Annotated in this window: 167 protein-coding genes, 1 tRNA gene, 1 rRNA gene and 1 pseudogene; 56 read left to right on the top strand and 114 right to left on the bottom strand. The window is 45.0% G+C overall.

What is annotated here, in order from left to right; all coding sequences use genetic code 11:
* Positions 1-46 precede the first annotated feature (46 nt).
* Positions 47-1,589: ribosomal RNA gene (locus Q4592_RS10165) — 16S ribosomal RNA — on the bottom strand.
* Between the two features lie 453 nt (positions 1,590-2,042).
* On the bottom strand, positions 2,043-2,891 hold the full coding sequence (pssA, locus tag Q4592_RS10160; RefSeq protein WP_303512480.1) for a CDP-diacylglycerol--serine O-phosphatidyltransferase: 849 nt from the start codon (positions 2,889-2,891) through the stop codon (positions 2,043-2,045).
* A gap of 180 nt (positions 2,892-3,071) precedes the next feature.
* Here pssA and Q4592_RS10155 point away from each other — a divergent pair, with 180 nt between their 5' ends.
* Positions 3,072-3,329, top strand: a complete 258-nt coding sequence (locus Q4592_RS10155) for a hypothetical protein (RefSeq protein WP_137674925.1) — start codon at positions 3,072-3,074, stop codon at positions 3,327-3,329.
* Between the two features lie 38 nt (positions 3,330-3,367).
* Here the strand turns inward: Q4592_RS10155 and clpB are convergent, their stop codons facing one another.
* From clpB to rluD, 3 genes are all read right to left on the bottom strand, one after another.
* Positions 3,368-5,938, bottom strand: a complete 2,571-nt coding sequence (clpB, locus tag Q4592_RS10150; protein WP_303512479.1) for an ATP-dependent chaperone ClpB — start codon at positions 5,936-5,938, stop codon at positions 3,368-3,370.
* 115 nt (positions 5,939-6,053) lie between these two features.
* The gene (pgeF, locus tag Q4592_RS10145; protein ID WP_303512478.1) at positions 6,054-6,785 is read right to left on the bottom strand and encodes a peptidoglycan editing factor PgeF; all 732 of its coding nucleotides are present in this window, start codon (positions 6,783-6,785) and stop codon (positions 6,054-6,056) included.
* A gap of 3 nt (positions 6,786-6,788) precedes the next feature.
* Entirely contained in the window at positions 6,789-7,757 is a 969-nt protein-coding gene (gene rluD / locus Q4592_RS10140; protein WP_303512477.1) for a 23S rRNA pseudouridine(1911/1915/1917) synthase RluD, read from the bottom strand.
* A 244-nt stretch (positions 7,758-8,001) separates the two neighbouring features.
* On the opposite strand from rluD, the gene Q4592_RS10135 reads away from it, so the two are divergent.
* Complete coding sequence (locus tag Q4592_RS10135; protein WP_137674921.1) at positions 8,002-8,736, top strand: outer membrane protein assembly factor BamD; 735 nt, start codon at positions 8,002-8,004, stop codon at positions 8,734-8,736.
* A 56-nt stretch (positions 8,737-8,792) separates the two neighbouring features.
* Here the strand turns inward: Q4592_RS10135 and Q4592_RS10130 are convergent, their stop codons facing one another.
* Positions 8,793-9,131: a P-II family nitrogen regulator gene (locus Q4592_RS10130; RefSeq protein ID WP_137674920.1), complete on the bottom strand. Its 339-nt coding sequence runs from the start codon at positions 9,129-9,131 to the stop codon at positions 8,793-8,795.
* A gap of 291 nt (positions 9,132-9,422) precedes the next feature.
* Positions 9,423-11,447 carry a methyl-accepting chemotaxis protein gene (locus Q4592_RS10125; RefSeq protein ID WP_303512474.1) on the bottom strand — a complete coding sequence of 675 codons (2,025 nt, stop codon included), beginning with the start codon at positions 11,445-11,447 and terminating at the stop codon, positions 9,423-9,425.
* Between the two features lie 243 nt (positions 11,448-11,690).
* Here Q4592_RS10125 and Q4592_RS21810 point away from each other — a divergent pair.
* Both Q4592_RS21810 and Q4592_RS10120 read left to right on the top strand, forming a co-directional pair.
* A pseudogene (locus Q4592_RS21810) lies at positions 11,691-11,759 on the top strand (prepilin-type N-terminal cleavage/methylation domain-containing protein); the annotation flags it as partial.
* 15 nt (positions 11,760-11,774) lie between these two features.
* On the top strand, positions 11,775-12,209 hold the full coding sequence (locus Q4592_RS10120; protein WP_303512472.1) for a GspH/FimT family protein: 435 nt from the start codon (positions 11,775-11,777) through the stop codon (positions 12,207-12,209).
* A gap of 13 nt (positions 12,210-12,222) precedes the next feature.
* On the opposite strand, the gene Q4592_RS10115 is transcribed toward Q4592_RS10120, so the two are convergent.
* The 12 genes from Q4592_RS10115 to murJ form a co-directional block, all read right to left on the bottom strand.
* The gene (locus Q4592_RS10115; RefSeq protein WP_303512470.1) at positions 12,223-12,534 is read right to left on the bottom strand and encodes a hypothetical protein; all 312 of its coding nucleotides are present in this window, start codon (positions 12,532-12,534) and stop codon (positions 12,223-12,225) included.
* Entirely contained in the window at positions 12,518-12,949 is a 432-nt protein-coding gene (locus Q4592_RS10110; protein WP_303512469.1) for a type IV pilin protein, read from the bottom strand. Before Q4592_RS10110 ends, Q4592_RS10115 begins: the two co-directional genes overlap by 17 nt.
* Positions 12,950-16,693, bottom strand: a complete 3,744-nt coding sequence (locus Q4592_RS10105) for a pilus assembly protein (protein ID WP_303512467.1) — start codon at positions 16,691-16,693, stop codon at positions 12,950-12,952. It lies immediately after the preceding gene.
* A gap of 51 nt (positions 16,694-16,744) precedes the next feature.
* Entirely contained in the window at positions 16,745-17,191 is a 447-nt protein-coding gene (locus tag Q4592_RS10100) for a hypothetical protein (protein WP_303512465.1), read from the bottom strand.
* Positions 17,191-18,201: a PilW family protein gene (locus Q4592_RS10095; protein ID WP_303512463.1), complete on the bottom strand. Its 1,011-nt coding sequence runs from the start codon at positions 18,199-18,201 to the stop codon at positions 17,191-17,193. The genes Q4592_RS10100 and Q4592_RS10095 overlap by 1 nt, the downstream gene beginning before the upstream one ends.
* Positions 18,198-18,761, bottom strand: coding sequence for a type IV pilus modification protein PilV (gene pilV, locus Q4592_RS10090; RefSeq protein WP_303512462.1), 564 nt, complete (start codon positions 18,759-18,761; stop codon positions 18,198-18,200). The genes Q4592_RS10095 and pilV overlap by 4 nt, the downstream gene beginning before the upstream one ends.
* A 132-nt stretch (positions 18,762-18,893) precedes the next feature.
* Positions 18,894-19,838, bottom strand: a complete 945-nt coding sequence (gene ispH, locus Q4592_RS10085; RefSeq protein WP_303512460.1) for a 4-hydroxy-3-methylbut-2-enyl diphosphate reductase — start codon at positions 19,836-19,838, stop codon at positions 18,894-18,896.
* Between the two features lie 9 nt (positions 19,839-19,847).
* Positions 19,848-20,273, bottom strand: coding sequence for an FKBP-type peptidyl-prolyl cis-trans isomerase (gene fkpB, locus Q4592_RS10080; protein WP_137674912.1), 426 nt, complete (start codon positions 20,271-20,273; stop codon positions 19,848-19,850).
* On the bottom strand, positions 20,270-20,782 hold the full coding sequence (gene lspA, locus Q4592_RS10075; RefSeq protein ID WP_137674911.1) for a signal peptidase II: 513 nt from the start codon (positions 20,780-20,782) through the stop codon (positions 20,270-20,272). The genes fkpB and lspA overlap by 4 nt, the downstream gene beginning before the upstream one ends.
* Positions 20,775-23,606, bottom strand: coding sequence for an isoleucine--tRNA ligase (gene ileS / locus Q4592_RS10070; protein ID WP_303512457.1), 2,832 nt, complete (start codon positions 23,604-23,606; stop codon positions 20,775-20,777). The genes lspA and ileS overlap by 8 nt, the downstream gene beginning before the upstream one ends.
* Positions 23,607-23,626: 20 nt before the next feature.
* Positions 23,627-24,565: a bifunctional riboflavin kinase/FAD synthetase gene (gene ribF / locus Q4592_RS10065; RefSeq protein WP_137674909.1), complete on the bottom strand. Its 939-nt coding sequence runs from the start codon at positions 24,563-24,565 to the stop codon at positions 23,627-23,629.
* A 42-nt stretch (positions 24,566-24,607) separates the two neighbouring features.
* Positions 24,608-26,185: a murein biosynthesis integral membrane protein MurJ gene (murJ, locus tag Q4592_RS10060; protein ID WP_303512454.1), complete on the bottom strand. Its 1,578-nt coding sequence runs from the start codon at positions 26,183-26,185 to the stop codon at positions 24,608-24,610.
* 238 nt (positions 26,186-26,423) lie between these two features.
* Here murJ and rpsT point away from each other — a divergent pair, with 238 nt between their 5' ends.
* Positions 26,424-26,684: a 30S ribosomal protein S20 gene (gene rpsT, locus Q4592_RS10055; protein WP_137674907.1), complete on the top strand. Its 261-nt coding sequence runs from the start codon at positions 26,424-26,426 to the stop codon at positions 26,682-26,684.
* Between the two features lie 59 nt (positions 26,685-26,743).
* On the opposite strand, the gene Q4592_RS10050 is transcribed toward rpsT, so the two are convergent.
* From Q4592_RS10050 to rppH, 8 genes are all read right to left on the bottom strand, one after another.
* Positions 26,744-27,040 (bottom strand): metalloregulator ArsR/SmtB family transcription factor, encoded by a 297-nt coding sequence (locus Q4592_RS10050; protein ID WP_137674906.1) that lies wholly within the window; start codon positions 27,038-27,040, stop codon positions 26,744-26,746.
* A gap of 134 nt (positions 27,041-27,174) precedes the next feature.
* Positions 27,175-31,431 (bottom strand): PKD domain-containing protein, encoded by a 4,257-nt coding sequence (locus Q4592_RS10045; protein ID WP_303512450.1) that lies wholly within the window; start codon positions 31,429-31,431, stop codon positions 27,175-27,177.
* Positions 31,432-31,984: 553 nt separating this feature from the next.
* Entirely contained in the window at positions 31,985-32,923 is a 939-nt protein-coding gene (gene nhaR, locus Q4592_RS10040; protein ID WP_137674904.1) for a transcriptional activator NhaR, read from the bottom strand.
* A 67-nt stretch (positions 32,924-32,990) separates the two neighbouring features.
* Entirely contained in the window at positions 32,991-34,217 is a 1,227-nt protein-coding gene (gene nhaA, locus Q4592_RS10035) for a Na+/H+ antiporter NhaA (protein ID WP_303512448.1), read from the bottom strand.
* A gap of 191 nt (positions 34,218-34,408) precedes the next feature.
* The gene (locus Q4592_RS10030; RefSeq protein ID WP_303512445.1) at positions 34,409-35,260 is read right to left on the bottom strand and encodes a thymidylate synthase; all 852 of its coding nucleotides are present in this window, start codon (positions 35,258-35,260) and stop codon (positions 34,409-34,411) included.
* Positions 35,257-36,063 carry a prolipoprotein diacylglyceryl transferase gene (gene lgt, locus Q4592_RS10025; protein ID WP_303512493.1) on the bottom strand — a complete coding sequence of 269 codons (807 nt, stop codon included), beginning with the start codon at positions 36,061-36,063 and terminating at the stop codon, positions 35,257-35,259. The genes Q4592_RS10030 and lgt overlap by 4 nt, the downstream gene beginning before the upstream one ends.
* Positions 36,064-36,148: 85 nt before the next feature.
* Positions 36,149-38,416, bottom strand: a complete 2,268-nt coding sequence (ptsP, locus tag Q4592_RS10020) for a phosphoenolpyruvate--protein phosphotransferase (RefSeq protein WP_303512441.1) — start codon at positions 38,414-38,416, stop codon at positions 36,149-36,151.
* Between the two features lie 3 nt (positions 38,417-38,419).
* A complete protein-coding gene (rppH, locus tag Q4592_RS10015) occupies positions 38,420-38,959 on the bottom strand; it encodes an RNA pyrophosphohydrolase (RefSeq protein WP_303512439.1) in 540 nt (179 codons plus the stop codon).
* Between the two features lie 641 nt (positions 38,960-39,600).
* Between rppH and mutH the strand changes: the two genes are divergently transcribed.
* Together mutH and Q4592_RS10005 are read left to right on the top strand one after the other, a co-directional pair.
* On the top strand, positions 39,601-40,269 hold the full coding sequence (gene mutH / locus Q4592_RS10010) for a DNA mismatch repair endonuclease MutH (RefSeq protein ID WP_303512491.1): 669 nt from the start codon (positions 39,601-39,603) through the stop codon (positions 40,267-40,269).
* A gap of 99 nt (positions 40,270-40,368) precedes the next feature.
* Positions 40,369-40,692, top strand: a complete 324-nt coding sequence (locus tag Q4592_RS10005) for an isoamylase early set domain-containing protein (protein ID WP_137674897.1) — start codon at positions 40,369-40,371, stop codon at positions 40,690-40,692.
* Positions 40,693-40,753: 61 nt separating this feature from the next.
* Here the strand turns inward: Q4592_RS10005 and rplS are convergent, their stop codons facing one another.
* The 4 genes from rplS to rpsP are packed head-to-tail and all read right to left on the bottom strand — an operon-like array spanning position 40,754 to position 42,718.
* A complete protein-coding gene (rplS, locus tag Q4592_RS10000) occupies positions 40,754-41,107 on the bottom strand; it encodes a 50S ribosomal protein L19 (RefSeq protein WP_137674896.1) in 354 nt (117 codons plus the stop codon).
* Between the two features lie 28 nt (positions 41,108-41,135).
* Positions 41,136-41,888: a tRNA (guanosine(37)-N1)-methyltransferase TrmD gene (gene trmD, locus Q4592_RS09995; protein ID WP_137674928.1), complete on the bottom strand. Its 753-nt coding sequence runs from the start codon at positions 41,886-41,888 to the stop codon at positions 41,136-41,138.
* 29 nt (positions 41,889-41,917) lie between these two features.
* Complete coding sequence (rimM, locus tag Q4592_RS09990) at positions 41,918-42,448, bottom strand: ribosome maturation factor RimM (protein ID WP_303512433.1); 531 nt, start codon at positions 42,446-42,448, stop codon at positions 41,918-41,920.
* A 24-nt stretch (positions 42,449-42,472) separates the two neighbouring features.
* Entirely contained in the window at positions 42,473-42,718 is a 246-nt protein-coding gene (gene rpsP / locus Q4592_RS09985; protein ID WP_016401327.1) for a 30S ribosomal protein S16, read from the bottom strand.
* 301 nt (positions 42,719-43,019) lie between these two features.
* On the opposite strand from rpsP, the gene yjjG reads away from it, so the two are divergent.
* Positions 43,020-43,697 (top strand): pyrimidine 5'-nucleotidase, encoded by a 678-nt coding sequence (gene yjjG / locus Q4592_RS09980; RefSeq protein ID WP_303512424.1) that lies wholly within the window; start codon positions 43,020-43,022, stop codon positions 43,695-43,697.
* Here yjjG and Q4592_RS09975 read toward each other — a convergent pair.
* The 8 genes from Q4592_RS09975 to urtA form a co-directional block, all read right to left on the bottom strand.
* Positions 43,663-43,902: a ribosome alternative rescue factor ArfA gene (locus Q4592_RS09975; protein WP_303512420.1), complete on the bottom strand. Its 240-nt coding sequence runs from the start codon at positions 43,900-43,902 to the stop codon at positions 43,663-43,665. The genes yjjG and Q4592_RS09975 overlap by 35 nt on opposite strands.
* Positions 43,903-44,092: 190 nt before the next feature.
* Positions 44,093-44,449: a zinc ribbon domain-containing protein gene (locus Q4592_RS09970; protein WP_303512418.1), complete on the bottom strand. Its 357-nt coding sequence runs from the start codon at positions 44,447-44,449 to the stop codon at positions 44,093-44,095.
* A gap of 12 nt (positions 44,450-44,461) precedes the next feature.
* On the bottom strand, positions 44,462-45,697 hold the full coding sequence (gene fmdA / locus Q4592_RS09965; protein WP_137674891.1) for a formamidase: 1,236 nt from the start codon (positions 45,695-45,697) through the stop codon (positions 44,462-44,464).
* 39 nt (positions 45,698-45,736) lie between these two features.
* Entirely contained in the window at positions 45,737-46,426 is a 690-nt protein-coding gene (gene urtE / locus Q4592_RS09960; RefSeq protein WP_137674890.1) for an urea ABC transporter ATP-binding subunit UrtE, read from the bottom strand.
* Positions 46,427-46,436: 10 nt separating this feature from the next.
* The gene (gene urtD / locus Q4592_RS09955; protein WP_303512414.1) at positions 46,437-47,201 is read right to left on the bottom strand and encodes an urea ABC transporter ATP-binding protein UrtD; all 765 of its coding nucleotides are present in this window, start codon (positions 47,199-47,201) and stop codon (positions 46,437-46,439) included.
* Positions 47,188-48,405: an urea ABC transporter permease subunit UrtC gene (gene urtC, locus Q4592_RS09950; RefSeq protein WP_303512412.1), complete on the bottom strand. Its 1,218-nt coding sequence runs from the start codon at positions 48,403-48,405 to the stop codon at positions 47,188-47,190. Before urtC ends, urtD begins: the two co-directional genes overlap by 14 nt.
* Before the next feature lie 11 nt (positions 48,406-48,416).
* A complete protein-coding gene (gene urtB / locus Q4592_RS09945; protein WP_303512410.1) occupies positions 48,417-49,343 on the bottom strand; it encodes an urea ABC transporter permease subunit UrtB in 927 nt (308 codons plus the stop codon).
* 65 nt (positions 49,344-49,408) lie between these two features.
* Positions 49,409-50,671 carry an urea ABC transporter substrate-binding protein gene (gene urtA, locus Q4592_RS09940; RefSeq protein ID WP_303512407.1) on the bottom strand — a complete coding sequence of 421 codons (1,263 nt, stop codon included), beginning with the start codon at positions 50,669-50,671 and terminating at the stop codon, positions 49,409-49,411.
* A gap of 308 nt (positions 50,672-50,979) precedes the next feature.
* On the opposite strand from urtA, the gene Q4592_RS09935 reads away from it, so the two are divergent.
* From Q4592_RS09935 to Q4592_RS09920, 4 genes are all read left to right on the top strand, one after another.
* Positions 50,980-54,381 (top strand): ATP-binding protein, encoded by a 3,402-nt coding sequence (locus Q4592_RS09935; RefSeq protein ID WP_303512404.1) that lies wholly within the window; start codon positions 50,980-50,982, stop codon positions 54,379-54,381.
* On the top strand, positions 54,378-55,286 hold the full coding sequence (locus tag Q4592_RS09930) for a response regulator (RefSeq protein WP_303512401.1): 909 nt from the start codon (positions 54,378-54,380) through the stop codon (positions 55,284-55,286). Before Q4592_RS09935 ends, Q4592_RS09930 begins: the two co-directional genes overlap by 4 nt.
* A gap of 183 nt (positions 55,287-55,469) precedes the next feature.
* Positions 55,470-56,609 (top strand): hypothetical protein, encoded by a 1,140-nt coding sequence (locus Q4592_RS09925; RefSeq protein ID WP_303512398.1) that lies wholly within the window; start codon positions 55,470-55,472, stop codon positions 56,607-56,609.
* A gap of 8 nt (positions 56,610-56,617) precedes the next feature.
* Positions 56,618-57,865, top strand: a complete 1,248-nt coding sequence (locus tag Q4592_RS09920; RefSeq protein ID WP_303512395.1) for a hypothetical protein — start codon at positions 56,618-56,620, stop codon at positions 57,863-57,865.
* Positions 57,866-57,954: 89 nt separating this feature from the next.
* Here the strand turns inward: Q4592_RS09920 and Q4592_RS09915 are convergent, their stop codons facing one another.
* From Q4592_RS09915 to Q4592_RS09880, 8 genes are all read right to left on the bottom strand, one after another.
* Positions 57,955-58,293 carry a hypothetical protein gene (locus tag Q4592_RS09915; RefSeq protein ID WP_303512394.1) on the bottom strand — a complete coding sequence of 113 codons (339 nt, stop codon included), beginning with the start codon at positions 58,291-58,293 and terminating at the stop codon, positions 57,955-57,957.
* A gap of 30 nt (positions 58,294-58,323) precedes the next feature.
* A complete protein-coding gene (locus tag Q4592_RS09910; RefSeq protein WP_303512391.1) occupies positions 58,324-62,577 on the bottom strand; it encodes a hypothetical protein in 4,254 nt (1,417 codons plus the stop codon).
* A gap of 515 nt (positions 62,578-63,092) precedes the next feature.
* Positions 63,093-64,817 (bottom strand): ABC transporter substrate-binding protein, encoded by a 1,725-nt coding sequence (locus Q4592_RS09905; RefSeq protein WP_303512389.1) that lies wholly within the window; start codon positions 64,815-64,817, stop codon positions 63,093-63,095.
* 97 nt (positions 64,818-64,914) lie between these two features.
* The gene (locus tag Q4592_RS09900; protein WP_137674880.1) at positions 64,915-65,187 is read right to left on the bottom strand and encodes a DUF2160 domain-containing protein; all 273 of its coding nucleotides are present in this window, start codon (positions 65,185-65,187) and stop codon (positions 64,915-64,917) included.
* A gap of 10 nt (positions 65,188-65,197) precedes the next feature.
* Positions 65,198-65,998, bottom strand: coding sequence for a carbohydrate ABC transporter permease (locus Q4592_RS09895; RefSeq protein WP_303512387.1), 801 nt, complete (start codon positions 65,996-65,998; stop codon positions 65,198-65,200).
* Between the two features lie 22 nt (positions 65,999-66,020).
* Positions 66,021-66,884 carry a carbohydrate ABC transporter permease gene (locus Q4592_RS09890; RefSeq protein WP_137674878.1) on the bottom strand — a complete coding sequence of 288 codons (864 nt, stop codon included), beginning with the start codon at positions 66,882-66,884 and terminating at the stop codon, positions 66,021-66,023.
* On the bottom strand, positions 66,877-67,980 hold the full coding sequence (locus tag Q4592_RS09885; RefSeq protein WP_303512384.1) for an ABC transporter ATP-binding protein: 1,104 nt from the start codon (positions 67,978-67,980) through the stop codon (positions 66,877-66,879). Before Q4592_RS09885 ends, Q4592_RS09890 begins: the two co-directional genes overlap by 8 nt.
* Positions 67,973-69,073 carry an ABC transporter ATP-binding protein gene (locus tag Q4592_RS09880; protein ID WP_137674876.1) on the bottom strand — a complete coding sequence of 367 codons (1,101 nt, stop codon included), beginning with the start codon at positions 69,071-69,073 and terminating at the stop codon, positions 67,973-67,975. The genes Q4592_RS09885 and Q4592_RS09880 overlap by 8 nt, the downstream gene beginning before the upstream one ends.
* A 290-nt stretch (positions 69,074-69,363) precedes the next feature.
* On the opposite strand from Q4592_RS09880, the gene Q4592_RS09875 reads away from it, so the two are divergent.
* Entirely contained in the window at positions 69,364-71,268 is a 1,905-nt protein-coding gene (locus tag Q4592_RS09875) for a sigma-54-dependent Fis family transcriptional regulator (RefSeq protein WP_303512382.1), read from the top strand.
* An 81-nt stretch (positions 71,269-71,349) separates the two neighbouring features.
* Here the strand turns inward: Q4592_RS09875 and Q4592_RS09870 are convergent, their stop codons facing one another.
* Together Q4592_RS09870 and Q4592_RS09865 are read right to left on the bottom strand one after the other, a co-directional pair.
* Positions 71,350-73,962, bottom strand: coding sequence for a hypothetical protein (locus Q4592_RS09870; protein WP_303512379.1), 2,613 nt, complete (start codon positions 73,960-73,962; stop codon positions 71,350-71,352).
* 328 nt (positions 73,963-74,290) lie between these two features.
* Positions 74,291-74,686, bottom strand: a complete 396-nt coding sequence (locus Q4592_RS09865) for a heme-binding protein (RefSeq protein ID WP_303512377.1) — start codon at positions 74,684-74,686, stop codon at positions 74,291-74,293.
* A 190-nt stretch (positions 74,687-74,876) separates the two neighbouring features.
* Between Q4592_RS09865 and Q4592_RS09860 the strand changes: the two genes are divergently transcribed.
* From Q4592_RS09860 to Q4592_RS09845, 4 genes are all read left to right on the top strand, one after another.
* Complete coding sequence (locus tag Q4592_RS09860) at positions 74,877-75,623, top strand: SDR family oxidoreductase (protein ID WP_303512375.1); 747 nt, start codon at positions 74,877-74,879, stop codon at positions 75,621-75,623.
* Between the two features lie 55 nt (positions 75,624-75,678).
* Positions 75,679-76,077, top strand: a complete 399-nt coding sequence (locus Q4592_RS09855) for a hypothetical protein (protein WP_303512373.1) — start codon at positions 75,679-75,681, stop codon at positions 76,075-76,077.
* A gap of 75 nt (positions 76,078-76,152) precedes the next feature.
* The gene (locus Q4592_RS09850; protein ID WP_137674870.1) at positions 76,153-76,374 is read left to right on the top strand and encodes a hypothetical protein; all 222 of its coding nucleotides are present in this window, start codon (positions 76,153-76,155) and stop codon (positions 76,372-76,374) included.
* A 189-nt stretch (positions 76,375-76,563) separates the two neighbouring features.
* Complete coding sequence (locus Q4592_RS09845; RefSeq protein ID WP_303512368.1) at positions 76,564-77,568, top strand: hypothetical protein; 1,005 nt, start codon at positions 76,564-76,566, stop codon at positions 77,566-77,568.
* Between the two features lie 55 nt (positions 77,569-77,623).
* Here Q4592_RS09845 and trxC read toward each other — a convergent pair whose 3' ends face one another.
* The 4 genes from trxC to xerD form a co-directional block, all read right to left on the bottom strand.
* Positions 77,624-78,055, bottom strand: coding sequence for a thioredoxin TrxC (trxC, locus tag Q4592_RS09840; protein ID WP_303512364.1), 432 nt, complete (start codon positions 78,053-78,055; stop codon positions 77,624-77,626).
* Between the two features lie 27 nt (positions 78,056-78,082).
* The gene (gene recJ / locus Q4592_RS09835; protein ID WP_303512361.1) at positions 78,083-79,804 is read right to left on the bottom strand and encodes a single-stranded-DNA-specific exonuclease RecJ; all 1,722 of its coding nucleotides are present in this window, start codon (positions 79,802-79,804) and stop codon (positions 78,083-78,085) included.
* A gap of 83 nt (positions 79,805-79,887) precedes the next feature.
* Complete coding sequence (locus tag Q4592_RS09830; protein WP_303512358.1) at positions 79,888-80,676, bottom strand: thioredoxin fold domain-containing protein; 789 nt, start codon at positions 80,674-80,676, stop codon at positions 79,888-79,890.
* 112 nt (positions 80,677-80,788) lie between these two features.
* Entirely contained in the window at positions 80,789-81,709 is a 921-nt protein-coding gene (gene xerD, locus Q4592_RS09825) for a site-specific tyrosine recombinase XerD (protein WP_303512355.1), read from the bottom strand.
* Positions 81,710-81,802: 93 nt separating this feature from the next.
* Between xerD and fldB the strand changes: the two genes are divergently transcribed.
* Positions 81,803-82,330, top strand: a complete 528-nt coding sequence (gene fldB, locus Q4592_RS09820) for a flavodoxin FldB (RefSeq protein WP_303512354.1) — start codon at positions 81,803-81,805, stop codon at positions 82,328-82,330.
* Positions 82,331-82,420: 90 nt separating this feature from the next.
* On the opposite strand, the gene Q4592_RS09815 is transcribed toward fldB, so the two are convergent.
* The 4 genes from Q4592_RS09815 to Q4592_RS09800 all read right to left on the bottom strand — a co-directional run bounded on the left by Q4592_RS09815 (position 82,421) and on the right by Q4592_RS09800 (position 86,983).
* Positions 82,421-83,014, bottom strand: a complete 594-nt coding sequence (locus Q4592_RS09815) for a PEP-CTERM sorting domain-containing protein (RefSeq protein ID WP_303512353.1) — start codon at positions 83,012-83,014, stop codon at positions 82,421-82,423.
* A gap of 243 nt (positions 83,015-83,257) precedes the next feature.
* Positions 83,258-84,625 carry a methyl-accepting chemotaxis protein gene (locus Q4592_RS09810; RefSeq protein ID WP_303512352.1) on the bottom strand — a complete coding sequence of 456 codons (1,368 nt, stop codon included), beginning with the start codon at positions 84,623-84,625 and terminating at the stop codon, positions 83,258-83,260.
* Between the two features lie 196 nt (positions 84,626-84,821).
* A complete protein-coding gene (gene brnQ / locus Q4592_RS09805; protein WP_303512350.1) occupies positions 84,822-86,129 on the bottom strand; it encodes a branched-chain amino acid transport system II carrier protein in 1,308 nt (435 codons plus the stop codon).
* 131 nt (positions 86,130-86,260) lie between these two features.
* Positions 86,261-86,983: a tRNA1(Val) (adenine(37)-N6)-methyltransferase gene (locus Q4592_RS09800; protein WP_303512347.1), complete on the bottom strand. Its 723-nt coding sequence runs from the start codon at positions 86,981-86,983 to the stop codon at positions 86,261-86,263.
* 97 nt (positions 86,984-87,080) lie between these two features.
* Here Q4592_RS09800 and srmB point away from each other — a divergent pair, with 97 nt between their 5' ends.
* Entirely contained in the window at positions 87,081-88,337 is a 1,257-nt protein-coding gene (gene srmB / locus Q4592_RS09795) for an ATP-dependent RNA helicase SrmB (protein ID WP_137674859.1), read from the top strand.
* 65 nt (positions 88,338-88,402) lie between these two features.
* Here srmB and Q4592_RS09790 read toward each other — a convergent pair whose 3' ends face one another.
* The 4 genes from Q4592_RS09790 to Q4592_RS09775 form a co-directional block, all read right to left on the bottom strand.
* A complete protein-coding gene (locus Q4592_RS09790) occupies positions 88,403-89,143 on the bottom strand; it encodes an OmpA family protein (protein WP_303512341.1) in 741 nt (246 codons plus the stop codon).
* A 669-nt stretch (positions 89,144-89,812) separates the two neighbouring features.
* Positions 89,813-90,592: a peroxide stress protein YaaA gene (gene yaaA / locus Q4592_RS09785; protein ID WP_303512339.1), complete on the bottom strand. Its 780-nt coding sequence runs from the start codon at positions 90,590-90,592 to the stop codon at positions 89,813-89,815.
* Between the two features lie 18 nt (positions 90,593-90,610).
* Positions 90,611-91,729, bottom strand: a complete 1,119-nt coding sequence (locus Q4592_RS09780; protein WP_303512337.1) for a PilT/PilU family type 4a pilus ATPase — start codon at positions 91,727-91,729, stop codon at positions 90,611-90,613.
* A gap of 8 nt (positions 91,730-91,737) precedes the next feature.
* Positions 91,738-92,772: a type IV pilus twitching motility protein PilT gene (locus tag Q4592_RS09775; RefSeq protein WP_137674185.1), complete on the bottom strand. Its 1,035-nt coding sequence runs from the start codon at positions 92,770-92,772 to the stop codon at positions 91,738-91,740.
* A 25-nt stretch (positions 92,773-92,797) separates the two neighbouring features.
* Here Q4592_RS09775 and Q4592_RS09770 point away from each other — a divergent pair, with 25 nt between their 5' ends.
* The 7 genes from Q4592_RS09770 to hemW all read left to right on the top strand — a co-directional run bounded on the left by Q4592_RS09770 (position 92,798) and on the right by hemW (position 97,532).
* Positions 92,798-93,496: a YggS family pyridoxal phosphate-dependent enzyme gene (locus Q4592_RS09770; protein ID WP_303512332.1), complete on the top strand. Its 699-nt coding sequence runs from the start codon at positions 92,798-92,800 to the stop codon at positions 93,494-93,496.
* 24 nt (positions 93,497-93,520) lie between these two features.
* Positions 93,521-94,342 (top strand): pyrroline-5-carboxylate reductase, encoded by an 822-nt coding sequence (gene proC, locus Q4592_RS09765; protein ID WP_303512329.1) that lies wholly within the window; start codon positions 93,521-93,523, stop codon positions 94,340-94,342.
* A 17-nt stretch (positions 94,343-94,359) separates the two neighbouring features.
* On the top strand, positions 94,360-94,905 hold the full coding sequence (locus Q4592_RS09760) for a YggT family protein (protein WP_303512327.1): 546 nt from the start codon (positions 94,360-94,362) through the stop codon (positions 94,903-94,905).
* Complete coding sequence (gene yggU / locus Q4592_RS09755; RefSeq protein WP_303512326.1) at positions 94,906-95,196, top strand: DUF167 family protein YggU; 291 nt, start codon at positions 94,906-94,908, stop codon at positions 95,194-95,196.
* A 58-nt stretch (positions 95,197-95,254) separates the two neighbouring features.
* Entirely contained in the window at positions 95,255-95,689 is a 435-nt protein-coding gene (locus Q4592_RS09750) for a DUF4426 domain-containing protein (protein WP_303512324.1), read from the top strand.
* 101 nt (positions 95,690-95,790) lie between these two features.
* Positions 95,791-96,390, top strand: a complete 600-nt coding sequence (gene rdgB / locus Q4592_RS09745) for an RdgB/HAM1 family non-canonical purine NTP pyrophosphatase (RefSeq protein WP_303512321.1) — start codon at positions 95,791-95,793, stop codon at positions 96,388-96,390.
* The gene (gene hemW, locus Q4592_RS09740; protein ID WP_303512319.1) at positions 96,384-97,532 is read left to right on the top strand and encodes a radical SAM family heme chaperone HemW; all 1,149 of its coding nucleotides are present in this window, start codon (positions 96,384-96,386) and stop codon (positions 97,530-97,532) included. Before rdgB ends, hemW begins: the two co-directional genes overlap by 7 nt.
* Before the next feature lie 8 nt (positions 97,533-97,540).
* Here hemW and trmB read toward each other — a convergent pair whose 3' ends face one another.
* Both trmB and Q4592_RS09730 read right to left on the bottom strand, forming a co-directional pair.
* The gene (trmB, locus tag Q4592_RS09735; protein ID WP_303512316.1) at positions 97,541-98,275 is read right to left on the bottom strand and encodes a tRNA (guanosine(46)-N7)-methyltransferase TrmB; all 735 of its coding nucleotides are present in this window, start codon (positions 98,273-98,275) and stop codon (positions 97,541-97,543) included.
* Positions 98,276-98,387: 112 nt separating this feature from the next.
* Positions 98,388-98,696, bottom strand: coding sequence for a DUF1272 domain-containing protein (locus Q4592_RS09730; RefSeq protein ID WP_303512314.1), 309 nt, complete (start codon positions 98,694-98,696; stop codon positions 98,388-98,390).
* A gap of 78 nt (positions 98,697-98,774) precedes the next feature.
* Between Q4592_RS09730 and Q4592_RS09725 the strand changes: the two genes are divergently transcribed.
* From Q4592_RS09725 to Q4592_RS09700, 6 genes are all read left to right on the top strand, one after another.
* On the top strand, positions 98,775-99,311 hold the full coding sequence (locus Q4592_RS09725; protein WP_303512312.1) for a type II secretion system protein: 537 nt from the start codon (positions 98,775-98,777) through the stop codon (positions 99,309-99,311).
* Positions 99,312-99,380: 69 nt separating this feature from the next.
* Positions 99,381-99,872 (top strand): cupin domain-containing protein, encoded by a 492-nt coding sequence (locus Q4592_RS09720; protein WP_303512310.1) that lies wholly within the window; start codon positions 99,381-99,383, stop codon positions 99,870-99,872.
* Between the two features lie 11 nt (positions 99,873-99,883).
* Positions 99,884-100,807, top strand: a complete 924-nt coding sequence (locus Q4592_RS09715; protein WP_303512308.1) for a Gfo/Idh/MocA family oxidoreductase — start codon at positions 99,884-99,886, stop codon at positions 100,805-100,807.
* 82 nt (positions 100,808-100,889) lie between these two features.
* Positions 100,890-101,357, top strand: coding sequence for an Lrp/AsnC family transcriptional regulator (locus Q4592_RS09710; RefSeq protein WP_137674198.1), 468 nt, complete (start codon positions 100,890-100,892; stop codon positions 101,355-101,357).
* Positions 101,358-101,366: 9 nt separating this feature from the next.
* The gene (mutY, locus tag Q4592_RS09705) at positions 101,367-102,425 is read left to right on the top strand and encodes an A/G-specific adenine glycosylase (protein WP_303512307.1); all 1,059 of its coding nucleotides are present in this window, start codon (positions 101,367-101,369) and stop codon (positions 102,423-102,425) included.
* Between the two features lie 48 nt (positions 102,426-102,473).
* On the top strand, positions 102,474-102,746 hold the full coding sequence (locus Q4592_RS09700; protein ID WP_137674200.1) for an oxidative damage protection protein: 273 nt from the start codon (positions 102,474-102,476) through the stop codon (positions 102,744-102,746).
* A 55-nt stretch (positions 102,747-102,801) separates the two neighbouring features.
* On the opposite strand, the gene Q4592_RS09695 is transcribed toward Q4592_RS09700, so the two are convergent.
* Positions 102,802-103,407, bottom strand: a complete 606-nt coding sequence (locus Q4592_RS09695) for a DUF4115 domain-containing protein (protein WP_303512302.1) — start codon at positions 103,405-103,407, stop codon at positions 102,802-102,804.
* 145 nt (positions 103,408-103,552) lie between these two features.
* Between Q4592_RS09695 and Q4592_RS09690 the strand changes: the two genes are divergently transcribed.
* On the top strand, positions 103,553-104,434 hold the full coding sequence (locus Q4592_RS09690; RefSeq protein ID WP_303512299.1) for an AEC family transporter: 882 nt from the start codon (positions 103,553-103,555) through the stop codon (positions 104,432-104,434).
* Positions 104,435-104,551: 117 nt separating this feature from the next.
* On the top strand, positions 104,552-106,501 hold the full coding sequence (locus tag Q4592_RS09685; protein WP_303512297.1) for a methyl-accepting chemotaxis protein: 1,950 nt from the start codon (positions 104,552-104,554) through the stop codon (positions 106,499-106,501).
* A gap of 69 nt (positions 106,502-106,570) precedes the next feature.
* On the opposite strand, the gene Q4592_RS09680 is transcribed toward Q4592_RS09685, so the two are convergent.
* Positions 106,571-108,940, bottom strand: coding sequence for a fatty acid cis/trans isomerase (locus tag Q4592_RS09680; protein ID WP_303512295.1), 2,370 nt, complete (start codon positions 108,938-108,940; stop codon positions 106,571-106,573).
* A 201-nt stretch (positions 108,941-109,141) separates the two neighbouring features.
* On the opposite strand from Q4592_RS09680, the gene Q4592_RS09675 reads away from it, so the two are divergent.
* Entirely contained in the window at positions 109,142-109,330 is a 189-nt protein-coding gene (locus Q4592_RS09675) for a DUF2061 domain-containing protein (RefSeq protein ID WP_303512294.1), read from the top strand.
* Positions 109,331-109,341: 11 nt separating this feature from the next.
* Positions 109,342-109,536 carry a DUF4250 domain-containing protein gene (locus Q4592_RS09670; RefSeq protein WP_137674205.1) on the top strand — a complete coding sequence of 65 codons (195 nt, stop codon included), beginning with the start codon at positions 109,342-109,344 and terminating at the stop codon, positions 109,534-109,536.
* Here Q4592_RS09670 and Q4592_RS21805 read toward each other — a convergent pair.
* From Q4592_RS21805 to Q4592_RS09655, 4 genes are all read right to left on the bottom strand, one after another.
* Positions 109,523-109,633: a hypothetical protein gene (locus Q4592_RS21805; protein WP_368509298.1), complete on the bottom strand. Its 111-nt coding sequence runs from the start codon at positions 109,631-109,633 to the stop codon at positions 109,523-109,525. The genes Q4592_RS09670 and Q4592_RS21805 overlap by 14 nt on opposite strands.
* 19 nt (positions 109,634-109,652) lie before the next feature.
* The gene (locus Q4592_RS09665) at positions 109,653-110,069 is read right to left on the bottom strand and encodes a peptide deformylase (RefSeq protein ID WP_303512292.1); all 417 of its coding nucleotides are present in this window, start codon (positions 110,067-110,069) and stop codon (positions 109,653-109,655) included.
* Complete coding sequence (locus Q4592_RS09660; RefSeq protein WP_303512290.1) at positions 110,056-110,736, bottom strand: hypothetical protein; 681 nt, start codon at positions 110,734-110,736, stop codon at positions 110,056-110,058. The genes Q4592_RS09665 and Q4592_RS09660 overlap by 14 nt, the downstream gene beginning before the upstream one ends.
* A 67-nt stretch (positions 110,737-110,803) precedes the next feature.
* On the bottom strand, positions 110,804-111,517 hold the full coding sequence (locus Q4592_RS09655) for an HAD family hydrolase (protein ID WP_303512289.1): 714 nt from the start codon (positions 111,515-111,517) through the stop codon (positions 110,804-110,806).
* Positions 111,518-111,669: 152 nt separating this feature from the next.
* Between Q4592_RS09655 and Q4592_RS09650 the strand changes: the two genes are divergently transcribed.
* A complete protein-coding gene (locus tag Q4592_RS09650; protein WP_161985179.1) occupies positions 111,670-111,906 on the top strand; it encodes a DUF2375 family protein in 237 nt (78 codons plus the stop codon).
* Here the strand turns inward: Q4592_RS09650 and Q4592_RS09645 are convergent.
* On the bottom strand, positions 111,903-113,375 hold the full coding sequence (locus tag Q4592_RS09645; protein ID WP_303512288.1) for an MATE family efflux transporter: 1,473 nt from the start codon (positions 113,373-113,375) through the stop codon (positions 111,903-111,905). The genes Q4592_RS09650 and Q4592_RS09645 overlap by 4 nt on opposite strands.
* 109 nt (positions 113,376-113,484) lie before the next feature.
* Entirely contained in the window at positions 113,485-115,752 is a 2,268-nt protein-coding gene (metE, locus tag Q4592_RS09640; protein ID WP_303512286.1) for a 5-methyltetrahydropteroyltriglutamate--homocysteine S-methyltransferase, read from the bottom strand.
* A 271-nt stretch (positions 115,753-116,023) separates the two neighbouring features.
* Here metE and Q4592_RS09635 point away from each other — a divergent pair, with 271 nt between their 5' ends.
* Together Q4592_RS09635 and Q4592_RS09630 are read left to right on the top strand one after the other, a co-directional pair.
* Positions 116,024-116,947, top strand: coding sequence for a LysR substrate-binding domain-containing protein (locus tag Q4592_RS09635; protein ID WP_303512285.1), 924 nt, complete (start codon positions 116,024-116,026; stop codon positions 116,945-116,947).
* Between the two features lie 148 nt (positions 116,948-117,095).
* Positions 117,096-118,067, top strand: coding sequence for a GGDEF domain-containing protein (locus tag Q4592_RS09630; protein ID WP_303512284.1), 972 nt, complete (start codon positions 117,096-117,098; stop codon positions 118,065-118,067).
* 39 nt (positions 118,068-118,106) lie between these two features.
* On the opposite strand, the gene Q4592_RS09625 is transcribed toward Q4592_RS09630, so the two are convergent.
* Positions 118,107-118,880, bottom strand: coding sequence for a glycine zipper domain-containing protein (locus Q4592_RS09625; RefSeq protein WP_303512283.1), 774 nt, complete (start codon positions 118,878-118,880; stop codon positions 118,107-118,109).
* 185 nt (positions 118,881-119,065) lie between these two features.
* On the opposite strand from Q4592_RS09625, the gene Q4592_RS09620 reads away from it, so the two are divergent.
* Positions 119,066-120,007, top strand: coding sequence for a helix-turn-helix domain-containing protein (locus Q4592_RS09620; RefSeq protein WP_303512280.1), 942 nt, complete (start codon positions 119,066-119,068; stop codon positions 120,005-120,007).
* A 45-nt stretch (positions 120,008-120,052) separates the two neighbouring features.
* On the opposite strand, the gene Q4592_RS09615 is transcribed toward Q4592_RS09620, so the two are convergent.
* On the bottom strand, positions 120,053-120,442 hold the full coding sequence (locus tag Q4592_RS09615) for a hypothetical protein (RefSeq protein ID WP_303512279.1): 390 nt from the start codon (positions 120,440-120,442) through the stop codon (positions 120,053-120,055).
* Between the two features lie 206 nt (positions 120,443-120,648).
* Between Q4592_RS09615 and Q4592_RS09610 the strand changes: the two genes are divergently transcribed.
* Positions 120,649-121,608, top strand: coding sequence for an endonuclease/exonuclease/phosphatase family protein (locus tag Q4592_RS09610; RefSeq protein ID WP_303512277.1), 960 nt, complete (start codon positions 120,649-120,651; stop codon positions 121,606-121,608).
* Here Q4592_RS09610 and rarD read toward each other — a convergent pair.
* From rarD to Q4592_RS09585, 5 genes are all read right to left on the bottom strand, one after another.
* Positions 121,589-122,533 carry an EamA family transporter RarD gene (gene rarD / locus Q4592_RS09605; protein WP_303512274.1) on the bottom strand — a complete coding sequence of 315 codons (945 nt, stop codon included), beginning with the start codon at positions 122,531-122,533 and terminating at the stop codon, positions 121,589-121,591. The two genes, Q4592_RS09610 and rarD, sit on opposite strands and share 20 nt — an antisense overlap.
* 68 nt (positions 122,534-122,601) lie before the next feature.
* Positions 122,602-123,180, bottom strand: a complete 579-nt coding sequence (locus Q4592_RS09600; RefSeq protein ID WP_303512272.1) for a hypothetical protein — start codon at positions 123,178-123,180, stop codon at positions 122,602-122,604.
* A gap of 75 nt (positions 123,181-123,255) precedes the next feature.
* The gene (locus Q4592_RS09595; RefSeq protein ID WP_303512270.1) at positions 123,256-123,903 is read right to left on the bottom strand and encodes an HAD family phosphatase; all 648 of its coding nucleotides are present in this window, start codon (positions 123,901-123,903) and stop codon (positions 123,256-123,258) included.
* A gap of 59 nt (positions 123,904-123,962) precedes the next feature.
* On the bottom strand, positions 123,963-125,327 hold the full coding sequence (locus Q4592_RS09590) for a YjiH family protein (RefSeq protein ID WP_303512268.1): 1,365 nt from the start codon (positions 125,325-125,327) through the stop codon (positions 123,963-123,965).
* 255 nt (positions 125,328-125,582) lie between these two features.
* Complete coding sequence (locus tag Q4592_RS09585; protein WP_303512266.1) at positions 125,583-125,969, bottom strand: hypothetical protein; 387 nt, start codon at positions 125,967-125,969, stop codon at positions 125,583-125,585.
* Between the two features lie 266 nt (positions 125,970-126,235).
* On the opposite strand from Q4592_RS09585, the gene Q4592_RS09580 reads away from it, so the two are divergent.
* Positions 126,236-126,616, top strand: coding sequence for a PilZ domain-containing protein (locus Q4592_RS09580; RefSeq protein WP_303512264.1), 381 nt, complete (start codon positions 126,236-126,238; stop codon positions 126,614-126,616).
* Here the strand turns inward: Q4592_RS09580 and radA are convergent.
* A complete protein-coding gene (gene radA, locus Q4592_RS09575; RefSeq protein WP_137674221.1) occupies positions 126,613-127,974 on the bottom strand; it encodes a DNA repair protein RadA in 1,362 nt (453 codons plus the stop codon). The two genes, Q4592_RS09580 and radA, sit on opposite strands and share 4 nt — an antisense overlap.
* A gap of 156 nt (positions 127,975-128,130) precedes the next feature.
* On the opposite strand from radA, the gene Q4592_RS09570 reads away from it, so the two are divergent.
* Positions 128,131-130,530 carry a PilZ domain-containing protein gene (locus tag Q4592_RS09570; protein ID WP_303512261.1) on the top strand — a complete coding sequence of 800 codons (2,400 nt, stop codon included), beginning with the start codon at positions 128,131-128,133 and terminating at the stop codon, positions 130,528-130,530.
* Here Q4592_RS09570 and serB read toward each other — a convergent pair.
* Positions 130,519-131,517 (bottom strand): phosphoserine phosphatase SerB, encoded by a 999-nt coding sequence (gene serB / locus Q4592_RS09565; protein ID WP_303512258.1) that lies wholly within the window; start codon positions 131,515-131,517, stop codon positions 130,519-130,521. The genes Q4592_RS09570 and serB overlap by 12 nt on opposite strands.
* Before the next feature lie 10 nt (positions 131,518-131,527).
* On the opposite strand from serB, the gene Q4592_RS09560 reads away from it, so the two are divergent.
* Positions 131,528-132,304, top strand: a complete 777-nt coding sequence (locus Q4592_RS09560; protein WP_137674223.1) for a YtjB family periplasmic protein — start codon at positions 131,528-131,530, stop codon at positions 132,302-132,304.
* Here Q4592_RS09560 and deoD read toward each other — a convergent pair.
* The 6 genes from deoD to Q4592_RS09530 all read right to left on the bottom strand — a co-directional run bounded on the left by deoD (position 132,301) and on the right by Q4592_RS09530 (position 138,319).
* Positions 132,301-133,005, bottom strand: coding sequence for a purine-nucleoside phosphorylase (gene deoD / locus Q4592_RS09555; RefSeq protein WP_303512253.1), 705 nt, complete (start codon positions 133,003-133,005; stop codon positions 132,301-132,303). The two genes, Q4592_RS09560 and deoD, sit on opposite strands and share 4 nt — an antisense overlap.
* A 59-nt stretch (positions 133,006-133,064) precedes the next feature.
* Positions 133,065-134,285, bottom strand: coding sequence for a phosphopentomutase (locus tag Q4592_RS09550; RefSeq protein ID WP_303512250.1), 1,221 nt, complete (start codon positions 134,283-134,285; stop codon positions 133,065-133,067).
* A gap of 9 nt (positions 134,286-134,294) precedes the next feature.
* Entirely contained in the window at positions 134,295-135,626 is a 1,332-nt protein-coding gene (gene deoA / locus Q4592_RS09545) for a thymidine phosphorylase (protein WP_303512249.1), read from the bottom strand.
* A gap of 25 nt (positions 135,627-135,651) precedes the next feature.
* Positions 135,652-136,425, bottom strand: coding sequence for a deoxyribose-phosphate aldolase (deoC, locus tag Q4592_RS09540; protein WP_303512247.1), 774 nt, complete (start codon positions 136,423-136,425; stop codon positions 135,652-135,654).
* Between the two features lie 101 nt (positions 136,426-136,526).
* A complete protein-coding gene (locus Q4592_RS09535; protein WP_137674228.1) occupies positions 136,527-137,765 on the bottom strand; it encodes a NupC/NupG family nucleoside CNT transporter in 1,239 nt (412 codons plus the stop codon).
* 383 nt (positions 137,766-138,148) lie between these two features.
* The gene (locus Q4592_RS09530) at positions 138,149-138,319 is read right to left on the bottom strand and encodes a XapX domain-containing protein (RefSeq protein ID WP_137674229.1); all 171 of its coding nucleotides are present in this window, start codon (positions 138,317-138,319) and stop codon (positions 138,149-138,151) included.
* A gap of 186 nt (positions 138,320-138,505) precedes the next feature.
* Between Q4592_RS09530 and Q4592_RS09525 the strand changes: the two genes are divergently transcribed.
* A complete protein-coding gene (locus tag Q4592_RS09525) occupies positions 138,506-139,927 on the top strand; it encodes a hypothetical protein (RefSeq protein ID WP_303512240.1) in 1,422 nt (473 codons plus the stop codon).
* Positions 139,928-140,014: 87 nt separating this feature from the next.
* Here the strand turns inward: Q4592_RS09525 and Q4592_RS09520 are convergent, their stop codons facing one another.
* From Q4592_RS09520 to prfC, 3 genes are read right to left on the bottom strand one after another with little or no spacing between them, the layout of a single operon-like run.
* The gene (locus tag Q4592_RS09520) at positions 140,015-140,809 is read right to left on the bottom strand and encodes a TatD family hydrolase (protein WP_303512238.1); all 795 of its coding nucleotides are present in this window, start codon (positions 140,807-140,809) and stop codon (positions 140,015-140,017) included.
* A gap of 1 nt (position 140,810) precedes the next feature.
* Positions 140,811-140,942 (bottom strand): hypothetical protein, encoded by a 132-nt coding sequence (locus tag Q4592_RS09515; protein ID WP_255437904.1) that lies wholly within the window; start codon positions 140,940-140,942, stop codon positions 140,811-140,813.
* A gap of 51 nt (positions 140,943-140,993) precedes the next feature.
* Positions 140,994-142,583 carry a peptide chain release factor 3 gene (gene prfC / locus Q4592_RS09510; RefSeq protein ID WP_303512234.1) on the bottom strand — a complete coding sequence of 530 codons (1,590 nt, stop codon included), beginning with the start codon at positions 142,581-142,583 and terminating at the stop codon, positions 140,994-140,996.
* 452 nt (positions 142,584-143,035) lie between these two features.
* Between prfC and Q4592_RS09505 the strand changes: the two genes are divergently transcribed.
* Entirely contained in the window at positions 143,036-143,737 is a 702-nt protein-coding gene (locus tag Q4592_RS09505; protein ID WP_303512232.1) for a PEP-CTERM sorting domain-containing protein, read from the top strand.
* A gap of 64 nt (positions 143,738-143,801) precedes the next feature.
* On the opposite strand, the gene Q4592_RS09500 is transcribed toward Q4592_RS09505, so the two are convergent.
* Genes Q4592_RS09500 through Q4592_RS09490 form a run of 3 tightly spaced genes read right to left on the bottom strand, consistent with a single transcriptional unit; the run spans position 143,802 to position 149,016 of the window.
* Positions 143,802-146,867 (bottom strand): efflux RND transporter permease subunit, encoded by a 3,066-nt coding sequence (locus Q4592_RS09500; RefSeq protein WP_303512230.1) that lies wholly within the window; start codon positions 146,865-146,867, stop codon positions 143,802-143,804.
* A 2-nt stretch (positions 146,868-146,869) separates the two neighbouring features.
* Entirely contained in the window at positions 146,870-147,937 is a 1,068-nt protein-coding gene (locus tag Q4592_RS09495) for an efflux RND transporter periplasmic adaptor subunit (protein ID WP_303512228.1), read from the bottom strand.
* Positions 147,937-149,016 (bottom strand): efflux RND transporter periplasmic adaptor subunit, encoded by a 1,080-nt coding sequence (locus Q4592_RS09490; protein ID WP_303512225.1) that lies wholly within the window; start codon positions 149,014-149,016, stop codon positions 147,937-147,939. Before Q4592_RS09490 ends, Q4592_RS09495 begins: the two co-directional genes overlap by 1 nt.
* Positions 149,017-149,183: 167 nt before the next feature.
* Here Q4592_RS09490 and Q4592_RS09485 point away from each other — a divergent pair, with 167 nt between their 5' ends.
* Positions 149,184-149,921, top strand: a complete 738-nt coding sequence (locus Q4592_RS09485; RefSeq protein WP_303512222.1) for a TetR/AcrR family transcriptional regulator — start codon at positions 149,184-149,186, stop codon at positions 149,919-149,921.
* Between the two features lie 17 nt (positions 149,922-149,938).
* On the opposite strand, the gene Q4592_RS09480 is transcribed toward Q4592_RS09485, so the two are convergent.
* The 5 genes from Q4592_RS09480 to nhaR (Q4592_RS09460) all read right to left on the bottom strand — a co-directional run bounded on the left by Q4592_RS09480 (position 149,939) and on the right by nhaR (Q4592_RS09460) (position 157,159).
* Complete coding sequence (locus Q4592_RS09480; RefSeq protein ID WP_303512220.1) at positions 149,939-150,982, bottom strand: DUF2955 domain-containing protein; 1,044 nt, start codon at positions 150,980-150,982, stop codon at positions 149,939-149,941.
* Positions 150,972-152,066: an HlyD family secretion protein gene (locus Q4592_RS09475; protein WP_303512216.1), complete on the bottom strand. Its 1,095-nt coding sequence runs from the start codon at positions 152,064-152,066 to the stop codon at positions 150,972-150,974. The genes Q4592_RS09480 and Q4592_RS09475 overlap by 11 nt, the downstream gene beginning before the upstream one ends.
* Before the next feature lie 62 nt (positions 152,067-152,128).
* Positions 152,129-153,196: an AI-2E family transporter gene (locus Q4592_RS09470; protein WP_303512214.1), complete on the bottom strand. Its 1,068-nt coding sequence runs from the start codon at positions 153,194-153,196 to the stop codon at positions 152,129-152,131.
* 197 nt (positions 153,197-153,393) lie between these two features.
* The gene (locus Q4592_RS09465) at positions 153,394-156,114 is read right to left on the bottom strand and encodes a TIM-barrel domain-containing protein (protein WP_303512211.1); all 2,721 of its coding nucleotides are present in this window, start codon (positions 156,112-156,114) and stop codon (positions 153,394-153,396) included.
* Positions 156,115-156,268: 154 nt separating this feature from the next.
* Positions 156,269-157,159, bottom strand: a complete 891-nt coding sequence (nhaR, locus tag Q4592_RS09460; protein WP_303512209.1) for a transcriptional activator NhaR — start codon at positions 157,157-157,159, stop codon at positions 156,269-156,271.
* 121 nt (positions 157,160-157,280) lie between these two features.
* Here nhaR (Q4592_RS09460) and Q4592_RS09455 point away from each other — a divergent pair, with 121 nt between their 5' ends.
* The 7 genes from Q4592_RS09455 to Q4592_RS09425 all read left to right on the top strand — a co-directional run bounded on the left by Q4592_RS09455 (position 157,281) and on the right by Q4592_RS09425 (position 164,069).
* A complete protein-coding gene (locus Q4592_RS09455) occupies positions 157,281-157,778 on the top strand; it encodes an HPF/RaiA family ribosome-associated protein (RefSeq protein ID WP_303512207.1) in 498 nt (165 codons plus the stop codon).
* A gap of 4 nt (positions 157,779-157,782) precedes the next feature.
* On the top strand, positions 157,783-158,457 hold the full coding sequence (locus Q4592_RS09450) for a Bax inhibitor-1/YccA family protein (RefSeq protein ID WP_303512206.1): 675 nt from the start codon (positions 157,783-157,785) through the stop codon (positions 158,455-158,457).
* Between the two features lie 21 nt (positions 158,458-158,478).
* Complete coding sequence (locus Q4592_RS09445) at positions 158,479-159,189, top strand: tellurite resistance TerB family protein (RefSeq protein ID WP_303512205.1); 711 nt, start codon at positions 158,479-158,481, stop codon at positions 159,187-159,189.
* 125 nt (positions 159,190-159,314) lie between these two features.
* Positions 159,315-159,488 (top strand): DUF2986 domain-containing protein, encoded by a 174-nt coding sequence (locus tag Q4592_RS09440; protein WP_303512204.1) that lies wholly within the window; start codon positions 159,315-159,317, stop codon positions 159,486-159,488.
* A gap of 273 nt (positions 159,489-159,761) precedes the next feature.
* Positions 159,762-161,999, top strand: coding sequence for an endo-1,4-beta-xylanase (locus tag Q4592_RS09435; RefSeq protein ID WP_303512203.1), 2,238 nt, complete (start codon positions 159,762-159,764; stop codon positions 161,997-161,999).
* 197 nt (positions 162,000-162,196) lie between these two features.
* Complete coding sequence (locus Q4592_RS09430; protein WP_303512199.1) at positions 162,197-162,769, top strand: thioredoxin family protein; 573 nt, start codon at positions 162,197-162,199, stop codon at positions 162,767-162,769.
* Positions 162,753-164,069, top strand: a complete 1,317-nt coding sequence (locus Q4592_RS09425) for a MipA/OmpV family protein (protein ID WP_303512197.1) — start codon at positions 162,753-162,755, stop codon at positions 164,067-164,069. Before Q4592_RS09430 ends, Q4592_RS09425 begins: the two co-directional genes overlap by 17 nt.
* Before the next feature lie 20 nt (positions 164,070-164,089).
* On the opposite strand, the gene rimI is transcribed toward Q4592_RS09425, so the two are convergent.
* From rimI to Q4592_RS09355, 15 genes are all read right to left on the bottom strand, one after another.
* Complete coding sequence (gene rimI / locus Q4592_RS09420) at positions 164,090-164,548, bottom strand: ribosomal protein S18-alanine N-acetyltransferase (protein WP_303512195.1); 459 nt, start codon at positions 164,546-164,548, stop codon at positions 164,090-164,092.
* The gene (locus tag Q4592_RS09415) at positions 164,521-164,907 is read right to left on the bottom strand and encodes a DNA polymerase III subunit psi (protein ID WP_303512193.1); all 387 of its coding nucleotides are present in this window, start codon (positions 164,905-164,907) and stop codon (positions 164,521-164,523) included. Before Q4592_RS09415 ends, rimI begins: the two co-directional genes overlap by 28 nt.
* 33 nt (positions 164,908-164,940) lie before the next feature.
* The gene (gene rluF / locus Q4592_RS09410; protein ID WP_303512192.1) at positions 164,941-165,837 is read right to left on the bottom strand and encodes a 23S rRNA pseudouridine(2604) synthase RluF; all 897 of its coding nucleotides are present in this window, start codon (positions 165,835-165,837) and stop codon (positions 164,941-164,943) included.
* Between the two features lie 71 nt (positions 165,838-165,908).
* Positions 165,909-166,736 carry an HDOD domain-containing protein gene (locus Q4592_RS09405; RefSeq protein ID WP_303512190.1) on the bottom strand — a complete coding sequence of 276 codons (828 nt, stop codon included), beginning with the start codon at positions 166,734-166,736 and terminating at the stop codon, positions 165,909-165,911.
* Between the two features lie 235 nt (positions 166,737-166,971).
* Positions 166,972-167,100, bottom strand: a complete 129-nt coding sequence (locus Q4592_RS09400) for a hypothetical protein (protein ID WP_303512188.1) — start codon at positions 167,098-167,100, stop codon at positions 166,972-166,974.
* A gap of 62 nt (positions 167,101-167,162) precedes the next feature.
* Positions 167,163-167,711 carry a hypothetical protein gene (locus Q4592_RS09395; RefSeq protein WP_303512186.1) on the bottom strand — a complete coding sequence of 183 codons (549 nt, stop codon included), beginning with the start codon at positions 167,709-167,711 and terminating at the stop codon, positions 167,163-167,165.
* Positions 167,704-168,399 (bottom strand): hypothetical protein, encoded by a 696-nt coding sequence (locus Q4592_RS09390; protein WP_303512184.1) that lies wholly within the window; start codon positions 168,397-168,399, stop codon positions 167,704-167,706. Before Q4592_RS09390 ends, Q4592_RS09395 begins: the two co-directional genes overlap by 8 nt.
* Before the next feature lie 10 nt (positions 168,400-168,409).
* Complete coding sequence (locus Q4592_RS09385; protein WP_303512182.1) at positions 168,410-169,015, bottom strand: transposase; 606 nt, start codon at positions 169,013-169,015, stop codon at positions 168,410-168,412.
* Positions 169,016-169,456: 441 nt separating this feature from the next.
* Positions 169,457-169,771 (bottom strand): hypothetical protein, encoded by a 315-nt coding sequence (locus Q4592_RS09380; protein WP_303512181.1) that lies wholly within the window; start codon positions 169,769-169,771, stop codon positions 169,457-169,459.
* Entirely contained in the window at positions 169,772-169,987 is a 216-nt protein-coding gene (locus tag Q4592_RS21800; protein ID WP_368509297.1) for a hypothetical protein, read from the bottom strand.
* A 4-nt stretch (positions 169,988-169,991) separates the two neighbouring features.
* Complete coding sequence (locus tag Q4592_RS09375; protein WP_303512180.1) at positions 169,992-170,351, bottom strand: transposase; 360 nt, start codon at positions 170,349-170,351, stop codon at positions 169,992-169,994.
* Between the two features lie 306 nt (positions 170,352-170,657).
* Positions 170,658-171,227: a hypothetical protein gene (locus tag Q4592_RS09370; RefSeq protein ID WP_303512179.1), complete on the bottom strand. Its 570-nt coding sequence runs from the start codon at positions 171,225-171,227 to the stop codon at positions 170,658-170,660.
* 77 nt (positions 171,228-171,304) lie between these two features.
* A complete protein-coding gene (locus Q4592_RS09365; RefSeq protein WP_303512177.1) occupies positions 171,305-171,532 on the bottom strand; it encodes a hypothetical protein in 228 nt (75 codons plus the stop codon).
* 100 nt (positions 171,533-171,632) lie between these two features.
* Positions 171,633-172,124 (bottom strand): DUF2937 family protein, encoded by a 492-nt coding sequence (locus tag Q4592_RS09360; protein ID WP_303512176.1) that lies wholly within the window; start codon positions 172,122-172,124, stop codon positions 171,633-171,635.
* A gap of 231 nt (positions 172,125-172,355) precedes the next feature.
* A tRNA-Leu gene (locus tag Q4592_RS09355) sits at positions 172,356-172,442 on the bottom strand.
* Positions 172,443-172,650: 208 nt separating this feature from the next.
* Between Q4592_RS09355 and Q4592_RS09350 the strand changes: the two genes are divergently transcribed.
* On the top strand, positions 172,651-173,121 hold the full coding sequence (locus Q4592_RS09350) for an RDD family protein (protein ID WP_303512175.1): 471 nt from the start codon (positions 172,651-172,653) through the stop codon (positions 173,119-173,121).
* Between the two features lie 3 nt (positions 173,122-173,124).
* On the opposite strand, the gene lptG is transcribed toward Q4592_RS09350, so the two are convergent.
* Together lptG and lptF are read right to left on the bottom strand one after the other, a co-directional pair.
* Entirely contained in the window at positions 173,125-174,192 is a 1,068-nt protein-coding gene (lptG, locus tag Q4592_RS09345) for an LPS export ABC transporter permease LptG (RefSeq protein ID WP_303512174.1), read from the bottom strand.
* Complete coding sequence (gene lptF / locus Q4592_RS09340; RefSeq protein WP_303512172.1) at positions 174,176-175,291, bottom strand: LPS export ABC transporter permease LptF; 1,116 nt, start codon at positions 175,289-175,291, stop codon at positions 174,176-174,178. Before lptF ends, lptG begins: the two co-directional genes overlap by 17 nt.
* Before the next feature lie 193 nt (positions 175,292-175,484).
* Here lptF and pepA point away from each other — a divergent pair, with 193 nt between their 5' ends.
* Positions 175,485-176,993, top strand: coding sequence for a leucyl aminopeptidase (gene pepA / locus Q4592_RS09335; RefSeq protein ID WP_303512170.1), 1,509 nt, complete (start codon positions 175,485-175,487; stop codon positions 176,991-176,993).
* Positions 176,994-177,089 lie beyond the last annotated feature (96 nt).

The following is a 177,089-nucleotide window of genomic DNA, read 5'->3' as shown; positions in this document are numbered from 1 at the left end:
ATCAAGCAATCTGTGTGAACACGTCACAGGGACATCAGCATCATAATAAGGAGGTGATCCAGCCCCAGGTTCCCCTAGGGCTACCTTGTTACGACTTCACCCCAGTCATGAACCACAAAGTGGTGAGCGTCCTCCCGAAGGTTAAACTACCCACTTCTTTTGCAGCCCACTCCCATGGTGTGACGGGCGGTGTGTACAAGGCCCGGGAACGTATTCACCGTAGCATTCTGATCTACGATTACTAGCGATTCCGACTTCACGGAGTCGAGTTGCAGACTCCGATCCGGACTACGACATGCTTTTTGGGGTCCGCTTACTCTCGCGAGTTCGCATCCCTCTGTACATGCCATTGTAGCACGTGTGTAGCCCTGCCCGTAAGGGCCATGATGACTTGACGTCGTCCCCACCTTCCTCCGGTTTATCACCGGCAGTCTCCCTAGAGTTCCCACCATTACGTGCTGGCAAATAAGGATAGGGGTTGCGCTCGTTGCGGGACTTAACCCAACATCTCACGACACGAGCTGACGACAGCCATGCAGCACCTGTATCTAAGTTCCCGAAGGCACCAAACTATCTCTAGTAAGTTCTTAGTATGTCAAGGGCAGGTAAGGTTCTTCGCGTTGCATCGAATTAAACCACATGCTCCACCGCTTGTGCGGGCCCCCGTCAATTCATTTGAGTTTTAACCTTGCGGCCGTACTCCCCAGGCGGTCTACTTAATGCGTTAGCTGCGTTACCCACGAGTTAAACTCACAGACAACTAGTAGACATCGTTTACGGCGTGGACTACCAGGGTATCTAATCCTGTTTGCTCCCCACGCTTTCGTACATGAGCGTCAGTTTTTGTCCAGGTGGCCGCCTTCGCCACTGGTATTCCTTCAGATCTCTACGCATTTCACCGCTACACCTGAAATTCTACCACCCTCTACAAAACTCTAGCTTCCCAGTTCCAAATGCCATTCCCAGGTTGAGCCCGGGGATTTCACATCTGGCTTAAAAAGCCGCCTGCGTACGCTTTACGCCCAGTAATTCCGATTAACGCTCGGACCCTCCGTATTACCGCGGCTGCTGGCACGGAGTTAGCCGGTCCTTCTTCTGTCGCTAACGTCAAAGATATAGCGTATTAAACTACACCTCTTCCTCACGACTGAAAGTGCTTTACAACCCGAAGGCCTTCTTCACACACGCGGCATGGCTGCATCAGGCTTTCGCCCATTGTGCAATATTCCCCACTGCTGCCTCCCGTAGGAGTCTGGGCCGTGTCTCAGTCCCAGTGTGGCTGATCATCCTCTCAAACCAGCTAGGGATCGTCGCCTTGGTAAGCCATTACCTTACCAACTAGCTAATCCCACTTGGGCTAATCTCTACGCGAAAGGTGCCGAAGCATCCCCTCCTTTGGTCCGAAGACATTATGCGGTATTAGCAGTCGTTTCCAACTGTTGTCCCCCACGTAAAGGCATATTCCCAAGCATTACTCACCCGTCCGCCGCTCGTCATCTTCTAGCAAGCTAGAAATGTTACCGCTCGACTTGCATGTGTTAAGCCTGCCGCCAGCGTTCAATCTGAGCCATGATCAAACTCTTCAATCAAAGTTTTTTCGCTCAAAGTAAAAACTGAAAATTATTACTGTTAAAACAGTGCAAGCATCCAGTTCACTTAAGCTAATTTTTTCGCTTAATGCCCTGTGAGTGCTCACACAGATTGCTTGATAAATTGTTAAAGAGCGTTGCTTCGTTGCCGAAGCGAGGTGCGCATTCTACGCTTTCCTCTGTGGCTGTCAACCGCTTTTTAATATTAATTAAGAAGAAGTTTTTGAGCCGCTAATAAAGCCTCAGGCCTTACCAACCCTGACCTCGTTTCAGCCTTGCTTTGCAGCGCCGCTTGCCGTGTCAGTGGAGTCGCATTATAGGGATGCCCTTTAGGAAAGCAACCGTTATTTTGAATTTTTAACGTTTATCCAAACAAAAGTCTGAATTTGATTATTTATAAAGCAAAAAGGCGCAAATAAGTGCGCCTTTTTCAATAATTACACTATATGAGGCTTAGCTTTTGTCTTGCTCTTGTTCCGAACTGACTGAGTCTGCTTTTTTCTCAGTAGGTTTTGATGCCGCTTCTGGAGCATTACACTCTAGATCTTCTTCGTCACCCACCACATGCTCAAATCTAAAGTCCTTTACCGTGCGAATAGTATAAACCGGACCAGACACCGCATAAGCAGCAAACAAGGTAAACAAGATAACCGCTGGCTTAACGGCCACCACAATAAACACTAATACAATAAGCAGTACGGCAAAAAATGGAACTCGGCCTTTTAGGTCAATACCTTTAAAACTGTGGTACTTAAAATTACTCACCATTAGCAAGCCACTTATTACGGTAATTAAACAGGCGATTACGCCTGATTTATTTCCCGGGAATTCCATGTCTTGGGCAAACCACACCATGCCAGCAATGAGCGCCGCAGCAGCAGGACTCGCCAAACCTTGGAAGAAGCGTTTATCAGCAATACCTACCTGAGTATTAAAACGCGCTAAACGCAGAGCTGCACCAACTGTATATACAAAGGCAGCTAACCAACCAATTTTTCCTAAGTCGTGTAAGGCCCAGTTATAAACAACTAATGCGGGTGCAATGCCAAAAGACACCATATCGGCCATTGAATCGTACTCAGCACCAAAGGCACTTTCGGTATTGGTTAAACGCGCGACTCTTCCGTCGACACCGTCAAATATCATGGCCACAAAAATGGCAATGGCTGCGGCCTCAAACTGCCCATTCATGGATGCAACTACGGCATAAAACCCTGAAAAAAGACCTGCGGTGGTAAACAAGTTGGGAAGCAAGAAGATGCCCTTTTGCCTAGCACCGTCGCTAATTTTTTGTTCTGTCATTTAGCTACTCTGTGAAACTGCCTAAAAAAACTAGGGCTAAAAATAGCATATGCCCCTAGTTGTTAATAGTGATTCAAAGACAAATTGGAGTGGATGAACTATATCTTAATCAAGTGTCATCAATTTCAGAGATAGACAAACTCATAAGTTGAAAAGTTTTCGCAAATTGGTAGTAGCAAGATGAATATAGACAGATTGATCGAACATTTAAGCCTGAGTTCGGAGCAGATAAGTCAGTTTACCGAGCTAGAACAACAATACAGCCAACTCATGGACAATATGTTTGGCTTTGAAGGCGACCGCAAGCAAATGTGGAAAGCCATGCGGGACCTAGTGAAAGAAAAAGACTTGGAAATAATTAAACTGCTCGACAAGAGCCAACTCGAAACCTATCTCACCCTTAAACAAATTCAAAAACAACAACGCAGGCAAAGCTAATGTAACCCAAGGCTCATTAGCTTGCCGCGCGAGCTCTGCTAGTTAAAGCTGAGCTGTCCGTCTGTTAATTCTATGCGAATTGTTTTACCGGGTTCTATTTGCCCAGACAAAATTGCATTGGCTAATGGGTTTTCCAATTGCTGTTGAATCGCTCGCTTAAGTGGGCGAGCACCATAAACAGGATCGAACCCTGCCTGCCCTAACTTATCTAACACCGCATCACTAAACTCTAACTTATAACCTTTTTCTTCTAGGCGGGGCACTAGGCGCTGCACCTGTATCGCCGCTATTTCACGAATTTGTTCATGCGCCAGAGGATGAAAGACAACCGACTCATCGATACGGTTAATAAACTCAGGTCTAAATTGCTGAGCCAATACGTCCATTAATGCGGTTTTAATTTCTTGGTGAGTCATTTCTCCGTGGCGCTCTTGGATAATGTCGGAGCCTAAGTTGGAGGTCATAATGACCACCGCATTGCGAAAATCTACCGTACGGCCTTGGCCATCAGTTAAGCGACCATCATCCAATACCTGCAATAAGATATTGAATACATCTGGATGGGCTTTTTCTACCTCATCCAACAATATCACTGAATAAGGACGACGCCTTACTGCCTCGGTGAGATAGCCGCCCTCCTCGTAGCCCACATAACCCGGAGGGGCACCAACGAGTCGAGCAACTGAATGTTTTTCCATAAACTCTGACATGTCGATTCGAACCATCGAGTCTTCGGTATCAAACATAAACTCCGCTAACGCTTTACATAGCTCAGTTTTACCTACTCCCGTTGGACCTAAAAACAAAAAGGAACCAATTGGGCGGTTGGGATCAGATATCCCAGCACGACTACGACGAATAGCATTGGAGACAGCTTCTACCGCTTCACTTTGGCCAATCACTCGGCCGTGCAGCTGTTGCTCCATGCGCATAAGTTTATCGCGCTCACCTTCGAGCATCCGATTCACCGGAATACCCGTCCAGCGCGAAAGTACATCGGCAATTTCAGCGTCAGTAACTTTATTGCGCAGCAAGCTCATGTCTTGCATTTCGGCCTGAGAGGCTAAATCTAATTGGCGCTCTAATTCTGGTATCCGACCATATTGCAGTTCGGACATTCGATTTAAGTCACCAGCACGCCTGGCAATATCCATGTCTAAGCGCGCTTGCTCTAAATCAGCCTTAATATGTTGAGTTCCAGACAACGCCGCTTTTTCAGCTTTCCATACTTCATCTAACTCGCGAAATTTGTGCTCTTTATCTACTAACTCACTGTCGAGTAGCTCTAGTCGCTTAACACTAGCGCTATCAGACTCTTTCTGCAGCGCTTGACGCTCCAGCTTGAGTTGAATGATTTTTCGCTCAAGTTTGTCCAAGGCTTCTGGTTTGGAATCGATTTGTAAGCGAATGCTTGAAGCCGCTTCATCAATCAAGTCAATCGCTTTATCGGGTAACTGACGATCAGAGATATAACGATTTGACAAACTTGCAGCAGCCACAATCGCTGGGTCGGTAATTTCTACAGAATGATGCAGCTCATAACGCTCTTTCAAGCCACGTAAAATGGCAATGGTATCTTCCACATTAGGCTCTTCCACCAGCACTTTTTGGAAACGACGTTCTAGGGCTGCATCTTTTTCTATGTATTGGCGATATTCATTTAAGGTAGTCGCGCCCACACAGTGGAGCTCCCCTCGCGCTAATGCTGGTTTAAGCATATTACCCGCATCCATTGCTCCATCGCCTTTACCTGCCCCCACCATAGTGTGCAGTTCATCGATGAACAAAATCACTTGGCCCTCTTCTTGAGAAAGCTCATTAAGTACCGCTTTTAAACGTTCTTCAAACTCACCACGATATTTAGCCCCCGCCACTAACGAGCCCATGTCTAAAGACAAAACGCGTTTGTTTTTTAAGCCTTCTGGTACTTCATGATTAATGATGCGCTGCGCTAAACCTTCGGCGATGGCGGTTTTGCCCACCCCAGGTTCACCAATAAGCACTGGGTTATTTTTAGTGCGGCGTTGCAATACTTGAACAGTACGACGAATTTCATCGTCACGGCCAATCACCGGATCTAGCTTGCCTTGTTCGGCGCGCTCAGTGAGGTCGATGGTATATTTTTCGAGTGCTTGGCGCTGATCTTCGGCATTCGGGTCGTCGACCTTTTGGCCACCGCGCAATTTTTCAATGGCTTTGTTAATGTTTTCTTTATTCGCGCCCAACTCGCGCATGATGTCGCCAAGCTTACCTTTGTCTTCGGTTACCGCTAAGAAGAAAATTTCTGACGAAATGAATTTATCTTTACGCTTTTGCGCCAACTTGTCACAGAGATTAAGCAGCACCACCAACTGATTGGATAGCTGCACCTCTCCACCTGTGCCTTCTACACGAGGCAGTTGCTCTAGGGCTTGAGATAGTTGTGAGCGTAAGGCGCTGCCTTCAATGCCAGCTTCTACCAACAGTGGTCGCAAAGATGCTGCGTCTTGATTCAACATGGCCGACATTAAGTGTACCGGCTCAATAAATTGGTGATCTCGCCCAAGCGCAAGCGACTGAGCATCAGAAATGGCTAATTGAAATTTGCTTGTGAATCTATCTAGGCGCATGTGGCACCTCCACTTGGATAAGCTATTAATGATTATGTGGGATTGAAAGCAAAAAAAATCAAGATATCAGGCGCTAAATATTAACGTTCAACACCAAATCTGTGAACTTTACGGTTTATTCAGATAACCAAATGGCGGCAGCCATACGACCAGTTTGTCCCTCACGTCGATAAGAGAAGTAATGCTGTGGATGGCTATAAGTACAGATACGCTCAGAATAAATAGCGCCTAGTCCTAAAGCCTGTAACCGTTGCTCGGCGAGAGTGAAAATATCGGCGTAATATTTATCGGCTTGAGAAGCTTGAGTAAACGCGCTGGCGGCCCTAGCGTTGTGTTGCACAAAACGCTGTTTTACCTCTGCACCCACTTCAAAAGCCTGAGGGCCAATAGCGGGTCCCATCCAAGCCATAAGCTGCTGCGGTTCTACTTGCATTTTTGCGACGGTTTTTTCCAACACTCCATCTACCAAGCCTCGCCAGCCGGCATGTGATGCTGCTACTACAGTTCCTTGCTGGTCGCAAAACAATACCGGCAAACAATCGGCGGTCATCACTACACATGCAGCACCTGAACTGGCAGCAATACTGGCATCGGCTTCGCTAAGTACATTGGCTTGGTCACTGGCATCGACGACTCGAGTACTGTGTACTTGCTTAAGCCAGCATACCTGCTCGGGCATAGACATTTGAAAATTCGTGCGATTGCTAGTTACCGCAGCAAGCTCATCGCCAACATGGTCACCCAAGTTATACGAATCAAAGGGCACTTGGCTCACTCCCGCTACACGATCGCTGTAAACAGCAACCACGTTTGCGGGGCAAGGCCAATTCACCGAGTGCTTAGCCAAGCTCTAACCCAAATCAGGATTGAGTTTATGATCCGCTCGCAAGGCGTCAGCAATATCAAGCATATCTTGCGGAACCGGCGCATGCCATTCCATCATTTCGCCAGTAATTGGGTGCTCTAAACGCAACATAACAGCGTGCAGAGCTTGACGCTGAAAACCGCGCATAGCAGCAATCAGTTCTTCACTTGAGCCTTTAGGCAAACGCAAACGGCCGTAGGTTTGGTCACCCAATAGCGAGTGGCCAATATGGGCCATATGCACGCGAATTTGGTGAGTACGACCAGTTTCTAAGCGTAAGCGAATACGGGTATGCTGGCGAAACTTCTCGGCAACACGGTAATGCGTAGCCGCAGGTTTACCTGAGGTAACAACTGCCATGTGGGTACGTTTAGTGGGGTGACGGCCAATAGGCTCTTCCACCAAACCGCCGGCTGTCATAGTACCGGTAGCAATGGCTTCGTACTCACGAGTCACTAAGCGTTTTTGCAAAGCATCCACTAAGTGAGTTTGAGCGGGTACGGTTTTAGCCACCACCATCAAGCCAGAAGTGTCTTTATCTAAGCGGTGCACAATACCGGCACGTGCTACCTCAGCAATAGATGGGTATAAATGCAACAAGGCATTAAGCACCGTACCGCTGTTATTGCCAGCCCCAGGGTGAACAACCATGTTAATTGGTTTGTTAATCACTAGAATATCGTCATCTTCATAAACAATATCTAGTTTGATGTCTTCAGCTTTCGCTTCAACAACATCTTCTAACACGGTATTTAAGACGATTTCTTCACCGCCCACTACCTTTTCCCTAGGTTTTACCTTAAGTTCGCCATCCAAACGAACACACTCCCCTAATATCCATTCTTTAATTCGAGAACGAGAGTAATCGGGGAACAACGTCGCTAATGCTTGGTCTAGGCGGGCGCCTGCAAGCTCTTCGTCGACGATTGCACGCAACTCTAATTGTTGACTCATCTTAGGTTTTACCTCTGACAGGAAGGCCAAAACGGGCTATTGTAATCATTCTAAAGCTAAAGCATAGAAGAAAATGGTTTGTTAGACGCTGCTCCCACTATATATATCACTCGGCGATTGACGGTTTAAGTGGCATAGAGGATACTGTTTGCCCATTATTTACGGTGAATGGCGTAATACTTTTAGCAAGTGCAGAGTATTGTTATCGGGCCATCACATAAACGATTAAGACGATTTTTAGCTCATGATGCGCGTTTACAAGCAAACAATTTCAGTAATACTTCTCGGCCTTGCGCTGAGCGCCTGTTCTTCGTCGAAAGAAAAGCCGAAGATCCCAGACAAGCCCGCTTCAGAGCTTTACGCCGAAGCACAAACTGCAATTAACAACGGTGCGTTTACCGATGCTGCAGATAACTTAGAAGCATTAGATACTCGTTACCCATTTGGCCCTTATTCAAGCCAAGTACAACTTGATCTTATCTACGTTTATTACAAGCGCAGTGATACTGCGATGGCACTTGCGAGCAGCGAGCGTTTTATTCGTAACAACCCCACGCATAGCGCCTTAGACTACGTGTATTACATGCGCGGTTTAACCAATATGTCAGCAGATTACAATTTGTTCCAAAGTGTCGTAGGTATTGATAGGTATGACCGCGACCCGAGTTTTTCTCGTCAAGCCTTTAACGACTTTAGCACGCTAATTAACCGCTATCCGCGCAGTGATTATGCGCCAGATGCTAAGCAACGTATGGTTTACTTAAAAGACAATTTAGCTCGTCACGAAGTGGCTGTGGCACGTTATTACATCAAACGCGAAGCATTTATCGGTGCGGTAAACCGCGCACGTTACGTGATTGAGAATTTCCCAGATACGCCTTCAGCACGAGATGCTCTAGAAGTCATGGAGCAAGGTTACAAGGCTTTAGGTGTGACAGACAAAGTGGAACAAACTGCACTAATACGCAGCGCTAACTAAATAACTTTCAGAAATAAAAAAGGCGAGCTTAGCTCGCCTTTTTTATTGGCTATAAATTAAATAGCATCTTCGTTTTCTTCACCGGTACGAATACGGATAACACGGTCTACATCGCGAACAAAGATTTTACCATCACCGATTTTACCGGTTTGCGCAGTTTGTACGATAGTTTCAATACAGCGCTCTAGATCATCTTGCTGAACAACAAGTTCTAGTTTCATTTTAGGTAAGAAATCTACTTTGTATTCAGCGCCGCGGTAAAGCTCGGTATGTCCTTTTTGACGACCAAAGCCTTTTACTTCTGTAACCGTCATACCAGTAATACCAATTTCAGCTAAGGCTTCGCGAACATCATCCATCTTAAATGGCTTGATAATTGCCGTTACTTGCTTCATTTGTACTTCCTTATTTTTATCATTTTGTTGAGTCTGTATGTTGTTTACTTTAAGCCAAGCGCAAGCAAGTAACAACGGCGTAAAGCAAGCTTGGTCGGCAAAACTGCACAAAAAGTGTCAATTATTGGAATTAGAGTGATGCTTAATAGGCTGTTTGTTAAAGTTTTTATGCTTTGCTTGCGTTAAATACGCTTTTCCTCACTTAATCTAGGTGAAACGCGCTAACGCTGAAAAATCGAACAACTTTAACTCATTGCTAGCTTAATGCTCAAATTTCCCAACAGCATACCTTTATACTTTGAATGCCGCTAAGCTCTGGCCTTGCTCATTCGCAATGGCCGCAACTTGGTCAGACTGTACCGATAACTCGTCGATTTGTGACTGACGCAATTGGCTTTGTTTTACCAAATCATCGACCGCTTGATTAACATGATGACTCGCTTGATTTTGCTCAGCAGTAGAGCGGGAAATATTAACAGTTTGCTGTCGCACAGTAGCGACGGCTTGCTCAATATCATTCATTGCAATAGATAAATGCTCACTCAATTGCTGAGTTGATTGCATCTCGTTCTGACAAGAGGCCATCGACTCCCGCGCTTTATTGGTCGCATTATGCAGTGTATTGATCATTTCACTAATTGAATCGGTTTGTTCACGGGTTTGCCCCGCCAGTTTACGCACCTCATCCGCAACCACCGCAAAGCCGCGCCCATGTTGCCCTGCTCTAGCCGCTTCTATGGCTGCATTTAACGCCAGTAAGTTAGTGCGTTCTGCAATACTGTTAATCACTTGCACTACTTCACCCACTTGGTCTACTTGCTGATCTAACTCACTCATTCGTTGCGAGTTACGTTGCATTTTGTCGGCCAAACCTTGTAGGTGCGTACTAGTACTCTCTAGGGTTTGCTTACCTTGTTCTGCCAACTCTGCAGACAACTGACTATCTTGTTCGGCATCATTACCGGCGTTTGCAATGTCTCCCATAGTGGTATCCATTTGCACCACAGAAGAAGCGATTAGGGCTATTCGATTTTCTTGCTCTACTAATTGCTGTTGCTGGCTGTGGGCTATATTAGCACTAGCTTCAGCAGCTTGTTTAAGCTCGATACCCCGGGCGCGGAGTTGAGCAATGTTACTGCGGTTATGCTCGCTGGCTTGGTTAAGCCAACTTGCTAACTGCCTAAATTCTCGAGGACTAGACACAGGGCAACTATGAGTAAAATCACCTTGTGAGAGCTTATGAATAGCTTCGCCTATTTGTTTAACACGGCTGCGAACCAAACGAACAATGACTATACACAAACCAACAAAAACCATAATACCTACCGCACTCAAGGCCAATAACAAACGCTGACTATGCAACATAGTTAACTGCGTATTCTGGGTGGCATTTTCGATAATAGTTACACCTTCTGCTAGTAGCTTTTCTAAATGCAATTGCAGAGTATCGAGCGGTTCAGACAAGCTGGATATATCTTGTTGAATAGCGAAATTTAGCTGTACTTGCTTTGCTTGTAAGCCAAATAATCCAGCCTCGATGACAGCACCTTCAAGTATATCAATGGCCATAGACACACTGGGGTAGTCAGCCAATTCAGGATTGTCTTTAAGTAAAATATTGTAGTTAAACCGCAACCTTGAAATGTAACTTTGCATCTGCTTTAGCTGGGTTTGCGCATTATTTGGATCTTGAGTGGTAACCAGTTGCAACTGAGCGTTCATTAAACTGGCCGCATCAGCAATAAACGCGTCATAGGCCATTTTAGATTCCGCGATATCGGCAAACAATATTGGCACTAATCGAGACATTTCATCGCGCGCAGAACCCATAGCATAAAGCACCAAACCTTGACTAGATACAACCTCATTCTGTACCTCTAAACGTTGCTCGACACGAGTAAGCAAACTTTGCATGTCTTGGTCTAGCTTCGCCACGCTCTCTGCTATACGCGTTTGATCATCGTCGAGTAAATCTAAGCCTTGGCTAAAGTGAGTAAACACACTTAGCGCCGTCACTAAGGTGTTTAACTCAGAATCAAACAGCGCTCGCTGCTCGGCAAAGGTCTCAGGATTTTGGCTACTAATGGTATTTCTTAACTGGCGGTCGAGCTGCAATGCCGCTCTGTCAATTTGCGCAGCCAGCTCTGCAACGGGCAAGGCTTGTTCATCAAGCTGCTTAAAAGAGTGGCTTAGCTGATTCATTCCCCACAATGCAATCATCACAATACCTAAGGCAATGGCAAACTGCAGAGCCATCGATAAGGCAAGTTGATGTACCAAAGTGAGTTGATTCTTGAAGGGCTGTTTTAAAAACATATTTAGTTACCGCTGGAGATCCGCGGCCATTTATAGGGGAGCTTTATGACATTTTTATTAACCCCACTAAGACATGATAATAATCGTACAAAGGCTTGATTAAAATTTGCCAAAGGTGGCAAATAGGCAAATAGGCAATAAAAATCATCTCAACGTGAACAGGCTCATGCACAAAAAAAGCAGCCAGCCTGTGAGGGTATACACTTATAGAATCAATACTCTTTAAAGCAACCGAGCGTTTAAATGAAACAAGCTGGTTTTACTCTTTTGGAACTCATGATAACCATTGCCATCGCGGTTATTTTACTTGGAGTAGGTGTGCCCAGCATGAATGCACTCTTTCAATCAATGGCGGCCGATGCCTCTACCAACCGTATGATGCGAGAGGTTCGTTTTGCTCGCAGCCAAGCCATCAATCTAAACCAGCGGGTGGTGGTATGTGCGTTGCAAATCAACAATAGTGACTGCGGTGGAAATATGAATGCAGGATTAACTGTATTCGCCGACGACAACAGTAATGGAAAATTAGATGCAGGCGAAAAAGTATTGTTAGCTGCCGAGCCATTTTCCGATGCGGGAAATACCAGCTTTAAAGGCTCTGTCACCTCACTATCTTTTGCCAGTGATGGGCTTATTGCAGGTAACTCTGGTAGCTTATATTTTTGCTCTAATGACAATCAATATATAGACGGCGTTGTGGTATCAAAAGGCGGTAACATTCGCTTTGTTGTTGATAGCGAAAAAAACAGCTGCCCAATTTAAACCCCAAAGGCTGTTAATATTGCAGTTCAGCAAAGCGTGTATTGGCAATATCATAGCTAAAGCTATCATTAAACCCAACACATTCAAATTCAACAATACCGCCAAGCTTTTGAACCGTGGGCTGGTGCTCGGTATATCGCCTTTTAAGTTCCTCGCTAATCGCATCGAGATTACTCAAACCTTTAGGACTAGCAATAATGACTTGGTCCATACCATTGCTCCCCGCCATATAACATTTAACCGTTTTGCCCCAACTGCTTGTTGCAGACAGTGTAAGCACCAAAAATATAAGTAATTTATTCATATCATCACCAGCAATCAGCATTCACATTTCCCTGGGCATCAAGCGCAGTTTTTGCCCCTTCGTCATCCATAGAAAAACTTCGGCAATCTTTATCTGCAGTACTTTGAGAACCCTGAGCAGTTGCTTTTACCGTGAAAGTGCTGCTCGCTGACGAAGTCGTTAGCGTAATAGAGTAATAGGCATTTTCGGTGTTGTAGCTGGTTGCGCCGGAAGCGGCCATACCCAAAGCAGCCAGGGTAGATGAGTACTCCGCATTATCGGCATAATATTGCTCTTGAAGTACCGCCAAAGTAGCCAGTTCTTTCATCGCTTCAGTGCGGCGAGATTCAGCCACAAACGAAGTATATGCGGGGTACCCCACCGCCGCTAAAATAGCCACAATGGCCACTGCAATCATTAACTCAATCAAGGTAACGCCGAGTATTGAACGTTTCATTTAGCCCTCATCAAAGTAAAAATAGATTTGTTTGGGACTCATATCCATATTGGCTTCACGTGAGCCTTCTCGACACGAACCAGTTTGCTCACAGGTATGCTGCTGGTCTTCGTCTTCATCATCAAACTGCAGGTCTTCGCCAGGGTCGCCCCCAAATACACGAATCACCGACTCACCAGATTCGTCTTCTCCTGAGTGAATAATCAGATCATCCGGTACCTTGTTATCTACATCGTAGTAACGGCTATGATTGATACTGGTGCCAATATGCATACTGACACCGTAAGTGCGCCCAGTACCAATTGTAGGAATGGTACAGGTGGCTGAGTTGGTGGTTTCTGGAATAAAAGAGGTGAAATACAAGTCGCCGCCTAGTACTAGGGCTGCCCCCAAAGATTTCTCACCATCTTCAACAAGGTTATGTACCCAGCCTTTAGACGCCCCTAGTGCAATAAGCTGAGTCTCTATTGCGGTTTCATCAGTTAAGCTACCGATAGGGTCACTGGTTATGTTGTACAAATCACTACTCGTAATTGCAATCGGCTGCTCGTTGTCATCCAAGGCCGTGAAATTTGTCGATTGCACGTTATAGTCTCTAAACATATAGAAGCGATTGTTTACCCCATCAGGGTCTTTGTCACTGACCGGTTTAGTTCGGTCTCCTGTGCCAATTAATACCGCATCATAAGGGATCTGCTGGGAGTCGGTGATAGTGACTTGGTCACTGCCTTGACCAGTGGTCACCCGAGTAAGCTTTTTGAGATAGGTTCTTACAATTACCGGTTCAGTGAAAAACTTCCTCTTATCGGTAAGCACAGAGTCATCGCTAATCTTGGCCAAGGCCGTCATCTTCCAGTTATCTTCGTCGTTAGAATGTAAGTCTACCCGCCAAAGCTGACCGCTCATATCACCAAAATACAAACGATCAATGTTGCCATCACCGTCGCTGTCTAAACTGGCAACTTTTGCTGGGACGCTATGTGTTAGCCGATCATCTTCGCTATTGGTTAGGCTCCACACTAAGCTGCCATCTAATGCATCTACAATAAAAACGCCTCGCCCTTTGTCATCTATAGCAGGATTGCTTAAATCTTGGTTTACGTCATAACCAGCACCAAATATCACTACCGGATTAGTGTGCCCCGGAACATAACCAACAGTAGGTTGCGACCAGCTTTGACCCAGCTCCGACATTCCAGTGCTAGAACTGTCAATCTTCCAAAGCATTTTGGGTAAATCGGGGTTAGTAAGGTCCATGGCATAATATGCATCTCCCCCTCTGCGCAAGCCAGTAAATACCAGCACCTTATCGCCGCTAGTGCTGTACTTACCATCATTATCGGTATCTTTTAAGAACACTGTAGGTGTTCCATCCACCCCGTAAACATGTTGCGAACTGGCAATATTATTTCGCAGGGTTAACTGCCGGCCTAAAAGCTCATAAGGAAAGAAAGCCCAACTTTCTGTAACGCTAGACCCCGAATCCTTAAACATATGCATTGCACCACCATTGGTCCCCACCAATATACGAATATCCATGTCATCAGGGTCGGTACTACTCGCACTGGCCCCACTACGCAGGCCATAATTAATCACTAATGGTCGAGAATGCAGTGGGTCGCCCATCAAATCACTGCGAATAGTTGTTAAGCTATCGCCATCATCATTGTCAATGTCACTGCCTCGTATCCAATTAATGTGATCAGATAAAGCGGTTTCCACCACCCCAAGATGATTAGCTAAATTGGCACTAGTGCTTGCTCTGGAGACAAGGTTAGTTGAGTTAAGGTTGGCGAAATTGCCACTATTGCTTTGATTGAAATAAACCATGCGAGCATCGTTACTGGCTAAGCTATCGGCCACCCCACCAAGCTCAACATTGTTTCCGTCTTTTACAGAGGACCAAAAGGTTTTCGCTTCATCAATAATCGAACCGTCAGCACCAATTGCTGGATTACCATTTTGATCCACCATGTAGCCTTCAGCAGAGAGTTCGAGTTTCTTCAGGTTTCCTCGCCATCGTGGGGTTAGCGAAGGTTTAAACATCGCATAATAAACCCTATCTAGCGTTCGAGTGCGGTCGAAGTTATTGCTAGTCACCGCAGGAGAAACCAGCGATGAGTTTTCTTCGTAGATACCGATCAGTGCTTGGCGCAATGCCGACTCCAACTCCACCCCGCCCTCTGCAGGGTAAAAACGACCCTCAGCATTTTCGGCCGTGGCAATCAACATCGCAGAGCCACCTTCGATAACATCTTCACCAAAACCAATAGTAGAAATTTTAGCGTACTGGCGCCCATCTACATCGCCATTGATGTCATTGGTATTCATCCATTTGGCCAGTACTGGTAAATATGAACTGGCGCGATTGTCGGTTTCTCCAGCGTCTGGTTCTTCACCATATTTTACTGGGGAGCTCCAAGTACAAGCACTAACAGTAGCCGCACCATCACACCCTGCCACACCGTTAGTATTAATTGGCAAACTGCCTACATTGTCATTTTCTTCAGCATCAACGGTTGGTGTCCCGTCTGTGATATAAATAATGCTAATTGAGCTATCACAGCCAACTTCGTAAGGTGTTATGTAACTGCCCGAAGACTCGATAGAGGTATCGCGATTATTAGCCCCATTTGGCCCCTCTAGGCCATACACTACAGTTTCTCCGGCAAAGTAACGCTTGGCTTCCATAAGCGTCTCAACGAGAGGTGTGCCGCCATCGGCATCAAGCTCAACCACGTCAGTAATCAAACCATCGTTATTATCCGCGGCTTGAATCCTTCTAATCACTCGGCCACCGTGGTTAGATGTATTAAATACCATCAAACCAAAGCTCACGCCGTTAATAGTATCGAGCGCATTAGCCAATGCTTCTTGAGCAATCTCAATTCGTGGCCGCGTAGTTGTGGCGTCTGAATGATGATACCAACGAAGATAATTGGCGCTATATAAGGTAATTAAGTAGCCATCATCAAAGCTATCTTTGGTGGTTTGTTCTGCATCGGTTTTATTCAGTGTATAAAAATCATCAGTATTATTAGAAGCACCGTTGATGGGGTAACCTTGAGGTGCATCAACATAGGAATTGTTACTTTCTCGATATTGGCCAGGATTAATAGTGGATACCACTTTATCAACAAAACTGCCGTCTGATTCTTGAAGTTTAACGGTAAATGATCGTGGATCACCGCTCTCATCCAATAAACGACCATCACTAGCATCACTGACTAACTCATAGTCATCCATACAATCAAGCACGGTGTAATTAGCACCGTTGTTCAGCCGAACATTATCCCAAGATCCAGTGCCACCTTGTACCCGATGCTCACGAAAATAGCCGGTAAAAATGCCATTTTTAGCAAGCGCTTCGTATGAGGCTGCACAGTTGTTAATGTCCCAAATAAATCGGCGGTCGTCGTTCGCACCCGTAGGGATATATGAGCCATCTACACCATTAACTGTAAAGTAGATAAAGTCGTTATCTAAACTATTTTGTGAGCTCACCGCAACGGGATAATCTTGGTAACTCAGGTCGCCACTGCTGTCGCGATTGTAGCCTTGGCGGGTAGTAATATTCCATGCCATACTGCCAGAGGTATCAAAGATAATCAGTACTTTAGGATCAGCAGAACTCAAGCTATTAAAGTCGAATAGAAACAATTCAGTGTCGTCTGCCCATACAGGGCAAGTTACCGACATTGTGCACAAACAGGCAAGCAGCCCCGACCTTAAATGACCATTCATCTGCTCTCTCCTTTTATGTATTGATTTGGCTTATCAAGTGCAGTTTATGATTCACAATATTGGCTGCTCTATGCCCGCTGCGATGGATGTGGATGCTCGATTAGCCTTTCCATAATTTTTGGTTGCATCAACTCGAATATAGCGACACTGAGTAATAGCGTTGTTGCTGCTAGCACTAAAGCTACGGGCGCATACGCTATCTACGGTATGGATTAAGGTGCCGCTCGCCCCAGTAACCATTGTAGATACCGCCATCGACGCCGATGGCGCCATCGAACCAATAACGCCTTGTAAGTTTGGCTCCCATATCAACTGATTCATTTCTCCCTCTAGGGAGTGCTCTGCACCTAAGCGATCGCCCATTGCCGACACGACTTTTAAGCCTTGGTTAGCGGCGCTTAATAACACTCCCCCTAAAAAGCTTAAAATAAGTAAGAACAACATGGCGACAAACAATGCTGCACCTTGTTGGCGAAAGTAGCGAAGGCCGTGATTCATTAATACACCATATTCCTAAGTGACACGACTGACTCAAATAGGGCCCGACGATAATGATCGTTAGCGGCTGCTACCGATACGTCACCCAACTCATAGCTGTTTTCATTAGTATAGTTTTGATCTTCGGTTAAAGAGCGCACCAGTAAAAATACCTTCGCACCAATGACTCGCCCTTCACTCCACTGCTGGGGAGAAACGTTGCTAGCAGCCACAAAATCGTTAATTACTCCGTCTTTACTGGTGTCAGTATCCACGCCAAGCAATACCCGCATCCGCTCAATTCCCTCCACCAATGGACCTGAACCGAGTATTTGCATGCCACTATTGTTATCTAGGTACAACTGGCGTAACACTGGCAAGCCTGATTGCGCACTAACGTCTAAGTAATAAACAATGTGTTGATACTCCCAAACCTGTCGCCCTGGCATGGCGGCTTCAGTTGGCCAAGTATCATCTTTGGTGAAGATTTGTGAACTGGCTGTGTTTGCAGCAAAATAATAGCGGTCCTCGTCTAAATCCGCAGCACTTTGTATTGGAGAGCCAATAACTCGCTTTATACCAATAACATCAGAATCGGTAATCAAATCACTGCGCGAGCTTACGCAAGTGTATTGCCCATCCAGTGAGTTAGCGGCATTCACTTGACCAACAAACAAAGCACTAAAACGGCCATCGGTAGATGGAAACGAACCTTCGGGGGTGGCGCTAACCCAATCAATAATGCAATCGTTAGCGGCGCTTATATCGGTAGCAAGGAGTGTAACACCGGAGCCACGCACCATAGGATTGCCGGTATACTCGCCAAAAAATCCCACCATGCGTAAATCTCGAGTGATTAGATGCATAGCAATACGACCACTCTCCATCATTTGTTCACTGTGATAGGTAGATTCGGTGGTACGTTGCGAAGCGACTAAAAAGCTGCCAATGCCTGCGGTAAGAAATAAGCCAATCACAATCGCAATCAACCATTCAATGAGCGTGAAGCCGCGCTGGTTAAATGGCTTCATGAATTGACCCTAGTATTTAACGCCATTTTCCGACGTTTATCGGACTGAGCACCACAGTTAGCGGTGACCGAGTTAGCGCTGGTAATCCCGCTAAGAGATTGCCGAGATAACCAAGTGACAACTACCGTTAAGTCACCGTTAGCGGCTAACAAAACGCAACCATTAGGTTTCACTAGTCCGCCTTTTGTGCCCGCAGATTTAGCCAGTAATCCATACTCCCAATGGTAAAGATCGTAGTTAACTACATCGGCTAAACTGCAGTCGGCCATTAAACCGCTATTTTCCGCGCAGGTAGGCTTGGTTCTTGCTGTTTGACCTTCACCAACAGTGACGGTTGCGGGGTTATTCGCTTGCCAAGCAATATGATTTAAGCGCACGCGTTCAACCATGTCTTCGGCTAAAAGCATCGCCATAGTACGTTGATGGGTTTCAAAACTTGAACGTTTAGCAACGGCTTGCATAGCAACTACTGCCAGCAGTCCAATAGCCAAGATAAAAGAAGTGATAACCACTTCAATGAGGGTAAAACCGCTTTGGTGAGGTTTTGAGTAGATATGCATCGCTATCTACCTATTCTTAACACTTAAATAATGTTCGATAGGGGTAACCTAAAGAGTTGACCAAGTCTTTAGGGTATAGCGCAAAAAAGAAGGCTATGCCTTCTTTTCTAGATTAAATGAGAGATAACTCAATTAGTTAGTTTGAGTGACTCGTAACTCAGCAGGAACTTCAAAAATGGTGTTTTCTTCACGCCCCGGGTTTTCTACAACAGTCACACCGCCCATGGCTTTTAAACCTGATACTACTTCTTGAACCAGTATCTCTGGGGCAGATGCTCCAGCGGTTACACCAACCTTACTATCATCATTAAACCACTGGCAGTTAATATCGCTAACGCCGTCAATCAAGTAGGCTGCCGCACCCGATTTTTCAGCTTTTTCTCGCAGGCGATTTGAATTAGAGGAGTTTTTAGAACCCACCACTAATACCACATCAGATTTCTCGGCCAAATCTTTTACCGCGTCTTGGCGGTTTTGGGTCGCGTAGCAAATATCATCTTTACGTGGACCTTGAATATGCGGGAAGGTTTCTCGCAAGGCATCAATAATGGCAGAGGTATCGTCAACTGATAAGGTGGTTTGCGTACAGTAAAAAAGTTGATCTGGCTTTTTAACACTTAAGCTGGCGACATCGTCTACTGTTTCTACTAGGTAAATCCCGCCATCAGCGTTGTCGTATTGGCCCATGGTGCCATTTACTTCTGGATGACCATGATGACCAATCAATACACATTCGATGCCTTTGCGGCTAGCACGAGTAACTTCCATATGCACTTTAGTCACTAGCGGACACGTTGCATCAAAAATCTTTAAGCCACGCTGTTTAGCTTCAGCACGCACCGCTTGGGATACGCCATGAGCACTAAAAATACAAATACTGCCTTCTGGTACGTCGCTAAGTTCATCAACAAACTCGGCGCCGCGTTTACGCAGGCCGTCCACCACATAGCGATTGTGAACCACTTCATGGCGAACATAAATAGGCGCGCCGAACATTTCCAAAGCACGTTCTACAATAGAGATAGCGCGGTCAACACCAGCACAAAAACCACGAGGATTAGCTAACAGTATTTCCACTATCGATCCTTAATTAACCGCTAAAATTTCTACTTCAAAAATAACCGTTTGCCCAGCCAGTGGATGATTAAAGTCCACTGTCACTGAATCACCGGTCACTTCACGCACAATACCAGGAATTTCGCTACCGTCAGGTTGAGCAAAAGCAATAATACTGCCTTCTTCTGCGGGGGCTTCGTCGCCAAATTTACTGCGCTCGAAATACTTAATGTTGTCTGGATTACTTGGGCCAAAGGCTTGTTCTGCACTGAGTTCAAATTGGCTTTTGTCGCCAGCTTTTAAGCCCTCTAAGCACCTTTCAAAACCTTCGGTTAAGCTTCCATCGCCCACTACCAGCTGAGCTGGCTTAGGGTAATTGTAAGTGCTTTCGGCAATCGATCCATCGCTTAACTTCAATACAAAATGAAGTTCTACTTTGCTTCCTTGCTGAATCATTTAGCGTCCTTTGGCTGGGGCGAGAAAATGCTGTCGAGCACCAATAACACAGCGCCTACACAAATAGCAGAGTCAGCCACGTTAAAAGACGGCCAATGATAGCTACCTACATAAAAATCTAAAAAGTCGATCACGTAACCAAACACCACACGGTCAACTACATTACCAATGGCCCCACCCAGCACCAAGGCGTAAGCAATCGCTTGCCACTTTTGGTTGGCCGGGGTTTTCTTCATCCACCACAGCAATAAGCCACTAACAAAAATAGCGATAGCAGTAAAAAACCAACGTTGCCAGCCGCCAGCATCACTTAAAAAGCTAAAGGCTGCACCGTAATTGCGTACCGATACTAAGTTAAAAAATGGAGTTACTTCTACGCGCTCGTATAAATCAAAAGTTTTAGCTATTGCCAGTTTAGTGATTTGGTCAAGTGCAAATACCACTACACTCAACCACAACCAACGTAAACCAGTACTGCTCGTTTTATTCGCTACTGCTTCATTATGCATAGTGACGAGACTCACCTTCACCCGCTACGTTGGTAACACAACGGCTACACAAGCTAGGATGCTCTGCATTTTGACCAACATCTTCGCGGTGATGCCAACAACGGTCACATTTCTCACCGCTGGCAACTTCAACAGCCACTTTAAGGTTGGCCAGTTCGGTAACGGCCGCGTCAGCAGTTGCTTGTTCTAGCGGCTGTAAGCTCACACCAGAGGTAAGCAAAACAAAGCGAAGTTCATCACCTAACTGAGTAAGTACTTGTTCTAGCTCGCTATCGACATACAGCGTTACTTTAGCTTCTAAGGTGCCACCAATTTTCTTATCACGGCGTGCTTGCTCTAGGTTCTTGTTCACCTCATCACGAATAGTGATTAATTGTGCCCAGAATGCATCATTCATGCTGTTGTCTTGGGCTAACGGTGTTAAACCTTCATACCACGTTTCAGTGAATACAAATTCGTTACGCTCACCAGGTAGAGCCTGCCAAATTTCGTCGGCAGTAAAGCTTAAGATTGGCGCAATCCAGCGGGTTAATGCTTCAGCAATGTGGAACAGTGCCGTTTGGCAAGAACGACGCGCTAGGCCATCAGTTTTAGCCGTGTACTGGCGATCTTTAATAATGTCTAAGTAGAAGCTACCTAGCTCGATAGAACAGAAGTGCATTAACTTCTGGTATACAACATGGAATTGGTATTGCTCGTAAGCTTCTACAATCTCTTGTTGAACCGCAGCCGCACGGCCAACAACCCAACGGTCAAGCTCAACCATATCTTCAGCAACCACTAAGTGCTGCTCAGGCTCAAAACCAGCCAAGTTAGCTAATAAGAAGCGAGAAGTATTACGAATACGACGGTATGCGTCAGCGCTGCGCTTGAATACTTCATCAGACACGCTCATTTCAGCGGTGTAGTTAGTAGAAGCAATCCACAAACGTAAAATGTCTGAACCCAACTTGTTCCAGATATCTTGCGGCGCAATACCGTTGCCTAAAGATTTAGAAAACTTATGGCCATTAGCATCAACCGTAAAGCCATGAGTCAATACTTGTTGGTATGGTGCTTTGCCGTGCATCGCTGTTGAGATCATCAATGATGATTGGAACCAGCCACGGTGTTGGTCTGAGCCTTCTAGGTACATATCGGCAGCTTGACCATTAAACTCTGCTCGCGCGTCTACTACGCTTGAGTGAGTTGAACCTGAGTCAAACCATACATCTAAAGTGTCTTCTACCTTACGGTATTGCTCGGCTTCGGCACCTAGCAGTTCAGTGGCATCTAAATCCCACCATGCTTGAATACCGGTTTTTTCTACTCGTTTCGCCACTTCTTCCATTAGCTCTACTGCACGTGGGTGAAGCTCATTAGTTTCACGATGCACAAATAGTGCAATTGGCACGCCCCACGTACGTTGACGAGAGATACACCAATCTGGGCGGTTCTCTACCATGCTTTCGATACGGCTTTGGCCCCAATCAGGGATCCACTGGGTCTTCTCGATTTCTTGCATAGCCTGCTTACGCAAACCATTTTGATCCATGCTAATAAACCACTGCGGCGTAGCACGGAAAATAATAGGTGTTTTGTGGCGCCAGCAATGTGGGTAACTGTGGCGGTATGCATGGTGATGCAATAAGGCGCCAGTTTCTTTTAGCTTCTCAACCACATTATCGTTGGCTTTAAATACGTGTTGGCCAGCAAAAAACTCAGTGTCAGATAAATAAACACCGTTGTCGCCCACTGGGTTGGCGACTTCTAGATCGTATTTTTGACCAACAGCGAAATCTTCTTGACCGTGGCCAGGTGCGGTATGCACACAACCAGTACCTGATTCCGTAGTAACGTGGTCACCTAAAATAACCGGTACTTCAAAATCGTAGAACGGGTGCTTAACCTTAATCAGCTCAAGGGCTTCGCCTTGACAGTAACCTAGCGCATTAAAGTGAGTCGCGCCAAAACGCTCTACACATTGCTCCATTAAGTCACGCGCTAGAATTAGACGCTCTTTACCGGCTTCGGTTTCAATTTGCACTAGTACATATTCTAAATGCGCGTTCACCGCTACTGCACGGTTAGCCGGTAAGGTCCACGGAGTGGTGGTCCAAATCACTGTAGAGATCGGGCCTTCGCCAGTAACACCTTCTGGGTGATCGAATTTGGCGAGAACTGCCGCGTCGTCTACTGCAGTGAAACGTACATCAATAGCAGGAGAGGTTTTGTCTTCATACTCAACTTCGGCTTCGGCTAAAGCACTGCCACAATCGGTACACCAATGCACCGGCTTAGAGCCTTGCAATAGGTGGCCGTTATCGATGATTTTAGCCAAAGAGCGAATGATGTTAGCTTCAGTATCAAAGTTCATGGTTAGGTAAGGATTTTGCCAATCACCTAATATACCCATGCGGATAAAGTCTTTACGCTGGCCGTCGATTTGCTTAGCAGCATAATCACGACACTTTTGACGAAACTCAGCAGCAGTTACCTTTTTACCAGGCTTGCCAACTTTCTTCTCTACTTGCAACTCGATAGGCAAACCATGACAGTCCCAACCCGGCACATATGGCGAGTCAAAGTCTGACAAGGTCTTCGATTTAATAATGATGTCTTTAAGCACCTTGTTAACCGAATGGCCAAGGTGAATATTGCCGTTGGCGTAAGGAGGGCCATCGTGCAAAATAAAGCTCTTTTTACCTTTTTTGGCCTGTCTAATCTGGCCGTACAAATCCTTTTCGTCCCAACGCTTAAGCATTGCAGGTTCGCGGTTGGCTAAGTTACCACGCATCGGAAATTCAGTATCAGGTAAATTAAGAGTATCTTTATAGTCGCTCATCGAATCACTTTTCCAGTCAATTACTCAGCAAGGCCATAGTAGGCTTTTGCTCGCTTAATATCGAGATTCACCTGAGCTTTCAGCGCATCAAGTGAATCAAATTTTTGTTCATCTCGTATTTTTAACTGCGGTTCAACCACTAAGCGTTGGCCATACAGATTGGCATCAAACTCAAACAAATGCGCTTCCACCAATAAATCTTTTCCTGCGGCGGTAGGTCGCCAGCCTATATTGGCAATTCCAGAGAATCGATGCTCTGGTTGCCCGTGTACATACACTTTTACCGCAAATACACCATGAATCGGGCAAACATGACGAGCCACCTTTAGGTTTGCCGTAGCAAATCCCAGTTGGCGCCCTAGTTTTTGCCCGTGGATCACTTTGCCACTAAAGCTAAATTTTCGCCCTAATAACTGACCCACGGTATTAAAATCAGAGTCAGCTAAATGCTGGCGCAATAATGTGCTGCTAACTCGCTGTTGATTCATACAAAATGAATCAGTTGAAGTTAGCTCAAAACCATATTGCTGTTTAGCGGCTTGCAAACTAGCAAAGTTACCTTCTCGGCCTTTACCAAAATGAAAGTCATCACCCACTGCTAGATACTTAATACCTAACAACTCTACCAATAATTGACGCACAAAATAGTCAGCACTTTGCTGAGCAAAGGCTTGGTTAAAACGCACCACTAGCAAACGGTCAACACCCAAACTTTTGAGCTGTTGGTATTTATCGCGAAAGCGGCTTATTCGAGCGGGCGCTTTATCTTTAGCGAATATTTCTAAAGGCTGTGGCTCAAAAATCATTACCGCAGCAGGTAAGCCCCGCTGGCGAGCCTGTTCAACTAATCGCTTTATTACTTGCTGATGGCCTAAATGCACACCATCAAAATTACCGATGCTTAAGGCACAGCCATAATGGCGCGCTTTAATGTTGCGTATACCGCGAATTAACTCCATTCCCGCGCCTATTTCGTCAAAAACCGACGGATTATAGCTTGTTTAGTCCGCAGTTACAGCCCCGAAACTGCTTTTCAAGTGCGCTAATCTTATCCCTAAGCAAAATAGTAAAACTAAGTAGCTGACAATGGCCGCCGCAACGCAAATGATCAACTGAATAACGCTGTTGTACCAGTTAAGGGCAAACCATTGCTCAGCCACCGGAGAAAGCCAGTAAATAAGGCCTCCCATGGCAACCGAAGCGAGTACTATGCGCACAATGCACCCGCTAGTGGCTCGGCTCACTTTGTATACTCCTTGCTTGTGCAATCCCCGATACAATAAAGAAGCATTAAGCAGAGCCGACAACGCCGTGGCAATCGCCAACCCTACGTAGCCATAAGGAATGGCAAAAATAAGGTTAAAACCCATATTACTCACCATGGCAATGATGCCAATTTTAACCGGGGTTTTAGTATCTTGCCGCGAGTAATAACCGGGCGCTAATACTTTCACTAACATAAAGAATAACAAGCCACCGCTATACGCCATTAAGCTGTATGAGGCATTAAGTACATCTTGTTGGTCAAAAGCACCGCGCATAAATAATACTTGAAGAATGGGGTGACCTAACAACGCTAAACCAATGGTGGCTGGAATACCTAAAAAGCACACCATGCGCACAGCCCAATCCATGGTTTGTTGAAACTGTTTAGGGTTAGCGTCTACATGACGTTGCGACAAACTAGGTAAGATCACCGTGGCGATAGCAATGCCAAATAACCCTAATGGAAACTCCAACAAACGGTCTGAATAATACAGCCAAGAAATAGAGCCTGTGACCAGAAAGCTGGCAATAAGAGTATCGAGCAACAAGTTAATTTGACTGACCGAGACCCCGAATAATGCGGGAATCATTAAAGTGCGAATTTTTACCACACCCGGGTGCTTCCAGCCCCAACTTGGCTTGCGTAGTAACTTAAGCCTAAATAGAAAAGGCAGTTGAAACAGAAACTGAACCAAACCACCAAAAAACACGCCCATAGCTAACCCTACCTCGGGTTGCTCTAACTGCGGTGACACCAGCATGGCGAAACCAATAATCACTACATTCAGTAACACTGGAGTAAAGGCAGCAACCGCAAAACGACCATAAGCATTAAGAATGGCCCCCGATAAACCGGTAAAAGTGACAAACCACAAATAGGGAAAGGTAATTTTTAACAAAAAGGCCGACAGTTCAAACTTTGCAGCATCAGGCCCATCATTTAACCATGAGATAAACCAGCCCGTGCCAAATAGGGCAGCAATCAGTGGCGAGCCAATAATGCCAAATAAGGTCACAATGGTCACCGCCAAACCAAGCGTACCGCTCACCTTGGCAACCAGTTCTCTTACTTCATCTTCGGCACTTTTTTGTTTGTACTCTGTAAGCACTGGCACAAAAGCTTGGGCAAACGCGCCTTCGGCAAATAAACGGCGTAAGAAATTGGGAATTTTGTTGGCAAAGAAGAATACATCGGCGGCTACGCCCGCCCCCATCAAGTTTGCTATTACTACGTCTCGAACTAAACCCAATACGCGAGAAATCAAGGTCATACCGCTAACAATAGCGCCCGATTTTAACAAGGTTTTACTCAATGCACTGTCCTGTTGCCAATTTATACAAATTCCTCTGCCCTAACATAGAAAATGCTGGTAGAATCGCGCCACAGTTTACCCGCCTATACAGATCTATGCTACGGCCGTAACGTTTAGTTGGCCTTTACGCACTTGGATATTTATAGTTGGTTAAAAATTGTTTGACATAAACATGAAAAACGGGCATATTCCACGGCCTTAAAATTCATAATTCCAAGACAAAGTTCAGGAGTTACACTTGGCTAATATTAAGTCAGCTAAAAAACGCGCTGTCCAAGCTGAAAAGCGTCGTCAACATAACGCTAGCCGTCGCTCTATGATGCGCACTAATTTGAAAAAAGTTATTGCAGCTATCGAAGCAGGCGATAAAGAAGCAGCTACAGCAGCATACCAAGCCGCTCAACCAGTTTTAGACCGTTACGCGTCTAAAGGTTTGATCAGCAAAAACAAAGCAGCTCGTCATAAGAGCCGCATTGTTGCTAAAATCAACGCACTTTAATTTAAAGCGCTTGATAAAAAAAACCGGCCTTGGCCGGTTTTTTTATATCTGAAATTCAGCTAATCAGCACAGTACAGCGCGTGCAGCTGGCCTAACACCGCTTTGGCTTCATCACTAGCCAAAGAATAGAAGATGGTTTGAGACTCTTTACGGGTGCTTACCAGCTTATCTTTGCGTAGCCATGCTAAGTGTTGTGATAAAGCAGACTGGCTAAGCTGAACCCGTTGGTTTAACTCCCCTACCGTTAACTCACCTTCGACTAGGTGGCACAAAATCATTAATCGACTTTCGTTAGCTAGGGCTTTAAGGAGCTTTAATGCAGGCTCTGCATTTTTTTGCATGTCTTCTATATTCATCTTTCTACCTAGTGAAGCAATTAAGGCAAACTATACGTGAAATCACTAGAACTCGCTAGCCAGCCGCCTAAGCGCCAATGTGAAGCAAAGAAAAAAGCCGCTATGTAGCGGCTTTTACTTAGGGTGAGATACGTTTATTGAGCGATGATTTTATATTGCATAGTGGCATCATTCACTTCCACTATGTAATTGCCTACTACGTTGGTGAAGATGTCTCCACCCGTTTGCTCTAGTACGCCATCGTTATTATTGTCACCGTAATTATTTGACCAATCCCCACTAACATCAAACTTAAAACGTTGCTCATTCTGGCCGTCAAAGCTCACCGTAGTTTGCCAAGTATTATTTGCCACTAAGCTCATTGCCCCAGTTTGCCAATTGTTAGCCGTTCCTCTAAAGAACAGCTGTTGGAAATTAGCAGTAAAGTTAGCATTTGGGTCAATCACCTCTACAACAACAGACGCTTTTGCCGTTTTACCGCCGTCATCGGTTACGGTAAGGCTCATACCATAAGAGCCTGCAGTAGCGTAATTTACAGTAGTGGTTTCTGTGGTCGCATCATTGCTCCATAGGTAGCTAGCAATGGTGCCGTCACTATCACTAGAACCGGCCGCACTGTAAGTAATGCTTTGGCCAATATCTATTTGAGTAGCCGAGGCACCAATAATGGCCGTGGGAGCTTGGTTAGCATTAAGTTCAGTGATGCTGTAAGCCAACGTCTGGTCATTGACCTCAATTAAGTAAGACCCCGTTAGCGTAGTGAAAATATCTCCACCAGATTGCTCTAGCACTCCGTCAGCATTGTTATCGCCGTAGTTTTGCCCCCAATCACCGTTTACATCAAACTTAAAGCGCTGATTAGCTTGGCCATCAAGTTCAACCACTAGTTGCCATGTATTATCAGCAACCAGATCCATCGCAGTAGTTACCCAGCCGTTTGCTGTTCCGCGGAAATAAAGCTGATTAAAGTTTTTCGCTTTTTCATCGCTTTCCACGCTTAACACAGCGTTAGCAGTTGCTGTAGCACCTTCATTGTCTGTTACTGTTACGCTGATGGTTTTGCTTACATCTACCACTACATCAATGCTGCTCGTTGTTTCGCCTGTGCTCCACAAGTAACTCGCAATAGAGCCATCTTCATCACTCGAACCAGCTGCACTTAAAGTAACAGTAGTCCCAGCGGCAACGGTTTGACTCGCCGGAGAAATGTTGGCAATAGGTGCTTTATTTGGTACTACCGTCAGTGTTACCGAGGTACTGGCAGTTTTACCTTTGTCGTCGCTAACCGTAAGGCTAATGGTTTGAGTTTCATTCACCGTGACCGAAATAGACTCAGTGCTTGCACCAGTACTCCAGCTGTAACTGGCAATTGACCCGTCACTATCACTTGAACCAGCCCCACTTAAGGTCACCACAGAGCCTTTCGCTACTGTTTGGCTGCCAGGGCTAATAGCAGCTACGGGTGCTGCATTACCATCTAAACCATCTGGTATACCTGCTGCGATGGCTCCCGAGACAACATTCCAACTGCCATCATCTACTTTGTAGTTTTGACCGCCATTATTATCCCATGTACCGCTACAGTTGTTAGCGACAAACTCTAGTTGAGTACCATCCACTAGGTCTACGGTTAAGCTGTACCAGTTACCACCAACACTTTGCATAGCTTCGCCAGGTGCCACTGTCCAAGTTACCGCACCATCAACGGTGTAGTGCAAACATACTTGCCCCCAGCCGCTGTTATCTTGATAGTACACCGTTGAAGTAAGAGACTGACCAATAATACGATAAGTCACACTGGTAGAGGCTTTTTGACCCACGCTATCGGTCACAGTCACCGACACTGTGGTACGTTCGTTTAGCGTAACTGTAATTGAAGGGGTAGTTTCACCAGTGCTCCATAAGTAACTAGCAATTGGACCTTCTTCATCTGAAGAGCCTGCAGCACTTAAGGTAACAACGGTACCTAATGCCACTTCTCCACCAGTAGCATCTATATTGGCAACAGGGCGCTTATCACCCACTACCACACCATCGGTAAAGAACATGGCTTCGCCAGCGATTGCACCGTTCACATCTTCAACAGTTTTACCGCCCACCGAACTAAACTGGCCAGCACCTACGTAAACTTGTTGAATCTCAGAACGAGTCACATTGCCTTTGCTATCCGTAGCTTCAATGTAGTAATCAAGCAATTGCTCTTGGTATTGGTCAATGTAGCTGAAGTACAAGTTACCAATTTCTTGGGCAGGTACTACATCAAACATTTCTTTACCAGAAGGCTGCCAAGACACACCATTGATATCGCCACTTAAGTCGCGTTCATTCATGTCAAAACTTTGCCATTCTCCCACGCGCGATGGGTCAACATTTGGATCGCTGCTGTGAGCACTTGGATCGTACAACTTAAAGGTTTTATCGGTTGCGGTCGCCCACTTATCTTTGTGAACACGGACCTTAACTTTAATATCTTGAATGCCATTTACGTCATAACCATAGGTATAAATAGCAAACTTAGTATCGGCGTAAACCGTCGCCCACCCTTCAGCCTTACTTGAGTTGGCACTGCCAGGATTGTATGGGTAGCGCTGAGGCCACCAAACAGACGGGCCGGTTTTATCTTGGCTCAAGTTGGCATCTACATAAGGTGTAGTGAAGTGCAAAGACTGGTTAAACGAAATGGTAGGTTTTACCCCGTCATCAACGTTTTCGTCGTAGTAACCAAAACCCGAATCAATAGATGCTAGCAAGAAATACCAACCTAATTCAGCAGGGTTTGCACCACCGGCGTAGTTGTTTCCGGCATCACCTTTAACAGGGTAAGACATCATCCACGGGTTTAACTGGTTACCTGGGTAGGTCACTTCGTTATCACGCGCGGTGCTTGGGCTCCAATAGTTAGGGTTATTGTCTAACCAGATTTGCTCAGCTGTTTTTGCGTAGTTTTCTGCCGCTTGCAGTAAAGCAAAGTTACGCTCTAGATAATGATAACCTAGTTCTAGCGATACCATATGCTCGCGAGTGGCTACAAAATCAGTGCCATTGGCAGTATTAAAATCAGCCATTTGGCCACGCCACACACCCACTGGAATATGCCAGTGATACCACGTTGGATCAGCAGATGAATCTCGAGTATCAATCCAAGAACCATCTTGTACGTGAACAATGTCATCTGCAGGAATTGGGTAAGCTTTTAGATATTCATCCACCCCCATACCGCGAACCGAACTGTCTGCATAGGTTACGTTACCTGAGTTGGCCCAAGTACCGCCGTCGCCAGCACGTCCAGATGAGTTATCGCCATCGTGAGCAATAGTGAAATACTGAGTTCTACCAAGCGATGCTGCGTCACCTTCAAATGCTTTAAGCACATCAGCAGTTACAGAGCCTTGGTAGCCCTCTTCCCAAGAACTCGCTTGCTCTACCGGAATGCCCGCTACTTTATGTTGCTCACCGGTATTAGGATCTACGTATTGCACCCAGTGTGGAATAGAAGCAAAGGGGAATTTATTGTAGGTAACCTGCTGCTCATTAAACATGTGCAGTTCAGTCCAAGCACCAATATCACTAACGTTTTGTAAGTCGGCACGGTTAGGTGGTGAGATTAAGGTGTCTTTACCTGGGTCGTTTAGGTAAGGGTAATCACGTAAGGTACGCGAGTAATGCACGTTACCTAATACTGACCACTCAATGCCTAACTTGGTCAATACCGGAATAATTCGCTCAGAAAAACCTAACTCTGTTGGGAAGAAGCCTTTAGATGATTTAAATGAATCACCTAAGAAATAATCTTGAGCCAAAGTAACGTTTTGATAAATCAAATCTTTTAAGAAATAGTCATTACCCACCAAAGGCCCCATGGTGTGGTGACCAGAGAAGTGGATAGTGTCTAGAGCATTAAAACCACCGCTGGTCTTAGTGCTGTTTTGGGTATCACGCCAATAAGCGCCCCAGCCCAAATTGTAACCGTCCAAATTACCTAACTCGCCAAAACTCTGCACGTTGTTAATCACTGATGCAGACATGGTGACATGGGTTTGGCTTTGAGGATGATTGCCGTTGTTACCTTTGGCCGTATCCATTGGCCAACTTAAGTAGGCACCTTTTTTAGCATGATGCTGATAATAAGAGACTAAATCGTCGTGCGGCATGGGAGCACCGCTACCCGGAATATAAAACGTGTAGTTAGCTGGAGGACTATTCTTGAGGTTAATGACTTGGCCGTCGTAGGCATAACGAACGGGGTCGCCTACCGACAAACCTTCATATTGACTTACGTCGTAGTACGGCCAAAAATTTGGCATATGATTATGATAAATATGAGTCGCTGCAATTTCCGCCTGCGCAGAGATCGACGCTGCCACCATACTTATGGCAAACACCTTTTTCATGATTTGCTTCCTTTCCCGCACTCGTGGCTTAAGGCCACTCATACGCTTACTCGCTGTTAAAAATACAGAAGCCAAACATGGGAACGTTTAGTGTTAACCGATTTATATAACCCTACTACTGTTTGTTTCTGCGCTCAGATACCTAACGGCATCACCCACTAAATCAGGTTGAGATATACCTATAATTTAGCGAGGCCTCTGTACTACAGCTCGATGCTATGGCGAAAAAATCTTCCACAACAGGGAGTTACCAGAAACATTTTGTGTTGGTCGTTATTGCCAACAATTATTATTCTATTGAGCGCAATAGCAGCTATTGCTTAGCCTATTTTGCTAAAGGCCCAAATATTATTCTGTATTTTATAAATAGTAGAGTAGCGCTTGGAAGGTGAATAATTAAGCAAGATAAGCGCTAAACATGCGCGGCTTCAAATAATGCTCAAGGTCAAACCAAAATATTTGATATTACTCACAATAAGAAAAGTGTTTTAAAACGGTATATTGTTTCGCCTATTCAATAAATAATATTAAATAATTTTTATACCAGCGGCAGCTAGTCACAACTGATGTTTAGAATCTCATCCACATTTTGTAATTGCTGCTCACCTGAGAACAAGGTTGAAAAGTCACTATTACAAAGCTGTTTTACCGAAGGGTGTTGAATCATTCGCTCCGCAAACAGCACGTGATATTCCTCCGTTAACTCATTAGTGATGCCTAATAAGCGTGTATTAGGGTTAGCCAAAATTTCTTCCGTATATATGGCTGGAGCAACAAAAATACCGTCGGTATATGCACCAAACGCTTTCATTAACGCGGCATCATCAAACTCACCTAAAACCGATACTTTTAAACCTAGCTCATCAAACCAAGTCCACAGTTTTCGGCCTAAAGAGCTACGTCTGCCGGGCAGCAATAGACTACGTTGTTCTAAACAAGCAGGAAACGGCAAGAGTGGAAGAGGTTCATTGGCAAAAAACGCGATGCCGCTTTCGCCCAGTTTCTTGCTCAACACACCGTCTTGCTGAGCGTTGTCTAAACCACAGTCTGACAAAATCATATCTAACTTGTGCTCTGCTAACTGAGATAAAAGCAATTCGTGGGTAGACTCAACACAACGCAGACGAATATTACCGTCGGGTGGCACAGCAGAAAGCAAAATACGGCTAGCTAAACGTTTCGATAACGCGTCAGCAACACCCACCTCAAACAATAATTTATCTTGTTGTGAATAGTTAACGATATCGAGCATTTCATAACTGAGACTGAACATGCGATCGGCATATTTATAGACCAGCTGGCCCAGTTCGGTAGGGGTTATCTTAGGGCCTCGGCGAATAAACAACTCACCCGCTAAACGCTGTTCCAGTTGCTTAATTTGGCCCGTTACGGTTTGTGGGGTTAAAAACAACGCCTCAGCGGCAGCGGTTACCGATCCTCGCTTGTAGGTCATCCAAAAGTAGTAAAGATGGTTGTAGTTTAAATGTGACATGCCTTACCTAACAGCAAACCCCGAAAACGGGGTTTGCATCATTGTTATTGTTCGGCCTTCAATTTAACTACATGGAAGACGTACTTAATGTTTTGTTGGATTGACCGAGCTCTAGCTCTGCTAGCTTAGCGGCTTCTTCACGGGTAGACCTGTGCAATAAACCGTAACCCAACAATGCTGCAGTCACCGAGCCTGCCAATATAGCTAAACGCGACAGTCCTATCAAATCAGTTTGACCCGCAAAGGCTAACGACGAGATAAAGATAGACATAGTGAAACCAATACCACACAGCATAGACGTTGCAAGTAACTGCATGTTGTTAGCGCCTTCTGGCAACTTAGCCCAGCCAGCGCGAATCGCTAAGCGGCTACAAGTATAAATACCTAAAGGTTTACCTACTAACAAACCAAGAATCACACCCAAGGCTAACGGACTTTGGAAGCTTTCTAAGCTAATTCCGGCCAGCGGAACCCCCGCATTAGCAAAGGCGAAAATAGGCACAATGAAAAAGCTCGATGCAGGGTGTAAGGCGTGCTCTAGCTTCTTCAACGGAGAGCCACCTGAGTTAGCCTTAATTGGGATCATAAAGCCAACTATTACGCCTGCTAGGGTGGCGTGTACACCCGACTTAAGCACCGCAACCCAAAGCACTAAGCCAAGCAACATGTAAGCACTTAAGCCACCATGTCCGCGACGATTAAGCATCCATAAACCAAGGGTTGCTGCCACCGACCACACCAACGGCATAATTGCGACTTCACTGGTGTAGAACAAGGCAATAACAACAATTACGCCCAAATCGTCGGCGATTGCTAGTGCCAGTAAAAATACCTTTAAGCTTGCTGGAACGCGCTTACCTAGCAGCGCCATAACACCCAATGCAAAAGCAATATCAGTTGCTGCAGGAATCGCCCAGCCTTTAGCCAGCTCTGCATCACCAATGTTGAATATTAAGTATACGGCTGCGGGTACTACCATACCGCCGATCGCAGCGACTACAGGTAATAAGGCACGTTCTTTAGATGACAGCGCTCCTTCAACCATTTCGCGCTTAACTTCTAAGCCAATCACCAAGAAGAACACAGCCATTAACCCATCGTTGATCCACAACAATAAGGGCTTGTTAATATCGAGTTCGGCAATACGCACCTGAAATGGGGTATCAAGAAATGCGAAATATGCAGGAGATAACCAAGCACTGTTTGCCATAAACAGTGCTACCACGGCGGCTAGCATCAGCAAGATACCACCGGCAGCTTCCATTCTTAAAAAACGATCAAGAAATGATTTCATAACAGCTCACAGAGAAAAATGAAGACATTATTTTACTCAGCGATGGGTTAAAACATATTCACTTGTAATTACGCTTATCATCGGAAATTCCGATGATATAAACTTTAAACAACGGTTTAACTATTTATTAATACAAATTAAAAATAAAACCTAACAAGCCTTAAACGATTTATCAGGTTTTATTTGATGCTTTAAACCGAAAACGGATAAGCGATAGGATCGTGGAACTGGTAATCACTGACTTCAAAATCATCCAGCGTTACCCAGGTTTCTAAATCTTCTAGAGATTTAATTTTAGGGTTGATATGTAGCTTAGGTGCAGCATAGGGCTCACGCTTAAGCTGCACGTCTTTCATCAGTGCGAGCTGATCTTCGTAGATATGAGCATTAACAATTTTATGGTAAGCCTTACCCGCCTTGTGGCCGGTAATTTGTGCCATCAACGCTAAGAAAGTAAACACCTGAATTTGGTTGAAGTTTTGCCCTAGCGGCACATCACAAGAACGCTGTGACGAAGTGAGGTACAAAGTATCGCCTAACAACGAAAAGGTATGGGTGTGCATACATGGTCTTAAACACCCTAAGTGAAATTCGCCAGGATTATAAAAGGATAAAATTTCACCGCGGTCATCAATACCATTAGTTAAGTCATCAACGATTTTTTTGAGTTGATCTACCGAGCCACCTTCAGGCTTGCGCCATGAACGCCCCTGAACCCCGTAAACACGCCCCATATCATTGTCCCCTTTACGAGCGGGGTTATTTAGCCAAGCTTGGTTTTCATTAGCGTTAGCTAACCAAGTTGGGGTGCCTAATGCTTTAAATTCAGCGGCATTATCTAAGCCACGAATATAACCTAGCAACTCTGCAATCGCCGCTTTCCAGTAGCTTTTGCGAGTAGTCACTAAGGGAAACTCATTGTTAGCGACATCGTATTCAAGATCAGCATTAATAACCGTTAAACATCGTTTACCGGTACGTTCATTTTCAATCCATGTACCCTCGTTAACAATCCGTTGGCAAAGATCTAAATACTGTTTCATGCGTTACTCTCTTTGGTATTACGGCGGTAAGCCCAAGCGATAAACAAAGCGCCAAATATAATCATTGGCAGAGACAAGATTTGTCCCATGCTCATGCCCAAACTCAGCAAACCTAAATGGCTATCGGGTTCGCGGAAAAATTCGATAATAAAGCGGAAGCTACCATAGCCGAGCAAGAAGGCACCTGATATAGCTCCCATTGGCGGTTTGCGCTTAGCGTAAATTAACAACAACACTAACAGTACAATACCTTCTAAAGCGACTTCATATAGTTGAGAAGGATGTCTTGCCACCATACCACCACTAGGGAACACCATCCCCCAAGGCATGTCTGTTGCACGGCCCCACAACTCACCATTCATAAAGTTTCCTAAGCGCCCAGTTGCCAAGCCAAATGGAATCAGCGGCGCAATAAAATCGGCCACCGTAAAGAAGTGTCTTTTAGTGTGGCGAGCAAACCACATCATTGCGCCAATCACCCCTAACAAGCCACCATGGAATGACATGCCGCCGGTCCAGATTTTAAATAGATACAAAGGATCGTCTAAAAACTGCGGGAATTGGTAAAACATGACGTAGCCCATACGGCCACCAATAATCACCCCAACAAAACCGTAGAATAACAAGTCGCTGACTTCAGCACGTGTCCAACCGCTTCTGGGCTTATCAGCCATACGGTTGCCTAACCACATCGCAAATAAAAAGCCGAATAAATACATTAAACCGTACCAGCGCACGTCTAATGGACCGATGCTTATGGCAATCGGGTCAATCTCAGGGAATTGCAAAGGTGTAGACACGATAAATAGCTCTATTTAAGGAATAAAAAGAAAGGGCATTTTGCAGTGAAAAAGGCCACGAGACAAGCTTTGACTGGTGGCAGTTTTATTAATGTTTACTCACGCGCACTAACTGAGACAGCTGCAGCTGTTCAAGATAGTCATATAACAAGCTGTAAATAGCAGAGCCACTTTGGCTAAGTAAAATTTGTTCACGTAACTTAGTGAGATCAGCCATATTAACGTGGCGAATAATGTACTTGATTTTGGCGAGATTGAAACTGCTCATACTTAAGCGGCGATAACCTAAAGCCAACACTAACAAGGCTCCCACCGGCTCACCTGCCAACTCACCACAAAAGCTCACAGGAGTATTAGTTAAGTTGGCCTGCTCAATAATCTGATTAAGGGCTCGCACAACCGCAGGGTGGAAAGTATCAAATAGCTCAGCAACTCGAGTATTGTTGCGATCCACCGCTAATAAATATTGGGTTAAATCATTGCTGCCCACCGACCAAAAATCAACTCGCTGAGCCAGCTCTGGCAATAAGAACAACACCGACGGCACCTCAAGCATCACCCCATGTTTGGGTCGCTCTGGAGGCTCACGTAAATCTAACTCATCAACCACTTCAGCCCACGCTTGCTCCAATAAACGCGATGCTTCATCTACTTCATTTAGGCAGCTAATCATCGGTAACATAATGCACAAATTGCCACACTCTATCGCCGAGCGATACATAGCACGCGCTTGCACTAAAAAGATCTCTGGGTGATCAAGGGTTAAGCGTATTCCACGCCAGCCCAAAAATGGATTTTCTTCCACAATAGGAAAATACGGAAGCTGTTTATCTCCCCCCACATCTAAGGTGCGCATGCATACTTCTTTACCACTGTAGCTCTTCAATATATCTCGATAGCGAATATATTGTTCGTCTTCAGAAGGGAAGCGGTCTTGCATCAAAAAGGGAACTTCGGTGCGGTAAAGTCCTACACCGTCGGCACCAGCATTAACGGCAATGTCACTATCGGCACTTAAACCGGCATTGATCAGCATTTCTACTGCTACCCCATCGGTACTTAGCGCCGGTTTATCTAAATCATGCTGAACTAAACTATTAATCTCGCTCTCTTGAGCGAGCAAAGCCAAATACTCATCACGAATAATTTTATCTGGCTCTACAAATAACTCGCCTGAATACCCATCTAGAATCAGCTCGCAACCACGGAGTTTATTAACATTGAAACTTAAGCCCATTAGCGCAGGAATGCCCATGGCTCGCGCTAAAATCGCTGCGTGGGAGTTGGCCGCTCCACGTTGTGAAACAACGCCGGCGAGAAATTGACGAGGAATTTGCGCAAACATCGTCGCGGTCACTTCTTCGGCGACCACTATCACTGGTTCAGTAGGTAGCAAATCAGCATTAGGGCCAAGCTCTAGCGCATGTAATAAGCGCAAGCCAACGTCTTTAACGTCAACTGCACGCTCCTTCAAGTAAGGGTCATTCATTTCTTGAAACTGCTTAACGTAGTGCTCTATCACTAAACGTAAAGCCCCTTCAACCTGGTACCCTTCTTCAATTTTACGGCGAATATCTCCGGCCAAGCTGGCATCAGCCAACATGTGCTGATACACCTCAAAGATAGAGGCGACATCTTTTGGAAGTTGTTCAGAGAGCTTAATAGCAAGGCTATGAAATTCATCGCGGGTAATGTCTAACGCGCCATTAAACCGTGCCAATTGATATGAAACATCGCTGGCTTTCTGAATTTGCTGTAATTCCAAGGCGCCAGAAGAGCGGTTAATCCAAGCCCGAGCAATTGCAATTCCGCTAGAGCTAGAGCCTGCTTTAATTGCCTCGCTCCATTTCTGTTTAGAGGGCTCATTCAATACAGCTTGAAAATCAGTATTTGCCAATACACCCGCCAGGTGCGCAGCTAAGGTAACAAGAAAAGATTCTTCACTTTGATCAAAACTACGCGTTTCTGATTGCTGAACCACCAATACCCCTAACACTTTGCGTTGGTGGGTAATAGGCGTGCCTAAAAAGGAAAAGAAACCGTCTTCGGCGGTTTCAGGAAGATACTTAAAATGAGGATTAAGCCGAGCGTCGGCTAAGTTAATGGGTTCTTCGCGCATGGCCACTTGACCAACCACCCCTTCGCCAAGCGGCATGAAGGCTTTACCAACGGCTTCACTAGCGAGGCCGTCGGTTGCACGTAACACTAAATGTTGCTGTTGCGAGTCCGTCACATATACCGAGCAGCAGTCGGTAAGCATAGTGTGACGAATTTGTTTAACTAAAATAGCAAGCGCACTGTCGAGAGTATCGGCATTGCTTACCTGTTCAACAATGGCGCGTAACTCTCCTAACACTTGCTATGCTCCCTTGCGCTTTTTGAAGCGTCGTCGCTTATCTTTACTTTGACCTTTTTCCGAACGGTTAAAGGGTAAAGCCGCGGTAACAAACTCTTTTAAGGCACGACGATACACCTCCCGCTTAAAAGACACCACTTGTCTTACGGGATACCAAAAACTCACCCAGCGCCAATCATCAAACTCTGGGTGACCACAACGGTCAAATTTAATATTCGATTCTTTGCCCACTAAACGCAGCAAAAACCACTTTTGTTTTTGTCCGATACAAACCGGCGGACTATCCCAACGAATTAAGCGTTTTGGTAATTTATAACGCAGCCAATGTCTAGTTGTTGCTAAAATTTTTACGTCTTGCGGCAACAAGCCGACTTCTTCATGTAACTCACGATACATCGCTTGTTCAGCAGACTCTCCCTCGTCAACGCCTCCTTGAGGAAACTGCCATGAATGTTGACCATATCTACGCGCCCATAAAACTTGACCACGTTGATTACAAATAACGATGCCTACGTTGGGACGATAACCATCCCCATCAATCACTGAAACAACCTTCAGCTAAAAACTATAGATAATCTGATTCTTTCACAGAAACACAAGCGCGGCAAATATGCCTATCACAAAGGGAGTAAATTGTACTAACAACGGCTAAGCCATAGTTATTCGATTTATCTGTGCGAAAGGCTGTGCATAACTTGCGTCAAACCGATAAAAGGCTAGTCAAACTAATTTAAATGTACTTACGAACAAGTAAAGAAAAGAAAATAAAAACAATAAAAAACATACACTTAAAATAAAACCTAGTTAGCAAAAGTTAAGTTATTAGCACCCCACTCTGTTTATAACTTCAAGCGCTCAAAATTCACACAATCACCGTAGAACTACTATTTATTAATCCCAATAAGCCGCTGTTCTATACATTTTGAGTTAAACGACGTGGTTCTGTGCATAAAATCCAAGTTAATAACAATTGAGGATAGTTATCCATATTTTTTGTGGATAAGGTTGTTCGTAACTTGCTATTTGTTATGAATAACGGCTCTTAGTTGAGTAAAGCACTCAACCACAAACGATAAAAACGAATATAATCATATAGTTAAAAACAAACCGTCACCTTCACCTCAGCTACTGTATTTACTGAGCAGCTTCTATACAATAGAGCTTTAATGGCAAACGAACTCAGCATGATCAGCACACCAAAAACCGAACAAGAATTGTTTGAGAGAGCCCAATCGTTGGCAGGCCTGAGCCTTGGTGAGCTTGCTCAACGAGAAGGCCTTGCGATCCCCAAGGACCTAAAGCGCGAAAAAGGCTGGGGTGGACAACTTATAGAATGGTGCTTAGGCGCAACAGCTGGCAGCAAACCTATTCAAGACTTTCCTGAACTGGGTATTGAACTCAAAACCATTCCTATCGATAACACGGGAAAGCCCTTAGAAAGCACTTATGTGTGCATCACTCCGCTCACCAATATTGCGGGTGCAACTTGGCACACCAGCAACGTGTATAACAAGCTATCGCGGGTATTATGGATCCCTATTTTGGCTGAGCGACAGATCCCTGTTGATCAGAGAATTGTAGCGAATCCTATCCTTTGGAGCCCAACAGCCGAGCAAGAACAACTGCTCCGATCAGATTGGGAAGAATTAGTAGAAATGATCAGCTTCGGCCAAATTGATCAAATAACTGCGCGCCACGGTCAAGTATTGCAACTACGGCCTAAAGCCGCTAATAACAAGGCTCGCACGGCTGCTATTGGGCCAAACGGGCAGCCAATTCAAACCCTTCCTCGAGGTTATTATCTTCGAACCCGCTTCACTTCAGCACTGCTCCGCGACTACTTTCAATTGTAAAAAAAATAATCAACTATTGACCAAGCTCTCACTTATTTGAAAGAATCAAGCTTGGTCACATTGTATACGGATTTATATTATCTCTCGGAGGAGAAAACCATGCCGTTGAAAAAGCAATATCTAAAGTCCAAGCCAGAAGTAAAAGTTACCTTTGAAATTGAGAAGGAAGCAACTCAAGATGCGGAGCAAATATTTTTGCTGGCAGAGTTTAATGAGTGGCAACCTTTAGAGCTAAGCAAACTTAAGAATGGCAAATTTAAGGTAGTAGTGAATGTACCTACTGACCAACAAGCCAGTTACCAATTTAAATACAAGCTATGTTTAGCTGATGGCGTAGAAGCATACGACAATGATTGGGAAGCTGATGCCTACCAAGCCAATGGTGTAGACGGCGATAACTCTGTATTACAGTTAGCTCAATAACTCATTTTCAGATATAAAAAAAGCCCGCAATTGCGGGCTTTTTGTTCTCGAAGAAGTAGACTTACTTAGTCGCCAACTTTTCTTTAATACGTGCTTTCTTACCAGAAAGTTCACGTAAGTAGTAAAGCTTAGCACGACGAACGTCACCACGACGCTTAACAGTAACACTCTCAACTAGCGGGCTATGAGTTTGAAATGCACGCTCAACGCCTTCACCGTTTGAAATTTTACGTACAGTAAATGCAGAGTGTAAACCACGGTTACGCTTAGCAATTACCACACCTTCAAACGCCTGTAGACGCTCACGGTCACCTTCTTTTACTTTTACCTGAACTACAACTGTATCACCAGGTGCGAACGCAGGTACGTCTTGCTTCAATTGCTCATCTTCGAGCTGTTTAATAATATTGCTCATTACTATTTTCCTAGAATTAACTGAAACTTTATTTATTATCCAAGGGCTTCTGCTCTTGGATGAACTCAGCAAGAATCTTTTCTTGCTTGTCAGTCAGAGCTAGATTCTCCAATAACTCCGGTCGCCTCAAGTAGGTTCGCCCAAGTGCCTGTTTGTGCCGCCACTCTTCAATTTTTTTATGGTTACCACTTAGCAATACCTCGGGTACTGCCTGCCCATCCAAAACTTCTGGACGAGTATAATGTGGACAATCCAACAATCCATCAGAGAATGAATCCTGCTCAGCTGAAGCTTTATCCCCCAGTACTCCCGGAATTAACCGCGAGACGGCGTCTATCATATTCATTGCTGGCAGCTCACCACCACTTAACACATAATCACCAATCGACCATTCCTCATCAACTTCGGCTTGAATCAAGCGTTCGTCAATGCCTTCGTAGCGACCAGCAACTATTATCAGCTTTTGCTGTTGAGCTAACTCTATTACTCCGTCTTGCTTCAAGGTACGCCCTTGCGGTGACATATAAATCACCTTTACCCCATCACCAGCAGCCTGTTTAGCAGCATGAATTGCATCCCGTAAGGGTTGCACCATCATTAACATACCAGGGCCACCGCCGTAAGGTCGGTCGTCCACCGTACGGTGACGATCGTGGGTGAAATCACGAGGATTCCAACACTCAATCTTAATCAGGCCACGTTTAACCGCACGCCCAGTTACACCATACTCGCTTATAGCAGAAAACATTTCCGGGAATAGACTTACTATTCCCACCCACAATTGTGGTGTTTGCTCAGCCATAATGGAACCTAGAAACTAGGATCCCAATCAACAGTAATAGTTTGAGACTCGCGATCGACGTTATCAATTATCTGAGACTCTACAAACGGAACTAACCGTTCTTTTTTGCCAAAGGCATCTTTCAAATTGGCTTTCACAACCAAGACATCATTCGAGCCGGTTTCCATTAAATCGGTTACCTGCCCTAAGTTATAGCCACTGCGATTAACCACTTGCATGCCTATAAGGTCACGCCAGTAATATTCATCTTCAGCTAGCTCTGGTAGGTCTTGTGGCAATGCCGCAATATCCATTCCAGTTAAACTCTGTGCTTGTTCTCTTACATCAAAGCCCGCAAGCTTAACGATGAAAGATTTGCTGTGTCGCCGCCATTCTGTCACTTCAATTGAAGTATATTCGCCAGAACGACCTATCAACCAAGGTTGATAGTTAAATACAGCTTCTGAATCATCGGTGAATGAGTTAACTTTAAGCCAACCTTTAATACCGTAAACGGCACCTAAGCGACCTACCACGATGGGCTGTTCTGTATTGCTCATCTTAACTCCACCAAAAAAACTGAATTATGCTGCTTTAGAGTCTTTGATTAGCTTAGCTACACGGTTAGAAACCGCAGCGCCTTGGCCAACCCAGTGATCAATGCGGTCTTGTTCCAAGCGAATACGCTCTTCTTGACCTTTGGCGATCGGATTGAAAAAACCTAATTTCTCAATAAAGCGACCGTCACGTGAATTACGGCTATCAGTAACAACTACTTGATAGAATGGACGCTTTTTTGCGCCGCCACGTTGCAAACGAATGGTAACCATATCGTCCTCATACTAGTTAAAAAATTTAAGGTCCCGAAATGGGATCCCCGCTAATTGAAGCCGCGGAATTGTACTCCTTTTTAGCTTAATTGCAAGCCATACCCCGCTTTAGCGGCAATCTAAATACAGCGCTTCTTGCCGGCTTTAATAAGTGTGGTAATTCCATCGTGATTTAGTGCTAAAAAAGCCGAAGCACATCAAGCCACTAGCTAGATGCAAGCAACTACTCAGCGGGCTTTGACTTAATCTAAGACTTGCACCAACATAAGCTTCTTTTTGCAGATATGTAGGCGATAAGTTTATGCAGTACCAGTGGATATTGTTTGATGCTGATGAGACGCTGTTTCATTTTGATGCCTTTGCTGGCTTACAATTAATGTTCTCGCGTTACGGTGTGAGTTTTGAACAGCAAGATTACCAACACTATCAAGCCCGTAACCTGCCGCTTTGGGATGCCTATCAGGCGGGCCAAGTAAACGCTGAGCAGCTGCAACAGCAGCGCTTTGAATACTGGGCTAATAAACTCGAACAACACCCTCAGCAGCTTAATGACGCCTTTCTAGTGGCAATGGCAGACATTTGTAGCCTATTGCCTGGTGCTAAAGAACTGCTTGATGCCTTAAAGGGCAAGGTGAAGATGGGCATTATTACCAACGGGTTTACCTCTTTGCAAAACATTCGCTTAGAGCGGACTGGCTTAGCGGGTTACTTTTCGCCTTTGGTGATTTCTGAGCAAGTGGGAGTGGCTAAACCACATATAGACATTTTTGAACATGCATTTGAACAAATGCAGTATCCAGAGAAACACAAGGTATTGATGGTTGGGGACAACCCGCATTCAGATGTACAAGGTGGCTTAAACGCTGGTGTTCATACCTGTTGGTTAAATAGACATGGGAAAGACAGACCTGCAGGAATAGAGCCTCATCATGAAGTGAGCTCACTTAAGCAGCTGCAAACCCTGTTAGAGGCGGCATAACTTTACTCACGCTTAAAAAGTCAAAAGGGGCATAGCCCTTCAGCTTCTGCCCCTTTCGGTTGTATGACCCTTTGCCTTTCTTGGGTCTTTCTACTTTTGCTTTAAATAATGGACTGGTTACCAGTGCCTTTATCGCATTGTCATTTATTTGCCCTCGGCTATGCTCATGAGCAAGCACCGGCTTGGCGGCTTTCTTGTTAGCCATAATATCCTCGTTTAACGGTGTAATTAAGTACCTAATTGGTCACTTGCTGCGCAGTATATCGTAATCTGGCATAAACCCAAATCTTCTTCACTTTTGCAAGTCTGTTTTACCCCTCTAAGTATTCGGATTAAATCTACCCGCAAAAAAAGTAGGCCGAAGCCTACTTTAGAACAACTCTAACTAGCCAAGCTTAGTGACTAATCATCCACGGCCGCATAGAGGGGAACATTTTCTCCCCACTGGCGGTATAAAACAGCTTTGAGCCTCCCCGTTTAGTATGAGTACAACCACAACCTTTTTTCACTTTCTCGGCATTTTCAGCTCTGGTATCAGCCGTTGAATGTTGCGGTTCGTGCCGCGCTTGCTCGTTTCTCTCTATGGCTTGTTTGGTTTCTGCCGCCATATCGAGTACCGAGGGTGGCAACATAATCACCCTTGCAGACAACGCGTCACACTTCGGGCACTTAGCTGGTTTAGCACTATCGTCCATGGCGGCTAATTCATAAAACAAACCATGTTCAGCACATTTATAGTCATAAACTGGCATAGTCCACCTCGCTTACTTATCTAGGTCAGGCGCTAAAGGCATATCAACGCTACCATCTAGGTACTTGGTTGGGCCATCAGCATTAGGTTTAATATCAAACTCAAAGATATCGGTTGGCAACCATAAAGTGGCACACGAGTTTGGTACGTCAACAACCCCACTTAAGTGACCTTGTACAGGTGCAGTGCCCAACAGTGAGTAGGCTTGAGCCCCGCTGTAACCAAACTTTTTCAGATACTCAATGGCGTTCAAACAAGCTTGACGGTAGGCCACGTTGGCATCGAGATAATGCTGCTTGCCGTTTTCGTCAACCGAGATACCTTCAAAGATCAGGTAATCGTCATACCGAGGGGCAATTGGGCTTGGTTTGAAGATAGGGTTTTTAATCGCGTACTTAGACATGCCGTCTTTAATGAGATTAACCCGTAAGTGAATCCAACCGGCCATTTCAATCGCACCACAAAACGTGATTTCGCCATCGCCTTGGCTAAAGTGCAAATCGCCCACCGACAAGCCGGCGCCTTTTACATACACAGGAAAATAGATTTTTGAACCGCGAGATAAATCTTTAATATCACAGTTACCGCCATGTTCGCGCGGTGGTACTGTTCTTGCGCCTTCTTCAGCGGCGACTTTGGCTTCCTCGGGTTTCATGTTACCCATATGCGCGGTAGGCGCATAAGGCAATGCGGCTAACATAGGTACTCTGTCTGGGTTGGTATCAAACAGTTCTTTTTCACGGCGGTTCCACTCGTCTAGCATCTTCTTGTCAGGTAAGCAGCCAATTAAACCAGGGTGAATTAACCCCGCAAACTCAACACCCGGAATGTGCCGAGATTTGGTGAACATACCATTGAAGTCCCAAATCGATTTTTGCGCTTCTGGAAAGTGTTCATCCAAAAAGCCGCCACCGTTTTGCTTTGAAAAGAAGCCGTTAAAGCCCCACTGCGAGTCGTCAAAGGTACCAATGTCTAGAATATCAACTTCGAGCAAATCACCTGGTTCCGCGCCTTCTACACCTACCGGGCCAGATAAAAAATGCACCTGAGATAAATCAACATCGCGAACATCAGAAGCGTCGTCGTCATTTTTGATTTGCCCGCCAGTCCAATCTACACACTCTAAAATAAAGTCGTCACCGGGCTTCACCGTTGCGGCCATTGGAATATCTGGATGCCAACGGTTATGTAGCTTTTCGTTGTCGTATGCTGATTGTTTTAGGTCAATTTTAATGATTGTTTCTGCCATGGTCTTTCTCCTTGAATGTAAACTTCACACACTGGCCGTTTAAACCGACAAATATGCGGCAACTTGTTGTTCATCAACCTCGTCACGCTGAACGTCGTGAACGATTTGTCCTTTCTCTATCACCAATATTCGGTCTGCCACATCAAGGGCAAAACTTAATACTTGTTCCGATACCACTATCGACAAACCACGCTGGTCGCGGATTTGCTTTAGTGTTTTGGCCATGTCTTTAATGATGGAAGGCTGAATTCCCTCGGTAGGTTCGTCTAACAGCAATACGCTGGGGTTGCTGGCTAGCGCTCTGGCTATCGCTAACTGTTGCTGCTGCCCACCCGATAAATTGCCGCCTCGGCGATGACGCATCTCCCATAACACCGGGAAAATACTGTATAAGTCATCGGGGATTTTGCTGGAGCCAATACTGGTTAAACCTGTTTCTATGTTCTCTTGCACCGTCATAGTGGAAAAAATCATTCGCCCTTGCGGCACAAAGCCAAGGCCAGAAGCCACTCGTTGATGACTTTTTTGCTCACTTAGCGATGTTCCCTCTAGCTTTACTTCACCAGAACGGCTTGGAATCATGCCAATCAAAGACTTCATCAAGGTGGTTTTACCCATACCATTTCGACCAAGAATCGCCACAATTTCGTTCTTCTTCAGGCTAAAGTTCATTCCTGATATCACTTCACTTTGACCATAAGCCACGTGGTAATCTGTTAGTTCCAACATCGCCTTCTCCTTAATGGCCTAAGTAAACTTCAATAACTTTGGGATCGTTCTTCACCCGCTGCATCGAGCCTTCAGATAGCACCTTTCCCTGGTGCAACACGGTCACCCGATCTGCAATGTCTTCGACAAATTGCATATCATGTTCAATCACCAATACCGAACGCTGTTTAGTGATGCTTTGTAGCAACTCTGCAGTTTGCTTGCGCTCGGCCACTGACATGCCCGCTACTGGCTCATCAAGCATCAATAGTTCAGGGTCTTGAATCAGTAACATGCCTATTTCTAACCATTGTTTTTGGCCATGGCTGAGTAAGTCGGCTTGGTCGTGAAGCTTGTCGGTGAGAAACACCATTTCTGCAATTTCTAGAATCTTGTCTTGTACTTCCTGGTCACGTTTAAAGGTTAAAGCACCCCAAACGTTACGCCCCCGCGGGTAAGATATTTCTAGGTTTTCAAATACGCTTAGGTCTTCGTATATCGATGGTGTTTGAAATTTTCGCCCAACCCCTGCGTGCACAATTTGGTGCTCTTTAAGCCTGGTCAGTTCCTTTTTCTTAAATTTTATTGAGCCTTCAGTGGCTTTAGTTCGGCCACAGATAAGGTCTAATACCGTAGTTTTACCCGCGCCATTGGGGCCAATAATGACTCTGATTTCTTGCTCTTCTACATATAAAGACAAATCATCTACCGCTTTAAATCCGTCAAAGGACACCGTTAAGCCCTCAACACTTAGTACAAAGTCTTTGTCGCTAGTTTTTTGATTAAGCTGGGACATTGCGGCTCTCCTCAAGTGATGATGACAGGCTAGACGTCACAGGTTCTTTAGCTGGAGTGGTGGTTTTTTCTGGGATTGGCGCTGGCGGAGTTAGCCCCACTTTTTCACGATTAATAAAGTGCTTAAACCAAGGTTGAATGTAGGTTTGATACAAGCCAGCTAAGCCGTCTGGAAACGCCAATACCACGCCAATAAACAGCGCTCCCATGGCAAATAACCACAGCTCGGGAAAAGACTCTGAGAAGCTGGTTTTGGCTAAGTTAACCAATAAAGTGCCGTATACTGCGCCCAACAGCGACAAACGTCCGCCTACCGCACAAAAGATCACCATTTCAATCGACGGCACGATGCCCACAAACGAAGGCGACATAAAGCCCACCTGCAGAGTAAACATTGCGCCACCAATAGCCGCAAATGCTGCGCCTATACAAAAAACAAAGATTTTGAAGCTTGCTACGTTGTAGCCAGAAAAGCGCACTCGGTCTTCTTTCTCGCGCATCGCCACCAGCAAACGACCTAACTTACAGCGTTTGATATACAAGGCTGCAAACAAGCACGCAAATAGCAAAGCAACGTTCACGAAGTAAAGAAGATACTGAGCAGACTCGGTACGAATGTCCCAACCTACAAAGGTGCGTAAATCGGTAATGCCGTTTACCCCACCGGTATACCCTTGCTGGCCAATAATCAAAATGGTGAGAATGGCGGCAATCGCTTGAGTAATAATGGCGAAGTACACGCCACCCACCCGTCGTGTGAACATCGCAACACCGATGATAAAAGCAAATATCACCGGCACCGCAATCACCGCCAATAAGGTAAAGCTTAAGCTATGGAAGGGCTGCCAAAACCAAGGCAACTCGGTGAGCTGATTCCAATCCATAAAATCTGGAATACCAGGGGTAGACTGAATGGCAGTGGCTTCTGGGTTCGAGGCCTCCAGCTTCAAAAACATCGCCATGCAATACCCACCTAAACCAAAGAATACCCCTTGGCCTAGACTTAAAATGCCGCCGCATCCCCAGCACAACACCAAGCCAATCGCGACAAAAGCGTAGGTAAGGTATTTGCCGATTAAATTCAGCCGGAAAATATCTAATGCCAAAGGTAAAACAACTAATAAGATTACAGCCAATAACAGGTACTTCCACCAATCTACTGGGCTACTATTCTGCGCAGGCGCAGCACTAATTTGTGATGACATCATCATTCTCCCTAACGACGAACCTTGAGCGAAAACAAACCTTGTGGGCGTAGCATTAAAATGCCGACCACGGTCAATAAGGTGAGAACTTTAGCCATAGAACCACTAAGGAAAAATTCCATGGTGGATTGAGCTTGTGAGATGGTAAAGGCAGAGGCTACTGTGCCAAGTAAGCTAGAAGCGCCACCAAATACCACCACTAAAAAGGTATCTACAATGTACAATTGCCCGGCGGTTGGTCCGGTAGAACCCACCATGGTAAAGGCCGAGCCAGCGACGCCTGCAATACCGCAACCCAAAGCAAAGGTATAGCGATCCACCTTCTCGGTATTAATGCCTACAGCACCTGCCATAGCGCGGTTTTGTACTACTGCGCGGGTTTGTTTACCCAAGCGTGATTTTTGCATCAACAAGTAAACGCCAATGGTAATAAAGATGGTGAGCACCATGACAAATATGCCGTTAATCGGCACTTCAATAATGTCGGTGATGGCGTAAGATCCCATTAACCAATCAGGTAAACTCACCCCTACTTCCCTGGCACCAAATACGGTGCGGTAAAGTTGCTGCAAAATCAGGCTTAAGCCCCACGTTGCTAATAAGGTATCTAAAGGGCGCTTGTACAAATGGCGAATCATTGCCCACTCCACAAAAGCGCCTAAGGCTCCGGTGACCACAAAAGCCAGCAACATGGCAATAAAGAAGTAGCCGTCAAATAAGCTAGGTAAATAGGCGCTAAATAGCTGAGAGGTAAGGTAAGTGATGTAAGCACCGAGAATCATAAATTCGCCGTGCGCCATATTAATCACACCCATTTGGCCGAATATAATGGCCAAACCTAAAGCCATAAGAACAAATACAGAAAATAAAATTAGACCGGCAAATCCCTGCATGGCGAAAATGGCGGTAAGCTCAGAGCTGGTATAATCGGCAAACATCTTGTGTTCCTCATTAAAGCTATAGAAAAGGAAGGTGACCTAGCGAACTAGGTCACAACACGTGGTTACTGATAACCTTTAGGGAATGGGTTTGGCTCAATCAGGTCTTCTGTTTCATACACCACTTCATACTGGCCATTCGGTAAGGCATGACCGATACGTGTTTTAGACCATAAGTGATGGTTTTCATGAACCTTCACGTAGCCTTCTGGTGCAGTGGTAAGTTCAAGATTTGGTGACGCCGCGCGTACTTTATCAATATCAAACGAGCCGGCTTTTTCTACTGCGGCTTTCCATAACCATGGGCCTAAGTAAGCCGCCTGTGTTACATCACCAATTACGATGTCATCACCCCAGCGCTTCTTAAAGGCAGCAACAAACTCTTGGTTATTTGTGTTAGTCAGGCTTTGGAAGTACTTCATCGCCGCGTAAGCGCCTTGCATGTTTTCGCCACCAATGCCTAAGATTTCATCTTCGGTAACTGAGATAGTCAGAACCAATGGTTTCTCTTTGGTCATATCAATGCCAGCCGCTTTAAGTTGCTTGTAAAAAGCCACGTTAGAGCCACCCACAACAATCGCGTAGATAACATCAGGTTTTTTCAATTTGATTTTGTTGATAACAGAGTTAAATGAGGTGTGACCTAGCGGGTAGTACTCTTCGCCAACTACCTTAAGGCCTAAATTGTCAATGTGCTTACGAGCAATTTTATTAGAGGTACGCGGCCAAATATAATCTGAACCTAACAAGAAAAAGCTTTTAGCATCTTTGGTCTTGGTTACCCAATCGATACCAGAAATGATCTGCTGAGTGGCTTCTTGACCCGTGTAAATAACATTCGGTGACTGCTCCAAGCCCTCATAGAATGTAGGGTAATAAAGCATGCCGTTGTATTGTTCAAACACTGGCAGTACCGCTTTGCGCGATGCTGATGTCCAACAACCAAATACCGCAGCGGCCTTATCTTTTACTAATAGTTTTTTAGATTTTTCAGCAAAGGTTGGCCAGTCACTAGCGCCATCTTCTTGCACATATTCAATTTGACGACCCAGTACGCCACCCATAGCGTTAATCTGTTCAATCGCCAACATCTCTGCTTGTACCGAACCCGTCTCACTAATGGCCATGGTGCCAGTGATGGAATGTAAGATACCTACCTTCACAGTATCGTCGGTCACCGCTAAACCGGTGGTATTCACATCGGCGGTGCTCATGGCAGCGGCTAAGCTTAGCTGTGACACCAACATAGCTGCTGGTAATGCCATCATTCCTTTTAAAATATTCCGGCGTAGCGAATTGCTTAAGCCTGATTTGTTTGATTTTTGCATAGTGGTATCCCTGCTGAGTGTGTAAGACAAAGTGTCCATACTTGCTGACTACCATTTTGCAAAAATCAGCTACACAGCAAAATTAGCCAATTGCTCTAGCCCACTACGTCATTTGACGCATAGCCACAATGCAACGATTGATTTAGGGTCAAGACTCATTAGCGCATGCTGATAACAAGCCATCCCCATATTCTCAACCTATCAATAACATACTGATTCTATTGATATTTATGACATTATCGTGGAGATAATTCGGCGTGATTAATGCTTACTTCTGGCTAAGCCAATAAAAGGAAGGCGCGTAAACCATGAAGGATCAGCACGTATTTAAGGCGAGGCGAAACTACAACCGCTGGGTCGCCAATCAAACCTTGGAAGATTATGCGCTGAGATTTACCTCTAAAAGCGCTAGGCAATGGTCAGTTGCTCGCGTCTCTAATACCGCCTTAGGCGCTATCTCTTTTCTTGCCTTAGAAGCAATAGGCGGAGCGTTAATGCTCAGCTATGGGTTTAGCAACTCACTCGCCGCAATCTTAGTCGTTTCTGCCATTATCTTTTTTTGCGGTATGCCTATTTCTTACTACGCGGCACGTTACGGCGTAGACATCGATTTACTCACCCGGGGCGCGGGCTTTGGCTACATTGGTTCTACCATTACCTCGCTAATCTACGCCTCTTTTACCTTTATCTTTTTTGCCATTGAAGCGGCGATAATGGCCTCAGCCTTAGAACTACTATTTAATATTCCTCTAAGCATTGGTTACTTAATTAGCGCGATCGTTGTTATTCCTTTAGTCACCCACGGCATCACGTTTATTAGCCGCTTTCAATTGTGGAGCCAGCCCCTGTGGCTAATATTACAAATCACTCCTTTTGTATTTATTTTATGGCACGAATCAAGCGCCATCGACAACTGGTTACAATACCAAGGCGCTCAGGAAAGCGATGCAACCGGCCCATTTAACCTGCATCTATTTGGTGCAGCATCGGGAATATTGTTCTCTTTAATGGCGCAAATTGGCGAACAAGTCGACTTTTTACGCTTTATGCCAGAGGCCAACAAAAAACATCGAGCATGTTGGTGGTTAGCATTACTCTCGGCCGGTCCCGGTTGGATAATTGTCGGCGCGGTGAAAATTTTACTGGGATCATTTTTAGTGGTGTTAGCGATTAACGCAGGGGTGAGCCAAGATGTGGCCGGTGACCCGATTCAAATGTACCAAGTGGCATTTTCATATATGACGCAGTCACCGCTGGTTGCCCTATCGCTTGCCGGTATTTTCGTACTGGTTTGTCAGCTAAAAATTAACGTTACCAATGCTTATGCTGGCTCTATTGCTTGGTCTAACTTTTTTTCGCGCTTAACCCATAGCCACCCAGGGCGAGTGGTTTGGCTGGTGTTTAATGTCATCATCGCGCTGCTTATTATGGAGCTGGGTATCTACTCGGCCATCGAAGATATTCTAGGTATCTACTCTAACGTGGCCGTGGCTTGGGTAGGTGCGCTGGTTGCCGATTTGATCATCAATAAACCCTTGGGTTTAAGCCCTAAACATATTGAGTTTAAGCGCGCTCACCTCTACGACATTAATCCGGTTGGGGTAGGTGCCATGGTATTTGCCTCGTTTGCCGGAATATATTGTTATACCGGCAACCTCGGCGATACCGCCCAAGCGCTAGCGCCGTTTATCGGTTTGGGCTGTGCATTTGTTTGCTCGCCCATTATTGCTGTGCTCACCCAAGGGCGCTATTACCTGGCTAGGGAGTCCACACTACCTAATACAATCCAAGGTGAGTGTACGGTTTGCCAAAATAGCTTTGAGATTGAGGATTTAGCCAGTTGCCCAGCCTACGGTGGAGCAATTTGTTCTTTGTGTTGCACCTTAGACGCGCGCTGTCATGATCAGTGCAAAACCAACGCCCGATTTGGCCAGCAATTAAGTCAGTTTGTAGCCTTAATTCTCCCTAAATCTGTCTCGTCGTTAATGAATACTCGCTTGTTGCACTTTTCTGGTTTGATGGCGCTAATCGCCATGCTTATCGCGAGTTTGTTTTATCTGGTGTACGCACGAATACCAGGAAGCGAAGTAGCCACCAAAGCTGCTATTTCAGCCACCTTAAGCCATATATTCTTTTTATTAATGATCATTATGGGGGTGTTGGTGTGGCTGTTTGTATTGGCCAACGACAGCCGCCAGTTTGCGTTAGATGAATCGCAGCGCCAAACCCAGTTACTCAGCCAAGAAATCTCTGCCCACGAAGCCACTGACCAAGCCCTACAGCAAGCTAAAGAAACCGCGGAATCGGCTAACCATGCCAAAAGCCGCTATCTCACCGGCATTAGTCACGAGTTAAGAACACCGCTAAATTCAGTCTTGGGTTATGCCCAGTTATTAGAAAAAGCCCCCACCTTGGCTAACGAACATGTGGCTAAAGTTTCCTTAATCAAACGCAGTGGCGAGCACTTGGCCGACATTATCGAAGGCTTATTGGACATCTCAAGAATTGAAGCGGGTAAGCTTGAACTGCAGCGAGACCAAGTGGAAATAGGTGCCTTACTCAACGATTTGGTCGATATGTTTAGCTTACAAGCCAAGAATAAAGGCATTAGTTTTAGCTACCAACCGAGCCCTTATCTACCTCATTGGGTAGTGGCAGATGAAACCCACTTACGGCAAATTTTAATCAACCTACTATCCAACGCGGTAAAATTTACCCAGCAAGGTGAAGTCTCGCTAAAAGTGCATTATCGCAATCAAGTGGCCGAATTTACCATTAGTGATACCGGTGTTGGCATAAGTGAACAAGACCAAGAACGGGTCTTCAAACCCTTTGAGCGAGTACGTAGCGGTGGCTCAGTTCAGGCTCAAGGAACGGGCCTTGGTTTAACCATAACCCAATTGCTCACCGAAATAATGGGTGGCAATATCAACCTCACTAGCGAGCCTGGAAAAGGCAGCGTATTTAAATTGAGTCTGATGCTCTCAAGCATTGAAAAAGCCCCAAGCCAAGCGCCAACCTTAGGTAAAATAGAATCCATAGATGGGCCAAGTAAAACCGTTATGGTAGTAGACGATGACCCCAACCATCGAAACTTAGTGCTACAAATTCTCCAGCCTTTGGGCTTTAGCGTGTTAGAGGCCAGTGATGCCATTGACTGTTTAAGTGCTCTAGAACACAACAAGGTTGATTTGTTTCTATTAGACATCTCCATGCCCGTGATGAGTGGTTGGCAATTACTGGCTGAGTTGCGTAAACAAGCGGTAGAATCACCCATTATTATGGTGTCGGCGAATGCTAATGAACCCTCGTTTTTAGACGCAGGGATCCGCCATGTTGAACAAGCTCTTCACAATGACTATTTAGCCAAGCCAATACGTTACAACGCGCTACTTGAGAAAATAGCCAAAGCCTTAGCCATTACTTGGCGATTTAGCCCAATAACGCCGCCAACACCACCTCAACCCTCTTCGCTAGTGGCAAATACAGCGCCAACGATCAATCAACATCAGCGAGAACAGCTAAACGAAATTAACCAGATGGCGCAACTGGGTTTTGTACAAGGCATTGAGCAAGGTTTGCAGCACTTAGAGTGTGACCCAAAGCTTTTAGTCATTACCCAGCAGTTCAGACAAGACTTAAGTCAATTTCAGTTTTCTAAAATAAGCATGGCTTGCGAACAGCTCATGAAAAAGGAGGATTTATCATGAACACGGCAAGCTCGAAAGGCGTTATTTTAGTGGTAGACGACTCGGCCGAATCTTTAGCTATGTTAAACACCGCCCTCAACGAACAAGGTTATACGGTACTCATTGCCATGGATGGACAGCAGGCCCTAGATATTAGCCTACGGATTAATCCAGATTTGGTGCTCATGGATGCCTTAATGCCCAACATGGACGGTTTTGAAGCCTGCCAACTGCTTAAACAAGATAGCGATTTTAGCGATATCCCAGTGATATTTATGACCGGTTTGAGCGACAGCGAATCAATGATTAAGGGCTTAGAATCAGGCGGTGTCGACTATATCCATAAACCCATAAAGCTCGATGAGTTATTCGCGCGAATAAAAGTTCACCTTAGTAATGCGCGCCTCACTCGCAGCGCTCACGGCGCTTTAGATGAGTTAGGCCAGGCCACCTTCACCATCAACAATAAAGCAGCTGTTATTTGGCGTAGCTCTAAAGCGGCCGCGCTTTTCAGCTCAATAAGCATAGAGCTTAATCAAAACCTTGAATTACTCACCCAACAACTAAAAACGTGGCTTATGCATAAGCCAGAGAAACATTCGATATTGTCGCTAGCAAAACTAGATAGGCCGCTGCAGATCCGCTATCTAGGGCAATCATCCCCCGGAGAACACTTACTGCGATTAGTCGACAACGACGAGCACAGCATGCGCGATTCACTGCGCCAACGCTTTGCCTTAACTGAACGTGAGTCTGAAGTGCTGTTTTGGTTAGCGCGAGGAAAAACCAATCGAGAAATAGCCCAAATATTGGATATGAGCCCGCGTACCGTCAATAAACACCTTGAAGCTATATTTCAAAAGTTAGCCGTAGAGAACCGAACCAGTGCAACGGCAGTTTGCTTGGCCTATTTAAATGAAATATAAGCTAATGAATTAACGCATTTTACAATAGTTATTGTACCTGAACCGAGTAAGTTGGCTCGGGTAAGTGTAAACAATAGCTAACTGCAAATAAGGCTTTTCTGATGAATCCACGCCTTAGTCCTCCTGCTTAATTGTATAAAAAAGCTTATTGCCACTAGGATTAACAGCTAGCGAGGAGGCTTTATGAAGATTTCTCAAATCCGCATAGAACACACTGCAGGACAGGCTATTTTACGTGCCGACTGCGCGGGTTTTGACTTGTGGTATAAGTTTCCAGAGCAGTACCCTCCGGCCTTAAGTGCTGACCCCTTTATTGCAGCCTGCTTGCTAATAAGCATGGCCAAGAATCAAGATTTACAACTAGAAGATAGCGCCAACTACTCACCCACTTTGCTGAATAACCTAGAGCAACTGCAACATATTTTTAGCCACTGGCAGCCCTACCTTAAGCATCAACTGAATACTATTAAAGTAAACGGCGGTGTCGCGAAAGAGCCGGCTAACGCTAACAACGACACGGTGTCTTTTTTTTCTGGTGGTATAGATGGGAGTTACACCTTTAACCAAAAACAGCAGCAGATAGACTACCTATTGTTTGCTAAAGGCATTGATATGCAGCTTTCCAGCGATAACTTGTATCAACAAGCCTTTAACTGCAACAAGCAATATTTGGCAAGTAAAGGCAAACAACTAGTCCCCTGCGAAACCAATGTGCGTTTTTTAGGTTATCACCACCAGCTGAATTGGGGAGTGTGTTTTGGCGGCGGTTTATCGAGCATTGCTTTAGCCTTGGGCGTGAAAAAATGCTTTATCGCGTCTGGGTTAACCTATGAAAACAATATTCCAGAGGGATCTAATTACATCACCGATCATTTATGGAGTAATCACCATACTCAAATAGAACACCATGGTGCAGCTTGTAAAAGAATCGACAAACTAAAGGTGCTAAGCCAAGACCCTGACTACCTAAACATACTGCGAGTATGCTGGCACGATCATGGTTATAACTGCGGTGAATGCGAAAAATGCCTACGTACCATGAGCAGCTTGCGAGCACTCGGCATAGAGTGCGACACCTTTCCTAAACTTAGCGACCAAAAAATCAAGCAACACCTACGACCACTAAAATTGTATAACGTGCATGATGTGCAGTTTCTTGAAGAAAACATCGAGCAGGCAAAGCTGGCCCACGACAAGGTATTAACCGAAGCCCTTGAGCATATAAAGCGAGACTTTCAACTACGAGAACTGGCCAATCAATTTGATGACTTAGTGCTTCACGGCTACGCCCACAAACTAAAACAACTCGTTAAAAAGCACTAGTCCGCCTTATGCGAATTCATCAACTTAACCTAGAAAAGCACCGTCATTACAATAAACTCTCAGCCATGCTTGGGCCTTTTCCCTTATGGTTTAAGAGCAGCCCCGATTTGGTTTTGGCGGGGAACGATGCCAGCCCATTTATTTGTTCAGCCTTAGCCCCGGCGATGTTTTTGGGTGAAGATATAGTGGTAGATAGGCAGTATTACGTATCCGCAACCTTGCTAGAAAACTTGCAGAAAATCCAAACTATCATGCATGCTTGGAACCCCATTTTTAAGATGATCAATATTCAAGCCACCGCTCAAAGCTTTAAATCGTCAAATAAACAGTTGGGCCATAGCGTATTTTTTTCTGGCGGCGTAGACGGCACCTATTCGTTGATTCAGCATCTAAACCAGCTAGAGAATCTTATTCTGATAAACGGCTTTGATTTCAGCATGGACAAAACCACGTGGCGCAATATGGTGGCGCGCTGTCAGAAAACGGCTCACATCTTCGACAAGCGATTGATTTGTGTTGAAAGCAATTTGAAGGAGTTTACTGGCTGGACCCGTTTAGCGCGTTTCGCTAATTTTGGCGCCTCGCTGGCCAGCGTGGCACTGCTGCTTAACCCTAAAAGTGCTTTGTGCAGCGCAGCGGTTACTTATGATGCAGTGCACCCATCAAACGGCCACCCATTGGTAGATCCACTCTGGTCATCGGAGTCCTGTGAGTTATCACATGTGGGTTTAGAAGCAGATCGAGCAAAGAAAATCGCTGCCATCAAACACTACCCCGATGCCTTGCACAACTTATGGGTATGCTGGAAAGATCCAAACTGCAATTGCGGGCGCTGCTCCAAATGTTATCGAACTCATATGGCGATGCAGCTCAACAATATTACTAATTTTAAATTCTCTGAACCAATTACTACCTCAGACTTAAAACAACTATCACCTAAGAGTGAAGAAGACTTGTCGTTTTATGAGTATCTTTACCAGCTGGCTATGACTAAGCAAAACAAGTTTCTCAGCCGCGTATTAAAACAAATAATATGGCGTTACCGCAGCAAGCAATTCCTTCGTGAAACCGACCGTTTATTGCTTAACGCTAGTTGGGCTAAATGGCGACGAGGCAGGCTTTCTATCAACCAACTTGCTGATGTGAGCGTATTCCCTAAATACAGCGACCAGCGCCAACTCAAGGACTTGCAGCAACAACTTAAACAACAAAACAGTTTTATCTCTACTTCACAGCTAGGCAGTATTTTCGATTAGCGTATTGTTAAACCGCTACTGTCGCTTTTGAAAATAATTGAACCACAAAAAAGCCGACCCTGAGGCCGGCTAAGAATGAACCTATCAGATTACTTAGCGATTAAGTCTTTATAAGCAATGGTTTTACCTTGTGGCTTCTCGTTGGCTAATTTGGCTTTAGGTGAGCCAGGTTGGCTTAACCAGTAAGAGGCGTCTTGCTTAGGATTAAGCTTAGGCCCACATTCTCCTTGCGCGCCACTACGCTCTAAGCGAGTTAACACTTTGTCTTGTGCTGCGGCTAAACCATCCATCGCTTCTTGAGGTGTTTTCTCACCGCTGGCCGCTTCTGCTACGTATTGCCACCATAGTTGAGCCAGTTTTGGATAGTCTGGTACGTTAGTTCCTGTTGGCGTCCACTGAACTCGTGCATCACTGCGATAGAACTCCACTAAGCCATCCTAGCCCCCCGATGAAGTTGCTTACAGCCTCGTGACTTTACCCTCTTGGCTTTGTTTTGAGCGAGATAACGAGCTCGGCCCTTGACCATGTTGTCGAGCATCAAAAGTATAAACCGAGGTCGACTCTCCAGCGTAGTCAACGATGACTTCATAACAAGGAAAATACTGGTGTTCCGCAGCGACAGACACCTTCAGTTGACCATGCTCCCAATTGAAGCTCACTTCAAACAGCGCGTGAACAGAGCCAAGACCAATTCGGTCAACTACGGCGGTAAACACATCTTTTAAGGGCAACTCAAAGTCCACATAATCGCCTAACTTTATGGTGCTCTTCATTTCGCCAAAACTCGCGCCATCGTAAGGTGCGTATGGCCGCGCCCCTAACACTGCCAAAGTCAAAATCCTTCCATTGGCCCCTAGCTCTAGCAGCGATTTATCGCCAAGATTAACGTCGGTTTTATCGAAAACTGTCGCATCAGTCTCCTTACCTTCAGCCCACCAAACGTCACCAACATTCCCCGTAGAATCTAACTGCGTATATAAGCCTGGAGTTCCAAAGGCCTTATTTTGTTCTGTCACTTGCCTAATTTCGCCCGTCGCCCTATTCAACTTAACTTGGACGCTCAACTCGAACATGGAGCCGATCCCCTGAGCATCACCTTCGCTAAACTCTCGGTCATCGCCTTCAAAGCGGAATATTGCCCGTAACAAATCGGCGCACTCAGTGTTGCCAAGCTCACTTTTAGCTACCGCTTTATCCCAGCCCTCACTGATCAACGTCGTAATAAAGTCTTTCATATCGACCAAAGTGCTCGCCACGGAAGTGACTGACATTTCGTTTATATCAAAGGCGTTTGACAGAGCCCATAACTGGCTGGGTACAAAGCCTCTCAGCGTGACATTCACGATTTCCGTTTGTGTTCCACCATGCCCAGAACCACCACTGCTGCCGCCACTCCCTCCAGAGCCACCACCTGAAGAGCTTCCCGCCCCGGCATTTGCGCCTGCACTAGCACCGGTAGCAACGTTAGTTTCATTGTTCGCGGCATTGTCATTTTGGTTATGATTATTATTTTGACTAGAGTTCTCACCATTAAAGGCATTTTGATTACTGTTATTAATTCCCAACCCCTGGTTAATTCCCGCTCCCGCTTCTGTCACATTGCTAGGATTGGCTATTGGACCAGATGGCTTGGAGTTAACACTGGCCAACACATCGGATACTTGTTGACCTAGCGAAACCGCACTATTTAAAGCATCACTGCGCGCATCGCCCGCCAGTGTTCCAGCGTGTTGTGCGGTTTGCAGTGCCACCTCGGCCAAGGTAGATAAGGTTGAGCTCAATAAGGCACTGCCTGAAGCATCGCGGAATAGTCCTGGCGTGCCCAGTGCGGCTAACGTCGCGGCGGCGGTCTGTGAGTTGGGCAAAGGCGTGGGCGGCATAATGCTGAGATTTCCGTCGGTTACCGTGGCATTCATATCGGAGATACCGCTGTCACGGCTCCCCGCTTGAATGGCGGCTATCTCTGAGGCTGTGTGCGGGATAAGCGAGTCTTGCCAATTGAAATAACGACTGGCATCTATCTTCTCTGCGCTATTCGCCCGCCCTAGTATTGCTTCCCCAAAGACACCGGCCGAAGGAAGATAAATGGTGTCGGTAACGCGCTGTTGGCCAATGAGATCCACAAAGCTGCTACGCAGTGTTCTTAAATAACAGTCGATGCTTGAACGTAAAGGATGAGGCTCGGCAACAGCGGGGCTAATGACGCCCTCTAAGTCATAGTGGGTCACTTTACCCTGATTCAGAAATTCACTATAAAGCTCAAACTTAGTGTCCTGCCAATCCAAGCTAACCTTGTGAAGTGAAATGCTTAGTTCTCCGTCAGGACTAGGCTCTCGGATAAAGCCACTTCCCTGATAACTCGGACCTTGGCCATGCAGTTGTAGGGTAATTTCTGCAATGATGTCATCACTGCTGCGCTCCGCTGAAGACATCAACTCTATTTCTATTTGACAACACTCTCCCTGCTTTCGTACTTTTAAGCGCCCAGATAGTGGCCGATTAAAAGAAGCTTGCTGATCCTTACCGTGAACCGTACTCACAGCTTCACTTAGCACCAAAGATTGCTCTGCCGCTTGTTGTTCCGACTGATGAAGCTTAAGAATGATGAAGTTCTCGGTGAAGCCCACCGGTGTGGCGGAAGCCAACTCCATCAAGGGTAATGGTGGATGAAGTGCCGATTGGATGTGGAGACTTTCTAGCACCGCACTTAACTGCTCGCGTTCAGTCGAAAAAATCAATAAACGCGTAGCAGCATAACGCTGTCGATTAAAAAACAACTCAATCTCTTTAATGTAATCCAAGGGGACAATGCTCGCTTGCTGCTCAAGCGCACTGATCACTTCAGATTTCAAATCAGAAAACAGTACTTTAGAATCCCGAGCAAGCAAAGTATACGGGACGGATAGACTCACCTTAGTTTCGTTCGCTCCCTCATCGACTATTGTCATATCCAATTCAGCTTTGATAAATTGAATATGAGATAAATCCGGGCTACCTGCTACTGGAGGTAAAACAGCCGTCACTTCCAATGAAACTAAGTCATCCAAGCGTATGCGGTCGCGACCACTGAAATCAACATCGCGAGATATTTTAGGCCCGAGTCCCGTCACCCGGTGTTCAACCGAGCTACTGTTACGGTAGATCAAGGCCCAATGACTATCTTCAAGGGTGACAATATGAGCGGTGATCGCGGTAACAGAAAGATCGCTGCTGATATCAATCACTTCTGTCGAATAATCAGGCCGCTCTATGATTGAAGCAAAACGCTGATAGAGCCGTGCTGAATCCTGTTTCACTAAGGCTTGCAATACCCGCCAATGGGCACGGATAAACTCGAAGTCAAAAGTGATGGGGCGATAGGGCAAGTACATGATCGGGGTGTAATCGAGCGTATCTATTTCTACTTGATACTTCTGTAGCACCTCAAAATATTGCACGGTTAAGGCGTGCATATGATTGTAATTGGTAACATTACGGGTAGTGATTTGCTCAGATTCTTGTTGTTCATCAGTCACCACCACCGAAGAGCGAATAGAGCGCATTGATGAGGCGTTTTGCACACTGCGGTCGGTAATGTTCTGCTGCAACTCAGACACCAGTTGCCGAGTAGAGTTGGTCTCGGTTTGCACCACCCCTTCTTGAGCCACATGCGAAAACACTGCAGAGCCCCCTGCCCCGCCAGCGCTGGATAAAATACTGGCAGCAGAGAGGTCTAGATCCATCGGAATACCGGTAAGCTCTTTAAGTGGCAAGGTGCCGCTGGCGTTTCCCCCATCGGAGCGTCCACCTCCGACACCGGCAGACAAACCAGTACCCACCGAGCTGGTAGAGGCCTCGCTATTGGTTTGGCCACGTTGATGCTCCAAAGCCGTAGCTTGAGTCACTTCATCCAGGGCCCGAGTGTGAGTCATGCTATTGCTTAGTTGCTCGTCAATCCGCGTGGTCTCGCCTCTACTAGAGCTTTGTTTGCGATACCAATCAATCACGGCAATATTGCGCGACTCGCCGGGTGCTAGCGCCAACGAATGAATAACCTCGCCTAAATGTGTCCCCATGTTGCGCCAATATTGCTTAAGATGAACAATGTATCCAAGATAGAAACTTAGCGGTGGCTTTTGTTCCATAAGCGCCGACACGCTGTCACTCATTAACAGGCCAGCAAAGCTATTATCAGTAGTTTGAGCATCTATGCGTAACCCTTGCAGTTGATATCTCTGTCCCTTCACGTAGCTAGAGAAGCGAACGCTGCTATGAGTGCTACCAATCATCCCTGGCATTAGTTCATCGGGCGCAGAAGGGGCCTCATCGAAACCTTGTTCTGGTTGCGTTAAATAACGCTGAGCGGCATGATAAAGCCCAAATTCTGCCAGTTCATTAATTGAAACAATACCGAAAAAGCTTTCCAAGATTTGCGCTGACCTAGCGCTTAGTTCGCGCAAGGAATTTGGGGGCAAATAACCAACGGCAGCCACTTCAACTGCAGCAAACTCGTCCTTCAAGTAGGCTGCCCGCTCTATATGGTGATTAATCAAACCTTGGCTATATGCTTTTAGGATCTGGGCATAGTGAACAGGCTTAAAGTGCAATAAATCGCTCACTGAGAAGATATCTATTTGCCGCAGCGCTGCTATATCGCCTTGGCTAATCCCTGGTAGTGACTCCAGTGTAACCAGAGGATCCATCATTCGAGTAAAGCTGGAAGAGCTTGGCATAAGACATATTCCTCTTATCTCGCATAAATACGGGCTGTCATAGAAGTTTAAAAGAGAGCTACAAGACGCCACACGGCTAAGTTGTGAGAATACTGACGAAGGCTAATCAAAAACTAATAGCTGACAAAACCTGAATAAGCCAATAGAAGCAGGCGTTTTGTTAATGAGTTTATCCGCAGGCCTGTAAAAAATGGTGCACAAGCTTGGTAAAGAGCCTCTCAAGAAAAGGGGCTGATACACTTTTTTGCTTTAAGAAGGAAGTTGGCTGAGAATGAAAAGATTGGGAAGGACAAAAATAAAAACTCTATAGAAAAAGAAATAGCAAGACTACAGTTGTGTGAGCCCAACAAAGACAGAAGTAGGCTTATAAAGGCACACGAAGAAAAATAGAAAAAATATACCTAGCAAGCTCAAAAGTGTTGACTCTTATTTAAAACCAAACCTGCTATTTATCCCGACTTAAAAAGCTTACAAAAAGACCCAGCTTGGCTGGGTCTTTTGTTTGAGTCACTTGCTTATTGGGCGATTAAATCTTTATAAGCAATAGTTTTACCCTGTGGCTTCTCGTTGGCTAATTTGGCTTTAGGTGAGCCAGGTTGGTTTAACCAGTAAGAGGCATCTTGCTTAGGATTAAGCTTAGGTCCACATTCTCCTTGCGCGCCACTGCGTTCTAAGCGAGTTAACACTTTGTCTTGGGCTGCGGCTAAACCATCCATCGCTTCTTGAGGTGTTTTCTCACCGCTGGCCGCTTCTGCTACGTATTGCCACCATAGTTGAGCCAGTTTTGGATAGTCTGGTACGTTAGTTCCTGTTGGCGTCCACTGAACTCGTGCATCACTGCGATAGAACTCTACTAAGCCACCGAGTTTAGGTGCGGCATCAGTCATTGCTTGCGAGTTAATATCAGACTCACGAATAGGCGTTAAGCCCACCAAGGTTTTCTTCAATGATACCGATTTAGACACCACAAACTGGGCATACAACCAAGCAGCTTGGCGTCTGTCTAAAGGCGTAGAGTTTAGGAAAGTCCACGAGCCAGTATCTTGATAACCCAGCTTCATGCCCTCTTCCCAGTAAGGGCCACGCGGCGATGGAGCCATACGCCACTTAGGTGTGCCGTCTTCGTTCACTACTGGTAACCCTGGCTTGGTCATATCAGCAGTAAAGGCGGTGTACCAGAATATTTGCTGGGCCACGCTACCTTGAGCAGGTACCGGACCGGCTTCGCCAAAGGTCATGCCGGGGGCTTCTGGTGGCGCGTATTTCTTCAACCATTCAACATACTTTGCGGTAGCATAAACTGCCGCAGGGCCGTTGGTTGCACCGCCGCGCTCTACACTTGAGCCCACAGGGTTACAGCCTTCTACTCGAATGCCCCATTCATCAACCGGCACACCGTTAGGAATGCCTTTGTCGCCCGCACCCGCCATAGACAACCAAGCATCGGTAAAGCGCCAACCGAGTGAAGGATCTTTTTTACCGTAATCCATGTGGCCGTATACACGCTCGCCATCAATGGTTTTTACCTTCTCCGAGAAGAATTCAGCAATGTCTTCATAGGCTGACCAGTTAAGTGGTACCCCTAACTCGTAGCCATATTCAGCTTTAAACTTCTCTTTTAAGTCGGTGCGTTCAAACCAATCGGCACGGAACCAGTAGAGGTTGGCAAACTGTTGGTCTGGCAGTTGATAAATTTTTCCATCTGGGCCGGTGGTAAAACTCAGACCGATAAAGTCTTCTAAATCGAGGGTTGGGAGGGTGACATCTTTACCCTCACCTTTAATAAAATCACTAATAGGCACCACTTTACCGTAACGGAAGTGAGTACCAATTAAATCTGAATCGTTTACGTAGGCATCATAAATATTACGACCCGACTGCATTTGCGTTTGCAGTTTTTCTACTACGTCACCTTCTTGAATCAAGTCATGATTAACCTTGATCCCAGTAATCTCGAAAAACGCCTTGGCTAAGGTCTTACTTTCATATTCATGGGTGGTAATGGTTTCTGAAGCAACATTAATTTCCATACCGCGAAATGGTTTTGCCGCTTCTGTAAACCATGCCATCTCATCCATTTGCTGCTGCTGACTAAGCGTAGAAGGTGTAAATTCATCACCTACCCACTGTTTGGCGGCATCACTGTATTGATCTGCTAAGGCTACGCTACTGCAGCCGGCAATAACCATTGCCACGCTAAGGCGAGCTAGCTTAAACATTGATTTTTTATTGTAGGGCATTTCTTCATTCCTTTTGTTTTTAAAGTGCATGTTGTTTTTTCTACGGCATCTACTGATGCCTTCGCACATCCTTTTTTGCTCTCAAATTGTGTGCAGGTCACCCCCATTTCATCACAATAAACAGCCACACCACCGCTACCGAAAACGGTAACCAAATGCTCAGTTCAGTCATCCCAATAAAACCAAGATGAATAAACGCACTGCTTAATAAACCAATAAACAATCGATCGCCACGGGTGGTAGTGATCGGTAAAAACCCTTTACGTGCCACACAAGGGCTCTTTAATTCCCAGCAAGTCATGGCAAACAAAATGCAGCCAATGCCGGTAAAAAATAATGCTGATGGAGTCGTCCAAGCCATCCAATTCATGCTGTTTCTCCTATACCCGTCCGAGGGCAAAACCTTTCGCCACATGGTTTCTCACAAACCAGATAACCAATACGCCAGGTAAAATGGTTAATACGCCTGCCGCCGCGAGCACGCCCCAATCAATGCCCGAGGCGCTGACGGTGCGAGTCATTACTGCGGCAATGGGCTTCGCGTCTACCGAGGTGAGTGTTCTCGCCAGCAACAGTTCCACCCAACTAAACATGAAACAGAAGAAGGCGGTGACACCAATGCCAGAGCGGATTAGTGGAATGAAGATTTTGGCGAAGAAGCGCGGAAAGCTATAACCGTCGATGTAGGCGGTTTCATCAATTTCTCTTGGTACACCAGACATAAAACCTTCGAGGATCCACACCGCCAACGGCACATTAAATAGGCAGTGCGCCAAGGCCACCGCAATGTGGGTATCGAACAAACCTACCGACGAATAAAGCTGAAAGAAGGGCAGCAAAAATACCGCCGGAGGCGCCATTCGGTTGGTAAGCAGCCAAAAAAACAGGTGCTTGTCGCCGATAAAACGAAATCGCGAGAAGGCATAAGCCGCAGGTAATGCCACCGCTAAGGTAATCACCATGTTTAGCGACACGTAGTAAATTGAATTGACGTAGCCCATGTACCAACTGGCGTCGCTGAAAATAGTGATGTAATTAGCCAACGTGAAATGCTCAGGCCAAAAACTTAAGCCGCCCAAAATTTCCTGATTACTCTTAAACGACATAATCAATAACCAATAAATCGGTAACAGTAGAAACAAGATGTAAGTGCCCATTCCTAGTGTTTTTTTAATGTTCATAGTTGCATCCTTTCGCTAGTGCTTACTTACCGTCGTTATGGGTCATGGCGGTATAAAACAGCCAGCTGACTAACAAGATGATTAAGAAATAAATGATGGAAAATGCGCCTGCCGGACCGATATCAAATTGACCTACAGCCATTTTGGTTAGAGTTTGGCTTAAAAATGTGGTGGAGTTACCCGGGCCGCCACCGGTGAGCACGAAGGGTTCGGTGTAAATCATAAAGCTGTCCATAAAGCGCAATAACACGCCAATCAGCAGCACGTTTTTAAGTTTAGGAAGCTGAATAAAACGAAATACCGCCCAGTTTGAAGCACGGTCAATTCGCGCCGCTTGGTAGTAAGCATCAGGAATAGCCCGCAAGCCGGAGTAACACAGCAAAGCCACCAGCGAAGTCCAGTGCCATACGTCCATCAGCAACACGGTAAACCAAGCGTCCATGGGGTTTGCCGCATAGTTGTAGTTGATACCAAGGCTATTTAAGGCCCAGCCAAATAAACCAATATCAGCCCGCCCAAAAATTTGCCAAATGGTGCCCACTACATTGAGTGGAACCAACAAGGGCAAGGCCAATACCAGCAAGCACACTACCGAACCAGGGCCGCGAGCAGGCATCATTAACGCCACTAAAATGCCCAATGGGATTTCAATTAACAGTACCGAGCCAGAGAAAATAAACTGTCGAACCAGTGAATCGTGCAAGCGAGTATCGTTGAGGATTTCTCGATACCATTCGGTGCCCACAAAATAGCGAGTATTGGCATCAAAAATATCCTGAATCGAGTAGTTCACCACCGTCATCAAAGGGATGATGGCGCTAAAAGCCACCAGCGCAAATACTGGCAAGACCAAGTACCACGCTTTGTTGGTATAAGGTTTAATCATGATTGTCTTCCTTGGCTACCAAGTATTCGTCTATGTACAGCATCAACCATTGTTCGGGAAAGCTAATGTAGGCATGTTGCTGCGGTACGCGTTGGTCTTCTTGTAGACGGGCTTTTATTACTTGCTCACCCAGCTTCAAACTGAGGATTTTGTAGGTGCCGAGATCTTCTACAAACAACACTTCAGCTTGGTAAGCATCACCATTGGGCTTATCCCAAACATGCACAAACTCAGGGCGAATACCTACTTTTAGGTTATTGGACTGGCTGGCGTTTACGGCAGCCATCTCGACCGGACTTAAGGCAATTTTTTGTGCCCCAAAACACACACCTTGCTCGCAACGCTCAACTTCCATCAAGTTCATCCCTGGGCTGCCAATGAAGTAGCCCACAAAGGTATGGTTAGGTTGTTCAAACAGCTCTCGCGGGGTGCCAAACTGTACTACTTGGCCGTTGTACATCACGGCAATTTTGTCGGCAAAGGTTGAGGCTTCTAGCTGATCGTGAGTCACGTAAACCATGGTAATGTTGAACTGCTCATGAATTTGCTTGAGCTTCCGGCGCAACTTCCACTTAAGGTGTGGGTCAATGACTGTGAGCGGTTCATCAAACAAAATTGCTGATACATCATCACGTACCAAGCCACGCCCCATCGACACCTTTTGTTTCTCATCGGCGCTTAGGTTGGCGGCCTTTTTATTGAGCACCGCGGTGAGATCGAGGATCTCGGCAATTTCCCCTACTTTTGACTGCACTTTGGCCTTGCTAGCGCCCATGTTACGAAGTGGAAAGGCTAAGTTATCAAATACCGTCATGGTGTCGTACACCACCGGAAACTGGAATACCTGAGCAATGTTGCGCTCTTGCGGCGGAATATCGTTTACCCTCACCCCATCAAATAAAACCTCACCGTCCGAGGGTTCTAGCAGACCAGAAATAATATTGAGCAAGGTTGACTTTCCGCAACCCGAAGGCCCAAGCAACGCGTATGCTCCGCCTTTTTGCCACACATGATTCATCTCTCTAATGGCATAGAGTGGTTCGTCTGCTTGCTTGTCATAGCAGTGAGCCAGTGATTTAAGTTGGATCTCAGCCATGATAATGGTCCTCAATGCGACGGCTCGAAGCCTGAATTAGTTGCCCGTCACCGTTAAACACGTGTAATTTGTGGGTAGGCACATAGATTTTTATTTTTTCGTCCACATGGTAGGAATGCACGCCAGATAAATGCAGCACCAATTGGAAGTGCTCATTACGTACATGTAAAAAGGTTTCGGAGCCCGAAATCTCAGCCAACTCAACTTGCACCGAGATTTCTAGATCATCGTCATTTTTAGGCAATAAACTCAAATGGCTTGGTCGAATACCAAACTGATAATCCCCCTCGCCCAAGGCTTTTAAGTCAGCATTAAGAGGAAAATGCACTTTGTCATCAAAGGTCACTTCAGTGGCGCTCATTTTGCCGGTGATGAGATTAATCGGTGGCTCATTAAACAACGCCGCAGCAGTCACATTGCAGGGCGAATGGTAGGTTTCAGCAGTGGGGCCACTTTGAATAATGCGCCCTTCATGCAATATGGTGGTGGTACCGCCTAGAGCTAAAGCCTCATTAGGTTCGGTAGTGGCATACACCGCAATGGTATTGCGTTGAGCAAACAAATCTCGCATTTCTTGGCGCAGCTCTTCACGTAACTTGTAATCTAAGTTCACCAAAGGCTCATCAAATAAAATAATATCGGCATCTTTTACCAAGGCTCTTGCCATGGCTGTACGCTGCTGCTGGCCGCCAGAAAGCTCTAAAGGCAAACGCGATAGGTAAGAAGTAATGTGCAGCATTTCTGCTGTTTCCATCACCCGCTTGTTAATCAGCGTTTCCGATTCGTTAGCTAAACGCAAAGGTGAAGCAATGTTGTCGTAAACCGTCATGTTGGGATAATTAATGAACTGCTGATACACCATCGATACATTTCGTTCTTGTACCGACACTCCGGTGACATCTAATCCGTTCATCAGTACTCGACCAGTATTGGGTTTATCTAAACCCGCCATTAATCGCATCAAGCTGGTTTTGCCCGATAAGGTGCGACCAAGTAATACATTAAACGATCCCGGCTCAAAGTTGAGACTGGCTTGATTTATGTAGTATTGACCGTCAACCATCCGTGTAACGTTTTCCAATGTCAGTGACATGGGTGGGGGATCTCCTTTTACTTAGCGCTAAACAATGTTCGCACTGTGTTCACAATCGCAAATCTACGAAGATGATTGCTAGAGCCGTGCCATATTCAATAATTTTATTAACCAACTGATTTAAATGAATTTAATTATAATTAAAGCTTTTATTGAAATTAAGTATGTTCATAAAACGTGATCAATGTGAACATTTTGTTAATCAGTTTTGACCAAATAATGTTCGTATGCGAAAGTTCAGCCCTGATCAAGTTCACGTTTACTGATGTGATGCTGATTAAAGGACGAAAATGAGCGAAAAAACTCAGTGGTATTTGGAGCATGAAGCACTAATCAAACACTCTTGGCAGCGTTGCCGAGACTTGGGGTTAAGCCACCACAGTGAGCCGGAGGTTGAACATAAATCTGCGGGCGATTTGTCTTGCTTGTTAGAGCAGCATCATCAACTGTTAGAAACCACCCATCACCAAGTTTTGCCTTATTACGAGAACCTTTTAGCTAACAGCAACAGCCAAGTAATGCTGGCAGATCACCAAGGCTACGTATTAAAAAGCTGGGGGGAGCAGCGCTTTAAGCAACAACACCAAGAGATTTTTGCTCCAGGTACCGGCTGGCAAGAACCGGCATTAGGAACTAATGCAATTGGTACCGCACTAAAAACAGGGAGTGTGGTGCAAATTCATCACGATGAGCACTTTTTGGTGGCTAATCGATTTATGACCGGGTCTGCTGCACCTATTTTTGGAGTGGACCGAGAAATGGTTGGCGTAATCGATATCTCTAGTGATACCTACCTACCTGAATCTCATACCTTAGGCATGGTAAAAATCATGTCGCAAGCGGTAGAAAACCAACTCATTATCTCCCACTTTAACAGTGAACACTTTTTACTGCGTTTTAATACCAGCCCCGAAAACATAGATAGCCAATGGTCTGCATTGATTGTATTTGACGAGAATGGGCTCGTTATCTCAGCTAATCGCAGAGCAGAGCTGGTGCTAGCAACAGATTTAAAACTGGTAAATATCAGTGAATTATTCGACATAAGCGTGAGCCAGCTCATTAACCAGCCAGAGAGCTTTCAAGTTCCTTTGCTCACCTGTCAGCAATTTAGAGTGCATGGCATTTTACACAAACCTAAACAAGCTAAACCTAGAGTCTTAGACTTTAGGACACTGTTGAAAACTGATACCTACACCGATAGTCAGCAAGGCAATAAGAAACAGCCGTTCTTGTTAGATGACCTCAACCTCGGCGATCCAGTAATGGCGAAAGCCGTGGCACAAAGTAAGCGTATTGTTGATAAAGAGATCCCAATATTGATCCGCGGCGAAACCGGTGTAGGCAAAGAAGTGTTTGTAAAAGCGCTGCACCAATCTAGCCTGCGTAGTAAACAAAATATGGTAACGGTAAATTGCGCTGCTATTCCCCAAGAGTTGGTCGAGTCAGAGCTATTTGGTTATGAAAAAGGGGCGTTCACAGGTTCAAGCAATAAGGGGTATATTGGTTTAATACGTAAAGCCGATAAAGGCACTTTGTTTTTAGACGAAATTGGCGACATGCCCTTAAATGTGCAAGCTAGATTATTGCGCGTGCTGCAAGAACGCCGTGTTAACCCGTTGGGCAGCACTGAGTCATACCCAGTAGATTTTAAACTGGTATCGGCGACTAATCGTAATTTAAAAGATGAGGTAGAAGCCGGCGGTTTTCGCCAAGATTTATATTATCGGGTCAGCGGTTTAAACATAGAGTTACCTGCGTTACGCCACCGCAGTGACCGCCAACACTTGATTCAGTTCTTACTTAATTATTACGCTGAGACGCCACAAGATGGCTTAATTACCGAGCGTGCCATGCAGAGCTTTTGCCAGCACCCTTGGCCAGGTAACATTCGCCAGTTAGTGAGCGTGATTCAAATTGCACAGGCCATGTCTGACAATCAAGCCATCGATTTTCAACACTTACCCGATGATTTCTTTGCTGACTTAGACAGCAAGAATAACAATGTGGAAGCCTTTACGCCTTCTGCAGAAACGCTCAGCAACGACGCCGAACGCCTAACTAAAAGCTCCAGTACTCAAGATATTGTTGCGGTTTATCAATCCTTGTCATGCAACATATCTAAAACGGCTCAGCAGCTTGGTGTAAGCCGAAACACTGTTTATAAGCGCTTAAGAGAGAGTGGTTACAAGTAGCCTTAGCTGCGTAATAATAACTATCAAACAATAAAAAAAGGAGCCATATCGGCTCCCTATTTTTATCTACTGTTTAGATGATTAATTCAATACATCTAACTGTACTTGATAGTTACAGCCAGCGCCTTGCAGCTCTAACTTATAATGTGGATCTTTATACTCTTTCTCATTCACATCCTGCCAGTTCACAATATTTAGTGAAGGATTAGCGGGGGCAATAGGAGTAATAAGTAAATTACCAGCAGTTATGGTGCCATCATTATTAACAATGGGCTCTACAGGAAGGTTAATTTGCCAAATAGCCGACACACTGTCAGCTACAACACACTGGTCACTTACCAGTACTCGGTTTGCAGTGAAGTTAATCTTGCGCTGCCATGACGTCACTGAATCATAAGCCGCATAGATTTGGCTTAAATCCATGTTGATAATAGTTTCAGCGCCATTAACTGTGTAATCCATGGTCGCTTCAGTACGGCGTTTTTGCAAAATGGTTTCACCATCTTCGACAAAACGCACCATGTTATGTACTTCAGATTCTTGATGGATGCCACTGTGTGACCAAATGTTTTGTGTTACCGCTAACCAATCATCTTTATACAAACTGAACGAACCTTGATCACGGTGGGCATGAGACTCATCATAAATACCCGCGACTGCAGATAGCCAAGTAGCATCGGTTTCCCAAGAAGATCTAACAAACAAGTGCCCAGCACCGGTCGCGTGATATACCAACTCGGTTGGTTTTAGTTGATTAAGCTCTTGCTGTAGCAATGTGGTATCTAAGTTAAACCCATAAACAATTGGATTTACTGAGTTATTATCTAGCCACCACTTACCGCGTTTAGCTTCATCTGTACCAATATTTAAAGATGCAGCTCGGTGTATCAAGTTTTCATGGTAGTCAAATAACTTTGGTTTAGAAACTCGAGACTGATCGCCAATCGGGGCAAACATTTCTAGGGGAGGAGTGGTTGCGTGTATCCAGTAATCGATAGTCTCCTTAGAATGAACAGACTGGGCTGAAAGGTCTTCGCCACTTGAATCCTTCCATATTTGGTACAATTCAAACAGATCGCGCTGAGCAACACCATAACCGGTTCCTTCTCGACTACCACCTTTCTCAAATTGGTCATAGTACGCTACCAACTTTGGCAGTTTATCGTTGCTTAAAAGGTTTAACCATGTGTCATTTTGAGTAACCACCCCCCAAGTTATAGTCGCCTTCAGGAAACTAAAATGGTAATTATTGCCTGGGTTAGTAGTCGCCCAACCGCTCCATGAAAAGGAATTACCCGCCCATTCCGCATCTTTATGATTCCACACATTCCAAATCGCTTGTTCGGCGTAGTTTTCCCATCGTTTTCGCTGACTCTCACTAAGTAACTCGTAACCATAGTCATAAGCATAAGCTAGCTTAGAAATGTAGTTACCAACATGTAGGTAAGAATCTGCACTAACAGCAGGCTTCTCATTAGCAGCCATTTTGGCTTCAGCTGCAACCACTTGCGCTTCGACATCTGCAATCGCTAAATCAATATACTTTTTATCTTGGGTTAGGTAGTACATATAAATGGCGTCTGTCGGTGAAAAGCCATAACCTGGTTTACCTTCCACCGCTTTATCTACCCAAGCAGTGAATTTACTGTAATCTTCATCGGAAAAACGTAGGTGGTCGAGGAAAGCCAGAGACAGTTTACGTTGGGTAGCTGCAGAATCAACCACAGTGACCAGAAGCTGAGCAGTCTTTTCTTTCCAAGTAGCGGTACAAGTGGCTTGGCCAACACTCTCGGTTGTCAACACATTCTCTGCACTTAAACTAACGTTACTAGTATCGCAGCTCAATGTTGCATCAGAAGGCTCAGACTCGCTGGTGCCATTGGAGAAGTATCCGGTAAGCTTAATGTCTTGCTTAGTAGCCAAAGGAAGAATCAAATGCCCTTGAGGAATGGTACTAATAAAATCAGGTAGGACTTCACTGGCTGTTACTACGAAGTTTACAGAGAGCGTCAACGCGTTCCAACTGACTTTACAAATAGACTCGCCAGCTTTATATGCACTTAGGAAGCTAGTGGCGCTAATATTCACTGCTGGGCTATCACATTGCCAAACAAGCTCAGAGTTTGCTATAGGCGTAGCTGAATTATCAGCATAAACACCGTTAACAACTAATTGAGAGGTGTCACCTTCTTTCAAAGATGTTTCCCCAGCACCTAAACGAAGCTTGCGAACATCACTTGGTGAAGTAGTATTACCATCACCCGGTGAAGTCGTATCACCTTCTCCTGGTGAAGTCGGATTATCATTTGCTGCGACGACAAAATCTACTGCGAGTTGCAACATACTAAATGAAACAATGCAGTTTGACTCACCAGCTTTGACCGCACTCACTTCACTACTTGAACTAATATCTACAGCAAAGCCTTCACAGCGCCAAATAAGGCCTGATTTAGGCAAAGGCTTGGTAGTACCATTATTGTAGTCAGCATTAACAACCAACTGAGAGGAGTCACCAACGGCAAGCTCTGTAGTACCTTCTTGTAGGCGCAAGTTTTTAACCTGCACTGCTGCATCCGAGTTAGGTACAGGAGATACCTCTTCCTCTTCATCGATACAAGCAGTTAATAACAACAGCAAAGCAATCAAGCTCATTTTAAGAAATTGATTTAAAAGCCTGTTAATTTGAACAATCATTATTACTTCCCTGTATTTCATTGCTGTAACTACCAAAGCAGCCATGCCCAATAAGTGGGCAGCTAAATGCCTAATCTAACCAAGCAAAGCTGTTGCCACTTTGTATCCAAATAAAATGACTAAGCTATAGGTAAACCTACGTTTCTCAAGTGTTAAAGAAAAGTAAACCTTAAAACTCACTAAGATTAAGGACTATTACTCAAGCCTATTACGCCTTTAAGACAATCTATAGGCGAGTTGACGGATAAGATTAACGGGGAATAATATGAGAGATTAATCAATAGCGCAAATCAAAGATCTGCGCTTCGTGACAAAAGTTTGATCTGAATTAAACGCAGGCATCGATTGCGGTTTGAGCTAAGGTAGCGTCATCTTGCTCACTCATACCACTAATACCTAGCGCTCCAACCACTTGATCATCCAGATAAATTGGCACGCCGCCCTGAATACCTGTAAAACGAGCATCACTCCAATAGCCCATATCTTTGCCGGTTTCTTGAGCCCAAGCAGCTAAATTGGCGGTAGGTTGGCGATCACGCGCCGACGTATAGGCTTTATTCTGAGCCAACACCGCGGCATGAAATGCGACACCATCCATACGGGCGAAACTCACTAACTCACCATGTGCATCTACTACTGCTACCGCAATATTTGCTTGTTTCTCACCAGCAAGGCCTAAAGCTTTTTCAGTTAATGCACGGGCAAGGTCAAAGGTAATATCCATAATTAATCTCTTCAAGTAACAATAAGTGGCTTGAGTCTAGAAAGGTTTAGGCTTAAAACCAATGCTTCACACTCAAATATCTCGCACAATAGTTCGAAGGTTCGCCACTTAATACGAGCAGTAACGCTATTCAGTTAAGGTGTTAAGCTTGCTAGCATAGAATAAAGTGTTGAAGCGAAGGAGAGCATGGATGAGCAAGGTTGCTTTGGTTACAGGTTCGAGCAGAGGGATAGGCGCAGCCACGGCATGTTTGCTCGCTGAACAAGGCTATTCAGTATGTATCAACTATAAGAAAAACCAAGCCGCAGCATTAGAGGTCGTAGAACGTATTCAATCTACTGGAGGTACCGCCATTGCGGTAAGAGCGGACATCAGTGATGAACACCAAGTTGAGCAACTGTTTAATCACATTGACCAGCAACTTGGGCCAATCAACGCGCTAGTCAACAACGCCGCAATGTTGTTTCCTCAAATGCGGCTTGAAGCAATGACCGCTCAGCGAATTAATCAGCTTTTTAGCGTTAATGTCACGAGTGCATTCATGTGCTGTAAATACGCGATTAAAAGAATGGGAACTAACCATGGCGGATCTGGAGGAAGCATTGTTAATGTATCTTCAGCTGCGGCTCGTGTAGGTTCGCCTTTTGAATACATTGACTATGCAGCAAGCAAGGGTGCCATAGATACGCTAACCAAAGGCTTATCTCTCGAATTAGCCGAGCAAGCAATACGCGTAAATGGTGTTCGTCCTGGGTTTATACACACAGAAATGCATGCAGATGGTGGCGAGCCAAATCGTATTGAGCGATTAAGAAGTGCAATTCCACTACAGCGAGGCGGCGAGCCAGAAGAAATAGCCGAAGCGATCGCTTGGCTTATTTCAGATAAAGCGTCTTACGTAACTGGTAGTATTTTGGATGTAACAGGTGGGCGCTAAGTGCCTAAAACCCAGTTATGCTGGACTAAGTAATATGACGTTATAAGTGAGAAAAATGGTAAAAGATCCTCGAGTCATCGATAAACGCATCCCTTTTGTATTAGCCTTATTAATTGCTTTGTTTTGCTACTACACTTGGGCCCCAGCCAGCCCATTTAAGAAACTCCCTAAACTAGCCCTAGAGCAAGCACTAAACAGTCAAACTGCAGCTTGGGCAGAAGGAAGCATTGTGGTGAAAGGTATCAGCCCATTGCAAGACAATACCCTCTATATACATGCTAAAGTTTTACCCAACCAAGCTCTCTCGGTGATTATTATCGCTCCAGCGGCCAGCAATCCAAACTTAAACTCCCGCTGGCGAGTAGAAGGGAAGCTATTATGGCAAGACAACATTGCAGTATTAGATACCATAAGCAGCAAGGGGAAATTTGAGGTTGTAAGTAATCAGCCTTAGCCTGCGCTAGCGCAAAGCACACCAAATTTTACTGCTCAATAATAGTCGTCATCGCTCAAACCATAGACACTAGCAATGACTCAAAAGGCTTGGACATATTTGTTGTATATCGTAATCGCTATAGGTTTAGCGTTAGTGATACTGGGCGTGGGTTTAGCACTATTTTCCAACATTAGCGTATCAATGGGCGTTCGTGGTGTGCAGATTATCGCCGTTACTATTGGTCTGGGTTTATTACTAATGGTACCGAGTAAAATAGTACTGACCTTGCTGCTAATGAAAAACAATAGCCAATAGTTAGTCTGTCGCTGCTAAGTCACTTACTTATAAGCCCATTTTTGTAATCTCGCCTAGTTCTATCGCCTCACATAACGCCACCACTAACCATCTTACAAAACAACAGACCAGCTAATGAGCTTTATGTCATTATCGTGCGTTTTTCGAATCTAAAACAATGACGTCATTCGAAGTATTAACGGAATAAACATGAATAAAACCTTAAGTGCCATAACGATAGCAATCAGTTTGACCTTGGCAGGATGTGGCCGAGGTGATGATGGAACGCCAATCGCAAACAAACCCACTACGCCTCCGACTACTCCTGGTGAGTTTTCACCTAGCAGATTGAGCTTAGAGCAGTACCAACAGATATTAAGCTGGGATGAAAGCTACATCGCTAACGTCTCCAACGATCCGCTCAACCACTTTGATGAAGATACCATCAATATCGAAGTGTTTGCCCAAGATCCTCAGCCTTACTCCATTGCTTATTCGATGAGTGACAACACTTTTAAAGAGCAGCAGTCGGAGACAAGCTCACTTACCTCAAATGTTTGGAATGGAACATCATGGAATATTCTTCCTGAAACAGAGTTCTTTAATGACGGCGATGACATGCAAGTGGTTGATGATTACTTGTTAGTATCCAGTGCTATTTTGGACGTGAATTTTAAAATCTACGCAGAGCAAGTTGATCTATCTAAACAAGGCGCATTAAATGCAGCGCTAAACATTAGCGATGTCCCCTGGACCTGGGATGACGCTAACTTTGCAGGATATGGCTACAAAATGGTGTCTTATCCTACTGTTCCCTTGATTATGGTAGATGTCAGTGACGAAGATAGCTTCATCAGCAATGGCTCTATCGAGGGAAAAACTTTAGAGAAAATTGCTGAATTAATTCTTCCTGGGCAAGTTAACTACGTGTTGATAGACGACGATACCATCGAGATAGGTGATAGTCGCTGGACAGTAAAACATGACACGGTAGCTAATTTAGCTATTGTAAGAATTAACTCTCCCTACGAGTATGCGGGCGCTTACATGGCAATAGACTGGGCCCTAATTGATTACAATGGTGCTATTCACCAAGCTGTATTAGTAGAGCCCGAAAGCTTAGAAACACTTTTGCTCGCCGAGCCCAATGTTGCCTTTTCTTTCGATAATGCGATTAAAGCCATCACTCACCTTCATAACTTAACGACCAACTAACTAAACTATGCCCAGCGATGTGCTGGGCATTTTATCTAGATACAGCTTTGACTCATTACACAAACTGCTCAATCCATTGCTGCATAGCTTGGGCAGGTAAAGCCCCTGCTTGTTGTCCGAGCAGCTTACCACTTTTAAAGCACATCAATGTGGGAATAGAGCGAATTTGATAGCGCTGCGCTAAGGCTTGTTGCTCTTCAGTATTCACTTTTAAAAACTGTGCTTGGTGAGCAAACTGCTTAGCCACTTGTTCGTAGGCTGGAGCCATACTTTTACATGGGCCACACCAAGGTGCCCAAAAGTCGACGATAACAGGTAACTCGCCACCAATATGGCGTGCAAAACCTGCTTCATCAGTATCTATCGGTTCGCCCTTAAATAAGGCTTCACTGCATTTTCCACATTTAGCCTGTTCGCCAATACGTGATTGAGGCAAGCGATTACCTGCGTTACAGCTAGGGCAAATAACGATGAGTGATTCAGACATTTATTTCATTCTCCAATAACGAGCAACTTACAGTGGCGCTAAATGTTCAACCATTAACTGCACACTACGGCGCCCTCGAAACTCATTTACATCTAATTTGTAAACCAACTGCACCTGTTTTAGGCTGGCATTTGGCCAAATACTTCGATCCACATTAAATGCTATAGCATCTATTTCTTGCGACATGCCGGGTAGCTTTACACTCATTTTTAAGTGTTTCTCGCCTACTACCCGTTGCGCACAAAGCTCGAATTCGCCATCAAATAATGGCTCAGGAAAACCTTGTCCCCAAGGACCTGATTCTCTGAGCATTTCGGCAAAGCCTAATACCAATTGCTCGGGTAGCAGCTCGCCATCACTAAGCAGCATATGAGTAAGACACTCTTCATCTATAAAATCTTTCGCGGTATTTTCTAAGCACGCTTTAAACTCAGCAAAGCGCGCTTGCGGGAGAGATAAACCCGCCGCCATAGCGTGGCCACCGAACTTGCTAATTAAACCAGGATTCTGAGTGTCGATACGCTCTAACAAATCACGTAAATGAACCCCCGCAACGGAGCGACCCGAGCCTTTCACCTCGCCATTATCGCCATCGGCAAACGCAAACACTGGGCGGTAATACTTTTCTTTAATACGCGAAGCCACCAATCCCACCACACCCTGGTGCCAATCTGCTTGATATAAACACAAGGCTTTAGGTAATGATTCTGCATCTAAGCTCAGCTCGTTCACACTAACCAGCGCTTCCTGCTGCATGCTTTGTTCAATATCTTTACGCTCGCTGTTCAGGCTATCCATTTCGCTGGCTAACTGGCGAGCATGGTGAATATCGTCACTCAGTAAGCAGTGAATACCCAAGCTCATGTCATCTAAACGACCAACTGCATTTAAACGTGGACCAATAGCGAATCCTAAATCACTGGCCACCATATTGGCTTTATTTCTGCCAGACACTTCTATTAAGGCTTGAATGCCCGGGCGACATGCACCCGCTCGAATACGCTGCAAGCCTTGGTGTACCAAAATACGGTTATTGCTGTCTAAAGGCACTACATCAGCTACTGTGCCAAGCGCCACCAAATCCAATAGGCTGGCAATGTTAGGTTCTTGCAAACCTTGTTTTGCAAACAAATCTTGTTCACGCATTTTGCTGCGCAGCGCCATTAGCAAATAAAAAGCAACGCCCACACCGGCTAAATTTTTACTAGGAAAAGCACAAGCCGACAAATTAGGGTTAACAATCGCTGCTGCTTTGGGGAGTTGCTCCCCAGGTAAGTGGTGATCGGTAATTAATACCGGGATCCCCAAGACGCTGGCTTTTTCTACACCGCTAATACTCGAAATGCCATTATCAACGGTAATGATAAGCTCGGCGCCCTTAGCGGCAGCCAACTCTACAATCTCAGGGCTTAAGCCATAGCCATACTCAAAACGATTAGGCACTAAAAAGTCTACCGGACGAAAACCAAATTGTGGCAAGCCCGCCATTAATAGCGCGGTACTGGTAGCGCCATCGGCATCAAAGTCGCCCACAATCACTATCTTCTTTCTTACGTTGAGGTTTTCGATGAGTAAATTCACCGCATCATCCATGCCTTGTAAACCTTGAAACGGCAACAAAGCTTGCGCTCGACGTTCTACATCGGCTGCGGTTTTTACGCCACGGCGTACATAAACCTGCTTTATCAGCTCTGGCCAGTCTTTGGGTAATGCTTGGGTATCTAGGTCTTCTCTGCGGCGTAATAACACGGTTGGTTTACTCTTTTTTGAAGTAAATAAAAAAGGCTCCGCTCTAATTAAAAAGCAGGAGCCCAATTATAGGCGCTTAATGTTTAGCCGCGCTCTAAATACTCAAGCAAAGCAGCGGGTGGGCGGTAGCCTGGTAACATAGTGCCATCTTCCAATACCATAGCTGGCGTGCCACGCACTCCAAAGGCTTCGCCTAATTGATACTGTTTTAATACCGTATTATCGCAGCTACTACGTGCTACGTTGCTACCATTTTTAGCCGCGCTCATAGCGGCTGTTTTATCATCGGCGCACCATACGCTTTGCATTTCACCATACACTGGTGACTCCACTCCACCACGCGGGAAAGCTAAGTAACGAACGGTAATACCCAAGTCGGTGTAACCTGGAAGGTCTTCCACTTTATTGGTTTCTGGGTTCTTATCTCTATAAGTATAAAGCTCGTTATGCAGCTTACGACAATAGCCACAACTCGTATCGGTAAACACCGTAATAACGTGTTTTTCATCCTTAGCTTTAAATACGATCATGTCATCTTCAAAGCTAGCCAGTTGCGTTAAACGCACATTAGACATACTTTGGTCGGTTAGGTTTACCCGATTCACCAAATCAAACAAGCTACCTTGCAATAAATAGTTTCCGTCTGAGCTTACGTAAAATAAACCTTGGCTGGTGGCTACTTCATAAATACCCGCCAGCGGCGTTTCAGCAATAGAGTCAACACTCACCCCTAAACGTGCTTCAATGACATGTTGGGTTTTACTGGTATCTAGTTTAACAGCGCTTAACTGGGCTGCGTCTTCACTCCACGCGCTATTTAGGCTCAGGCCGAATAAACTCATCGACAACAGTAAGGCCTTGGATAATTTCATTAAATCTTCTCCGAATTAGGGGTGTTTAAGCAGACCGTGCAAACACAGCAAAACTTACCGTCTCTATGGCTTAAATGCAAAAATTTTAATTACAAAGCGGTTACTAGCACGTTTAAGCGCGCGGATGATGCTGCTGGTACACCGAGCGTAAACGCTCATTAGCAACATGGGTGTAGATTTGCGTAGTAGACAAATCGCTATGGCCTAACAGCATTTGTACCACACGCAAATCAGCACCATGATTCAACAAGTGGGTAGCAAATGCATGACGCAAGGTATGCGGCGACAAATGACTATTTATACCCGCCAAACTCGCATAACGCTTAATGCGATGCCAAAAAGTTTGCCGAGTCATTTGGCTACCACGCAAGCTAGGAAACAATACGTCACTCTCTTGTTTAAGTAACATTGGGCGGGCGTGTTTTAAATAGCGCTCTAATACATCGACAGCCTGTTCACCTAAAGGCACTAAACGTTCTTTACCGCCCTTGCCTACAACTCTGACTAAACCTTGGCGCAAACTCACCTGTTCTATTTGTAAACTCACTAACTCGGTAACACGCAAGCCAGTGGCATACAAAACCTCTAACATGGCTAAGTCTCTATGCTGAATCGGATCATCGAGTTGCGGCTCATCTAACAAGGCTTCAACTTCACTTTCACTTAAGGTGCCAGGGAGCTTCTTCTCCAGCTTGGGCTGTACCAGCAATGCACAAGGGTCGTTGGTGCGGATTTTATCCTGCAGTAAAAAACGATAAAAACGCCGCATGGTAGATAACTGCCTAGCCGCACTAGCAGGCTTTTGACCTAACTCAAATCGGGAAGCGATAAACCCTTGCAAATCCAATGCTTCAGCTAATTCAATCGCAAGCTGTTTGCCCTGTAAATAACAGGCAAGCTGGTTAAGATCGTTTCGGTAGGAATTAAGGGTATTTTCTGCAAGGCTATGCTCAAACCACAGTTGCTCGATAAAACGGTTGATATGCGGATTATCTATTTTGCTGGCTTTTGGTTTAACTTGCTTACTTGGCATTTCGCTCACTACATTACAAAGCTAAGACTTAGCATATTGGTGTTACTAAAGGCTTTTGGTACACTGCCCGCGCACTCTCCAACGCTTTAAAGGATGCATAGCATGCGCATTGGCCTGTTCTACGGCTCTTCTACCTGTTACACCGAAATGGCAGCTGAAAAGATTCAAGCTGAATTTGCTGAGCACAACCTTGATGTATTCAACATCAAAGATTGCGACGTGCAGCAAATGAGTGATTATTCGCTACTTATCCTCGGTATTTCTACCTGGGATTATGGCGAATTACAGGAAGATTGGGAAGCGGTATGGGACAACCTTGAAGGCCTAGATTTAAAAAACAAAACCATCGCCCTGTTTGGCTTGGGTGATCAAATTGGTTACAGCGAATGGTTTTTAGATGCAATGGGCATGTTGTTTGAGCAATTAGCCCCTTCTGGCGCAAACTTTATTGGCTTTTGGCCAAACCAAGGTTACGAATTTGAAGCCTCTAAAGCGCTTACTGAAGACGGAGAATTCTTCTATGGTTTAGCGCTAGACGACGAACACCAGTTTGAACAAAGTGATGAACGCATTCATCAATGGTGTGAGCAGCTGAAAGAAGAACTGAAACAGTTAGCCTAAACCTAAGCCAATGCTCGTTAGAAGCTTACTACTCCAAACATAAAAATGCCCTGACAGCTATCAGGGCATTTGATGTTCACCTAATATAAATTAGTTTACTTTACGCTTTCGAGCAAAACCAAGCCCCACCAAACCTAAACCAAAAATAGCCAAGCTTGCAGGCTCAGAAACTGTTGCAGGAACGTCTTCATTTAGCACAATATCATCAACTAAAAAGATACCACCAAAACCCAAGCGTAACTCATCGATCAAGCCTGTTTGAGCGCTATAGTACTCATAACTACCATTTAAACTAGTATCAACAGTCCACGCTAACACACCATTATTGTAACCTTGCAATACACCAAACGAAGAGTCTGCGCCGCCAGATTCTTTACCTGTAGCCCATTTCTTCGCCCAAAGGCCATCAAAAGTAAAATCTGCACCATTTTGTTCTGTAATAACGCCCACACCACCACGGTTATTTAGCATACCAAATTCACCGCTTTTAGCGCCATAATTCCAACTAGAACCTTCTAAATCTAACCAGTCTAGAGTGCTAGAGAAGTTAAAACCTTTGTAAGTTTGGGCATGCCCGTATTGGTTTTGCACACTACCGCCAGGTATATCTTCGAATGATAAGATAGTGGCACTTAGTTGATTGGCAAACAAAGTTAGAAACAATAAAGGGAACAGCTTAGTCATTGATAATTATCCTAAAGTAACATCATATTTTATATATTCATCGCAGGCTAAAGCAAAAAACAGACCATCCGCAAATATTCAAATTAATCAGTAGGTTAAGATTATTTCGAATATCATATCACTAAAAATGTAAATAAAGCCGACACATTTAACCGGCTTTAATAAGATTTAAATTATAAATATATGTAACTCAAAGCTTTATCGTGCAAGAACAGTTAACCAGATACCCTACCTAAATAAACCTTAGCGCTTAATATTTAGCTCTTTAGTCAGTAGTTCCAGCACTTCGACTTGTTCTAACAAAGACTTAATCGCTTGGTCTGAACCTTGAACGAGTTCGGTCACCAACACCGTTTGATCACGCAACTGGTGAGTATCGTCCGAAATGCCTGTCGCTACCGCACCTTGTTCTTCGGAAGCGGTAGCAATCTCAGAAATTTTTGCCGAGACCATATCAGTACGCTGGTGAATATCAGCAATAGTTTGGTGCACCCCGCCCATCATCTCTTTGCTGGTTTCGCCGCGCTGCACACTTTCTTTCACTGTAGAACTTAAACCGGAACTGGTAGATTGCAGCTCTTCAATCATCGATTGAATCTCTACCGTAGCTTGTTGGGTGCGCCCAGCTAAACTACGTACCTCATCGGCCACCACCGCAAATCCGCGGCCTTGCTCGCCAGCTCGTGCCGCTTCAATAGCCGCATTTAAGGCCAGTAGATTGGTTTGCTCTGAAATAGAGTTAATAGTGGTGACCACCGCGCCAATATCTTGCGTGCGCTGTTCTAGCTGAGTTACCGCTTGTTCCGCCCGTTGCACGTCATTCATTAGGTGCTCAATGGCGTCTACGGTTAGCTCAACTTTTTGTTGCCCATCACTAGTGGCTTGATTAGCTTGGTCGGTTTGCTCGGCGGTATCATTAGCGTTTGCGGCAACGTTGCGAATTGTCACCACCATTTGCTCAATAGCACTGGCCAGCGAGTCAACCCTGTCTTGCTGCTGAACACTAAGGCTGTTGCATTGTTCACTGGTACTGCTTAGTTGCTCGCAAAGCTGCTTTACCAAGCCATTGGTGGCATTGGTTTCGCTTACCAGTTGATGCTCGCGCTCTGCGACTTTATCAATAATGATGGCGATAGAGCTAAATTCATCACGTACTGGGAAATAGTTTAAACGATAGGTTAAGTCACCTTTGGCCAGCATATCTAGGGCGTTGTGTATTTGGTACATCGCCCCACCAATAAAGGTCATGATGTAATAAAACAGCAAACCCGCCACAAATAAAATGGCCGCGATACTGGCGTACTGAAATCCCGAAAACAAATCAAATATTGAGGTATCGTCGTGTTGTGAGGTCACTGTATTTTGCCGTAACGAATATCCCGCACGCGATAACACGCTGCGTAGTTGCTCTGGTTCGGCTTGAATCACTTGGCTTAGCAATTGCGCTTCTTGCAAATGTACCTGCGCCAAATGCTGTTCAAAATTACTTGATACAATCAGCAAAATGGCCACCAAGGCCAACATGGGGAAGGCAAACATTAACAGGAATTTCTCCTGTAACTTTAAATGAATGTTATAGCGATCGATCCATCTAAATGGGACTTCTTTCATGACAAACTCCATTTTGTATTGCACTGCGCAATTAATGATCATCCATGTTATGACCCGTGCTGAATGAATGCGAGATCTCGCCGTTCAGCTAATGAGATAAGACAAACAAAAAAATCGTAAGCTAACCGATTGTGTTGATTTTTTATGATGAATAAGTAGAACTAAAGCGCCAGCAGGGCTGCTAGCGCTTTAACAATTAAGCGGTTTCAACCACTTGTTGTTTGCTATCGCGAACAAATACGCTAACCATTACCGCTGCTAGAGTGGGTAGTAACCAAGCAAAACCTTGTGAGAAACCAGGCAGTACATTAAAGGCATCCATATTTACGCCTGCCGCTTTAATCGCATCCAGTACCCCAAAAATAGCGGCTACACCAATAATTAAACGAGCCGCCATTTGTGGGCGATTAAACCAATCCACTAAAAGATTAAAGGCAATCAATGCTACTGCAACCGGGTAAATACCTATCAGAATAGGAATAGACACAACCAATAGTTGATTCAAACCAATGTTAGCAACCAGCGCACAACACGCTGCCGTTAGAATAGCCGTGAGCTTGTATGAGATTTTGGTATTGTCACTCACATAAGTAGAAAACGAAGAAATACCACCAATAGCGGTGGTGAAGCAAGCTAAGCCAACCACTGTAGACAATAGAAACTGTCCTTTGGCACCAAATAGCACGCCAACATAGGCAACAATGATTTCGCCACCGTTTTTAGCCTCTGGCGCTACACCAGTAGCGGTTGCGCCTAAGTAGAACAGCACTACATAAAACAAAGTGAGTCCCACTGCGGCAATTAAACTGGCTTTAACCAAGTAACCAAATTGCTCAGACTTACCCGATACACCTTTGCCATTTAGCGCATCAATCATCAATACACCAAACATTAGGGCAGCCAAGGCATCCATGGTGTTGTAACCATCGATAAAGCCTTGACCAAATGGCATATAAGCAAAGTTTTGTTGAGCCGAGGCGATTTCGGCAAACGGTGCACTAAATACACTCACACCAATCACTGCGATACAAATAACCAACAGCGGCGTAATAATTTTACCTACGGTGTCGATCAAACCGCCACGACGTAAAATAAAGAATAGTGCTGCGACAAAGTAAAACAGAGAGTAGCCAATTAAGGTTAGCTGGCTAGCGCTTTCCACCAAAGGTACAAAACCTAGCTCATAGGCCACTAAACAGGTACGAGGAATACCAAACATTGGCACTAACACTAAATAAATAGCCAGTGCGATAGCATTGGCCACTTTACTTGGCAAATAACGACCTAGATGAACAATGCCACCGCCAGCTTTGGCAATTGCCAACAAGCCTAGCAATGGCAAACCTACCGCTGTCACTAAAAATCCAAGCATCGATAACAGCAAGTTATCGCCAGCTAACATGCCCGCCATAGGTGGAAAAATTAAGTTACCCGCGCCTAAAAAGAAGGCAAATACCATCATCCCTAAACTAATTGTGTTCCATGATCCAAGTGCTTTGGTCACGTGTATTCCTCGTTGTAGATTGCAATCATTTATAATTTTAAGCAGAGAAGTATATAGCATGGCTTTTAAACATAAAACCAGTATATCGAACTACATTAATGATAATTGATCCAACTCAACACCAACAAAAATCACATTTTAAGGTACAAATCCCTACAGAGATTAACGAACTGAGTAGAGTAGCTTTTATCTTGTTGATAGATAAGAATTTGCTCTTGCTGGCAACACGAAACCGGTGATTTAGTAAGTAACAACATACTGCGAATAGCTGGCTTATTGGTGAAAGAATGAACTTGAGCACGCCTCGCTAAATGCCAATCATCCAATTCAGCTAAACGCAGCCATTGCTCGGCCACGTCACAAGGTAGGATCACCGCCAGTTGAGTGTGTTGATGGGCTAATTTTGCTAGCGCAGCAAAAAACGCCTGGGCATTTAAACTACCGCTATGCCTAGCTTGTTGGCGTTTTTCTTCAAACACTTGCCCAGCCGAAAAATATGGTGGGTTAGAAATAACCAAATCGTAGCTCTGCGCGCTCTGATGGTTTTGCATACTTTGTAATTGAACATTAACCGCCAAGGGCCAAGGACTATGTGCTACGTTTTGTTGGGCTTGAGAACAAGCATCGGCTTCGATATCGATGGCATTAATAACCACCTCACCAGCCAATCGCTGGGCCAAGATTAAACTAATCAGCCCAGTGCCAGTTCCTACATCTAAAACACGCTTAATATTATGCAGAGGCGACCAAGCAGCTAACAGGATCCCATCGGTTCCCACCTTCATTGCGGTTTGATCATGAGCCACATGAAACTGCTTAAAAGTAAAACCTGGTCGTTGATTGTGTTCGATCACTTCTTGCTTGCCCCTGTTTGGCGCTATACTATGCCGCGAATGTAAATGACCCGCGCTTTTGGTTCAAGTCGATGGCGCCTGACAACTTGGTAGATTTATGACCTTTGAAGACCTCGACCTAGACTCACAAATATTAGCCGCTGTAAGCGACATGGGCTTGCAAAAAGCGACGATGGTCCAACAGCAAACGATCCCAGCTATGCTTGATGGTCGAGATGTATTGGCTAGCGCCCCTACAGGCACCGGTAAAACCTTGGCATTTTTACTGCCGGCTATTCAGCACTTGCTGGATTACCCGCGCCGTAAAGCAGGCCCAGGGCGAGTACTGATTTTAACTCCTACTCGCGAACTTGCTATGCAGGTTGCCGAGCAGGCACGTTTAGCCACTGCTCACACCAATCTGACTACCATCGATATTACCGGTGGAGTTAAATACGATGTACACGCCGAGCAGCTTAAAGGCAACATTGATATTGTTATTGCCACGCCGGGCCGTTTAATGGAGTACATCACCTACAAGGTGTTTGATACCCAAGCCATTGAAGTTCTCATTCTTGATGAAGCCGACCGCATGCTCGATATGGGCTTCATTAAAGACATGGAAACCATTAGTGATGCAACCAGTGAACGAGGCCAAACCGCGCTATTCTCTGCCACGTTAGAAGGTTCAGGTTTGTTACGTTTTGCTGAAAAAGTAATGGAAGACCCTGAGCAAATTGAAGTAGATTCACCGCGTCGCGAACGCGCTAAAATTCATCAAATATTGCACTTTTGCGATGATGCCGCCCACAAATACCAATTATTACGTCATTACCTACTCAACGAAGAAATCGAGCGTTGTGTGGTTTTTGTAAAAACCCGTGACCGCCTATATGCACTAGCGGAGCAACTGCAAAGTGACGACATTAAAGCGTCTTACTTGCGTGGTGAAATGGCTCAAGACAAACGTAACCAAGCGATGCAAGCCTTCCGAGACGGCGAAGTGAAGATCCTTATTGCCACTGATGTGGCAGCCCGCGGTTTAGACGTGCCAGAGATTAGCCACGTATTTAACTACGACATGCCTCGTACACCAGACGTATATGTACACCGCATTGGCCGTACCGCTCGCGCAGGTCGTAAAGGCATGGCTGTAAACCTAATCGAAGCGCATGATATGGGTGCGTTAGCCAAAGCAGAGCGCTATACCGATGAACCGATTAAACGCCGCGTGATTGACAGCTTGCGCCCGACACATCGTGTTGCAGCGCCACCAGCCAAGAAGAAAAAGCCAAAAACAGTAGAGGCTAAAAAAGCGGCTAAGAAGAAGGCTAAGGGACGAGCTAAAAAGCTGGCCAAAAAAGCCAAAAAGTAAGCCTTAGCCAGCCACTAAAAAAGCCACGCTATGCGTGGCTTTTTGTATTTAAGAGAGCAGTAATGTTAATGGTATACGCGTACTTCCACTCTTCGGTTATGCGCGCGTCCTTCTTCAGTTGCATTACTAGCAATGGGAGCGGCAATACCTTTACCTTCTTCAACTGCAGCATCCCTAGTGACACCGGCAGCCAATAACGCTACACCCACGTTATGAGCACGGCGATTACTTAATTCTATATTGTAACCTGGGTCACCAATGTTATCGGTATAACCAACCGCATCAATTTTGAGGTCATTGGCAATCACGGTTTTAGCAATACACTCTACTTTATGTTGCTCGTCGTGATGATATTCATCTTTATTAAAGCCAAACAAAATGTGTTCAAAGCTCATTATTTTGTTGTCTTCAACCAAAACATATTGCTCACAAGATTCGGGGATTAAAACCGCTGCTGCAACAGCCACTACCGCGACTTCTTCAATGACGACTTCTTCAACAACAATTTCTTCAACGATAACTTCTTCTACAATTTCACAGCCACGTTCATCAACTTTTGCACCAGCAGGTGTGTCTGGACACTCATCAATACTGTTGGCCACGCCGTCGCCGTCTAAATCAGGGTTTGAACATATTAAGGCACCGGCGATAACACCACCAACCATGCCTCCTCCGCCAGCAACAGAACCAAACGCGCCGCCAATAATGGGACACAATACTCTAACATCTCCTTCAGGAGGACTTGAACACCCTGCCAAGGTGGTTGCGCCAACTAGCGCCAATATCACTGCAATCTTATTTTTCATATTATCTCCATATGGCCTTGCTCGACGATTCTTGTCGATTACCTTGAGTAAAAAATAAGTCAGTTATTTACCAAAAAAAGCTGCTCTCCGGCCGCTACTTTTGATATTGGCAGGGCTGGAGTAAAAGCTCAAGTGAATTTAAGGTTAAAATCAATAAGGTGGTTTTGTTAAGTCGATCAACTAACTCCAACAGAGGCCTTTAGCGACTCGCCATCAGGGCTTATACCAGTAGCAGAGCAGCTGCGTAGATCATAAGCGAAATCAAAATAACGGTGAGCAAATAACAATTCATTAATATCTATAGAAGCTTTTAGTGACACCTTGCTGAAGAATTCTTCTACCGTGTAATCCCGTCCAACTAACTGCGCAGTAGCGACAAACCCGCATTTAGGAAAGTTCGATCTCTAGGTTCCGCTTTAGCGCGAGAGTTTAACCCCTTCGAATACTATGCTTGATTATCTGACCCTATGGCGAATAACGAGTTTGTCTAATTTGCAGATGGGGCTTTAAAAAAATGATGGGCTGGAGAACGCTACAAACAATAGGCGCGAGCTTGGTTAAACCGAACCTTAGCGTAAACAGTTCACCTATGTTCGCGAGGCGCCGTAAAGATTTACGTATAAAAAAGCCCCATAGAAATGAGGCTTTATCATCTAAAAAAGAGAATGACTATTGCTGGGCTTCATCGCGCAGAAACACTAGAGTGCTGGCATCAGAACTCGCTTCATCAAAGTAGTAACCCTGGTAGTCAAAATCACTCAATTGTTCCAAGCTAGTCACCTGCTTATCGAACATGTAGCGAGCCATTAAACCGCGCGCTTTTTTCGCGTAAAAGCTGATGATTTTGTATTGGCCGTTCTTTTGGTCTTTAAAGACCGGCGTAATCACCGTGCCATCAAGTTGCTTGGTTTTTACTGCCTTGAAGTACTCATTTGACGCCAAGTTCACCAGCACATTGTCACCTTGTTCAGCTAAAGCCTGGTTTAACTTGTTGGTGATAATGTCACCCCAAAACTGATACAAATTAGTACCGCGAGCATTGGTCAGCTTTATGCCCATTTCTAAGCGATAAGCCATCATCAAATCAAGCGGACGTAACAAACCATATAAACCCGACAATATACGTAAATGCTGCTGAGCATAATCCAGCTGTTTGCCACTTAAGCTGGAAGCATCTAAGCCGGTATAAACGTCGCCTTTAAACGCAAAAATAGCCTGGCGAGCCAAGTCTTGCGGTAGCTCAGTGCTCCATTCAGCAAATCGAGCCGCATTTAACCCAGCAAGTTTATCGCTAATTTTCATCAAGCTAGAGATGTCAGCCGGGCTTAACTGCCTAGCCACATCAATTAGCTCAGCACTATGCTCTAACAACTCCGGGCGAGTATGCGATTGCTTGGCTAACTCTGAACTAAAATCTAAGGTTTTAGCGGGTGAAATAACGGCTAACATAATGCTCCTTTAATGACCTTAAAAATCGATGGTTACCCCATCTAACATTCCGCCATCTAAGTTATTCGATTTTTCAGAGCCATGCAATTTAATCATCAAGCGTAAATCGTTTGGCGAATCTGCGTGCGCAATTGACTCGGCATAGCCAATCACACCCGATTCATAGAGTTCAAACAAGCTTTGGTCAAAGGTTAACATGCCCTGTTCACGCGACTTAGTCATGAGCTCTTTCAGTTTATGCATGTCGCCTTTACGAATTAAATCTGCAGCCAATGGGGTGTTAAGTAGGATTTCAAATACACCACGGCGCCCATTACCATCTTTGGTTGGCACTAACTGCTGCGCCACAATTGCTCGCAAGTTAAAAGACAAATCAAAACATAACTGGCGATGACGCTCTTCAGGCACAAGGTGCATAATCCGGTCTAAAGCTTGGTTGGCGTTGTTGGCGTGCAAGGTCGCCATACATAAATGGCCGGTTTCAGAGAACTGCAGGGCAAATTCCATGGTTTCACGAGTACGGATCTCACCAATAAGAATAACGTCTGGCGCTTGGCGCAACGAGTTTTTCAACGCTTCTTCAAACGACGGCGTATCAATGCCCACTTCTCGCTGATTAACAATACAACCAGCATGTTTGTGCATAAATTCCACTGGGTCTTCAATGGTAAGAATATGCCCACTAGAATTGTGGTTGCGGTAATCAATCATGCTCGCCTGAGTAGTTGATTTACCGGCACCTGTTGCCCCTACAAACAGAATCAAACCACGTTTAGACATCCCCACTTCTTTAAGAATTTGTGGCAGTTGAAGCTGCTCAAAGCTAGGAATATCGGTTTCAATTCTACGAATCACCATACTTGGCTGTTCGCGCTGAAAAAATGCGCTCACACGATAACGGCCCAAACCTTTACGGGCGATAGCAAAGTTAGCCTCTCGTCCGCTTTCAAATGCCTCAATTTGAGCGGGCGTGCGAATGGTCGCCAGCATTTCCATAACATTTTCAGGCATGAGCTTTTGCTCGCTTAACGGTGTTAAGCGACCACTCACTTTTGCACTAGGAGGAACGCCAACCGATAAGTATAAATCGGAGGCTTTACGCTCCGACATATCACTCAGTAGTTCATCAATAAACATGGTGACTCCTAAAAGTTATTTGCGTCAGCTGCTTTAAGCTTAGCGTCTTCATATGACACCATGCCTTGGTTCACTAACTCTTTAAGGTTTTGATCAAGGGTTTGCATGCCATGTGCCATACCGGTTTGAATTACCGAGTACATTTGCGCCACTTTATCTTCTCGAATCAAGTTACGAATGGCTGGTATACCAATCATAATTTCATGGGCTGCAACACGGCCGCCACCTAGTTTTTTAAGCAGGGTTTGCGCAATTACCGCACGTAATGATTCAGACAGCATTGAACGAACCATGTCTTTTTCAGCCGCTGGGAATACATCAATCACACGGTCAATGGTTTTAGCGGCTGAGGTAGTGTGTAGGGTGCCAAATACTAAGTGACCGGTTTCGGCCGCGGTAAGCGCTAAGCGAATGGTTTCCAAATCACGTAATTCACCCACCAGAATAATATCGGGATCTTCACGCAGCGCCGAACGTAAGGCGTTGTTAAAGCTGTGCGTATCACGGTGAACTTCACGCTGGTTAATCAAACAGTTTTTGTTTTTGTGTACAAATTCGATAGGGTCTTCAATCGTCAAAATATGCTCGTGGCGTTGCTCATTCACATAATCAATCATCGCCGCCAAGGTCGTTGATTTACCCGAACCAGTAGGGCCGGTGACCAAAACTAAACCACGAGGGTGATCTGCAATTTGGCGAAAGATAGCAGGCGCGCCCAATTGGTCTAGATTCAATACTTCCGAGGGAATGGTACGAAACACTGCTGCTGCACCGCGGCTTTGTTGAAAAGCATTTACCCTGAAGCGAGCAACACTTGGCACTTCAAACGAGAAATCGATCTCTAAGTTTTCTTCGTACTCTTTACGCTGCTTGTCGTTCATAATGTCATAAATCAAGCTGTGTACTTGTTTATGCTCTAATGCTGGCATATTAATTTTACGCACTTCGCCATCAACTCGAATCATTGGTGGTAATTCAGCAGATAGGTGTAGATCCGACGCGTTATGTTTTACACTAAAGGCCAGTAATTCAGTAACATCCATTTAATTGTTTCCTCAATGTGAGACTATGAGCAGTATTACCCAAGCACTTCAATTTGTTAACCACGAAATTCAGCAAGCGTTAGCTCAAGCACATCGCCCCAGTGATGCTGTTGATTTATTAGCCGTTAGTAAAACCAAGCCTTTGAGTGACATTGCTGCCGCTTATCAAGCCGGCCAGCGCAAGTTTGGCGAGAACTACGTGCAAGAAGGCGTGGACAAAATAAACCTTAGCCAGCAACAAGCGTGGCTAAACGATCCCATTGAATGGCATTTTATTGGTCCCTTACAATCCAATAAAACCCGCTTGGTCGCAGAACATTTCGATTGGATGCAAACACTAGATCGCGCCAAAATCGCCGACCGCCTAGCTGCTCAACGCCCTAGCAACATGGCACCGCTACAAATATGTATTCAAGTTAATATTAGCGGAGAGCAAGCCAAATCAGGAGTGAGCCTAGAAGATGTTAATCATTTGGCTGCACACATATCGCAACAGCCACAGCTGTGTTTGCGCGGCTTAATGGCCATTCCACAAAATTTGAATCAAGGCCAAGAGCTTGCGCAACAATTTGCCGCAATGGCCCAAAAATATGCTGAATTGCAAAGCCAGTATGCTAGTGTCGATACCCTTTCCATGGGGATGAGCGGCGATATGCAGCTAGCCATCAATAACGGCAGCACCATGGTGCGGGTCGGCAGTGCTATCTTTGGCCAACGAAGCTAACTTTTACGAATAAAGGAATACAACATGACAGCTCGAATTGCGTTTATTGGTGGCGGTAACATGGCCAGCAGTTTAATTGGCGGCCTAATTGCCAACGGCGCAGATGCTGGCGACATTACCGCTAGCGATCCCAATGTTGAACAACAGCAAAAGCTTCAGCAGCAGTTTTCTGTAAATGTTACCGGTGATAATGGCCAAGCCATAAACCAAAGTGATGTTATTGTGTTAGCGGTTAAACCGCAGCTTATGGCAGTTGTTTGTCAGGCCATCGCCGACTTAGGTATAGACCTAAGCAGTAAGCTATTTGTATCAATTGCCGCTGGTATTAGCGTACAACGCTTAAAAGGTTTGTTAGGTGAGCAAGTAGCCGTTGTTCGCACCATGCCTAATACTCCCGCTTTAGTTGGCCGCGGCATGACCGGTTTATACGCCCCTGGCGACGTAAGTGCTGAGCAAATCGCCGCAGCAGAACAGCTAATGCAAGCGGTAGGCGAAACCTGCTGGGTGAAACAAGAAGACGACATTAACCACATTATTGCTGCTGCAGGTAGTGCACCTGCCTATTTCTTCATGTTTATGGAAGCTATGCAACAGCATGCTGAGCAACTTGGCTTTAGCCCAGAGCAAGCCAGAACCATAGTGCAACAATCAGCCTTAGGCAGTGCCGAACTGGTTGCAGCAAACCCAGACCTTGATTTAGCGACACTTCGGGCCAATGTTACTTCTAAAGGTGGTACCACTGCCGAGGCGGTTCGAATTTTTGAAGAACAAGGTTTACGAGAAGTGGTTGCCAACGCCATGAACGCTGCGGTAGAACGCGGTCGTGAAATGGAAAGTTTGTTTTAATTTAATCAGAGGATCCTATGCAAGCGTCTAGTTACTTAATTGAAGTTGTATTCAACCTCTACTTAATGGTGGTGTTGTTACGTGTATGGCTGCAATTGGCTCGTGCCGATTTCTACAACCCACTCAGCCAATTTGTGGTTAAAGTTACTAACCCTGTGGTAGTGCCATTGCGTCGAATCATTCCCGGTTTTGCCGGAGTAGATTGGGCAGCAGTATTTTTAGCCTTAGTGATCTCTTTTGCTAAATGGGCGATTTTGATGCAACTTCGTGGTGGATTTGAAATCACTGCGGTAGCCATTCTAGCGTTATTCAGCACCTTAAAAGAAGCCGGTATGCTGCTATTCTGGGTATTATTACTGCGCGCTATTTTAAGCTGGGTAAGCCAAGGTAGAAGCCCGGTTGAATATGTATTAGGCCAGTTAACCGAACCGCTACTGTCGCCAATTCGCCGAATTCTTCCATCGATTGGTGGTTTAGATTTATCAGTATTAGTGTTGTTTATTGGGCTTAACTTTCTTAACTTGCTGATTGCTGGTTGGGTACCGTTTTGGAGCTCTTTATAATTGGCCAGCCCGGTTAGTTATGATGACGTAAGCCTGCTTTTGCAGGTTTACGTGCAACCCAAGGCCAGCCGAGATGCCATTGTAGGTTTACATGGCGAAGAGTTAAAAATTGCCATTACCGCCCCACCCATTGATGGTAAAGCTAATCAGCACCTCGCCAAGTATTTGGCCAAGCAATGCAAAGTCGCTAAGTCTCAAGTGAGCATTATACGGGGCGAACTAGGGAGACATAAAACGGTGAGCGTAAGCAATCCCACTATTATTCCCGAGATAATTGCCAAGTTGATGTAACTTTTGTTAGCTACATTCTTTCTATACTAAAACCATATTTGTTTAAAAGGTTGCCATTATGAGTAAGTTTTTATTAATAAGCTTAATCTCAAGTTTGATGTTGTTTACCCTGCCTAGCCGCGCGGAACAAAAGGCAGTATTGGGTGATTACGAAGTCCATTACGTGGCATTTAATTCGACTTTTATTCCCGCAGAAGTCGCCAAAGTATATGGCCTGCAACGCAGCCGCTATAACGGCCTAATCAACATTACGGTATTGGATGGTAAATCGGCCGATAAAAAGCCAGTCGCCGTAAAAATATCAGGCACAGCGCGCAACTTAATTGGCAATCAAACCAATCTAGAATTTAAAGAAATTCGCGAAGGTGAATCGGTGTATTACATCGCCGAATTGCGCCACAGTAATGAAGAAACCTTTCGCTTTAAAGTGATTGTAGATGATGGGAAACGCCAGCAAACCCTCGAGTTTCAGCAAAAGTTTTACGTTGACTAAACGTTTGTCTGGCTAGGTTTCGCCCTAAGGTTATCATTAGGGCGAATGGTTTTAAGCCCCAATCTCCATTCTTCAAGCATCACTACTTTATAGGAACCTTCATGCAAAAAGTTGTACTGGCCACCGGTAACCCCGGCAAAGTTGCCGAGCTCTCTGAGCTACTCAAACCACTGCAAAAACAGATTATTGCCCAAAGTGAATTTGCAGTTGAAGACGCAGACGAAACCGGCACTACCTTTGTAGAAAATGCCATCATCAAAGCCCGTCATGCAGCCAAAATCACTGGCCTTGCAGCCATTGCTGATGACTCAGGGTTAGCCGTAGATTATCTAAATGGTGCGCCAGGCTTGTACTCTTCTCGCTATGCAGGCGCGAGTGCAAACGACCACGATAATGTGCTTAAACTGCTTGAAGCATTGAAAGACGTGCCTGGCGACCAACGCGGCGCTGAGTTTCATTGTGTATTGGTGTATCTACGCCATGCTGAAGACCCTGCCCCGCTAATTTGTCATGGCAAATGGCGTGGCACAATTACCACAGATATTCATGGTGCTGGCGGGTTTGGCTATGACCCTGTGTTTTGGGTTGAGCAACACCAAGCGACTTCTGCGCAAATTAGTAAAGCAGATAAAAATGCCTTAAGCCATCGCGGCAAGGCATTACGCCAGTTGCTTACGCAAATGGAAATAGAAGCATGCTAAGCCCTGCGCTAAGTTTGTATGTGCACGTGCCTTGGTGCGTGCAAAAATGCCCCTATTGCGATTTTAATTCCCACGGCTTAAAGCAAAACCTGCCCGAGAAAGAGTACATTCAAGCCTTGCTGGCTGATTTAGACCAAGATTTACAACGCTTCCCTGCCATGCAAGGGCGAGAATTACACAGTATTTTTATTGGCGGTGGCACTCCTAGTTTGCTTTCCGCTCAAGCAATTAGTGATTTACTTAATGGTGTAAAGCAGCGCTTAGTGCTCAGCCCTAACACTGAAGTCACCATGGAAGCTAACCCTGGCACCGCAGAAGCCGATCGTTTTGCTGGCTATTTTCAAGCTGGCGTCAATCGCTTATCAATTGGTGTACAAAGTTTTCAGCAACAACACTTAGACAAACTAGGCCGCATCCATAACGGTGATGAAGCGATTCGTGCCTTTGAGTTTGCCCAGCAAGCGGGCTTTAAACGGATTAACCTAGATTTAATGCATGGCTTACCTAATCAAACGCTTGAGCAAGCCATGCAAGACCTACAGCAAGCTTTTGCCCTTGGCCCAAGCCATTTGTCTTGGTATCAACTTACCATTGAAGCCAACACCGCTTTTGCTTCACGCCCGCCTAAGTTGCCTAATGAAGATTTACTCTGGGATATTTATGAACAAGGCCACCTGCAATTACAGCAAGCGGGTTTTAATCAATACGAAGTATCGGCGTATTGCCGCGATGACGACCGCTCGCAACACAACCTCAATTACTGGCGCTTTGGCGATTACCTCGGCATAGGCTGTGGCGCTCATGGCAAACTAAGCGACTTAACTGGCCAGCGTTTACTTAGAACCGAAAAAGTAAAACACCCTAAAGGCTACCTGGAACAAGACCGCGATTTTTTGTTTAAGCAATGGGCAGTGGAGCCTAGCGACTTAGCCTTTGAGTACTTTTTAAATCGTTTACGTTTGTTTGAAGATATTCCTAAGGCCGAATTTGAAAACCTAACGGGCTTAGGGCTGGATACGCTTGAATCTTCAATAAGCGATGCCAAGCAGCAAAGCTTATTGGAAGAAAATGAGCACTATTGGATAGTGACAAAAAAAGGCCGTTTATTTCTAAACGACCTTCTCAATTGCTTTACCGATTAAGGATTAGCTTAGGCTTCTCTAGCGAAGATTAAGTCCCATACTCCGTGGCCTAAACGGTGGCCGCGGTTTTCAAACTTGGTTAATGGGCGCCATTCTGGGCGTGGCACGTAATCATTGGTTTCTGAGGTGTTTTTATAACCTGGAGCCGCTTGCATCACTTCCAACATATGCTCTGCATAGTTTTCCCAATCGGTCGCCATGTGGAACACACCGCCAACTTTTAGCTTTTTGCGCAGCACTTCTACAAACTCTAATTGCACAATACGGCGTTTATGATGGCGAGATTTATGCCACGGATCTGGGAAGAACAATTGCACAGTATCGAGGCTGTTATCAGCAATACTATCATTCAATATTTCTACGGCGTCGTGTTCAAATACACGCAGATTTTTAATCTCAGCGTCAATGGCGTCGGCCATACAAGCGCCTACGCCAGGGCGGTGCACTTCAATGCCAATAAAGTTGGTGTCTGGTGCGTTTTTAGCCATTTCAACTAACGATGCGCCCATACCAAAGCCAATTTCTAGTACCGTTTTAGCGTTGCGACCAAATACTGCTTCAAGCGAATAGTTGCTTGCCTGATGATCCAAGCCTAATGTAGGCCAAAACTCGCTTAGCGCATTCTCTTGGCGTTTGGTTAAACGGCCTTCGCGTTTAACAAAGCTACGAATCTTACGTAAACGTTTGTCTTCTACTTGCTCTTGAGGTGCCTCAGGAGTTGGATTTTGGTCTTGCTCGCTCATGATATTTCCAGACTAGATATTACAGTGACATTCTAAATGTAGAACAGGGCTGGCATTATCCAAAGATCTCGCAGTTGTGCAAGCTTTGCACGCGCGGGTCCTTAAGATTTTCCTAGCGTTGTTCAGGTAATTTACCCGCCAAGCGCGTGACTAAGGCCTGCTGAACAAGCGGGTCTACCGGCTTAACGACCCGCTCTCTGCTAGCGGGATAATTAGTGACACAATTGCCGTTTACCCAATCGTGCTTAGGCCGAATAGGCCGCGCAGTAAAACCACCGCCGCAATTGGGGCAAACATTATCTAAGTGGGTCTCCACGCATTCCACACAAAAAGTGCACTCAAAAGAGCAAATCATTGCGTTGCTAGCATCGGCAGGTAATGGTACTTCACAACACTCACAGCACGGACGTAATTCCAGCATAGTCACTCCTATTCGTTATTGAGTATCTATAATAGAACAAGAAACGGCTTTATAAACATATTGGATAAAACACTATTGATGGCAAGTTTTAGGCAACAGCAATTTGGCTTCACCCTGATTGAACTAGTGATGGTGATTGTGATTCTTGCCATTATTGCGGTGGTGGCAGTGCCTAAACTTATCAACCTGAAAACCGATGGCAAAGCTGCAGTACTCAACACCATCGGCGGCTCTATGCAAGAAGGCCTGAGACTGGTTTACACTGAGGCAGCACTGGAAAATAAAGCCACTGGTAATCAGCAAATCAACTACCTTGGCACGCCTTTACCGATTTACAATGGTCATCCTGCCGTCGAGGGAACAGACAGCTTTGAAGAGCTGAATCGACAAGTACAGGCTTGGCTCAGCATCAACTCTGTAGCACTAACCACCATTACCGCTAACAACGATGCTGCCCCCTTTTTTATAGATAAATCCACCGCGTTTAATCATATCTATATTTTCTTTTCTGAAGACTTAGCAAGTAAGAGTGTGTTCTTTAATTGTCATGTGCTTTATACCAATCAAGAAAATGGTAGCGGACCTAGCGTAACGGTAAAAACCAGTGATTGTTAAAGCAAACCGCAGCTTCATCATCCCACTGATATCTATTACACTAAGCTTGAATACATTAAAGGACACATCATGAAATCAAAGCCAACAGCGCGCTTGTTTAAAGAACAGCAATTTCATGGTGGCGACGACCCACTTTATCTCGGTAACGGACACAGTTTTAAGCAAGCAGAACACATGGCCACCGTGGTTTACCAACCCGCTCATTTAAACCACAACGCACCACAAGGCATGCAGGGTAAAGGCCGATTAGACGGCACTTGGATTTATAGCGAAGAGCCAGATAAAGCCGAAGGTATTCTGGATAGCGGCATTGAACTGGTGATGGACTCAAGCTTAGAAGCAAACGCTAGCATCGGACTACATCAGCATACACACACCGAAGAACTGTATTACCTGCTGAGTGGCGAACTTCAGATCACTGTAGTCGACGGGGAGCAACAGCAAACCCAGCACTTAAAGGCTGGTGACTCACACTGCATTCACCCAGGCCAAAGCCATTTTGTGCAAGCCGGTGAAGATGGTGCTCGCTTTATTGTTGTTGCCGCTAAAGTCAGCGCCTAGAGCATATTGCTGTGTTAAAAAACCCGCTAAACAACACCATTAATACCGCGGCAATAATTGGCAGTAACTGGGGTATGGTGCATGTTGATGCACTCAAACAACGTGGCCTAAAAGTCGTTAGCCTTGTCGATTTGGATCTGGCAAAAGCTCAGCGAGTTGCCCAGCAACACAATATTGCACATGCCTGCAACCACATTCAGCACGTACCCGCTGTAGACTTGGTGCTAATTGCCACACCAGCGCTAAGCCACCAACAGGTTATTCAACACTTTAAAGACAGTGCGATTATTTGTGAAAAACCACTACTGGGTTTAAGCCAAGTAGATAACAACTTTACTTGGCCGCAGCGGCTTTGGGTGAATTATGCCTTTAGCCAACTAGCCAGCGCTAAACAGCTTGATTCATTGCTTAGTGGCTATTCTCAGCCAGCCCATGTGCGCTTGAACTCACAGGTTAACCTGCCCCTCAACTTTACCTTAGAGCAGTGGTTTTTAGAAACCACTAGCCATCCTTTATCTTGGCTATTACACCGTTTTGGTAAACCTTCTCAACAGAAAAAAACAGTGGACGGCCAAAGGCTGAAATTACAACTGCAAGCTGGTAAACACCTCATCGATGTGGATTTTAGCTTAGGTGGACCTGCTGGCATTTTTCATCAAATAGACATCACTATTGGTCAGGATAGCTTATCGCTGAACGGTGAATATGTGCCGGGTAAACCTTGGCGGTTTTCGCCGATAATGCTGAATCAACAAACGCAAAACCAAGGTGAATATAGCCCACAAGACTGCTGGATTGAGGCTAATCAACGCTCCAGCCAAAAGATGATTGACCAATTTAGGGGTAACATCTCTCACGCCGATTTTATTGAGCACGGGGGATTTGATGCCAGCAAAGCACTGTGGTTAGAACAAGCCTTATTCGGTGACAAGTAGCCACACAAAGATAGCGGTTGTTAATTAGCGTAAAGCACGTAAAAATAGAATCACTTTTCTTGATTTGGGCAATCGTTAAAAAATGAAACTCGATAGTAAAGACAAGTTAATACTCGATTTGCTGCAACGAGACGTGAGTATTGCGCTCAACGAGATTGCCGAGCGTGTAGGCTTATCGGCCACACCTTGCTGGCGCCGCGTGCAAAAACTAGAGCAAGCTGGGTTTATTCGCCATAAAGTGGCTCTACTCGACAGAAACAAGCTCAATCTAGGTGTCACGGTGTTTGTTAGTGTTCGCACTTCGCAGCACGATCCCTCTTGGTTAGCGCAGTTTAACCAAGCGGTACAAGACATTCCTGAAATCATTGAAGCCCATCGCATGAGTGGCAGCATCGACTATTTGCTTCAAGTCGTAGTGCCCAGCATTAACGACTACGACAAAGTGTATAAACAACTGATTGAGCGTTTAGCCTTTACCGATGTCAGCTCTGCCTTTTCAATGGAAGTCATGAAATCCACCACTTCTTTGCCCACACATTATTTAAGCTAGCCCGACGTTATGAGTAATACAATTCAAGCATTTCCCACTCGAGTGGTGGACTGGTACCACCGCGCTGGCCGTAAACATCTGCCTTGGCAACAAGACAAAACACCTTACAAAGTGTGGCTGTCGGAAATTATGTTGCAGCAAACCCAAGTGGCTACGGTAATACCTTATTTCGAACGCTTTATGCAGCGCTTTCCTAATGTCACTCACTTAGCAGCAGCAGATACTGATGAAGTGCTGCACCTTTGGACAGGCTTAGGTTATTACGCTCGCGCCCGTAACCTACATAAAGCAGCCAAAGTGATTGCCGACCAATACCAGGGGCAGTTTCCAGAAGACATTGAGCAAGTCATAGCGCTGCCAGGTATTGGCCGCTCTACCGCGGGTGCGGTGTTGTCACTTTCTCTTGGTCAGCACCACGCCATACTCGATGGTAATGTAAAGCGGGTATTAGCCCGTCATCAGGCCATCGCTGGCTGGCCCGGTAAAAAGCCCGTAGAAAACCAACTTTGGGAACTTGCCGAAGCAAACACTCCTGCTCAGCAAACCACTGCTTACAACCAAGCAATGATGGATTTAGGCGCGATGATTTGTACTCGCTCAAAACCCAAATGCGAGCTTTGCCCTGTGGCAGAAGACTGTGTGGCACTAGCCACTCAGCGCCAAGGCGACTTTCCAGGGAAAAAACCTAAAAAGGTACTGCCAGAAAAGCCAGTGCAAATGTTAATACTGCACTGGCAACATGAATACTTGCTGTTTCAACGCCCCATGCAGGGTTTATGGGGCGGTTTGTACTGCTTTCCAGAAATAGCGCTAGAAGACAGCATTAGTCAATGGTTAGAGGCACAGCAATTAAGTGCCGATGCGATTTACGAGCTAGAACCACTTCGCCACACCTTTAGCCACTACCATTTGGATATTCAGCCAGCATTGGTTGAGCTAAGTGAAGCGCCGCCACTACAAGTCATGGCAGACAATCAACAACTTTGGTATAACATGCAAAACCCGCCAAAAGTTGGCTTAGCAGCCGTAACCGAAAAGCTGCTAAAAATAGCGCAACACGCACTTTAAATTTAAGCCTGCAGTACAACACAGCAGCGCATGTAATAAGGGATAATTATGGCTAGAACAGTATTTTGCCAACGTTTAAAGAAAGAAGCCGATGGCTTAGATTTCCAACTGATTCCTGGTGACGTCGGTAAGCGCGTGTTTGATAACATCAGCAAAGAAGCGTGGACTGAGTGGCAAAAGAAACAAACCATGTTCATTAACGAAAAAAAGCTCAACTTGATGAATCAAGACGATCGTGAGTTGCTTCAGGCTGAAATGGTGAAATACTTATTTGAAGACGGCGAAGTAGACATTGAAGGCTACACCCCGCCAAGCAAATAGCCCATGCTAATTCCGCATTAAAAAACAGAGCTTTGGCTCTGTTTTTTAAAATAGATTACCTGCTATTAGGCGGCACTTGAAAATAAGCACTTTTTGCTGCTTGATAAGCATTCAAATCAACATCTTTCCCCTGGTAAGTCATTCGAATTTGAGTCGGGTCGCTTACTGTGACCGCAAACGGCGCTTGCCCTTGCCACTGCTGATAGACTCCCTCTTTTAGAGTAGCATCCACTAAGGTGTGTTTTTCACTGTCTACAATGCGTATTTTTACCTCGCCATCTACCCTTACACTGATTGACGCAGGGCGGTAATAGTGACGCGGGTAATCATGTGGATACCAATAGTCCCACGGGTCGTCTAGCCAATAAATAGGTGGCGGTAGCACAATGATCGGCGGCAATATTTCTTCAGGTGGAATCACCTCTTCAGGCGGCGGAGCAATCGGAAGTTCGACTTCAGGGTCATCTATTTCGGGCAATACCTCCGCCACAGGTAAATCTGGTTCGGGGGCTGGCAATGGTTCAGGTTCAGGAAAGTCCGGCTCGGGGAAATCCATTTCCATCTCCATGTCCATATCAAACTCATCTTCAGCTGCTAGCTGAGTATTGCCAGCTAAACACATTAGGCTAAATAAGGTAAGCACTGTTAATCGACTTTGCATAACTCGCTCTTCGGCAAATAAACTGTTTTGAGCTTAGTCGCTGCCGAGGCGGAGAAGCAAGCTAAAATCGCCCTCTGCCACTATTTGCTAATGAGCTTATCAATGCGTTTCTGCTAAGCTAGTTTTTTTATTCGGGGTAAACGCCGTGGCTTGGCAAATATTAAGTATTGTTGCTCCACTTGTAATTATTGTGATGCTAGGACTGCTTTACGGGCGTAAACATCGCCCCGACATTAGTGCTGCAAATCGCATGAATATGGAAATATTCTGCCCTGCATTAATCTTTTCGGTATTGGCGAACACTCAACTTGAACTAAGCGATTACAGTGAATTACTGCTGGCATCCATTTGGGTGGTATTAGGTTCAGGGCTTATTTTATGGCCGCTAATCAAAATTTTTAAACTTAAAGCGCGCACCTTTCTACCACCAATGATGTTCAACAATGCCGGTAACCTTGGACTACCGCTGATTATTTTGGCCTTTGGTGAAGCCGCCATGCCCATTGCAGTGATCCTGTTTGTGGTAGAAATGGTATTGCACTTCTCGGTGGGGCTGTATTTTATCGACTCCCAAGCCAAGCTGCTTTCTACCCTAAAAATTCCGGTGATTATTGCTGCTATAGCAGGCCTCATTTGGGGCGGTTTAGAATTATCTTTACCCGCCATCATTGCTACTCCAATCGATCTGCTCGGTCAAATATCAGTACCACTTATGTTGTTTACCCTAGGTGTGAGATTGATTGACGTGGATTTAAAAGACTGGAAAATTGGCTTATTAGGCGCTGTAGCTTGCCCGCTTAGTGGCTTGATATGTGCGGGTATTGCCATAATGATATTACCGCTAACACCGCTACAGCAGTCTTGTTTGATTTTGTTTTCTGCGCTGCCACCAGCAGTACTCAACTTTATTGTTGCTGAGCAATATCAGGTAGAGCCACAACGCGTGGCCTCTATTGTGATGTTAGGAAACATCGCCAGCCTGTTTTTTATTCCCTTAACATTATTCTGGGTATTACCTGCAGCTTAAGCCAATGCTTAGTCTTCTAAAACTCCCTTGCCATTTAAACAAAGCACAATCCTCATTTAGTAATGCCGTTTAATTTAACTATATTTATCTATACAAACTCGATTAATGGATTAACAAATGAAAATAAGAACAAAGTTTTTGTTGCTGTTACTCGCTGGTGTAGTTTTTCCGGTTTTAGTCATCTCAATCATTACTGTATGGAACGTTAGAAGTAATGCCGAACTCAGTTTTGAACAACGAAGTACCGCGGAACTAGGGCATATCGACACCACTTTTTCAATCTACCTCAATGGCTTGGCCGAAGATGCTAAGTTTCTTGCCAACTCCTATACCATCCGTCAGTTAGATCATTCTGTTACCACCTATATGGGCAAAGCAAGTAAACCTATGACCCCCGATAAAAGCGGTGGCGTTGAACAAACAGCGTTTCATTTCATGCGCGAGTTTGGTGAAGCTCGCCCAGACTTAGCCTACGTATATTTAGCCATGGACCACGGTGGCTATATCCAATGGCCACTCGGCAAAAACTCTGCTGACTATGATCCTCGTGTGCGCCCTTGGTATCCGCTTTCCATCAACTCTACTACGCCGGTTCGTATTCCTGCTTATCAAGACCTAGTCAGCAAAACACCTTTAGTTGATTACATGGTTCGTTTTGAAGGGAAAAATGGCGCCTTTGGTACCATTGGTGTAGACGTGACGCTAAACAAACTCACCGACTTGATTAAGAAGATTAAATTTGGCGAACAGGGCTACATCATCATGATTGAGGACTCCAATACCATATTGGCCGACCCCTCCAGCGAAGATAATCTATTCCAAGACATTAACGATGTAACCAGCTACCAAGCCATTAAAGACTCGCCTCCCGGTTTGCACACTATTGAAAAAGATGGTGAAACTTGGTTAGCCAACGTGTATTTATCTCCCGACCTCAATTGGCGCTTTATTGGCTTTATGCCCGCCAGCGAGGTTTACCAACAAGCCAACTCCTTAATTACCTTAATTATGGGCGTGGCTATTTTGATGGTGCTGGTCTTTATTGCGATTGGGTTCACCTTGATGAATGTCATTACCAAACCAATGATAACCATTACCGAAGGCCTAGAGGGTATAGCCTCAGGTGAAGGCGACTTAACCCAGCGCCTTAATATCCACTCCAATGATGAATCGGGACAGATGGCCGATGCCTTTAACCGCTTTGTTGAGTCAATAAACGCCTTAGTGGCTAGTATCAAAGGCAATAGTGAGCAAGTAGATAATTCAGCGGCTCATGCCAGCGAACTGTCTAGCACCATGAAACAAATTGCCGAAGGACAATTAGCCGCCGTAGAGCAAGTATCCACCGCTTTTCATGAAATGGTGGCCACCTCTAACGAAGTGGCCTCAAACTGCAGCCAAGCAGCCACCAGCGCCGATGATAGCCAACAGCAAGTGGAAGAAGGTCATCAGTTGATTCAAGATACGGTATTGGCCGTTGGGCAGCTCGAAACAACCTTAAACGAATCAAATCAGGCTATGGATGAACTGTCACAAGAATCGGCCAATATTACGGTCATTCTGGATACCATTCGCGGGATAGCTGAACAAACCAACTTACTGGCGCTCAACGCAGCTATTGAAGCGGCGCGTGCTGGTGAACAAGGCCGTGGCTTTGCTGTAGTCGCCGATGAAGTTCGTACTTTAGCTGGACGTACCGCTGAGTCCACCGAAGAAATCGATAAACTACTAAGTAACCTACGCCAACAAACCGCTAATGTTGCCTCTAAGCTGTCGAGCAGCATTGAGCATTCATCAACTTCAGTTACGGCCACTAATCAAACCAGTACGGTATTTGAGGCTATTTTGCAGTCGGTACTCACTATACGGGATATGGCTACCCAGATTGCAGCTTCGGCAGAAGAGCAGCATTTAGTCGCCGAGGAAATTAATCGTAACATCACTGATATTCACGACGGCTCTAGTCAAGCTAATCAAGTATCACAAGAGCTTGAAGATAGCGCGACCACCTTAAACTCCCTGGCCGGTAGCCTACAGGAAATGGTCTCACGCTTTAAAACTAGTTAGTCACTCTCTAATACAAAAAAGCCCAAGCAAACTTGCTTGGGCTTTTTCTGTTTCTATCGCACGTCTGGCTTAGCGATTTTCTAAACGGCTGTAATCCAATATTCCAGACTCAAGCGGCTCCGCTTGCAGGTATGCTTGATGCAAACGGTCGCTAAATGGCCAGAACTCTTGGCTTGTTCTGCGAATACCATAGCGCTTCATAAAGGCTTGATATGAAGCTTCGTCATTCACATGCACAAGTTGCTGCTGCAAGCGTTTAAGTTCAGATTTCTGTACCTGCCAAAATGCGCCAGGATAAGCCCCCACTAAACCGGGTAACAAAGAAACATGATCTTGGTCTGGGATACGATTATCGTCTTCTAAAAATAAACTAGAGATGTTGGTATGCGCATTATGTCGCAATAAGGTGAAATACTCGGGTTCAGTTTTACTTGGTTCATCCACTTGAATAAACACCACCTGCGGTAACAGTTTAACCGCCCCTCCTTTCCAAGCATCTATCTGAAGCGCAAAGTCGCTGATTTCACGAGAAAACTTAGGGAAGGTAATATCATGTTTCTTAGGTAATGCCGACGCTAGCTTTTCATCCAGCATATCAAACAGTTGCTGTTTATAGGGTAAGTCATCTTGGTATTCAACTGCGCTTTTAAAAAATGCTTCTTGTGGACGAGACTCTACAAAATCAACAATTTGTTTATCGGCTCCCACATACCAGCTGCGTAGTTCGTCGTAACGCACTTCGGCGGGTAACAAGGAAGTAAAGCTACCCTCGCCTTCCATACGTAAAAAGTCCATATACAAGCGCGTAACTAACTGATGACCTAAATTGCCATAAGGGTCAAAGCCAGCCACCAATAAATAATGAATACGCTCAAACAAGGAATAATCAATTACCCATGCTGTTTTAGGTTGTTTACCCACAGTGCCTTTAAGTACGCTGGCACTGTCAAAATGACGAAATATAGTTAATGCCGCGTTGGGGTTGTCACCATCACCATCCCAAAGTAAATCTAAGTTCAATAGGCTATCGTCTTTATTTAACCAGTTTTGCGCTTCCTCAATACTGGCCTCAATGTATTTACGGTGACGTTTGGAATAGCTAATCCAAGTACTAATTGGCAGTACATTACTTTGCTCTACAGAAGGCATGCGCAAGTGTTCACTCTGCTCTACCAAAAACTTTGCTTGTTGCTGTTCATAGCGATTATCTGGATTAGCAAAGTACACCCAAAAGTGATCTTGAATCACATTGAGCGCGACTTGCCCTCTACATACTGGGCCTTTCATAAAGCCCATAATGAAGGTTTCCGCATCGTCTAACATAAAGCGGTAACGGCCATTAACGGTGAGATCCTGAAAGGCCACAAATGGATTGCCAGCCACTTTAGGTTCATAACCTGGCAGCTCATTCACCACGGTATCATCACCCAAAAACCAGTTTTTCCAACGCTCGGCGCGAGCCTGATCTAAACGGTAAGGAATATGTGTTTTTACCACTATGCTTTCACGTTCTGGCGCAAGGCGGTAATAAACTCGCTCAACTTTTGGATCATCATAAGGTCTGCGAGTAGCAATTTGATCAATAGGATTGCCCGGCGCGGTACGCGAGCGAACTAGCTTAAAAAAGGCCGGGCGAGTATTTGGATCTTCAGCAAAATAAAGGTGGGTAATAAACAAATGCTCGTAAATATAACGAGCCATCAGGCGTTGTTTTTTTGAATCGCCATTTAACAAGGCTTCCCATTGTTCAACCTTATCCATTAGTTTGTTATGGGCGCTTAAATCATCAGCCATTGGAGCACCACTAGCTAACCAAGCGGTGAGTGTATCGAACTCCTCATCGCTTATCTCGGGCAAGCCGTAAGGCATGCCCCACTCAGGGTGAGATGCTTGCACCTTAGCGTAACCTTCAATGCCTACACATTGCTGGGCTCTATCCAATGCGAAGTCAAACGCTTCGGGGTCGAGGATCTCGTCACCGGGATCTACGTAGTTGCGCTTTTGTTTTAACGCTTGATACATTACGCCCGCTTCAAGGTTTGCCTCTTCAGTTTGAACCCGTTCATTTAATACCGGATTAAACCCTTTTTGACGCCACATTTGAGTAGATTTAGCATCGGTATATAAACGTGTTGTTGGCGCAGCAGTAACCCGGCTTCCATGATAAACGCGAGCAGTAGTAACACCCCGGTCGATGCCAGCAGCTGAGGTTAGTTTTAACTGGCAGGGCGCGTCGTAACAGGCATGGCACATAACGCAGCGTTGATCGAGGATCGGTTTAACCTCACTCAAAAACTCAGCGGCTGGAGGATAATTTTCAGAAAACACGCGGGGTTGCACAGAGGCTTCGCCAAAGCGCTGGTCGAATTGATTAACAATAATGGTAGAACAGCCTGCAATTAACAGCAGGAGCCAAAAAACACTAAAACGTCGAAACATAGCTCTTCCCTGATCAAGTTAGCGCGACATCTTACGCTACTTACAATGCCTTAAGTATACATCAACTCATGATTTTTTAGCCTGGCTTTACACTTCACCAAAGTAGCGTTTCAACAAAGATTAAAAAAACATCAAAAACTACTTGAACCACCAAATGATAATGATTATCATTTAGATGTAGATTAAAGAGAGGACAGACAAATGATTAAAACAATGACTTTTGCCAGCATGCACTTTAGCATCGCTTTTTTGGTCACTTGGTTATTAACTGGCGATATTATGATTGGTGGTTTAGTGGCTATTGTAGAGCCAGCAGTGAACAGCGTGGCCTACTTCTTCCATGAAAAAGCTTGGGTAAAATGGGGGTTAGGCCCTACTCCTCAACATTAAGGAGCGGATAAATGTTAGACCAAAACCGTGTACAAACAATGGATATTAATATCTTACTGAGCATTATTAACATGCAGGTGAGAAATGACTTTTCGAGCTTTGAGGAGTTATGCCATTTTTACGAGCTCAACCAAAACCAATTAGTACAGCGCTTGGCACTTGCAGGTTATACCTTACAAGCAAACCAGCAATTTACTGCGGCATAAACTGTTGCTGGTAGTCTTGTTCAGAGATAAGGCACGCCGCATCAGGTACCCGTTCAACAATACAAATACCTTGTAAGTGGTCATACTCGTGTTGAATGATCCTAGCAACAAAACCACTATAGCGCTTCTAAATACTCACCTTGCACGTTTTGATAACGCAGCATAATTTCGCTAGCCCGAGCAATCTTCGCTCGCTTACCTGGCACACTTAAGCACCCCTCCCAGCCAAGCTCTTGCTGTTCGCTATACGCGACAATCTTAGGGTTACAAATTTCAAAGGCCGGCAGGTTTGGGGCATCCGGATAACGCTGATTTGCCTTACTAGCCACTATCATTAACTGCCACGACTTTCCTGCTTGCGGCGCGGCTATACCTACACCTTGAGCTTCTAACATGGTAAAACGTAAACGTTCTATCCATGCCAGTTCTTGCTCACTTAAGGGAAAGTGCACAGCGCCAGCCACTTGTTTAAGCACAGGATCTGGGTAAGTCGCTAGTGTTAAAGGCTGAATGCTGATGTTAGCTGGCCTCACTCTCACTGTTCATCGCACTATAAGCCCGATAAGCAAATACTAGAAAGAATGCTTCAAGTATTTGTCCTAGCACTCGGTTACTAAACACCAGTAGTTCACTGGCTTGCTGCGCCAACAACCAACGATGAACGCCCCATACAGGAATCATAGTGACCCCAGCCACAATAATCACACCAGCTAATAGTGGCCACTTATATTCTTCGGTTTGTTTCCAACTGGCGCTAATCGCTTGTAGCGGTGTAGTTCTATGTAATACGCAGTGCAAATCGGCCACAATTAAACGGCTGGCGATAACAATGCCCGGCAAAACAAAAAAACTTAGCCCTAACATCACTAAGCTAAAAGTCATGGCAATCACTAAAAATAAACTGGGCCAGATGCTCAAAGCTGCTTCAAAGCAACGACTAATCGACCACGGCTGTTGCTTAATGTGGCTGCGCATATAAAGAATGATTGCGCCTTGGTAGATTGGCTGCATTAACAAACCCAAGCCAACAAACATCCAATAATTAACCGCCGATTCTTCGGGTAAGTTCTGTACATACATACTTTGAATTGCCGCGAAGGGGATTGCAAAAGGCAACACCATTAAGGCAATAGCCATAAAGTGCCGACGGTAGAAATGAACACTATCGGCTAACCAATCCCACAAACCACTAACTGCCATGGTACTCCTTTAACCATTTCCCTTGCGTTAAATACAAAACCACCTCTTAAACCTATTTACGCCAGCGCTACGCCAAGCGAACACATTCCAGTAATTGAGAAAGACCCGAAATTTGCCAAGTCACATTATCAAAAGGTTGAGCAACTACTTCACCAGCGACCTGGCGCTGTAACCATACACTAGTAAGGCCCGCTGCTTCAGCCCCTTGAGCGTCATTTTTAAAGTTATCCCCCACATAACAGCAATCTTTGGCAGAAAGCTTGGCCATAGCGAGGGCTTTATCAAAAATGGCGGGATCTGGTTTAGCTGAACCGGCCGCTTCGGCAGTTAATACAAACTCAAAATAGTGAGTAAGACCAGCCGCTTTAACCTTACGCTGCTGCATATCTTCTGGGCCGTTCGAGACCAATGCTAATCGCCACCCTTGCTGACGCAATTTGTCTAAACAAACTAAAGTATCGGGGTAAAGCTGAGTGGCAGCTATATATTGCTGCATAAAATACTCAAAAGCGTCTTCAGCTTGCTTATCGCTTAATTCAGGTTTTTGTAAGGCTTCGCGGGCGCGCGCTTGGCGCATTTCTGCAGCACTTAACTGGCCCTGCAAAAAAGCGGGATAATGCTGTTTAAGCGCGCGACGCCAATGGCTCATTGCTTCAGCTTCGAGCTCTGGTTGGTAGTGTGTACACAGCGCTTTAGCCGCGGTTTCAGTGGCGATGGCATCATCAACCAAAGTATCGTCTAAATCGAATAACAGCATGCTTGCTGAGGTTTGAGACGTCATTCGTTTCCCCTTTTTTCAGCCAGATTAGCGAGCTAGCTTTAGAAGTCAACGATTGTTTACAGGCTACATATTAAGCCTGACAACAAAATGCAGTGATCTATCAGTAGCCTGCTACCGTTATTTGTATGAGTAACATATTAAAGGGCATAAAGATGAACACTCCATCAGTCAGCTTAAGTGAAGTTACCCTGCTATTTTACCCTGAAGATAAGCCCTATCAGCTACAATCACTGGTGCTTAAAGATCAAGTAAAAACCCAGCAAGGCCGGGTAATGATCAGCGCTAAATACAAGCAAGGGAAAATCATTGTGGCGGTTATTGAAGGCCATGCTGAATTGCTAAACCTATTGGGCGATCGCTTTGATGGGCGACCCGCCTCGGCAGCTTAAGACTTGGCTTGCGCAGGTTCAGCTTCGCCGTTGCTTAAATTGTCCACTTCCGCTTCGGCGCACATGTAGGCGCGGCTGGAGCAAAATGGGGTAAGTGGCACACTTGGCTCCATTGCTTGCTCTTGCTCTGTAAGGTGAGATTGATGTTTATCGGTCACTTTACCTACCACATAAAACGCCATTCTTAAGGCCAACAAGCCAAACACAACGGTGCCTAAGGCTTGCCCAGCCAGCACACCTAATGGGCCAAACCACTCCCCACCTAAATATACAAACGGCATGGTGCCTAAAGTTGCTTTACCAAAATTAAGCATGGTAGATGTGCTGGGATAACCTAGATTATTAAAGGCGGCGTTGGCCACAAACATGGCGCCGTTAAATACAAAACTAAAGCTAATCCACGTACAAAAAAAGGCGATCACCGTGGCGGCTTCCCCACCCACTCCAAACACCCTAATGATGTGGTTTTGGCCCAACAACATAAGCAGAGATACCACGGCCACAAAGCCACCGTTAAACCACAAAGCCTTGCTCAGTGCTTCACGAACGCGATCGTAATAATGGGCACCAAAGTTTTGTCCGACTATCGGGCCAATAGCACCAGATAAGGAGAAAATCATCCCAAAGGCCACCGGCATGATCCGCCCAACCACTGCCCAACCAGCGACGTAAGCATCGCCAAAAGCCGCAATTGCGGCTGTAACATAAGCATTTCCGAGCGGCGTTGCTACATTAGTCATCATCGCGGGGCCGGCTACTTTTAAAATACCGCGTAAATCTTCCAACAACCTTTGCATACTGAATCGAGCAAACAGATTATGCTCGTACACCACGCCGTATAGTGCGACACCAGCCACCACAAAACGAGCGATAACAGACGCAATAGCCGCTCCTGGCAAACCTAAACCAAGGGCAAAAATAAAAATTGGGTCAAGAACGGCATTCACGCCGCCACCAGCCAAAGTAGACCACATGGCTCGCTTGGCATCGCCCACCGAACGCAACGCAGCGCCTGCACTCATGGCTAAACCCAGTATCGGCAATGAAGGCAGCAAAATACGAATATAAGTTACCGCCAGCTCATGAGTGCGCGCTTTAGCACCAATAAGGCTTAATAATTCAGGGGCGAAATACCACACTAAAGCGGCAAAGGATGCGCTAATGATAAAGCCAGTAAACAGAATATTGGTGACCAGTTGCCTAGCTCTAGCTTTGTCTTGCTGGCCAATGGCCTTAGAGACCAGCGCGGTCATAGCAATGGATAAACCAATGGAAATAGAGGTAGTAAAAAATGCGATAGTTCCAGCGTAACCTACCGCAGCGGCCAGCTCTGCTTCACCCAGTAAACTGATGAAAAATAGATCGGCCAAATCAACGAGAAAAAGAGCAGTTAAACCAATAGCATTGGTTGAAGACATCACCACTATGTGGCGAAAAATATCACCGGAAACAAACTTGGCCTTTGGCATAGAAACTCGCAACACGATTGGATAGCTTCTAGTGTAGGCGCAAACTGGTGTTGAGTCATGGGCAGAATAGCCCCTTATTTAAAGGGGCTATTGCTCTGCAACGCTAAAATTATACTAAGCTAGCGCGTAACTCTTTAGTCGCTAACACCATGTTTTTAAGGGCCGCTTCGGTTTCTTCCCAGTTACGGGTTTTAAGGCCACAATCTGGATTTACCCATAAACGCTGATGAGGGATCCACTCGGCAGCTTTATCGATTAAGCCTTTTATATCTGCAATGCTTGGAATATTTGGCGAGTGAATATCGTAAACGCCTGGACCAATTTCATTGGGGTACTCAAAGTGCTCAAAAGCCTGTAGCAAACTCATTGCCGAACGTGAAGTTTCAATGGTTAATACATCGGCATCTAGCGCTGCAACGGAGGGCATAATGTCGTTAAACTCGCTGTAACACATATGCGTATGGATCTGGGTTTCAGGTTGAGCACTAGCTGCAGACAATTTAAAGGCTGATACCGCCCAATCTAGATAGTGCTGCCATTCGCTGCGCTTAAGCGGCATACCTTCGCGAATAGCGGGCTCATCAATTTGAATAACCTGAATACCTGCTTGTTGCAGCTCAGCCACTTCATCATTCAAAGCCAAAGCTATTTGTTCGGCAATTTCTGCTCGGCTAATGTCTTCACGAGCAAAGCTCCAAGTAAGAATGGTTACCGGTCCTGTAAGCATGCCTTTTACTGGCTTGTTGGTGAGTGATTGTGCGTAGTTAGTCCACTCAAGCGTTAATGGTTTAGAGCGCTCGATATCATCGACAATGATTGCTGGTTTCACGCAGCGTGAACCGTAGCTTTGCACCCAGCCAAAACGGCTAGCGATAAAGCCATCTAATAACTCGGCAAAGTATTCCACCATGTCATTTCGCTCAGCTTCGCCATGCACTAATACATCTAGGCCTAACTTTTCTTGGCGCTCAATAGCATCGGCAATGTGTTTCGCTAACGCGGCATCGTAATCCACTTGGCTTAACTCACCAGCTTTGTATTCACGACGTTGACGGCGAATTTCATTGGTTTGCGGAAACGACCCAATCGTAGTAGTTGGCAGTGGTGGCAATTGTAAGCTTTGTTGCTGAATAGCTTGGCGCTGAGTAAACGCTAACTTACGCTCGCGCTGTGCCGGCGCCAGCTGTTCTATACGCTGCTGTAGTTCTGTATTTTTCTGATTACTAAGCGATTGTAAAGCAGCACTGTATTGGCGCGATAAACGTAAGGCATCAGCGTCACCATTTAAGGCTTCATCCAATATTTGTAGCTCTGTTAGTTTTTGCTCTGCAAAGGCTAAGCGGAATTTTGCATCGCCTAAATCTGTTTCACTTTCTAAATCAAGCGGGCTATGCAGTAACGAACATGATGAAGCAAACCACAAACGTTCACCTAAGCGCACTTTCAGTGAACTATATTGCTCGATAAGCTGCGGTAAGTTAGCGCGCCATACATTGCGACCATTAACTACGCCAGCCGACAGCACCCAATGCTCTGGCAGCCAAGTAAGCACTTGCTCCAATTGCTCTGGTGCAGCACTTAAATCTAGGTGTAAACCGTCTACGGCCAACTGTTTAATCACTTCAGCGTTATAAAGCACATCGGCAAAGTAGCTGGTAAGAAGTAACTTACTAGAGCTTATGCGCGTGCTGTAGGCGTCTAGCAAGGCTGCTTGCCACTGCGGCTCTAGCTCCAAACCAAGCACTGGTTCGTCAACTTGCACCCACTCAATGCCTAAATCCGCGATTTTTTGGAAAATTTCGCGATAAACGGTAAGCAATTGTGGAAGCAAAGAGATACGTTGAAAACCATCTTCTGCGGCATCATCATTTTTACCTAGGTATAAATACGATACAGGGCCGAGAATAACGGGTTTAACTTCGTGCCCTAAGGCTAGCGCTTCTTTAATTTCATCAAACAATTGTTGCCACTGTAAGCTAAATTCAGTCTTTTCAGAAAACTCAGGAACAATGTAGTGGTAGTTAGTGTTAAACCATTTACTCATGTCAGACGCAGCATGGTTACAACCACAACCTTGCTGGCCACGAGCCACTGCGAATGTGCTGTCTAAGGTAATTTCGTCTGACTGGTGACGCTTCGGCACATTGCCTAATAGCAGTGAAGTATTCAACACTTGGTCGTACCAAGCAAAGTCACCTACCGTTACCCAAGCCTGACCACTGTCTTGCTGGGCTTGCCAATTTTGTTGGCGAATTGTTTTGCCTACTTCAAGTAATTGCTGCTGCGATGACTCGCCGCGCCAGTAACGTTCTAAGGCAAACTTTAGCTCTCGCTGCTTACCAATTCGCGGATAACCCAATACGTGTGTAATGCTCATTTCAATAATCCTTTTAGCCGTCTAGATGTATATAAATCCATAGTGACTAGTCGAACCAAGCAATACAATTGAAAAGCTATCAAGTGAAATTGAAGTTTATTCAACACCATCAATCTCACACCCAAATTAGCAAGGCTTGAAAGCGAACAACTTATTTGCAAAATTGAATATTATTCATGATTGCCTAAGTAACTAAGCCTCACGCTATACAAGCTGAGTAGCCATGCTTAAGCTGGCAACTTAGTGTTAAGAAATGGAGGGCAAGGCACATATGTTAGAGTTAAAACACTTACGCAGTATTAAAGCTATCGCCAATAGTTCTTCACTAAAAGCAGCGGCCGCTAAGCTGTTTATTACTGATTCTGCATTATCTCATCAGTTAAAAGATATTGAGCAGCGCATTGGAGCCAGCTTAGTCGTAAGAAAACAGCAACCTTTGGCTCTTACCGAGCAAGGCTGCCAATTGTTATCCCTTGCCACACAAGTATTGCCGCTAATAGAAAAAGCGGAGCAAACACTCTTACACTCTCATCAGCAACAGAGTCGATTGAACATTAGTGTAGATTGTCACGCTTGCTTTCAGTGGTTACTACCTAGCTTGCAGCAATTTCAACACACCTGGCCGCAGGTTAGCAGTAGCTTCTGCCAAGATAAGGACTACAACGGGTTACCGCTGTTGCAAAGTGGTGAAGCAGATTTACTCCTCACCTCCAATGTGAAAGTAGATCAACAGATTCATTATCAGGCATTATTTGAATATGAAATGGTATTAATTTGCCCTCCGCAGCATCGTTTAAGTCAGCGCCAAAGCATTCAAGCTGCAGACTTAGCCGGTGAAACGGTTATTAGTTACCCAGTGGCGCTGCAACGATTAGACCTGCACCAACACATACTCGCGCCCGCCAACATTGAACCTAGGCAATGGAAACATGCCGACAACCCCGCCATGCTGTTACAAATGGTAGCAGCAGGAATGGGGGTGGCTGCCATGCCTTATTGGGCTGTGGAGCATTATGCGGCCCAGCAATTCATTAGCCTACGATCGTTTAAACAAGCATTATGGCGACCTATGTACGCTGCTTACTCCACTAACCTGCGAACCAGCACTCCCTTACAAGCGTTTATTTCTCTCATTCTAGAGCAAGCCTTTGGCCAACTAAAAGGCACCAGAACCCTGCGCGCTAAACCGCAATAATCCTCACTAATTATTTGACGAAACGCACAAAAAGAGTTTACTTTTAATAACATAAGTTAAGTTGTTCCCTTCTCATCAATTTGCAGTTTGGCAAAGGTTTCGCACTATGGTGTCTGACTGGTCTCCAGCAGAATTTACAGAAAGAAAAATGAGCCTTGTTATGCACTTGGCCGGTTTAATTCCTTGTATTTATTTCTCTTACGTTCACCTTTTTGGTGGCGTTTTTTGGTATGGCTTAGTGGTTCTTCCCTGCACATTTGCCATTTTGGTTTCATTGTTTTTATTATTCACTCAACCAGACTCACAGAGTTACAAAATAGCCGATGTGTGGTTTTTGCTGCTAGCAATTCCGCCAGTGTTATTAGCACTAACCCGCCACGATATGCATGGTGAATTCTTCGTCCCGCCGTTAATTCTTGCTTGTTTTATCCATCTACCGTTAAAAGTGGCAGAGCGCCTAGTGTTAGCAGTGAGTATTGTGGCGGTTGTACTTGGGGTTAACCATCTGGGTATTCATCAAGGTATACGTTTTGGCATCGGGATTGTTGCTACCCACATATTCGCTTGGGGCTTAGCAAGGGTGTTGGTTAAACAACATAACGAGCTAAAAGATCTCGCCTTTAAAGATTCGCTCACTCGCTGTTACAACCGCAGAGCCCTATTCGATGAACTATTAAAGGCAAAACAGCAAGATAAGCGCAGCGGCATTAAAGCAGCGATTGTTTTATTAGATTTAGACCACTTTAAACAAGTGAATGATCAACTAGGGCACAATGTAGGGGATCAAGTACTGGTGTGGTTTGCTCATTTTCTGCAGCAGAATACTCGAGTCAACGACCGAGTATTTCGTTATGGCGGGGAAGAGTTTTTAATTCTTTTTCACGATGCTGACTTTGACATGGCTTACAAAACCAGCGAGAAGCTGGTGAGTACCATCGCCAAGATAAAGGCGCCAGAGCAATTAAGCGTTAGTTTTAGTGCCGGAATTTCGGTGATAAAAGATGGTGAAAGCATCGACGACTGGATTCAACGTGCAGATATGGCCTTGTATCAAGCTAAACAAGCTGGCCGTAATCAAACCTGGCCGAGTCAGTTTACCTCTGCTGAAGCAACGGATTAAACAAGAAAGGCCTACTGTTTTCAGTAGGCCTTATAGCAATTATCCTGCTCGACTAAAGCGGTAAGACTGAATCATTTTCTCTTCGCTACCCTGCTTGCTAAAAGTTTCAACTAGCCAAAGTTGAGGGCTGACTACTCTCAGCTCCATACGCATATGCTTTGTTTCGCTAATGTTTAATGGATAGTAATTAAAACGATTCATTTCAGCTTGATACTCGCCGGCATACGCCACTTCACTGTTTAGAATGGATGCATCAACAGTTAGCTGATGACCTAATTGCTGACTATAACTAATGGTGGTACTGGCTTGTAAGTCCACAACTTCACCGTTTATTCGCAGATCATCTAAGTCAATAGTAGCAGCATCGCTTTGTAGCATCTTGCCACTTGCTGTACCGTCAGCTTCTGTAACACTACCATCTGCCTCTACCGCCCAAATGCTCACCTGCCATTGGCCTAACAACTGGCTTAGATGAGCATCTTGCGAGTTGCCCTTATTATCACCGTTCACAACGATCGTATTAGGTTGAGAAATAGCATCTGCTGTAGTATCCGTTCTGCGGTTTTCTTGTTGATTTTCGTAGTCACGCATTGCTCCACCAGCCCCACCGGCAGCTGCCCCTACTACCGCACCTTTAACCGCCAACTCAGCGTCACCAGTGACTGCGCCCATGACCAAACCGACTACGGCTCCGCCTATTGCACCTGTTTTCATTCCTTGGTTAGGATCGGGCTCTCCATCCGTTGAAGCGCAACCCGCTAGCAAAGTGCTAGTAAAAAAAACAACACTAATAGAGGTACCGAGTTTATTCATTTATGTCTGTCTCTAATGTTTAAAATAGTCGAGCGCTAATCTAGCAATAGAGATTGGCTTTGGTCAGGGCATACAAAAAAAAGTTTTCTCTAGTTCATGCCTAGTTCAACCAACCTTAAGTTGCTTAATGGTAGATAAACTTCTGCTAAAATAAGCTAACAGTTACAATTGTTTACTGAGTATTAATGTCAAACTACAAAAATATCGCAGACTATATCCAGCAAAAACGTAAACAAATAGATTTGACACAAGAACAACTTTGCCAAGAGCTTTCGGTTTTTAGCCCCGAATTTAACGATTTAGACTCTTTGGCTATAAGCCGCTGGGAAAGGGGAAAGGTAGAACCCAGCTTAAATCGGCAGGTGGAAATAATTAGCTACTTTGGGGATCAAGCCTACCAAATATTCACTGGCAAACACTTTAGTTCAAAGAATCTGCCTAGCATGGACGCTATGAACAAACTGCTAGAGGCGCGAACCAGATTTAAACACTATATGGGCGCTCACCCCTACCTTCCTAAGAACCAAGCAAACTATCAACGAATTTGCCCGCCTGATGAATTAGCTGACCGTAGTTGTAATCATCTAAGCCACTATATTGACAACTTAACGGCTGGTTTAGAACAATGGGATAGCCAGTGGCTCCAATCCTTACAAAATACTTCTGGCGGCTTAGTCAGTTACTACTTTTATCTTGGGCAACTAGGCGGACACAGTTATGCCCTTAAAGTGAAGCCGGTTATTTTTGATCAACTACTCAATGGAGACATGAGCGAAACAGAATTAAGACCAGACATGTTGGCCAGTAGAAAAGAGCCGGGCTATCTATATATTTTTTCGATTTACACCGGCAGAGTGCAAGCTATCAACTACATTTACGAACACATTTTTGCGACCATAGTTGATGACCCATCAATATTACACATTGGCTTAAGGGTAAGACGAGACATCGCACACATACAACTAGACAACATTCCTCACTACGTAACCGCCTTGGGTCCAGTCAGTGATAACACCAGTGTAGGAATTAAGTATCAAGGTAAGCGTTACCAATACATCTGCTGCCAAATTGAACGGCAAGCTTTAATCAACGCACCTATATTTCTCAACATACTTAGAAATGAGTAAAGCGGTAAACCGAGTTGAATATACCTCTCGGTTTAGGTGGCAGGTTTAAGAAGCACTAACACACTTGGTTTGTTGTACGGCTAGGCTCTCTTGTTCAGTGCGCCACAACCGGTGACCACACTCTAAACAAACACATTCTCGACGGTAATCCATTAAGCTTTCTAAGCCGTACTCCCAAGTTTGGTTGCTATTACAATGAATACAACGAATAGTGGCTTCGCTCTCCACCTTTTCAGGGTAGCGCTGTTGGTAATCTTTTAGTGTCGGCAAGCGTAGCCATGTGCGCTCGTTGTTATCACGCCGACTAAAAAACAACACAACCGCACCAAACAAAATCAACAACAGTTGAAGCAAAACACCCACCTTGGTTTTTTTTAAGCTTAAGTTCTTAATATCGAACTCTATTTCCGCTACAGATCCTTGCTTAGATACCATTTTAAATCAACCTGGTTTTTAACAAATATGCCAATAACAGCAAAAAGGCTCTTCACTAACTGTTACATATTGTTTACGTTTTAGTGGTTGATAATACTAATCGAGTTTTATTACGCTTAAACGACGTGTTTTTGCTATATTTTGACTTTCCTCGTGCAACAATAATTACAGCACCTCGAACGACTAAGGACGGTCTCTGTAAGCCCATGAATAAATTGCTAAAAGCATCATCCGTTATCATTTCTCTGTTCAGTTTACTGTTGGCAGCACTGATCCTCATTTTGGAATATTTACCCGATACCACTTGGGGTATCTCGCTCAGTTACTTAATGTTGTTTTCACCCCGCTGGTGGGCGATTTTAGTGTTGTTAAGTCCAATCGTGTTCTTAAGCATAATGACCAAGTGGCAATATTTGTCTTGGGCACTTTGCGCGGTAATTTTTGTTCAGTTTCAAGATGTTCAGCTCGCACTGCCTAATCAAAGCGCTGGCGAATTTACCGTGTTGTCCTTAAACAACGGGAATGGGGCCAGTTCAGAACAGATTCGAACCTTGGTGGCCAAGCTGCAACCAGATGTTGTGTTTATGCAGGAGTCAAAACCGGAACGTGTTGGGCAAATCTTTGATGACAGCTGGTTTAGCCATTGTGATCACCTGTGTACAGTGAGTAGAACCCCAATTGAGCATCAGGGAAGTTTGTCACGGGAGACTTTTGGCGGTTGGGGGAAATTTGCGGTGTTTTACCAAACTCAAATTGGCGATACCACACTGCAACTTGCCAACATCCACATGGATACCCCACGCCCTACGATTAATGCCTTGATACACCGGAATGTCGCTGCTGAAGAATTTGCCAATCTGCACTTTGCCCGTAACATGCAAGCTTCATTGTTGGCATCATGGGCCAAGCAACAGGCTAACTTTATTGCCGCTGGTGATTTCAATATGACCACCTATGAAAATATCTATCAGCGCCATCTAGCGGACTTAAACAATGCGATTGATATTGCTGGTAGCGGCGTCAATTACACCAAATATACCTCATGGCATGGCGCAAGAATCGACCATCTATTGGCCTCGGAACATTTTGAAGTAACTCGAGCAATGGTATTGGAGTCGATGGGCGGAGATCACCGCCCTATTACGGTTAGTTTAAACTTACGCTAGCTTTACGTTTAAATCCTCTTCTACTGCCATCAATCGCCAATAACAGTAAGGCCAGCACTATCAGTATATAGGTTGGCCATTGCTCGGCAGATAAACGCTCTCCCAATAACCAGCCTACACTAAACACCAAAACTGGCTCTAAATAGCCCATTAAACCAAACAAGCTAAGCGGCAAGTGGTTAGATGCTAACAAAAACAACAGCATAGGCACCGTGCCAGCAATACCTAAACCAAAATAATAGAGCCAAGGGGAGTGATTATAAAAGCTGACTATTTGGCTTTGTTCAACGCTTACACCGTCATTGAGCAATAGATACACAATCGCCAGTGGCAACAACAATAAGTTGTCTACGGTGAATGCGATATGGCTTGGCAGCGGATACTTACGTCGTAACATAAAGTATAAGGGGTATCCAAATGCTACCAGCAACACCACCCATGATAAGCCATCAGCCATTAGGTAAGCATAAGCAACCCCCAACCCTGCTACACATACGGCCACCCACTGAACGCGACTGAGTCGCTCTTGGTAAACAAATCGCCCTACCAACACCAATACCAATGGCAAAGAAAAGTAGCCCAATGCAACTGGCAATGTTTGCCCGTTGGCTGGGGCCCAAATAAATAGCCAGAACTGCAAACCCACTAATATTGAGGCGGCCATCAATCGTGGCCAAGCTTTAACATTAACCAATTGGCTTACGATCAGAGGAAGTTGCTTCATTAGGCCTAAGCCAATCAGCATCAATAAACAACTCCATACAATACGTTGCGCTGCTAACCAGTTACCGCTATTTGGCTCTAGGGGAAATTGATGGATATACCAAGGTAAAAAAGCAAACATGCAGGAGGCGGCTACCGAGCTTAGCAGACCCACATAGAGCTGAGAATTTGGTGAGGAAGGTAAGGCCAATTTACTGCTCAATCATTCGGCTAAAGAACTGATTAAGCAGTAAATAACGACTCGTCGCAAGTATTTTGACTAATTTTTAACTAGTGTAATACTGGGCTAAGTGCTGGCGCAGCAGTCAGTTGGCTAAGCTGAGCCGAAGCCGCCATTGCTTGCCATTGTTGCTGCATTTTTTGATATGGGCTAATGCCAGCTTGGCGCTGGGCGTAATCGTTTAAAATGACTCCCCAACGAAACTCTTCCATTTGTTGGTTAGGCACCTTGGTTTCTCGTTTGGCCATGGCCAGTACTAAAGCCTTAACTTTTTCTAATTGCGGCGCTACCGGATGATTTACTCCATCGGTTACCAATACATTCTGAAAGTCAGCCAACATATTTTGTTTTAAGGCATCCACTTCTTCGTCTTGTAAATCAGCAACGGCGATGGCTTCAGTTAATACTCGTAACTGCCATACACGAGAGAAGTTTTGGTAATCATCTTGGTGTAAATCAAAAAACAACATCACGTAACCGCTGGTACGCTCTAACACTGCTAAACATTCATGCGAGCCAACAGCAAAAGAATGAGCACTCCAGCTATGGCGAACGGAGGCATTTTCTAGGGAAGGTAACTCTCGTGGCAAGCTTGCTTGCACATTGTTACTAATTTGAATTTCTATCATAAGTTGCTCATCACTGATCCTAATAATCACTAATCAGCAAAAACAATGCCAGCGCTTGGCGTCAAAAAAACGCTGCTAACGTAATTCGCTTAATACTTCATGCAAAGAAGGTCGAATTTGATGACCTAACTGTTTAAGCTGCTCGCTAGGTGGTATCAGGTCTGGAATTTGATAAACCCGCATACCCGCTGCTACGGCTGCTCTTACACCATTGTCTGAATCTTCGAAGGCTAAACAATCTTCGGCTTGAATATCTAAGGCATTGGCCGCCGTTAAAAATATCTCAGGGTGAGGTTTGCTATAAGTCACTTCGCAGCCTGAAGATATGCTGTCAAAGAAGTCGATTAAGCCTGCGTTTGCTAATTTAGTTTCGGCAGCGTGGCGATTCGATGAGGTTGCTACAGCCAAGGGGATCGACTGTGAGCGCAACCACTTAAGTAGCGCAACAGCGCCGGCTTTAACCGGTACCGGTTTATGTAAAATAACCGCATGGTATTTTTCCAACCAGCAAGCGCGCAACTCATCGTAAGCTAAATGTTCACCATAGCCAGCACAGATGATCTGTTTTATCTTCTCAGCATTAGAACCAATAATGCCAAGGTAAACTTGCTCTTTAAACTCTAAACCTAGGTCTCCACAGGCTGCAGCAAAGGTATCATAAGCAAGACGCTCACTGTCGAGTAACAAACCGTCCATATCAAATACCGCAGCACGATAAGTCATTACAATCTCCAATAGGCTAGGTAAAAACTGCTCGCCAGTAGCCTAGCGAGCAAACGGGTTTAAAAGAACAAATGCGCCATTAAGCTGATAATGGGTAACGTCACCAGCGTACGAATTAAGAAAATAGCAAATAGCTGCCATAATTTAACCGGTAATTGGCTGCCCATAATAAGCGCACCTACTTCAGATAAGTAAATTAACTGAGTGACCGATACAGCAGCGATAACAAAGCGAGTGATATCCGCTTCAATAGAGGCCGCTAGAATTGATGGGATGAACATATCAGCAAACCCCACCACTAGCGTCTCAGAGGCACGAGCAGCTTCCGGCAATTGCAGCAGTTCTAACAGAGGAATAAAGGGCTTACCCAAATAGCTAAAGATAGGCGTGTACTCAGCCACAACTAAAGCTACTGTACCCACCGCCATAATCACTGGCAGCACACCAAGCACCATATCTAGTACGTTGTGCATGCCTTGTTTAACCAGTTGCTTCGGATGGCTAGCGCGACCAGCTTGGGTTAAAGCTTGCTGCCAACCCCAAGTAAAACTGTTGTAGCCACTAGGGATCATTTCATCATCTTGCTGGCGTTTACTGCCATCAATAAACTGATCTTTAAAGCCAGACAAAGGCGGTAAGCGTGGAACAATCACCGCGGCAGCAAGACCCGCAACACAAACCGTTAGGTAAAATGGGGCAAACATATGCTCAAGGTTTACCTGTGCCAATACCACCAAGCTAAAGGTAATAGACACTGCAGAGAATGTGGTAGCAATCACTACTCCTTCACGTTGAGTGTAGTGTTTGTCTTCATACTGCTTATTGGTCAACAGTATTCCCACACTACCGTCACCCAACCAAGATGCCATTGAATCAACGGCGCTGCGCCCTGGCAAACCAAATACCGGACGCATCACTTTAGTGAGCAAAGTGCCAATAAATTCAAGTAAACCAAAGTTAAGTAATAGTGGCAGCAATAAGCCAGCAAAAATAAACACGCTTAATAACGTTGGTAGCAAGTCACCTAAAATTAGACCGCCGGTGTCACCAGACCACAGGGCTTCAGGGCCAATTTTAAAAGCACAAACTAACACCAATAGCCAACCGAGCATTCTTACTGTGTACCACGCCTTTGACACTTGAAACAAAGAGGTTAGCAAGGCGTTTTTACCTAGAAAAGCGGGTTTAGCCAGTAAAGTATAGGTCGACATTACTGCGCTAACGCTAATCAAACCCACCAATACCCATAGCGCGCTATCGCCCAAAACCGCCACTAACGCTTTGGCTAAAATGGCCACTGGTATGGTGTAAGAACCGTCGTAAGGCAGCGGTAGCATAAATAGGAAGATACCTAGCAGCGAAGGTATAACAAATTTCCAGGCTGCTACATTTTTTTGGGGGCTAGTTGAGCTAGCTGTTGGCATAGGTGCCGTCTCCGCTTCACGCATACAAAATCACTCGAATATGTAAATCTAGTAGTTGTATTCACTAAAGGTGAATAAATTTTCGCGAAAGAATACAAGCAACAAGCCAATCAATCAAGATTTATGAACTACTAAAAGCCAAATAAGCAACATCTTGAACCATAAATTGCAGATTATGCGATACAGTTTCACCACTAGAAGTAAGATTTAACTCACTTTAGCCCTAGTGTTACAGCGAGCAGATTGGAGGTTGGTTTAAAAATCTTCACCACGAAAGCTAAACTCTGCTAGCTGAGCCGAACCTAAAGAGTGCTTAATCACCAGCTTTTTACCGCTAGAGTTATAAGAGAAACCTACACTGGGACTTTGCTGCCACACACTATCTGCAGATCGCCGCCACAGCACATTGTCGGCTTGCAGTTCACAATAAAAGCTGTGCGTGTTGCCACCTTGGCTCAAACGAAGTTGCATAGTGTCACCGTCACGTCGGTACTGGCGAACCAGATGAGGCTTAACGCCTTGCACACTAGCGATTGCAGCTTGGCATACTTGTTCGGGTTTAAAACCTCCCAAGTTGGGTTTAGCCGCAATCAAAAAACTTGCTGCCATTAGCAACAATGTTGTTTTAATCCATGGCTTCATCTCATTAACACTCGTTTTATCAACTCCATTCATTTAGACACATATTGCGAGCGCCCAATTAGGCAAATCGATACTCTGCTATCGACGTTTATTGTTCGTTAGCAGCGCTTCACAATAAGCCCTTAAAAAGCAGCACTTTATTGTTGTCTTGCGGGCTCAATAATCAGTTAACTTAAGTTTACGTTAAATAGCGATGGCTTAGCTGCAACTTTGCCGTAATTAAGCTAGGCTTAAGCTTAGATTATAAGAGAAATAGGAAACCCAGTATGCACGAGCGCCGCCAATTTTTGCGAGTTCTATTTGATCGCCCCGCTTACTTGAATCATGGGGAGCAATCTTGGTCATGCCAACTGTTGGATTTATCGCTGCAAGGAGCATTAGTCACCTTGCCTAATGACTGGGATAGCACGCTTACTCAACTCACCTTAAGCTTTAGTTTAAGTGATGTAGCAATAGATGAGCTAAGTATTACTATGGATGTTGAAGTAAAACACGAGCGTAACCAGCAACTTGGTTTGCGCTGTGTTCACATTGACATTGAAAGTGCCAGCCACCTCAAGCGCCTAATCGAATTAAATTTAGGTGACGACGATTTACTGCATCGTGAGTTAGAGCACTTGGTTGATCAAAAGCAGCAACAAGACTAAACCGCCTCTAGCGCCTCTGCGAGTTTACTTACCGCTATCACTTCTAAACCTGCAATCGGCTGTTTTGGCCGATTGCCTAAAGGCACAATCGCTCGTTTAAAGCCATGTTTAGATGCTTCATTTAAACGCTCTTGCCCATTACTCACCGGGCGAATCTCGCCCGATAACCCTACTTCACCAAATACCACTAAATCTTGCGGTAATACTTGATTTCTAAAGCTCGATACCATGGCAACCAATAGCGCTAAATCAGCCCCCGTTTCAGCGACTCGTACTCCGCCTACAACATTGGTGAATACATCTTGATCAGACATTTGTACGCCTGCATGGCGATGCATAACCGCTAACAACATGGCTAACCGGTTTTGTTCTAAACCAACTGCAACTCGGCGTGGATTGGCCATTTGGCTGTAATCGACCAAGGCTTGAATTTCTACTAACAAAGGGCGTGTGCCTTCCCACACCACCATGACCACCGAGCCAGGAGCGGCTTCTTGGCCACGCGATAAGAATATCGCCGATGGGTTCGACACTTCACGCATGCCTTGCTCTGTCATGGCAAATACGCCTAGCTCGTTAATTGCGCCAAAGCGGTTTTTGTTGCCACGTAAGGTGCGAAAACGGCCGTCGGCATCCCCTTCCAGCATAATCGAGCAATCAATACAGTGCTCTAATACTTTAGGGCCTGCCAGCGAACCGTCTTTAGTTACGTGCCCCACCATAAACATGGCAATATTGTGCTGCTTGGCAAAGCGCGTTAACCAAGCGGCACTTTCGCGAACTTGGCTTACACCACCGGGTGCCGACTGAATATCAGCCATGTGCATCACCTGGATAGAGTCAATCACCATCATCTTTGGTTTAACTTCCAAAGCAACTTGGCCAATTTGCTCAACACTGGTTTCGGCTAACAGTTTTAGTTTGTCTTTAGGCAGGCCTAAACGCTGAGCACGCAAGGCAATTTGCTGCAAAGATTCTTCACCCGTAACGTACAAGGTATCCATGGTTTGCGCTAAGCCACACATGGTTTGCAGCAACAAGGTACTTTTACCCGCGCCAGGGCTACCGCCAATTAAAATAGCGCTGCCCGGCACTACACCGCCCCCTAGCACGCGATCAAACTCAGTAAAACCGGTAGAAAATCGCGGCAGTTCGGCTAAATCGATACTCTCAAGCGTTTGCACCTTACCAGTGGCGTTGCCAGCGTAGCCGGTAAAACGGTCGTTACGCGCTGGCGCCGCACTTAAGCGTACTTCGCTAATGGTATTCCAGGCTTTACACTCTCCACATTGCCCCTGCCAACGAGGGAAATCGGCTCCGCAATCGTTACACACATAGGCCGTTTTCACTTTTGCCATTTTCACTCCGGGCGGTCACATAATGCTAAAATACTGTTAATAATGCTTGCCTTAGCCGAGTCACAAGGCACAATCTTTGCTTATTATCTAAGATTGTAAAGACTGAGACAGAGTTTTGACAGCAAAACAACCGTTTAAGGAATAATACCCAGCGATATGGCGGACACCAAGCACTACGCAATAATTGAACGTTTATTACCACTAATGGGAAGCAGTGACTTTAACCAAGTATTTAGTCGCGCCACCCAAGAGCTGTCTAATAATGAACGCTTCTTATTAAAAATGGAAATGAACCGCTTATCGGCTCCTTGCCAGCGCTTGGTTGATCTCAGAACTAAAGTAGATGGCGAATGTGAAGAGTTTCACTATCACGGTAAAACCCATTATCTAGACGACATTGCCATTAAAGTCTTTAAACAGCAGCTAAAACTCTATAACAACCAGTACACCTTAGGCATATTTGAAAAACTGCAAACTACCGAGAATAACTTCAAGGTAATGCAGAAGAACAATATCAGCCCACAAGAAGCGGCCGCCCGTCGCCCCAAAAATATCGTCGCTCGCGCAGTACGTTTAGGCCATTACATTGGGCGCAGTGAAGAGCGTATGCACCTTACCGCGCCATTAAAAATGGCAGGCGTAAACGGCGTATTGTTTGATGCTCGAACTTCCAACATGTCGGTTTCGGGACTTCGAGCTAAGGTCGACTCGCAGCGAGAGTTTGTCGTTGGCGAGCATTACTTCATTTACTTTAGCGGCCTAGAAAAAGAATTTGTTAACCGCGTGCTGAGCGCAGGCACGGAATACCAAGTAGTAGGCATCGACCGTAAAGGCAGCCAGCAATGGGTACGCTTAATTGTGGTCGATCCAGGGGAAGAGTTTAATAACTTCTTCAAAAACTTTTTACGCTCTTATCGTGGGCGCTATAAAGTAGATGTAGATAACATCACCGCAGCGGTTATCACTAAAGGTTATGAGCAATATTTAATGCCGCGCTTAAGCAGTGTGCCTTTGTATTTTTCCGGTGAAACACCCGCGCAACTCAACTATGTGTTAGCCACACAAAACAACTTAGAACTGCTGTCTTATTGGCGAGATGAAACTAATAACAGCCATTTGTCGCAGTTGTTTCACCCGCCAAGAATGATGCGCTACCAGCAGCAGGGCCAAGGCGAGAGTTTAATTTATTGCTTTACTCACACTGCCAACAACAAGTTATTTTTCTATTCTGCTTCTAGTGAAGAACTGGCCGAGCACCCAGAACTTCGAGAATTATATTTTGCTTTTGGCTGTCGCAAACCCAGCTGGAAAGTATTCAAGTTTCAATATCACCCCGCTCAGGCAAGCGATGCCGAGGTAAGCTCCCCTCTTCCCAAAAAGGACTCGCAAATTGAGCGTGAGCGTGTAGCTAAAGCCTTAGGCAACCTAAGCATGGTAGGTTTGTTAAGCGACGTTACCAATCTACATATTGAGCAAAGCTACCAATTAGCCTACCCGCTTGACGGCAACCCCAACAAGCTTGCGCTGTTTAATCAAAGCAAACAGCCCAGCAAGCACTTTGAGCAGGTAAACTATAAGTATCTGCAGCTACGCAAAGAGAATCGCTACAAATACCGCTCATTAGTAGAGGTTGAACATCAAGGTGCTAACGAATCGGGTTGGATTAGTGATTTTTCAATCAGCGGAATGAAGATTGAAGTAGAGACACCTCTGGATTATACCGTTGGCGATACCGTACACATTGCCCTACCGCAGTTTCAAAAATTGGTGAAAAGCTTTGAGCTTAAGCACTTGGCTTACGAAGTAACAAATTGCAATAACAGCCACACCATATACAACTTGAAAGTGATTGAAGTAAAGGGACACTCGCATCAAGGTGTTAGCTTTTTCAAACAGCTAATCGATAACAACTTAGACAAACTGCCAATGCTGCCAGAAGGCAAAACCATCGCCGGTTTGTCTGACGCGCTACGCCAAATAGTATGCGCACCACTATTTTGCCGTGCGATGTTTATTCATAAAGTACCGGGCGCACTTGATGTAGGTTGTGTGACTTACGGCTCTATTCCACAGGCCAGTGATAATTGGTTAAATATTGATAGCAGTTCGCACCAAGCCGATTTAACCAAGTTTCTTGCCAGCGAAAACTTAGCATCTTTTCTCGCCACCCAATTACGTAGCCATACGCCCAGTGACAACCCTGAGCGTATTGAAGTGATCACGGTGAGTACTAAAGATAACAGCAAGCTGTTGTCGGTACGTTGTAGCGACAATTTTACTTCGGTAGCGCAGTTACGCGAGTTTGTTAACTTGAGTTTGAGCCGAGGCCAAGTCAATGCTTTTTGTTTACAATTGTCTCGAGTAGGTCGCCCTGATACGGAATATATTCAACGCGAACTAGACTACATTAGCCATTACGCAATTCATCGCGCTAAGCAATTAGAAGATGAGCTATGGAGTGTGGCGGGAGTGATTGAAGTGACCGATGTCACCGAAGAACTGATGCAGCGCTTTAACTTAAGCGCTGCACCTCAACCGCTCAAACTAAGCAGCTAACATTTTAGCGGCACGTAAAATACACACTGCGCCGTCTAAATCACTGTGTTTAATGGTAAGTTGTGCTTGTTGCTGCACCAAAGGTTTAGCATGAATCGCAACCCCAAAATCAGCCGCTGCTAACATCTTAAGGTCATTAGCTCCATCACCAATCGCCATTGTTTGCTGAGCGGCATACTGCTGCTTAAGTTGTAACAGAATATCGGCTTTAGCTTGTGCATCCACCACCGGGCCTAATACCTCGCCAGTCAGCGTATCATTTTCTATTTCTAGTACATTGGCTTGTACATGGTCAAAACCTAAATCTTGCTGTAAGCGCTCGGCAAAATAGGTGAAGCCACCTGAGGCTATCGCCACCTTCCAGCCGGCATCATGAATTGTCTCTATCAAACATTTTAAGCCCGGCATTAATGGCATGTTATCGGCAACTTGCTTGAGAATACTTTGAGGCGCATCTTTCAGCAATGCTACGCGGCTACGTAAGCTTTGCTCAAAGTCTAACTCTCCACGCATAGCGGCGGCAGTTACCGCGCTCACTTGCTCGCCGATGTTGGCTAAAACGGCTATTTCATCAATACACTCAATTTGAATGGTGGTGGAATCCATGTCCATCAACACCACACCTGGCTGACTAAGATCTGGCAGATTATCTAGCACAGCCAAATCAAAGTTAAACTCAATACCCGCGAGTTTTTCTTTACACCACTGCGTATCCGCTTCACTTTGCAACAATACGCAAATATTTCCCGCTTCCGGCATTACACCGCAGAAGTTTAACGCGGTAGAATCGTCGACCAGTGGACGCAACACGGCGAAGTCTGGAATCAACAATTCTTTTGCCCATACCAAAATATACGCACCAGTCAGTGCACCACTGGTTTCTAAGAGCCCTTCATCAGGACATACCCGATATGGAAATTGCTTTAGGGCCAAAGACCACTGGCTTAATGACTGCGGTAAGCTTTCAAGACTATGTGGTGATTGCAAAACGAGATCCTTGTTTCTAAAAATTGCGGCGCATCAAGATAGCGTATTGCTTTTTGGTTTGGCAAGCACCTACAATGGCTTTAAGCATAAAAAAGAGGTTCGTGTGGCCAAATCTGCAGTTAGACGCTATCGAATTATTCAATTCACTCAATTGGTGTTAGCCATTGTATGTTGTGTTTGGGTACTTTATTACTACGTTGATTTAAAACACAGCGGTGAACAGTTAATCGAGAACCAAACCGAAAAACTGGCGCGCTCGTTAACCTCTTTAGCCGCGTTAAATGCAGCTGGCTACATTGAAGAAGACAATCAACAAGATTTAACCGAGTTGGTGAACTCTTTAGTCAAAGAACATTTTGTAAAAGATGCCACCATCTATGACCATCAAGGGCTTCGCTTAGCCGCTTCTCATCTGGCCTTACCGCTCTCGCAATTGCTGCCTTTGGCAGGCAATAGCCATTTACCGTTAGAAGGTTTAGGCAGGCGCCCTTATATTGCGGAAGTTCGTGGAGAAAAAGGAGAAACCTTAGGTTTTTTACGAATAACTCTAGAGCATACAACCTTACTGGCCGAAGCAAATACTTACATCACTAATGGCCAATCAAAAATCATGATTATGTTTTTGATGTCGATTAGCATTGGATTTTTGTTAACGCGGGTATTGTCGAGGAAACGCCATTTGGCCACCTTGTTCAATATAAACAAACGCGCCCAACGTAAAGAAGCGAAGAAAGCGAAGAAACTTCTAGCGGACATCGCCGCTAGAAGTGATACCGCTAAAGGCTAAAGTAAAGACTCAAGGGTTAGGGTAATCATGTCGTTAAACGTAGTTTGACGCTCTTCTGCGGTAGTTTGCTCACCACTGCGAATATGGTCTGAAATGGTCACAACACATAAAGCTGCTTTACCGCATTCAGCCGCTACGCCATAAAGACCAGCCGCTTCCATTTCTACTGCATACACATTATGTTTTTCCATCACATCGAACATATCTGGTTCTGGTGAATAGAATAAATCTGCAGAGAAAATGTTACCTACTTTTGCATCAATGCCTTGTGCTTTAGCGCTGTCTACGGCAGCACGTAATAGCTCGTAGTTAGCAATAGCAGCAAAGTCATGGCCTTTAAAACGGCTACGGTTTACTTTTGAATCGGTACACGCGCCCATGGCAATAACCACATCACGCAACTGAATGTCGTTACTTACTGCACCGGCACTGCCTACGCGAATAATGTTTTCAACACCGTACTGAGCGTATAGCTCGTGAGCGTAAATAGAACAGCTTGGAATACCCATGCCAGAACCCATTACAGAAACACGTTTGCCTTTGTATGTGCCCGTGTAACCTAGCATGTTGCGCACACCGGTTACTTCTACAACGTCTTCCAAAAAGGTTTCAGCAATGTGTTTAGCACGCAGCGGATCGCCAGGCATTAATACCGTTTCTGCAAAATCACCAGGGTTAGCATTGATATGTGGGGTAGCCATATAAACTCCTAAATAAAGTTAGTTCGAGGTGGTGGCAGATTAGCGACCACCCTCAGTTATTATTTTTGTAAAAAACTGCTGCCATATTCTAAGGCTGGCAATTTCATGTAATCGGCAATGGTTTGTCCAATGTCAGCAAAGGTATCGCGCTTACCAACATTTTTTGCACCTAAGTTTTTACCGTAAAAAATCACTGGGATATGTTCACGAGTATGATCGCTGCCCGGCCAAGTAGGGTCACAGCCATGATCAGCAGTAAGGATCACTATGTCGTCATCACTTAACTGGGCGAGTAGCTCAGGCAAGCGTTTATCAAAGTACTCTAAGGCTGCTGCGTAACCTGCAACATCGCGACGGTGACCGTACGACGAATCAAAATCGACAAAGTTGGTGAAGATAATACTGTTATCAACTTGGCGATCCATTTCACTCAAAGTTAAGTCAAATAGGCCTTCTAAACCAGTGGCTTTTACCTTGCGAGTGATGCCTTGTTGAGCGTAAATATCGGCAATTTTACCAATACTTACCACCTCTCCACCGGCATCTGCCATGCGGTCTAACAAGGTAGGTGCTGGCGGCAGTACCGATAAATCTCGGCGATTACCCGTGCGGGCAAATTCTTGGGCATTAGCCCCCACAAATGGCCGCGCAATCACTCGACCAATATTGTATTTATCTACCAACTCTCGGGCTAACTCACACAACTTAAGCAAACGCTCAACACCAAAGGTTTCTTCATGAGCGGCAATTTGGAATACGCTGTCTGCCGAGGTGTAAAAGATCGGCTTACCTGTGGCCATGTGCTCTTCGCCCAAGCGTTCTAACACTTCGGTGCCCGATGCATGACAATTACCTAAGTAACCCGGCAGCTCAGCACGCTCCACTAATTCATCTAATAAGCTTTGCGGGAAGCTGTTTTCTAAGTCGCTAAAGTAGCCCCAGTCAAATAACACCGGTACGCCAGCAATTTCCCAATGGCCACTTGGAGTGTCTTTACCGCTCGACATTTCTGCCGCATAGCCATAATGGCCAGTCGGTGTTACTTCGGCATCTAGGCCAGGAGGAAATACCCCACCACTTTCGCCACAGGCTTTACCTAAACCTAAACGGTTTAAGTTAGGAATGTTTAACGGGCCAGAGCGACCAACATCCGCTTTGCCTAAAGCACATTGCTCGGCAATGTGCAGCATCGTATTTGCGCCTACATCGCCAAACTTGTCGGCGTCGTCGCTGGCACCAATACCAAAAGAATCCAGCATTAAAATAATTGCACGTTTCATAGGATCTCCTTACTGCGGACCAATACGCTGATAAACAGGGTTTACATCGGCCTGCACTGCACTAGGCTCATCAAGTTTGATGGCCTGTTGAATTTGTTTTGCGGCGGCTTGCCAAGCGTCTTCATCATCAGCATGTAGCATCAGAAGGTTTTGGCCTTTATCTACCAAGTCACCTAATTCTACGAGTTCGCTAATGCCAACACTGTGATCAATCGCAGCACCAGGCACACTTCTACCGCCACCTAAACTCACCACTGCCATACCTAACTCACGGCAATCGAGTTGTTTAATCATGCCACTGTGTTTTGCCAATACCGGCTTAATCACTTTAGCTTGTGGCAAGTAGTGATCACTGCGTTCTACAAAGTCAGTTGGCCCGCCTAAGGCACTGACCATTTTGGCAAAACGCTCTAAGGCTGCGCCCGAGCTAATACTGTCGGCCAACTTTTGCTCCGCTTGTTGCTTACTGTTGGCTAGGCCGCTTGATAGCAACATTTCTGCGGCTAATGCCGTAGTGACTTGATGTAGGCGATGCGCAGACGTGTCACCTTTTAAGTAACGTAAAGTCTCTGCTATTTCGACCGCATTACCGGCACTTGGTGCCAAAGGCTGATTCATGTCGGTAAGTAAAGCGCAGCATTTCACACCAGCAGCGTTAGACACTTCAACAATGCTTTCAGCCAAGGCTTTAGATTGGGCGAAATCGGGCATGAATGCCCCGCTGCCCACTTTTACATCCATGACTAAAGCTAGTAAGCCAGAGGCTAACTTTTTACTTAAAATCGAGGCCGTGATCAGTGGAATAGATTCCACTGTCGCCGTCACATCGCGAATGCCATAAAGGCGCTTATCGGCCGGCGCCAATTCACCGGTTTGACCGATAATGGCAATGCCTACGTCTTTTACAATACTTTCAAATTGTTGCGAGCTTGGGCTAATGGAATACCCAGGGATCGCCTCTAACTTGTCTAAGGTACCGCCAGTGTGGCCCAAGCCGCGTCCCGAAATCATCGGCACGTGCCCACCACAAGCCGCCACCATTGGCCCCAAGATCAATGACGTTAAATCCCCTACACCGCCAGTAGAATGTTTATCTACCACTGGACCAGGCAAGTTAAGGTGATCCCAATTAAGTACCTGACCAGAGTCTCGCATGGCGCAAGTTAAGGCGGTGGATTCACTGCCATTCATACTGTTGAAGTACACCGCCATGGCAAATGCGCCAATTTGGCTATCACTCAGTTGGCCATTAGTAATGCCATCCACCATGAATTGGATTTCTTCTAGCGATAGCGCATTGCCATCGCGTTTACGTCGAATGATTTCTTGAGGTAACAACATAAGCATTCCTTAGAAAAGCTAAACCTTAGTAACCCGCGCCTGCTTGCGCGTTTTCGTCACCAGAAATGGTGGCTTGAAGCGCTGCTAATAAGCTTGATGCGCCAAAACGGAAGTGAGCCTCGCCCAACCAATCGTTACCTAGCGCGCTAGTCGCAATATCTAGGTAAACTTTAGCCTGTTCGGCACTTTTAACGCCACCAGCCGCTTTGAAACCACAGGCAGGATTAAACTCGGCAATCGCCTTAAGCATAATTTCAGCCGCCTCTGGCGTAGCGTTTACAGGCACTTTACCGGTAGAGGTTTTGATGAAATCAGCACCGGCTTTAATCGACAACTCACTAGCTTTAGCGATCAAGGCTGGCGTTTTTAACTCACCACTTTCAATAATTACCTTTAATTTAATCTGGCCGCAGGCTGCTTTACACTGCTTAACCAGCTCAAAACCTACCTCTTCGTTGCCAGCCATTAGTGCGCGCCATGGGAACACTACATCTACTTCGTCTGCTCCGTAGGCTACTGCTGCTTTGGTTTCTGCAACAGCTAGCACAACGTCATCTTCACCCAGTGGGAAGTTGGTTACGGTAGCAATTTTCACCTCACTAGCGCCGTGTTCGGCTAGCACTTTGCGGGCGAAAGGAATGAATCGAGGATAAATACAAATTGCCGCCACTTGGCCTTCAGCTGATTTAGCTTGAGCACACAATGCCGCTACGCTTTCGCGAGTATCATCATCATTTAGCGTGGTAAGGTCCATTAAAGAAAGGGCTTGACGCGCCACAGCAGTAAGAGACTGAGACATAATTATTCCTCAAAATTTTAAGATTAAACCGATTGCCAGAGCAGCAATCGATTGAGCTGAATTAGAGGCTTCTCGACAGGTTGCCGAGAAGCCTTATTAGCTTATAGCAGGCTGAAGAAGAAACCAGCAAGTGCAGCACTCATTAAGTTAGCTAATGATGCAGCCGCTACAGCTTTAAGACCTAAGCGAGCAATGTCAGAACGGCGTGTTGGCGCCATGCTACCTAAGCCACCTAGTAAAATTGCAATTGATGAAAGGTTAGCGAAACCACATAGCGCAAAAGTAATAATTACTTGAGTATGCTCAGATAGTGTTTCACGGATTTCAACAAAGTTAATGTAAGCAACAAATTCGTTAACAACTAGCTTTTGACCAATAAAGCTACCCGCTTGAACAGCTTCTGCCCATGGCACACCAATAATCCACGCAACCGGCGCGAAAATGTAACCAAGGATAAGTTCAATGGTTAGGCCTTCAACGCCAAACCAACCGCCAATGCCGCCAACCATACCGTTTAGCAAAGCAATCAAACCAATAAAGGCAAGTAGCATTGCACCTACGTTAAGGGCAAGGTGCAAACCCGTTGATGCACCGCTTGCGGCAGCGTCAATTACGTTTGCAGGGCGATCTTCTTCAGCTAAAGTAGCGTCCATATCTTGCTCTGAAGCATTGGTTTCAGGCTTGATAATCTTGGCCATTAATAGGCCACCCGGCGCTGCCATGAATGAAGCAGCAATAAGGTATTTAAGCTCTACGCCCAAACCTGCGTAACCGGCTAAAACAGAACCCGCAACAGAGGCTAAACCACCTACCATAATGGCGAATAACTCAGACTCGCTCATTTTAGGAATGAAAGGCTTAACCACAATTGGCGCTTCAGTTTGGCCAACAAAGATGTTTGCTGTCGCAGACATTGACTCTGGGCGACTAGTACCAAGCGCTTTTTGCAGTGCACCACCAATAACCAAAATGATCTTCTGCATAATGCCTAAGTAGTAAAGCACAGCAATGAGTGATGAGAAGAACACGATGATTGGCAATACGCGAATCGCGAATACAAAGCCAACACCGTTAGAAAACATTGCGTTAGTGCCTAAGCCACCAAACAAAAAGTTGATACCCGCTTGCGCGCTATCAATAACCGATTGAACACCACCAGAAACAGCAGCAAGCACGTCTTGGCCAAATGGAAGGTAAAGTACAAATGCACCAAAACCAGCTTGGATAGCAAAAGCTCCAAGTACGGTACGTTTGTTAATTCGTTTTTTGTTGTCGGAGAGCAAGAATGCTATCCCTAGCAGCGCAAGTACGCCAACCAAGCTCATTACTGTACTGTTCATACGTGTCCCTATTGTTTAATTGTCTTTTTTAGTGAAACTCACATCGCTTCCATCTTCTTGCCACATGCAAAAGAAGCCATCTACAACGCGTTTATTTAGTATTCCATTACACTCAGGTATCTGTTCAGGTAACTACCTTTAGTTCCGACCGAGGTGTAATGACTTCTACTGCCGGCGATCATACCTTGGGTTTTTAGCCCAAATGATAACTAGATCAAATCTAATCCACTTCTGAGCGCTTGCCATCAACTTGTTAACCAAATGTGTTGATGATTTTTCACAATTTCCCTAAGATGCCTGACTATTCACAATCTTGTTAAGCAAACTATAGGAAATTTCTAATTTATTTCCCAAGCACTTAACCCGAATGTTTAACGAATTTGTTACGAAAAAAAACGCTCGAGTACATTTTGGTAGGCCATACCGCCCAAATAAATACCCAAAATACCAATAATGCCCGACAACACCGGAGGAGCCGGTAAGGGCAACTTAATAGCACTAAATACTATGCCAACAACAGCGCCAGTAATTAGAGCAATAATAACTTCGTACATTTTTTTCGTCCTTTAAATACAGAGGAACTTACACAAGACACAGCGCTATTGCTGTTTTTTCCCTCAGTTCATGGGAAGCAGTTTAAGTTTCTAAGTTGTTAAAAATCGTGAGGTGCATCACGGGATAATAGTCAAAGATTAGTCAAAATGAAGTTAGTTACTAAATATGTTGAAAGGGAGCGTTGAGTGGTTGATGTTATGGTGAGCAAGAATGAGGAAAAAGTGACCTTTAGACAACAGTTTAACTGCTGTAAGAACTGTCGCTGCCCTAATTTTGGTTTAACCGAGAGCTCAGACTATTTAGCCGAAAGTCATCAGCTTGGCTACCCTGCTCTGCATTGCAAAGCGTGTGGCAGTTACCCCCCTTTGGTAGACAGCCATAGCGTGAATTTAATTGTAGAAGAGCGCGCCAAATTACATTTAAGTAAAGCCCCTTGCGGCTGTAGCCATTGTGAACCGGGCTTTTTCTTAGGCCCCACCGCTGGAGTTAAGCGCTACGGTAAAACGGGAGCGAATAGCCAGCGCTACCAATGCCGCCAATGCCAAAGTGTTTTTACGCAAGTTCACGTTAAAGGCACCGAGCAACTATGCCGACTATTTAATTTTTTGAGTTTAGGCCACAGCCCGCAAAAGATTATGCAGCAGTTAAGCATTGCACCAAAAATTTACTACCAATTATTACAGCGACTGTTTCACTGCTTACGCTTTTATTCACGCCAGCAAGAGATCGCGGTGCTAACACGCAAATTTATTGCGATACACACCGAGAGTAATGTGCATGAATTTTCTGAACAAAAGCGCGTATGGGCGCTTTGTTCTAGCGAAGCGGAATCTGGCTATGTCTTGCTGCATACTCATAATCAAACCCAATTGCAGCTCAACAACTCTGTGTACTATCAACAGCAAGCTTCCACCATGCTGCCAAGTCTTAGCGACAGCCCTATCGTGGACGCATTAAAACGCCGTTATCAGCTCACTTTGAATCGCTATCATTTTGAAGATTTACACTATGGACCCACCTCGCATTTGCGTGGTACTCAAATCATTCAACCATCGGTATGTGCCTATGCACATTTCCAGTTGCTGTACGGTTTTACTCAACAAAGCGACAGCTGCCATCACTATATTGAGCACGAAAGTAGTATTCGTGGCGCTGCGTTAATGAGCTGTGTAGACGAGATTAAACATAAAACAGCTGAGGTATATTACATTTACCGCCACCCTCGTACCCAATCTGATATGGGCTCTGCCGGTAACAAAGTAGGTTGGTGGAATGACCGTTGGTTTCCCGCTGATTTTGGCGCTTTTTGTGGTATTACTTCCGGCCAACAAGTGCCAGCACCTATCGAATTACCAAGGCCGCTAGCCTGCCATTTGTTCTTTGAGCACCTTGAACAAAACATGTCCAAGCAGCTAAAAAGTGCCAGCTCGGTAGATGCGCTATTTGAAATAAACCGAGCACTATTTAACTATGTGATTTGTGACGATAACGAGCAAACACCCGCCATGCGCTTGGGTTGCAGTGATTCCCCCTTAAGTGGAACCGCCTTAGTTACTGCCGCAGTAGCCGCGGTGAACGCAGACCATATTGATAAGTTTAAAGCCTAAAGGCTGCCCTTGATTAACTTGATGGAGTATTGAGCTGCAGTAGCTTCGTGCTCGCTCTAAGAGCAAGCTAAACAACCTGCAGAAGGGTTACATTGGTAGATGCAGAGCCTGAAGGCTGTTATCCCACAACGCTTGCTCTAACTGCTCTGCTGGTTCGCTACGCAACGCAATGAGTTGTTCAAAGATAATAGATAAATTAAGCGGAGTATTGTGAGCTTGTTTCATCTCAAATAGCGGCATATCGGGAGCGTCAGTTTCTAATACGAGAGCATCAAGCGGCAGCCGCTTTAAAGCCTTACGGGTTTTCTCAGAACGTGGCCATGTGATGGTGCCACCCACGCCAATTTTAAACCCTAAATCCACAAAACGACTGGCCTGCACGTAGCTGCCACTAAAGCCATGAATAATGCCGCCTTGGCTGAATTGTTGCTGCTTTAGCAACTGTGCCACTCGGTCGTGTAAACGCACCGAATGGATCAGTAATGGTAACTGTTGTTGCTGGGCTGCCTGTATTTGCCAATCAAAAGCAAACTCTTGGTGAGCCATAGTATCCGAGAACCGTCCGTCTAAGCCGCATTCGCCCCACGCTTGTACTTTATCACCCGCTTGTTTAACTAAGGTCTGCAATCTATTTAGCTCGCCTAACAAGGCATCAGGATGCTGTGTTAAGGCTTGTTCATTTAGAAAACACGGATGATAGCCCAAGGCTACAAATAGCGAAGGTATAACACTTAAATCTAACACCGTTTGCCAATTATTAGGGGCAACTGCAGGCACCATACAGTGGCTGACATTCGCTTGAGCAAAACGTGCTAAATGCGCAGCTAAATCATCTTTAAAGGGAGGGAAATCAAGGTGACAATGGGTATCAAACCAAGCCATGTTAATCTTGCTCGGGTTTAGTATGTTCGCGAGGGATACAACTGCGGCAGGGCTTATCTAATCCATTGGCCGCTAGCCACTTGTCGTAAGCCGCCAGGTATTGAGACATTTTACGCCAAATTCTGTTAAACATAATCTATCTCCGGCTAAAAGCAGCGAACCTTGCAGCTCGCTGCCAACAAGTTTAGTGCTCGCGAGTCTGCATAAACTTAACGTCTGGGTAACGCTCTGTCGCTAAGTTTAGGTTAACCATAGTGGGGGCTAAATAAGTTAAGTTATCGCCGCCATCTAAGGCTAGGTTGTCGTGCGCTTTCTTTTTAAACTCTTCGAACTTCTTAGTATCGTTACCGCCACACCAACGCGCGGTGGCAATGCTAATACCTTCGTATACCGCTTCTACTTTGTATTCAGTACGCAGGCGATGCACAACCACATCAAACTGCAACACACCTACCGCACCAACGATTAAATCATTGTTACGCATAGGGCGGAATAACTGCACCGCGCCCTCTTCAGACAACTGAATCAAACCCTTAAGCAATTGCTTTTGCTTCAAAGGATCTTTTAGGCGAATACGGCGGAACATCTCAGGGGCAAAGTTTGGAATACCGGTAAACTTCATGGCCTGACCTTGAGTGAAGGTATCACCAATTTGAATAGTTCCGTGGTTATGCAAACCAATAATATCACCAGCAATCGCTTGCTCGGCAGCCGAACGGTCACCCGCCATAAAGGTAACAGCATCAGAAATGCTAACATCTTTACCTAAGCGAACATGGCGCATTTTCATGCCCTTGTTGTATTCACCCGATACGATACGCATAAACGCGATACGGTCACGGTGTTTAGGGTCCATGTTGGCTTGAATTTTAAATACAAAGCCTGAGAAACTATCGTCTGTAGCGCTTACTTCACCAATATCAGTAGCACGCGGTTTAGGCGCAGGCGCCCAGTTAGTTAGACCTTCTAACATATGGTCTACACCAAAGTTACCCAATGCAGTACCAAAGTACACCGGCGTGAGTTCGCCACTTAAAAATAGCTCTTGGTCAAACTCGTTAGATGCCCCCATCACCAGCTCTAACTCTTCACGAAGTTGCTCGGTTAGCTCGTCACCAATGGCGGCCTCTACTTCAGGGTTATCTAAGCCCTTAATAATCTTCTGCTCTTGAATGGTATGACCATGACCAGTTTGGTACAAAATCACTTCGTCTTTAAGCAAATGGTAAACACCTTTAAACAACTTACCACAGCCAATCGGCCAGGTAATTGGCGCACAAAGTATGTTTAGCTCGCTTTCAACTTCGTCCATTACTTCCATAGGGTCACGAATATCGCGGTCCAATTTGTTCATAAAAGTCACAATGGGAGTATCACGTAAACGCGTTACTTCCATTAACTTACGGGTACGATCTTCTACACCTTTGGCGGCGTCGATCACCATTAAACAAGAATCAACGGCGGTTAATGTACGGTAGGTATCTTCCGAGAAGTCTTCGTGTCCGGGAGTATCTAACAGGTTTACCATACAATCGTTAAACGGGAACTGCATCACAGAGGTCGTTACCGAGATGCCACGCTCTTTCTCCATTTCCATCCAGTCTGATTTTGCATGGGTAGCATTACCGCGACCTTTAACTGTACCGGCTTTTTGGATGGCGTTTCCGAACAACAGTACTTTTTCAGTAATGGTGGTTTTACCCGCATCCGGGTGAGAGATAATCGCAAAGGTTCTTCTGCTGGCAATATCTTGCAAGAGTGAAGCGTTAGACATCGAGTTGATTCTTCTAATTTGGCAACGCAAGGATGCAGCAAAGCGGCAATAATGGCCGAAACAGCACAATCACCCAGCGTTTAGTTAATCGTAATTGGCGGGTATTTTCGCCGATCTAGCTTTGATAAACAATCAGCGGTTTTGTTGGTGGCGTTAAAAGGTATATAGAAAGAAAAAACTAACAGATATAACTCACTTATTAAGGGCTAATAGTAACTAACGAGGAAACTCAATAAGCTCATAGAAAAACGACATCAGTATCGAGAAAGGTCTAATAGAATTTCACGCCATCGACTAAGCAAAAATAAGAAGAATCCCCGTCAGTATTCTTTACAGTTAGCAATTATTATCAATAAACTCAATAAATAAAGTCATACTGGCTAAGGGCTGAGCAATTTTGGTATAGTACTTGCCTATCACTGGTCGAACCATTTGCATCAAGGAAGATCGAATTGAACCGCAAGCAAGTTTTATCCACCCTTAGTGGCTTACTGTTATCGTTTGTTAGCCATGCCACTATTATTGATTTTAATGAACTCGCTAACGGCGAAATAGTTAATGGCCAATACCAGCTAAGCCATGGTGTGAGCATTGATGCCACTAATCTACGTTTGGGGCAAAACAATTTGGCTGTCGCTTTTGATACCAGCTTAATCAATACCCAAGACCCAGACTTAGAATCACCTTTTAGCAATATTAATCAGCCTTCTTTAGGGATTGCTAACCCTGGTAATGTGCTGATTATTCATGAGAATCCAAACTCATGTAATAACTTTATTTGTAGCAACCCAGATGATGAAGGTCGCCGCCCTGCTGGCTACTTCACCATTAATTTCTCTAGCGCGGTATTGTTAGAAAGCATCGACTTTTTTGATATTGAACTCGCAGAGAACGGTTATACACCACAAAACGCCATTCACTTGTTTGATGCTCAAAATAACGAGATTTTCCCTGCTGATTTTTACACCCCGCATACCGGCGGTGATAATACTTGGGATAGATTGAACTTTGATGTGGCCGAGGTGAGCTCTTTGCGTATTCACCTAAACGGTTCTGGTGCCATCGACAACATTAAGTTTTCGGTGCCTGAGCCCGGCAGCATTGCCTTGTTTGGTTTGGCGGTGTTTGGATTAGTAGCCCGACGCCTTAAGTGAGCAAGCCAAATCCAATAAAAAAGGCGCTAATCAGCGCCTTTTTTTAATCCCAACACACCCGTTACTAGGCTGGATTTACACTCGGTTTGATACGATAAAACAAAGCATACAATACCGGAACAATCACCAAGGTAAGCACAGTCGCAAAGCCTAAGCCAAACATAATGGTGACAGCCATTGAGCCAAAGAAGGCGTCAAATACGAGCGGGATCATACCCAAAATAGTGGTTAAGGCGGCCATACTTACCGGCCTTACTCGGCTAATGGCACTGTCTACTACTGCTTGATAAGGGTCTTTGCCTGAATGAGTTTCTAGGTTGATTTGATCCATCAATACAATGCCATTTTTAAGCACCATACCGCTCAAACTCAACACCCCCAACAAAGCAGTAAAGCTGAAGGCAGAATTAGTTGAGAGTAAGCCAACTGCTACCCCAATCACCGCTAGCGGTACCGTTAACCAAATAACAATAGGCTGACGAATTGAGTTGAACAAAAACACCGTAATGATGAACATGAACAAGTAACCCATTGGCAGTGAGCTAAACAAAGACTCTTGTGCGTCTTTAGACGACTCATACTCGCCGCCCCACTCTAAAGAGTAACCAACCGGTAAGTCTATAGCTTCTACTTTTGGTCTCACTCTCCCAAACAAGCTAGCTGCTGTTTCATCACCCAAAATATCGTGGTCAGCCAATACTGTTAGCGTTCGTTTACGATCTTGGCGCTGGATTAATGGTTCAACCCAATCTAGCGAAATATCGTCGACCACTTGCTGAATAGGCACATACGTTTGTAGTGCGGGGCTCCACAATTTAAGGTTTTGTACGGTAGAAAAATCAACCCGCTCATCAACTGGTAAGCGAACAACAATAGGCAGCATTTCGGTGCCGTCTCTAAACAAGCCAATCGCGCTGCCACCAAAGGCCATTTGCAGCGTATCGGCTAAATCTTGCTTGGAAATACCTAAACGGCGTGCTTGTGACTCGTTAAATTGAGGGAGCAAGTCTTTGGTACGCTCTCGCCAGTCATGGCGGATATTTCTGGCACCAGGATCGGCGCCTATAATATCTTCAACCTGAACAGCTAAATCACGTAATACCTGCGGATCGGGACCAATAATTCTAGCTTCAATTTTTGAGGCGGGTGAAGGCCCAATATCCATCAAGCGGAACTGGAAGCTCACTCTTTTAAACTTATTCCGTAAACTCACGTCTAAATCGCGCATTAGATCTAGCATCTGCTCGCGATCAGTTACCCTAACTTGCAACTGCGCAAAGGCTTCATAGCTTTTTTCAGGGCTGTAAGTAAGGCTAAAACGCTGCAAACCTTGGCCAGTCGTTGAGGTAACAAACTCCACTTGGTCTTTTTCTAATAGGTAGCCTTCAACTTGTTGTACTTCTTTATAGGTTTCACGAATGTCGGTGCCTTCAGGCATCCACATGTCTACGTAAAACATCGGGGTATTTGACGGCGGGAAGAACGAGTTCTTCACTAAACTAAAGCCGTAGAATGCCCCCGCTAACATGGCCAACATCAGCACAATTGTTAGCATTCTAAAGCGTAAACAGAATTTTAACAGGCGGCCAAACACCACAAACAACATCCCTTTATAAGGGTCTTCGTTGCTTTGCTCTTGCTCGCCTGTTTTTGACGAAAGCAGCAAGTTTGCCAAGAACGGCGTAAGGGTAATGGCAGTGACCCAGCTTAAAAATAGTGAGAAACACAGTACCCAGAAGAGTGAACCCATAAACTCACCAGTAGCGTCTGGCGATAAACCAATGGGGGCAAAAGCGATGATGGCGATAACCGTAGCACCCAATAATGGCCACTTAGTTTGCTCTACAATATCGACTGCTGCCTGCACTTTAGTACGGCCACGTTGCAAGCCAACCAATATGCCCTCGACCACCACAATGGCATTATCCACCAGCATCCCTAGGGCAATAATTAACGCGCCCAAAGAAATACGATGTAATTCCACATCGTAAATGCTCATCAAGATAAAAGTACCTAATACCGTGAGCAACAACACCGCGCCTATAATGACACCGCTGCGTAATCCCATGGTAAACAGCAGCACCACAATCACAATGCCAACCGCTTGCGCCAAACTTAATACAAAGCCACTTACCGACTGATCAACTTCTTTTGCTTGGTTATATAGGGTGTGAATTTGCACACCCGCTGGCTTAATGTTTTCTAGTTCAGCTAAGCGCACATCTAGGGCTTCGCCTACTTTTACTACGTTTACCCCTTTTGAAAAGGCAATCCCTAAGTTTAGGGCTGGTTGACCGTTGTAATTCAGCAAATTACTTGGCACTTCTTGTACGTCTCTAGAAACGGTAGCCACGTCTTTTAAACGGATTAAATTACCGGTATCACGACCATGAATAATCAGGTTTTCAAAGGTTTCGATTGAGTTAAGTTCTCCACTTGGACGTAGTTTTAGGGTTTGTGAATTTAAGGTAACTTCACCCGCACTAATCACCGCATTCTGCTGAGTCAATAAGCCCGCTATGGTGGTCATGTCGAGGTTAAGGGCTGAAACACGCTTTAGCGACATCTCTACATATAACTGCTCATTTTGGTCACCTGCTAAACTAATTTTGCCAATACCTTCAACCAGCTCTAACTCTCGAGTCAGGTAATCAACATAACGTTTTAGCTCAACATACGAGTAGTTGTCTCCGGTGATCATTAACATCACACCGTAAACGTCACCAAAATCATCCATCACTTGAACGGGATTAACCCCCGGTGGCAACGACGGCTCCAAGTCGTTCACTTTACGGCGCAATTCATCCCAGATTTGAGGCAATTCATCAGAACCGTAGTCCATCTTCATGCTCACCATAATCTGCGATAAGCCTGCAGAAGAGGTTGAGGTGATCTTGTCGATATAAGGAAGCTGCCTAATCGCTTTTTCTAAAGGATAGGTTAACTCCTCTTCCACTTCAGTAGACGTCGCACCCGGATAAGAGGTAATCACCATGGCATCTTTTACGGTAAACGGTGGATCTTCCAAGCGGCCTAGTTCGCCAAACGACACGACGCCACCGACAGCAAGAATGACCAAAAACATCCAGCTAATGACTTTATTTTTTATTGAATACTCAGCAATGGTCACGCTTATTGCTCCTGCAAATTACTGTTAACTGCTCGGCCATTTCTTAAGCGAGCGAGGCTAGATACTATGATTTGATCACCTTGAGCTAAGCCCTCGCTAACCAATACCCCTTCGGTATGAATTTGTGCCACTTGTACTTCCACTTTCTGAGCGAGACCTTCTATCACTTTCCATACATAAAACTGCTGGTCGCTGCTGCCAGGGTCTATCGCTGTCATCGGTAAAAGGTAACCACTTTTGCCCACTAAACCTGCAGCGTCTAAATCTACAAACATGGTTACTGCAGTACCCGGCAATATGGCGGGCGTAACTTGTTTCATTCTCATCCATACTTCAAACGCTTGTGTTTCTGGGTTTGGTTCAGAGGTATGCTCCAAAAACGTTAAGGTGTGTAATTCGTTAGTACCTGCAAACCTTGCCTTTGGTTGATAGGTATAGTTACGTTCAGTGGGGTCAATTTGCGCTAATAGGTTATCGGGCAGCTGCAAACGCACGTAGACTAAATCATCTTGGTAAATCGATATCGCAGTTTCCCCGGGGGCCACATTTTCAAACGATTGCTTAGGCACCTCGGCCACTAAACCACTAAAGGGCGCCCGTAACTGGGTGTAGTTAAGTTGTGACTGCGCCAGCTGGTAGTCAATGCCAGCCAGTTTAAAGTTAGCTTCTAGTTCGTCGTACTCTTCTTGAGACAGTAAGCTTTTACCCACCAAGCCTTGGGCTCGGTTTAACTGGCGTTCGGCCAAACTAAAAGTGGCTTTAGCATCATTGACTTGCTGTTTGATTTTGCGATCGTCTAACTGTGCTAACAATTGGCCTTTGCTAACCTTTTGCCCAGGTTTAATCGACATAGCGGTAAGCTCGCCGGCAACTCGAAACGACAAAGGCGTTAGTTCCGCAGGCTCTACACGTGCGTTAAACTCGCGCTCTGGCTGAGCGGCAGACTCACTAATGGTGATAGTAATAACGTTTAAGCTTGGAATAGTTTGCACTTCTTGAGGCTCGCTACAGGCAGCCAATAGCAAAACAGAACCACTTAACGCTAAGGCTTTAACAGTAGTATTCATCATTAAATTCCTCCCTCGCGCTGCCACGGTCTAATAATTTGCCCGGCAGTTAAGGACTTTGCCCCAGCCGCTACAATACTGTCTCCAGCGCTAAGTCCATCAATGACTAAGCCTTGTAAATTTAGTTCCACGGTAACAGCCTCTACACGCATATTGTCTGGCGATACACGCCACACCTGTGCCTGTTGTTCCTCTATATTGAAAAATGCACCTTTAGGTAAGGCTAAACCGTTATCTGATTCTGATTCATTACGCACATAAACCGCGCCCGACATACCCGGCAGTATGTTCAAGTGCTCGGGGCGAAGAATAGTTAGGGTGACCGAATAACTGTTGGTATCGGGATCTGGCTGAGTTGAAATCTCTTTAAAGCGTGCGGGAAGCTCTACACCTTTAAAGTTGCCTAAAGTGACCCACAATTTTGCTTCGCGTAATTGGGCTAAATCTAAACGCTCAGTAATGGTCACCGGGAGATTAAATACTAAATCTAATTGTTCGGTTCCCAATAGGCTCAGCACCGCTTGTTTAGCGCTTACATATTGATATTGCTTGGCGTAGGTCAGTGATACTACGCCTGAGAAAGGTGCGTGTAATTTGCTGTAGGCTAAATCTGTGACGGCTTGGTCTAGGTTAGCTTCGGCTTCAGTGTAAGCCGTTTGCACCTGATCGTAGTTATCTTCAGAGATAAGCTTTTTTTCGAACAACTGCTCAGAACGATTGCGTCTAGCTTTCTGTAATTCAAATTGGGCTTGGCGTGCATCTACCGCTAGCTGAAAATCATGCGGATCCAAGCTCGCCAACAAGTCGCCTTTTTCAACAAACTCGCCCATGCGAACATTAAGCTGGTCAATTTCGCCCGATACCTGGAAAGCAAGTTGGGCTCGGTTAGTGGCTTGCACTTGAGCGACAAAGTTGTAGTCAACTGAGTTAAATGTTTCTGGCACAACCAGCAACTTAACCGGTTTCACAAGCTCGGTAACAGGCTCCGAATAGGCCGGCTCGCAGGCTTGTAAAAACATCATCAAAATACTGACTAGACCAAGGCGTTGCCATACGACTCGGTGGCTTAAACACGTTCTCATTAATTACTCCGATTGAACAAACAGTCAACTATGCTTTCCAGGCGGAAAGTATATTGGGCAATTCTTGTTCTAGCAAGCTTTACTTTCCACCTGGAAAGTAAAAATCATGTTAGACTACGCCCTAGTTCAGTGCAGACTGATTAACTTGAATGAAGTAATTGTAGAAGATGATTGAAAAACGCACAGGTAGACAAACAGCAAAAGCGGCTGAAGAAACCCGCCAAGAAATTTTAGTTGCCGCCGCAGATCTATTCAGTGACAAGGGTTACGCTGCTGTTTCTTTGCGAGCAATTAGCGAACAAGCAGGTGTATCTCATACCCTTATTCGTCATCACTTTGGTTCAAAGTTACAAATTTGGCAGCATATATGTGATTGTATGCACCAGCATTTTCAAGACTACACTAATCAACTTGTTGCAGAACAAGCCAAGGATTTATCAAGTCGTCATAAGTTGTTTGATCTACTTATTCGTTTGTTAGCGAAGCTACAAGTAGATTCCAGACCCATTCGTTTGCTGCACGATGCAGTGAACAATGAGCAAGAGCTGTTTGAATATTTTTTAGAAGAAGAAGCCCAAGTTCGCGATATCATTGATAACTTGGTTAAAGAGTGCCATCAGCAAGGTTATTTAATCCATTTCAATATTGGCGAACTAAAATGGTTGCTGACTGTTTTTGCCACTTCCTCCGCAACGCTTGCACCAATACTCGCCAAGCCCTACCCCGGTAAAACCGATGAGTATTGCCAACTAAAAAGTTGGCAAATGTTCAGTCGCCTATTGGCGAGTCAGCTAGAGATTGCTGAGCATGACATTCCTCAACCCAAACACTTAAGCGAGCTGGTGATAAAAACCGCACCTTGCAGCTTTGTAGTAAACAAAGAAGAGCAAGAAAAAACCACATAAGTGTTTTTGCTAGGCTGCTACTTTTGCTCACTCAACTTTAACCAATCCAATTTGTGCACAATGTAAAAGCTGCCTACCACATACAAACCCACCATAGTCAGCTGAAAGATCCGACTATAAAACTTAGTGCTTGCTTCGCCTCCATCGGTACCGATGGTGCTAGCTAACACGATGATAAAAGCCGACAAGCCTGCCGCTACAATGGCGCCTTTAGGGTGTAAATAAATGGCTTGGGCAATAAGCATGAAAATAAGGATTATCAGCAAACTCAAAAACAATAAGTGCGGCACCGCTTCTAATAGATTAAACGCCAGCAAAGCAATCAGGCCGCCAACGATATTGGTAAATACAATACCAAAACTGGCTTTTGCTCCCTTGGTTAGCTCCGGATTCTGCGCCAAAATAGCTACAAAAATCACCACCAATAAATCAGACAATTTGTGAAAAGCGAAAAAGTACACCAGTAACGGCAAGAGCACCGCAGTGCTGACTATTGCTTTACGAATAGCAAATTGTTGGCTTAACTCTGTGACCGGTGGCGCTGGAGGCTTTTGGTGAAAATCATCATCAGACGGAATCAACCAATGCACCAAGGCCACAATGAGTAACGCTAATACAAACGCCACCATAAAGTCGAATACAAAGCCTGATGCAGCAGCTCTACTCACACTGGCAAGCATCGGCAACGCAATCAAGGCCACCAACAAGAACAGCACCACTAGCTCATTCATTCCAGTGTTGGCGCGATAAAACACAAAGAACAAACACCACGCTAAAATAATGAGTAGCAATAGAGGATAAGGCTGAGCAATGAGTACTACGCCTAAGCCCACAGCAAAACAACTAAGCACTGCCAAGGCTAAGGTTTTTACCATCTTTAAATTAAGCGGTGGTTTTCCTGGTAACAACAGCTGAACAACAAATAGTGCGGTCACATAAGACATGCCCCACTCGAGTGTTACAGCTAGCACAAACATCAAACTACTAACGAGGCTAAAACGCAGCATATGCCGCTTTAACGAAGCACTTGGGGCAAGCAAAGTGGCCTCACTAGTAGACATATGACAGCCAGCTTTTCACCCGCAGAGAGATTTTAGCTAAAACCTTCATAAGTGTGGTGCCTTCGGTGTGAATCGTCACATCAGCTTGTGCGCCAATTCGGCGTAAGCCATAGGCTGAATCATCACTAAACTTAATGATAACCGGGAAACGTTGCGGGTCACGCAACCAACCCGCAGTTTGCGGAATAGACGGTAACACTCCTAGGTTATTAGACTGACCAAAGTTAACTGCAAAGCCAATCGATACCACTTCTCCTTTAAAGATCTTGCCAGGAGCAACATCCAAGGCAATTTCAACAGGGTCACCATTTTTTACATTAGCGATATTGTTTTCACGCATGTAGGCCTCAACCCACACATCTTTGGTGGTCACAAAAGTCATAATCGGTTGACCTTTGTTGGCGTAATATCCGGCTTCTAGTTGCAGGTTTGTTACCCCGCCATCACTGGGTGCCAAAATCACCGTTTTACTTAAATCTAAGCGCGCTTTGCCTAGCTTAGCTAAGGCAGACTGCAATTTAGGGTTGTCGTCGCCACTTACCCCTAAGCTTTGTTTGGCTTGTTCTAGTTCAGCGGTCGCCTTCGCTACGGTTGCTTTGGCTTTTGCCACATCGTTTCTAGCGCGGTCAATATTTTGCTGAGGAACCACATTTTTATCTTCTACCGCAAACAAACGATTGGCATCGGTAAGAATCGATTGATAAGACGTATTGGCTTCTAATAAGCGGGCTTGCGCGGCAGAAACACCCGCAGTACCAGCACCTATTTCTTGCCCAGCTAGCTCCAGAGCAGCCTCTGCTTGTTGTACCGCAAGTACATATTCTTCTTCAGCCACTTTAGCCAAAGGTTGGCCTTTTTTAACTAACTGATTGTTGGTCACACTCACGTTCACCAACTTGCCCGATACCGAGGCAGCCACTGGCACCACAAAGCCAAATACTCGCGCATTGTCGGTGGTTGGCGTCACTCTGTCTCCCACCACATAAATAACAAAAACTAAAATACAAAGCAGCAAAACAGCTAACGAGCTTTTACGCAAAGGGTTAGCTGGAGGGTTTGTTTCTACTGGATTTTCTTCCGACATCTTGTTTCTCTTACATCTAACAGGAAAAAATTAGCTAGCCTAAGCTAGCCAATAATATGCAGTTACTCTGTTGGTTCTACTTCACTGTTTAACTCAAGCCAAGCCATCAACAAGCGATAACTTACCGCAAGAATAACAGCACCTAAGAACAAGCCTACAAAACCAGACATAATCATACCGCCTAGGGAGCCCAGTAAAATCACCAACATTGGCACGTCTACGCCACGGCCCAGCAATAATGGCTTCAGCACATTCTCACTAAAACCTGCCAATATGCTCCAAACAGCAAACAAGCTTGCCACCAAGGTAGATTCGTTATTAAACACATACACCACCAACGGCAATACCACGAGTACCGGAGGCAACTGTGCAATAGCTAATACTAAGACTAATACCGACCAAACAGCCGCGCCTGGTACACCTACCGCAAAGAAACCAATCGATAATAACGTCGCCTGAATAACCGCTACGCCTAATACGCCTTTAGCAACGCTTTGAATGGTATTGCTGGCCAAATTAGTAAGATAAGTGCCATTTTTACCGGCCAGTGCCTTGGCTAACAAGGTAGCGCCATGCACCGACTTTTCACCATTGGCCATGAATACACCCGCAATGATGACCGAGAAACAGAACATTAATAACCCGCCCATTAAGCCACCAGCAACCCCAATAACTTTACCTGCAATATCTCCGACCTCGCTGGCATAAGTGGTTAAGTAACGCTGTAAATCGCTGGCGGCTAAAGACCACTGAGCATGCAAGGTTTCGCCCACTAATGGCCAATTTTTGATGGCGTTTGAAGGAGGAGGGATTTCAAATGAACCTTGCTGAATCTGCTTACCGAGTGCTGCTACGCTATCTATCGCCGCAGTGGTTATTTTCACCCCAGGTATGAGGATAATCGCCAGGGCAATCAATACCATAATACTGGCAGCCACTCCGCCCTTGCCCACTAGGTTTTTCAGTTTGAGATAAAGCGGGTTTAAAGCCACTGCCAAAATCATTGCCCATACTACCGGGGTAACAAATGGTCGCACAATATCGAAACACCACGCGGCTAATACAAACAATAAACCAATCTTAATCGCGGCTTCTACTGCACCGCGTTCAAACCCTTTTTGATCCAACATATCCATGTTCTCTAAGTGAAGTTACGCATCCTAACTAAACCTACAACCCTGTGATTTAGCCTGCTTCAATGAGTATAGAGAATATGCCAAGCAATTGTTTAATTTATTAAAATAAACAATCGCCGGAACATAATGTAAAAACGAAAGTAAACACCCAGCACATCAATAGCCTGTACAGGGTAATTAAATATTGGGGGTTAAAACTGGATGTTCAGAGACTGGCCGTCGTAAGAAACCGTTTGTTGTTGAACAGAATGGGCTGATACAAACCTGATGACCAAGGTGCGCTTAGCTAACATGCCAGCAAAGCTGCCACGCCGCTCACCCACTTCTAAACTCGCAACTGAATCATGCCAAATGAAATCAATTTCTGAGTATTCTCCTTGCTCGTAACGATAGCTATCACCCTCGTCTTCATACAGCGTGAATTGCCCATCAGCTCCAGCATAGACTTCAATAGTGAGCGGATCGCACGGTAGCTCATCATGATATTGAACATCTGGCCCATGAGGAATAATCGCCCCTGCTTTTACCAGTAAAGGCATAATATCGATAGGTGTACCCATTGCTAAGGTTTGGCCACCTTGATAGCAGTGTTTGTTCCAGTAGTTGTACCAAGCTACGCCCGCAGGCAGCACCACATCTCTCTCGGCAGGATACAGTTCTGTAGATTGCTGGCTTAAACCACTGTGCGCCCAACTTAAACTGCACTTAGATGACCCTTGCCAATGTGCGTACTCCACCCGCAATGAATATTGTCTCCCTGCTTGAAGCTGGCTTTTGGCTTTGTGATTTACTTGCGCTTGCGACTGCCAACTATCAATAATTAATTGATCATCTAGATAAAAACGCACACCGTCATTGGCGTGAATCAACCAATCGTACTCACCGTCTACAGGCGCGGTTAACAAGCCTAACCAGCGCACACTATAACCACTCAAAGGCAAACCTGCTGGCGGCCCACCTGCCCAATTTCCATTTAGCGTTTCACTGTTTTTTTCGCTCACAAAATGCTTGAAAGCATCATCGCTAAAGTGCTGCTCTATCACTCCACTGTGCCCACTTGATGTGCTTAGTTGGTCTTTAGCAATCAGTTGTTGCTGCAAGTTTTGCTGATGAAACATTGCTTGAGTCACCGGGCACACCATTAAGCTATCGCCAAACATAAACTGGTCACTAATATCATGTAACTGATTTTGCTGCCTAAAATCAAACGCCAGCAAACGCATCATGGTGCCACCTTGCTGAGTCACCCGCCATGCTTGTGAATAGATGTAAGGCAATAAGCGATAACGTAATTTGTCAAACTTAAGCAGAGCATCAAAGGCCCAATCACCAGGCTCGCCAAACTGATAAATTTCTCTGGGGGTATTTGCACCATGCGAGCGGAATAGCGGGCAAAAAGCGCCATATTGGAACCAACGAACATACAATTCTTTGTAGGCATCGTCATCGACACCTTCGGGGAAATTAGCACCAAAACCACTGGTAAAAAATCCGCCAATGTCGGTAGTCCAATAGGGTAAACCGGCCGCACACAAATTAAGTCCCGCGGGTATTTGTTTCCGCAGTACCTGCCATGTAGCGCTGATATCACCCGACCAACAAGCCGCGGCATAACGCTGCTGGCCTAGGTAACTGGACCGGCTAAGCGTAAATACCCGCTTATCTTCGGCTCCTTGGCTAATTTGCTGGCGTTGCGCTTCATAAACACCACGGGTGGTCATTAAGGAGTACCCATTTAGCATTTTTTTCCAAGAGCCTAATGCTGTATCTCGCTGTTGATAACAAAATTCCACGCCATCTTTAGGCTGCTGAGTAGAGATAAATTCAGGCTCAGTGCCGTCCATCCACAGAGCGTCGACGCCGAGATCCATTAAGCCTTGTTTTACATGTTTCCAGTATATGTCTCGGCCTTGCTGGCTATACGCATCGTAAACATGGCCGTTGGCCCAGTGCTCTGTTTCAAATAAGTAGCCTTGCTCGAGCAGCTCATTAAATACTGGGCTGTCTTTGCCTACTATCGGCCAAATAGACACCATTAACTTGAAGTTCATGTCGTGCAATTGCGCAATAGTACTTAGACCATCACCAAAAGCAGCCTTATCAAACTGCATGGCACTCCAACCGAGTTCCCCCCAGTACTTCCAATCTTGAACAATGTTATCTATGGGAATTTTTTTATCACGGTAGGTTTGCGCGGTAGCTAATAAATCCTCTGCATTTACGTAGCGCTCTTTACTTTGCCAATAGCCATAAGCCCAACGACCAAATAACGGCGCGGCTCCGGTTAACTGTCGATAATGTTGAATAATGTGATCAAACTCAGGGCCATAAATCAAATAAAACTCAATGCATTCGCCAGCTTCACTGCTAAAGCTAAACGCCTCATCTTGGCTGGCAAACTCAGTAAAAGACAACTGATTCCACAATACCGCATAGCCTTTGCTAGACAGCAACATGGGCGCCGCAATACCTTTGTTAGATTGGCAAATTTCTCGGCCTTGGTTGTGGTAATTAAAAATACCGTCGGGATACTGTCCAAGGCCATAAAATGCTTGCTCACCAGCACTTAAAAATTGCTGCTGTATATGCTGCTCGCCATCGGCTTGAGGCTGAATGCTGGAATCAGCCAAGCTTAACAACTCTTCACCTTGGGTGGTGCTAAGCACCAGTACTTTCCCTACGCGTTCAAGCCTTAACACGGAACTAGCAATATGCTGTTCAGAACAGCTTTGTGGCGCAATACCGGTTTGCGGTAACACCACTAGTTCAGCCAAATTATGGCTAGTTTGTAATGCTGTTTTATCTAAAGATATTTGTACTTTAAGTACATTGTCATGAATAAACTCTAAAGCGATAACAGTAGAAGATTCCGCAGGGGAAAGCGCTTTAGCGCTAACAAAGTGAGCCGACATTAAGCAAACCTTAAAACAAAGAAGTTAGCCTAAGTGTAATCTATAAACTTACTTAAAAAGTGGTGTTAGCGACTAAAAGTGATGTCTAACCCAGCCCTAATTCGCCAAGTGTTTACAAAGCAAACAAGCCCTCTTAGATAACCCCCTACATTGTTTACTTTAACCACTCGCGAGCTTGTTCGGTAATGGCGACGACAGCAGGATTACTGACACGCCGTTCGGCAGATATGGCAAAAAACTGCTCACGTACCGCCTCAGTACAGCCAATAACCTCTACTTTGTATTGATTGACCACTTCATCGGCAATTGCGGTAGGTACGGTAAATACCCCGGTGCCTGCTTGCCCAAAGGCTTTCATCAACGCGCTGTCATCAAACTCACCAACAATTTGGGGGTGAATATTTTGTTTATCAAACCACTGCAATAAACGAACATGCATTAAGTTTATTTCACTTGGGATCAGCAATGGTGCGCCATCTAAACTTGCAGGGAAATCGGCAGTTAAGCGCTTGGCCAATTCAGGCACAGCCAAAAAACTAATACCACTTTCACCTAAAGGGTGATTAAAGCCGCGCACACCTAAACCCGGTGGCACAGGGCCGTCGGCCAATACCAAATCTAAGCGGTTCAAGGCTAATTCGGCGAGTAGGCTTTCTAAGGTATTTTCTTTGCACACCATACGTACCGCATCAGAAAGATTTAATGCCGGGGCAAGCAGGCGATAAGCGATAGTTTTAGGTACCACTTCAGCAATGCCTACTTTAAGTATTTGCGGGCGCTCGGTGGGCCCATTGCGCAAAGCATCTTCTAACTCATCGCCCAATGAGAAGATCTCATCGGCATAACTCAGCGCCAACCGGCCTGTCTCGGTGAGTTCTAAATTTCGCCCTACTTTTACAAACAAGTCATCACCAAAGTGCTGCTCTAGTAAACTAATTTGGCCGCTAATGGTTTGCGGAGTGATGTGCAGTAACTCACTGGCTCGAGCAATTCCACCTTGCTTGGCAGCTACCCAAAAGTAATGCAGATGTTTGTAGTTAATCATCAGTAAACACTTCGAATTTTACGAGCAATTAGCAAAGTATATTCGAGTATACCTAAGTATTAAAGACCATTAAGGTAAAGCTTCGTGATTCAAATCATCCCTAGGGATCCAGGAGCAAACTATGCCGGGCACCATGAAAATTGATATGCACTCACAACACTTTCCGTTAGGCGAGTCTTTACAAGATTACATTCGCCGCCGTATTAACTTCGCCTTAGGTACCCAATACGACAATATCATGCGCATTGCGGTAAGGCTTTCCGATAGCAAAGACACCAAAGGTAGTGCCGGTAAACGCTGCCAAATATTAGTTAAACTTGCCGGCCAAGCCGATGTAGTGATTGAAGATATTCAAGCTCAGCTTTATGTCGCAATAGACCGTGCAGCGAGTCGAGCTAGCCGCTCTGTTACGCGTAAAGTCGCACGCGTGCGTAACAAAGCCTTACGTGCGCCACACATCAGTGTTGAAGATTATTATGGCTTACAGGATAAAAACAATAACTTGCATGATGACGAGGTAGATCCGCTAGATGATGAATTTCTAAATGAGGAATACGCTTATTTTGACCCACAACAGCAGCTTGACCTTCCCAACACTCAGCAGCCCATCAAGGAGTAAATATATGATCTCCAATTCCCCTTCGCAGCCAAACGAGCTAGCTAATGAGTCGGTTTATGCTAGCAATAAAGTGATTCGCAATACCTATGCACTGCTGTCGATGACACTGTTATTCAGTGGCGCAAGTGCAGGGCTATCTATGGCCTTAAATCTGCCACATCCGGGAATAATTCTGACCTTAGTTGGTTACTTTGGGCTGCTGTTCGCCACCGTAAAGTTGCGCAATAGTGGCTGGGGGCTAGTGAGTATTTTTGCCTTAACCGGTTTTATGGGCTTAACCCTTGGCCCTATATTAACCGCCTATTTGAGCTTACCTAACGGCGGCATGATAGTGACTCAAGCCATGGTGGCCACCGCTGTGATATTTATCTCGCTATCGGTGTACGCCATCACCAGCAAAAAAGACTTTAGCTTTATGGGAGGCTTTTTAATGGTGGGCATAATCGTTGCCTTTCTTGCAGGATTGGGCGCGATATTGTTCTCGATTCCGGCCTTGTCATTAGGTGTATCGGCAATGTTTGTATTGCTAATGTCGGGCTTAATTTTATATGAGACCAGTAACATTATTCGCGGGGGCGAAACTAACTACATCATGGCCACTACGTCTTTATTTGTCGCCATTTTCAACTTGTTCACCAGCCTGCTGCATCTTCTCGGCTTTTTAAATGGCGACGATTAACCCAGCCAATGAGGAACTATTATGAGTATTCAAAATCTACTTAACCAATTTATGGGTAGCTCCGACAGTGCCAACCAAAACGCTCCGCAAAGCCAAAGCGTGCTGGGTTCAATCAGCAATAACATTCCAGGAGGATTAGCAGGAGGAGCCGCCGCAGGCGGACTAATGGCCTTGCTAGTCAGCAATAAGTCTGCACGTAAATTTGCCGGCAAAGCAGCCACGGTAGGTGGCGCAGCGGTACTTGGAGGCTTGGCCTTCAGTGCATTTAGCAATTGGAAAAAGCAAAGCGGCAGTAAATACAGCGCAGATACCAGTGCCCAAATGTCAAAAGTGAATCAACAAAGCTTTAGCTCTTCTGCCACCTTAAATGACGATTTTCAATTAACACTGATTAAAGCAATGATCGCCGCCGCCAAGGCAGATGGCCACATTGACGAAGCCGAACAACAGCGAATATTTGAAGCCGTAGAGCAAATGGCCTTAAGTGATGAAGCCAAAGCGACCTTGTTTCAATTGATGCGCCAAACCATCACCATTGGGGAGCTAGCCAATGGAGTTGACAGCATTGAGCAGAAATCTGAACTTTACTTGGTATCTTGTATTGCGATTAACGTAGACAACTCGGCTGAGCAAGCGCATTTAGATGGCTTGGCGTATGCCTTAAGGTTGCCCTTTGATCTTGCTGAACAGCTACAAAAACAAGCCCAACAAGCGCTCGACCAAGCGGCTTAAATACTAGCCTTTCACTTACTGGCAGGGATGCTAGTGACTATCTTTAGTGGTTTGTCGCGCAACTAAAGATGTTGAGTGAACAATTTGCTATGATTAGTCGCATTCAACACCCATGAGCTAACAACGTGAACCGCAAAAAGAAAATAAACGATACTTTGAAAAAAAGAGCTAAGAAAGCCAACGCCAAAAATCAGAAAACCAATAAACCGCGTTATATTTCTAAAGCTGAACGTGCGGCAATCGAAGAACAACAAGCCAACGAAACGACTAACGATAGCGCAAAAGCCCCAGCTGAATAAGCGCTAGCACCCACAGCGCTCTCCCTTTCAAAAATAAGCCGGCTACCCCCTCTGTGGCTTACTATCAAACGGTTCACTATCAACACGCTTATGCTTGCCTTTAGCCTTCTATTTTTTCCATTCTATTAAGTGATTCATCAACGTTCATGCAAGCATGAGGCAGTTCACAATAGCGGGTTTTCGCAATCCAATTATCAACTTTCACAGTGCTCACCTTATAAAAGGGAGGATAAGGTAGCCAACAAGCTGAATACAGTTCAAGGAGTATGACACATGCACCAGCATGCAATTAAAACCGGATTTTTCAAAGTGGCTGCCGTCGCAGCGGCTTTTTGTGCGTTACAACTAAACGCAGCTCCATTGCGTGACGTAGTAAAAGACCAAGACCAATTTATTGGTGCGGCGCTAGAAACACGCCACCTTCAAGACAAGCAATTTGCCGAAACACTGGCCCGCGAGTTTAACCAACTCACCCCAGAGAACGAAATGAAATGGGGTTACCTGCAGCCAGAACGCGGTAAATTTACCTTCGACAAAGCCGACCAGCTAATTGACTTTGCCCAGAAAAATAACATGACGGTTCGTGGTCATGCGCTAGTGTGGCATATTCAAAACCCTGCTTGGTTAGACGAAGGCGAGTTCAGCAAAGAAGAAATGCTGAAGATTATGGAGCAGCACATTACCGAAGTAGTGAGCCATTACAAAGGCAAAGTACAATACTGGGATGTAGTGAACGAAGCCTTAGATGACAACGGTGGTTGGCGCCAAACTATTTGGTACAACACCATTGGTGAAGAATACATTGCTAAAGCCTTTGAATTTGCCCATAAGGCCGATCCTGATGCGATTTTGGTTTATAACGATTACTCAACCGAGGGTAAAAGCCCTAAAGCCAATGCTGCTTACCGTTTAGTTAAAAAACTAAAAGAACAAGGGGTGCCTATTCATGGCATTGGTACTCAGGCTCACTTAGTGGTTGGCGTAGCACCACGAGTAGCTGATATTGCCGCCAACATTGAACGCATTAGCGAACTCGGTTTAGAGTTCCACTTCACTGAAGTTGATATTCGAATTCAAGGTGAAGCAAGCGATCGCTCATTGCAGCAGCAAGCTAACATGTATGAAGATCTAGCCAAACTAAGTGCTTATTTTGATAACGTTAACTTCTTTACCACTTGGGGTATTAGCGATAAATACAGTTGGATACCACATTGGTTCAAAGGTTTTGATCACGGCTTGTTGTTCGATAAACAATACAAAGAAAAACCGGCTTATGTGGCGGTAAACAAAGTATTTGATGAAAAAGCAAAAGGCACCTTTGATTGGGCACCGCCTGCTCCACTAGCCGATACAGGTCGTCGCTTTGAGGCCTTTATTAGTAATGAAGCAGAACAACATCTCAAACTAGATGGTCAAGCGGCTAAATGGAAAAACGCGGTATTCTACCCGTTTGCTTACAACCAATTAGGCGGAAAAGACTTAACCTTACCTGCCGAGTCTGATATTTCAGGCCGCTTTGCTATGTTGTACAAAGACAATACTTTATATGGCCGTGTTGAGCGTAAAGACGATAAAACAGTTACCAGTAATAAAGCTCAAGTATGGGAAAATGATTCGGTAGAAGTATTTCTTGGCTTTGGTGAAGAGTTTGCTCAAATTCGCGCTTTAGTTGGTGAAGAGTTTGCCCCTAGCGCTTTCCAAGCAGAGATTAAAAACTACTGGAGTGAAGATGGTACAGTGATGGAGTTTTCTATTTCTCCTAAACAAACCACCGAGCTGGCGGGCGCAACCTTAGGTTTCAATATTGCCTTAGCAGACAACGATGCTGGCGCAGACGCGGGTCGTCATGCTCAACTCTATCCAGTACCAGGCACCAACAATGGTTGGCAAGGGCACGACTTTGGTGAAGTATTCTTTACCGCGCAAAACCGCGAAATTAGCGAAGGCCTAAAAGGCCAAGTGGTTAGCTTTAAAGCCGAGCCACTAAAAGACCTAGACCCAAGCGCTGAGTTTAATCTGGCACAGTGGGCAAATGCTTACCATTACCCGTTTGCCTTTAACCAACTCACTCCAGATGACCAAACACCGCCTAGCCAAGATATTATTCACGGCACATGGCGCGTAGCATACTCTGGAAATACTTTGTACGGAGTGGTTCATCGCCAAGACAATGTAACAGTAACTAGTGGTGATGATTGGCAAACAGACAACGTTGAAATATTTATCAAAGTTGGTGAAGAGTTTGTACAGTTCCGCAGTATTGTGGGTCAAGACTTCCAGAAAAATAGCTTCCCAGGAAAACGTGTAGCTAAATGGAATGACGATGGCACCATCATGCAGTTTGCTATTGAATTGCCTGTTAAAGACTTGGGCGGCACCACCATTGATTGGAACATTGCCCTAGCCGATAACGATGATGGCAGCTCGCGCAGCTCTCAGCTTTACCCGGTTCCAGGTAACAATACCGCCTACCTTGGTGAGCAGTTAACGATTTTGGAATTTGTTAAATAAGCTGTCGCCTTACACCATAGAGCCCCGTTTATTGCGGGGCTTTTTTTTGCCCTCTCCTCACACGATTAAAACTCTGCGATTCCCCAGTGATCGCAGCCGTTGATCTACCACTACACTAAAGCTTACTATTAGCTAGCCGATAGCTAATTAAGTGCTTGTATAAACAAATGCTTAGTTAATTTCCCAAGAGGCCTGCAATGAGTTTTGAGTTGTTCAAGAAAGCGTTCTTCACCATGGTGCTAATCGCCATTGGCGGTGCGGCCTTAAGCTATATGTTCATTTACCATGTGAAAGGCCGTGGGGTAAGCGCCAAAGATGGTTGGATGTTTGATATTGCTGGCTATCATCAAGCTACTCGTGAATCTAAACTCACCAATAAACCAGTATTTTTATATCTGCGCCGCCAAGCTTGTCAGCGCTGTATCGCCTTTGAGCAAGATTACCTAAATGATCCTGAGCTGAAACGTATTCTCAATGAATATGTAAAGGTGCAGGTAAACATAGACACCGATCGAGACCACGAGCGCTTTGCTGATCAGTTCAACTTAAACACCTACCCCTCTATGTTTATTATGTTCGACCAAGAACACCCCGTTTCTACTTACTTGGTACTGGAAATGGCACAAATTTGGGTGGCCCGCGACACGTTAAAGAATGGAAACTTTATGCCGCTTTCGCCGACAAGCTTTCGTTTATCTGTGACCCATGCGACAATATTGGCACGAAAAGCTGCCAGCATGGACGACTCAAACAGTGAAACACCCCCTTAAGTTTATAACCTTCAGTTTATTTGTCGTTTCACTGTTATCTACTAGCTTCACCAGTTCTGCCAGCGCCATGTTAGAAGGCCCGCTAAATAATGATTGGGGCATCGCCTTTGGCTTTCGTAATGCCAGCATTCCCTTTCGCTCTGAAACCAGCAGCGTTTCTGATGTGGTGCCTTTGTTCTTTTATAAAGGTGAACGGGTCTACCTAGATGGGCTAGCCGCCGGTTATAAATTTTGGAAAGACGATGATTTCGATGTAGCTGTTATGGGACGCTACCGCTTCTTCGATATTCCTTCTGAGTATCAAAATCAAATCCGTGGTGACGGCATAGATTACGGATTACGCAGCCAATGGCGCTTTAAACCCGACTATTCCTTTAACACCGAGCTGCTAAGTGATGATGTGGGTAACCTACACGGTAATTTAGAGCTCACTTGGCAAAAGTTTTACAAACGCTGGTATTTCGCGCCTTACGCTACCGCTCATATCAAAAGCAGCGACTACAACACCCGTTATTACGGCCTAGAACTGTTTGAGACCAAAGCCGACGTAGATATTAAAGCCGGTATAGATATGCGCTATCAAGTATGGCGAGACTTCTTTTTAGTCGGCCGCTTAGGCGGGACGTATTTAGGCCACGAAACGCAAAAAGTCGATATTATTGATAAAGACTTTCAGTTTGAAAGCTTTATCGGAATAAGCTTCTTTAACAAGCAGTATCAAACCACTTCAGGTGATTGGCCAAAAGGCTATTTACGGGTTTCCCACGCTTGGGCAACCCCTTCTAACCTTGGCGATATCATTCACCTCAAGGCAGAAAAAGACGAATACAATAACCAGCTCAGCTCAATATTTTATGGCCACTTACTCAGCGAAACCTTGTTGGGCTACCCGATTGATGTATACCTAACACCCGGCTTGGCTTACCACCACAGTTCAGAAGTTCAAGATCCTATTCTGGAATATGTCATCGCGTTTAAGGCCTACTACACCTTTACTTGGCCTATTCGCTGGCGCTTTGGCGTGGCCGAGGGTTTATCTTACGTGACTAACATTACTTACATTGAAGAAGTAGACCTAGCCGAAGATGGCAAAGGCTATAAACCCAGCAAGCTACTTAATTACTTAGATTTCTCTTTAGATGTAAACCTTGGTGATTTATTTAGAAAACCCGAATTAGACAACATGTGGCTAGGTTACAATATTCACCACCGTTCCGGTATTTTTGAGAACTCTTCACTATTTGGGCGGATTAAAGGCGGCAGTAACTACCAAGGACTTCACTTCCAATGGCATTGGTAGGGTTTATTGCTTAGTAACGTTTAACAAATACATTGCATGATGAGGGCGTCTTCTCGCCCTTGCTCGTGGCAAGGGTAATAGGCTTTACGCCGGTCAATCTCGCTAAATTCAAAACGTTTATAAAGCTGCTGAGCCTTATGGTTGCTAGCACGAACTTCTAGCAGTATGTGCAGCCACTGTTGCTGCTTTGCCATGTTAAACATGGCCTGCATAAGCTGCTTTCCTAAGCCTTGGCCTTGAGACTCTGGGGCGACTGCGATGTTAATTAGCTCGGCTTCTCCAGCCACCACCCGCAAAACGATATAAGCCAACAAGCGTTGCCCTTGCCACAACCCTAAGTTGCGATACAAGCCGCCAAAATTACTGGCCAGCAAATCTCGGCTCCAGGGGTGCGAATGGGCTTTTTGCTCTATGGCTAACATCAGCGGTACATCCATTAGCGATAAAGGGCTTAACTCTGGTTTAAGATCTGGCTGCATATTTGTTGCCATAGTATTCGTTTAGCTTGTTTGTTATTGGCAAGCTGCTCTGGGTCACAACGCAGCAACTGTGGTAGTTGGGGGGGAGTCTCACTGGGCTCAGCCCACAATACCCAGCCCTGATAACCTTCTGGAAAGTGCTCGGCGCTGGTACAGTGTATATCTGCCCAATCAAGCTTCATGGCGGCTACAATGCCTTTAAACAAGTCAAGGTGCAGCTGCAAAACCTTCGCATTAATCACCACAACCAAAGGCCAAGCAGGGAGCTCTTGCAAGGGTTTAGCCACCAGTGTCTCTCTGGTTAGCCAAACATCTATCCCCATTTCTTGAAGATAATGATGTGCTTTTTTATCTATCATTACTTGCTTCTATTTGGTCACCGGTAGCCATAGTTAGCGCGGCTTTTTGTTTAAGCTTAAGGTAGCTTTTCCCGAGCGTTGCGAGCGGGACTTTTGAAACTTATCCCGCGTGTTGCTACTCGCTGCTTTATTGACAAATACCGTTTTCTTACCAAGCCCTTGTTTAGGCTTTTCTGCTCCAGTGGTTTGAGTAGGCGCAGTTTTACTAGAATGCGTTACCGCTTGATTAATCTCGGCCATCTCGGCTTCAGTTAAGTTACGCCATTGCCCTGGGCGTAAATTGTCTAAACTCACATTCATTATTCGGGTGCGTTTTAACTTAGTCACTTCGTAACCTAGGTGTTCACACATGCGGCGAATCTGCCGATTCAAACCTTGAGTAAGAATAATAGTGAATACAAATTTGCTGTTCACCCTTACCTTACAGGGTTTAGTCACCGTATCTAAAATAGGCACACCACGCGACATACGTTCTACAAAGCGTTCGCTTAGCGGTTTATCTACGGTAACAACATATTCTTTATCGTGGGCATTTTCGGCACGCAGAATTTTGTTAACAATGTCGCCATCGCTGGTAAGAAAAATCAAACCCTCAGAAGGTTTGTCTAAACGCCCAATGGGAAAAATACGCTGCTTGTGACCAATGGCATCAATAATATTGCCTTTAACATGCAGTTCAGTGGTGCTGGTAATACCTATTGGCTTGTTATACGCAATGTATACGCGATCAGATTTATTGCTAGCAATGGCCTTAATCAGCTTGCCGTCTACCGCTACTTTATCGCCTGGCTGCACTTTAGTGCCTAGTTCTGGCTTACTGCCATTAATGGTGACACGCTGCTGTTCAATCAGTTTGTCGGCTTCGCGACGCGAACAAAATCCAGAATCACTGATAAATTTATTGAGGCGTTTTTCGGTTGATGAGCTCACAAGAGGTTCCACTAGCTAGTTAACGCGCCTATTAAACCATAGAACAGCAGGCTGAATAAGCGCTTTTAGCCTTAGCCAGCCATTTGCTCGGCCATTTCTCGGCCCTGACCGCGGATTTTGTCAATGGTAACGTAAAATGACGAAGGCAATACCAAAGCACCAGAGTTAGCATGGCTAGCAAAATAATCGATTTTTGCGGCTTTGCTTTCTAGTTGATCCCAATCTTTATGTAACTGGCAAGCAAAGTGCAGCACCAACGCCCGCAAGGGTTCTATATTGGCCGCATCAGGATTGACATGAAATTCAATGGTGTCGACTAGGCGAGGAGCAAACTTCCATAGGCGAGCCAGCTCAGCACCCAATTTAGCAGTAGTAGTGCCTAACACCTCTAGTTGCACAGATTGAGGATCTTCGCCTTCAGCTTCTCTCTCCGCTATTTTGGTCGCCAACTCGGGGGTGAGGCTATACACCATTAAATCACCAATATTATGCAAGATACCGGCGGTAAACATTTCATTGGGGTCTATGCGTACTTTTTCAGCAATAGCACTGGCAATGCTAGCGATTTCAAAAGTATCGCTCCAAAACTCACGCATATTTAAATTGTTCACTCGCGGAAACGAGCTGGTTAGCCAAGACACAACAATCATGGTTTTAAGCGGGGCAATGCCTAAACGAATCACCGCTTCGTTAATCGAAGCAATAGTACGACTTCGGCCAAAATGTGCAGAGTTAGACAATCGCAATACACGGGCGCTAATCACCTGGTCCATGGCAATTTTCTTAGACAACATCGAAAAATCACAATCGGGGTCATTAAGCATGTTAACCAGCTCTTGCACCACACTAGGTACTTTAGGCAATTCGTTAACACGGGATAGCAACTCTTGTTCCGTCATCCAAGTCTCCTGCTAGAGCGTTCGCCCTGTTAACCAAAGCGAATAACTTGTGCGCTGTATACGCTATCTAGTACTACTTTATGCCAGTGTGAACAAGGACTTCAAGCAACAGCCGTAAATAACAACCATATCAGTAGTTAACAAGAGGGTAAAGCAAGGTTTTGTCAGTAGACGCTTTTAAGGTAATTCTGCTATGGGAGGGTGGCGTTAAAACGAAATATTGGAGCTTGAATAGCTACTTAGAGTCGATGAGCGCATGACTTAAGACAAGCAATACACGTTTGCCAAGCTTAGTCACTGTATTGCCACGTTGAATGATGTGTTCTGCTACACCGGGATAGGAAACGCGAAGTTTATGAGCCATTTCATCACCTAAAGCAATATGTTTACTTTAGCGTATAAAATATAAAGTGACTCTGCCCCCTTTTATTCTTTCAACCGATTGATAAAGTTAATGTTATCTCCAATGTCTAACTTAAGTTTCTCAACGCTCTTGATAGCGTGATTTTTCGCAACAAACTCATAATAATCGTTATCTAGTTGCAAATCGGTCAAAGATAAAGATGACAGTTCATTGTAGAAAAACGACGCTAACGTACAGATATTCTTTATAAAAGTTATATCAGGCACATCGCCATTCTTTACATCAATTTCATACTCAACCCTAATAATACTCGTTAGCTCGTCCAGCGACACTAATAACGCATATTTGTCTTGTTCTTGAAGTTTATTGAAAGCAACTTCAATCAATTCAAATATGTTCCAATCATTACGCTTCGATAAGCGAAATAATTTATACAAGACAAGTCTTCGGTCTTGCTTGTAGCGGAAATTATCTGCTTGAGTATGGTCTCTATCCATCGAGTAAGGGAAACTCGGTGTACCTTGTAAATAGCCAGCGAGCAAACCATCAGAAAAACGCCCTTCCCATTGCTGTCTTAACTGATTTCTAATTGATACACGTTTGTCAATCATCTCTTTTTAAACCTTCTAGTACTGTTACTTCAACATCAGGGTCTGAAATATCTTGAGAATCAATCAATCTTTCTTCGTACGATTCTGATGTCAAACCTACTGATTTGTATTCTGACGTTTCACCATTTAATTTTGGTGGGCGATGATATTCATTACCTTTATCTGCTGTTGGCATTCCGAGTCCCTTTGCTTTAGGGTTAGCTATATCAATCCTAGCAGCCTCTTTCCCTAAGGCTTCATCAACAAGGCCAATTTCAATATCATTGATACTGTTTGCTTTGTGGATAAGTTTATCAGCTTGATATTCTGGTATAGTCCACGTTTGGTCACTAATATGCGTCACACCTTTTCCATCTTTAACGTATTCTGCATTTGTAAAGCTTGTAGCACCATTCTCAAATCCTTGCTCACCACGTTGGTTAATCCGTTTATTTAGATCTGGCTCGTCCCATTTATGTGTCCCTGTCACCTTTGAATCTACAGTATTAGGTTGTTCAACATCAGGCAAATCATTAAAGTCAAAATCAACATCAGTCACATCATCAGCAACCTTAGTCCCGAGCTTTAACGCCTCCTTCGCAGCCAGCTTAGCCGGAGCCTTAGCAACAGGTCCTCCTAGGCCGCTAATTTCTTCAACTAATCGCTCTGCAGCTGCTTCTGTAGCCGGAATAAAAGGGGTCAGAGTCACTTTATCTCACCTAGTCTATATGCTTTCGCCAACCTTCTCTTCTACCGCGAATGCTTTCCGTCACTCTCAGACCCGTTAGTGTTTCTATTTCTTGTTTAAATTGTTCGCTGCCTAATGCCAAACCTTTATGGGTTGCCTGGCGAATATCATTAAGCTGCTTTCCTTCAATATCATTGTTAAACAAAGCGCAATAAGCTTGTTGCCGCTCTGTCTGTGAGTGACCTAAACGGACATACAACTCATGCTCACTCTGTAAGCTGCTGCGTTTTCCTAAGGCACTGCACTGGTAACTAGACCACGAGTAATCCGCAGGGTCACTAACCATGTTAGCGCGCACTGGGTTTAGTTCTATATATCGGCAAACTTGCATAAAGTAAGCTTCGCTCTCGATTAAACAAGACTTAAATCGGCCTTCCCACAACGTGCCTGAGCGTTGGTAACGGCGGTTAAAATAAAGAACATACATACGCCCTAATGACTGCATCATTTGTGATATTGCTGTTGCAGTGGAGGGTGTGCAAAGTAAGTGAACATGGTTGGTCATTAGCACCCAAGCGTGGATAGCCACATCGTACTTCTTAGCGTATTGCTTTAGCCAAGTCAGGTAGGCTTTCATATCTTCTTCATTTTTATCACCTTTAAGCTCACCCTTTAAGACAAGCATAGGCAATTTAATTTGACTCTGACCCCTTTTATTTGACCCCTTTTATTAGGAAACGCGAAGTTTACGAGCCATCTATTATCACCTTCAAGTTCACTCTTTAAGACAAGCATAGGCAATTTAATTTGACTCTGACCCCTTTTATTAATTTTTTAATTTTTGATGATGTTCTTTCTAGGTTTATTTTCTTTATCTATTAAGTTTTCATCCCCTTTAAAATTAACTGTGTATGAACACTTATTGATCGCCATTCCAGTCCTAGTGTCACTTTTTCTGCTGGGGGAGGTGCGATTTTTTTTGGGGGGGGAGCTTTTGTTATAGGCGTTTATTTTCGGCGTAGAAAATAAACGAATAAAATCGTGGGGATCCCTCAGACTCTGACCCCTTTATTTCCTTTTATTTTGGATATTCGAAGTGTGTTTTAGCTTTTCCATTTTCATCGAGAGTTAAGATGAAGCACTTCCACTCACCGCCAGTGCTTTCCTTCATTTCTTTATTTAAATCAATAACTAAATCCATAACCAACCATGATGGATCATCTAACAACGCACTTACTTTTTTACCTTCTTTAATAAAAGAAAATTTCTCCTCTACAGACTCACCATCAATGCTAAAGCTACATGTTGCACTTTCATAGCCAGCTGCTGCGCTCTGATGAATAATACTAGAGAGTTGATTTAAAATATCTAATTGCTTATCAAGAGTGTTCATTTATCCGCCATGTTCATTTTTGAACGTTTTTATAACAATTTCTCCGTTTACCGAGTATTCAATCCTTAGCGCCTCAGGTCTAGAAGAAGCTGGATCAACTCGTTTAAACACTACATTTACTGGTCCGACGACATCTCCCGCTTTTAGAGCCTTTCGAATGTCGTTTTCTAGCTTCTTATAAGCAGTATTATTGAAATTTCCATTTTGAGGAAACAGGTTTTTATCTGCTTACCTGCATGAAATACGCTTCACTCTCGATTAAGCAAGACTTAAAACGCCCCTCCCACAAGGTACCAGTGCGCTGATAGCGACGATTAAAATACAACACATACATTCGCCCTAGCGAATGCATCATTGTTGAAATGCCCGTTGCTGTTGAAGGTGTGCAGAGTAGATGGACGTGATTGGTCATTAATACCCAAGCATGAATAGCCACTTGATACTGCTTGGCATATTGCTTTAACCAAGCAACATAGGCTTGCATATCTTCGTCGTTAGCAAAAATAACTTGGCGATTATTGCCACGCTGAATGAGGTGCTCCGCCACACCGGGATAAGAAACACGAAGTTTTCGCGCCATTCTATTACCTAAAGCAAGATGTTTAGCTCAGTGTAGGCAATATAAAGTGACTCTGACCCCTTTTATTTAGGTAATTCTGCTATGGGAGGGTGGCGATAAAACGAAATATTGGAGCTTGAATAGCTACTTAAAGTCGATGAGCGCATGGCTTAACTTAGTCATTGTATTGCCACGTTGAATGATGTGTTCTGCTACACCGGGATAGGAAACGCGAAGTTTACGAGCCATCTATTATCACCTTCGAGTTCACTCTTAAGACAAGCATAGGCAATTTAATTTGACTCTGACCCCTTTTATTGTTTTATTTTAAACGATATTAAAGTAATCCATAACCTTCTTAACATCTTCTAGGTCTTTAGGGTACTCTGTTTTAATGTCACCCTTATAGTACTTCTTAATAAACTCAAAATTACCCAGGCAACCTTGAATAATACAGTTTTTTACGCCACCCACTTGCTCAATTTCAAAGGGAATACTTTTTAACAACGCTTGTTCAGAGCTAAAATCATATATTTTGTCTATTAGCTCAATACCTTCATCAAGCATATGGCGTATTCGGGCATTAGCTTTATCTTCCTTTAAGTCATAAATTCGGTAGCCTGCAATATAATTCTTATTATAAGTTTTAAGGCTTACTCTATGAGACCAAATGGAGCTTGTTACAAGCTCTTTGTATATTTTGTCTACATTTTTATTTGCCACACCTGCTACTGGTTGAGCAAGAGCTGAGCCAGAGCTGAATGACCACAATGGATGAACCAATTTAACTGTATGTTTTTGCCGTTTATCTTTGAATGCTCCAGCCACAAACTCCCAGCCATCATAATCAAGGGCGATTTTTTTACATAAATCTAATACTTCTATTTTTTTCAGCAAACTTTAGGCTCCTTTTGTTTTATCGTGCAGAATAATAACCACTTGAAATAAAAGGGGTCAGAGTCACTTTATCTCACCTAGTCTATATGCTTTCGCCAACCTTCTCTTCTACCACGAATGCTTTCCGTCACTCTCAGACCTGTTAGTGTTTCTATTTCTTGTTTAAATTGTTCGCTGCCCAATGCCAAACCTTTATGGGTTGCCTGGCGAATATCATTAAGCTGCTTTCCTTCAATATCATTGTTAAACAAAGCGCAATAAGCTTGTTGCCGCTCTGTCTGTGAGTGACCTAAACGGACATACAACTCGTGCTCACTCTGCAATAAAAGGGGTCAGAGTCACTTTATCTAGCTATCTATAGGGAAGCACTCGGGCTCCCCCTGCTATAACCTCTCTTTTAAGTGCTTAAGGCTTAAACGCGCGTTCCGCCCTTCTTAACGGCCACATAACCATACCTCCAAACAACAAAGCTGCCACCCCACTATAAGCCAATAACACTGGCTCTATCGATATACCGGGCTTAAAATTCTTTAATACCTTTTCTAGGGTTTCCCAGCGCTGAGGGCTAAACATATATTTGGCTTTTTGATAGTAAGTTCCCTGCTCAAACACGCTAATAGCGTTACTCAGTTCTTGGTACTCGTACATTGTTTGCTGCTTTTGCTCAGCATCTGTGCGTACCGCTAAATTGGGATTTTTTTTGAAATCATCAATCATCTTTTGGATGCTAGGGTATTTATGTAACTCCGCATTTTGTTGATAGCTATCCACTTGCTGTTGAAGCGCATCAAGTTGACCGCTGACAAACTGCAAGTAGTGGTTGCTTAGTAGTGGCAATTGCATAAAGCTCAAAAGCAAAATCGCAAACACAACCTTATCTAAGGTATTAACAAGCAATGCACGCTCCTTTTAACAGCTGATGTTCAACAACAACCAACAATAAGCGAAGCCACTGCATACTTCAAAGTGATTAAACTCTATTGCTTGCAGATAAGCGGTTAAAGTACGGAATACCGCTAGAGAGAAATTACAATAAATAAGGTGACAATATAGGAGTAGAGGATGAGTAGGAAACAGTCGGCTTTGAAACGAAAAAAGGATGTCCTAGGACATCCTCAATTCTTAATTTGGTACCAGAGGCCGGACTTGAACCGGCACGTTATTTCTAACGGGGGATTTTGAATCCCCTATGTCTACCAATTTCATCACTCTGGCATTTGTTATGCTCGCCTCAGCGAGTGATTGGCATTATAAGCTGCGTTTTTAGATTGGCAAGCGCTTTTTGTTTTTAAGTTCACTAAGTGTTTAAGAAATGCGCGTACTCGCAATTTGTATACTAAAACCGAGGAAAATCACATACAGACTCACTTCTTACGCAGTGAGTTTTGCTAACATACTTAAAATTCTTCAGAGTTCGTCAATCATGAGTGAAAACCAATCTACCGCTACGCTGCCCAGCGCAGGCTTTTTTCGACGCCTTGCTGCTTATATTTATGACGCACTAATGGCTATCGCTATCGGCATGGTAGCCACTATGTTAGGGCTGGCGATGGTAGCTTTAGCTACCGCATTAGGCTGGTTAGTGCTTGATGAAGGTGTAGAACATTCTAGCTACCTAGTAAGCCAGATATGGTTCCAAGGTCTTATTTGGGGAAGCATTATTCTGTTCTACATTTGGTTTTGGTGCAATCTTGGGCAAACCATAGGCATGCGTGCTTGGCGGTTACGAGTACAAAATAAAGATGGCTCTAACATCAGTTACACTCAAGCCCTAATCCGCTTATTTACCTCGGCGTTGGGCGCGGGTAACTTGATGGTATTGGTGACTAAAGACAATACTGCATTCCAAGATATTTGGGGCAGATGCCAAGTCGTAATCCTTCCGAAAAAGTAGTCTTTACGTTCTTCGATTAATTAAGAAAAAAGCGATGCCTAGCACCAATACGCTAGGTATTGCAGCACTAATGTAAGGATGAACCCCGTACACTAGGCTCATAGACCCCAACACTTGATCCAGAATGTAATAACTAAAGCCTGCCACCACACCCAGCATAATTTTAGCGCCCATGCTTGAGCTACGCAGTGGCCCAAAGACAAATGATAGCGCTAGCAACATCATAATACCTGTGAGAATTGGCATCATTAATTTGCGCGCAAGAGCCAATTCGTAACGCGCTGGGTCTTGGCGATTCTGCTTTAGGTAGGCAATATAAGAGTACATACCAGTAATGGATAGATCGTGCGGTTTAATCGTTACCACACTTAATTTATCTGGGGTTAAGGTGCTGCTCCACGGGTAGTCCTCGTAAAGCTGCTCGGTAACGCCGTTGTCACTAAAATCGATCACTTTTGCTTCGCGAATAAGCCAGCGATTTTTATCGTAGTAAGCTTGATTGCCTTCAACTTGTTGGTACAAATCGGCATCGTCGTTAAAGCGATAAATAGTAATATTGAACAGCTCTTTGTTTTCTTGTACTTCGCCAATGTTTACAAAGCTTTCTCCGTCTTTGGCCCATACACCACGCTGCACGGCCACCATTGCGCCGCCCGACATTTTGCTTGAACGCAGCTCTTTCGCCGCCATGTCTGATTGAGGAGCAACATACTCGCCCAACAACATCATCACTATCATCATTGGCACGGCGGTTTTAAGTACCGCTACCGCGATATTAAACCGAGATAAACCCGCGCTTTGCATTACCACTAATTCACTGGTGCTAGCTAAAGACCCTAAGCCGATTAACGAGCCAAGCAAGGCCGCCATGGGAAAGAAAATTTCTAGCTCGCGCGGTACGCTCAATAGCACATACCAAAGAGCGTCAGCGATTTGGTAATCGCCTTGACCAACACTGCCCATTTGCTCTACAAACTTCACTATCATGCTTAAGCTTTGTAAGGTAACCAGCACCAACAAGCTAGACATAATAATTGTACGGCCTACATACCAATCAAGAATCCGAAACACAGGCCTTTCCTTTAATCTTTCCGCGTATTTTCAAAAAATACTCACTTCTAATAAACAAGTAGAACAGTGCTATAAACAACATTAATGCATGCACCGACCACAGACCTATTTCGGGCGCTAATTTACCGTCTTCCACACCACTGCGCGCGGCGCTGAGCAAAAGGTAGTAACTCAAATACAATAGTATGGCTGGCAACAACTTAGCGTAACGCCCCTGCCTTGGGTTAACCGCCGCTAAGGGCACCACCATAAAGGTAAGAATAGGAATGGTAAGTGGCAGCGATAAACGCCATTGCAACTCGGCAATATGGGTGAGCTCTTGCGAGCCAATTAGCTGATTAGTGGGTAAAGACCACAAACGCCGCTGCGATTGGTTGCCTTCTTGCTCGCGTAAGTACACGCGGTAACGTTCGAAATGCAGAATGCTGAAGTCTAGTGCTTCTGGTGCTTGTTCGTAACGTTTGCCGTTACTTAACACCATCCATTGAGACCCGTCGGTACGACGCTCAATTCCACCTTCTTCCGCCATCACTACCGATGGGCGCGTATCACTGCCTTCGGGTGGTGTGTGTGCAACAAATACTTTTTCTAGGTGTTTTCCTTTGTTTTCAATTTGCTCCACAAAGGTCACTACGCCGCCTCCCAAAGATTCAAAGCGACCTTGCACTAGCACCGACATGCCAGCTTCGGCGTCCATTTGGTCAAACAACTGCTGTTCTAACTCATTTGTATAGGGGCTTAAATACAAAGTATTGAAACCCGCCGCTAACGTGGAGATTAACCCAAGAATCATGGTGTCGCGCAACAATTGAGCAGTACTATAGCCACAGGCTTGCAGTACCACCATTTCACTATCGGCGTATAAACGACCATGAGCCACTAAAACACCAATAAACATGCTGATCGGTAAGATAAGGATCAAAAAGGCAGGCATGTTCAATAACATGACTTTTGCAATAATTTCACCGGCCACATTGCCTTCAGCAGCTTGTCCCAGTACGCGAACAAACTTTTGTGAGGTGAAAATCAGCATTAAAACTGCCAACACCGCGAGTTGGGTTTTTGCAGTTTCTTTAAATAGGTAACGGAATATTAGCACTCAGTCATTCACTTCAAACATAGAACTTTGCTGGTAATAGCAAAAAATTCAGATAAACTTTCTATTTTTTACAGTTTCACATAGCAATATGTGCCTGTATAACTCATATTTATTTAAACAGCAGATAGAATCGGCCAACCCGTTTTAGCAGGCAAGCTATCTTAACCCAGTTTTGGTGATTGTAGGAGTATTCATGGAGTTTAGCGTAAAAAGCGGTAGCCCGGAGAAGCAACGTAGTGCGTGTATAGTTGTTGGTGTGTACGAACCACGTCGTTTATCTCCTGTTGCCGAGCAACTAGATAAAATTAGCGATGGCTACATTAGCGCCCTGTTACGCCGCGGCGATCTAGAAGGTAAAGCTGGCCAAGTACTGTTATTACACCATGTACCAAACGTACTTAGCGAACGTGTATTATTGGTAGGCTGCGGCAAAGAGCGTGAGTTAAACGAACGCCAATACCGCCAAATCATCACCAAAACCATTAATACCCTGAACGAAACCGGCTCTATGGAAGCCGTTTGCTTCTTGCCAGAGCTGCACGTTAAGTCTCGTAATACTTATTGGAAGGTTCGCCAAGCGGTAGAAACCACTCAAGAAAGCTTATACAGCTTCGACATGCTAAAAAGCAATCGTGAAGAAACCCGTCGCCCGCTACGTAAAATTGTGTTCAATGTGCCTACTCGCCGTGAATTAACTATTGGCGAAAGCGCGGTGCAACATGGTTTAGCCGTTGCTCAAGGGGTAAAACACGCTAAAGACTTAGCCAATCTACCACCGAATATTTGTAACCCTGCTTATTTAGCCGACCAAGCTAAAGAGCTGCAAAGCAACTACGAGAACGTGAAAGTAAGCACCCTAGGTGAAGCCGAAATGGCAGAGCTTAAAATGGATTCTTACTTAGCGGTAGGCCGAGGTTCAGACAATGAATCAATCATGAGCGTGATTGAGTACTGTGCACCGGGTTGTGAAGACCAAAAACCTATCGTATTAGTAGGTAAAGGCTTAACCTTTGATTCAGGCGGTATTTCTTTAAAACCAGGCGCAGGCATGGACGAAATGAAATATGACATGGGCGGCGCTGCTGGCGTATACGGCACCATGAAAGCCTTAGCCGAATTACAACTGCCTCTTAAAGTGACTGGCATTTTAGCAGGCTGTGAAAACATGCCTGGTGGCAACGCGTATCGCCCTGGCGATGTAATTACCACCATGTCAGGTATCACCGTTGAAGTATTAAATACCGATGCCGAAGGACGTATGGTGTTATGTGACGTACTCACCTACGTTGAGCGATACGAGCCAGAGCTAGTGATAGACGTAGCAACCTTAACTGGCGCTTGTGTGGTAGCACTTGGCCACCATACCAGCGGCTTAATGACGCCACATAACCCTCTCGCTCATGATTTACTCAATTGTGCAGAGCAAAGTGGTGATAAAACCTGGCGCTTGCCATTGGGTGAAGAGTACCAAGAGCAGCTAAACAGCAATTTTGCTGACATGGCCAACATTGGTGGTAAAACAGCAGGCTCAATTACCGCAGCTTGTTTCTTGTCGCGTTTCACTAAAAAGTACAACTGGGCACATCTCGATATTGCCGGTACGGCTTGGAAATCGGGCGGTGAAAAAGGCGCAACTGGGCGACCAGTGCCATTACTCACTCAATTCTTGCTAAGCAAAACTGACCAAGAATTCGAAGAGTAAGCGCTAAACCGACAATAATAAATGGGGAGCATTAGCTCCCTATTTTGCTTTTTCTAGGCATCAAAAAAAGGGCGTCTACGCCACTAACTAAAGATT

It is taken from the genome of Agarivorans sp. 1_MG-2023, assembly GCF_030548385.1.
Classification (GTDB): domain Bacteria; phylum Pseudomonadota; class Gammaproteobacteria; order Enterobacterales; family Celerinatantimonadaceae; genus Agarivorans.
Note: the sequence above shows the minus strand (reverse complement) of the source record. Positions and strands in the feature narration are given on the sequence as shown.

Coding starts and splice junctions, on each gene's coding strand:
- pssA (WP_303512480.1), bottom strand. CDS start 2,891: ATGACAGAACAAAAAATTAGCGACGGTGCTAGGCAAAAGGGCATCTTC.
- Q4592_RS10155 (WP_137674925.1), top strand. CDS start 3,072: ATGAATATAGACAGATTGATCGAACATTTAAGCCTGAGTTCGGAGCAG.
- clpB (WP_303512479.1), bottom strand. CDS start 5,938: ATGCGCCTAGATAGATTCACAAGCAAATTTCAATTAGCCATTTCTGAT.
- rluD (WP_303512477.1), bottom strand. CDS start 7,757: ATGAGTCAACAATTAGAGTTGCGTGCAATCGTCGACGAAGAGCTTGCA.
- Q4592_RS10135 (WP_137674921.1), top strand. CDS start 8,002: ATGATGCGCGTTTACAAGCAAACAATTTCAGTAATACTTCTCGGCCTT.
- Q4592_RS10130 (WP_137674920.1), bottom strand. CDS start 9,131: ATGAAGCAAGTAACGGCAATTATCAAGCCATTTAAGATGGATGATGTT.
- Q4592_RS10125 (WP_303512474.1), bottom strand. CDS start 11,447: ATGTTTTTAAAACAGCCCTTCAAGAATCAACTCACTTTGGTACATCAA.
- Q4592_RS10120 (WP_303512472.1), top strand. CDS start 11,775: ATGAATGCACTCTTTCAATCAATGGCGGCCGATGCCTCTACCAACCGT.
- Q4592_RS10115 (WP_303512470.1), bottom strand. CDS start 12,534: ATGCTGATTGCTGGTGATGATATGAATAAATTACTTATATTTTTGGTG.
- Q4592_RS10110 (WP_303512469.1), bottom strand. CDS start 12,949: ATGAAACGTTCAATACTCGGCGTTACCTTGATTGAGTTAATGATTGCA.
- Q4592_RS10105 (WP_303512467.1), bottom strand. CDS start 16,693: ATGAATGGTCATTTAAGGTCGGGGCTGCTTGCCTGTTTGTGCACAATG.
- Q4592_RS10100 (WP_303512465.1), bottom strand. CDS start 17,191: ATGAATCACGGCCTTCGCTACTTTCGCCAACAAGGTGCAGCATTGTTT.
- Q4592_RS10095 (WP_303512463.1), bottom strand. CDS start 18,201: ATGAAGCCATTTAACCAGCGCGGCTTCACGCTCATTGAATGGTTGATT.
- pilV (WP_303512462.1), bottom strand. CDS start 18,761: ATGCATATCTACTCAAAACCTCACCAAAGCGGTTTTACCCTCATTGAA.
- fkpB (WP_137674912.1), bottom strand. CDS start 20,273: ATGATTCAGCAAGGAAGCAAAGTAGAACTTCATTTTGTATTGAAGTTA.
- lspA (WP_137674911.1), bottom strand. CDS start 20,782: ATGCATAATGAAGCAGTAGCGAATAAAACGAGCAGTACTGGTTTACGT.
- ileS (WP_303512457.1), bottom strand. CDS start 23,606: ATGAGCGACTATAAAGATACTCTTAATTTACCTGATACTGAATTTCCG.
- ribF (WP_137674909.1), bottom strand. CDS start 24,565: ATGGAGTTAATTCGCGGTATACGCAACATTAAAGCGCGCCATTATGGC.
- Q4592_RS10050 (WP_137674906.1), bottom strand. CDS start 27,040: ATGAATATAGAAGACATGCAAAAAAATGCAGAGCCTGCATTAAAGCTC.
- Q4592_RS10045 (WP_303512450.1), bottom strand. CDS start 31,431: ATGAAAAAGGTGTTTGCCATAAGTATGGTGGCAGCGTCGATCTCTGCG.
- nhaR (WP_137674904.1), bottom strand. CDS start 32,923: ATGTCACATTTAAACTACAACCATCTTTACTACTTTTGGATGACCTAC.
- nhaA (WP_303512448.1), bottom strand. CDS start 34,217: ATGAAATCATTTCTTGATCGTTTTTTAAGAATGGAAGCTGCCGGTGGT.
- Q4592_RS10030 (WP_303512445.1), bottom strand. CDS start 35,260: ATGAAACAGTATTTAGATCTTTGCCAACGGATTGTTAACGAGGGTACA.
- mutH (WP_303512491.1), top strand. CDS start 39,601: ATGATCAGCACACCAAAAACCGAACAAGAATTGTTTGAGAGAGCCCAA.
- Q4592_RS10005 (WP_137674897.1), top strand. CDS start 40,369: ATGCCGTTGAAAAAGCAATATCTAAAGTCCAAGCCAGAAGTAAAAGTT.
- rplS (WP_137674896.1), bottom strand. CDS start 41,107: ATGAGCAATATTATTAAACAGCTCGAAGATGAGCAATTGAAGCAAGAC.
- rimM (WP_303512433.1), bottom strand. CDS start 42,448: ATGAGCAATACAGAACAGCCCATCGTGGTAGGTCGCTTAGGTGCCGTT.
- rpsP (WP_016401327.1), bottom strand. CDS start 42,718: ATGGTTACCATTCGTTTGCAACGTGGCGGCGCAAAAAAGCGTCCATTC.
- yjjG (WP_303512424.1), top strand. CDS start 43,020: ATGCAGTACCAGTGGATATTGTTTGATGCTGATGAGACGCTGTTTCAT.
- Q4592_RS09975 (WP_303512420.1), bottom strand. CDS start 43,902: ATGGCTAACAAGAAAGCCGCCAAGCCGGTGCTTGCTCATGAGCATAGC.
- Q4592_RS09970 (WP_303512418.1), bottom strand. CDS start 44,449: ATGCCAGTTTATGACTATAAATGTGCTGAACATGGTTTGTTTTATGAA.
- fmdA (WP_137674891.1), bottom strand. CDS start 45,697: ATGGCAGAAACAATCATTAAAATTGACCTAAAACAATCAGCATACGAC.
- urtE (WP_137674890.1), bottom strand. CDS start 46,426: ATGTTGGAACTAACAGATTACCACGTGGCTTATGGTCAAAGTGAAGTG.
- urtD (WP_303512414.1), bottom strand. CDS start 47,201: ATGTCCCAGCTTAATCAAAAAACTAGCGACAAAGACTTTGTACTAAGT.
- urtC (WP_303512412.1), bottom strand. CDS start 48,405: ATGTCATCACAAATTAGTGCTGCGCCTGCGCAGAATAGTAGCCCAGTA.
- urtB (WP_303512410.1), bottom strand. CDS start 49,343: ATGTTTGCCGATTATACCAGCTCTGAGCTTACCGCCATTTTCGCCATG.
- urtA (WP_303512407.1), bottom strand. CDS start 50,671: ATGCAAAAATCAAACAAATCAGGCTTAAGCAATTCGCTACGCCGGAAT.
- Q4592_RS09935 (WP_303512404.1), top strand. CDS start 50,980: ATGAAGGATCAGCACGTATTTAAGGCGAGGCGAAACTACAACCGCTGG.
- Q4592_RS09930 (WP_303512401.1), top strand. CDS start 54,378: ATGAACACGGCAAGCTCGAAAGGCGTTATTTTAGTGGTAGACGACTCG.
- Q4592_RS09925 (WP_303512398.1), top strand. CDS start 55,470: ATGAAGATTTCTCAAATCCGCATAGAACACACTGCAGGACAGGCTATT.
- Q4592_RS09920 (WP_303512395.1), top strand. CDS start 56,618: ATGCGAATTCATCAACTTAACCTAGAAAAGCACCGTCATTACAATAAA.
- Q4592_RS09910 (WP_303512391.1), bottom strand. CDS start 62,577: ATGCCAAGCTCTTCCAGCTTTACTCGAATGATGGATCCTCTGGTTACA.
- Q4592_RS09905 (WP_303512389.1), bottom strand. CDS start 64,817: ATGCCCTACAATAAAAAATCAATGTTTAAGCTAGCTCGCCTTAGCGTG.
- Q4592_RS09900 (WP_137674880.1), bottom strand. CDS start 65,187: ATGAATTGGATGGCTTGGACGACTCCATCAGCATTATTTTTTACCGGC.
- Q4592_RS09895 (WP_303512387.1), bottom strand. CDS start 65,998: ATGAACATTAAAAAAACACTAGGAATGGGCACTTACATCTTGTTTCTA.
- Q4592_RS09890 (WP_137674878.1), bottom strand. CDS start 66,884: ATGATTAAACCTTATACCAACAAAGCGTGGTACTTGGTCTTGCCAGTA.
- Q4592_RS09885 (WP_303512384.1), bottom strand. CDS start 67,980: ATGGCTGAGATCCAACTTAAATCACTGGCTCACTGCTATGACAAGCAA.
- Q4592_RS09880 (WP_137674876.1), bottom strand. CDS start 69,073: ATGTCACTGACATTGGAAAACGTTACACGGATGGTTGACGGTCAATAC.
- Q4592_RS09875 (WP_303512382.1), top strand. CDS start 69,364: ATGAGCGAAAAAACTCAGTGGTATTTGGAGCATGAAGCACTAATCAAA.
- Q4592_RS09870 (WP_303512379.1), bottom strand. CDS start 73,962: ATGATTGTTCAAATTAACAGGCTTTTAAATCAATTTCTTAAAATGAGC.
- Q4592_RS09865 (WP_303512377.1), bottom strand. CDS start 74,686: ATGGATATTACCTTTGACCTTGCCCGTGCATTAACTGAAAAAGCTTTA.
- Q4592_RS09860 (WP_303512375.1), top strand. CDS start 74,877: ATGAGCAAGGTTGCTTTGGTTACAGGTTCGAGCAGAGGGATAGGCGCA.
- Q4592_RS09855 (WP_303512373.1), top strand. CDS start 75,679: ATGGTAAAAGATCCTCGAGTCATCGATAAACGCATCCCTTTTGTATTA.
- Q4592_RS09850 (WP_137674870.1), top strand. CDS start 76,153: ATGACTCAAAAGGCTTGGACATATTTGTTGTATATCGTAATCGCTATA.
- Q4592_RS09845 (WP_303512368.1), top strand. CDS start 76,564: ATGAATAAAACCTTAAGTGCCATAACGATAGCAATCAGTTTGACCTTG.
- trxC (WP_303512364.1), bottom strand. CDS start 78,055: ATGTCTGAATCACTCATCGTTATTTGCCCTAGCTGTAACGCAGGTAAT.
- Q4592_RS09830 (WP_303512358.1), bottom strand. CDS start 80,676: ATGAAATTATCCAAGGCCTTACTGTTGTCGATGAGTTTATTCGGCCTG.
- xerD (WP_303512355.1), bottom strand. CDS start 81,709: ATGCCAAGTAAGCAAGTTAAACCAAAAGCCAGCAAAATAGATAATCCG.
- fldB (WP_303512354.1), top strand. CDS start 81,803: ATGCATAGCATGCGCATTGGCCTGTTCTACGGCTCTTCTACCTGTTAC.
- Q4592_RS09815 (WP_303512353.1), bottom strand. CDS start 83,014: ATGACTAAGCTGTTCCCTTTATTGTTTCTAACTTTGTTTGCCAATCAA.
- Q4592_RS09810 (WP_303512352.1), bottom strand. CDS start 84,625: ATGAAAGAAGTCCCATTTAGATGGATCGATCGCTATAACATTCATTTA.
- srmB (WP_137674859.1), top strand. CDS start 87,081: ATGACCTTTGAAGACCTCGACCTAGACTCACAAATATTAGCCGCTGTA.
- Q4592_RS09790 (WP_303512341.1), bottom strand. CDS start 89,143: ATGAAAAATAAGATTGCAGTGATATTGGCGCTAGTTGGCGCAACCACC.
- yaaA (WP_303512339.1), bottom strand. CDS start 90,592: ATGTTAGCCGTTATTTCACCCGCTAAAACCTTAGATTTTAGTTCAGAG.
- Q4592_RS09780 (WP_303512337.1), bottom strand. CDS start 91,729: ATGTTTATTGATGAACTACTGAGTGATATGTCGGAGCGTAAAGCCTCC.
- Q4592_RS09775 (WP_137674185.1), bottom strand. CDS start 92,772: ATGGATGTTACTGAATTACTGGCCTTTAGTGTAAAACATAACGCGTCG.
- Q4592_RS09770 (WP_303512332.1), top strand. CDS start 92,798: ATGAGCAGTATTACCCAAGCACTTCAATTTGTTAACCACGAAATTCAG.
- proC (WP_303512329.1), top strand. CDS start 93,521: ATGACAGCTCGAATTGCGTTTATTGGTGGCGGTAACATGGCCAGCAGT.
- Q4592_RS09760 (WP_303512327.1), top strand. CDS start 94,360: ATGCAAGCGTCTAGTTACTTAATTGAAGTTGTATTCAACCTCTACTTA.
- Q4592_RS09750 (WP_303512324.1), top strand. CDS start 95,255: ATGAGTAAGTTTTTATTAATAAGCTTAATCTCAAGTTTGATGTTGTTT.
- rdgB (WP_303512321.1), top strand. CDS start 95,791: ATGCAAAAAGTTGTACTGGCCACCGGTAACCCCGGCAAAGTTGCCGAG.
- hemW (WP_303512319.1), top strand. CDS start 96,384: ATGCTAAGCCCTGCGCTAAGTTTGTATGTGCACGTGCCTTGGTGCGTG.
- trmB (WP_303512316.1), bottom strand. CDS start 98,275: ATGAGCGAGCAAGACCAAAATCCAACTCCTGAGGCACCTCAAGAGCAA.
- Q4592_RS09730 (WP_303512314.1), bottom strand. CDS start 98,696: ATGCTGGAATTACGTCCGTGCTGTGAGTGTTGTGAAGTACCATTACCT.
- Q4592_RS09725 (WP_303512312.1), top strand. CDS start 98,775: ATGGCAAGTTTTAGGCAACAGCAATTTGGCTTCACCCTGATTGAACTA.
- Q4592_RS09720 (WP_303512310.1), top strand. CDS start 99,381: ATGAAATCAAAGCCAACAGCGCGCTTGTTTAAAGAACAGCAATTTCAT.
- Q4592_RS09710 (WP_137674198.1), top strand. CDS start 100,890: ATGAAACTCGATAGTAAAGACAAGTTAATACTCGATTTGCTGCAACGA.
- mutY (WP_303512307.1), top strand. CDS start 101,367: ATGAGTAATACAATTCAAGCATTTCCCACTCGAGTGGTGGACTGGTAC.
- Q4592_RS09700 (WP_137674200.1), top strand. CDS start 102,474: ATGGCTAGAACAGTATTTTGCCAACGTTTAAAGAAAGAAGCCGATGGC.
- Q4592_RS09695 (WP_303512302.1), bottom strand. CDS start 103,407: ATGCAAAGTCGATTAACAGTGCTTACCTTATTTAGCCTAATGTGTTTA.
- Q4592_RS09685 (WP_303512297.1), top strand. CDS start 104,552: ATGAAAATAAGAACAAAGTTTTTGTTGCTGTTACTCGCTGGTGTAGTT.
- Q4592_RS09680 (WP_303512295.1), bottom strand. CDS start 108,940: ATGTTTCGACGTTTTAGTGTTTTTTGGCTCCTGCTGTTAATTGCAGGC.
- Q4592_RS09675 (WP_303512294.1), top strand. CDS start 109,142: ATGATTAAAACAATGACTTTTGCCAGCATGCACTTTAGCATCGCTTTT.
- Q4592_RS09670 (WP_137674205.1), top strand. CDS start 109,342: ATGTTAGACCAAAACCGTGTACAAACAATGGATATTAATATCTTACTG.
- Q4592_RS09660 (WP_303512290.1), bottom strand. CDS start 110,736: ATGGCAGTTAGTGGTTTGTGGGATTGGTTAGCCGATAGTGTTCATTTC.
- Q4592_RS09655 (WP_303512289.1), bottom strand. CDS start 111,517: ATGACGTCTCAAACCTCAGCAAGCATGCTGTTATTCGATTTAGACGAT.
- Q4592_RS09650 (WP_161985179.1), top strand. CDS start 111,670: ATGAACACTCCATCAGTCAGCTTAAGTGAAGTTACCCTGCTATTTTAC.
- Q4592_RS09645 (WP_303512288.1), bottom strand. CDS start 113,375: ATGCCAAAGGCCAAGTTTGTTTCCGGTGATATTTTTCGCCACATAGTG.
- metE (WP_303512286.1), bottom strand. CDS start 115,752: ATGAGCATTACACACGTATTGGGTTATCCGCGAATTGGTAAGCAGCGA.
- Q4592_RS09635 (WP_303512285.1), top strand. CDS start 116,024: ATGTTAGAGTTAAAACACTTACGCAGTATTAAAGCTATCGCCAATAGT.
- Q4592_RS09630 (WP_303512284.1), top strand. CDS start 117,096: ATGAGCCTTGTTATGCACTTGGCCGGTTTAATTCCTTGTATTTATTTC.
- Q4592_RS09625 (WP_303512283.1), bottom strand. CDS start 118,880: ATGAATAAACTCGGTACCTCTATTAGTGTTGTTTTTTTTACTAGCACT.
- Q4592_RS09620 (WP_303512280.1), top strand. CDS start 119,066: ATGTCAAACTACAAAAATATCGCAGACTATATCCAGCAAAAACGTAAA.
- Q4592_RS09615 (WP_303512279.1), bottom strand. CDS start 120,442: ATGGTATCTAAGCAAGGATCTGTAGCGGAAATAGAGTTCGATATTAAG.
- Q4592_RS09610 (WP_303512277.1), top strand. CDS start 120,649: ATGAATAAATTGCTAAAAGCATCATCCGTTATCATTTCTCTGTTCAGT.
- Q4592_RS09600 (WP_303512272.1), bottom strand. CDS start 123,180: ATGATAGAAATTCAAATTAGTAACAATGTGCAAGCAAGCTTGCCACGA.
- Q4592_RS09595 (WP_303512270.1), bottom strand. CDS start 123,903: ATGACTTATCGTGCTGCGGTATTTGATATGGACGGTTTGTTACTCGAC.
- Q4592_RS09590 (WP_303512268.1), bottom strand. CDS start 125,327: ATGCCAACAGCTAGCTCAACTAGCCCCCAAAAAAATGTAGCAGCCTGG.
- Q4592_RS09585 (WP_303512266.1), bottom strand. CDS start 125,969: ATGAAGCCATGGATTAAAACAACATTGTTGCTAATGGCAGCAAGTTTT.
- Q4592_RS09580 (WP_303512264.1), top strand. CDS start 126,236: ATGCACGAGCGCCGCCAATTTTTGCGAGTTCTATTTGATCGCCCCGCT.
- radA (WP_137674221.1), bottom strand. CDS start 127,974: ATGGCAAAAGTGAAAACGGCCTATGTGTGTAACGATTGCGGAGCCGAT.
- Q4592_RS09570 (WP_303512261.1), top strand. CDS start 128,131: ATGGCGGACACCAAGCACTACGCAATAATTGAACGTTTATTACCACTA.
- deoD (WP_303512253.1), bottom strand. CDS start 133,005: ATGGCTACCCCACATATCAATGCTAACCCTGGTGATTTTGCAGAAACG.
- Q4592_RS09550 (WP_303512250.1), bottom strand. CDS start 134,285: ATGAAACGTGCAATTATTTTAATGCTGGATTCTTTTGGTATTGGTGCC.
- deoA (WP_303512249.1), bottom strand. CDS start 135,626: ATGTTGTTACCTCAAGAAATCATTCGACGTAAACGCGATGGCAATGCG.
- deoC (WP_303512247.1), bottom strand. CDS start 136,425: ATGTCTCAGTCTCTTACTGCTGTGGCGCGTCAAGCCCTTTCTTTAATG.
- Q4592_RS09535 (WP_137674228.1), bottom strand. CDS start 137,765: ATGAACAGTACAGTAATGAGCTTGGTTGGCGTACTTGCGCTGCTAGGG.
- Q4592_RS09530 (WP_137674229.1), bottom strand. CDS start 138,319: ATGTACGAAGTTATTATTGCTCTAATTACTGGCGCTGTTGTTGGCATA.
- Q4592_RS09520 (WP_303512238.1), bottom strand. CDS start 140,809: ATGGCTTGGTTTGATACCCATTGTCACCTTGATTTCCCTCCCTTTAAA.
- Q4592_RS09515 (WP_255437904.1), bottom strand. CDS start 140,942: ATGTTTAACAGAATTTGGCGTAAAATGTCTCAATACCTGGCGGCTTAC.
- prfC (WP_303512234.1), bottom strand. CDS start 142,583: ATGTCTAACGCTTCACTCTTGCAAGATATTGCCAGCAGAAGAACCTTT.
- Q4592_RS09495 (WP_303512228.1), bottom strand. CDS start 147,937: ATGATGAATACTACTGTTAAAGCCTTAGCGTTAAGTGGTTCTGTTTTG.
- Q4592_RS09490 (WP_303512225.1), bottom strand. CDS start 149,016: ATGAGAACGTGTTTAAGCCACCGAGTCGTATGGCAACGCCTTGGTCTA.
- Q4592_RS09485 (WP_303512222.1), top strand. CDS start 149,184: ATGATTGAAAAACGCACAGGTAGACAAACAGCAAAAGCGGCTGAAGAA.
- Q4592_RS09480 (WP_303512220.1), bottom strand. CDS start 150,982: ATGTCTACTAGTGAGGCCACTTTGCTTGCCCCAAGTGCTTCGTTAAAG.
- Q4592_RS09475 (WP_303512216.1), bottom strand. CDS start 152,066: ATGTCGGAAGAAAATCCAGTAGAAACAAACCCTCCAGCTAACCCTTTG.
- Q4592_RS09470 (WP_303512214.1), bottom strand. CDS start 153,196: ATGTTGGATCAAAAAGGGTTTGAACGCGGTGCAGTAGAAGCCGCGATT.
- Q4592_RS09465 (WP_303512211.1), bottom strand. CDS start 156,114: ATGTCGGCTCACTTTGTTAGCGCTAAAGCGCTTTCCCCTGCGGAATCT.
- nhaR (WP_303512209.1), bottom strand. CDS start 157,159: ATGATTAACTACAAACATCTGCATTACTTTTGGGTAGCTGCCAAGCAA.
- Q4592_RS09455 (WP_303512207.1), top strand. CDS start 157,281: ATGCCGGGCACCATGAAAATTGATATGCACTCACAACACTTTCCGTTA.
- Q4592_RS09450 (WP_303512206.1), top strand. CDS start 157,783: ATGATCTCCAATTCCCCTTCGCAGCCAAACGAGCTAGCTAATGAGTCG.
- Q4592_RS09445 (WP_303512205.1), top strand. CDS start 158,479: ATGAGTATTCAAAATCTACTTAACCAATTTATGGGTAGCTCCGACAGT.
- Q4592_RS09435 (WP_303512203.1), top strand. CDS start 159,762: ATGCACCAGCATGCAATTAAAACCGGATTTTTCAAAGTGGCTGCCGTC.
- Q4592_RS09430 (WP_303512199.1), top strand. CDS start 162,197: ATGAGTTTTGAGTTGTTCAAGAAAGCGTTCTTCACCATGGTGCTAATC.
- rimI (WP_303512195.1), bottom strand. CDS start 164,548: ATGCAGCCAGATCTTAAACCAGAGTTAAGCCCTTTATCGCTAATGGAT.
- Q4592_RS09415 (WP_303512193.1), bottom strand. CDS start 164,907: ATGATAGATAAAAAAGCACATCATTATCTTCAAGAAATGGGGATAGAT.
- Q4592_RS09405 (WP_303512190.1), bottom strand. CDS start 166,736: ATGACGGAACAAGAGTTGCTATCCCGTGTTAACGAATTGCCTAAAGTA.
- Q4592_RS09400 (WP_303512188.1), bottom strand. CDS start 167,100: ATGGCTCATAAACTTCGCGTTTCCTATCCCGGTGTAGCAGAACACATC.
- Q4592_RS09395 (WP_303512186.1), bottom strand. CDS start 167,711: ATGATTGACAAACGTGTATCAATTAGAAATCAGTTAAGACAGCAATGG.
- Q4592_RS09385 (WP_303512182.1), bottom strand. CDS start 169,015: ATGAAAGCCTACCTGACTTGGCTAAAGCAATACGCTAAGAAGTACGAT.
- Q4592_RS09380 (WP_303512181.1), bottom strand. CDS start 169,771: ATGAACACTCTTGATAAGCAATTAGATATTTTAAATCAACTCTCTAGT.
- Q4592_RS09375 (WP_303512180.1), bottom strand. CDS start 170,351: ATGGCGCGAAAACTTCGTGTTTCTTATCCCGGTGTGGCGGAGCACCTC.
- Q4592_RS09350 (WP_303512175.1), top strand. CDS start 172,651: ATGAGTGAAAACCAATCTACCGCTACGCTGCCCAGCGCAGGCTTTTTT.
- pepA (WP_303512170.1), top strand. CDS start 175,485: ATGGAGTTTAGCGTAAAAAGCGGTAGCCCGGAGAAGCAACGTAGTGCG.